The sequence below is a fragment of the Bartonella sp. B23 genome, assembly GCF_053793815.1.
In genome coordinates this window covers 1,525,687-1,727,590 of sequence record NZ_CP200033.1, presented here as the reverse complement: position 1 = coordinate 1,727,590, position 201,904 = coordinate 1,525,687, and the positions used below count along the sequence as shown (strand labels likewise).

The 201,904-nt window shown below is 38.4% G+C and carries 152 protein-coding genes, 2 tRNA genes and 10 pseudogenes; 95 read left to right on the top strand and 69 right to left on the bottom strand.

Features of this window, described 5'->3' with window-relative positions; translation table 11 throughout:
- Positions 1 to 733: 733 nt before the first annotated feature.
- Entirely contained in the window at positions 734 to 1,000 is a 267-nt protein-coding gene (gene rpsT / locus V4B17_RS07470) for a 30S ribosomal protein S20 (protein WP_455479501.1), read from the bottom strand.
- Positions 1,001 to 1,231: 231 nt separating this feature from the next.
- Entirely contained in the window at positions 1,232 to 3,919 is a 2,688-nt protein-coding gene (acnA, locus tag V4B17_RS07465; RefSeq protein ID WP_455479500.1) for an aconitate hydratase AcnA, read from the bottom strand.
- 298 nt (positions 3,920 to 4,217) lie between these two features.
- On the opposite strand from acnA, the gene ccmA reads away from it, so the two are divergent.
- Genes ccmA through V4B17_RS07440 form a run of 5 tightly spaced genes read left to right on the top strand, consistent with a single transcriptional unit; the run spans position 4,218 to position 7,139 of the window.
- Positions 4,218 to 4,835, top strand: a complete 618-nt coding sequence (gene ccmA, locus V4B17_RS07460; protein WP_455479499.1) for a heme ABC exporter ATP-binding protein CcmA — start codon at positions 4,218 to 4,220, stop codon at positions 4,833 to 4,835.
- Between the two features lie 5 nt (positions 4,836 to 4,840).
- Entirely contained in the window at positions 4,841 to 5,506 is a 666-nt protein-coding gene (ccmB, locus tag V4B17_RS07455) for a heme exporter protein CcmB (protein ID WP_455479498.1), read from the top strand.
- Between the two features lie 46 nt (positions 5,507 to 5,552).
- A complete protein-coding gene (locus V4B17_RS07450; RefSeq protein ID WP_455479497.1) occupies positions 5,553 to 6,302 on the top strand; it encodes a heme ABC transporter permease in 750 nt (249 codons plus the stop codon).
- A 17-nt stretch (positions 6,303 to 6,319) separates the two neighbouring features.
- The gene (locus V4B17_RS07445) at positions 6,320 to 6,571 is read left to right on the top strand and encodes a hypothetical protein (protein WP_455479496.1); all 252 of its coding nucleotides are present in this window, start codon (positions 6,320 to 6,322) and stop codon (positions 6,569 to 6,571) included.
- Positions 6,546 to 7,139, top strand: coding sequence for a DsbE family thiol:disulfide interchange protein (locus V4B17_RS07440; RefSeq protein WP_455479495.1), 594 nt, complete (start codon positions 6,546 to 6,548; stop codon positions 7,137 to 7,139). Before V4B17_RS07445 ends, V4B17_RS07440 begins: the two co-directional genes overlap by 26 nt.
- A 659-nt stretch (positions 7,140 to 7,798) precedes the next feature.
- Here the strand turns inward: V4B17_RS07440 and V4B17_RS07435 are convergent.
- Positions 7,799 to 8,332 (bottom strand): GcrA family cell cycle regulator, encoded by a 534-nt coding sequence (locus V4B17_RS07435; RefSeq protein WP_455479494.1) that lies wholly within the window; start codon positions 8,330 to 8,332, stop codon positions 7,799 to 7,801.
- Between the two features lie 467 nt (positions 8,333 to 8,799).
- Between V4B17_RS07435 and V4B17_RS07430 the strand changes: the two genes are divergently transcribed.
- The 4 genes from V4B17_RS07430 to V4B17_RS07415 all read left to right on the top strand — a co-directional run bounded on the left by V4B17_RS07430 (position 8,800) and on the right by V4B17_RS07415 (position 13,363).
- The gene (locus tag V4B17_RS07430) at positions 8,800 to 9,981 is read left to right on the top strand and encodes an acetylornithine transaminase (protein WP_455480216.1); all 1,182 of its coding nucleotides are present in this window, start codon (positions 8,800 to 8,802) and stop codon (positions 9,979 to 9,981) included.
- Between the two features lie 30 nt (positions 9,982 to 10,011).
- Positions 10,012 to 10,947, top strand: a complete 936-nt coding sequence (gene argF, locus V4B17_RS07425; RefSeq protein WP_455479493.1) for an ornithine carbamoyltransferase — start codon at positions 10,012 to 10,014, stop codon at positions 10,945 to 10,947.
- Positions 10,948 to 10,979: 32 nt separating this feature from the next.
- Positions 10,980 to 11,966: an Hsp33 family molecular chaperone gene (locus V4B17_RS07420; RefSeq protein ID WP_455479492.1), complete on the top strand. Its 987-nt coding sequence runs from the start codon at positions 10,980 to 10,982 to the stop codon at positions 11,964 to 11,966.
- An 812-nt stretch (positions 11,967 to 12,778) separates the two neighbouring features.
- Positions 12,779 to 13,363: a MoaF-related domain-containing protein gene (locus V4B17_RS07415; RefSeq protein WP_455479491.1), complete on the top strand. Its 585-nt coding sequence runs from the start codon at positions 12,779 to 12,781 to the stop codon at positions 13,361 to 13,363.
- A gap of 873 nt (positions 13,364 to 14,236) precedes the next feature.
- Here V4B17_RS07415 and V4B17_RS07410 read toward each other — a convergent pair.
- Together V4B17_RS07410 and V4B17_RS07405 are read right to left on the bottom strand one after the other, a co-directional pair.
- Positions 14,237 to 14,827, bottom strand: a complete 591-nt coding sequence (locus V4B17_RS07410; protein WP_455479490.1) for a Smr/MutS family protein — start codon at positions 14,825 to 14,827, stop codon at positions 14,237 to 14,239.
- A gap of 56 nt (positions 14,828 to 14,883) precedes the next feature.
- A complete protein-coding gene (locus V4B17_RS07405; protein WP_455479489.1) occupies positions 14,884 to 15,576 on the bottom strand; it encodes a Tim44/TimA family putative adaptor protein in 693 nt (230 codons plus the stop codon).
- 182 nt (positions 15,577 to 15,758) lie between these two features.
- Here V4B17_RS07405 and V4B17_RS07400 point away from each other — a divergent pair, with 182 nt between their 5' ends.
- Both V4B17_RS07400 and secB read left to right on the top strand, forming a co-directional pair.
- Positions 15,759 to 16,265 carry an FxsA family protein gene (locus V4B17_RS07400; protein ID WP_455479488.1) on the top strand — a complete coding sequence of 169 codons (507 nt, stop codon included), beginning with the start codon at positions 15,759 to 15,761 and terminating at the stop codon, positions 16,263 to 16,265.
- Positions 16,266 to 16,406: 141 nt separating this feature from the next.
- Positions 16,407 to 16,883: a protein-export chaperone SecB gene (gene secB / locus V4B17_RS07395; RefSeq protein WP_455479487.1), complete on the top strand. Its 477-nt coding sequence runs from the start codon at positions 16,407 to 16,409 to the stop codon at positions 16,881 to 16,883.
- Positions 16,884 to 16,934: 51 nt separating this feature from the next.
- On the opposite strand, the gene V4B17_RS07390 is transcribed toward secB, so the two are convergent.
- Entirely contained in the window at positions 16,935 to 19,232 is a 2,298-nt protein-coding gene (locus tag V4B17_RS07390; RefSeq protein ID WP_455479486.1) for an NADP-dependent malic enzyme, read from the bottom strand.
- A gap of 224 nt (positions 19,233 to 19,456) precedes the next feature.
- Here V4B17_RS07390 and mutS point away from each other — a divergent pair, with 224 nt between their 5' ends.
- Positions 19,457 to 22,192 carry a DNA mismatch repair protein MutS gene (mutS, locus tag V4B17_RS07385; RefSeq protein WP_455479485.1) on the top strand — a complete coding sequence of 912 codons (2,736 nt, stop codon included), beginning with the start codon at positions 19,457 to 19,459 and terminating at the stop codon, positions 22,190 to 22,192.
- A gap of 352 nt (positions 22,193 to 22,544) precedes the next feature.
- Here mutS and ilvD read toward each other — a convergent pair whose 3' ends face one another.
- The 3 genes from ilvD to V4B17_RS07370 form a co-directional block, all read right to left on the bottom strand.
- Positions 22,545 to 24,383 carry a dihydroxy-acid dehydratase gene (ilvD, locus tag V4B17_RS07380; RefSeq protein ID WP_455479484.1) on the bottom strand — a complete coding sequence of 613 codons (1,839 nt, stop codon included), beginning with the start codon at positions 24,381 to 24,383 and terminating at the stop codon, positions 22,545 to 22,547.
- Between the two features lie 645 nt (positions 24,384 to 25,028).
- Positions 25,029 to 25,104: transfer RNA gene (locus tag V4B17_RS07375), tRNA-Ala, on the bottom strand.
- 91 nt (positions 25,105 to 25,195) lie between these two features.
- Positions 25,196 to 25,576, bottom strand: coding sequence for a TIGR02300 family protein (locus tag V4B17_RS07370; RefSeq protein ID WP_455466162.1), 381 nt, complete (start codon positions 25,574 to 25,576; stop codon positions 25,196 to 25,198).
- 185 nt (positions 25,577 to 25,761) lie between these two features.
- Here V4B17_RS07370 and aroA point away from each other — a divergent pair, with 185 nt between their 5' ends.
- The 5 genes from aroA (at position 25,762) to pncB (ending at position 39,768) form a co-directional block, all read left to right on the top strand.
- Positions 25,762 to 27,090 (top strand): 3-phosphoshikimate 1-carboxyvinyltransferase, encoded by a 1,329-nt coding sequence (aroA, locus tag V4B17_RS07365; RefSeq protein ID WP_455479483.1) that lies wholly within the window; start codon positions 25,762 to 25,764, stop codon positions 27,088 to 27,090.
- Positions 27,087 to 27,734, top strand: coding sequence for a (d)CMP kinase (gene cmk / locus V4B17_RS07360; RefSeq protein ID WP_455479482.1), 648 nt, complete (start codon positions 27,087 to 27,089; stop codon positions 27,732 to 27,734). The genes aroA and cmk overlap by 4 nt, the downstream gene beginning before the upstream one ends.
- A gap of 134 nt (positions 27,735 to 27,868) precedes the next feature.
- A complete protein-coding gene (gene rpsA, locus V4B17_RS07355; protein WP_455479481.1) occupies positions 27,869 to 29,569 on the top strand; it encodes a 30S ribosomal protein S1 in 1,701 nt (566 codons plus the stop codon).
- A 204-nt stretch (positions 29,570 to 29,773) separates the two neighbouring features.
- The gene (locus V4B17_RS07350; protein ID WP_455479480.1) at positions 29,774 to 38,350 is read left to right on the top strand and encodes a GH36-type glycosyl hydrolase domain-containing protein; all 8,577 of its coding nucleotides are present in this window, start codon (positions 29,774 to 29,776) and stop codon (positions 38,348 to 38,350) included.
- A 131-nt stretch (positions 38,351 to 38,481) separates the two neighbouring features.
- The gene (gene pncB, locus V4B17_RS07345; protein ID WP_455479479.1) at positions 38,482 to 39,768 is read left to right on the top strand and encodes a nicotinate phosphoribosyltransferase; all 1,287 of its coding nucleotides are present in this window, start codon (positions 38,482 to 38,484) and stop codon (positions 39,766 to 39,768) included.
- A 400-nt stretch (positions 39,769 to 40,168) separates the two neighbouring features.
- Here the strand turns inward: pncB and V4B17_RS07340 are convergent, their stop codons facing one another.
- The 10 genes from V4B17_RS07340 to nth all read right to left on the bottom strand — a co-directional run bounded on the left by V4B17_RS07340 (position 40,169) and on the right by nth (position 49,883).
- Positions 40,169 to 40,555 carry a YbaN family protein gene (locus tag V4B17_RS07340; RefSeq protein ID WP_455479478.1) on the bottom strand — a complete coding sequence of 129 codons (387 nt, stop codon included), beginning with the start codon at positions 40,553 to 40,555 and terminating at the stop codon, positions 40,169 to 40,171.
- Between the two features lie 393 nt (positions 40,556 to 40,948).
- Positions 40,949 to 41,854 carry a metal ABC transporter permease gene (locus V4B17_RS07335; RefSeq protein ID WP_455479477.1) on the bottom strand — a complete coding sequence of 302 codons (906 nt, stop codon included), beginning with the start codon at positions 41,852 to 41,854 and terminating at the stop codon, positions 40,949 to 40,951.
- Positions 41,851 to 42,717 (bottom strand): metal ABC transporter permease, encoded by an 867-nt coding sequence (locus tag V4B17_RS07330; protein ID WP_455479476.1) that lies wholly within the window; start codon positions 42,715 to 42,717, stop codon positions 41,851 to 41,853. Before V4B17_RS07330 ends, V4B17_RS07335 begins: the two co-directional genes overlap by 4 nt.
- Positions 42,714 to 43,544 (bottom strand): manganese/iron ABC transporter ATP-binding protein, encoded by an 831-nt coding sequence (locus V4B17_RS07325; protein ID WP_455479475.1) that lies wholly within the window; start codon positions 43,542 to 43,544, stop codon positions 42,714 to 42,716. The genes V4B17_RS07330 and V4B17_RS07325 overlap by 4 nt, the downstream gene beginning before the upstream one ends.
- Positions 43,541 to 44,449: a metal ABC transporter substrate-binding protein gene (locus tag V4B17_RS07320; protein ID WP_455479474.1), complete on the bottom strand. Its 909-nt coding sequence runs from the start codon at positions 44,447 to 44,449 to the stop codon at positions 43,541 to 43,543. The genes V4B17_RS07325 and V4B17_RS07320 overlap by 4 nt, the downstream gene beginning before the upstream one ends.
- Before the next feature lie 275 nt (positions 44,450 to 44,724).
- The gene (gene pheT, locus V4B17_RS07315) at positions 44,725 to 47,139 is read right to left on the bottom strand and encodes a phenylalanine--tRNA ligase subunit beta (RefSeq protein ID WP_455479473.1); all 2,415 of its coding nucleotides are present in this window, start codon (positions 47,137 to 47,139) and stop codon (positions 44,725 to 44,727) included.
- Positions 47,140 to 47,170: 31 nt separating this feature from the next.
- Entirely contained in the window at positions 47,171 to 48,256 is a 1,086-nt protein-coding gene (pheS, locus tag V4B17_RS07310) for a phenylalanine--tRNA ligase subunit alpha (RefSeq protein ID WP_455479472.1), read from the bottom strand.
- A 94-nt stretch (positions 48,257 to 48,350) separates the two neighbouring features.
- Complete coding sequence (gene rplT, locus V4B17_RS07305) at positions 48,351 to 48,752, bottom strand: 50S ribosomal protein L20 (RefSeq protein WP_455479471.1); 402 nt, start codon at positions 48,750 to 48,752, stop codon at positions 48,351 to 48,353.
- A 33-nt stretch (positions 48,753 to 48,785) separates the two neighbouring features.
- Entirely contained in the window at positions 48,786 to 48,989 is a 204-nt protein-coding gene (rpmI, locus tag V4B17_RS07300) for a 50S ribosomal protein L35 (RefSeq protein ID WP_004856146.1), read from the bottom strand.
- Positions 48,990 to 49,142: 153 nt separating this feature from the next.
- Entirely contained in the window at positions 49,143 to 49,883 is a 741-nt protein-coding gene (gene nth, locus V4B17_RS07295) for an endonuclease III (protein ID WP_455479470.1), read from the bottom strand.
- A gap of 115 nt (positions 49,884 to 49,998) precedes the next feature.
- Here nth and V4B17_RS07290 point away from each other — a divergent pair, with 115 nt between their 5' ends.
- Positions 49,999 to 50,427 (top strand): Hsp20 family protein, encoded by a 429-nt coding sequence (locus tag V4B17_RS07290; protein ID WP_455479469.1) that lies wholly within the window; start codon positions 49,999 to 50,001, stop codon positions 50,425 to 50,427.
- A gap of 28 nt (positions 50,428 to 50,455) precedes the next feature.
- Positions 50,456 to 50,707, top strand: a complete 252-nt coding sequence (locus V4B17_RS07285; RefSeq protein ID WP_455479468.1) for a BQ00720 family protein — start codon at positions 50,456 to 50,458, stop codon at positions 50,705 to 50,707.
- A gap of 487 nt (positions 50,708 to 51,194) precedes the next feature.
- Here the strand turns inward: V4B17_RS07285 and V4B17_RS07280 are convergent, their stop codons facing one another.
- Both V4B17_RS07280 and V4B17_RS07275 read right to left on the bottom strand, forming a co-directional pair.
- On the bottom strand, positions 51,195 to 51,782 hold the full coding sequence (locus V4B17_RS07280; protein ID WP_455479467.1) for a transglycosylase SLT domain-containing protein: 588 nt from the start codon (positions 51,780 to 51,782) through the stop codon (positions 51,195 to 51,197).
- A 97-nt stretch (positions 51,783 to 51,879) separates the two neighbouring features.
- Complete coding sequence (locus V4B17_RS07275; RefSeq protein ID WP_455479466.1) at positions 51,880 to 53,067, bottom strand: DNA recombination protein RmuC; 1,188 nt, start codon at positions 53,065 to 53,067, stop codon at positions 51,880 to 51,882.
- Positions 53,068 to 53,157: 90 nt separating this feature from the next.
- On the opposite strand from V4B17_RS07275, the gene def reads away from it, so the two are divergent.
- From def to truA, 3 genes are read left to right on the top strand one after another with little or no spacing between them, the layout of a single operon-like run.
- Positions 53,158 to 53,688, top strand: coding sequence for a peptide deformylase (gene def / locus V4B17_RS07270; protein WP_455479465.1), 531 nt, complete (start codon positions 53,158 to 53,160; stop codon positions 53,686 to 53,688).
- Complete coding sequence (gene fmt / locus V4B17_RS07265; RefSeq protein WP_455479464.1) at positions 53,688 to 54,617, top strand: methionyl-tRNA formyltransferase; 930 nt, start codon at positions 53,688 to 53,690, stop codon at positions 54,615 to 54,617. The genes def and fmt overlap by 1 nt, the downstream gene beginning before the upstream one ends.
- Position 54,618: 1 nt before the next feature.
- Positions 54,619 to 55,362, top strand: a complete 744-nt coding sequence (truA, locus tag V4B17_RS07260) for a tRNA pseudouridine(38-40) synthase TruA (RefSeq protein ID WP_455479463.1) — start codon at positions 54,619 to 54,621, stop codon at positions 55,360 to 55,362.
- 38 nt (positions 55,363 to 55,400) lie between these two features.
- On the opposite strand, the gene V4B17_RS07255 is transcribed toward truA, so the two are convergent.
- Positions 55,401 to 56,243 carry an LOG family protein gene (locus V4B17_RS07255; protein ID WP_455479462.1) on the bottom strand — a complete coding sequence of 281 codons (843 nt, stop codon included), beginning with the start codon at positions 56,241 to 56,243 and terminating at the stop codon, positions 55,401 to 55,403.
- Between the two features lie 128 nt (positions 56,244 to 56,371).
- Here V4B17_RS07255 and dapD point away from each other — a divergent pair, with 128 nt between their 5' ends.
- Entirely contained in the window at positions 56,372 to 57,220 is an 849-nt protein-coding gene (dapD, locus tag V4B17_RS07250) for a 2,3,4,5-tetrahydropyridine-2,6-dicarboxylate N-succinyltransferase (protein WP_455479461.1), read from the top strand.
- Positions 57,221 to 57,299: 79 nt separating this feature from the next.
- On the opposite strand, the gene lepA is transcribed toward dapD, so the two are convergent.
- The 5 genes from lepA to dnaK all read right to left on the bottom strand — a co-directional run bounded on the left by lepA (position 57,300) and on the right by dnaK (position 65,529).
- On the bottom strand, positions 57,300 to 59,105 hold the full coding sequence (gene lepA, locus V4B17_RS07245; RefSeq protein ID WP_455480215.1) for a translation elongation factor 4: 1,806 nt from the start codon (positions 59,103 to 59,105) through the stop codon (positions 57,300 to 57,302).
- Positions 59,106 to 59,634: 529 nt separating this feature from the next.
- Entirely contained in the window at positions 59,635 to 60,549 is a 915-nt protein-coding gene (locus V4B17_RS07240; RefSeq protein WP_455479460.1) for a DMT family transporter, read from the bottom strand.
- 32 nt (positions 60,550 to 60,581) lie between these two features.
- Positions 60,582 to 61,487, bottom strand: a complete 906-nt coding sequence (gene argB / locus V4B17_RS07235; RefSeq protein ID WP_455479459.1) for an acetylglutamate kinase — start codon at positions 61,485 to 61,487, stop codon at positions 60,582 to 60,584.
- An 845-nt stretch (positions 61,488 to 62,332) separates the two neighbouring features.
- The gene (gene dnaJ, locus V4B17_RS07230) at positions 62,333 to 63,475 is read right to left on the bottom strand and encodes a molecular chaperone DnaJ (RefSeq protein ID WP_455480214.1); all 1,143 of its coding nucleotides are present in this window, start codon (positions 63,473 to 63,475) and stop codon (positions 62,333 to 62,335) included.
- Positions 63,476 to 63,636: 161 nt separating this feature from the next.
- Positions 63,637 to 65,529, bottom strand: a complete 1,893-nt coding sequence (dnaK, locus tag V4B17_RS07225; protein WP_455479458.1) for a molecular chaperone DnaK — start codon at positions 65,527 to 65,529, stop codon at positions 63,637 to 63,639.
- Positions 65,530 to 66,410: 881 nt separating this feature from the next.
- Here dnaK and V4B17_RS07220 point away from each other — a divergent pair.
- Positions 66,411 to 66,953 (top strand): copper chaperone PCu(A)C, encoded by a 543-nt coding sequence (locus V4B17_RS07220; protein ID WP_455480213.1) that lies wholly within the window; start codon positions 66,411 to 66,413, stop codon positions 66,951 to 66,953.
- 145 nt (positions 66,954 to 67,098) lie between these two features.
- Here the strand turns inward: V4B17_RS07220 and lysM are convergent, their stop codons facing one another.
- Positions 67,099 to 67,563, bottom strand: a complete 465-nt coding sequence (lysM, locus tag V4B17_RS07215) for a peptidoglycan-binding protein LysM (RefSeq protein ID WP_455479457.1) — start codon at positions 67,561 to 67,563, stop codon at positions 67,099 to 67,101.
- A gap of 378 nt (positions 67,564 to 67,941) precedes the next feature.
- On the opposite strand from lysM, the gene V4B17_RS07210 reads away from it, so the two are divergent.
- The 6 genes and pseudogenes from V4B17_RS07210 (at position 67,942) to thpR (ending at position 72,930) form a co-directional block, all read left to right on the top strand.
- Positions 67,942 to 68,664: a response regulator transcription factor gene (locus V4B17_RS07210; protein WP_455479456.1), complete on the top strand. Its 723-nt coding sequence runs from the start codon at positions 67,942 to 67,944 to the stop codon at positions 68,662 to 68,664.
- Positions 68,665 to 68,703: 39 nt separating this feature from the next.
- Positions 68,704 to 70,488 carry a stimulus-sensing domain-containing protein gene (locus V4B17_RS07205; protein WP_455479455.1) on the top strand — a complete coding sequence of 595 codons (1,785 nt, stop codon included), beginning with the start codon at positions 68,704 to 68,706 and terminating at the stop codon, positions 70,486 to 70,488.
- Positions 70,489 to 70,511: 23 nt separating this feature from the next.
- Positions 70,512 to 70,958: pseudogene (locus tag V4B17_RS07200) on the top strand (hypothetical protein).
- A gap of 147 nt (positions 70,959 to 71,105) precedes the next feature.
- A pseudogene (locus V4B17_RS07195) lies at positions 71,106 to 71,512 on the top strand (PTS sugar transporter subunit IIA).
- Positions 71,513 to 71,518: 6 nt separating this feature from the next.
- On the top strand, positions 71,519 to 71,815 hold the full coding sequence (locus tag V4B17_RS07190; protein WP_455479454.1) for an HPr family phosphocarrier protein: 297 nt from the start codon (positions 71,519 to 71,521) through the stop codon (positions 71,813 to 71,815).
- 577 nt (positions 71,816 to 72,392) lie between these two features.
- Positions 72,393 to 72,930: pseudogene (thpR, locus tag V4B17_RS07185) on the top strand (RNA 2',3'-cyclic phosphodiesterase).
- A gap of 107 nt (positions 72,931 to 73,037) precedes the next feature.
- Here the strand turns inward: thpR and grpE are convergent.
- Both grpE and hrcA read right to left on the bottom strand, forming a co-directional pair.
- A complete protein-coding gene (gene grpE / locus V4B17_RS07180) occupies positions 73,038 to 73,700 on the bottom strand; it encodes a nucleotide exchange factor GrpE (protein ID WP_455479453.1) in 663 nt (220 codons plus the stop codon).
- A gap of 124 nt (positions 73,701 to 73,824) precedes the next feature.
- Positions 73,825 to 74,895, bottom strand: coding sequence for a heat-inducible transcriptional repressor HrcA (gene hrcA / locus V4B17_RS07175; RefSeq protein WP_455480212.1), 1,071 nt, complete (start codon positions 74,893 to 74,895; stop codon positions 73,825 to 73,827).
- Positions 74,896 to 75,197: 302 nt separating this feature from the next.
- Between hrcA and rdgB the strand changes: the two genes are divergently transcribed.
- The gene (rdgB, locus tag V4B17_RS07170; RefSeq protein WP_455480211.1) at positions 75,198 to 75,845 is read left to right on the top strand and encodes an RdgB/HAM1 family non-canonical purine NTP pyrophosphatase; all 648 of its coding nucleotides are present in this window, start codon (positions 75,198 to 75,200) and stop codon (positions 75,843 to 75,845) included.
- Positions 75,842 to 77,041 (top strand): radical SAM family heme chaperone HemW, encoded by a 1,200-nt coding sequence (gene hemW / locus V4B17_RS07165; protein WP_455479452.1) that lies wholly within the window; start codon positions 75,842 to 75,844, stop codon positions 77,039 to 77,041. The genes rdgB and hemW overlap by 4 nt, the downstream gene beginning before the upstream one ends.
- Before the next feature lie 76 nt (positions 77,042 to 77,117).
- Here the strand turns inward: hemW and dapE are convergent, their stop codons facing one another.
- From dapE to V4B17_RS07150, 3 genes are all read right to left on the bottom strand, one after another.
- Positions 77,118 to 78,308 carry a succinyl-diaminopimelate desuccinylase gene (gene dapE, locus V4B17_RS07160; RefSeq protein ID WP_455479451.1) on the bottom strand — a complete coding sequence of 397 codons (1,191 nt, stop codon included), beginning with the start codon at positions 78,306 to 78,308 and terminating at the stop codon, positions 77,118 to 77,120.
- A gap of 204 nt (positions 78,309 to 78,512) precedes the next feature.
- Positions 78,513 to 79,280: a M48 family metallopeptidase gene (locus V4B17_RS07155; protein WP_455479450.1), complete on the bottom strand. Its 768-nt coding sequence runs from the start codon at positions 79,278 to 79,280 to the stop codon at positions 78,513 to 78,515.
- A 3-nt stretch (positions 79,281 to 79,283) separates the two neighbouring features.
- Positions 79,284 to 80,093 carry an alpha/beta hydrolase gene (locus tag V4B17_RS07150; RefSeq protein WP_455479449.1) on the bottom strand — a complete coding sequence of 270 codons (810 nt, stop codon included), beginning with the start codon at positions 80,091 to 80,093 and terminating at the stop codon, positions 79,284 to 79,286.
- 192 nt (positions 80,094 to 80,285) lie between these two features.
- Between V4B17_RS07150 and infC the strand changes: the two genes are divergently transcribed.
- Positions 80,286 to 80,804 (top strand): translation initiation factor IF-3, encoded by a 519-nt coding sequence (gene infC / locus V4B17_RS07145; protein ID WP_455479448.1) that lies wholly within the window; start codon positions 80,286 to 80,288, stop codon positions 80,802 to 80,804.
- 224 nt (positions 80,805 to 81,028) lie between these two features.
- Positions 81,029 to 82,795 (top strand): ABC transporter ATP-binding protein, encoded by a 1,767-nt coding sequence (locus V4B17_RS07140; RefSeq protein WP_455479447.1) that lies wholly within the window; start codon positions 81,029 to 81,031, stop codon positions 82,793 to 82,795.
- Positions 82,796 to 83,821: 1,026 nt separating this feature from the next.
- Here the strand turns inward: V4B17_RS07140 and V4B17_RS07135 are convergent.
- On the bottom strand, positions 83,822 to 88,456 hold the full coding sequence (locus V4B17_RS07135) for a translocation/assembly module TamB domain-containing protein (RefSeq protein ID WP_455479446.1): 4,635 nt from the start codon (positions 88,454 to 88,456) through the stop codon (positions 83,822 to 83,824).
- The gene (locus V4B17_RS07130; RefSeq protein WP_455479445.1) at positions 88,456 to 90,417 is read right to left on the bottom strand and encodes an autotransporter assembly complex protein TamA; all 1,962 of its coding nucleotides are present in this window, start codon (positions 90,415 to 90,417) and stop codon (positions 88,456 to 88,458) included. Before V4B17_RS07130 ends, V4B17_RS07135 begins: the two co-directional genes overlap by 1 nt.
- Positions 90,418 to 90,823: 406 nt before the next feature.
- On the opposite strand from V4B17_RS07130, the gene V4B17_RS07125 reads away from it, so the two are divergent.
- On the top strand, positions 90,824 to 92,356 hold the full coding sequence (locus tag V4B17_RS07125) for a YifB family Mg chelatase-like AAA ATPase (protein ID WP_455479444.1): 1,533 nt from the start codon (positions 90,824 to 90,826) through the stop codon (positions 92,354 to 92,356).
- A gap of 12 nt (positions 92,357 to 92,368) precedes the next feature.
- On the opposite strand, the gene V4B17_RS07120 is transcribed toward V4B17_RS07125, so the two are convergent.
- Entirely contained in the window at positions 92,369 to 93,238 is an 870-nt protein-coding gene (locus V4B17_RS07120) for a transporter substrate-binding domain-containing protein (RefSeq protein WP_455479443.1), read from the bottom strand.
- Positions 93,239 to 93,979: 741 nt separating this feature from the next.
- On the opposite strand from V4B17_RS07120, the gene gyrB reads away from it, so the two are divergent.
- The 14 genes from gyrB (at position 93,980) to trxA (ending at position 118,718) form a co-directional block, all read left to right on the top strand.
- Positions 93,980 to 96,412 carry a DNA topoisomerase (ATP-hydrolyzing) subunit B gene (gene gyrB, locus V4B17_RS07115; protein ID WP_455479442.1) on the top strand — a complete coding sequence of 811 codons (2,433 nt, stop codon included), beginning with the start codon at positions 93,980 to 93,982 and terminating at the stop codon, positions 96,410 to 96,412.
- Positions 96,413 to 96,529: 117 nt separating this feature from the next.
- Entirely contained in the window at positions 96,530 to 97,312 is a 783-nt protein-coding gene (gene ubiE / locus V4B17_RS07110) for a bifunctional demethylmenaquinone methyltransferase/2-methoxy-6-polyprenyl-1,4-benzoquinol methylase UbiE (protein WP_455479441.1), read from the top strand.
- A gap of 1 nt (position 97,313) precedes the next feature.
- A complete protein-coding gene (gene ubiB, locus V4B17_RS07105) occupies positions 97,314 to 98,900 on the top strand; it encodes a 2-polyprenylphenol 6-hydroxylase (protein ID WP_455480210.1) in 1,587 nt (528 codons plus the stop codon).
- Positions 98,901 to 98,969: 69 nt separating this feature from the next.
- A complete protein-coding gene (coaBC, locus tag V4B17_RS07100; protein ID WP_455479440.1) occupies positions 98,970 to 100,364 on the top strand; it encodes a bifunctional phosphopantothenoylcysteine decarboxylase/phosphopantothenate--cysteine ligase CoaBC in 1,395 nt (464 codons plus the stop codon).
- Positions 100,365 to 101,097: 733 nt separating this feature from the next.
- Positions 101,098 to 101,817 (top strand): sulfate transporter family protein, encoded by a 720-nt coding sequence (locus tag V4B17_RS07095; protein WP_455479439.1) that lies wholly within the window; start codon positions 101,098 to 101,100, stop codon positions 101,815 to 101,817.
- A 561-nt stretch (positions 101,818 to 102,378) separates the two neighbouring features.
- A complete protein-coding gene (gene accD / locus V4B17_RS07090) occupies positions 102,379 to 103,299 on the top strand; it encodes an acetyl-CoA carboxylase, carboxyltransferase subunit beta (RefSeq protein WP_455479438.1) in 921 nt (306 codons plus the stop codon).
- A 3-nt stretch (positions 103,300 to 103,302) separates the two neighbouring features.
- Entirely contained in the window at positions 103,303 to 104,622 is a 1,320-nt protein-coding gene (locus tag V4B17_RS07085) for a bifunctional folylpolyglutamate synthase/dihydrofolate synthase (RefSeq protein WP_455479437.1), read from the top strand.
- Between the two features lie 43 nt (positions 104,623 to 104,665).
- On the top strand, positions 104,666 to 105,664 hold the full coding sequence (locus V4B17_RS07080; protein WP_455479436.1) for a complex I NDUFA9 subunit family protein: 999 nt from the start codon (positions 104,666 to 104,668) through the stop codon (positions 105,662 to 105,664).
- Between the two features lie 314 nt (positions 105,665 to 105,978).
- Positions 105,979 to 107,376: an adenosylhomocysteinase gene (gene ahcY, locus V4B17_RS07075; RefSeq protein WP_455479435.1), complete on the top strand. Its 1,398-nt coding sequence runs from the start codon at positions 105,979 to 105,981 to the stop codon at positions 107,374 to 107,376.
- Positions 107,377 to 107,415: 39 nt separating this feature from the next.
- On the top strand, positions 107,416 to 109,881 hold the full coding sequence (locus V4B17_RS07070; protein WP_455479434.1) for a PAS-domain containing protein: 2,466 nt from the start codon (positions 107,416 to 107,418) through the stop codon (positions 109,879 to 109,881).
- 46 nt (positions 109,882 to 109,927) lie between these two features.
- Complete coding sequence (gene tsaE / locus V4B17_RS07065; protein ID WP_455479433.1) at positions 109,928 to 111,406, top strand: tRNA (adenosine(37)-N6)-threonylcarbamoyltransferase complex ATPase subunit type 1 TsaE; 1,479 nt, start codon at positions 109,928 to 109,930, stop codon at positions 111,404 to 111,406.
- Positions 111,407 to 111,689: 283 nt separating this feature from the next.
- The gene (gene addB / locus V4B17_RS07060) at positions 111,690 to 114,812 is read left to right on the top strand and encodes a double-strand break repair protein AddB (RefSeq protein WP_455479432.1); all 3,123 of its coding nucleotides are present in this window, start codon (positions 111,690 to 111,692) and stop codon (positions 114,810 to 114,812) included.
- Positions 114,809 to 118,294 carry a double-strand break repair helicase AddA gene (addA, locus tag V4B17_RS07055; RefSeq protein ID WP_455479431.1) on the top strand — a complete coding sequence of 1,162 codons (3,486 nt, stop codon included), beginning with the start codon at positions 114,809 to 114,811 and terminating at the stop codon, positions 118,292 to 118,294. Before addB ends, addA begins: the two co-directional genes overlap by 4 nt.
- 100 nt (positions 118,295 to 118,394) lie before the next feature.
- Positions 118,395 to 118,718 carry a thioredoxin gene (gene trxA / locus V4B17_RS07050; RefSeq protein WP_455479430.1) on the top strand — a complete coding sequence of 108 codons (324 nt, stop codon included), beginning with the start codon at positions 118,395 to 118,397 and terminating at the stop codon, positions 118,716 to 118,718.
- A 102-nt stretch (positions 118,719 to 118,820) separates the two neighbouring features.
- On the opposite strand, the gene V4B17_RS07045 is transcribed toward trxA, so the two are convergent.
- From V4B17_RS07045 to V4B17_RS07035, 3 genes are all read right to left on the bottom strand, one after another.
- Positions 118,821 to 120,398 (bottom strand): peptide chain release factor 3, encoded by a 1,578-nt coding sequence (locus V4B17_RS07045; RefSeq protein WP_455479429.1) that lies wholly within the window; start codon positions 120,396 to 120,398, stop codon positions 118,821 to 118,823.
- Complete coding sequence (locus V4B17_RS07040; RefSeq protein ID WP_455480209.1) at positions 120,398 to 122,059, bottom strand: lysine--tRNA ligase; 1,662 nt, start codon at positions 122,057 to 122,059, stop codon at positions 120,398 to 120,400. Before V4B17_RS07040 ends, V4B17_RS07045 begins: the two co-directional genes overlap by 1 nt.
- A gap of 383 nt (positions 122,060 to 122,442) precedes the next feature.
- Positions 122,443 to 123,675 (bottom strand): argininosuccinate synthase, encoded by a 1,233-nt coding sequence (locus tag V4B17_RS07035; protein ID WP_455479428.1) that lies wholly within the window; start codon positions 123,673 to 123,675, stop codon positions 122,443 to 122,445.
- A gap of 212 nt (positions 123,676 to 123,887) precedes the next feature.
- Here V4B17_RS07035 and V4B17_RS07030 point away from each other — a divergent pair.
- Positions 123,888 to 124,442 (top strand): annotated as a pseudogene (locus tag V4B17_RS07030) (LysE family translocator).
- A gap of 63 nt (positions 124,443 to 124,505) precedes the next feature.
- Here the strand turns inward: V4B17_RS07030 and rlmN are convergent.
- The 6 genes from rlmN to V4B17_RS07000 all read right to left on the bottom strand — a co-directional run bounded on the left by rlmN (position 124,506) and on the right by V4B17_RS07000 (position 130,489).
- Positions 124,506 to 125,711 (bottom strand): 23S rRNA (adenine(2503)-C(2))-methyltransferase RlmN, encoded by a 1,206-nt coding sequence (rlmN, locus tag V4B17_RS07025; protein ID WP_455479427.1) that lies wholly within the window; start codon positions 125,709 to 125,711, stop codon positions 124,506 to 124,508.
- A gap of 43 nt (positions 125,712 to 125,754) precedes the next feature.
- Positions 125,755 to 126,258, bottom strand: a complete 504-nt coding sequence (locus V4B17_RS07020; RefSeq protein ID WP_455480208.1) for an invasion associated locus B family protein — start codon at positions 126,256 to 126,258, stop codon at positions 125,755 to 125,757.
- Between the two features lie 458 nt (positions 126,259 to 126,716).
- Positions 126,717 to 127,181, bottom strand: a complete 465-nt coding sequence (ptsN, locus tag V4B17_RS07015; protein WP_455479426.1) for a PTS IIA-like nitrogen regulatory protein PtsN — start codon at positions 127,179 to 127,181, stop codon at positions 126,717 to 126,719.
- A 1,172-nt stretch (positions 127,182 to 128,353) separates the two neighbouring features.
- The gene (gene lptB / locus V4B17_RS07010) at positions 128,354 to 129,148 is read right to left on the bottom strand and encodes an LPS export ABC transporter ATP-binding protein (RefSeq protein WP_455479425.1); all 795 of its coding nucleotides are present in this window, start codon (positions 129,146 to 129,148) and stop codon (positions 128,354 to 128,356) included.
- 6 nt (positions 129,149 to 129,154) lie between these two features.
- Positions 129,155 to 129,763: an LptA/OstA family protein gene (locus V4B17_RS07005; RefSeq protein WP_455479424.1), complete on the bottom strand. Its 609-nt coding sequence runs from the start codon at positions 129,761 to 129,763 to the stop codon at positions 129,155 to 129,157.
- A 78-nt stretch (positions 129,764 to 129,841) separates the two neighbouring features.
- The gene (locus tag V4B17_RS07000; protein ID WP_455479423.1) at positions 129,842 to 130,489 is read right to left on the bottom strand and encodes an LPS export ABC transporter periplasmic protein LptC; all 648 of its coding nucleotides are present in this window, start codon (positions 130,487 to 130,489) and stop codon (positions 129,842 to 129,844) included.
- Positions 130,490 to 130,685: 196 nt separating this feature from the next.
- On the opposite strand from V4B17_RS07000, the gene ihfB reads away from it, so the two are divergent.
- The 7 genes from ihfB (at position 130,686) to V4B17_RS06965 (ending at position 136,370) form a co-directional block, all read left to right on the top strand.
- Positions 130,686 to 130,964 (top strand): integration host factor subunit beta, encoded by a 279-nt coding sequence (gene ihfB, locus V4B17_RS06995; protein WP_455466091.1) that lies wholly within the window; start codon positions 130,686 to 130,688, stop codon positions 130,962 to 130,964.
- Positions 130,965 to 130,972: 8 nt separating this feature from the next.
- Positions 130,973 to 131,272, top strand: a complete 300-nt coding sequence (locus V4B17_RS06990) for a LapA family protein (protein WP_455479422.1) — start codon at positions 130,973 to 130,975, stop codon at positions 131,270 to 131,272.
- 167 nt (positions 131,273 to 131,439) lie between these two features.
- Complete coding sequence (locus V4B17_RS06985; RefSeq protein ID WP_455479421.1) at positions 131,440 to 132,372, top strand: class I SAM-dependent methyltransferase; 933 nt, start codon at positions 131,440 to 131,442, stop codon at positions 132,370 to 132,372.
- Positions 132,373 to 132,374: 2 nt separating this feature from the next.
- A complete protein-coding gene (locus V4B17_RS06980; RefSeq protein ID WP_455479420.1) occupies positions 132,375 to 133,202 on the top strand; it encodes a TrmH family RNA methyltransferase in 828 nt (275 codons plus the stop codon).
- A 16-nt stretch (positions 133,203 to 133,218) separates the two neighbouring features.
- Positions 133,219 to 133,722, top strand: a complete 504-nt coding sequence (gene lspA, locus V4B17_RS06975) for a signal peptidase II (RefSeq protein ID WP_455479419.1) — start codon at positions 133,219 to 133,221, stop codon at positions 133,720 to 133,722.
- 858 nt (positions 133,723 to 134,580) lie between these two features.
- Positions 134,581 to 135,354: a Bax inhibitor-1/YccA family protein gene (locus tag V4B17_RS06970; RefSeq protein ID WP_455479418.1), complete on the top strand. Its 774-nt coding sequence runs from the start codon at positions 134,581 to 134,583 to the stop codon at positions 135,352 to 135,354.
- Positions 135,355 to 135,470: 116 nt separating this feature from the next.
- Positions 135,471 to 136,370 (top strand): endonuclease/exonuclease/phosphatase family protein, encoded by a 900-nt coding sequence (locus tag V4B17_RS06965; protein WP_455480207.1) that lies wholly within the window; start codon positions 135,471 to 135,473, stop codon positions 136,368 to 136,370.
- On the opposite strand, the gene polA is transcribed toward V4B17_RS06965, so the two are convergent.
- From polA to V4B17_RS06935, 6 genes are all read right to left on the bottom strand, one after another.
- Positions 136,345 to 139,251 carry a DNA polymerase I gene (gene polA / locus V4B17_RS06960; protein WP_455479417.1) on the bottom strand — a complete coding sequence of 969 codons (2,907 nt, stop codon included), beginning with the start codon at positions 139,249 to 139,251 and terminating at the stop codon, positions 136,345 to 136,347. The genes V4B17_RS06965 and polA overlap by 26 nt on opposite strands.
- 342 nt (positions 139,252 to 139,593) lie before the next feature.
- Positions 139,594 to 140,301, bottom strand: a complete 708-nt coding sequence (gene dnaQ / locus V4B17_RS06955) for a DNA polymerase III subunit epsilon (RefSeq protein WP_455479416.1) — start codon at positions 140,299 to 140,301, stop codon at positions 139,594 to 139,596.
- Between the two features lie 4 nt (positions 140,302 to 140,305).
- Complete coding sequence (gene coaE, locus V4B17_RS06950; protein ID WP_455479415.1) at positions 140,306 to 140,893, bottom strand: dephospho-CoA kinase; 588 nt, start codon at positions 140,891 to 140,893, stop codon at positions 140,306 to 140,308.
- A complete protein-coding gene (locus tag V4B17_RS06945; RefSeq protein WP_455479414.1) occupies positions 140,890 to 141,771 on the bottom strand; it encodes a shikimate dehydrogenase in 882 nt (293 codons plus the stop codon). Before V4B17_RS06945 ends, coaE begins: the two co-directional genes overlap by 4 nt.
- Positions 141,764 to 142,360, bottom strand: a complete 597-nt coding sequence (locus tag V4B17_RS06940; protein ID WP_455479413.1) for a Maf family nucleotide pyrophosphatase — start codon at positions 142,358 to 142,360, stop codon at positions 141,764 to 141,766. Before V4B17_RS06940 ends, V4B17_RS06945 begins: the two co-directional genes overlap by 8 nt.
- Before the next feature lie 7 nt (positions 142,361 to 142,367).
- Positions 142,368 to 143,192 carry a pyruvate, water dikinase regulatory protein gene (locus V4B17_RS06935; RefSeq protein WP_455479412.1) on the bottom strand — a complete coding sequence of 275 codons (825 nt, stop codon included), beginning with the start codon at positions 143,190 to 143,192 and terminating at the stop codon, positions 142,368 to 142,370.
- 650 nt (positions 143,193 to 143,842) lie between these two features.
- Between V4B17_RS06935 and rho the strand changes: the two genes are divergently transcribed.
- The 6 genes from rho (at position 143,843) to V4B17_RS06905 (ending at position 150,825) form a co-directional block, all read left to right on the top strand.
- Positions 143,843 to 145,108, top strand: a complete 1,266-nt coding sequence (gene rho / locus V4B17_RS06930; RefSeq protein WP_455479411.1) for a transcription termination factor Rho — start codon at positions 143,843 to 143,845, stop codon at positions 145,106 to 145,108.
- Positions 145,109 to 145,140: 32 nt separating this feature from the next.
- Positions 145,141 to 146,448, top strand: coding sequence for a tRNA uridine-5-carboxymethylaminomethyl(34) synthesis GTPase MnmE (gene mnmE, locus V4B17_RS06925; protein ID WP_455479410.1), 1,308 nt, complete (start codon positions 145,141 to 145,143; stop codon positions 146,446 to 146,448).
- Between the two features lie 110 nt (positions 146,449 to 146,558).
- Positions 146,559 to 148,427 carry a tRNA uridine-5-carboxymethylaminomethyl(34) synthesis enzyme MnmG gene (mnmG, locus tag V4B17_RS06920; protein ID WP_455479409.1) on the top strand — a complete coding sequence of 623 codons (1,869 nt, stop codon included), beginning with the start codon at positions 146,559 to 146,561 and terminating at the stop codon, positions 148,425 to 148,427.
- Positions 148,427 to 149,074 (top strand): 16S rRNA (guanine(527)-N(7))-methyltransferase RsmG, encoded by a 648-nt coding sequence (rsmG, locus tag V4B17_RS06915; RefSeq protein ID WP_455479408.1) that lies wholly within the window; start codon positions 148,427 to 148,429, stop codon positions 149,072 to 149,074. The genes mnmG and rsmG overlap by 1 nt, the downstream gene beginning before the upstream one ends.
- 6 nt (positions 149,075 to 149,080) lie before the next feature.
- Positions 149,081 to 149,878 carry a ParA family protein gene (locus V4B17_RS06910; protein ID WP_455479407.1) on the top strand — a complete coding sequence of 266 codons (798 nt, stop codon included), beginning with the start codon at positions 149,081 to 149,083 and terminating at the stop codon, positions 149,876 to 149,878.
- A gap of 41 nt (positions 149,879 to 149,919) precedes the next feature.
- Complete coding sequence (locus V4B17_RS06905; RefSeq protein ID WP_455479406.1) at positions 149,920 to 150,825, top strand: ParB/RepB/Spo0J family partition protein; 906 nt, start codon at positions 149,920 to 149,922, stop codon at positions 150,823 to 150,825.
- Between the two features lie 557 nt (positions 150,826 to 151,382).
- Here the strand turns inward: V4B17_RS06905 and V4B17_RS06900 are convergent.
- From V4B17_RS06900 to dapF, 7 genes are all read right to left on the bottom strand, one after another.
- Positions 151,383 to 151,877 (bottom strand): hypothetical protein, encoded by a 495-nt coding sequence (locus tag V4B17_RS06900; protein ID WP_455479405.1) that lies wholly within the window; start codon positions 151,875 to 151,877, stop codon positions 151,383 to 151,385.
- 57 nt (positions 151,878 to 151,934) lie between these two features.
- A complete protein-coding gene (locus V4B17_RS06895; RefSeq protein ID WP_455479404.1) occupies positions 151,935 to 152,438 on the bottom strand; it encodes a hypothetical protein in 504 nt (167 codons plus the stop codon).
- Between the two features lie 2 nt (positions 152,439 to 152,440).
- Positions 152,441 to 153,202, bottom strand: coding sequence for a hydroxyacylglutathione hydrolase (gloB, locus tag V4B17_RS06890; RefSeq protein ID WP_455479403.1), 762 nt, complete (start codon positions 153,200 to 153,202; stop codon positions 152,441 to 152,443).
- A gap of 68 nt (positions 153,203 to 153,270) precedes the next feature.
- Positions 153,271 to 153,960: a septation protein A gene (locus tag V4B17_RS06885; RefSeq protein ID WP_455479402.1), complete on the bottom strand. Its 690-nt coding sequence runs from the start codon at positions 153,958 to 153,960 to the stop codon at positions 153,271 to 153,273.
- Positions 153,957 to 155,189: a signal recognition particle-docking protein FtsY gene (gene ftsY, locus V4B17_RS06880; protein ID WP_455479401.1), complete on the bottom strand. Its 1,233-nt coding sequence runs from the start codon at positions 155,187 to 155,189 to the stop codon at positions 153,957 to 153,959. The genes V4B17_RS06885 and ftsY overlap by 4 nt, the downstream gene beginning before the upstream one ends.
- Before the next feature lie 13 nt (positions 155,190 to 155,202).
- Positions 155,203 to 156,486, bottom strand: coding sequence for a tRNA (N(6)-L-threonylcarbamoyladenosine(37)-C(2))-methylthiotransferase MtaB (mtaB, locus tag V4B17_RS06875; protein ID WP_455479400.1), 1,284 nt, complete (start codon positions 156,484 to 156,486; stop codon positions 155,203 to 155,205).
- Positions 156,486 to 157,337, bottom strand: a complete 852-nt coding sequence (gene dapF, locus V4B17_RS06870; protein WP_455479399.1) for a diaminopimelate epimerase — start codon at positions 157,335 to 157,337, stop codon at positions 156,486 to 156,488. The genes mtaB and dapF overlap by 1 nt, the downstream gene beginning before the upstream one ends.
- Positions 157,338 to 157,569: 232 nt before the next feature.
- Between dapF and V4B17_RS06865 the strand changes: the two genes are divergently transcribed.
- The 8 genes from V4B17_RS06865 to lpdA all read left to right on the top strand — a co-directional run bounded on the left by V4B17_RS06865 (position 157,570) and on the right by lpdA (position 168,682).
- Positions 157,570 to 158,115 carry an AprI/Inh family metalloprotease inhibitor gene (locus V4B17_RS06865; protein ID WP_455479398.1) on the top strand — a complete coding sequence of 182 codons (546 nt, stop codon included), beginning with the start codon at positions 157,570 to 157,572 and terminating at the stop codon, positions 158,113 to 158,115.
- 101 nt (positions 158,116 to 158,216) lie between these two features.
- Complete coding sequence (gene zapE / locus V4B17_RS06860) at positions 158,217 to 159,392, top strand: cell division protein ZapE (protein WP_455479397.1); 1,176 nt, start codon at positions 158,217 to 158,219, stop codon at positions 159,390 to 159,392.
- A 292-nt stretch (positions 159,393 to 159,684) separates the two neighbouring features.
- Positions 159,685 to 160,647, top strand: coding sequence for a malate dehydrogenase (gene mdh / locus V4B17_RS06855; protein ID WP_455479396.1), 963 nt, complete (start codon positions 159,685 to 159,687; stop codon positions 160,645 to 160,647).
- A 94-nt stretch (positions 160,648 to 160,741) separates the two neighbouring features.
- Positions 160,742 to 161,938: an ADP-forming succinate--CoA ligase subunit beta gene (sucC, locus tag V4B17_RS06850; protein WP_455479395.1), complete on the top strand. Its 1,197-nt coding sequence runs from the start codon at positions 160,742 to 160,744 to the stop codon at positions 161,936 to 161,938.
- 3 nt (positions 161,939 to 161,941) lie between these two features.
- Positions 161,942 to 162,844 carry a succinate--CoA ligase subunit alpha gene (sucD, locus tag V4B17_RS06845; RefSeq protein WP_455479394.1) on the top strand — a complete coding sequence of 301 codons (903 nt, stop codon included), beginning with the start codon at positions 161,942 to 161,944 and terminating at the stop codon, positions 162,842 to 162,844.
- Positions 162,845 to 162,999: 155 nt separating this feature from the next.
- Entirely contained in the window at positions 163,000 to 165,999 is a 3,000-nt protein-coding gene (locus V4B17_RS06840; RefSeq protein WP_455479393.1) for a 2-oxoglutarate dehydrogenase E1 component, read from the top strand.
- A 32-nt stretch (positions 166,000 to 166,031) separates the two neighbouring features.
- The gene (gene odhB / locus V4B17_RS06835; RefSeq protein ID WP_455479392.1) at positions 166,032 to 167,243 is read left to right on the top strand and encodes a 2-oxoglutarate dehydrogenase complex dihydrolipoyllysine-residue succinyltransferase; all 1,212 of its coding nucleotides are present in this window, start codon (positions 166,032 to 166,034) and stop codon (positions 167,241 to 167,243) included.
- Between the two features lie 32 nt (positions 167,244 to 167,275).
- A complete protein-coding gene (gene lpdA / locus V4B17_RS06830; RefSeq protein WP_455479391.1) occupies positions 167,276 to 168,682 on the top strand; it encodes a dihydrolipoyl dehydrogenase in 1,407 nt (468 codons plus the stop codon).
- Between the two features lie 135 nt (positions 168,683 to 168,817).
- Here the strand turns inward: lpdA and V4B17_RS06825 are convergent, their stop codons facing one another.
- Positions 168,818 to 170,056: a saccharopine dehydrogenase NADP-binding domain-containing protein gene (locus V4B17_RS06825; protein ID WP_455479390.1), complete on the bottom strand. Its 1,239-nt coding sequence runs from the start codon at positions 170,054 to 170,056 to the stop codon at positions 168,818 to 168,820.
- Positions 170,057 to 170,115: 59 nt separating this feature from the next.
- The gene (locus tag V4B17_RS06820; protein WP_455479389.1) at positions 170,116 to 171,213 is read right to left on the bottom strand and encodes a carboxynorspermidine decarboxylase; all 1,098 of its coding nucleotides are present in this window, start codon (positions 171,211 to 171,213) and stop codon (positions 170,116 to 170,118) included.
- A gap of 154 nt (positions 171,214 to 171,367) precedes the next feature.
- On the opposite strand from V4B17_RS06820, the gene V4B17_RS06815 reads away from it, so the two are divergent.
- The 7 genes from V4B17_RS06815 to mnhG all read left to right on the top strand — a co-directional run bounded on the left by V4B17_RS06815 (position 171,368) and on the right by mnhG (position 178,095).
- The gene (locus tag V4B17_RS06815) at positions 171,368 to 171,817 is read left to right on the top strand and encodes a BA14K family protein (protein ID WP_455479388.1); all 450 of its coding nucleotides are present in this window, start codon (positions 171,368 to 171,370) and stop codon (positions 171,815 to 171,817) included.
- Positions 171,818 to 172,040: 223 nt separating this feature from the next.
- Positions 172,041 to 174,962, top strand: coding sequence for a monovalent cation/H+ antiporter subunit A (locus V4B17_RS06810; RefSeq protein WP_455479387.1), 2,922 nt, complete (start codon positions 172,041 to 172,043; stop codon positions 174,960 to 174,962).
- Positions 174,962 to 175,303 (top strand): Na+/H+ antiporter subunit C, encoded by a 342-nt coding sequence (locus V4B17_RS06805; RefSeq protein WP_455479386.1) that lies wholly within the window; start codon positions 174,962 to 174,964, stop codon positions 175,301 to 175,303. Before V4B17_RS06810 ends, V4B17_RS06805 begins: the two co-directional genes overlap by 1 nt.
- Complete coding sequence (locus V4B17_RS06800; protein WP_455480206.1) at positions 175,303 to 176,925, top strand: monovalent cation/H+ antiporter subunit D; 1,623 nt, start codon at positions 175,303 to 175,305, stop codon at positions 176,923 to 176,925. Before V4B17_RS06805 ends, V4B17_RS06800 begins: the two co-directional genes overlap by 1 nt.
- On the top strand, positions 176,922 to 177,407 hold the full coding sequence (locus tag V4B17_RS06795) for a Na+/H+ antiporter subunit E (RefSeq protein ID WP_455479385.1): 486 nt from the start codon (positions 176,922 to 176,924) through the stop codon (positions 177,405 to 177,407). The genes V4B17_RS06800 and V4B17_RS06795 overlap by 4 nt, the downstream gene beginning before the upstream one ends.
- Entirely contained in the window at positions 177,404 to 177,685 is a 282-nt protein-coding gene (locus V4B17_RS06790; protein WP_455479384.1) for a K+/H+ antiporter subunit F, read from the top strand. The genes V4B17_RS06795 and V4B17_RS06790 overlap by 4 nt, the downstream gene beginning before the upstream one ends.
- Entirely contained in the window at positions 177,682 to 178,095 is a 414-nt protein-coding gene (gene mnhG / locus V4B17_RS06785; RefSeq protein WP_455479383.1) for a monovalent cation/H(+) antiporter subunit G, read from the top strand. The genes V4B17_RS06790 and mnhG overlap by 4 nt, the downstream gene beginning before the upstream one ends.
- 27 nt (positions 178,096 to 178,122) lie before the next feature.
- Here the strand turns inward: mnhG and V4B17_RS06780 are convergent, their stop codons facing one another.
- The 4 genes from V4B17_RS06780 to V4B17_RS06765 form a co-directional block, all read right to left on the bottom strand.
- Positions 178,123 to 178,521, bottom strand: a complete 399-nt coding sequence (locus V4B17_RS06780) for an MliC family protein (protein WP_455479382.1) — start codon at positions 178,519 to 178,521, stop codon at positions 178,123 to 178,125.
- 17 nt (positions 178,522 to 178,538) lie between these two features.
- Positions 178,539 to 178,934 (bottom strand): MliC family protein, encoded by a 396-nt coding sequence (locus tag V4B17_RS06775; RefSeq protein ID WP_455479381.1) that lies wholly within the window; start codon positions 178,932 to 178,934, stop codon positions 178,539 to 178,541.
- Positions 178,935 to 179,352: 418 nt separating this feature from the next.
- Positions 179,353 to 180,483: a 3-dehydroquinate synthase gene (gene aroB, locus V4B17_RS06770; protein ID WP_455479380.1), complete on the bottom strand. Its 1,131-nt coding sequence runs from the start codon at positions 180,481 to 180,483 to the stop codon at positions 179,353 to 179,355.
- Complete coding sequence (locus tag V4B17_RS06765) at positions 180,458 to 181,090, bottom strand: shikimate kinase (RefSeq protein WP_455479379.1); 633 nt, start codon at positions 181,088 to 181,090, stop codon at positions 180,458 to 180,460. Before V4B17_RS06765 ends, aroB begins: the two co-directional genes overlap by 26 nt.
- A gap of 260 nt (positions 181,091 to 181,350) precedes the next feature.
- Between V4B17_RS06765 and V4B17_RS06760 the strand changes: the two genes are divergently transcribed.
- From V4B17_RS06760 to V4B17_RS06750, 3 genes are all read left to right on the top strand, one after another.
- The gene (locus tag V4B17_RS06760) at positions 181,351 to 182,286 is read left to right on the top strand and encodes a site-specific tyrosine recombinase XerD (protein ID WP_455479378.1); all 936 of its coding nucleotides are present in this window, start codon (positions 181,351 to 181,353) and stop codon (positions 182,284 to 182,286) included.
- Between the two features lie 82 nt (positions 182,287 to 182,368).
- Positions 182,369 to 183,325: an acetyl-CoA carboxylase carboxyltransferase subunit alpha gene (locus V4B17_RS06755; RefSeq protein WP_455480205.1), complete on the top strand. Its 957-nt coding sequence runs from the start codon at positions 182,369 to 182,371 to the stop codon at positions 183,323 to 183,325.
- A 38-nt stretch (positions 183,326 to 183,363) separates the two neighbouring features.
- Positions 183,364 to 184,113 carry a L,D-transpeptidase family protein gene (locus tag V4B17_RS06750; protein WP_455479377.1) on the top strand — a complete coding sequence of 250 codons (750 nt, stop codon included), beginning with the start codon at positions 183,364 to 183,366 and terminating at the stop codon, positions 184,111 to 184,113.
- A 433-nt stretch (positions 184,114 to 184,546) separates the two neighbouring features.
- On the opposite strand, the gene V4B17_RS06745 is transcribed toward V4B17_RS06750, so the two are convergent.
- The 3 genes from V4B17_RS06745 to V4B17_RS06735 form a co-directional block, all read right to left on the bottom strand.
- Positions 184,547 to 185,614: a CobW family GTP-binding protein gene (locus V4B17_RS06745; RefSeq protein WP_455479376.1), complete on the bottom strand. Its 1,068-nt coding sequence runs from the start codon at positions 185,612 to 185,614 to the stop codon at positions 184,547 to 184,549.
- 8 nt (positions 185,615 to 185,622) lie between these two features.
- Positions 185,623 to 186,720, bottom strand: coding sequence for a D-alanyl-D-alanine carboxypeptidase family protein (locus V4B17_RS06740; RefSeq protein WP_455479375.1), 1,098 nt, complete (start codon positions 186,718 to 186,720; stop codon positions 185,623 to 185,625).
- 604 nt (positions 186,721 to 187,324) lie between these two features.
- A complete protein-coding gene (locus V4B17_RS06735; RefSeq protein ID WP_455479374.1) occupies positions 187,325 to 188,119 on the bottom strand; it encodes a lysophospholipid acyltransferase family protein in 795 nt (264 codons plus the stop codon).
- Between the two features lie 131 nt (positions 188,120 to 188,250).
- On the opposite strand from V4B17_RS06735, the gene thiD reads away from it, so the two are divergent.
- The 4 genes and pseudogenes from thiD (at position 188,251) to V4B17_RS06715 (ending at position 190,648) form a co-directional block, all read left to right on the top strand.
- The gene (gene thiD, locus V4B17_RS06730; RefSeq protein ID WP_455479373.1) at positions 188,251 to 189,114 is read left to right on the top strand and encodes a bifunctional hydroxymethylpyrimidine kinase/phosphomethylpyrimidine kinase; all 864 of its coding nucleotides are present in this window, start codon (positions 188,251 to 188,253) and stop codon (positions 189,112 to 189,114) included.
- 159 nt (positions 189,115 to 189,273) lie between these two features.
- A pseudogene (locus tag V4B17_RS06725) lies at positions 189,274 to 189,483 on the top strand (hypothetical protein); the annotation flags it as partial.
- Positions 189,484 to 189,499: 16 nt separating this feature from the next.
- Positions 189,500 to 189,706 carry a hypothetical protein gene (locus V4B17_RS06720; protein ID WP_455479056.1) on the top strand — a complete coding sequence of 69 codons (207 nt, stop codon included), beginning with the start codon at positions 189,500 to 189,502 and terminating at the stop codon, positions 189,704 to 189,706.
- A 143-nt stretch (positions 189,707 to 189,849) separates the two neighbouring features.
- Positions 189,850 to 190,648: pseudogene (locus tag V4B17_RS06715) on the top strand (DNA adenine methylase).
- A gap of 104 nt (positions 190,649 to 190,752) precedes the next feature.
- On the opposite strand, the gene V4B17_RS06710 reads toward V4B17_RS06715, so the two are convergent.
- Positions 190,753 to 190,827: transfer RNA gene (locus V4B17_RS06710), tRNA-Gly, on the bottom strand.
- 191 nt (positions 190,828 to 191,018) lie between these two features.
- On the opposite strand from V4B17_RS06710, the pseudogene V4B17_RS06705 reads away from it, so the two are divergent.
- The 7 genes and pseudogenes from V4B17_RS06705 (at position 191,019) to V4B17_RS06675 (ending at position 198,205) form a co-directional block, all read left to right on the top strand.
- Positions 191,019 to 191,998: pseudogene (locus V4B17_RS06705) on the top strand (ABC transporter substrate-binding protein).
- Between the two features lie 63 nt (positions 191,999 to 192,061).
- A pseudogene (locus V4B17_RS06700) lies at positions 192,062 to 192,951 on the top strand (ABC transporter permease).
- Positions 192,944 to 193,709 (top strand): annotated as a pseudogene (locus V4B17_RS06695) (ATP-binding cassette domain-containing protein). Before V4B17_RS06700 ends, V4B17_RS06695 begins: the two co-directional pseudogenes overlap by 8 nt.
- Before the next feature lie 4 nt (positions 193,710 to 193,713).
- On the top strand, positions 193,714 to 194,757 hold the full coding sequence (holA, locus tag V4B17_RS06690; RefSeq protein WP_455479372.1) for a DNA polymerase III subunit delta: 1,044 nt from the start codon (positions 193,714 to 193,716) through the stop codon (positions 194,755 to 194,757).
- Positions 194,758 to 195,237: 480 nt separating this feature from the next.
- Positions 195,238 to 196,167 (top strand): prephenate/arogenate dehydrogenase family protein, encoded by a 930-nt coding sequence (locus V4B17_RS06685; RefSeq protein ID WP_455479371.1) that lies wholly within the window; start codon positions 195,238 to 195,240, stop codon positions 196,165 to 196,167.
- Between the two features lie 656 nt (positions 196,168 to 196,823).
- Complete coding sequence (locus V4B17_RS06680) at positions 196,824 to 197,678, top strand: YihY/virulence factor BrkB family protein (protein WP_455479370.1); 855 nt, start codon at positions 196,824 to 196,826, stop codon at positions 197,676 to 197,678.
- Between the two features lie 61 nt (positions 197,679 to 197,739).
- Positions 197,740 to 198,205 (top strand): annotated as a pseudogene (locus V4B17_RS06675) (DUF188 domain-containing protein).
- Here the strand turns inward: V4B17_RS06675 and V4B17_RS06670 are convergent.
- Positions 198,186 to 198,884, bottom strand: coding sequence for a TlpA family protein disulfide reductase (locus tag V4B17_RS06670; RefSeq protein ID WP_455479369.1), 699 nt, complete (start codon positions 198,882 to 198,884; stop codon positions 198,186 to 198,188). The pseudogene V4B17_RS06675 and the gene V4B17_RS06670 overlap by 20 nt on opposite strands.
- A 33-nt stretch (positions 198,885 to 198,917) precedes the next feature.
- Here V4B17_RS06670 and argH point away from each other — a divergent pair, with 33 nt between their 5' ends.
- From argH to lysA, 3 genes are read left to right on the top strand one after another with little or no spacing between them, the layout of a single operon-like run.
- The gene (gene argH / locus V4B17_RS06665; RefSeq protein WP_455479368.1) at positions 198,918 to 200,318 is read left to right on the top strand and encodes an argininosuccinate lyase; all 1,401 of its coding nucleotides are present in this window, start codon (positions 198,918 to 198,920) and stop codon (positions 200,316 to 200,318) included.
- Between the two features lie 59 nt (positions 200,319 to 200,377).
- Positions 200,378 to 200,557 (top strand): LPS translocon maturation chaperone LptM, encoded by a 180-nt coding sequence (lptM, locus tag V4B17_RS06660; protein WP_455479367.1) that lies wholly within the window; start codon positions 200,378 to 200,380, stop codon positions 200,555 to 200,557.
- Between the two features lie 8 nt (positions 200,558 to 200,565).
- Positions 200,566 to 201,846: a diaminopimelate decarboxylase gene (gene lysA, locus V4B17_RS06655; RefSeq protein WP_455479366.1), complete on the top strand. Its 1,281-nt coding sequence runs from the start codon at positions 200,566 to 200,568 to the stop codon at positions 201,844 to 201,846.
- The last annotated feature ends 58 nt before the right edge of the window (positions 201,847 to 201,904 follow it).

Sequence of the window (201,904 nt, the reverse complement as noted above, 5' to 3'; positions counted from 1 at the left end):
CTTTCATCCTGATAAAAATAAAATTTTGTCCTGCCAAACAGCTAAAAACAAACCTAGCAAAAGCAAAACGCCCTACCCCAAATAAGATTACTTATCCCCCCCTAGGATAGTTTCATTACAACCCCACAAATAAAGATGACCAATAAGATTTACTTGCCCTCATGATACGATCCATTCTTCTAAAATGGCAAACATACCGATCAAGAAAACTAAAAAACGCCGGAATACCTACCCAAAACAAGAGTTCATAATAGCCTAAACTAAAAAACCTTACACCCAATGTAATATAGGATTATGAAACACTGTGACCCCTGTACATTTTTAATTTCCATAAGAAACATACAAAACAGCAGAGGTAAAATGCAAGGGGTCAAAATAAAATCAAAAGCCTCTAAAAAACCGCCATAAACCTACTCACATAAACAAAAAATGAGAAAAATAATTGATTCAATTCATTTTTTTTCTCTAAATTTACCAATAATTAAAGAATCTTTTCAGATGAAAAAAAAAAAATAAAAATGCTTGACAAAAAAGACTCTGCAAAAATTCACAAAGGTTGTGGATAACCATAAAAATTCTACAAATTTTCTCTCCCTTTTCATGGAAAGAATCGCTGCAAATTTCCCTTCTTAAAAAGCAAAGTGTGGAATTTTCTGAAAACAAAAAAACCAGCATCCACAGGGATGCTGGTTTGATTCCTAACAAATTTGATTTTTAACAAAATCGCAAAAACTTAAACGTTAAGAGCCTTCAAACGCTTTGCTAAACGCGATACTTTTCGTGCCGCAGCATTTTTATGAAAAACCCCTTTGGAAACAGCACGCATAATTTCAGGTTCAAAATTCTTAAATGCTATCTCCGCGCACGCCTTATCACCACCAGCCAAAGCATCATCAAACTTACGCATGAAGGTACGAACGCGTGAACGGCGAGCTCTATTAACCTGGGTGCGCGCCGCAGCCTTGCGAACCGCTTTTTGAGCTGAAGGTGTATTCGCCATAAATATATCTCTCTTTCAATACATTGGACAGGGCCAGTCTAAACGATACCTCTACCAACACAAATAAATCCAATCCACACAACACTACAGGGTTGTTGATAACTGCACAGCTTATAATGCAATCCTCAAGTCAACGTCAATCGAATTTTCAAGGAAAAGTGTAAAAAACAAATCCAAATCTCTTGAAACCTACATTCATAATTTAAAATCATTCATCAATAAATAACGCATCTAAACTGCCAGATTACGCAAAACATATTGCAAAATTCCACCATGATGCAGATAATCCAGCTCGTCTTCAGTATCGACACGGCACAACAGTGGAACAGCTTTTACCGTTCCCTCAGCAAAAGTGATTGTAGCCACAGTTTTCTGACGGGGTTTTAAATCATGAATTCCTTCAATCGTTACCTTTTCATCTCCTCTCAAACCAAGTGATTGCCAACTTACACCCGCTTCAAAAACAAATGGTACAATCCCCATGCCAACGAGATTAGAGCGATGAATCCGCTCAAAAGACTGGGCAATTACCGCTTTTACACCAAGAAGATTGGTACCCTTAGCCGCCCAATCACGAGATGAACCGTTGCCGTATTCAATACCAGAAAAAACAACAAGCGGAACACCCTCCCGCTTATACGCCATTGCTGCATCATAAATCGTTTGTTCTGTTCCTGATGGATAATGAACTGTATAACCTCCTTCACGACCATTTTCCCCTAGCATGAAATTACGAATGCGAATATTGGCAAAGGTTCCCCGCATCATAACTTCATGATTTCCACGACGCGTTCCGTACTGGTTAAAATCAGTCACTTTAACCCCATGATCAGTTAAATATTTTCCAGCAGGAGAATCAACTTTAATGGCACCAGCAGGAGAAATATGGTCTGTCGTGATTTTATCACCAAACAAACCTAGGATTCGTGCTTCTTTGATATCCGACAGCACTTCAGGGATTTTCTGCATATTATAAAAATATGGTGGATTACGCACATACGTTGATTGCTCATCCCAAGAGTAAGTAACACCCGTTGGAGCTTGAACTTTTTGCCAGTTTTCATCTCCCTTAAAAACATCCATGTATTTATCGACAAAAATCTTACGTGTAATATTTTTCTCGATAAATTCCTGTATCTCTTGAGAAGTTGGCCAAATATCTCTCAAATAAACAGGTTGTCCATCTGAACCTTCACCAAGAGGCTCTTTGGTTAAATCTTTACGCACTGTTCCAGCCAAAGCGTGTGCAACAACGAGCGGTGGCGATGCTAAATAATTGGCTTGCACATCAGGCGATACACGCCCTTCAAAATTACGGTTTCCTGAAAGAACCGCAGCAGTGATTAAGCCATTATCATTTATCGTTTTTGAAATGGCCGGATACAAAGGACCAGAATTTCCTATACATGTCGTGCACCCAAAGCCAACTAAGTTAAACCCCAGTGTATTTAAATCTTTTTGCAAACCGGAATTGGTAAGATAAGCCTCAACGACCTGCGAACCAGGCGCAAGAGAAGTCTTAACCCACGGTTTACTCTTGAGACCTTTCGCTACAGCATTACGTGCCAAAAGACCTGCAGCAATAAGAACGCTTGGATTTGATGTATTCGTACAAGAAGTAATTGCAGCAATCACCACATCACCATGACCAAGTGTATATCCCTTACCCTCAATCCTATAACGGTTATCTTGCCCAACAGTCTTCTTATAATCACTAGACAATGCTGCTTTAAAACCCTGCCCAATATTTTCTAACGCAATACGCCCTTCAGGACGTTTAGGACCGGCCATAGAAGGCACAACACTTTCCATATCTAATTCAATTGTATCGCTAAAAATGGGATCAACAATCATCTTATCATGCCACATCCCTTGTGCTTTTGAATAAGCTTCTACTAGAGCAATACGACTTTCATCACGCCCTGTCATATTGAGATAACGCACTGTTTCTTTGTCAATTGGAAAAAAACCACAGGTTGCCCCATATTCTGGTGCCATATTCGCAATCGTTGCTCGATCAGCGAGTGTCATATGCTCCAAACCTGAACCAAAAAATTCAACAAATTTACCGACAACACCCTTCTTGCGTAAAATTTGCGTAACCGTTAATACTAAATCAGTAGCAGTTACGCCCTCTTTAAGCCTACCTGTTAGACGGAAACCAATCACTTCAGGCAACAACATAGAAACGGGCTGGCCTAACATTGCCGCCTCTGCTTCAATACCACCAACACCCCAACCTAAAACGCCTAAACCATTCACCATAGTTGTATGCGAATCAGTTCCTACACAAGTGTCAGGATAGACTGTCTGAGACCCTCTCTCATCCTTTATCCACACACATTGTGCTAAATATTCTAGATTCACCTGATGGCAAATTCCCGTTCCTGGAGGAACAACGCGAAAATTTTGAAACGCTTGCTGTCCCCACTTAAGGAAACGATAACGCTCACTGTTGCGTTCATATTCGCACCCAACATTGTCGTTAAAAGCCATAGGATTACCAAAATAATCAACGATAATGGAGTGATCAATGACGAGATCAACAGGGATGAGAGGATTGATCTTTTCAGCGTTTCCCCCAAGTTTTACCATGGCATCACGCATCGCAGAAAGATCGACAACAGCAGGAACACCCGTAAAATCTTGCATAAGAACGCGCGCAGGGCGATAGGCAATTTCTGCACCAGCAGCGCCTTTGTCATTTAACCACTTAGCAACGTTTAAAATGTCTTCTTTTTTGACCGAACGTCCGTCTTCAAAACGCAGTAAATTTTCAAGAATCACCTTCATTGAAAACGGCAGGCGAGAAACATCTGGAAGTCCATTCTTTTCTGCCTCAATCAAACTATAATAGTTATATTGCCTGCCACCAACATTTAAAGTTCTGCAACAATTAAAGCTATCAATTTGAGTCACAACTGTCTACCCTCATACTACAAACTATATAATTTCTCGGAACAAAAAACACAAACTACGAGTCAAGGTCGCAGCTTGAGTGCAGACGTAACCACACCTGCCTTCCATTTCTTCCTCTGCCTTTTTTATCAGCAAATTCGGAAATCGGCACTAAAGACCATTCTACACCAAATTTTGATGCAACACGTTCCTTATAGAACTATTTCTAGAACTATTCTAGGTATAATTGCATAAAAAACGTGTTTTTTTGTCTTATAATGCAATAAAGATTATAGAAAAAAGCAAAATAGGTAAGCACATGATGTTATCGGGCAAAAATTTAGCAGCTCACAGGAACGAAGAAATCCTGTTTCAAGGTCTTTCCTTCTGTTTATTTCCACAGCAACTTATGACTATTACAGGTCCAAATGGAATCGGAAAATCTACATTATTGCGAATCATTGTTGGTTTTCTTGAAGCTGCAGAAGGAAGTATAATACTTAAAGACCAGAAACAAACGTATCCGGTAGCAACTGCGTGTCATTATCTTGGCCCTCAAAACGCTATGAAACCTTTTTTATCCGTCATTGATAATCTGCAATTTTGGTCAACATTTTACGGACAATATCTGCATTATCCGCATGAAGCCCTCACTGATATTGGTCTTTCTGATCTTGAACACTTATCCTTCAATGTTCTATCAACTGGACAAAAAAGACGTGTAGCCATTGCTCGCCTTTTGCTCTCCTATCGTCCTATTTGGATTTTAGATGAACCAATATTAGGAATTGATAGCTATGCTCAAACTCTCCTTACCAATATTTTTCAGCGCCATCTAAATCAAGGTGGTATGATTATTGCTGCAACTCACAATCCCCTAGGCATTCCAGAAAATCATAAAATTGCTTTGGAAAAATTTTTACCTTCCCAGGAGTGAAAAAAATGAAAGCACTTTTCTGGCGTGATCTTAGATTAATTTTAGCACCACAAGCTTCTTCGTTAACAGGGCTTTTGTTTTTCATCGCTGTTATCATGATAACCCCTTTCGCCATTGGGCCAAATCCTAAAGTTCTCGCACAAATAGGCCCAGGTATATTATGGATCGGAGCCCTTCTCGCAGGACTTCTAAACTTAAATAAACTTTTTCAAACCGATCGTGATGATGGAAATCTCGACCAATTCATCCTCGCTGGACAAAGACGAAGCTTCATACTGATTGTATTTACCAAATGCCTTGCCCATTGGGTAGGAACGATGCTGCCCCTTATTTTTGTCACTCCTATTTTAGCGCTTATGCTTCATTTAAATGCCACAATAACTTTCACAACAATACTTACTCTCTTATGTGGAACACCAGCCATTACTTTCATCGGTGCTATAGGAGAAGCTCTTACAACGTCATTGTTGCACAGCACTCTTCTCATTTTTATCATCATCTTGCCATGGATTATTCCAATCATGATTTTCGGTGTTTCAGCTGCTACAGCTCCAATAAATCCGCATGTTTCTTTTCTCGCTGCCTTGACTCTTCTTATCGCTTTTTCACTTCTTTTGAGCCTCTTTGGCTCTTTTGTTGCTGCTATAACGCTCAAGCTTTTATCAGAATAGTAAAAGATGATTGCCGTAAAGCAAAACTCTATCTATTATAAATTTCATGAATAAAATATCTCGCATACATAAAATGAAGCCACTCCCAACAAGTTTAACCCGTTTTATGGAAATAAGCAGTGTTATTTTGCCTTGGCTAACTGGTATGACACTATGTCTTCTTGTCTTAGGATTAATTCTGATTAAGCATTCTCCTGACGACTATCAGCAAGGTATTACCGTAAAGATTATGTATATTCATGTACCCTTCGCGTGGCTCTCTATATTTTGTTATATCATCATAAGTACTGCTGCGTTAGGAAGTTTAATTTGGAGACATCATCTCGCTAATGTAGCACTTAAATGTGGTGCACCCATTGGAGCAATCTTTACAGCTTTGGCTCTGATGACAGGTGCGCTTTGGGGACGCCCGATATGGGGGGCATGGTGGGTATGGGACGCACGGCTCACATCAGTTTTAATCCTACTTTTTATTTATCTTGCCATTGTTATGCTTGCTCGCGCTTTTGATAACCAAGAAAAAGCGGCACACGCTACAGCAATTCTCACACTCGTGGGATTTGTGAATATCCCCATTATCAAATTTTCTGTTAATTGGTGGAATACACTGCATCAATCAGCATCGCTTTTGCGTTCAGGAGGCCCAACAATCGAACATTCTATGTTATGGCCCCTCATAACAATGGTATTTTGTTTCAGCTTTATGTTTATTTTGCTCTATTTGATGGCTATGCGAAACGAAATCAATCGTCGCCATATTCAAATACTTCAGATAAAAAAAGCCCATTGTCCATAGCATCAGGACTCTTCACCATGTTCGACCTAAATAGCATTCACAGCGGATTTTTAGGAAATCTCTCTCAACAAATTGATTGGTTCCTTGGTACCCTTCACCGCGAGCAGATTGTTCTTTTGAGCTACATGCTTTCCGCAGTCTCTCTCTTATGTCTCATTGGGCATATCTTTTGCAAAGCTGTATACCAAAAAAAAATTCTCCAAAAGCTAAACAAAAAAGAGCCATTTCGAAAAGAAAAATATAATGAAAATCATCCCTCAAAAATCTAAAAAGAACATGCTATTACCTCTCCTTTTTGGTCCGTTTGTATGTGTTTTTCTTCTTATGATATTTTTTTTCTACTTTACGAGCAACAAACATCCCAATGATGCTTCTCTTTTTTCAAACGCATTCGCTGAAAAACAAGTTCCTAAAACACATCTTCCTCTCTTTGGTAGCGAAAACCGTTTTCTTGATTCAGAACAATTTAAAGGACGCGTAACATTGGTTAATTTTTGGGGGTCTTGGTGCTTGCCCTGTCGCGAAGAACATCTCCTTCTTATGAAAATTGCACAAGATCAACGTTTTGATCTTATTGGCATTAATTACAAGGATAGTAAAGAAAACGCTCAACGCTTTCTGAACAATTTTGGTAATCCTTTTAAAGTTATCGGTTTTGATGTTTCAGGTCATATAGCTATTAACTGGGGGGTATATGGACCACCAGAAACCTTTCTTTTAAATAAAGAGAGCATTATTATTGCTAAACATGTTGGACCCTTAACGTGGCAAATTTATCAGAAAAAAATCCTGCCAAAAATTGAAAACGCTATCATGACAAAAAATTCAAGGTATTGATTCATGCAGTTAATTCAATTTCTCTTTATTGAATAAGGACATCGTTAGATTTTTTTTATTCCACCACACCTTAAATGAATCCTAAAAAATATTTATTTGAATGTCACAAAAAGAAGCGATGTATAGATAAAAATTGTTTGAGGGAAAGAGGAATATAAAAGAAGATACAACATTGGAAAATGAGAAAAGTAGTACTGGTTTTTACTTTTACAAAAATAACAATCTATCATTTATCACTCTTGAATTGTACCATTTTCATACGTGATGAAATTTGGAGCAAGAAAAGAGATTTCTTTCAAATAAGTATGCCAATTAACAAGCAGCGTTGTTCTTCGTGCGAGGCGCAATTCCACTACAGAGCATAAAAGGCAAAAAGATGGGAAATTTATCTAATCTCCACCGTTTTTTTAAATATCGCTTTAAAAGCTTTAGGAAATTGTAAGACTGAAACAAAAGAGATGATGACAACAGACAGCTGCTTGCATCTTTGCAGCACGTTACCACACAATAGTATAAAAAAATAATACGCAAATAAACTCTTTGATGGAAAGGATCCTTATATTCAACAGAAACCTCACCTTCGCAAATTTTTCTCCTATAGCAGAATTATATATTAATGACTAATATAGAGGAGGAAATATGAGATTACACTGCAAATTTTATATTCTTACCCGTCGTCTTTCAGATATTGGTTGAAATGCTATCTTAGCATGAAAAGCACAGTAAGGACTATTTTCACCAGAATCAGCACCACAAAAATGAAAATCTGACGTTAAAGGATCTCCTACAGGCCATCTACACGTATTTTCACTCAATTGTAAAAGATTAAGTTGGCGCGATATAGGCACAACTACATTTGATTTCATGGGTACATCCATTTCTGTTACATCTTCTGCTACAAACTCCGTCTTTAAAGCTGTCACTCCAACATCGCAAGATGCAGCATTTGTTGGCAAAACTGTAGATGGTGTACATCGCACACGTGGAGATGGAGACGACGGACCAGTAAGCACCTTTTGTGCACGCGATGCTCCTTGTGCTATCTTACCACGTCCCGGTAATTTTAATCGGTGCACTTTACCAATTACTGCATTCCTACTGACCCCACCTAATTGAGCAGCAATCTGACTTGCACTTAATCCCTCACTCCAAAGCTTCTTAAGAAGTTCAACGCGTTCACATGTCCAACTCATATCGGCACTCCATTCTGATCACCTCACTGAGAGGTACTCCTTTACCCCTTCAAATGTTTCAATCATATTTTCAATGAGCCAAATGAAAAATTTTTATCTCTATCCGAGCACACAAAACTTCACTCAACTTATTGAAATACAATCTTGTCTGCTAAGCTAAACTACAATATGGACTAACTCTATGACAAGTGTCTTTCCCTCTTTAAGAGTCTATTTAGAACGTTTTCCCCAACTTGCGAATCAACCATAGGCCAAACTATCGTTTTTGCCTAAGGATTTTTTATACAGATGTTCTTTGCAAAACCTCCATTAGCTTTTGCCAATCGATGAAATGATCTATAATGCCAGTAATTGATCGTAATGAAGCACTAATTGTACTGTGCTAAAAAATAAAAAATGCAATGTGTTTTGTTTGCAGCATTGTTTTATTTGTTGTATTGCGAATTGAAAACATAGAGGAAATAATGATGGACGTTAGAACGATACAGCCACTTTACCAATGCTGTGCTCGACGTAATTTGCATTTCAAACGGGGCAATGGTGTATGGCTTGTTTCCGATAAAGAAGAGCGTTATCTTGATTTCACGTCCGGCATTGCTGTCAATGCATTAGGGTACGAACATCCAAAACTGGTTGATACCCTCAAAATACAGGCTGAAAAACTTTGGCATGTTTCCAATCTTTTTCAATCCCCCGAACAAGAGGCTCTTGCCGCACGTCTTTGCGCAAACAGCTTTGCTGATAAGGTCTTTTTTTGCAATTCAGGTGCTGAAGCACTAGAATGCGCATTCAAAACTGCTCGTCACGCTCATTATGCATCTGGCCATCCAACACGCGTTGAAATTATTACTTTTGAAGGTGCATTTCATGGGCGCACACTGGCAACGCTTGCTGCCACCGGAGAAGAAAAATATCTTAAGGGTTTTGGTCCCAAAGCTGGTGGATTTATTCAAATTCCTTTCTTTGATGAAAACGCCTTGCGTAAGGCTATCAATAAAAATACCGCTGCCATCCTTATTGAACCCATTCAGGGAGAAGGAGGAATACGAACGGTTTCGTATGAAGATTTAAAGCTTTTGCGCAAGATATGTGATGATAATGATCTATTATTGATTTTGGATGAAGTCCAAACAGGTATTGGACGAACAGGAAAGCTTTTTGCTTACGAATGGAGTAATATCGCACCTGATATTCTTACTCTCGCAAAGGGACTGGGTGGTGGATTTCCGTTGGGAGCTTGTCTTGCAACAGATAAAGCTGCAAAAAGTATGACACCAGGAACCCACGGATCAACCTTTGGAGGAAATCTTCTTGGGATGGCTGTAGGCAACAGTGTTCTTGATATCATACTAGAACCGGGTTTTCTCGACCATGTTCAGTGTATGGGTTATAAGCTAAAAAAGGGACTTTCAACCATTTTAAACACTTATCCTGAAATTATCTGTGCAATTCAAGGCGTAGGCCTTATGGTGGGAATTCAGTGTGTTGTTCCTTCTCATGTTGTCGTTGATGCCTTAGAAAATGAACGTCTTTTATGCGTTAATGCTGGTAATAATATTGTGCGTTTATTACCTCCCCTTATCATAACCGAGGAAGAAATATATGAAGGCTTACAACGTATTGAAAAAGCAGTTGCTCATCTTTCGTAAATGAACCTAATAAAGGCAAGTAATCATACCATGACAAATGCTCCTCACCACTTCACTGACTTATCTATTTTAACCCCGCATATAGCACGCACTCTTATCGACTACGCGAAAATCATCAAAAAAAACCTCAAAGTAGGAAAGGATTCAAAGCCTTTTGTTGGTAAAACACTAGCGATGATTTTTGAAAAACCGTCGACACGAACGCGTGTTTCATTTGATATCGGTATGCGTCAGCTCGGTGGGAATACGATCATGTTAACAGGCTCAGAAATGCAGCTCGGTTATAGCGAAACTATCGCTGATACAGCGCGTGTATTATCACGTTTTGTAGATATTATCATAATGCGCACAACAGCACATCACCGGATGCTCGAATTGGCACAGTATGCCCAAGTTCCTGTTATTAATGCCCTCACAGATGACAGCCATCCTTGCCAAATTCTAGCAGATATCCTAACCTACGAAGAACACCGTGGACCAATCGCCGGCAAAATATTTGCCTGGATGGGAGATGGGAATAATGTTCTCCATTCCTTGATCGAAGCAACGGCTCTCTTTAATTTTCATTTACGCATTGCTACACCAAAAGGTAATGAACCACAAGAAAAGTACGTTAACTGGGCAAGTAAGTGCGGAGCTAATATTATGCTCACAAACAACCCTCAAGAAGCTGCTAAAGATGCCGATTGTATTATGACCGACACATGGATTTCCATGGGACAAGAATTTCGCGCCCGTAGTCATTCTATTTTCCAGCCTTATCAAGTTAATGAAGATTTAATGAAATTAGCTAAACCCGATGTTTTATTCATGCATTGTCTGCCTGCTCATCGTGGCGAAGAAGTTGTAGATTCCGTAATCGATGGACCGCATTCTGTTGTTTTCGAAGAAGCTGAAAATCGTCTTCATGCTCAAAAAGCAATTCTTTCTTGGTGTTTACAAGATGCGTTTTTCTCTCCACAATAGCATACCAAGAAAAATCATATAACAGGTTAGATATGAGTGAAGAACGCGAACAAGCCAAAGATGAAGCTTCTCTCAACAACGTTTATTGGAGTGAAGATGACGCTGTTATTCCTTTTCAAGTTGAAGAACTTGATATCCGTGGGCGTGCTGTACAACTTGGGAAAATTTTAGATTCCATTCTCACAAGACATCAATATCCTGAACCGGTTTCTTACCTTCTTGCAGAAGCTTTAGTCTTAACCGTCCTGCTTGGGACATCCTTAAAACTTAAAGGAAAATTTATTTTACAAACCCATTCCAATGGACCGGTTAATATGTTGGTGTGCGACTTCTCTCCTCCATCGAATCTGCGTGGGTACGCTCGTTTTGATGAAGAAGAGCTAAAACAAGCAATAGCCAATGATCAAGTATCTTCAGAAACACTTCTTGGAAAAGGCACTTTAGCCTTCACCATCCACCAAGATGCCCACACGCAATACTATCAGGGGGTAGTTGCATTAGATGAATCAAATTTACAAGAAGCCTCCCGTGCCTATTTTGACCAATCAGAACAAATTCCCACCGATATCCGCTTAGCAGTCTCTATATTGGTTAACCGCAACCAAAAAGGTAAACCGCAGAAAAACTGGCGAGCAGGAGGACTTTTGACTCAACTCTTACCTCAAGCATCGTCTCATCATAAAATATATCAACCCAATAAAAAACCAGAAGAAACTAAAACCCGTTCTCAACTTGAAAACCAATGGCAAGAAGCCAAAGCACTGACAGGAACTATTGAACATGCAGAATTGACCGATCCCAAAAGTGGCAGTAAACAGCTGTTGTTCCGTCTTTTCCATGAACAAGGCGTCAGAGTTTTTAATCCCATTCCTCTTATCGATCAATGTTCTTGTTCGCGCGAAAAAATTAAAGAAATACTGGAAAGCTTTCCTATTGATGAGCGTAACAAAATGATTGAAAATAATTATATTTCAGTCACATGTGAATTTTGTTCGACAGCTTACCGTTTTAAAACATAAATTCAATCCTATAAAATAATACACGCGAATGACCAGCAATAACAGCTTACTAAAAGAAACAAACTACCTTTAGATTAGAGATTAATAGGAATCTCTATCCCCTAAAGCAAGCAAAATGCCAAAGAGAATAACAATAATTCACTTTAGGCCCTAGTTTTATAATTTCTATAAGCAGAGAGTAAGCAACCTTAAATAAAGAGGGATTCAAATAAAAAACTAGCCAACGCACTATTTTTCACTTCAATAGCTCTGTTTACAATAGCTTCAACCTCCACACTGAACCTGAAAACTTTTAATCCTGGAGCTGAAGAAGTTTTTCCTGTTACATCCACACTAATTTATGGCGACCATGATGCCATACTCTCGACGTACAATTTCAAAAAAAGTACGCTCAACGCCTTATTGATATGGTTTTAAAAGTGTTCCCTCAAGCACAAATAATACCAACTGCACAAACGGCATATCTAATCTCTACTACCAAAGGTGCGAAAAGAAACGTATGGAAAGAAACAATGGGAACTGATGCTCCAGAAGAATTATATATTTCTGATGCTGTAACCTCTCATAAATTGATTATTGATGGTCAAGATATTGATATTCGATAGAATAGAAATGATGCAGCACACAGTTATCTATGGATCCCTTCCCTTAAAACTGTACTTGGTGGTATCTCAGTGTTAACCGGCAAACATCTTTGGATGGATGATACATCAAACATTCAGGGTATTGATTTGTGGGTAAAGAACACTGAAGATATGCCAATCACTGAAACCAGAAAAGGGCATCACTGGACACTGTATTAAAATTCAGCATTGCTTGATTTTGTAAAAAAACATCTTACTAACTACAAAAATGCCGCCATCTCACATAAGAACTCTACCAGCATTATTTCTGATATGAAGAAAAAATATCCTGATCTTGTTAGTCAACAATTTCTTGAGTTTGTGGCCAAAATTTTTACCGGCGAAACCCCTTGGCATATAAATAATACTTATCCCCCCATTGGCAAAGCAGCAGCAGTGAACTTTGATGGAGCTGTTTTTGAACTTAATTTCCATGATAACCGAAAAATATCATTTAAAGGAACATTTAGTGCTTTTAAAGACACCGAAAATCCAGTGGAATATGCCGCTATTGAAGTCAGTAAAAATGTATTCATGGTTTACTGGCATGAACCTAAAATGAATTCTAATGCTGTTCATGTTCAAGACTGGAATACAGGAACACTCTATAGTAGTATCGCGGTAAAAGATAATTCATTCACCCATGTGAAAGGAACTACAAAAATTCAACAACACATCTGCAGAAAGCAGATATTTGCTTTATATTTTTCTTTTTGTATTTTCAAAGGATCAGTGCGTACAGCCTGTCTTTGTTATATTTCCCATGCTCATTAACTTTGTGCCGATCTTAATTTTCTTATTTATTGCGTAAACTCCTTAGCCCTCATTGTAGCATATTCAATCTTTTCTACTGTTATCACTTCCTTATTGGTTTAGTGAACTTCTTTTCCCTATTCCTTCAATTTCTAAAAAATCAGACTTTACATAACACTCGCAGCAAGTACAGGCATTCCGGTAAATGATACAAACCGTCGTCCACATTATCCTCTGTCATCATATTTGCAATTTTATGATGAATAATAAGAAAGATTTGGTTTTTTTAAATATACATACGCCTTATCAATAAATTTCACAATTTCATAAGCTTCCTATTATATGTGAGCTAAATTATATTAGAATTAACATGAAATCCGTAGCTATAGGCAATTCTGCCAAAAAATCGATCACAAGCTAGTAAACCGTCAATGACAATATAATCAAGACAGAGCCAATCTGTGTTATCTCTTAAAAAACTATTACATCCAGAAAACTAAAAATTGAAAACGGTATAATTCATCTTAACGTGTTGCAGCTCAATCTAGTTTAATGCCATAGCTTAAAATATGTGCACAAATGAAGAAAACACACATGTCACTGGGAACAAGAAATGGGCATAAAGGTCACAATCAATGCAATTTTTTCTAAATACTCTTTCGTTCTAATAGTCCGATTATTTCTCATTTATGCTTTTCAGTTTTTTCGTTTTGCAGTTATACAGAAAATAATAAAAAACATACAAATATCCAAAATATCTGCCCAGAATCATCCACAAAACCCCTCCAATTATAGTTTATTAAGCTGTATGGTTGACTGTGTTACAAAGAGAACCATTACCTACGCAAACGCCATATCTAAAACTGATCTTAAGCCAATATAGCCTAAATAACATCATACTCTTTTCTCAGGCATAAAGCGGCGCAACTGAACATAAAGCGCACCACCACCACCATGCTGACGGGCAGCTTGCTCAAACGCACGAACGTAATCTTGAAAAATCGGCGTTGATAACCAATGGGGGACAAATTGGTACAAAACGCCATTGCTCCCGTACGACCGACCTTTTCCTGTGATCACGAGTACATAACGCAATCCTTTTTGCTGAGAAGATTGTAGAAATTGTTTCAAGAAAAAATAGGCTTCTTCTTGCCCACACCCATGAAGATCAAGACGAGCTTCAAGCGGATAATGACCCTTGGCAATTTTACGATGTACAACGCGATTGAAGAAAGAGATCCCATGTGTTTGTGCAACCGTCCTCTTTTCTCTTTTAGCCCCTATTGATCTCTGTTTATTTACCTGAATCAACAGAGGGATTTGTGTTCCGTGCTGTTTTTTATTGTCGATATTTGCAGCATCTCTTGGAATAGAAGAATGAGACTTATCATGAAGCGGTATTATTGTGCGACAAACCATCTCCCACAGTAGACGATCCTGCGCAACCAATGGATCTCTTTTTTGTCTCCATTTACCCGTAGACATTGGAATTTTCAGTCTCTCATAAACTTTATTGATATGATCTTAGGATGAAAAACACTTTAATTTTCATCTTCTGTTGCAAAAAGCTTCCAGTTGGGATCTGACGATAGACTATTGCGAACAAAAGTCCAAACATCCCTAATTTCAACAATAGCACCAGGATCACCGTCTATCAGTTCTTCCTGTTCATTATAGGTAACAGAAATAATTTCACTAACAATCCGCACAGTTAAAAATTGTTCTTTTTCTTGCATTTTTGCTGCAACAAACTCGATTTTATTAATTCCAACAAAAGTAAATTGAACCCTTTCATTATTTTTTTCGCGTTGCTCAATGGCCGCACAAAAACTTTCAAAAACATTCTGCGAAAGCAAGCTCTTAAGTTGATTGCGATCACCTTTGGCAAAAGCTGTTACAATCATTTCATAGGCAACTTGAGCACCTTTTATAAAAAATTGGGGAGAAAAGTGAGGATCACTCTGGCGCAGCGCACGCAAACCTCTATTCAGTTCACTTCCCTCTGGTGAAATCGCGTCAATTTCGCTAAAATCACCTTTTTGCGAATTAACTTGATGAGGGAACGAAACAGTATTGTCAATCGTTTCTGCCTCGACCTGTTTTTTAGAACGATCCGAATAAGGGTCAAAGGGAGGCTTTTCAAAACCAATCCGTTTTCCCAATACATTACGGAGTTGCACAAAAACAATAACCATAATAACAAGAGCTACGAAAAGTACGACGTCAAATTCCATGGGCGCTGTCAATCTCCAAACCTAAAATGATCTGTAATAAACCTTGCTGTCAATATCATTTATAAATAAACATGTAAAACGGGTAATCTACTATTCAAATACTTTTATAGCCCTAATTTTTAAATTTAAAAAGGATAGCTCCTATAATTTTCTACTCCAAACCTTACAAAGGGAATTTTTATGTGATCAAGTCTTATCTTATAAATCCTCGTTTTTTTATCATTATTGCCCTTGGCGTTCTCTTAATTGAAATCGCAGGTTTTATCTTTGTCGGAAAAGAAATTGGAATTTTGGCAACTTTGAGTTTGATCATTTTTACAACAATGGTTGGAAGCATTTTACTGCGAATTCAAGGTCTTAACCTCTTAAAAAGTATACAACATGAACTTATTCAAGAACATACATTAGAAAATGATGTTATCAATGATGCCTTCATCATTATTGGCGCAATTTTGCTTATTCTTCCTGGCTTTGTAAGTGATATTTTGGGAATATTATTTCTTATTAAACCAATCCGTCCTGTTGTCTGGTATTTGTTTTCATCACTCAACAATAAAATGAATACTCACACTAAAAATAACACCAACGCCAAAAGTGAGCCTGAAAAAATAATCGATCTTAAAGCAGAAGACTACAAAATTCATGATGTAACAGAATCTTCATGGCGTAAAAATGATGATAATCCTTGAAATACCAAAAAATTGTAACGAACTAAAAAAATCATCACGACAAGGAAAGCGTTCCTTGCAACCTTTTGCAAGGCATGATAACCAGCCTTAATCTTTAGATATAAGATAGAAATACATACATTATGATGAGAGGTTTTTAGTATGGCCAAAGGTGAAATTAACAACAATGGTGGAGAACCCGTTTTTGCTGTATTGACTCAATATTTAAAAGATTTTTCATTTGAAAATCCAAACGCTCCTCGTTCACTGCATCCACGGGAAAAGGCACCACAAATCGATATCAACATTAATGTCAACGCTAATCCAATTGGTGATGACAATTATGATGTCGTTTTGTCCCTCTTGGTCAAAGCCAATGATGATACTGAAGTACTGTTTCATGTAGAACTTATTTACGGTGGTGTTTTCCATCTTGAAAATATTCCTCAAGAGCATGTGATGCCACTTGTTTTTATTGAATGTCCCCGTCTCTTGTTCCCATTTGCTCGGCAAATCATATCTGATGCTACCCAAAATGGTGGATTTCCACCTTTGTGGATTGACCCAATTGATTTTGCAACACTTTTTCAAAAACGCGTTGCTGAAGAACAAAAAAATAGCCAAACACAACCATCATAAATGTTCACTTTTAAACAAAAAGGTCCTAAAGTATTAGAGACCTTTCATCTTTTATAGCTTCTTCGCATGATAAGCGGCAAGCATTGCAATATTAACAACATCTGTATCACTTCCACTAAACGGAACGATTTGGACAGATCTCTCCAACCCAATCAAAATAGGGCCGATGATAGTTGCTTCACCAAGCTCTTGCAACATTTTACTAGCAATAGAAGATGCATGATATCCAGGCATCACCAAAATATTGGCAGGTTCCGTTAATCTCATAAAAGGATACTGTTGCATCAATTTTGAATTAAGCGCCACATCAGCACTCATTTCTCCATCAAACTCAAAATCAACATTGCGTTTATGTAAAATATTAACAGCATCTTGAATATGTTGTGTAACCGATCCTTCCATATAGGTAAAAGTGGAAAATGCTACAAATGCTACCCGTGGTTGATATCCAAATCCACGAACAAAAGAAGCTGTCTGTTCCGCTATATCAGCAAGTTCTTCAGCATTCGGCTTTTCATAAATAGCTGTATCTGCAATAAATACAGTTCGCCCACGGCAAATTGCCATCGAAATACCAATCAACCTTTCTTTTGGTTTCTCAGAAATTGCTCGACGAATATCAATCAATACTGTTTCATAATTGCGTGTGACCCCTGTCACCATTGCATCAGCATCCCCTAATGCTACCATACAAGCAGAAAAATAATTGCGATCATTATTGATACGGCGATGACAATCACGTAACAGCCAACCTTGGCGCTGCATTTTCTTATAAAGATAATCAGCATAAGCATCCGTGCGACAAGAAAGCTTGGCATTCATGATAGAAATGCCTTCACACTGAAGATCAATACCAGCAACAGCAGCAGTTTCCTTAACTTGCTCTTCACGACCAATTAAAATCGCCTGCCCCAGTTTTTGATGAACATAAGACACAGCGGCCCGCATTACCTGTTCTTCTTCACCTTCTACAAAAACAATTTGTTTTGGTGCTTGACGAACATGATTATAAACACCACGCATCATCGATGAAATAGGGTCACGTCTTGCATTCAAATCACGTTCATAGGCCTCTAAATCATCAATGTGCCTTTGCGCAACACCGCTTTCCATCGCTGCTTTTGCCACCGCCATTGAAACAACAGTAAATAAACGCGGATCAAAAGGAACAGGGATGATATAATTCGGACCAAATTTTAATCGCTTTCCACGATAAGCTTCCGCAACGCTGTCAGGAACTTCCTCATGAGCTAAGTCCGCCAAAGCTCTTGCAGCAGCGATCTTCATGTCCTCATTTATGGTTGTTGCACGCACATCAAGCGCACCACGAAAAATATAAGGAAAGCAAAGAACATTGTTAATCTGATTTGGATAATCGGAACGGCCTGTCGCTACAATGGCATCACGACGCACCAGCATAACTTCTTCCGGCGTAATTTCTGGATCAGGATTAGCCATGGCAAAAATAATCGGTTGAGGTGCCATCGATTTTACCATATCAGAAGTAATTGCTCCTTTAGCAGAAACCCCAAAAAACATGTCAGCATCTTCCATCGCTTCGGCGAGAGTGCGTTTATCGGTTCGAACAGCATGAGCAGCCTTCCATTGATTCATCCCCTCTTCCCGACCTTCATAGACAACACCCTTAGTGTCACATAATATAATGTTTTCAGGTCGAAATCCTATTGCTTTAATGAGTTCAATACAAGCGATCCCTGCAGAACCAGCACCATTACAGACTAACCGCGTATTTTGCATATCGCGTCCAGTTAAATACAAAGCATTAAGCACACCAGCAGCCACAATGATTGCTGTACCATGTTGATCGTCGTGAAAAACAGGAATATTCATGATCTCGCGTAAGCGACTCTCAATAATAAAACACTCAGGTGCTTTAATGTCTTCAAGATTAATACCACCAAAAGAAGGTCCTAAATGGCGCACTAAATTAATAAAACTTTCCGTGTCATTCGTATCAACTTCCAGGTCAATTGCATCAATATCCGCAAAGCGCTTAAAAAGTACGGCTTTGCCTTCCATCACCGGCTTAGATGCTAATGCGCCTAAATTTCCTAAACCTAAAATAGCAGTCCCATTTGATATAACAGCGACAAGATTGCCTTTTGTTGTATAATTATAAGCCAGCACTGGATTTTGAGCAATTGCTCTTACTGGAACAGCAACTCCTGGTGAATAAGCAAGTGCTAAATCATGCTGCGTTGCCATGGACTTCGTTGCAACAATTTCAAGCTTACCTGGTCGACCACGGCTATGAAAATCAAGTGCTTCTCGCTCAATAGCACTATAAACCATTTGATGCGTTTTCTGATCCGATTCAATTTTTTTCATCTCACTTCATTTTCTCCAAAAATAGTGCAAACTATGTCCGATAATGTCTGCCATTATCCAATTTTTAAATTTGATTCATATGCTAGAAATCGCTATGCTTACTCTGGTAGACCTGTTTGTGTTCATGCCTTTCAATTCAAAAACAATAGAAATAATGAAGATAGACATTGAAGTAAACAAAAAAGGGCATTCAAGCTTCACTTGAGAGAAACAAGCACGTAAAAATGGATAAAAAAAACGATCATAAAAGCAATTCAATCCTACAACCGCTGTCCTCATCTGCTCTTCATCAAAAGCGCCTTACACCAATGATGGAGCAATATATAGAAATCAAAGCAGTTAATAATGATTCTCTGCTCTTTTACCGTATGGGTGATTTTTATGAATTGTTTTTTAATGATGCAGTCGAAGCAGCTCAAGCCTTAGGAATTACACTTACAACACGTGGAAAACATCTAGGTGAAGATATTCCTATGTGTGGTGTTCCTGTTCATGCTGCTGATGATTATTTGCAAAAACTCATTGCTCACGGTTATCGTGTTGCTGTTTGTGAACAGACAGAAGATCCTACAGAAGCAAAAAAGCGTGGTTCAAAATCTGTTGTTCGGCGAGATGTTGTGCGCCTTGTCACACCTGGAACTATAACAGAAGAAAAACTTCTTGATCCAACACGCGCAAATTATCTAATGACACTTGCCCGCATAAAAACCAGCGACGGAGATGAGTTCGCCCTTTCCTGGATTGACATCTCAACAGGTATATTTCGTGTAACAGAAAGTTGCCATGAAAAACTTTTAGCAGACATTATGCGCGTGGACCCACAAGAAATTATTGTCGCTGATTCCTTTTTTCATGATAAGTCTCATAAATCGCTTTTTAATGTTCTTGATCGTATCATTTCACCGCAACCCGCTAATCTTTTTGATACAATAACCGCTGAACGGGATATTTGCAATTATTTTAAACTCTCAACCCTTGAAGGTGTAGACGATTATTCACGTCCAGAACTTTCTGCAATCGCTGCTGCTATTCGTTATATCGAAAAAACACAAATTACTCACCGTCCTCCGCTTATGCGCCCTGAACGCCAAAATGAGAGTGCTACTCTTTTTATTGATGCTGCAACGAGGATGAATCTTGAGCTTGTTCGAACGACATCTGGTCAACGTGATGGAAGTTTATTAAAAGCTATTGATCGTACTGTAACAGGAGGGGGATCACGCCTTCTTGTTGACAGACTTATTGCTCCCCTAACGATACCTTCAGCTATTGATAAGCGCCTAGATTCGGTTGCCTTTTTTCTGCGTAGTACATCTCTTGCAGAAGCTATAAAATTTATTTTGAAAGGGGGGCCAGATATGCCCCGCGCAGTTTCACGTTTGGCTCTTGGACGAGGAGGACCACGTGATATGGCCGCGATTCAGCGTGGTTTTGAAATTATTTGTCAACTTAATCAGCTTCTTAACAATGAATTGCTCCCAGAAGAAATAAGTGATATACAAGAAATATTCTTACATTTACCTGCTGCCTTGCATTTACATTTAGAGCAAGCATTAGCTGATGATCTTCCTTTGCTTAAACGAGATGGTGGTTTTATTCGTTCCAATTATCACAAAGAACTCGATGAAATGCGCGCTCTGCGCGATGAATCACGCCGTGTTATTGCTGAACTTCAAGCAAAATATGCCCAAGAAACAGATATTAAAACACTCAAAATAAAGCATAACAATATCCTAGGCTATTTCATTGAAGTAACCAATTTACAAGCATCAGCTCTCACAGATACCGCACAAGCAAAAGCACATTTTATTCACAGACAAACAATGGCAAATGCTATGCGTTTTACCACAACTGAGCTTGCCGAACTGGAAAGCCGTATTGCCCACGCAGCTAACCATGCGCTGACCCTTGAGCTGGAAATTTTTGATACTCTTGTTTATGAAATTACCGAAAAAGCTGACTTTATTCGTAGCGCTGCCGAAGCGCTTGCTATTTTGGATGTCTCTATTGCTTTAGCGCATCTTGCTGAAGAACAAGGATATTGTCGTCCTAAAATTGATCAATCACTTACCTTTCATATCACTGCAGGACGTCATCCTGTTGTAGAGCAGGCACTTCAAAAACAAGCGACAGAACCCTTTGTTGCCAATAATTGTAACCTCTCTGTGCAAGAAAATCATCAATATGCAGCAATCTGGCTGTTGACAGGGCCAAACATGGGAGGGAAATCAACTTTCTTGCGGCAAAATGCCCTCATCGCCATTATGGCGCAAATGGGTTCTTTTGTTCCAGCAACCTCAGCGCATATTGGCGTTGTTGATCGTTTATTTAGTCGTGTTGGTGCTTCTGACGATCTCGCACGGGGACGCTCAACCTTTATGATGGAAATGGTCGAAACAGCAACGATTCTTAATCATGCAAGCCGCAATTCTCTTGTTATCCTTGATGAAATCGGACGGGGGACATCAACTTTTGATGGACTTTCAATTGCTTGGGCAGCTGTTGAATATCTTCACGAAGTTAATCAGTGTCGTGCTATTCTCGCAACACATTTTCATGAAATGACCGCACTTACCGAGAAGCTTAACCGCCTCCATAATGTAACAATGAAAGTCAAAAATTGGAATGGCGAGGTTGTTTTCCTTCATGAGGTGACACCGGGAGCTGCTGACCGGTCTTACGGAGTACAAGTTGCAAAACTTGCTGGACTTCCTGAAGCGGTTATTACACGTGCTACAAACGTTCTACATCAATTAGAGCAAAGCGAAATGGCTGGAAAAAGGCATAAATTAATTGATGACCTGCCACTCTTCTCTCTTAAGGCAATATCTCCTATCAATCAAGAGACACAAACACATTGTGCACTTCATAAAGCATTAGAAAATATCCATCCTGATGAACTCTCTCCTAAGCAAGCTTTAGAAGCGCTTTACCGCCTCAAACAACTAGAAAAACACTAAATCTTTTGTAGAAAATCAAAAATGGTGTTTTCTCTTGATAGCTTAACTCGTATTGATTTTTCACCGTATTATCATCGCTTTTACACGATATCTCTTAAGCAGTACTAAAGTCAATACTGAGAAAACAATGGCGCTATACCTTCTGAAACCAATTTTTTATACAAAAAAGAAGTTCATAACGCTCAATAATCGTATTACTCCACTTTTATCTTTTTGCTAAAATCTTACCAATTCTAATTTAAAATATTCTTCCTGAGCATGTAAAATAATCAACTTGGAATATTATGAAATAATGCCTATCAAAATCTCTCCCTCCCCACGCATCTTTTACAAACTGGATTCCTCACTTAAATCATATACTCCGAACCGCACCCTTGGCAGCAGAAGTTGTCATAGCTGCATAAGCTTTAAGCGCCTTTGAAACTTTACGCTTACGCTCCTCAACCGGTTGCCAAGCGGCGTTTCCTTTTTCTTTCATTTTGACACGACGGCGCATAATCTCAATATCATCTACCAACATATGAATAGTGCGGTTAGGGATGTCTATTTCTATTATATCTCCCTCTTCTACCAGAGCAATTGCGCCTCCTTCAGCTGCTTCTGGTGAAATATGTCCGATAGAAAGCCCTGAAGATCCTCCAGAAAATCGACCATCGGTTACAAGTGCACAAACTTTTCCCAATCCTTTAGATTTGAGATAGCTCGTGGGATAGAGCATTTCTTGCATTCCAGGCCCACCGCGTGGACCTTCATAACGGATTAAAACGATATCGCCTGAATTAATTTTATCAGTTAAAATTGCCGAAACAGCTGAATCTTGGCTCTCAAAAATCTTTGCTGGACCTTTAAAATTTAAAATCGACGGATCAACACCTGCTGTTTTTACAATGCAACCATCTTCTGCAAGATTTCCATAAAGAACAGCCAATCCTCCATCTTGCGAATAAGCATGTTCAATATCACGGATTACACCTTTTTTACGATCAAGATCAAGGGTATCATAACGACAAAATTGGCTAAAAGCTGTTTGCGTCGAGATACCACCTGGGGCAGCGCGATAAAATTCATGAGTCCTTGTTTCATTTGTCTGTTTTACATTCCATCGACAGAGAGCTTCTTTCATTGTTTTCGCATGCACCGTGTAAACAGATGTATCAATGAGTCCAGCTGCATCTAATTCACCCAAAAGCCCCATAATACCACCAGCACGATGAACATCCTCCATATGCACATTGGAAACAGCAGGTGCAACCTTGCATAAAACAGGAATACGACGTGAAAGGCGATCAATATCCTTCATGGTAAAATCCACCTCACCTTCTTGTGCCGCTGCTAAAAGATGTAAAACTGTGTTAGTTGATCCCCCCATGGCAATATCAACAGTCATTGCATTTTCAAAAGCTTTGCGCGAAGCAATAGAACGCGGTAAAACTGTTCCATCGTCTTCTTCGTAATAACGCTTAACCAACGCAATAATTTGCCGTCCGGCTTCTTCAAAAAGCATTCGACGGTCTACATGCGTTGCTAATATTGAACCATTTCCAGGGAGAGAAAGCCCCAATGCTTCAGTTAAACAATTCATAGAATTCGCAGTAAACATTCCTGAACAAGAACCGCATGTAGGACAGGCAGCAAGCTCTATTTCAGCAACTTCTTCTTCTGAGTTATTTTCTGAAGCTGCAGCAATCATAGCATCAACTAAATCAACGCTCAGATTTTGATCTTTCCATTTAATCTTACCTGCTTCCATAGGACCACCTGAAACAAAGATTGTTGGAATATTCAACCGTAAAGAAGCCATTAACATACCGGGCGTAATCTTGTCACAATTGGAAATACAGACAAGTGCATCAGCACAATGAGCATTGACCATATATTCAACAGAATCAGCAATGATTTCACGTGAAGGCAAAGAATAAAGCATTCCATCGTGCCCCATAGCAATTCCATCATCTATCGCAATTGTGTTAAATTCTTTCGCAACACCACCAGAAGCAACTATTTTTTGTGCCACCAATTGCCCAAGATCTTTTAAATGGACGTGCCCCGGTACAAATTGCGTGAAAGAATTAGCAATCGCGATAATTGGTTTGCCAAAATCTGTCTCTTTCATCCCTGTTGCACGCCAAAGACTACGAGCTCCTGCCATATTGCGCCCATGAGTTGATATTCTTGAACGGTAAGAAGGCATTATTTTTTCCCCTCAAATAATTCCATTTTCTCTGTTGTGCTGCAAGATAACCTTAAAAACAAGAGCTCTCGCGCATCAATAAAGGATAATATCTCTATTGAGACATTTAAATTACAACATTGGAAAACATGCATAAACCTTTTTCAATAGCGCATCATCCAGTAAATTTTTTGAGAAAGTAGAATCCTATAATAACTGCCTTTTGGCTGCGTAAAAACCTTTGTATTTAAGCGATAATATTAAAATAAACATTTACTTACGTTAGAACAACAAGGGTTGATTTTTATCGCATAAAACAACCTTCATTGATGACACCTCTCTCCAAATGCTTTTATAAGCATTATGCATTATGTCACAAATAATAAACTGCTCGCTTTTCTTTTGGTGCGTATCACAAAAATATCATCAACTTATTCGTTCACTTTTATGACAATAAAATTGTTTAAATCTTATAAACTATAAAAATGTATAATGAATAAGTGCATACAGAGGCGTCACGAAATCATTGGAAAATACACTCCGCTACCCATAAAAACCGTCTTGATATTCGTAGAGAAATCATTATCTGGAAATTACTATAGCTACAAGTAGCACCTCTTCAGTAAAGTAAATGCTGATGCTTTATTAAACAAATAGAGTCTTGATTGGTGGAGCTAAGCGGGATCGAACCGCTGACCTCTTGCATGCCATGCAAGCGCTCTCCCAGCTGAGCTATAGCCCCCCACAAAGACAGATTATCTCTCAAAAGGACGAAAAAAATTGAAAGTCAAGAAGAATTTATATTCAATAAAAAGAACACCCTCCGACTTCTTTTAAAGATCATCATCATTAGCAACACCACCTCCGATAATACCGGTAACATCATCATCATCGTCATCTTCATCATGAGACAAAAACGTGTCATCATCATCACCCAGGTCCACATCACTATCTTCCAAATCAGGAATATCATCATCTTTAGAATCATCCCCATCTTCTTCAAGAAGCATAAAGGCAGATTTTTCAAGCGCTGTATCAAGTTCTTCAGTATCAACCTCTTCCTCACTGCTTGCTTCAGCTGCCACAACCTCAAAATAAGAACGCGGATAAGAAATCCCCGTATAAGGTGACACAATGGGATCGCGATTAAGATCATAAAACTTTTTTCCCGTTTCCGGGTCAACACGTTTGGTTCCAAGTTCCTGTTTTGCCATGGATCGTGCCTCTTTGGTTAGCTATCATTCATTAAACACAAATTTTATGCTCCTTAATCGAAAGATAATGCCTTTGTCAAAGATAAATACGTCGTTTCACACGGATTTTCTCATGACGCTTCTCAAAGCATATGCTAAAGGATGCTTAACTCAATAAAATTTGGATAAAATTAAATATAATTTCTATGAAAAAAGCAATACCCATAACTTCCTACCAATCTACCAGTCTTTCCGGAAAAATTAGAATACCAGGAGATAAATCAATTTCACATCGATCTCTTATATTGGGAGGATTAGCAAGTGGTGAAACATGTATCTACGGATTACTTGAAAGCGACGACGTTCTCAATACCGCTACTGCTATGCAAGCTATGGGTGCATGCATTCATAGAAAAGATGATCTCTGGATTATTCGAGGAACCGGAAATGGTTGCCTCTTGGCTGCACAAGAACCTTTAAATTTCGGCAATGCTGGCACAGGTGCCCGCTTGGTCATGGGGATGGTTGGTTCTTATCATATGAAAACAACCTTTATCGGTGACGACTCTCTCTCCAAACGTCCAATGGGACGTATCTTAGACCCATTACGATTAATGGGTGTTGAAATTGAAGCAACATATGGCGATCGTCTCCCTTTAACGCTCTATGGCCCGAAAATGGCTAACCCGATTCGCTACCGTATTCCAATGGCTTCTGCCCAAGTTAAATCAGCAATCCTGCTTGCTGGACTCAATACCGCTGGTACCACAACTGTTATTGAACCGATTCTCACACGAGACCATACAGAAAAAATGTTAAAAGCATTTGGTGCTGAACTTGAGATAGAAACAGATGCAGACGGAACACGTTTCATCCATCTCAGTGGTCAACCACACCTTACTGGACAAGAAATTGATATCCCAGGTGATCCCTCTTCTGCCGCTTTTCCACTTATCGCAGCCCTTCTTGTAGAAGATTCTGATATTACTCTTGAAAATGTTCTCATAAATCCTTCTCGAATGGGATTTATCGAAACATTATGGGAAATGGGTGCTCAAATTGAACTTTTAAACAAACGTCAAACAGGTGGAGAGGATGTTGCCGATTTGCACGTTCAATCATCAACACTAAAAGGTATCACTGTGCCCAAAGAACGCGCCCCATCAATGATTGATGAATATCCCGTTTTGGCGGTAGCAGCAGCCTTTGCTGAAGGTAAAACCGTTATGCACGGAATTGAAGAATTGCGCGTTAAAGAATCGGATCGACTCTCTGCAATTGCTCAAGGACTAAAGATTAATAATGTGAATTGTGAAGAAGGTGAAAATTTTCTTATTGTTCATGGAAAAGGCTCCGCAAAAGGATTGGGTGGTGGAAACGTCACCACGCATCTTGATCATCGAATTGCTATGTGCTTTCTGGTTTTTGGGTTAATCTCAGAAAAACCTGTTACTATTGACGACAAACGAATGATCTCTACCAGCTTCCCAGAGTTTGTTCCTTTCATAAAACAATTGGGGGGAAAAATTTCTTGAAACCTTTTATTATAGCCATTGATGGACCAGCAGCATCAGGGAAAGGGACATTAGCACGAAAAATTGCTACGCATTATTGTCTTCACCACCTCGATACCGGTCTCACTTATCGCGGTGTTGCTTATGCACTGTTGCAACAAAAATTTGCTTTTGATGATGAAAAAAGTGCGATTGCTTGTGCTAAAGAACTTGATTTTAATACTTTAAATCCGGACGTTCTTTCTTCTCATGAACTTGGCGAAGCCGCCTCAAAAATAGCAATTATCCCAGCTGTACGTGAAATTCTTGTTGCTAAACAACGTAACTTTACTAAAATTTTGCCTGGCAGCGTTCTTGATGGCCGCGATATTGGTACCGTTGTCTGCCCAAATGCTGATGTTAAGCTTTATGTTTTAGCCAACATTCAAACAAGGGCAAAACGTCGCTATCAAGAAACTTTAGAACAAGGAATTCAAGCAAATTATCATGAAATCCTAGCTCAACTTGAACGACGTGATCGTCGTGATATAACCCGCAAACAAAACCCATTAAAACCAGCAAATAACGCCCACTTGCTTGATACGTCAGAATTGAGTATAGAAACGACATTTACAATTGCATGCGCTTTTGTTGATCCAATCATAAAAGCACATATAATTGAATGAAGTCGTCAAGGTAATTTCCGGCCAAGCGCTAATTTTTCTTCTTATATATAAGGAAAAAGGCATGAAGTTACCCCGTATCAACACTAACTTAGCGCTTATACCTTTTGTAATTAAGGTATGTATCAGGAGTTCTTATGTCACAATACAACCCCACAACAGCGGATTTTGAAGCCCTTTTAATGAAATCTTTCCAAACCAATGATCTTAATGAAGGATCCGTTGTTAAAGGCTGTGTCATTGCAATCGAAAAAGACATGGCGATTATTGATGCTGGACTTAAAGTCGAAGGACGTATTCCACTCAAAGAATTTGGAGCTAAAGGAAAAGACGGTTCTCTACAAGTTGGAGATGAAGTCGAAGTTTATATTGAACGCATTGAAAATGCGATGGGTGAAGCAGTTCTATCCCGTGAAAAAGCACGGCGCGAGGAAAGCTGGCTTCGCTTAGAAGAAAAATTCAATGCTGGCACACGCGTTGATGGTGTTATCTTTAGTCAAGTGAAAGGAGGCTTTACAGTCGACCTCGATGGCGCTGTTGCTTTCTTGCCTCGTAGCCAAGTTGATATTCGCCCTATTCGCGATGTTTCACCTCTCATGCATAATTCACAGTCCTTTGAAATTTTGAAAATGGATCGTCGTCGTGGCAATATTGTTGTCTCACGTCGTACCGTCTTAGAGGAAAGCCGAGCTGAACAACGTTCAGAAATTGTACAAAATCTTGAAGAAAACCAAATCGTTGAAGGTGTAGTTAAGAATATCACTGATTATGGGGCTTTTGTTGATCTTGGTGGAATTGATGGTCTCTTACATGTCACAGATATGGCGTGGCGGCGTGTCAATCATCCATCTGAAGTCCTCACAATTGGTCAAACTATTAAAGTCCAAATTATTCGCATCAATCAAGATACACACCGTATCTCTCTTGGCATGAAACAGCTTGAAAGTGATCCTTGGGAAAGCATCAGTGCTAGATATCCTGTTGGTACAAAAATTACTGGTGCTGTTACCAACATTACTGATTATGGTGGTTTTGTTGAAATAGAACCAGGAATCGAAGGGCTGATCCATGTTTCCGAAATGAGTTGGACAAAGAAAAATATTCACCCTGGGAAACTTCTTTCCACATCACAAGAAGTGGAAGTTGTTGTTCTTGAAATTGATCCTTCTAAACGGCGTATTTCTCTTGGTTTAAAGCAAACGTTTGAAAATCCATGGGTCGCCTTTGCTAATAAATTTCCTGTCAATTCACAAATTGAAGGAGAGGTCAAAAACAAGACAGAGTTTGGTCTCTTCATTGGGCTTGAAGGAGATGTTGACGGTATGGTTCACCTCTCCGATCTTGATTGGAATCGTCCTGGTGAACAGATCATTGATACTTACAATAAAGGTGATGTTGTTAAAGCCGTTGTCCTTGATGTTGACGTTGAGAAAGAGCGTATCTCTCTTGGAATTAAGCAACTTTCCAACGATAAAGTTGGAGAAGCAGCTGCTGCTGGCGAACTTCGCAAAGGTGCTGTTGTAACGTGCGAAGTTATTGCAGTTAATGAGAATGACATTAGTGTAAAATTGGTTGATCACAATCTTGAAACAACCATTCGCCGAGCTGATTTAGCACGTGATCGTGACGAACAACGTCCTGAACGCTTTTCTATTGGTCAAAAAGTTGATGCTCGCATTACTGCATTTGATAAAAAAACACGCAAGCTTTCAGTATCCATTAAAGCTTTAGAAATTGCAGAAGAGAAAGAGGCCGTTGCCCAATATGGTTCAACAGATTCAGGCGCCTCTCTTGGTGAGATTCTTGGAGCAGCTTTAAAAAAGCAAGAACAAGATTAATAGATTAATAGTTAAAACTAAGGTCGCTAGAAAAACTGGCGACCTTTTTTATTCTTCAATGAAACATCCTCCTTAATTTTTCAATCATCTGACAAAAAACCGCGAATACTTCCAAATAAAAATAAAAAGTTTATTATTAAGCTAGAATGCCAACAGTTTGTTGAATAAAAAAGAAACCGTATCATTGAATGGCAATATAACATTATGGCACCCAAAATATCTTTTATGAAGTGTTTTTTTTCTCAAAAAACGAAAGTCTTCTATCCTACTGAAACAAACTTTCCTATTCGTTCAGCTTATAAATCAGAAGAAGAGTTCTATAAATTAGGGGCAGATATAGCCTCTAGCAAAGAAATTTTACTTCCTGAATATGAGGGAGAAAATGATTTTCGTAAACGCTTGATCGAAAATGCCAAACTTATTCTTTATGCCTTTCGTACCAGCGATATTGCCGCTCAGAATGATGAAGCTATTACACCCTCTGCTCAATGGCTTATTGATAATCATTATACCATTGACAAAACCATACAGCAGCTACTCTACAACTTCCCCCAATCCTTCATCAAGCAACTTCCCCTTTATAAAAAAAAAGCTGAAATTCCCCGTATTTTTGCTTTATCTTGGCTTTATATCGCGCATACGGATAGCAGATTTTCACAAGAAACACTCACCGCTATAGTCAACGGATTTCAAGAAATTTGTAATCTTACAATTGGTGAATTATGGGCTCTCCCTTCTGTTATCCGTATGCTGTTAATCGAAAATATTCGTCGTATTGCATTGCGTATTGAGAAAACACAGCATATGCGTCATCTTGCTAATCAAGTAGCTGATAATATTACTCTCGCAGAAAATGAAACCAAATTATACAGTCTTTTCAATCTTTATGAAAAATTAACCGCAGATTCGACATTTTCAGCTCATTTATTCTACCGTTTACGAGGCGCATCTGTTGATTCAACAGTGGCACTAAATTGGCTTGAAAAACAATTACATCGCCAAGGCAGTAGTCCAGAAGCTGCAACCGCTGATGAACATACCCGTCAAGCGGCAGACGGTGTAACCATGAGCAATATTATTCGTGCCCTCAAAACCATTGATGATGTTGATTGGACAATATGGTTTGAAACTGTTAGTTCTGTTGACTTGATCTTGCGTGAAAATAGCGATTTTTCTGAAATTGATTCTCATTCACGCAATGTCTATCGACAAGTGATAGAAACAATTGCACGCCGTTCCTCTCTCAGCGAAGTTGAGATCGCGCGTAAAGCTTTAGAATTAACAAATTCTGCCTCTGAATATAATTCTTATCATAACAGTTCCTCTATTGGATGGTATTTGGTCGATGATGGGCGTTACACTTTTGAAAAAGCTTGTGGATACTCTCCACCCCTTTTTATAAAATGGATGCACGCCTACCGTCGCTTAAAAATAGGAACCATTGCACTTCCTGTTTCTCTTTTAACGCTCGCTCTTTTATTTACAATCTATGTTTTATTACAGGCCTCAGGCTTAACACCGGTGAGAACGATTCTTTTTACATTCTTAGCAGTTTTTCCTGCTATGGATGCTTCTTTTTCTCTCTTTAATACTCTTGTTTCATGGTTTACTCCACCAAAACAGCTTATTGGTTACGAATATAAAGAAGGTATTCCCAAACACGCGCGCACAATGGTTGTTGTTCCTACTTTAATCACATCACGTGATTACATTGATGAGCAAGTACGTAATCTTGAAGTGCACTATCTTTCTAATCCAAAAGGCGCCATTCATTTCGCTCTTATTACGGATTGGGATGACTCTCCTTTTGAGCAAACGCAAGATGATCTTGATCTGCTACACTATGCGCAAAATAGTATCGCTAAACTTAATTATCGTTATCGTCGTGATAGTATTCCCCTCTTTTTTCTTCTACACCGTCGGCGTCTTTATAATGATAGCGAAAAATGTTGGATGGGATGGGAACGTAAACGTGGTAAACTTCACGAGCTTAATCTCTTATTAAGAGGAGATAAAAATACGAGCTTCTACGCTCCAGATCCACATCTTCCTGTAGATTGCCGTTTCATTATGACTTTGGATTCAGACACACGTCTCACCCCCGAAAGCATTGCAAAACTCGTTGGAAAACTTAACCATCCGCTCAACTTTCCCATTTTTGATCCCAAAAGTGGAAAGATTGTAAAAGGTTACGGCATTTTACAACCCCGTATCACACCTTCTCTCACCTCAGGAAAAGAAACATCAATTCTGCAAAGGATTTTTTCTACCAATCGTGGCATGGATCCTTACGTCTTTGCTGTGTCTGATACCTATCAAGATCTTTTAGGAGAAGGAACTTTCACTGGTAAAGGTCTTTATAACATTGATGCATTTGAGAAAGCACTTCATGGAAAAATTAAAGAAAATACTGTTCTCAGCCATGATCTTTTAGAAGGAGGTTATGCACGTTCCGCACTGGTGACCAACGTAGAAATAATTGAGGATTACCCAACAGCCTATAATGTTGATGTTACCCGTCATCATCGTTGGATTCGTGGCGACTGGCAGTTATTGCCATACCTCTTACGTTGGCGTCAAATCAGCCTTATTACTCGTTGGAAAATGCAGGATAATCTGCGCCGTTCTCTCACACCGCTTTTGTGGCTCATCGCAGCAATCACAGGGTGGTCTCTTTTACCGTTAAAAACAGCACTTATCTGGCAAATATTCTTGCTGCTTAGTCTCTTCATCTCTCCAATTTTGGGCGTGTTCCAAACTATCATTCCCTCTAGCTTTAATCATTTTTTGTGTGGACACCTTCAATCAATTTTGAGCAAAATTGCTTTTACGGGAGCAGATATATTTCTAAAAACTGCGTTTATTGCCCACTCAGCTTATTTTATGACTGATGCAATCATTCGCACGCTTTACCGCATGATGATTTCAAAACAACATCTGCTTGAATGGAAAACCTCCGCTGCAACAAAATCAATTCCTAATAGCTTAGACTTCTATATCCTCACAATGTGGCCGGCATCACTTATTGGGATTATTTCTGTAACACTACCTGTACTTTCACATTCCTCAGCAAGCATTATCGCTTTGCCTTTCGGACTAGCTTGGTTTTTCTCACCCCTCATTGCATGGATTGTTAGCCAACCATCAACATCCCAAGACACACTCGATATATCTTCAAATGATAAAAAAATACTCCGGCGTATTGCACGAAGAACTTGGCTTTATTATGCAACCTTTGTTAATGCAGAAAATAATCATTTACCACCCGATAATTTCCAAGAAGACCCCAAACCTGTCGTTGCTCAGCGCACTTCACCTACAAACATTGGAGTTTACCTACTTTCCACTATTGCTGCGCGTGATTTCGGATGGATTAGTTTCGAAGAAACCATTACACGCATCGAATATACTTTAAGCACGCTTGCAAAAATAGAAAAATTCCATGGTCATCTCTATAATTGGTATGCAACTGATACACTCAAACCTCTCTTACCAACCTATATTTCAACCGTTGATTCAGGAAACCTTGCCGGCCATTTGGTAACACTTTCTTCTGCTTTAAATGAATGGGCCCAAACACCTCGTATTTTTTTGCAAAGTGATTTAGCGGGTTTATTTGATGTCACAGATATTCTTGAAGAAACCCTTAAAGAAATTCCAGATGACCGAGATATTTTACGTCCCTTACGCAAACGAATCGAAGAACGCATAGCCAATTTTCATTGCGCCGTTAAATCTCTCGTAGAAAATCCAACCACTATTCCTTTTCACACCATTAATATTTCACTTTCAGCCCATGATATTGTCCACTTAGTAGCCGCACTGGACCAAAAAATTCAAACAACAGAATCATCTCACATGCTCTCTTGGGCCAAATGCCTTGTAGAAACCTGCGAAGCTCATCATCATGATGCTACCGGTGATTATGATACCGAAAAAATGTGTCAAAAATTAAACACTTTAGCCACAAATGCACGACAAATAGCCTTTGATATGGAATTTAAATTTTTAGAACATCCTGAACGACAACTCTTATCTATTGGCTATCGTGTTCAAGAAAATAAGCTTGATGAAGGCTGTTATGATCTTCTAGCTTCAGAAGCGCGCCTCGCAAGCTTTTTTGCTATTGCGAAAGGTGATATCAAATTCAAACATTGGTTTCATCTCGGCCGATTACTCATCCCTATTGGCTGGAAAGGTGCTCTCTTATCATGGTCTGGATCCATGTTCGAGTATCTTATGCCATCTCTCATTATGCACGAACCTTTAGGATCTATACTAGATCAAACCAATCGATTAATTATTCGTCATCAAATACAATACGCGCATAAACGAGGATTGCCATGGGGTATTTCAGAAGCTGCATTTAACGCTCGTGATCATTTAATGAATTACCAATATGCCAGCTTTGGAGATCCAAACCTTGGATTGCAGCGCGGTCTTTCACGCAATGCAGTTATTGCCCCTTACGCAAGCCTTCTAGCAGCACAATACATACCAACACACGCCGTAAAAAATTTAAAAAAACTGCGAGATCTCGGAGCTTTAGGGACATATGGTTATTATGACTCCCTCGATTTTACCCCTTCACGTGTGCAAAAGGGAGAAAAATACGCCGTTGTACGCAATTATTATGCGCACCATCACGGCATGTCAATTCTTGCTATCAACAATGTTATTTTTAAAGGGCAAATGCGTAATCGCTTTCATCGTGATCCAGCCATTGAAGCAACACAGTTGTTATTACAAGAAAGAGCTCCACGTCAAATTCCTATCATTCGCACCAAAGATACTGATCCTGAACACAATAAATCTCAAGAGTTTGATAACGCACCTTTACGCATTATAACTAACCCGCTTCTCAAACCCCGTACAACTTTACTTCTATCCAACGGTTTTTATTCTACAATGCTGACAGCAAATGGTTCCGGATATAGCCGTTGGCATGATTACATGCTCACGCGCTTTATTCCTGATATCGCAGAAGATCAGCAAGGTATTTTATTCTTCTTGCGCGATATACATAGTGGACATTGGTGGTCTGTGACTGGTGAACCAACACGCGTTACCGAAGAAGAAACTGTCTGTATTTTTACAGATGAAAAAGCTGAATATATGAAAATGGTTGATGGTATTAAATCAACACTTGAGTGTCTCGTTACATCCGAAAATAATGGTGAATGCCGACGTATCAAGCTTATGAATACAACTAACAAAGATCGCTTCATTGAAGTTACCTCTTATGGTGAATTAGCACTCGCAACAATGAATAGTGACTGCATCCATCCCATTTTTTCGTATATGTTTATTGAAACAGAAATTGCTGATTCGGGAGGAACAATTTTTGCCAAAAGACGCAAACGCGCGCCTAACGATCCCGAAATTCACATCACCCACTTTGTCACAGATACAGCAGGAACTATCCCAGAAACGGAATCTGAAACAGACCGTTCCCTGTTTATAGGCCGTGGCCGATCTATTCACAGACCAGCTGCATTTGATAAAAATGCTCGTTTTAGTGGGAGCCACGGCTGCGTTCTAGATCCTGTCATCTCACTCCGCTGTCGTGTAAAAATTCCCGCATATGAAAAGGCTGAACTCATTTTTTGGACTTTTGCTGCTAACTCAAAAGAAACGCTGCAAAATCATGTGAAATATTATCGACAACCCAACATGTTTCAGCGAGAGTTTTCAATGGCATGGACACGTTCACAAGTTGCATTATATCAGAGCGGTATCAGCCTTAAGGAAGCCATTACCTATCAAAAATATGCAACTCCACTCATTTATCCAGATCGCACATGGCGTCTTCCTCCTGAAATATTAGTAAAAACTCTTGGCAAGCAATCTGATCTTTGGCCAATGTCTATTTCAGGAGACGTTCCTATCTGCCTTTTAAGGTTAGATAATGAAATGGATATAACTGTGCTTCGTGACCTCCTTAAAGCACATGAATATTGGTGGACGCGTGGATTAATGGTTGATCTTGTTATTTTAAATGAGCGAGCATTTTCTTATGCCCAAAATATGCAACGCGCTATTGAATGGGCATGCGAATCTTATCGTTACCACACCACTGAAACTGATAAACGCCAACGTATTTTTACCCTTCGGCGAGATCAGATGAATGAACAAAGTTTCAATACACTACTTGCATCTGCTCGTATCGTTCTTTATGCTCAGAATGGGTCTTTGTCTGAACAGCTCAAACGTATGGAAAATATTGATTCTGATCTGGCTGCCCGCAACAGTAATCAAGAATTTAATAATAAACTAAGTCACAGTAAATATGACAAAAGAAGGCAAATAAAAACACCAACCGAACCAAACCCCTTTACTTCGATTGGTCTCATCACCCCCCAAAAAATCTCACTTAGTCCTGCTCATGGTCAAGATCTAAAATATTGGAATGGTTATGGCGGGTTTAACCATTATAATCATTATGTCGTGCGTCTTAAAGGGCATACAACCACACCGCATCCGTGGATTAACGTCATTGCTAATAATAACTTTGGCTTCCATGTATCAGCTGAAGGAGCACTTTTCACATGGGCCAACAATAGCCGTGATTACCAATTAACGCCATGGGCGAACGACCCTGTTTCAAACCGTCCAGGAGAAGCACTTTATCTTGTTGATCGCGTATCTTTAAAGCGCTTCTCACCGGTTTCTTCTGTAGAATGTGATGAAAACGTTGTTTATGAAGCTTGCCATGGTTTTGGATTTTCAACCTTTAAATCTACGCACTCAGAAATTGCATTAGAACTTACTCATACAATTGATTTAAAAAAACCAATTCGTTTTTCACGACTTATCATCAAAAATGAAGGAAAAAAGCCACGAAGCTTACGTCTTTATAATTACATTGAATGGGTTTTAGGAAATGCTCGTACAAAACATGCTCCCTTTATCCTTCCTTCTTATGATCCCAAACGTGGCGCACACTTTATTCAAAATCCTTATCACGTAGAAAAATCGCAACAAATAGCATTTTTATCAGCATCAAAAATGCCAACAAGCACGACAACCGATCGTTTCGAATTTATTGGCTCTACAGGAACAGTCAAGCATCCATGCGCGCTCCGTAAAGCAGAAGCACTTTCAAACACAGTTGAAGCAGGCTGCGATCCTTGCTCAGCATTTGCCTATGATATTGATCTAGCACCTAACCAAACAAAAGAAATCATCTTCTATCTTGGCAGTGCAAAAAACAGGCAGGAGGCTGAAAAATTGCTAGACCAAGCACGTGCAAGTGATTTTAAAATTCTGCTCACAAAACAAAAACAACAATGGAATGATTTTGTTTCTCCGCTCCAAGTCAAAACACCGGATCCCTCTTTTGATATTATGGTCAATCATTGGCTCCCTTATCAGACCTACGCATGCCGCATGCTAGCACGCGCAGCTTTTTATCAAGCCAGCGGAGCATTCGGATTCCGCGACCAATTGCAAGACAGCTTATCTTTACTCCCCCTTGAACCAAAACTGGCACGCCAACAATTATTACACGCTGCAGCCCATCAATTTCCCGAAGGTGATGTACAGCACTGGTGGTTGCCTGACACCAATGCAGGCGTTCGCACACGCATCTCTGATGACATTGTTTGGCTAGCCTATGGTACCGCCCTTTATGTTAATACCACTGGAGAGTACGACTTTCTTGATATTCCCATTGCATTCATTGAAGCCCCTCCTCTAAAAACGGAACAACAAGATGCTTATTTTCAACCCACACAATCTCGAGAAACAGCAACACTTTATGAACATTGTGCTTTGGCTTTAAATCTTGCCATAAAACGTTGTGGTCAACATGGTCTCCCTCTCATCTTGGATGGAGATTGGAATGATGGTATGAATTTAGTGGGAATTAAAGGAAAAGGGGAAAGTACTTGGTTGGGTTGGTTTCTTGGTACTACACTACAAGCATTCATTCCTCTTGCCAAAAAACGTGGAGACCATAGCCATGCCGACACATGGAGTGCATACCTTAAGCGTTTGAAAAAATCCTTAGAAGAAAACGGTTGGGATGGCGCTTGGTATCGACGTGGTTATTTTGATGATGGAACTCCTCTTGGTTCTAAAATAAATGATGAATGCCAAATTGATACCATTGCGCAATCTTGGGCTGTCATTTCTCAAATGGCATCACTTAAGCGCCAAAAACAAGCAATGGCTTCGATGCTTGAACATCTATGGGACAAAAAAGCTGGCATTATACGTCTTTTTTGGCCCCCTTTTGATAAAAGTATTCTCGAACCTGGTTATGTAAAAGGTTATCCTCCAGGCATTCGAGAAAATGGCGGACAATATACGCATGGTGCTATTTGGAGCATTCTAGCACTTGCTGAAATGGGTGAAGTAGACAAAGCTTATTCTCTATTTTCTATGATCAATCCAATCACCCATGGTAAAAATCCTGAAGTTTATCGTGTTGAACCATATGTTATGGCTGCAGACATCTACGCCATTAAACCACATCGTGGACAAGGCGGTTGGACATGGTATACAGGTTCAGCAGGATGGTTCTATTACGTTGCGATAAAAGCCATTCTTGGGATTCAACGTCAAGGCAATTTGTTGTTTTTAAAACCACATTTACCCTCTTCTTGGCCTGAATATGAAACAAAAATGAAATTTTATGATGCCATCTATATTATCAAAGTAAAATGGGGATCTGAAAATATACTTAGTGTTGATGGTAAGAAATATGCAAGACTTAACGCAGGAATAAAGTTAAAAAAAACAGGTCAACATGAAATCATACGTATTATAAAATCTTAAAAATAGAAAAAATAACAGACTTTTTTATTCTTGCTCAAAGCTACAGAATTGTTATATTTTCGGCACTCATTGTGTTGACCATATTGGTGCACAGCAATTTTAGATTTTATGAGACTGAAAGAAAATGGGTTATGAATCATCCAGATATTGCGAGGCGTGTTTACAATCATACTTGGAAACTCGATCCTATTATTCGTTCACTTCTCGATACAGATTTTTATAAACTTCTTATGGTACAGATGATTTGGGGACTTTATCCCAATGTAAATGTTACTTTTTCCCTTATAAACCGAAATCAAAAAATCCGTCTTGCTGATGATATTGATGAAGGTGAATTGCGTGCTCAGCTTGATCACGCTCTTAGTTTGCGCTTTACAAAAAAAGAGATGATCTGGCTCGCTGGCAATACATTTTATGGACGCAAGCAAATTTTCACACCAGATTTTCTCCATTGGCTTGAGAATTTTCAACTGCCAGAATATGAACTAACCCGTAAAGATGGCCAATATATCCTTCATTTTCATGGTTCGTGGCCCCATAGTTCTATGTGGGAGATCCCCGCTCTAGCCATTGTCAGTGAATTACATTCAAGAGCTTCTATGAAAAAATTAGGACGTTTTGCACTTGATGTTCTTTATGCCCGGGCTAAAGCAAAAATATGGAGTAAAGTTGAGCATCTCAAGAAATTTCCTGATATTAAAATATCTGACTTTGGCACAAGGCGTCGCCATTCTTTTTTATGGCAACGCTGGTGTGTCGAAGCATTAAAAGAAGGTATTGGCGATGCTTTTACTGGAACTTCCAATGTCCTTCTTGCTATGGATACAGATTTAGAAGCCCTTGGTACAAACGCACATGAACTGCCCATGGTCATTGCTGCCCTTACCAATAATGATAGCGAATTGTGTAAAGCACCTTATAAAGTTCTGCAAGATTGGAACCGTTATTATGGCGGAAATCTTCTCATTGTCTTGCCTGATACTTTTGGTACAGAAGCATTTTTACGCAATGCACCAGATTGGGTTGCTGATTGGACGGGTTTCAGACCCGATAGTGCTCCACCTATTGAGGGCGGCGAACGCATTATCACATGGTGGAAAGAAAAAGGAAAAGACCCACGCGAAAAATTATTGATTTTTTCTGACGCTCTCGATGTCAATACAATTGAAAAAACTTATCACAACTTCCATGGGAGAGTGCGCATGAGTTTTGGGTGGGGAACAGATCTTACTAATGATTTTGCAGGATGCGCACCCCAAGAAATGGCAACCTTTGACGCCCTTTCCCTTGTTTGTAAAGTCACTCATGCCAATGGACGACCAGCCGTAAAACTCTCCGATAATCCTGAAAAGACCACCGGCAATCCGCAAGAAATACAACGTTATCTTAATTTTTTCGATAATGAAAAACGGATCTAAAGCCCATGAAAACTTGAATCATTCGTTGGTTGTATAAAATCAGTGACTGATCAATACTAAGAAGCAGATAAAGTCTATCTACTCTTAACGCGCACAAATAATGCCTCTATTGTATTATGAATGTGATCATCATCATTAATCAAAGTGATTTTACAAACACTTAATTAAAGTTTTCATTTATAGTTCTCTCTTCTGTCAAAATCATTCCACAAGCATATCATGCTCAGCCAATGAACAATCCTAATTAACCAACATTTTAAAAAAGCTTGTCAACTAATATAAATCCTAATATGAGGATGTTATCCTAAAATTTGTAAACAATAACTTCTCTGTCCAATAACTCTCAAAAACCCAAACAAATAAAAAGAGCATTGAGTCCATAAAATCTTTTATCCTGTCATTACGAAGATGGACGTGTCACAATATAAATGGCAATCAACAGCAAAACAGCAACAACTAATAAAGCAAACCACAACGTAGGATGTGTCATCACTAAAAAAGATAAAAAACCGCCCGCCATACTCATCACTGCAAAAATTTTTAAAAATAGCGGAATGACTCGCTTTTCCTCCCATTGCTTAATTGGCGGACCGAAAATGCGGTGATTATTCAGCCAATTATGAAAACGTGGTGATGAATGAGAAAAACACCATGAAGCAACTAATAAAAAGGGTATAGTTGGTATAATAGGTAAAACCATGCCTATAATACCCAATATGACCATTATCCAGCCCACTATAGCATAGCAAATACGTAAAAAGTGAGATATCTTAAAATCCTTTTTCATTCTTTAGCGCTATTTTCCTTTACGAAAGGCTGCCCACATCTCATGCTACTTTTACATGCCTTTAGTGCAGCTTACCCGCCGATATCGCCTTCTTAGTCAGCGCATTTTCGGTGATGACTTCTTCTAAAGCACAGAATAACTTACAAAATATGATAGTCATTTCAAAGTTTTCAAGCAATTAAAGAAAATTCTTTAAAAAGCCAAAAATAAAAAGGCTGCAAAATAAACCAATGCAGCCCTTTAATCACGAATGCACTCTTCAGGGAAAGAAGATACTACACTCATCTGATAGACGTTAAGAGGAAATAACCTAGCATTTTCCTCTCTTAGTTAAATTAAGCATGAAAAACAATACATAAAAATACATCTCTAATATGTATCAACTTTTCATATCTAAATCTCTTGGATTGTGTTTCGACGGAAAAAAATTGATATAAAAATGGTGATAAAAATCAATGTTAAAATCAGCACAATCGTGGAAGCGGAATCAGAACCAATAAATAAACTTAAATAAATTCCTAAAAAACCAGAAAAAGCTGCAACAAACACCGCAATCACTAACATCAAAGAAAACCGCTTAGTAACAAGGTAAGCAATCGCTCCTGGTGCTATCAGTAAAGAAATAACTAAAACAATACCAACAGCTTTTAAAGCCGCGACAATGGTGAGAGAAATCATCGTTAAAAGTGTATAATGGAGCACTGGTATTCGTAATCCTACCGCACGACCTTGAACTGAATCAAAAATATACAGCATAAAATCTCGCCATTTTACTCCTAAAATAAAGGTGACGATAACAGAAATTATCGCTGTCTGTGTAATATCAAGCCAGTTAACACCCAAGAGATTACCAAATAAAATATGATTCAAATCTAAGCTGCTATAAATAGCCGTTGCCAAAACAAGCCCCAAACCAAACATAGAAGAAAAAACAACACCCATTACTGTATCTTGTTTAATGCGGCTATTGCTTCCTAAAAAACCTGTTGCGATAGCACAAATCATACCTGCAACAAAAGCGCCACAAGCAATCAAAGCCATCGTAACATTAGCCAGGCGAACATGCTGAAACCAAGCAAATGGTAAAGAAGTCAAAAATGCCATCATCCATGGCGTTGCCATATAACCAACAACCACTCCAGGAAAAACTGCATGGGAAATTGCATCGCCTAAAAGCGCCCATCCTTTCAAAATAAGATAACAAGAAAGCATTGCCATTGGAACAGAAAGGACCGTGACAATAATCATACCCTTAAGCATAAAGGAAAACTGAAAAGGAAGCAGTAGATGGTCGATCATGATATCACCGCGCCTTTTTTTGCCGCTTTTATACGTAAGCGCACAGCGATAAACCCGTGTTTAGGAGCAAAAATAAAAGCTATCATGAACAAAAATGCTTGAAGAAGTACAACAACACCACCAGTTTGTGCATTCAAAAAATAACTCGCATAAACACCAAATATACTTGTGACTGTCCCGATTATAACTGCAATAACCAAAATATTCACAAAACGGTCACTTAAAAGATAAGCTGTTGCTCCTGGTGTTACGACAAGACAAATAACCAAAAAAGCCCCAACTGTTTGCATAGCAGCAACAGTACAAGCAGCCAGCAGTGTAAAGAAAAGAATTTTTAAGAACTTTACGTTTAATCCAATAGCACGCGCGTGTGTCTCATCAAATAAAGAAACGAGTAAATCTTTCCATTTCAAAAGCAATATAAGCAGAGAAAAAAAGCTAATAAAAGCTAATTGTAAAATATCTGATGAACTGACTGCCAAAATATTTCCCAAAACAATCGTATCGATATTAACAGCCATCGGTTTTAAAGATTTAAGAAACAAGCCAAAAGCAAAAAAAGAAGAAAAAATCAAACCAATAATGGTATCTTCTTTAAGTTTTGTTCTGTTGTTAAAAAAAAGCATTGTCGCCGCAGCAAGCCCACCAGAAAAAAAAGCTCCAAGTGAAAAAGGTAACCCTAAAAGGTAAGCCCCTGCTACCCCCGGCACAATTGAATGAGAAAGGGCATCACCAATCAACGACCAACCCTTCAACATCAAAAAAGCAGAAAGAAAGGCACAAACACACCCTACTAATCCCGAAACCCACATCGCATTAACCATATATTGGTAGCTCAGCGGTTCAAGCAACCAAGAAATCATGCAACATGCTCCATTCTTTGAATACTCTCAGAAACGAGAGGCTGTTCTCCATTTATGAAAACATCATTTTTTTTTGCGTCTTGAAGATCAAAAATATGATGATGCAAAGCACCACCAAAAGTTTTTTCAAGATTTTGTTGCGTAAAGACCACCTCTGTTAAGCCAGAAGCTAAAACAGTTCCCTTTATTAAAACCGTGTGATCACAAAATTCACGAACAGAGCCTAAATTATGGGTAGAAACTAATATTATAGCACCCTCTTCACGCAAATCTTGTAATAAAGAAATAATTTTATCTTCTGTTGTAACATCAACTCCTGTGAATGGCTCATCTAACAAAATAGCTTTTGCTTGCTGTGCAAGAGCACGTGCTAGAAAAACACGCTTTTTTTGCCCACCAGAAAGTTCACCGATTTGACGTTTGGCAAATGCCAACATATCAACGCGTTCTAATGCAACTCGGACAGCTTCATAATCGCATGCTCGTGCATAGCGAAAAAAATTCATGTGACCATATCGCCCCATTAAAACAACATCTTCAACAAGAACAGGAAAGTTCCAATCAACATCCTCACTCTGAGGAACATAAGCAATAAGGTTTTTCTTCAAAGCCACATTAACTGACAAATCAAAAATGCGAATTTTTCCTTTTGAAGGTTGCACAAATCCCATAATAGCTTTGAATAACGTTGACTTTCCTGAACCATTAACGCCAACCAAAGCCGTAATGGAACCTGTTGGGCTTTTAAAATTCACTTCGCGCAAAGCCGTATGTCCATTACGATAAGTTACCGTTACCCCTTGAGCAAATATTCCAGTTTCAGTCATTGCCCCTTCACTCCATCTAATAAAGCATCGGTAATCCGTGTGCTTGTTACACGTAACAAATCAATATAAGTTGGTACCTCACCATTTTTCTCACTTAATGAATCAACATAAAGAACACCGCCATATTTAGCTCCTGTTTCTTTTGCGACCTGCTTAGCAGGTGCTGGAGAAATAGTACTCTCAGAAAAAATAGTATGGATATTGTATTTGCGAACCATATCAATAACATACTTCACTTGCTGTGGTGTTCCCTGCTGATCAGCATTAATTGGCCACAGATAAAGTTCTTTCAAATCAAAATCACGAGCCAGATAACTGAACGCACCTTCACTCGTCACAAGCCATCGTTTATCTTTTGGCAATGCTTCTAATTCAACTTTAATTGGATCAATCATTGCACGAATCTTCTGCTTATAAATTTCAGCATTTTCTTTATAGGTAACAGCGTTCTCAGGATCATATTTTACAAAAGCATCACGAATATTATCAACATAAATTAAAGCAGAAGTTGGTGACATCCATGCATGAGGATTTGGTTTTCCACTGAAAGGCCCCTCACCAATTTTAATTGGCACAATGCCTTCTGAAACAACGACACTTGGGACATCTTTGATATTTTGAAAAAATTTTTCAAACCAAAGCTCCAACTCTAACCCATTCCATAATATAAGGTTTGCTCCTTGTGCACGCATAAGATCTCGAGGTGTTGGTTGATATTCATGAATTTCAGCACCTGGTTTAGTGATTGATTCAACATCAGCTGCATCACCTGCTACATTCCGCGCCATATCAGCAATGACAGTGAAAGTTGTAACAGCTTTAAACTTACCCGCACCCAAAGCAAAATTGGGTGCAAACAAAATAACACTCCCAAAAATTATGAAAAAAAACGTTTTAACATTCATGGATTCTTCTCTTTATTGCCAATGATTTGCATTACTATTTAGCAATAACAGCTATCCTTCGTCTTTGCAATGCAAGATTTTGACAAAAGAATTACTTTTTGAGTTATCTAAAAATACTCTTTCTCACCCTTAAAAGGCTTGATATTTAGGGATAATATGCTTGATACGAAAACCATTTCGTACAACTTTATAAATCTTGAATACATAAAAAATAAAGGAGCACTTTTTGGTTCTCCCACTGCATGCAATAATCCGATATGAGAGAGTAATGCCCATCAACAGCGTAAACATGCACCCGTAGCTTTAGTGACATTTTCTACCACTTTCAAAGCAAGTTCTTCTAGATCCTTATCAGTCAAAGTTCGTTCAATAGGTTGAATAGAAACTTCAATTGCAACAGATTTTTTATCTTCACCAAATATTGAATCTTCAAAAAGATCAAAAACCTGCACTGAGTGAATAAGTTTCTTATCAGCTCCACTTGCAGCACGAACAATAAGGGAAGAAGCAACTGTTTTATCAACCACAAATGCAAAATCACGATGCACCATTTGAAAAGGCGACAACTTCAAAGGAGAGCGGCTTTTCACTGCCTTTTTTTTAGGCACTGGAATCTGATCAAGAAAAATCTCAAAACCACATAAAGAGCCACTGACATCTAATTTTTCTAATGTAGCAGGATGAAAAACACCAAAAAAACCAAGGATCACCTTCGGGCCAAGTTTTATAACTCCTGAACGACCAGGATGATACCAATCTGGTGCTCCAATCTCAGTTTGAACCTTACTGATATCTATACCGCATGCTTCTAAAACAGCCAATGCATCTGCTTTAGCATCAAAAACATCAACTGCTGCCGCATTACCATTCCAAAATCTTCCTGCCCCTCCAAATCGTTCTGTTCCACGGCGGATACCACTGGCAACATGTTGCTGTTTATCAGGTGTATCATCTTCATAAATGCTGGACACCTCAAACAAAGCAAGATCTGGAAAACCACGATCAGCATTTCGCTGTGCCGCTACAAGCAAACCAGGTAAAAGAGAAGGGCGCATTACCGACATATCAACAGCAATAGGATTTACTAATTTAAGCTGTGCTTGACCACCTCCAAAGGCAAGTGCCTGACTTTCAGAAATAAAAGACCATGTCACAGCTTCCTTCATACCGCGATGCGCCAAAGCCAAACGTGCAATACGTGAACGCATCTGCGAACATGTTAAAGCTTGATCTTTGCCTTCTGCAAAATCTTCCAATGGAATGGGCTTAATTTTATCCAGCCCATAAATCCTCATTATCTCTTCTACTAAATCAGCTTTACCAACAATATCAGGGCGCCATGTTGGAACTTTGACTGTAACCACATCTCCTTCCCCTTCAATATGAAATCCAAGCTGTGTTAAAATAGCAATGGCTTGTTCACGCTCTATTTCCAGATGTGTCAAACGTTTAACTTCAGAAAACGGAAAGATGATATGTTTAATTTCTGGTTGCTGATAACCAACGATCTTCGTCTTTGATATTTCACCACCACAAAGATGTAAGGCTAATTCTGTTGCAATATCAAGCCCTGTTTCCATAAAAGCTGGATCAACACCCCGTTCAAACCGATAACGTGCATCACTTATAAGCCCTAATGTACGTCCTGTCTGTGCAATGCTGTGTGCATTCCAAAGTGCTGACTCAATGATAACACGACGTGTTGCTTCATCACAGCCTGTTCTTTCACCGCCCATAATGCCAGCAATAGACACAATCCCCTCATCATCTGCAATGACACAATCTTTAACGCTCAAATTATAGGTTTTTCCGTTAAGTGCCTGAAATTGTTCATCTGCATAAGCACGACGCACAATCAAATTCCCTTTTATCTTATCCACATCAAAAACATTAAGGGGACGGCCAAGATCAAAACTTATATAATTCGTCATATCAACCAGCGCATTAATTGGTCTTAAACCAATAGCATTCAAACGCTGCTGTATCCATTGTGGCGACACATCATTTCGAACATTGCAAATTTCACGCCAAGCAAAACCTAAACACAATGATGGATCTTGTGAAATATCTAAAGAAACATTTATCGACGTTTCAAAGGAAGCTTTAAATTTTGGCGCTGATAATTCTTTTAATCGTCCAATCCCAGTGGCTGCAAGATCACGCGCAATACCATGAATGCCTGTGCAATCAGAACGATTGGGTGTCAAACCAATATCAATTACTGGATCATCTAAACCTGCATAAGCTAAAAACGAACCTCCAATAGGGACATTCTCTGAAAGTTCAATAATCCCATCATGTTCATTCGATAGTTCAAGCTCCGCTCGTGAACACATCATCCCAAAACTTTCAACACCACGAATTTTGCCTACAGATAATGTCACATCAAGTCCAGGCACATAAGTGCCAGGCAATGCAAGAACACCAATAAGCCCAACGCGTACATTTGGTGCCCCGCAGACAACTTGTATAGGCGTACCAGACCCCATATCTACCGACAAAATCTGTAATTTATCTGCGTTTGGATGCTTAACTACTGTTAAAACTTTTGCAATCACAAAACCTTTTAAAGAAGAACGATCATCAACGTGATCAACCTCAAGACCTATAGCCATTAGTTTATCGCAAATTTCATCCAAAGACGCATCTGTCTCTAAGTGATCTTTCAACCAAGACAATGTAAATTTCATTTTAAAACCTCACGTGAAAGCTATGAAAAGATCACACATTTCTTAAATCAGAAAAAAAGGCAGACATGTCAAAACAATGAAAGCCATAATGGTCTAACCAACGTAAGTCAGCATCAAAAAACGCCCGCAAATCAGGCATACCGTATTTCAACATAGCAACACGATCAATACCCATTCCCCACGCAAAACCTTGGTATTCATCAGGATCTAAACCAACATTCTTTAACACATGAGGATGTACCATTCCGCACCCCAAGATTTCTAGCCAATCCTGCCCTTCTCCAAACTTTATTTCTGAACCAGAACGATCACATTGAATATCCACTTCCATAGATGGCTCAGTAAAAGGAAAAAAAGAAGGACGAAAACGCATCTTCACAGAAGGAACTTCAAAAAAATCTTTACAAAAAGTCTCATGAAGCCACATCATATGCGCAATAGTAGAGGTTTTATCAATCACAAGACCTTCTACCTGATGAAACATTGGCGAATGAGTCGCATCTGAATCCATACGATAAGTTTTTCCAGGAGTAATGATACGTATCGGTGGTTTCTGTTTTTCCATTGTACGAATTTGTACAGGTGATGTGTGGGTGCGCAACAGCTTCCGCTCTTGCATTTTATCAGCATTAAAAAAGAAAGTATCATGCATTTCGCGAGCTGGATGTCCCTCAGGGAAATTCAATGCAGTAAAATTGTAATAATCTGTTTCAATATCTGGACCCTCTGCAATAGAAAAACCCATATTCTTATAAATGGCTATAATTTCCTCAATCACCTGTGAAATAGGATGAATACGCCCTCTCTCAATGGGGGAAGAACGAACAGGTAAAGTTACATCAACCGTTTCGTGAGAGAGGCGTACATCCATTGCTTGACGCTTAAGAAAATCACGCCTTTTCGTCCATAACTCCAAGATGCGATTTTTTAATCCATTGAGAGCTGGTCCAATTTTTTGGCGTTCTTCAGCATTCATCTTTCCTAATTCTTTTAATTTTTCAGAGACGCTGCCTTTTTTTCCCAATGCCGCAACACGCACTGTTTCAAGTGCCTGTTCATCACTCGCTGCTTCCAAAGCTAAACAAATTTCTTGTTCCAGACGCTCAATATCGCTCATATTTTTGCCCATTTTTTTAATAAAAAAGCCCGCACTAGCTAGAGACCAGTACGGGATCCTGAATAAATAAATGCTTTAAGAGGACTTGACTGGCTTACTTGACAGCGCCTTCAAAAGCATTAGGCGTTGTGTCTTTCAAGTATTCCAAAGCCTTTTTTGCAGAAACCACTAAAGCAGAAAATGCCGCAGACTCATGAACTGCTATATCTGAAAGAACTTTACGATCAATCTCAATACCAGCTTTTGATAAACCATCAATAAAGCGCCCATAAGTTAAACCTTCTGCACGGACAGCCGCATTAATTCTTTGAATCCACAAAGCACGAAATGTGCGCTTTCTATTTTTGCGATCACGATACGCGTACTGTTTTGAACGATCAACGGCTGCTTTAGCCGTACGAATGGTACTTTTACGACGACCGTAAAAACCTTCAGCCTGTTTAAGAATCTTCTTGTGTTTAGCGTGTGCCGCCACACCTCTCTTTACGCGTGCCATATAATATTCTCCTAAAAATCAAAAGCATAAGGCTTATAAACCATTTGGCAAATAATACTGAACAACTTTTTGAGCATCTTGCTCACACAAAACCATCGTCCCACGCGCGTCACGAATAAATTTATTAGAACGTTTAATCATGCCGTGGCGTTTACCTGCAGCTGCTACTTTTACTTTGCCTGACGCAGTGATTTTAAACCGCTTCTTAGCGGATGATTTGGTCTTCATCTTGGGCATTTTGCTACTCCATACATTTTATTCATTAAAGTGGATCTATTCACTCAAGCGGACCAACGCTCGAAAAAGCACCCAAACAGCCACGGCATGCCCTGCCGGGCGGTTCCATATAGTGTTTCCATAAGCCACTATACACAAAATAGCAAGTCCGTATCAAAAAAAAATTGGAGCTCCGTTGCCTTGAATTTCAATCAAAGGTGCTGGAATTGAATTTGTTTTGATGGCTGCTTTACACAGATCAGCAATAATACATTGCTTACATTGTACTTTACGTGCTTGGCAAATATAACGCCCATGTAAAATGAGCCAATGATGCGCATGACGAAGATAACCAACTGGTATAATATTTAGCAACTTCTCTTCAACAACCTCTGGTGTTTTGCCGGGTGCCAAACTAAGACGATTTCCAAGACGAAAAATATGTGTGTCCACCGCCATCGTAGGCTGACCAAAAGCAATATTTAAAACAACATTCGCCGTTTTACGCCCCACACCAGGAAGTGCCATGAGGGCTTCGCGATTATCAGGTACTTGACCGCCATATTGATTAATTAAAAAATTGCAAAGTGCATAAACATTGCGCGCTTTTGCACGCCAAAGACCAATTGCACGGATGTGACGTGCAATTTCTTCTTCTCCCAATACAATCATTTTTTCCGGTTTATCAGCAAGACGAAATAATTCTTTTGTCGCTTTATTAACACTCGCATCTGTCGCTTGAGCCGAAAGAACAACTGCAACCAAAAGAGTAAAAGCATTGGTGTAGATAAGGTCACTCCTAGGGATAGGACGTTGAACAGAAAAACGGCGAAAAATTTCTTCAACTTCGTCTTCACTATACAATATTTCAAAAGATTTTTGCGTCTTTGACAGTTTAGTTGTTCTTTGACTCATTGAACTCTCTTAATCTTCTCTCTTGAAGTTACCTCTTACGCTTGCCATATGAGAGGAATACAATAAGCGCTTTTTTTAGAGTTTGGTCAATTAGCCGCTTTGAAGAGGACATACAATGACACACGTGACATCTTTCTCCAATCCCCTTCTCCTAGGATTTGAAGCAATGGAGAAAATATTGCAACGTATTAGTAAGACTGATGAAAGCTATCCAGCCTATAATATTGAACGTTTACACAAAAACGATAACGCAAGCCATATACGCATCACTTTGGCTGTTGCTGGATTTAAAGTCAATAATCTCAGTATCTTATTAGATGATAATCAACTGATAATCCATGGTAAACAATCAATCAATCAAAATCACCAATATTTATATTGTGGTATAGCGGCGCGCCAATTCCAGCGTACCTTTCTTCTCGCGGATGGAATGCAAGTAACAAATGCTGAGTTGAAAAATGGTCTCTTATCAATTAACCTACACCAACCAAAATTAAAAAAACAAATAAAGCAGATTCCAATCAAAGTTATTGGCAGTGAATAGTAAAAATAAGGTGTAAAGGAGTAATAGAATGGGAGAACACAAACAAAACTGGTCGTTGCAAGATACCGCCTCTTTTGATGCGGGGGGAATTGCTTACTTAAAAAAGGTTTGTACAGATGATCTGGCTAAAAATTTTCCAGATCTTCCACCAATGACCCCAGGCATTATAATATGGGCGCTCTTTGGTGAAACAGGCTATCCGATCATTTTATCCGACGAGCGCTCTATCGCTCTTGCAGGTGCTAACGAACATGAACTACAAATTGTAACTCTACACTAACCTGTTTTACAGAAAACAGCTAAAGCATCCTTATAGACCCTATCAGTCCTACCTGATGAGGTGTGAAGATAGGTTTTTTATGAAAACGTTATAAGAATATCAGTTTTTTCAAAAAAATACCATCGTACCCAACTTCACGCTATTCCTACTTACATACTATCAATTCTTTAAGGAAACACTATCTGTTTTTTCTTCATATAAAATATGATTTTGCTAGAAAAAAATCTTTACTGAGCGGTGCTATTTGAAATATTTTGTATTGAACTTTTTACTTCTTGATATTGCTTATTTCTTGTTTCTTGCAACAAAGATCTTTATGAAATCCTATATTGATGTTCTCGAACGCATTACAAAGGCTCTTGTTGCCTCGATGTCTTAAATATTATCACCAGAAAAATCATATATGCCCATTCGAGTCATCGCAATCGTGCATTCGTATTAATTTTAAAACCAATCTAATCTTTGATTTAGAATAGAATACCTCTTTCTAACGCCACCTGCATGTCCTTAACTGCTGTTCATATTGCCTAGATATTCTCGCCATACGTTGTGCTGCTTGTGCAAGCGCAGCAGTTACATGCCCTCTACTGCGCGCATAAGCACCATGACCCATATGATAATTTAAATAAAGGCTGTATGCATCGTCAAACCTAACACCATTGCGTCGAACACTTTGGCGATGGTACCAGCCAATGAAATCAACGGCATCTGCAAAATTAGTACGCCGCGCAAAAGACCTTCCTGTGGAGCGCAAATACATTGCCCATGTGCTGTCAAGCGCTTGAGAATAACCATACGCTGTTGACCGACGCTTCCACGGAATAACACCAAGCAGTTTTGTACGCAAAGGACGTGCATTATGACGAAAATTTGACTCCATCTTAATGGTTGCAAGAATAATAGGCATAGGAATTCCATAACGCATTTCTGCATTCTCAGAAGCTTTTTTCCAATTATTACAAAACCTATCTTTTTGAGCTAAAATGGCGCAAGCATCGTTTGTATACAGGGGGTGACTTGTTGCGCATCCCTCTAGCAGAAACACCAATGCCAAAAAAAACAAAAGGTGTCGCATATTCTCTATTCCTCTCATTAAGAAAGCAATGAGATATGGATACTAAAAAAATTATCGCTAATCAATAAAGAACACTTGTTGTGTTAAGTACCTTATTTCACTCCTCATCAACCAAGCGCAGTGTTTGAGACTGAACAGAAGAAGCTGTCATTTGTGTTGGCACAGAGTCTTTTTCTTTTAATTCAAAAGATTCAATACGATTAGCTCTTTTCATAATTTTAGAAGATGATGTTAAAATCCCTTCAATATCTTCACCCACTTTATAAAAATGCTTCTGTAGAGCGCGAACACGTATATCCATTCGTTCAAAATCTTCCATTAATTTTGCTACTTCTGACTGGATCAAATGTGCTTGTTCACGCATCCGCGCATCTTTCATAATAGTTTGTACAACCTGAATAGATAACATCAACAAAGACGGCGATACAATAATCACATGCGCCCGATTGGCTTTTTGTACCAACGATTCAAAATCTTCATAGATTGTTGCAAAAATCGATTCCGATGGCACAAAAAGAAAAGCGGTATCGTGTGTTTCTCCAGGAATTAAATATTTTTGTGCGACATCGCGAATATGAACATCCATATCCGTACGAAACTGACGTTCTGCCTCTTGACGTTCTTGAGGTGATGCTGCCTTATGCATCGCATTCCAAGCTTCTAAAGGAAATTTAGCATCAATAACAAGAGAAGGAGCTTTATTTGGCATATGAATGAGACAATCTGGTCGCTTTCCATTTGAAAGAGTCGATTGGAAAGCATAGGCATTAGGTGGCAAAGCATCTGCAATAATTGCTTCCATCCGTCCCTGACCAAAAGTACCGCGCGTTTGCTTATTATTTAAAATAGCCTGCAACTGAACAACCTGTCCCGTAAGCGACTGAATATTATTTTGTGCCGCGTCAATTACCGCTAAACGCTCTTGTAAACGATTCAAATTTTCATAAGTAGACTTGGTCTGCACATGAAGCGTTTGACCCAAATTGGTTGTCATCCCATTGAGTTTCTCACTTATAGATTTATTTAATTCAGCTTGTCTTTGACCAAAAATTTCTGCCATAGTCTGCATTCGACCTTGCATTTCAGCTTGCGTTTTTAGCAGTGTTGCCATTTGCATTTGTGCCTCACGGGCGCGTTCGGCAATTTCACTTTCCAAAAATGTCTTTTTTTTATGAAATCGTATCAACATAAAAAATGCCAAGCAGATAAATGTAAGCAAAAGCACAATCATCAGTCTAGCAAAAGACTCATCAATGAGCATGAAAGAAAAAAACGAATCAAACATGAGAAGTAATATAACGCTCTTATTGTAAAAAAGCGCAAGAATCCGTTATTCAATGTTGACCCATAATAAACCATTGGTTAATCTGTGACGATGTTAATTAAACCTTTAGTTACTTTACCAGATCCGATTTTACGGAAAATGTCTCAACCAGTTGAGAATATAGATTCAGCTATCCAGAAACTGGCTGATGATATGTTGAACACGATGTATTATGCTAAAGGAATCGGCCTTGCAGCTGTTCAAATTGGAATACCGCTGCGTATGTTAGTCATAGATATCTCTGAAAAAGATACCCTGAAAAATCCGCTTGTTATTATCAACCCAGAAATCTTATGGCTTTCAAATGAGCGCAATATTCATAAAGAGGGTTGCCTGTCTATTCCTGAGTATTACGCAGAAGTCGAACGTCCCAAACGCCTCTGTGTTCGCTATCAAAATCGCGAAGGAAAACAAATAGAAATTGAGGCAGATCACCTACTGGCAACTTGCTTACAACACGAAATCGACCATTTAAATGGCTGTCTTTTTATTGATCACATTTCGAAAACTAAACGTGATATGGTAATACGAAAATTTAAAAAACGCGCAAAAAAGAAAAACGCACAGGAAGCAATTTTATAATGGCATTACGGTTAAGTTTTATGGGGACACCTAATTTTTCTGTCCCTATTTTACATGCTTTGTTAAGTGCTGGCCATGATATTGTAGCTGTTTACAGCCAACCCCCCCGCCCGGCAGGACGTCGTGGTCTTAAACTGATCCCCTCACCTGTTCAAAATGCAGCAGAAGAAAAATCTATTCCTGTATTCACACCTAAAACACTTAAAATGGCTGAACAACAAGCTCAATTTGCAGCACTTTGTGTTGATGCTGCTATTGTTGTTGCCTATGGACTACTCTTACCAAAAACTATTCTTGAAATACCCCGTTTTGGTTGTTTCAATGTCCACGCTTCACTCTTACCACGCTGGCGTGGTGCTGCACCTATCCAGCGTGCAATTATGGCTGGTGATAAGGAAACGGGAATCATGATTATGAAAATGGATGAAGGACTTGATACGGGGCCTATTGCTTTATCCCGTTCTGTCCCCATCACGGATAATACCACCGCTAATGAACTTTCAAATAGGCTTTCATATATAGGCGCAGAACTTATGATAGAAACCCTATCAGCTCTTGAAAAAGGCCAACTTAAACTTACCCCACAATCAGAGAAAAACGTAACCTATGCCTCCAAAATCAAAAAAGAAGAAACACGCATTGATTGGACAAAACCTGCAGAATTTATTCATAGGCATATTCGCGCGCTCTCTCCCTCTCCTGGTTGCTGGTGTAACATGAATATCAGCGGTCGAGAAGAACGTGTAAAAATTCTTGCAAGTCATTTAACAACAGGACCTTCTCTTGAAATTGGTCGTATAGAATCAGATTCTTTGATTATCCATTGTGGGCAAGGACGCCTCGAAATAACCTCCCTCCAAAGATCGGGTGGTAAAATTCTTGATGGTGTAACATTTTTGCGAGGAGCCCGCATTTCTGCCGTTTTTTGATATGCCACGTTTTAAACTCACCCTTGAATATGACGGCTCAAATTATGCTGGCTGGCAGCGTCAAGTAGGACTTCGCACCATACAAGGTGCACTTGAACAGGCTATTTTTCATTTTAGTGGACAAAAATTAACCATAACGACAGCAGGTAGAACTGATGCAGGTGTCCACGCTACAGGACAGGTTGCGCATGTTGATTTCATAAAAGATTGGCGCACGCATACTGTACGCGATGCACTCAATGCGCATTTGAAAAAACAGGATGAAGATATTTCGATTTTGAATGTAGAAAATGTCCCAGATAGCTTTGATGCACGGTTTTCCGCAATTAAACGCCATTATCTTTTTAAAATTCTCAATCGCCGCTCACCACCAGCTCTAAACGCTAAACGGGTATGGTGGATACCAAAAACCCTCAATGCTGAAGCCATGCATGAAGCTGCGCAAAAACTTGTAGGACAACATGATTTTACCACTTTCCGCTCAGCCAATTGCCAAGCCAAAAACCCTATTCGCACCCTTGACTGTTTAGACGTTCAAAGACAAGGAGAAGAAATTTTCCTTTATGCACAGGCTCGCTCTTTTCTTCATCATCAAATTCGTTCATTTGCAGGAAGCCTTATGGAAGTTGGCATTGGACGTTGGACGGTACAAGATCTTGAAGCAGCTCTCCAAGCTAAAGATCGTACGCATTGTGGTATGGTCGCACCTCCTTCAGGACTTTATTTAATACAAGTCGACTATTAACGACCCTTTAAAAGTCATTTTTTCAAAACAAAAAGCAATTAACGAAGCTTATAAAAGGAACGAATTTGTTCAAAAGCTTCCGCTGCTGTATCGACGAATGTAACAAGATCCACATCCGAAGGAGAAATCGTACCTTGCGCAGATAAATAATCAAAATTTATAACATTGTTCCAAAACTCTTTGCCAAATAAGAAAATCGGTATCCGTTTCATACGCCCTGTTTGTATTAAAGTTAACGTCTCAAATAACTCATCCAGAGTACCAAATCCTCCAGGGAAAATTGCCAACGCCTTCGCTCGCATTAAAAAATGCATTTTACGCATCCCAAAATAATGAAAATTAAAACATAAATGCGGAGTCACATAAGGATTGGGCTCTTGCTCATGCGGTAAAACAACATTCAAACCAACCGTTGGTGCTCCAACATCAGCAGCACCACGATTTCCTGCTTCCATCACCCCTGGCCCTCCCCCTGTGATAACTACAAATTCACGATATTCGGTCGTAGCAGAATAATTTGAACACAAACGCGCAAATTCTCTTGCCTTATCGTAATAATGGGACATAGCATGCAAATTTTTCTTTTGTGTTTCATTTTTTGCTGCCCATACGGCGGCTTGCTTAGATTCAGGAATACGTGCACCACCAAATAAAACAACAGTTGATTGAATATCACACTCCTGAAGAGCTATTTCCGGCTTTAGAAACTCAAGACTAATACGCTGTGAACGTAATTCAGGACGCATCATAAAATCTTGATCTATATAAGCTAAACGGTAGGTAGGTGAAAGTACTTGTGGTGTATCAGGGGATTCATATTCTTGTTGTATTGCCTCCTTTGCATGGAGAAATGAACACCAACTCTTTTTTTTTTCTTTCATTTTTTTCTATAACCTTTCTCATGTGCTTATCCTGCTCCCTAACCGTTTCATTGACTGAACACATTTCTTCGCGTAGGTCATAAGAAATAAATCTTGAAACTTTCAACTTGTTTAACGGAATCCCAACCATGAGCAATCTTACACAACTTGAAATGATTATTGAAAAAGCGTTTGATAACCGCGACTCTATCAACACTACAACAAAAGGTGAAATCCGCGAAAGTGTTGAACACATATTAAACCTTCTCGATAAAGGTGAAATCCGCGTTGCAGAGCGTCAAGAAAATGGCCAATGGCATGTTCATCAATGGTTAAAAAAAGCCGTTCTTCTCTCTTTTCGAATCAATCCTATGCAGATTATTTCTGGCGGAATAAATGGAACATATTGGTGGGATAAAGTTCCTTCAAAGTTTTCTGGTTGGCAAGAAGATGACTTTAAAAAAGCTGATTTTCGTTCTGTTCCCGGAGCGATTGTACGCCATTCTGCCTACATTGCTCCCAACGTTATATTAATGCCATCCTTTGTAAATCTCGGTGCCTTTATCGATAAGGGAACAATGGTTGACACGTGGACCACTGTGGGTTCTTGTGCACAGATTGGTAAACATGTCCATCTTTCTGGCGGTGTTGGTATCGGAGGTGTTTTAGAACCACTACAGGCAAACCCGACGATTATTGAAGATCACTGTTTTATCGGTGCACGCTCTGAAGTCGTAGAAGGCTGCATTATTCGTGAAGGCGCTGTTTTAGGAATGGGAGTATTTATTGGAAAATCCACAAAGATTATTGACCGTAGAACAGGCGAAATTTTTATAGGTGAAGTACCAGCCTACTCCGTCGTTATTTCAGGCTCTCTCCCTGGAAAATCACTACCAAACGGTGAACAAGGTCCAAACCTTTACTGCGCTGTAATAGTGAAACGTGTTGATCAAAAAACACGGGAGAAAACATCTATTAATGATCTTTTGCGCGATTAAAAAACACTCTTTAATAATCTTAAATTATCGACAAAATACAAAAGCATAATCAACTAAGGGAGGATTCTCTCTTTTTTCGTTATTTATTCATTTTGAGCGCTTGAATAAACGCCGACTGTGGAATTTCTACTTTTCCGAATTGGCGCATACGTTTTTTACCTTCTTTTTGCTTTTCCAAAAGTTTACGCTTGCGTGTTACATCACCTCCGTAACATTTAGCCGTTACATCTTTGCGTAAAGCACGAATCGTTTCGCGCGCAATGATTTTGCCACCGATCGCTGCCTGCACTGGAATCTGAAACATATGTTGAGGAATAAGATCTTTCAGTTTTTCGCACATAGAACGCCCGCGCTTTTCCGCTATGCTGCGATGCACAAGCATCGACAATGCATCAATAGATTCTCCATTAACCAAAATAGACATTTTAACCAAGTCGCCCTCAGAATAGTCGGTCATCTGATAATCAAAAGAGGCATATCCCTTGGAAATTGATTTTAAACGGTCATAAAAATCAAAAACCACCTCATTTAAAGGCAAATCATACGTCACCATGGCACGCATCCCGACATAGGATAAACTAACCTGTATTCCTCGCCGTTCTTGGCAAAGTTCTAAAACTGATCCAAGATAGTTGTCAGGAGTCATTATTGTAGCCCGAATCCACGGCTCTTCAATAGAAGAAATCTTAACAATATCAGGCATATCCGCCGGATTATGGAGTTCTTTCATAGTACCATCATTCATATTCATGCGATAAACAACCGAAGGTGCTGTCGCGATTAAATCTAAATTGAACTCGCGTTCTAATCGCTCTTGAATAATTTCAAGATGAAGAAGCCCTAAAAAACCACACCGAAAGCCGAAACCCAAAGCCGCTGATGTTTCCATTTCAAAGGAAAAACTTGCATCATTCAAGCGCAATTTTCCCATGGCTGCCCGTAAATTCTCAAAATCAGCAGCATCAACTGGAAAAAGTCCACAAAAAACAACCGGTTGAGCAGGTTTAAAACCGGGAAGCGCATCTTCACAAGGACGACGTTCTTCAGTAATGGTATCGCCAACCCGTGTATCAGCAACTTCTTTGATAGAAGCGGTTATAAAGCCAATCTCTCCAGGTCCTAACTCATCCACTTGAACCATTTTTGGTGTAAAGACTCCAACCCGTTCAACTGGATATTTTGCCCCAGGCTCCATCATGCGAATGGTCTGGCCTTTTTTCAACACACCATCAATTACTCGCACCAAAACGATAACGCCAAGATATGCATCATACCAGCTATCAACCAACATTGCTTTTAAAGGCTTGTTCACTTCACCAGTGTGTGGAGGGGGTAACTGTGTAACGATTGCTTCTAAAACATCAGAAATGCCTAAACCTGTTTTTGCTGATATTTCTACGGCTTCAGAGGTATCAATGCCAATCACATCTTCAATTTGTTCTTTAACACGCTCAGGTTCTGCTGCTGGAAGATCCACTTTATTGAGGACAACAACCAATTCATGAGAATTATCAATAGCTTGGTAAACATTCGCCAATGTTTGCGCTTCTACGCCTTGGCTCGCATCCACCACCAACAGCGAACCTTCACAAGCTGCTAATGACCGAGAAACTTCATAAGCGAAATCTACATGGCCAGGTGTATCAATAAGATTTAAAATATAACTCTCACCATCCTTTGCTTTGTAATGCAAACGGACCGTTTGTGCCTTTATAGTAATTCCACGTTCGCGCTCAATATCCATGGAATCGAGAACTTGCTCTTTCATCTCTCGTGTCTCAAGCCCTCCTGTCATTTGAATCAAACGATCAGCCAAAGTAGACTTTCCGTGATCAATGTGCGCCACGATGGAAAAATTACGGATATGATTACGATCTCTTACCATACGAGGCGATTTAGCAAAGAACAGCACAAAACGCAAAGACCAATTGTGTTTCTTTGGGAACCTTTCAAAAATACAAACGAAAAAAGCTTTTCAAAACACAATTCTTTATGGTCTAAAAATGAGAATTTTGTGCATTAAACGCAATACCAATGATTAAAACTATCCAAAGGTTCTTAACTTTTTCATATCTGTTTATCTTCATCACTCATATGCCCGTATAATATGAAGAATGCATATATAGCTCAGACTTGTGGTAAAATTCTGTTTCAATTTGCACACAATCACCAAATTCTTTATCATTTTTATAAAAAAAGTATGAGAGTAAATTAATCTGCTCACAACCATCAAAACTTTAGAAATATACTCGTCCTGGTGCAATATCTTTTGAAAGCGATTATTTTAAAAGGTTTCTTTTCTCTTCTTGCCTAAAAAAAGAGAATTTCCTTAATTTTTATGAAAAAATAACAAAAATGAAATCTCTTCAAATCAAAACATCACAAGATAAGATCTTAAAAAGAGAGATGTAAAATTAGTCAATTTTTTTAATAACTTTATCTTTTTTGCGCCAGTGTGAAGGTTGTAATTCAGCTACTATAATTCCAATCAAGATGAATGCCCCTCCTAATAAAGCTAAAGGGGATATACGCTCACCAGCTAAACGCCCAACAATACCAGCCCATATAGGTTCGCTTACGTAAATGAGCGTTGCTCGAGTGGGTGAAACGGATTTTTGTGCCCAATTCATCGCCAATTGAGTAATAGCACTCATTAATGCCAATCCTATACCAATACTCAGCCATATCCATGAAAATTCAGGAATACTTTCGTCCATTAAAGGCATGCAAAAAAACGAAAAAAGACCACTAAAAAGTAACTGTATAATCGTTACACGGCGACTATCAACCTTATTAGCAAAAATTCCAATGAGTATAACTTCTCCAGCAATTGCTATAGCCCCTAACAAAGTCAAAATTTCACCTTTTGAAAAATCAACATTCCCTGGCTTTTGTCCGGAAATAAGCACAAGTCCAATAAAAGCAAGAATAATACCAATCCAACAAGCTAAACGAGGTGGCTTTTTAAAAACAATCCATTGCAATATTGGTACTATCGGAACATAAAGCGCCGTTATAAAAGCCGACTGACTACTAATAATTGTTTGAAGCCCCGTGGCTTGCAAAGCATAACCCAAAAATATTCCTAAACCAATCGCCATACCAGCAAAAATTTCATAAACTGTTATGCCTTTCATAGAACGCCAAAAAATCGCCCCGCACATAAACGATGCAACGATAAAACGAAATCCGACAAAGAAGAGAGGCCCGCTATAGCGTACCGCTATGTGAATCACTAAAAAGGTAGTACCCCACAATATTGTCGCAGCAAATAATGCCAATTCTTGCTTACTGAATAACGGGTATTTCAACTGTTTTATACCAACCATAAAAAGTTTTTTCCTCCAATTTTCTGTACACCTTATGAAACAATAAGCGTTCCAACTCCTTGTTCGGTAAATAGTTCTAGCAAGACAGAATGGGGGGTTTTACCATTTAAAATAACAACACCTTCTACTCCATTTTGAAGCGCCTTTATGCAAGTTTCTACTTTTGGAATCATCCCCCCTGAAATTGTGCCATTTTTGATGAGATATGCAGCTTCAGAAATTGTCAATTTCTTTAAAAGTTTACCCTGTTTATCCAAAACACCAGGAACATCTGTGAGAAACAAAAGGCGTTTAGCCTCTAATGCACCGGCAATGGCTCCAGCAAAAATATCAGCATTAATATTATAGGTTTTGCCATCACGACCTGGAGCCACAGGAGCAAGAACAGGGATCATTTCAGAACATGCCAAAAGATCCAGCAATGTGCGATCAATTTCAACAGGTTCACCAACAAATCCTAAATCTAAAACACGTTCAATATGCGAATCAGGATCAATGACAGTTTTATAAGTCTTTTCAGCAAAAACCATATTGCCATCTTTGCCGCACAATCCTATCGCCCATTCACCCTCAGCATTGATGAGAGCAACAATTTCCTTGTTTATGGAACCTGCCAAAACCATTTCAACTACTTCAACGATTCGTTCATCAGTTACTCGTAGACCGTTTTCAAACCGTGATTCAATGCCCATTTTCATCAAAATTTCAGCAATTTGAGGTCCACCGCCATGAACAACAACAGGATTAATTCCTGATTGCTTTAATAGAGCAATATCACGTGCAAACGCTCGCCCTAAAGCAGGATCACCCATAGCATGACCGCCATATTTTACAACGACCGTTTCATTTTCATATTTTTGCATATAGGGTAAAGCAGACGATAAAAATGCTGCTTGTTTTTCAAAAACATCCGCTGCATTGCTCTCAACATCATTCATCAAAAAGCCTCCTCATCACTTTTGAATATCTCTTAGTGGAATTTAGAAAAAGTGAAAACAAATTTTACTCTATTCATCCCCCCTGAAAATCTCCATTTCTCTTTAAAATTACGATGAAAGTAATAACGAGATGAGACAAAAACAGCTTTCTTAAAAAGAACTAGTTATCTAAAAATAAAACAAAATAAGCATACAGAATGCCGTTATTTTATGACCTCATGTATAAAATTTGGAAGCAGAATTCAGAATAATTTTTAAGCCACGCCGTACACTTAACTTACTGACTTTACCTTATGGATCTCTAACAATGAATACAGATATATACAATCATTCGCTTTGTAAGATAAAACATCACATTGCCAATACGGGAAATAGCCTAGTCACGCATACACTCTCCCCTAAATAGACTAAAATTTTAACTTAAAATTCGTCTTTTACTCAACAATTGAAAATAAGAAATATCAATCATGACATGTTATAGAAAAATACAATACATTGTTTATAATAGTAAATTTATCATTTTCGGCTCAAATGAGAGCGCCTCATATAGGAATACTCTCTCCATTTTCAACTCCTTTTTATGATGAATCAATAAAAACCGTTCGCTTACGCATTATAAGCAGTATCATAAAATCTATAGAACAATATAGCTTTATACTCTTAGACCATACAAAATCTCTTAAAGAGAGCTGTAAAATCACTCCATTTTCTCTTCTATTCGTTACATCCCTGGTAGATGAAACAATATAAGGATAGAAACAAAAAAGCATCTTAAAAACATCCAGCTATTCTCTCTTCAAGAAATAAAAAATATTCATCTTTCCAAAAATTGCGATGCACATTCATTAATTTTGTCTCGAGATATTTTCAAAAAATTCTTTCATACGTGAAAAAAAACCATGCGATTGTGGTGAATTCTCATGATTTGAAAGCTTCTCAAATTTTTGCAACAACTCGCGTTGTTCTTGCGTTAGTTTCTGCGGCGTTTCAATAGTGATATGAATATAAAGATCGCCCCTTGTTTGCTGATGACGTAACATGGGCATTCCTTTGCCTTTAAGGCGGAATTGACGTCCATTTTGCGTCCCTTCTGGAATCTTAACACGTGCTTTGACACCGTCAAGGTCGGAAACCTCAAACTCTCCCCCCAAAGCAGCTGTAACCATTGAAATAGGAATGCGACAGTGAAGATCCGCTCCTTCTCGCTGAAAAAATTCATGCGATTTAATAGAAAGAAAAATATAAAGATCACCACTAGGACCACCACGAATGCCTGCATCTCCCTCACCAGAAAGACGAATACGCGTACCATCTTCAATACCAGCCGGAATGTTCACGCTCAATGAGCGTTTTTTTTCCACCCGTCTCGTCCCCTGACATTTTGGGCATGGATCCTTAATAGTTTCACCACGTCCATGACATATAGGACATGTCCGCTCAATAGAAAAGAAACCTTGTGCAGCACGCACACGGCCAGCTCCATGGCAAGTTTCACAAACTTGTGGCTTAGATCCCTTTTTCGCGCCCGACCCTTCACAAGAATCACAAGTAACGGAACTAGGAATATTAATTTGCGCAGTTTTTCCTGAAAATGCCTCTTCCAAGGTCACTTCCATATTATAACTCAGATCTGCACCACGCTCGCGGCCATCACTACGCTTACGGTGCACTCCCCCCATAATTTCGCCAAAAAAATCTTCGAAAATGTCGGCAAATCCACCACCAGAAAAACCACCAAAGGGATTTCTCCCTCCTTGATTGCTATTTTCAAAAGCTGCATGGCCAAATCGATCATAAGCAGCGCGCTTCTGGGGGTCTTTGAGAACTTCATAAGCCTCGCCAATTTCTTTGAATTTCCGCTCTGCCTCTTTATCCCCCGCATTGCGATCAGGATGGTATCGCATCGCCAATTTACGAAAAGCAGACTTCAGCTTTTTATCATCACATTCGCGAGTCACGCCAAGAATTTCATAATAATCAACCTTCATCATGTATTCCTGATAATTTTTTGTCATCCATCTTTAATGAATAATATTTGCTTTCAATTTATATTTTTAGTCACAAAGTTGCAACTTATCTCAAACAACAAATCCCAGCCCTATATTTCAAAGGCCGGGTTTATTAGCATCTATAAATCCATTTGCTTACACTATTTCTTCTTATCATTAATTTCTTCAAAATCAGCATCAACAACATCATCATTTTTCGTATCTGTTTCAGTATCTGCTGTTGTTGCTTGTGAAGCTTCATACATGGCTTGTCCGAGCTTCATACTGACTTCTGCTAATTTCTGCATTTTTGCTGTTATTTCCCCAATATCAGTACCATCAAGTGCAGATTTTAAATCAGATATCGCGGACTCAATCTGTCCCTTCTCTTCAGCTGATACTTTATCGCCATACTCTGTAAGCGACTTTTCAGTTGAATGGATAAGAGCCTCTGCTTGATTTCTAGCCTCCACACCTTCACGGCGCTTTTTGTCTTCAGCCGCATGCTCTTCTGCATCCTTTACCATTTTTTCTATGTCAACATCACTTAAACCACCCGATGCTTGAATACGAATCTGATGTTCTTTGCCAGTTCCTTTATCCTTGGCTGAAACATTCACAATACCATTCGCATCAATATCAAAAGTAACCTCAATCTGAGGAACACCACGCGGTGCCGGTGGAATACCAACAAGATCAAATTGGGCTAATAACTTGTTATCGTTAGCCATTTCGCGTTCACCTTGGAAAACACGAATAGTTACAGCATTTTGATTGTCATCAGCTGTTGAAAAAACTTGTGACTTTTTAGTTGGAATAGTGGTATTTCGTTCGATGAGACGTGTAAAAACTCCACCTAACGTTTCAATACCCAAAGATAGAGGTGTTACATCCAGCAGCAATACGTCTTTTACATCGCCTTGCAATACCCCTCCTTGAATAGCAGCACCCATCGCCACAACTTCATCCGGATTAACGCCTCTGTGTGGATCCTTTCCGAAGAAGCTTTGTACAACTTCTTGAATCTTGGGCATACGCGTCATACCGCCCACTAAAACAACTTCGTCAATCTCACCAGCTTTCAGTCCTGCATCTTTCAATGCAGCTTTACAAGGATCGATAGTGCGTTGAACCAAATCATCAACGAGAGACTCAAATTTCGCCCGAGTCAATTTCATTGTTAAGTGCTTGGGACCAGATTGATCTGCCGTGATAAATGGCAAATTTATTTCCGTCTGTTGTGAAGAAGAAAGTTCAATTTTTGCTTTTTCTGCTGCTTCTTTCAGACGCTGCAATGCTAGTTTATCATTTTTCAGATCAATCCCTTGTTCTTTCTTGAATTCATCGGCAAAATAGCCAACTAAGCGCATGTCAAAATCTTCACCGCCTAAAAAAGTATCTCCGTTGGTTGACTTAACTTCAAAAACACCGTCTCCGATTTCAAGCACAGAAATATCGAAGGTACCGCCACCAAGGTCGTAAACAGCAATTGTTTTTCCGTCTTTTTTATCCAAACCATACGCTAAAGCAGCAGCTGTTGGCTCATTGATAATCCGCAAAACCTCTAGCCCAGCAATTTTGCCCGCATCTTTAGTAGCTTGACGTTGTGCATCATTGAAATAAGCAGGAACAGTAATAACTGCTTGTTCAACTTTTTCACCAAGATAAGACTCAGCCGTTTCTTTCATCTTTTGCAAAATCATAGCTGAAATTTGTGACGGAGAATACTTCTTACCCGCTTCTTCAACCCACGCATCACCATTATCACCCTTAACAATTTTGTAAGGTACAAGCGCTTTATCTTTTTCAACCATAGGGTCATCAAAACGGCGCCCAATTAAACGCTTAACTGCAAAAACTGTTCCTTCAGGATTCGTAACTGCTTGCCGTTTAGCAGGTTGCCCAACAAGCCGCTCGCCCCCATCAGTAAAGGCAACAACAGAAGGCGTCGTCCTTGCTCCTTCTGAATTCTCGATAACCTTTGCATTTTTGCCATCCATAACAGCAACACAAGAGTTAGTCGTCCCCAAATCAATACCAATTACTTTTGCCATATTATAATCTCCATTCAGCAAGCTATCTCAACCTTCATCAAGCATCTTTCTAAGACAGCTCCTTATAACACTTAAAGCCTGCACTTCACTTCGAGTTACACAAAAATAAACTGCGAGTCATCGTAACAAGCTTTTCTGCTCCGTATATAAGAACAGGCTCTTATCGCTACAAGAGAATAATGAGAGAAACATTCTTAAAATAAAATTTTTCTTTAAAAACGGGCATTATACTTACACGAAAATACTCTCTTTGATTAATGACGCAGACATCGTGACATATCTTTTGCGACTCTCATAAACATACACGCACATAAAGATTGAAAAAAGAGACAATGATGGAGCATTTTCCTCTATTTCGCACAGTCACAAAAGATACTCACGTAAAAGCTTTTAAAAAATTACTGCGCAGACGCGATAAATTTATGCAACGAATACCACACAACCTCTCTTAGCCAAACCTCTATTGCCCGTTATATCCTCATGTAAATAATGAGCTTGATGTTCCTTAGATCGACTGCTTAATAACGTTAAACTCCACTTTGCTAAATACTAATGTTTGTGAGGATATTATCTGCCAATTCACTCTTAGTAATTCTGCTGCTAACTTCCTAATTGCTTACTGTTTTTTGAACACTGACTTTGAATGTACCAAACATAACTTTCTCCTTCTTTACATACTTCTTAAATTGGAAAGTATAATAAGAACAAACTTGTTGCACTTAAATATATTGCCATTTTGAACCTTAATCTCCTCCCCCCCAAAACCTGCAAGCTCATGCACCCTTATCCCCATAATATAACTCGAGCAATTCTTTCTTTTATTTTGAATAAAAATCCTGCTAAAACAGAAGGAGATGAATCTCACGAAGGAGGGTAAATCAATGATGACACTTGCTGCGAAGAGAATAAAGAATCTCATGTCTAAAGATCCTTATTATGCACAATATTTATTCAAAAAAATTATTGTGAATGGTTTATGCGCTCTTATCTTTGTTTTTATAATTCTGCCATCTGCACTTGCTCAACAATACCGACTTGGTGATATAGAAATTATTCGTCCTTGGACGCGCGCAACACAAAAAAGTGTAAAAGTTGGAAGCGGTTATCTCTACATCATTAATCATGGCAACACACCAGATCGTTTAGTTTCTATCTCAACAAATGGGGTGCAGACAACAGAAATTCACTCCATGACGGTTGTCAATGATATTATGAAAATGGAAAAAGCACATAATGGCATTGAAATCCCGGGCAATGGCGAAGTTACACTTAAGCCTGGAGGTGATCACATTATGTTCACGGGACTTTCACAACCGTTCAAAACAGGTGACAAAATCAGCGCAACATTGACATTTGAAAAAGCGGGGACAATTGACATTGAATTCTCTGTAAACGCTATGAGAGCAACATCACCTCCAAAATAAGCTCTCGCTTACTAATTTTTTTATCACCATTAACCTAACATCTCAACATAAGAAGCGTGGAAAAAAAATTTACACGCTTCTTATTTATTTTATTTAGCATTGTAGAACATACCGTAAAAAAGCAAAGGACTTACCCTTGGTCTAATTAGGTGCGATCGATTTCAGGAATGCGCAAAACTTGTCCAGGATAAATTTTATCGGGTGATTTCAGCATCGGCTTATTGGCTTCAAAAATGGATGTGTTTTTATCACCTTGCCCTTTTCCGTAAACTTCTTCAGCAATTTTCCAAAGATTATCACCAGATTTTACTTCATAAAAACGAGAGGATTTCATAGGCGCATTATCTGCAGTATCTGCAACCTTTAATTGGTCAATATCAACAGAAGAAATACCCTGCGAATTACCAACAACCAAAAGCGCTTTTTCAAGTGTTTCTCTATCTGGAACCTCACCACTGAGAACAGCTTTACCGTTTTCAATCTGAATATTTACCTTTTCTGTGCCAAGTTGAAAATTATCAAATGCAGCTTTAAAGTCCTTTTCTTCTGGTTCATTATTGCCAACACCCAACTTTTCACCAACTGTTTTCATAAAATTAAAAAGTCCCATTATAGCCTCCTTTGCCTGTAGTATAAATAAATTTTTTATGCATATAACACCACACTCTTTTCTTTGCTCTTAAAAAGAGATAGGCATTTTTTCTGAACTTCAACAATCAAAAGCAAACCTGTTCAATTATGGGACATAATGTAACTATAAACTTTGATAAAAAACATCTTTATAAAAATTTTCTCTCAAGCGGAGGGATCTTAACACGCGCAAAAACGTTATAAAATTGCAAAGATAAAACAAGCTTTTACCGCAAAAATAGAAGAGTTTTCACTTTGCTACAATTTGTATCATATTTGTTTTGCAAAAAAAATGTGAACTCCCATATAAATAGCGTGAGTAGTTTGCTACCACGACAATAGAAAGGTCTAAGAAGCCATGAAAGATACACCAGCAATCACGCAAACGATTGTACTTGTTGATGATGACCGTAACATCTTGACATCTTTATCTTTTGCGCTTGAGACAGAAGGTTACCGGGTTGAAAGTTATACAGATGGAGCATCTGCACTCAAAGGTCTAACACTGCATCCCCCGCATTTGGCTATTTTTGATATTAAAATGCCCCGAATGGATGGGATGGAACTTTTGCGCCGATTGCGTCAAAAATCTGATATTCCAGTTATTTTTCTTACCTCTAAAGATGATGAAATTGATGAACTGTTTGGTCTCAAAATGGGAGCTGACGATTTTATTACCAAACCTTTCTCTCAACGTCTTCTCATTGAACGCGTAAAAGCTATTTTGCGCCGTTCCAGCGCTCGTAACCAACCGCTTGCAACAGGAGCATCTCCTACCTCGTCGCTCAAACGTGGAGATCTTGTAATGGATCAGGAACGTCATACCTGTACATGGAAAGATAAACCTGTTATCCTAACTGTTACAGAATTTTTGATTCTACAAACCTTGGCGCAAAGACCAGGAGTTGTGAAAAGTCGTGATGCTTTAATGGATGCTGCCTATAGTGACCAAGTCTATGTAGATGACCGTACCATCGATAGTCACATTAAACGTTTGCGTAAAAAGTTTAAACAAGTGGATGATGATTTTGCAATGATTGAAACACTTTACGGTGTGGGTTATCGTTTCCATGAGGTATGAAGCTATTTTGTCGCAAAAATTTGAACGGCGATCAAATCGATGACAAAAAATAATCAACCGGAAACTCTGCAAAAAACAGCATCAAATGATATCCCCTCAACACCGTTTCTTATGTTTTCCCATTTCCATTTTCGGACACAACGTCTCCTCAGACAATTGTTCTTTTCTAGTCTTACACGCCGCATCGTCATTTTAAATCTTGCTGCCCTTGCTATTCTGGTCACGGGCATTTTATATCTTAATCAATTTCGTGATGGTTTAATTGAAGCAAAAATCAGAAGCTTATGCACACAAGGAAGGATTATCGCTGGAGCCATTGCAGCTTCTGCAACAATAGATACAAATTCTATTCTCATTGACCCCCAAAAACTTTTGGAATTACAAGCCGGAGAAAGCGTTACGCCCGCACCTCAATCAACAGACTCTTGGGATTTTCCCATTAATCCTGAACAAATTGCTCCTCTTTTACGGCGTCTCATAACACCCCAAACAACAAGAGCACGTATCTACGATCGTGATGCTACTTTACTTCTTGATTCGCGCGTTCTTTATTCTAGCGGAGAAGTTTTTAGCTATGATTTACCCCCAATTAAAACGGAACAAAACCTATGGAAGCGCTTCACTTCGTGGTTTTCAAGCGCATTTTATAGCAATGGTATTTCCATTGATAGAGAACAAGCAAAAATCCTAGGTATTGCTTATCCAGAAGTTTACCGAGCCCTCAATGGATCTCTTGCTACTGCAAAACGACGTAACAGACAAGGCCAATTAATCGTTTCTGTTGCCGTGCCTGTTCAGCGCTATCGTGTGGTGGTGGGAGCGCTTCTTCTTTCAACCACAGGTTCAGATATTGATAACATTGTAAAAGGTGAAAGGCTGGTTATTTTTAAAGTCTTTGTCGTTGTCGGAAGTGTACTTTTAGTACTTTCACTATTTTTAGCCCATACGATCGCGCATCCATTGAGTAAATTGTCTGCCTCTGCTAACCGTGTGCGAAATGGCAACAGTAAGCGCATAGAAATTCCTGATTTTTCAATGCGCGAAGATGAAATCGGTCATCTTTCAACCTCTATTCGTGATATGACAAATGCCCTTTACACACGCATTGAAGCAATTGAACGCTTTGCTGCTGATGTAAGCCACGAATTAAAGAACCCACTTACCTCCTTGCGTAGCGCTGTTGAAACACTTCCGCTGGCTAAAAATGAAGAAGCACAGGAACAATTGCTTGAAATTATTCAACATGATGTACGTCGTCTTGACCGTTTGATTACTGATATTTCTGATGCTTCACGGCTCGATGCAGAACTTGCTCGTGAAACCGCGCAAATCGTGGATGTAACATTGCTTCTGGAAAGTCTTGTTCATGCTGTTCATGAAGTATACCGTAATACACAAACCATTGATATAAGTCTTAATATTGTCCCGCGTCCTCATGGAAAAGCCTATCTTGTTTTGGGACATGAACTCCGTTTGGGGCAGGTTATTTCAAATCTCATTGAAAATGCACGTTCTTTCATTCCCCATGATAACGGAAAAATTTGTATAACTATGAAGAGTAATGCTTCAACTCTCACCTTAACCGTTGAAGACAATGGGCCTGGTATTCGTTCGGAAAATATTGAACGCATTTTTGAACGCTTCTATACGGATCGACCAAATGAAGATACATTTGGGCAAAACTCAGGACTCGGCCTTTCTATCAGTCGGCAAATTATCGAAGCCCATAATGGGACAATTACAGCTGAAAATATTGTTGACCCAAAACTCGAAAATAGTAAAACTGGTGCACGTTTTATTATTGTGCTTCCATTCGCCAAATAAACCCTTCATCCAAAGCAAAAAGCATGACAACAAAAAATGAAATACTCCATGAAAATTACCTCCAGCTTGGAAGGAAGAGTCTGTTTATTATAGGCCCTCAGGAAAATCAACCATAACTCTTTCTTTACTCGACCGTGCTGGGGAGTGATCAAAACGCAAAGCGAAGCTTATCAGTGACGATTATACAATGCCTTGTGTGGAAAATGGAAAACTCTGTGGATATATTCCAGAAGGTTTGCAAGGTGGTATCGAGATTCGTGGCGTTGGTCTCTATACGATAGAGTTTGAAAAACAAACAACTATTGATTGCGCTATTCCTCTTGATCCTGAATATGAGCGCTTCTCAACGAATCAAACTTTTAAATTTGCGGATCTACATATTCCTCTTTTAAAATTTACCAGCCTTCATGAAGCATGATTGTACTGCCATTTATCATGCTATTGAAGCATTCCTTTTTAGAAAAATATAGTCGAAATCTATCTAATTTTTTCTAAAGGGGAAAAAAATCATCACCTTTTCTTTTTTTGAAAATTTTTCTTAGCAACGCAATAAAGCCTTGTAGAATAGCCTTTTCACCATATGGTTGGATCTTTTAGTTGACAGGAGTTTGTATAAAATGATTGGACTCGTGCTTGTAACGCATGTTGAACTAGCTGTTGAATTTTTGCATGCTGTGGAACATGTTGTTGGAACACAAGAAAAATTTTCAACAATATGCGTATATCCCGATGATGACATGGATCAGCACCAAGATGATGTTATAGCCGCAGTTTCCTCTACAGATACAAACAATGGTGTGATCATATTAACAGACGTGTTCAGTGGAACACCATCAAATATAGCTATTTCTGCTATTAAAAAGGACGTATTGAAATGATTGCAGGTGTTAATTTACCAATGCTCATTAAACTCATTTCTATCCGCCAATGCCCTGATATTTCATTATCTGAAGCTTTAAAAATAGCACAAGAAGCAGGGCGTAAATATATTAATGTGCCGAATATGATTTTAGCGGATAATTAAATAATAATGCTCTCTAGAGACGCTCTCCCACGTATATTAAGCCGCCATTTCAATATCTGTAATAAACGTAGATTGCACGCGCGTGCTTCTGCAAAATTTGTACAAACTGTCGATAATTTTAACGCTATTGCTAAAGTTGAAAAAGACGGGAAAATCGTTGGTAGCTCATCAGTTATGGAACTTCTGATGTTAGCGGCTTCACCCGGTTGTAACGTCACGATCCACGTTTCAGGACCAGAAGCAACTGATGCGCTCGATGCTCTTGGAGAGCTTATGAACAATAAATTTGGAGAAGAAAATTAGAATTTTTTACCAGAAGAAGAATGATAATTGTTTATAAGATAAGAAAATTTTCTCCCATTATTATATTGATTGGCTTTTTTATTTTTCTCTTCAAAAGACCAACGTTCATATTCCATATTCATTGTTTCATTATGAATTGGCACTATGATTATTGTAAGCGTAGGTTGTAGAAATTTTGTTGTGCTCAACATGTATAATGAAATATTTATAGTAAAGAGAAACATTCATCCTTTATTGGATGTGCTGACCTTTAAGCTATCGTAAAAAAGTCAAATGTACTCAAAATTAAAAATTTATCTTTATTTTAGGTCGTACTGCAGTATTTATGGATGAAAACACAAAACAACCTTCTGCTTCACATCTTTGTGATAAAACACATGCAAATACACGCTTTTATTGTCATCATAACCATTTTTGTAAGCTTAAGAAGCTTTATGAATTCAATTCACCATTATAGCAGGGGCATTCTTTAAATATCCTTTTTCTGCATCATAGCATTATCCAAAATGATATATATCTTATTCTCACAATCTGCCGTTGTGCTTGCAATGGCGTTTTTTTATTGTAAGGAGATGCTATGCAACGTCTATTTGGTGCTCTTCAAGTTCCTCAACAAATAACGGAATCACCCATATCACTGCAAAATGGCTTATCGAAAGCGCAGTGGATTAACCCGAAAATTTTCATATCGCTCTATCTTTTTTTGGCGAAGTTGAGAACTCCACAACAAATGCACTTATTCGTACCTTTGATACAATAAAGCTTCCTCATTTTGTACTACAACCAAAGGGTTTTGAAGTTTTTTGCTCAGAAAAAGCCCCACATTCTCTTGTTGTTCGTATTGAGCCTTGTGAAACTCTCAGCCTTTTACACAAAAAAATGCAATCCATTCGAGGCAGTCTAAAATTAACGCCTGATGAAAAGCAATTTGTCTCCATATTACTGTTGCACGATTGCTTAATATTAAACCAGAAGACCTTCCTTCTTATCTGTCTTCTCGAAATGATCTTTCATTTCCTGCCTTTGAGGTTGATCATTTTGTTTTATTGTTATCACAATCCCCCTCAAGTGAGGCCTCATATATTGTGAAAAAAAGCTGGACACTTCAAGGATAAAGGGTGCTAAAACACCCCTTAGAGCTCTCTTTGGTAAAATACCCCGCGAATGTGGGATTATGTATAAAACCACACCTCTGTGTCAGTGACGTCATTATTGATATGTCTTAGACCGAATCAGATTCAACAGAGGGTTCTTTCATTCCCCCTTTGGCTACGCCCACTACCGCAGGACGCAGAACACGCTCACCAATAATATAACCTGCCTGAATAACTTGTTGAACAGTATTATCTGGAACATCAGAGTTAGGGATTTCAAACATTGCTTGATGAAAATGAGGATCAAATTTTTGCCCCTCTGGGTGAATCTTCTTTATCCCGTGACGCTCTAACGCTGCTATCATTGCACGCTCAGTCATTTCCACGCCCTCAGCCAACGTTTTCAAACCAGCATCATTCTCCTTTGCCCCTTCTGGAATAGCTTCCAAAGCCCGATTGAGGTTATCAGAAACAGATAACATATCACGTGCAAAACTAGCGATTGAATAAGCCTTCGCATCTTCTACATCACGTGCAGTACGACGTCGAAGGTTTTCCATATCTGCAGCAAGACGTAAGAGCTGATCTTTTAACTCTTTATTTTCGTCCTGCAAAGCAACCAAGGGATCGATAAATTCATTTTTTTCCTCTTCAACATCTGCGCAAGCCTCTGCTTCACGTGTTTTTAAAAAATCATCAGCTGCTTGTTTAAGTGTATCGCGGTCAGCTGGATTTTTCAAATCGCAATTTTCAAATGAAGCGTCAGTAAATTTGTTTTTTTCATCAGACATAAAAATTCCATTCCTTCATAAGATTTGTTATTATCGATATCGAAATTTTGTAGACAAAAATCAAGAGGTATTTACGTATCTTAATACAATAAGCGTTTGCAGTACAAATATTCACTTGATCGTTTTAACGCAACAGTTGTGATATAAGTTGAGCTGTATAGTCAACCATGGGCACAATCCTAGCATAATTAAGCCGTGTGGGGCCAATAACTCCTAGAGCACCAATAACTCTTTGCTTTGAATCGCGATAAGGTGCCACCACTAAAGAAGAGCCAGAAAGTGAGAACAACTTATTTTCCGAACCAATAAAAATGCGAACTCCCGAACCTTCATCTGTTAAATCGAGAAGCTGTGCCATACTTTCACGCGTTTCAAGGTCATCAAACAGATGTCGTAACCGCTCTAAATCTTCTTCTGCTTTCACATCTTCAAGCAAATTGCTTCGCCCACGAACAATAAGATGTATTTTATGATCAGCACCTTCTCCTCCCCAAAGAGCCAACCCCGTTTCAACAAGATGATGAGATAAATGATCAAGTGCAGCCCGCGTTTCTGAGCATAAACGTGCAATTTCCTCTTTAGCTTCACTTAATGTTCGCCCCTGAATATGAGCATTGAGAAAATTCGTTGCCTCCGTCAGTTGTGCATGGGTAACCCCTTCTGGTAAATGAACAATACGATTTTCAACCTCACCTTGTTGAGTCACCAAAACCGCAAGAGCATGCTCTCCATCAAGACGCACAAATTCAATATGCTTTAATGTCCCTTCATGTTTTGTGGCTAAAACGAGCCCTGCTCCGCGTGAAAGATCTGAAAGAACTTGACTCGCTTGAACGAGAAAATGTTCAACTGATTGTGCATGACCAGCCTCCTTTACTTGATTTTCAATACTCTCGCGCTCCTCAATTGGTAAATCACCCGCCTCCATAAATGCATCAACAAAAAATCGTAAACCTGATTGTGTCGGCATTCTTCCTGCAGATACATGAGGTGCATAAATCAAACCGAGATGTTCAAGATCGCTCATCACATTACGAATTGTCGCAGGTGATAATGTTTGTTGCAAAAGCCGTGAAAGATTGCGTGACCCTACAGGCTCACCATCATTGAGATAGGCCTCAACGATATGGCGAAAGATATCACGTGAACGCTTATCAAGATATTGTAGTTCATTATCAATAGGTTTACGCTTCATCACAATTGTGTCACTACTTTTAAAATACTCTCTCTTTATATAAGTTTTGCCAATGTTTGGTCAAATAGTTTAAAGCAATGCAAAAGCGTAGCACATATTTATCATAAAAAAGAAAGATACTTTTGTATGTCTTTCCAATTATTGTTCTCATCAAATACGTAAGATGTCATTTGAACAAAATATGAATAAACATTCAAAAATATTATGTCTCGTAAAATCTGGCAGAATTTATGTTATATGATCGTTCAAGCTGGTTTTTAGCACAAAAAATAGCTATCCACTTTCAATTTGGAGAGATATATATGAGAAGCATATCAACTAAAAAACTCATCATTGCTACACATAACACCAGCAAATTGCATGAAATTAGCACATTGATTGCTTCTTTTGGTCTAAAAATAAAATCAGCAAAAGAGCTTGAATTACCTGAACCAAAAGAAACAGGAACAACGTTTGAAGAAAATGCTTATATCAAAGCCTTTGCAGCCGCAAAAAATACAGGACTTCCTGCCCTTTCCGATGATTCAGGCTTAGAAGTGGATGCATTGGATGGTGCACCAGGTGTTTATACAGCAGACTTCGCTCTTCAACCCGATGGCACACGTAATTATTTAAAAGCTATGCAAAAAATAGAAGACGAACTCCAAAGAATCAAAGCTTATGAAAAAAAACAACGAAAAGCTCGGTTTATATCGGTTATTTGCATTGCATGGCCCGATGCTCATGCAGATTATTTCCGCGGATGCGTTGAAGGCACATTCATTTGGCCTCCGCGTGGCGATAAAGGCTTTGGCTTTGATCCAATCTTTTTACCAGATGGATATGAAAATACCTTTGGCGAAATGACAACAAAACAAAAACATGGCTGGAAACTCAACGGTAAAACACCCCTCTCGCATCGTGCGCGTGCTTTCAAGCTTTTAGCAGAAAATCTTTTGGTACGCTCATGAACGAAGCTTTTGGCATTTACATTCATTGGCCTTTTTGTGCAACCAAATGTCCCTATTGTGATTTTAATTCACATGTACGTGCCCATGGTGTTGATCAGCCACGTTTTGTAACCGCCTTTGAACGCGAAATAGAAACGCAATACCATAAAATAGGCCCACGTCGTATTACAAGCATTTTTATCGGTGGGGGCACACCTTCTCTTATGACACCTCAAACTGTTGATACCTTATTGCAGGCAGTTGCAAAAAAATGGACAGTCGATGATAACGTTGAAATTACACTGGAAGCCAACCCATCAAGTGTGGAAGTAGAGCGCTTTCGCGGATACCGCATAGCAGGAGTTAATCGCCTATCTTTAGGGGTGCAAGCACTTAACGACAAAGCGCTAAGAAAACTTGGCCGTCTTCATGATGTGAAACAGGCTCTTCACGCCATTGCCTTAGCACGAAAAATCTTTCCACGATTATCTTTTGATCTCATTTATGCCCGCCCTGAACAAACACTCAAGCAATGGAAAGATGAACTTTTTCAAGCCATAGATTTGGCAGCAGATCATCTTTCTCTTTACCAACTAACTATCGAAGAAGGAACTGCCTTTAAACGACTTCATGCCGCCGGAAAACTTATTCTTCCCGCTTCAGAACTCGCAGCAGATCTATATTATCTTACCCAAGAAATAACTTCACTGCACGGGCTTCCAGCCTATGAGATCTCAAATCATGCGATTCCCGGTGCAGAATCAACACACAATCTTCTTTATTGGCGTTATCATGAATATGCAGGTTTTGGTCCAGGAGCCCATGGACGCTTTGTTGAGCGCTCACCTGATAATTTTTCTACCTACTCAAAAACCCCCCTCTCTCAAATTGAAAATTGTAAACGTTATGTCACAATAAATGAAAAATACCCTGAACATTGGCTCGAATTAGTAGAAAACACTGGACACGGCTGTGTTGAGACAGAACAATTGACCGCACTGCAGCAAGCAAATGAAATGCTTCTCATGGGACTGCGTCTTTGCGAAGGTTTAGATCTTTCACGTTATGAAATCCTAAACCCCAATGGCTTACCGATGGAAAAGATTATCGATTTACAACAACAAGGGATGGTCGAAATGGTAGAAAACCAGCGCTTAAAAGTAACAAATAAAGGGCACATTCTACTTGACCACATTATCAGACAGTTGGCACACTAAAATTCCTGTGACTTCAGCCCGTTATCATATCACTTGCTTCATAATATTTATGGTTTTCAATTTAAAAAAAGCTGCTTTAAAAACAATTGCATCTCTCTGCAAAAAAATTAACAATGAAACGTTCATAGATAGAGGTGAGGGTTTCCAACGCATCAAGGGGTACACATTCATCTACCATATGCATCGTTTGCCCTGGCAAACCAAATTCAACCACTGGACAATAATCTTTAATAAATCGCGCATCTGAAGTTCCCCCTGAAGTTGAACATTCTGGTATATTTCCCGTTACACTTTCAATAGCATTCGATAAAATTCTAATGAGTTTGTCATTTTTGGTCAAAAAAACATCCCCCAAACTTGGAATCCATTCAAACTGATAATAGGGGTATTGATTGCTGTTGTTTTTTGATTGCACTGAAGAGAGACGCTTTTCAATTTCTGCAATGAGCGTTTCTTTTGTCCAAAGATCATTGTAGCGTATATTAAAACGAATTATCGACTGCGCTGGGATAATATTTACTGCGCAATTATCTGTATCAATAGCTGTTAATTCCAAATTGCTTGGTTGAAAATTTTCTGTGCCGTGATCTAAGGCTGTTTGTGTCAATGCTTGAATAAGCTTATTTACTAAGGGCAATGGATTGGCTGCCCGTTCAGGAAAAGCAACATGACCTTGACGCCCTTTAACCGTAATGATACCAGAAATTGATCCTCGGCGACCGATCTTGATCACATCACCAACAGTTTTTACGCTTGTTGGTTCTCCTACAAGAGCCGCAGTCCATTTTTCCCCTTTTTGCTCTGCCCATTTGAGAAGTTTGACCGTACCGTTAATTGCAGAACCTTCTTCATCACCAGTGATCAGAAGGCTTATTGTTCCTTTAATAGACTGTTTCTCTAAAACCCGAGCTAATGCTGCAATAAAACAAGCGATCCCACCTTTCATATCAACGGCACCCCGCCCGTATAATTTGCCCTGCTCTATTACACCTTCAAAAGGAGGATATGTCCAGCTTTCCAGCTCACCTGGCGGCACCACATCAGTGTGACCTGCAAACATAAGATGCGGTTCCCCTTTTCCCATTTTTGCATAAAGATTTTCAACATTGTCTGTATTTTTATCTGAAAAAATAGGACGCTCAACACGAAATCCTATCTTTGTTAAAAACTGTTCTAAAGTTGATAAAGCACCCGCTTCATGAGGTGTAACAGAAGGACAACGAATGAGTGCCCGTAAAAGCTGAAGTGAGTCTGTAAGGACAGGCATAAGCACTTTTCCAATCTTGAGTTTAAGAATTATCGAAGATTAGTAAGCTGAATTACAAAAAAGATAAAGAAAAAACACTGAAGACCTCAGCAAACTAAGCAGGGGAAGACAATCATGCTGAGGCTTCAATGAATTCTTCACCATATGATGAAGCATATACATAATGGAAAGCTCAATAAAAAGTTCCATTAAATGGTGTTCTATTCAGGATCTTTTCATATTTCCAGACTCATCCAACTGATATGAATGAAAATTGATGGCTTGTAGTGTATGACCATTTTTCTTTAACCAAGCACGATATGTTTTACTTTCTGGACAAAGTTTTTCACAAAGAGTCCAAAATTTAGGTCCATGATTCATTTCAATAAGATGGGCGACCTCGTGCGCAACAATATATTTAACAATTTCTTTTGGTGCCATAATAAGACGCCAAGAAAAAGAGAGGCGCCTATCTACCGAACAAGATCCCCAACGACTTTTCGTATCTTTATAACAAACCGACTTCACTTTACGCTCTACTTTATGTGCATAATGTGTAACTAATGGTGTTATAGTAAGCGCAGCCTGTTTTTTTAAAATATCAGCAACACGTCTTGGCAAATATTCTAATTGTCCATAAACTACAATTTGAGGTTCTTGTCCTACATCCCCTGCAATTATTTCCGTCACACCACGCCCTGCTCTATGTCTTATGGTATGTGCAACACCCAATAAAGGAATCTTTACACCCTCTTTGAGATAAGAATTTTTGTGAGAAAATTGTAGGTGAGCAAGGCGTGCTTCAATCCAAGATCGGTGCTTTTCAATAAAACCTTGAACTGAACAGAAGCTTATCCCCGGTGGTATTGTTGCACAAATTCTTCCGTCACTCGCATTAATACGTAATGTGAGACAACGTGCATGCTTGTGTTCACGTATCTGTAAAGGCACAACGCGATCAGAGAAAATAAAATGCTGTTTATAGATGGCCATACATTATATCTTCATCGTAAGTGAATTTGACCCTTCTTTCGCATTAATCTGGTCAATCAATGACCTCAATGCCGTCTCTAGGCAATCCAAATCTTGCGGACGCGAAAAGCGATGATCTGCATCACGAACGAGTGTCAATATTACATCATTTAAAGGCAAATGATCGAGTAAAGTCAATGTATGTTGATAGGGTATCTCCTTATCTTCCATCCCCTGTAAAATATGGATTGGACAGCCAACATCAATACATCCATTCATGATACAATTGTCTCGTCCATCTTCAATTAAGGCTTTTGTAAAGGGCATTGGCTCCGCATCACCAACTGCAGGTCGTTCAACATATCCTTTTTCTTCCAAAATTTTCCATTCCTCTGAGCCCAACTCTGGTTCTACCAATGTTTGTGTAAAATCAGGAGCTGGCGCAATCAACACCATACCAGCAAGCCTCTTGTTTTTTCGCGCTAGCATCATAGCAAGTCTTAAAGCAATCCATCCTCCCATAGAGGAACCAATCAAAATTTGTGACCCTTCACAATAGGTTTCAAAAATTGCTAAACTTTCTTTAACCCAACGTGAAATCGTCCCTTGAAAAAAATCACCCTCAGACTCTCCATGGCCAGAATAATCAAAACGTAAACAGGACAAACCACTCTTCTGTGCAAAATTATCAACCAACATTGCTTTGCTTCCCAACATATCAGATTGATAGCCAGGAAGCCAAACTAAACCGGGAGAGCAACTGCCTTTACGATAACGTACTGCAAGCGCAGTACTTTCAAACGAAAAAAATTGGCAAGGAATATTTTGATCCATAATCATTGTCCTCTATAAAACACTTTTACTGATAAAAGAAAAATTTCTACCTCCAAATTAAACCCAAAAATCATAAATCAAATAATGAAAAAAGCACGAATTCTAGTTGTTTTTCTGTGTATAATTGTATATTAAATTAAGCTATAGATAAATCAAAATTAAGGAGCATAAACCATTCGCAGACCGTTTAAAATGACACCTACCCAAAAAGATGGGCCACGTTCAAATCAGGATATCCGTGTTCCTCGCGTCCAACTTATCAATGATGAGGGACAGCATCAAGGTATCGTTGCAATACAAGAAGCACTTGCTATGGCTGCGGACGCAGGGCTTGATTTGGTTGAAATTGTACCAAACGCGGAACCACCCGTGTGTAAAATCATCGATTTGGGAAAATTGAAGTATCAAACCCAAAAAAAAGCAGCTGAAACACGTAAAAAACAAAAGATCATCGAAATCAAAGAGATTAAGATGCGCCCAAATGTTGATATCCATGATTATGGCGTCAAACTTAGGGCTATTCACCGCTTTATTGGTAATGGCGATAAAGTAAAGGTTACTTTGCGTTTTCGTGGTCGTGAAATGGCGCACCAAGACCTCGGATTAAAGCTGCTTCAGCGTGTTAAAGAAGATACGAGTGAAATTGCTAAAATTGAATCTGAACCAAAACTTGAAGGTCGTCAAATGATGATGGTGATAGCAGCTAAGTAATTTTTCATTGAGATAATGGACAGAATGCAACTTACCTAGAGTTTGAGTGTGTGGATATGGTTTAAAAGCACTGCATATGGCTGTTGTAGTGCTTTTAAGTGTTTATTGTGGTGTGCTAACTTCTCTGTTAAGAGAATACTCTCTTGTTTATTATAAAGACTAAGCGTTTTTAATGCGAGTGCTTTAGTCTTGCGTAAAACAACGATAAAATATAGAAGCACTTCATGGTCAAAAAACAAATTTCTGCTTTTGATACACATCTTATCTTTCGTCTTTTGCGAGAAAATTTTTATAAACATGCATATTGGTATAGTGCAGCTATTCTTTCAATGATCATTATTTCCTGCACAACTGCAGCTAGCGCATGGATTATGCGTGACGTGGTCAATTATATTGTTGATGCACAAAATTTTGGTATGATCGTTTTGATTTCTAGCATCATTGCGTTCATTTTTATTCTTAAAGGGATTGCAACTTTTGCTCAAATTTACTTTTTAAGTAAAGCAGGCAACAGCATCATCGCTGAACAACAGCGCAAAATTTACGCACGCCTTATGGAACAGGGTGTTTCTTTTTATCACAATAATACTTCATCTGATCTTCTTGTCCGCGTAACCCACAACGCCACAGCAGCACGCAATGTCATTGATACAATTATCACAACTTTTGTGCGTGATTTGCTTTCCGTTAGTGGTCTATTGCTTGTCATGTTGATTCAAAATTTCATGTTAATCGCTATTACTTTAATAGTGGGACCACTGGCTTTTTTGGGGATTCGAATGGCTTTAAAACATATTCGTAGTCTTGTGGAGAAAGAGCTCCTTTCGCTCGGTGAAATTATCAAAATTGTGCAAGAAAGCTCTATTGGTATTCGAGTCATCAAGGCTTTTTCATTAGAAGAACTGATGAAAAAACGTATGGACAAAGCCATTTATAATGTTGAAAAACAAGCAAATACTATTGCAATGCTTCAAGCCATTACAAATCCGATTATGGAAACACTCGCTGGTATTGCTATTGCGGGTATTATCTGTTTTTCCGGTTATCTTGCCACCCAACGGGCAGGTATTCAAGGTGAATTCATGTCATTTATTGTCGCTTTACTTCTTGCTTATGAACCGGCAAAAAGACTTGCAAATGTGCGTGTTAAAATTGAATCTGGCTTGGTTAACATACGTACAATGTACGAAATACTCGATCATCCCCTTACGATTATAGAACACGAAGAAGCCAAAGATCTGGATAAAAAACAAGGGAGCATCCGTTTTGAACATGTTTTTTTTGCATATACGGATAACAAAACGGTGTTAAAAAACATCAATCTAGAAATAGAACCCGAAAAAATAACCGCATTGGTAGGACCTTCAGGATCAGGAAAATCAACCCTTGTTAATCTAATTATGCGCCTTTATGATCCCGCAAAAGGACGCATATTGATTAATAGTCAAGATATACGCTATGCTACATTCCGCTCCCTTAGAAGTCTGATAGCCTATGTAGGACAAGATACTTTTCTTTTTCAAGGAACGGTCAAGTATAATATAGGACTTGGAAAAGTAGGAGCCAGCGATGATGAAATTATCAGAGCAGCAAAATCGGCCAATGCGCACGACTTTATTATGAATCTACCAAATGGCTATGATACACAAATCGGTGATAATGGCTGTAATCTTTCAGGTGGACAAAAACAGCGACTCGCTATTGCTAGAGCAATGCTTCATGACAGTGAAATTCTCATTCTTGATGAAGCAACAAGTGCACTAGATTCACACACAGAAGAACAAATTAACGAGGCTCTTGATCATCTCACAAAAGGGCGTACGACTATTATTATTGCTCATCGCCTTTCAACAATTGCTCAGGCTCATAAAATTGTTGTCATAAAAGATGGTCAACTGATTGAGCAAGGCAACCAAAAGGAATTGCTGGAAAAAGAAAATGGTTTTTACAAAAAACTCCACAATATCCAATTCAAAAAGCATACATCCTAATTCTTAGATATTTAAGTAATATCTGATATAAGAAGTGGATAAGTGATCTTGTTTCTTTGTATACAACCATAGAATATCGTGGATGTGTTATTACATTACGTGCGGCGATTAGCAAAAGATATACGATTTAATGAAAATAAATATCTAAGTTCGCAACTAAAAACCTTACCCATTGTTTTCTTGAAAGTGTTTATTTAAAAACAGGAACTTAATAGCGAGAGTTTTTCCCATTTTTCAGAACATCAGCGTAACATCTGTAAATGTTATGACCCTCATACATATAGGGGAAGATGAAACAAAATTTTGAGAAAACTTTCTAAGAGTTACGATAGTGGAACTGTGATGATCAATATCACATTTGTATGTACTTATCCGTGTACTACAGGCTATAAATTAAGAATAGCATAAGAAAAAAGCGAAGGAAGAAATACCATAAAACCCCACATGTTGCGAAGAATACTATCTTATCAAAGTCTTCTCCAAAAAATACAATACATTGATTTACAACAACTCATCGCTTTGCCATTTATAAGCAATCAAAATATCGTAAGATTCTCTTATTGCAAACTCTTTTATGATGAACAAGAAAAAATTGTTCACTCGCACATCACAAATAAAATTGGCGTGTAAACAAAATCATTGTAAAAGAGAGTAAATATGTCTCGTATCCATCTCAATGCAAAAACAATTACAACATTAAGATCTGCCAAAAAATGACGGTGACGGTTTTATCCTACATAGGCGCGAAAGATAGTAGTACTCGATGAAATTCTATTCTACCATTCACCGGCAACGCTATAGTAAAAGAATTGGAACAAACAGAGATGTTAAAATAAGTACACAAATGAAAAGCTTATCTCATAAGAGAATATGATAAACAAAAAACAAACACTTTAGACGTATCTTCTCACGATCTGGTAAAGAGCCTCTTCTTTACGTATAATTCCAAGTCTACGCTTCAATCTCCCCACAGCTTAGAGAATTAAATGCATAAACTAAGCAACTGGAATTTCACGACTTCAATCCTTAATAATCTCTTTCATAAAATATACCAACACTAGAATTCTTTTCATTTCCTATGGCACCTTTAGCTTTGAGATGACGAGAAATGTCCAAATTAATTGTTCCTTTCGTGGTTCCATCTGACCCTGCTTCAAAACCTAAATAAATGTTATTGTGTATATAGCGTCCAATACGTAGGCCCGTATTCCCTTTTTCATCAACGGTAACATCAAGATCATCAAGACCAATTTTGGCCCGTAGAGTGTTCAATAAAGATGTATTAGAAGCACCTGCAAGATCAGCTGTCGCTGCCGCGAGCTGCGCAATCTGAAACGGTGATAACTCACTAAGAGAGCGATTAAAAATCAAACGCGCTAAAACTTCATCCTGCGGCAAATTAGGTTGTGAAGAAAAATGAACATCAAGATTATCAATCGTTCCACTTACAGTAACAGTAACGCGAATATCACCACTATTCTTGTTTGCCACAAAATAAATGATAGGATTAAGATTGCCGCTAAAACTCGCTTGTCCTTGATCGAAATTAAGATGCTGTGAAAGAATATCAAAACGTCCACGAATCATCTGAAATTCACCAACTGGGTGCACATCATTCAATGGACCTGCTATGTTAATACGTCCTCCTAACTCGGTATCTAAACCTCGTCCACGTACAAAAAACTGATTGCGTGCCGTAATACGCATATTTGACAATACAACAGAGGAAGATTTTTGAGAGATTTTAGAACTTGTATTGGTATTCTTAATATCAGCACGCTCAAGTGTTTTTTGAATCGATTTGGTTAAATTTTTATTTTTAATATCAAGAAATTGTGCGTTTTGAAAATGATCTGGAACAAAAACTTCAGCTTTTTCAACTGTAATATCACCACCAATAACAAGATTGTCTAAAAAATGACCCGTCATTGTCATCTTTCCTGATAACGTTGCAAGAATCATAGAACCATCATTATAATTGGCGTGATCAAAATGAAATACCAAATCTGGCTGTAAATCACTAGAGATACGGCCTGAAGCAGAAACGAATCCCCCCTCAGATGAAGAAGCTGAAGCTTTTTCTATAAGAATGTTATCTCCATTCAGTTTACCTTCAATGGTTATATTGTTCAGTCCTAAATTTGTTTTTGAATCAAAAAAACTACCATCAACTATAGAAAGATGCCCTATCAATTGTGGCTGAAATAATGCACCTTTTAAAGTTGTATTAATCTTTGCTGTGCCCGTTATATGCGCACCGCGTTTAGCTAAAAATAGATCAACAAAAGAAAGAGGTGTCGTTCCTTTAACACTTAAATTAGCTTCTAGACCATTTAAGGAAACAGGTCCATTTATGGAGAGATCTAATCCTTTGTCTCCTGTTGCCACCATATTTTCAATGTAAAAAGTTGATTTTTTGTAAGAACCACGTGTATTCATATTGATTGACACAGGACCTTTATGCGTCATGGCGGTTAAGCTTTGACTAGAAAGCTCAAAATAAGCAGATGGATCCTTCATTGTTCCACCAATATCGACCTTACCTATAATCGTTCCTCCAAGCGCTTGCCCTGCAATAAAATTATTAACCAAACGTACAGGAAAATCCTGCAAGTTAACATGGAGATCAAGCTTATTTTGATCTAAAGATATATGACCTTGTGCTCGTGCCTGCAGCCCTTCTCCAGTTAAATTTGCATTTAAAATGAGATTTTTATCTGCTGTTTTGCCTTTAGCAGTAAGCATGAAAGGCATTATTCCTTTATCTTGAAGAGCAGCGGTTGTCAGCCCCTCCCATTTTATATCATAAGTTACATCAGGCTTTTTAAAATTACCAAGAATTACAGCATGCCCTGTTACAGTACCAGATACTCCAGGATTAAATTTCCATAGATTAACTAAAGCAGCAGGAAACGCATTCATTGTAAGATGAACATTAAGGGTATCTCGCACATTTCCTGCAAATATAATTCTTCCTCCGTTCATCGCAACTGCTAATTCATTTATTGTCATTCCATTTTTATCAAAAACAATCGTAGCCGCTTTAGGTAATGTTGCATGAAAATTGCGTTGTTTAACATCTATAGTTTCAATCTGTACTTCTCGTTTTACACCTTCTGGAAATTCCATCGCAATCATACGGCCAGAAAGTTGTGCATTCGTATTATTAGGTAACATCGCTTGAGCCGTAAAAATTGTTTGCCCATTTTTAACGTTAGCTTGAGCTCTCAAATGATTAATCATCATCAAAGGCGTTTGGACATGCTCTGCATTGATAAAACCCTCAAACTGTGTCATGCTAAAAGGATCAAATATATCCGCTTTGATTTCTAACTTTTTAACTTTATTCTTTGCAAAATTTAAACGGTCGACATGCGCCTTTAGGTTGACTTTTTGTTTGCCATTTTGTTCATTAAAAACAAAATCTCCTCTTATTTTTCCACTGCCTTCCTGCAAAAATAACGCAGAAATCATTGAAATATCGTCAGCTTCAATATGCAAAGCACCTTCAACGAAACCTTTCGTTTGAGAAAGATCCCCTGTTATTTTTGCATTTCCCCCTCTCATATCGATATCTTCAATCTTTAGAATCTGATGAGAATCCTTAAAAGAAGCCGATAAATACAATGGCTTCTTAGCAAAAGTTCCTTCACCCTTTACAGAGCCCGTTAAAGAAGGTACCAGCGATGTATTATCCACCAGTGTTTTTATTGTAAGTGTCGTGTTTTGTAGCTTCTTTCCCATTAAAAATGCTTCAGCAACATGGGCACGTGTGTCAAGCTTTATAAGGTTATTGTCCCCTCTAGCCGTACCTTGAACTGTAAGCGCACCTTTTGTTCTTGAATCCAATTTGGCAAGGTCAGATATTTTAGCATAAAAATCCATTTTAGCTCTCTCACTTGAAAAATATCCATCAGCTTTTATGTCTGTGTATTGATTTTTCAGATCCAAACGGCGCAAAACCAAACCTGCCGTATTGTAAGAAGCACCGCCTGAAAGAGTAAAATTTCCTTTGAAAAAATTATCGAAAGACTCCATGCCTATCCTTATATCGTCAGCCATCCCTGATAATTCAAGATCAAAAGTGCGACTTATTAAACCAATTGTTCCTTTGGCTTTAATATCTGCGCTACCTGATAGTGGTTGTTTGCTTAACAGGTTAAAAGAAGCGAGCGTTTGCGTTTTCAGACCAAGATCGCCTTTAAAAACTAAATTATCCATTTTCCCCTTTAACCAAGCAGAAAAATCATGACCCGTAACACTAAAATCATGGATCAAAACAGGTTTTCTAGAAAAAATATCTGTATCTAGATAAACATGAATTGTTTGACCTATGTTGTGTCCTAAAGTGTCTATATTTTTATCAATCCCCCGAAGTATTCCTTTAACCTGAATACCAACATGACGAGAGGCTGTATTATCAAGATTTTCACTCACTCCCCCCATATCAAAAATTGCATCACGAATACGAATATTTTTATTGCTCAACTGATGTACGACAAGCCGTCCATTCCAGGATTGTTTCCCTTCGCGGCCATAATCAATGTTTAAAGCAAGATTTTCTATACGTATTGGCACTTCCGACGCTGCTAAATGTGCAGTTCCATTTTTCTTATCAAAAGCCATTTTACCATCAACAAAAAGACGCCGTAAAAATCCATCTGCTGTCATTTCAGCATTGGCAACAATATTCATTGCTTTTCCCTGAATGACCATATTATCAAGGTGCGTTACTCCCTTTTTTGTCGTTCTTGCCTTTGCCTGCAATGTTATATCAGATTCAAAGAGGCTACGATACTGTGGAGGCATTAAAGAGCCAAGTGTGCCTACTAATTTAGCAGAAAGACTGTGTCCTTCTTCAATACTTGCAAGAGTAACATCACCATCTAAAATAGGATGGTGATCGACTTTTAAACAAAGTTTCATGGCCAAATCATCAAAAGTGCCATCACCTTTAATAGAAAAATTTAATGCAGGGCGCTTTTCAATTTTCAAAACATTGGCCAAAATACCATTTTGCGGTTCATTTGCAGAAATGTCAATTTTAGCTGTACGGTTGATATTGGAGATCTTCGTTAAAACAGAAAAAGATCCCTGTGCATCTAAACGATGAGCCACTAAATCGGCATTAAAAACACCATTAGCTAAAGTTAAATTCCCTTTTAAGGATACATCAGCAAAAAAACCAAAAAGATCCTGTTCAAACGCTACATGCTCAACCGTAAGGGTATCGATAGAAATGGCAAATGGCAATTTCGGTAAAGAAAACTTCTCAACCTCAAGAAAAGAGTTGCCTTGTGGTTTGCGTAAAAATGTGATCTTTTTAAACGAAATCTTGTTGATATCCATACGCCCTCTCAGCAACGCTAAGCGGTTCCAATCCATTTTAGCATTGGTAATTTTGAGCCATACACCTTTTTTATCACTCACAGTAATAGTATCAACTGACGTTTGAGAAGATAGTGTCCCTTGCACATTATATAACCGTACTTGGCGATTAGGCGCTGAAAATCCGCGTTCAATCAGAGAAACAACCCATGAACCATCATCAGCTCTTGCTTTGCCAGAAAATAAACCGCCTCCCTGTGCAAAAACAAGAGTGCTCACAAAAAGAAACAAAAATCCAAATAAGAAAGCCAATGAATGCACAGTTTTTTTCATTAAAACGATTGCCCTATACCCACATAAAAACCAACACGGGGATCACCTTTCTCCCGCTTAAGAGGAAAAGCTAAATCTATCCGTAAAGGACCAAGACCTGTCATATAGCGACCTCCAATGCCAGCTCCCCATTTAATTTTTTGGGAAAAATCAAAACCCGCCTTCTCCCCTACAACCCCTCCATCAAGAAAACTGACAAGTCCTATCTTACTATTTGAAGAAAAGCGTAATTCTGCTGTACCCTCAACAAGTGCTCGTCCACCAACAACAGCATCATTTTCTGTTTTGATACCAATATTGCGATAAGCATAGCCACGAACAGATCCACCACCACCAGCGAAAAAGAGCGTATCCGAAGGTACTTGTGCTTTATCACTCCCAAGGATTGCACCAAACTTTGCTCGTGTTGCAAAAACAAAACAGTCTTTTTTATCCAGTGTCCAGTAAGAACGGCCTTCTACAGTCATTTTTGCTACAAAATTGTTAGAACGCATTTCATAAAAAGGTTCAACAAACACTTCACCATACAAACCTTTTGCCGCATTAAATTTATTATTACGGCTATCATAAATCAAACTACTGGGTAATCCGATTGTGGTAAAATGGCGACTTCCAAAATAAGCATCACGTGAATAACCATTAGAAACCTCTAAAGCAACCTGTCCCGATAGACTACCATTCAAGATATGCGTTACACCGAATTTTCCTCTAACGGCTTTTGTCGTATAATTTTCTAAGACATCTTGCTGCATTTTCAATTCTGTCCTAAAGTCTGTGTCAGGAGTAAGTATACCAGGTCTTATAAAGGTACCACCGAAAAGATAATCAAAATTCTTCGGATCATATGACTTTTCCTTGTGGCTACCAATGCCGCTTATTTTCGCCTCAATTTTAAGGTGTTCCGCGTGGCCGAAAAGATTGTTATGCATCCAATAAGCCTCAAAACCAGCACCATCTAATGTTGAATAGCTACCACCTGCACCGAAACGGCGCGGCTTACGTTCTTGTAAAACAAACGTAAGCGGCAAACTACCATCTGGATTAATTGTATCAGCCTCATGTGTATTAATAGCACGAAAAACATTAAGTCGTGCAAGTCTTTCATTCGCCTTAGCTAATGCATTAGAATCGTATTTTTGGCCTACCTTCAATCCTGTCATCCATGCAATATAGGCTAAATCCACACGTGGATTCTTACTAACATTACGCACGCTTAAAGAACCATAATAAGCTTCTTTTCCTGGATCAACGGTAATCTGTGCATCAATGAGACGTGCAGCATGATCAGCAACTACCTCACTCTTCACAACCTGCGCCTTGGCATAACCTTGTTGACGCCACCCTTCAATCGCCCACCTTTCTGCTTTCAGAATAGTTTCAGATTTAGCAATAGTCCCAACCTTATAACCCAATTCTTCAATTGTGGGCATTTGATTGGTTTTATATTTTATGAATGGAGAAACTTTATTGATACCTGCAACACTAAAAACGTATTGTGGACCAGCATCAATGGTAATAACAACATTAGATTGTGCTGGAAGCTGAGTTACTGGACTTAAATCGGCAACTTCTAAACCATTAATCTTGATACTAATAACACTGCCATAACGTCCATCGGCGTGAAGAGCAGAAAGAATTGTTCGATAATCTGAACGGGCTTTAGCTAATAGACCAGAAGAACTAAATGCTTTATTTTTATCAGCAACAAGAGAAGAAACATCTTTAACTATTTTAATACCTTCTGACGGCGCCCCCAATGGAGCAACAACATAAACCTGATAAAATTTCTCTGTACCGCTAACATTATGTGAAAAGACATCTTTTTTCTTCTGACCAAAAAGAGGGATGCCGAAAAAATCAAATGCCGTAACTTGCTGAGGAAAAGCACAGACAAAACATAGACTTATGAGTACACTGCGCATGGCTCCTGACTCTGAAAAAAATCCTTTCCAGCATACCATCAAATCAGACACCCTTAATACACTTCACATTATGTTACTTTGTACTATAAATAACACCAAACAAGAAAGATAAATATGCCTATTCTTGAGATTTGCTACATTTGATAACATCAAATAATTCTTTTTTTTCGCGCTGCATAACATTTCCTCCCCTTAATATTCACAAAATCCCGTACTGCTATGCAACACAAATAGTTTCGCTTCTTTTTTCCTAACACACTCATTTAGCTTATTATAAATGTTTTATTTGACCACATATAACCACGGTTAAATTTATGCAAATTATACTCCAAAAGCTTGCGCAAGCACACAGATCTCTCATTTCAGAAAACCATGTAAAGACTTCTTGATTTTTATATACAGATATGTTTGTCTCTTCTAAGTTTAAGGGGGGGAAAATAAACAGATGATCGCGCGTGTCACAACTGTTGCTTTTCGCGGTCTGGAAGCAGTGCCTGTCGATGTACAGGTTATGATTTCTCCTGGTAAAATAGGAATGGCTATTGTTGGATTAGCCGATAAGGCAATCGCAGAAAGCCGTGAGCGCGTGCAAGCAGCCATTCATGCTTGTGGACTTTCTGTGCCTAACAAACGCGTTACTATTAATCTTGCACCAGCTGATTTGCCTAAAGAGGGATCACATTATGATTTACCAATTGCCGTAGGCTTAATGCTTGCTATGGGAATTCTTCCTTCTGACGCAGCGCAAGATTACATTATTTTAGGAGAATTATCGCTGGATGGCTCGCTTACAGCCGTCAATGGTGTTTTATCAGCTGCAATGACAGCTTTATCACTTGGTAAAGGGCTTATTTGTCCCTATCAATGCGGACCTGAAGCAGCATGGGCAAACGCAGATATGAACATTCTCGCACCCGAGACTCTTCTTGCCATGGTCAATCATTTTAAAGGTACACAAATACAAAAACGTCCACAACCACGCCATTATACAACCCAAACTGAACTTCCAGATCTTTGCGAAATTAAAGGACAAAAAACCGCCAAACGTGCATTAGAGGTTTGTGCTGCTGGGCGACATAACCTTTTGTTTGTAGGCCCTCCTGGTGCAGGAAAATCTATGTTAGCTCAACGCTTACCTTCCATTTTACCGCCTCTTGATAGCCGTGAACTCTTAGATGTTTCTCTTATTGCTTCTATCACAGGAGAAACAGTCCATAATACCATTTCACTCCACTGCCCTTTTCGTGCTCCGCATCATTCTGCTTCCATGGCAGCTATGATTGGTGGTGGTATAAAGGCACGACCAGGAGAAGTCTCACTTGCACATAATGGCGTTTTATTTCTTGACGAATTACCTGAATTTTCTCCACAGGTTCTTGATTCTCTTCGTCAACCTTTAGAAAGCGGAGAATGTATTATTGCCCGTGCTAATCACCATATCAGCTATCCTGCCCGCATCCTACTCATTGCTGCAATGAACCCTTGCCGATGCGGTATGGCAGGCGAAAAAGACCATGTTTGCGCTAAAGGAATACGCTGTCAAATCGACTATCAGTCTCGTATTTCTGGTCCTCTGCTTGACCGAATTGATTTACGGATCGATGTCCCTGCTTTAACAGCTATAGATCTTATGCAACCAGAGCAATCAGAAAAAAGCTGTGATATTGCAAAACGCGTCGCACGATGCCGTGCTATCCAAATTAAACGTTTTACGAAATTAGGTTTTGACCATATTCGCACCAACGGTGATTGCCCTGCTAAAATTATCGAACAAATCGCTATTCCTGATAAAAAAGCAGCCACACTCTTAAGAGATGTAAGCGAAAAGATGCACCTTTCTGCACGCGCCTATCATCGTATTCTCAAAGTTGCACGCACCATTGCTGATCTCGACGAGGAAGACCATCTTTCACGCCATCATCTCGCAGAAGCTATTTCCTATCGACTGAGTACTGAAAAGCTAACAGCTCTTACCTAAGGAAAGTACTCATCAATAAAAACTAATTGGAAAATAGCGCAGATAAAGCTCTGTAAGCCTACCATCATTTTCTAGAGATTTCAGAGCATAATTGAGTATATCAACCAATTTTTCGTTCTTTCTTGCAACAGCAAGCTGCATTCCTTGCCCCAATAATTGTGGAGCCATATACACCCCTCCAACAAAATGACAGCAAGCGTCGGATTTTGGATCATTTAGCCATAAAGATAAAGCAAATCCATCATCAAAAATAAGATCAATTTTATGATCCTGTAATGCTTTATAAAGCTCTGCCCTGTCTTTAAATCCCTGCCATTTGGCTTTAGGAAAATAGCTATGAAATAGCTTTTCGTGAGCACTTTTGAGTAGAAATCCACTGCTTAAATATGCAAGTTTATCGCTTATTGGTTCATCGAAATTTACAAATCGAGAAGCAACAAATCGAGCCGGAAAGCGCAAATAAGATCTTGTAAAAACAAAATCTTGATGCGTTTTAATCGTTTCTTTTAAACCAGCAATAATCACTTCTGCGCCACCATCTTTTACATGGTCTACAAGCTCTTCCCAAGGAACAACTTCTACCTCACAGATTTTCTCAAGGTTTAATTTTGAGCAAATAGCGCGCAATAAATCGATATTATAGCCTGCAAGGTGCCCTGTTTGATCAAGAAAGTTAAAAGGAGGAAAATCAAAAGTTGTTACAAAACGCAAACGAGTTATATCTGTTGTATCAGGTTTTATAAAATGTTTATGCGAATCAAAAAAAGAGGGGAGTCCTGCAGCTGTTTCAGCTTCCACAAAAGAGGAAAACAAAAATCCCCATGCTACAAATAAAACTCGAATAAGAACATTGAATATATTTATAAGTTTTTTTATTCTCAAAGTTTTTCCCCATTTTCAAAGCTAAAATACAAATATTTTCAGCTATAATATTTAATGCACTTAACCAAAATATCTGTCATTTTATGGATTAAAATTCCTGCTACACTCTAAAGATTGCCAAAAATAACAGTTTCTGTAAAATTTTCAAAACAGATCAGCGACAACAGAATTTTGTTGCAAAACTCCTTATGCAAATGCATTCCCATTTTTCTTCTATGTGATATAAACTATACATACTTTTGGTTTTGCTAAACAATTTTATCAAAATTCTTCGCATTCCCAAAAATCATGCCGCAAAAGCATCTCATCAGTTTTTAAATATCACGCAAAGTGAACAAAAAATGGTCTAATTTTATGAAACAATTTACTGTGTATCGTATACGGAGTGCTTAAAAAAAAATACAAAAATTGTGTTTTATTCTTTATCATAAAAAAGCAATGATATTTTACTCTTTCTGTAATTGCAAAATCCAAATCAATATTCCCCTTTAAAAGATTAAAATCTTATGGAAAATAAACCTCTTGAGATTAATTTTGCATATTTTTGGTCTAACACACAGTACAACAATGTTTGCGTATGCAGAAACAATTCCCTTTCTTAATAGACCAACAAATGTTGAATATAAATCTGATATGCGATAAATACCTGATATGGTTATTCCATAAAATAGCTGGACAGAACATTAAACTTCAAAAAAGTTGATGAAATATCGCAAATTGAATATAGAAATGGATTAAGTTATGAGTGATGAAATAACCTCACCTACACAGAATTGTGACTATGATGCCGCTTCTATCAAAGTTCTCAAGGGACTTGATGCTGTACGCAAACGCCCTGGTATGTATATCGGTGATACGGATGATGGTTCAGGCTTGCACCATATGGTCTATGAGGTTGTAGACAACGCGATTGATGAAGCTTTAGCCGGTCACGCTACCCTTGTAAACGTCACACTTCATGCTGATGGTTCTTGCTCTGTTCGCGATAATGGACGCGGAATTCCAACAGATATCCATCCAACAGAGGGCATTTCAGCAGCTGAAGTTATCATGACGCAGCTTCATGCAGGGGGAAAATTTGATCAAAATTCTTATAAAGTTTCAGGTGGATTACACGGAGTTGGTATCTCTGTTGTTAATGCATTATCGGTTTGGCTAAGACTGCAAATCAAACGCAATGGTAAAATCCATGAGATATCGTTTACTCATGGCGTCGCCGATGCCCCGCTAAAAATCATTGGTGATTGCGATACAGAAAGTGGAACAGAAATCAGGTTTTTGCCAAATTCTGAAACTTTTACTATGGTTGAATTTGATTTTGAAACTCTAGAACGTCGTTTGCGTGAACTCGCTTTTTTAAATTCTGGCGTATACATTCTTCTTGTTGACGAACGCCATGCTGACATTAAATCCGTCGAATTGCATTATGAAGGTGGATTAGTTGAATTTGTTAAATATATTGACCAAACGAAAAAAACACTCCTTGATAATCCTATTTATATCACCAATGAAAAGGATGGAATGAGCGTTGATGTTGCCCTATGGTGGAATGATTCCTATCATGAAAAAGTGTTGTGCTTCACAAATAATATTCCTCAGCGTGATGGTGGAACCCACTTAATAGGTTTCCGCAGCGCTTTGACACGTCAAATTAATGGTTATGCTGAATCTTCAGGTATTGCAAAAAAAGAAAAAGTTAACTTGACTGGTGATGATTGCCGTGAAGGACTAACTGCTATTCTTTCAGTCAAAGTCCCAGATCCAAAATTCTCTTCGCAAACAAAAGATAAATTGGTATCTTCTGAGGTGCGCCCTATTGTTGAAAATTTGGTGAATGAAGGGATTTCAGTATGGTTAGAAGAGCATCCTAATGAAGCAAAATTACTTATCAGTAAAGTGGTAGAAGCCGCAACAGCACGTGAAGCAGCACGCAAAGCACGAGAACTCACAAGACGAAAAGGAGCTCTCGATATCACTTCTCTACCCGGAAAGCTTGCCGATTGCCAAGAACGTGATCCAGCTAAATCGGAAATTTTTATCGTTGAAGGGGATTCTGCTGGTGGTTCAGCAAAAAGTGGACGTTCGCGTCAAAATCAAGCGATTTTGCCCCTACGTGGTAAAATCCTCAATGTTGAACGGGCACGCTTCGACCGTATGCTCTCATCTGAGATGATTGGAACATTGATCACCGCCCTTGGAACTTCTATTGGTAAGGATGAATTTTCACCCGATAAATTGCGTTATCATAAAATCATCATCATGACCGATGCGGATGTTGATGGTGCACATATCCGAACACTCCTACTCACTTTCTTTTTTAGGCAAATGCCTGAATTGATTGAACGTGGACATCTCTATATTGCTCAACCACCTCTCTATAAAATATCGCGGGGAAAATCTTCGCAATATATCAAAAATGAAGCAGCTTTCGAAGAATTTTTAATTGATACTGGATTGGAAGAAGCAACTCTGGAATTGTCAACCGGTGAAGTGCGCGCAGGTGCTGATTTACGCCAACTTGCTGAAGATGCTCGTATGTTACGCCAACTTTTAAATGGTCTTCATACACGCTATGATCGCACAGTTGTTGAGCAAGCAGCAATTGCCGGTATTTTTAATCCTGAAACCCTTTCAACACCAGAAAAAGCTCAAAAAACAGCAAATAAAGTCGCAAACCGCCTTGATTTAATCGCTGATGATACGGAGCGTGGTTGGAGCGGTCAATGTAGACCAGATGGAAGTTTATGTTTTGAACGTATTTTACGCGGCGTTAAAGATGTTGTTATTTTTGATGCAGGGCTTATCAATTCGGCTGATGCGCGCCAAATCGATCGCGTTTCTAAAAATTTCATAGAAATATATAACTCTCCCCCACTTTTTCACCGCAAAGATAAATCAGAGCGAATTTTTGGACCTATGAGTTTATTGGAAAGTATTTTTACAAACGGCAAAAAAGGTATTACTCTCCAACGTTATAAAGGTCTTGGAGAAATGAATGCTGAACAGCTTTGGGAAACAACTCTTGATCCTAATGCGCGCTCTCTTTTACAAGTTAAAATCAATGACGCAACCGATGCAGATTCACTCTTTTCTCGTCTCATGGGTGATGAAGTTGAACCTCGAAGAATTTTTATTCAAGATAATGCTTTAAGCGTTGCCAATCTTGATATCTAAAGGTACCATTTTGTTTCTGGCTGTTTAAATGTCGCGGTTTTGTACGTTGTCTTTCGTATTTGAACATTCCCTTTATACCTCATTTGCGGTAAAAGAAAAATAAGGGAGGTCATGCATATGACAGCTGAAACAGAACGCGTAGGAGCCAAAGGTGGCATGGAGTACTCTTTTGGATTTACAAGAATTGATGAAACACAAAAACAATCTATGGTTGATGATGTGTTTCATTCTGTCGCCGAAAACTATGATAAGATGAATGATATATTATCATTAGGATTGCACCGTGCATGGAAAAATTTTATGGTTGCATGGCTTTCTCCCCCAGCACGTTCCGATTGGAAGGTTCTTGATGTGGCTGGCGGTACTGGTGATATCGCTTTTCGCGTTCTTAATGCTTCTCGCCAAAAAGCCCACGCTACGGTGCTTGATATTAATGGCTCAATGCTTAGCGTCGGCAAGAAGCGCGCACAAAAAAATGGTCTTGCCCCTCTCATCGATTTTGTTGAAGCCAATGCAGAACATCTGCCTTTTGAAGATCAAAGCTTTGATGCTTACACTATTGCCTTTGGAATTCGCAACGTGCCTCATATTGATAAAGCCCTGAGTGAGGCTTTTCGTGTTTTAAAACCAGGTGGGCGGTTCTTATGTTTAGAATTTTCAAATGTCGAGATATTTCTGCTTGACAAAATTTATGATCTTTGGTCTTTCTATGCTATTCCAAGACTTGGTCAACTCATTGCAAATGATGGCGATTCTTATCGCTATTTGGTTGAATCTATTCGCAAATTTCCTAAGCAAGATGATTTTGCCCATATGATTAATCATGCAGGTTTTTCGCGAGTATCGTACCGCAATCTCACGGGTGCGATCGCAGCGCTACATTCAGGCTGGAAGATTTAAAATGGTGCAAATTTCCACTTATTTTCACTTGATGCGGGCAGGATGGGTTTTAGCGCGTGAAGGTGTTTTAAGCACTCTTCCTAGCGATGATCTTCAAGGACTTCCAGCATTATGTCACCGCATAGCAGGTATGTTAGCACGACGCAAAACGAAAAAGAAGAAACGATCTGAAAATATTTCATATGCCATCAATAAACTTGGCCCCTCTTACATCAAACTTGGTCAATTTCTCGCCACAAGACCTGATATTGTCGGACGTGATATTGCGCAAGATTTGATGCAACTACAAGATCGTGTGCAAACATTTTCCTGCACCAATGCTATTTCCCAGATTGAAAATTCACTTGGCCGCTCTATTAATGATTTATTCGTAAACTTTTATCCACCCATTGCTGGCGCTTCCATTGCTCAAGTCCATCCAGCTGAGTACTATGATGAGGAAGGACATAAAAAAAAATGTGCTGTTAAAGTTATTCGTCCAAATATTAGAATACGTTTTGCCAAAGATCTTAGAAGCTTCTATCTCATTGCTCACTTACAGGAGCGTTACATACCCGCTTCTCGAAGACTGCGTCCTGTTTGTGTTGTTGACACTTTAGCACAAACCACACGCATTGAAATGGATTTACGATTAGAAGCAGCTGCCATATCCGAAATGGCTGAAAATATTCAACATGATGCAGGATTTCGGGTTCCACAAATTAATTGGGAGCGGACAGGGCGCAATGTTTTAACAATGGAATGGATCGATGGTATAAGAATATCTGAAATTTCTGCCCTCAAAGAAGCTGGATTTGATTTGCAAGCACTCGCAATTACACTCATTCAATCTTTCCTTCGTCATACATTGCGTGATGGTTTTTTTCATGCCGATATGCATCCTGGTAATTTATTTGTAGACTCCAAAGGATGTATTGTTGCTGTTGATTTGGGAATTACGGGACGGCTTGGCAAAAAAGAAAAGCATTTCCTTGCCGAAATTCTTTACGGCTTTATTACTCGTGATTACCATCGGGTGGCACGCGCTCATTTTGAAGCAGGATATGTGCCTCCATACCATAATATTGAGAGCTTTGCTCAAGCTAATCGAGCCATTGGTGAGCCGATTCATGGGCAATCAGCGCAAAGCATTTCCATGGCTAAGTTACTCACGCTGTTGTTTGAAGTCACCGAATTATTTGATATGCAAACGCGACCTGAACTTTTACTACTGCAAAAAACTATGGTTGTTGTTGAAGGTGTAGCCCGCACATTGGATCCTCATTTTAATATGTGGAAAGCTTCTGAACCCGTTGTCAGAGAATGGATTAACAAAAATTTAGGCCCCATGGGAATCGCAAAAGACTTTAGTGAAGGAGCGCAAGCTCTCTTTTCGCTGGCACGAAAAGCACCGCAATTGATACAAAATTTCCAACGTATGGAGGAAGATCTCAACCAAATGAGGGAAACAGGATTTAGTCTTTCTCCCGCAACCCTTAAGAAACTTGCTATCGAACAAGGTCGTGCCAATCGTTATGCCCGTTATAGCCTATTTATCATTACGCTTTGTTGTGTTTGTCTAACTTTTTATCTTTTTTGTTTTTTCTAATCTGCTCAGTATGCTAAAAAATATCGATTATGAAATCATTGTAATCACTTTATTCCTTGGATATATTTTATGGCTAGTATTACCATTCGCAATCTTTCACCTGAAGTCAAAGAATCTTTGCGTGTACGTGCCGCGCAAAATGGTGTTTCTATGGAAGAGGAAGCCCGTCGCCTTTTAAGCAATCCCAACACTTCAGCGAAACTCCCCTCTCAAGCGAGCGCTGTTCAATTGCAATCATTGAAATCAAAATCACTTCTTATTATTATTGGTGGTAGTATTGCAGCCTATAAAGCGCTTGATCTGATTCGGCGTTTGCAAGAACGTGGAGCGTGCTTAAACATTATTATGACAAAAGCAGCGCAAAAATTTATTACCCCTTTAGCAGCTGAAGCTTTGAGTGGACGTACTGTGTATCATGATTTATTTTCATGCAAAGAAGAACATGATATCGGACACATCCGATTAGCACGTAATGCTGACCTCATTATTTTAGCCCCTGCTACAGCTAGTCGCATTGCAAAAATAGCCAACGGCATAGGAGATGATCTGGCTAATTGTGTACTTTTAGCAGCACGCTGTCCAGTATTGATTGCACCAGCCATGAATCCAGCCATGTGGGCACATCGAGCAACTGCTCGCAATGTCGCACAACTGCGCGCAGATGGCGTTCACATAGCAGAACCAGAAATCGGCAAAATGGCTGAGCGTGATGAAGAAGGCTGTGGACGCATGAGTGAACCCTTAACCATTGTAGCCTTAGCAGAAACTCTCTTAGGAGTGCAAGAAAAGCCACTTTCTGGCCGCCACTTCATTGTTACTTCTGGTCCTACTCATGAATCAATCGATCCGGTACGTTATATTGCTAATCGTTCTTCAGGTAAACAAGGTCATGCCATTGCAACAGCTCTCGCGCATTTGGGTGCTAACGTGACGCTTATTTGTGGACCGGTTGCTCTTGCCGACCCATCGGGAGTAAAAACTATTCATGTTGAAACAGCATATCAAATGTTACAAACCGTTCAAGCCGCATTGCCTGCCGATGGGGCTATTTTTGTTGCAGCCGTTTGTGACTGGCGTAGCCAAACACAATCTTTACACAAGATAAAAAAGAGCACTCATAAGACACCACCATCCTTTCATATGGTTGAAAATCCTGATATTTTGGCAACAATTGGACATGCTCCAAACCGTCCCTCCTTAGTGATTGGGTTCGCTGCTGAAACGTGTGATATCATTGCAAATGCACAAAAAAAATGTGTCGAAAAAGGAGCAGATTTTATTCTTGCTAATGATATTTCTCTTCACTCTAATGGCGCAAACGTCATGGGCGCTGATACAAATCAAGTTTCTCTCATCAGTAAAGAAAATGTTGAACAATGGCCGCACATGAGTAAAAAACAAATAGCGCAAAAATTAGCAAAGGTTATTGTGTCATTTTTCAATCTTCACACCCATGCTTATTAGTATGCTCTATCTTAAACGAGAATAGAAATTATTAGACAGCAGACAGTTGAATACTTTAAAAAATGCAACACAAAAAATAAGATCCATTTACAAAATCGTGCAAAACTGTTTGAATGATAATTCTTATTGAGAAACAGTTACCTTTATCAAAAAAACAATCCCCTCTCTCGAAAGAAAGGAAATTTCCTCTGTATTTTAGTTTATTTGTAAGATGGTTAGTATTGGCGAATCTTATTGCTGCAAGCGTATACCGTTCATTTCATTGGCTTTACAGAAAAATCCTCTTGTGATTTTCTGTCATATATAAAGATCTCCCACATATCTATATAAAGGTTTTACACATCTCAGACTTAAAAGGTGCAGATTATTAACCCGCACCAATCTGTCATTCTATTGATTCCTCTCGAGAAGCTTTTATCTGCTAATCATTGATGGAATTCACTTCATAAACTCTATGGGAAAGTTCTAGATTAAATATTTTTCTCAAATCCACACTTTTATACTTAATTGATACAAACTAAAATCAAACAGTGATGACGTTATATTTTAAACATACATGAGTGCGCTTTCATCGCACTGAAGAAAATTTTTGTAGCATTGTAGGAAATACTATTCTTTGGCCGTTTATTATTCATCAACACAATTGTATGATTTACGAAATTGCGTGCATATTCAAAGCATTTTCCAATCTATCTCTTGTCTTTGCCATTTTTTTCTTATTTAGTGAGTTGTTATGATTTTTACTGCTGCTTACCGTGCTTTACAACGTCTTATAACCTCGCAATATCGCGCTATGATCTTGAAAGTATTGGGAATTACCTTTTTTGTGCTCGCCGTTTTATGGTTATGTATACGTCAGTTTTTTATATCCTACTTTTGGCCTTGGATTGCTGGTTTTATTCCTGGATTACCTGGTTGGGCAGGATGGTTGGGATTTTTGATGCTCATAGTTTTTAGTCTTGGTTTGGCTTTACTCATGGCTTTTTTAATTGCCCCAATCACTGCTATGATCGGTGGTTTTTTCATTGATTCTGCTGCTGAAATTATTGAAAAAGAAGATTACCCGAACGAGCCTATTGGTCAGGCTCTGCCGTTTAGACGTTCTCTCATTCTTTCTATTAAATTTGCTATTTTAAGCCTTTTCGGTAATATGCTTGCTTTTATTTTGTTTTTTGTGCCAGGTGTTAATTTGATCGCCTTTTATGTTATTAATGGCTACTTGCTTGGCCGTGAATATTTTGTGTTTGCCGCCTACCGTTTTCGATCTGAGCAAAAAGCGCATGTTTTTTTACGGACTCATGATACAACAGTTTTTGGCGCAGGGCTGTTGATTGCGCTTTTTGTTTCGATTCCCATTCTTAATTTAGCAACACCGCTTTTCGCAGCCGCTTTTATGACACACTTACACAAGATGCTTTCCCAAGAGAATCCCGTGTGTATCACGCAAAAATAATGGCACTTACTTAAAACCTAACGGAACTCATGAGAGAAAAGAAGTTAAAACGAGTTTTGTGCCATAAATGACTGCTTTCATTTCTCTTATTCAGAAAACCTTTGAAAAAATCTTGCTCCTGTCTGGCGTTTTGCTAACATAGCGTTGCCGTATCCATTGTTTTTATAGACTATTTAGCCTTATTGCTGTTTATAACTATAAAGTTTTTTGTTTCAAGTTCCTACCACTGGTGTTAACGATTCTCTGAATATGCATTTTATCGGAAACAAATAAGGAATTTGGCAACCAGCACAAGCAATGGGATTTAATATAAAAGCAAAAGAGCAAACAATGGAGGGTATTAAAATTACTAATGGATTTTTTGCAAGGAGCATTTAGATTACCATTGTAACATTAGAAGAGTAAAAATTTAGATAATAATAGGGGTAAAAGCTGTACGCACACAGACAAAAGTATTAAATTGAGTCTGTTTATTAACCAGCAAGGCGAATTTGACCGCTTAAATTTTATATTTCTTCAAATCATGCAAAAATGTGTAATATTTAAGGAGAGGCTATACAGATGAACTGGATTACAAATTATGTTCGTCCTAAAATTAACTCTATATTGGGACGCCGTGAAATTCCAGATAATCTATGGATAAAAGATCCCACCAATGGTGAGATGGTTTTCCATAAAGATCTGGAAATGAATCAATATGTAATTCCCAGTTCTGGTTATCACATGCGCATCAGTGCCAAAAATCGTCTCATGCATTTTTTTGATGATGGCGCTTATACGCCTCTTGAAAATCCAAAGGTTGTGACAGATCCTTTAAAGTTTCGCGATGAAAAACGCTATATTGATCGGTTAAAAGATTATCGTTCTAAACTTGGTATTGATGACAATATTTTAAGCGCACACGGTACTATTGAGGGCTTACCAGTTATAGCCACCGTTCAAGACTTTGCCTTCATGGGTGGATCACTTGGTATGGCTTCAGGAGAAGCTATCATCAAAGCTTTTGATACTGCCATTGCTCAAAAATGCCCTTTGGTTCTTTTTGCCGCTTCTGGTGGTGCACGTATGCAAGAAGGAACACTCTCACTGATGCAAATGCCTCGTACAATTGTAGCAATTGAAATGCTAAAAGAAGCAAAGCTTCCCTATATCGTAGTTCTAACTAATCCTACTACCGGTGGTGTTACCGCTTCTTACGCTATGCTTGGCGATGTTCATATTGCAGAACCTGGTGCTATGATTGGTTTTGCAGGGCCACGCGTGATTCAACAGACTATACGCGAAACTTTACCAGAAGGTTTTCAAAGTAGTGAATATCTACTCGAACATGGCATGATTGATATGGTTGTATCGCGTTTAGAAATGAAAACTACCATTGCACGACTTTTACGTTTGATGATGAAAAATCCGGCAGCAGTTAGTCCTTCCAATCCATCTCCAACAGGTTCTCAAGCATCACTTTCTAAAACAAAAGCTGCTTAGAATATGGAAAAAAGCCAAATACAAAGGATGATAGATGATTTATTAAAAAATTATCCGAAGAAATTTGATCTTTCTTTGGAGCGTATTTTCCGCCTTTTGGAGCGTCTTGATAATCCCCATTTAAAGCTTGCGCCTGTTATTCACATTGCCGGAACAAATGGCAAAGGGTCTGCTTCAGCCATTTGTCGCGCGCTCTTGGAAAACGCAGGCTATCGCGTTCATGTTTATAGTTCACCTCATTTGGTGAACTGGAATGAACGCTGCCGGATAGGCCAAAAAAGAGGTGGCAAACTTGTTACAGAGAGCCAATTGACTGAGACAATTCGTGAAGTCATAAAAGTAAATTGTCAAGAGCCGATTACTGTTTTTGAAATTTTTACAGCAGCTGCCTTTATGTTATTTAGCACACATCCAGCTGATGTCGTGATTCTAGAAGTTGGATTAGGAGGACGGTTTGATGCTACAAATGTCATAAAAAAATCAGCCGTATCCCTTATAATGCCCATTGACTACGACCATGAAACCTTTCTTGGAAACACAATTGCGGAAATCGCTTTTCAAAAAGGTGGTATTATCAAACCGGAAATTCCGGTGGTCATCGGTAAACAAGATCATGATGAAACCCTTTCTATTTTAACTGCCCTTGCTGATAAAAATAAGGCGCCTTATTCTCTGTTTGGTCAAGATTATCAAAGCTATACAGAATATGGACGTATGGTATTTCAAAATAGCCAAGGTCTCATGGATCTTCCACTTCCTAACCTTATTGGAGCTCACCAAATTGCCAATGCTGGAGCTTCTCTTGAGGCAATTTATCAAGCAGGTTTTAAACTTTCAGAACAAGCAATAAGTCATGCTTTGCAAAATATTTACTGGCCAGCACGAATGCAACATCTTACCCATGGACATTTGGTTGATCAACTGTCGCCCGGTATTGACTTATGGCTAGATGGTGGCCATAATCCCGCTGCTGGAAAAGTCATTGCAACAGAACTTGCTCAATGGAGAAAAAAATCAAACCGTTCTATTATTATGATCGTTGGTATGCTCAATACTAAAGATGCTGTTGGTTATTTCCAGCATCTCGCAAAACTCGTAGATAAAGTCTATACAATCCCATTGATTGGTAATAGTGCAGGTGTTTGTCCAGAAATTTTAACTGTATCGGCTAAAAAAGTAGGGATCCTTGCCAGCCCGCAAGCTCATCTACAAGATGCTTTACAGAGAATTAACTCAGACCATAGAGAAGCTATCGTCCTTATCAGCGGTTCCCTCTACCTTGCTGGCGATATTTTACGTGACAACAAAACGCCGCCATGTTAGGAATTAGTTATTCATAGAGTTTTAAAAGATAGACCTTGTAATCATGCAACTTGATTGTGCACTTTATCAACATCCTAAACTCATTACTGTTTTTGGCGGCTCTGGCTTTGTGGGGCGGCATATTGTTGAGGCTTTAACTAAGCGAGGTTATCGCGTTCGCATCGCTGTTCGCTGTCCACAAAAAGCCTATTATATGCTTCAAATAGGCGAAGTGGGACAAACTCAAATGCTCAAAACTGATGTCAGGCATCATGCCTCTGTTGAACGTGCTTTGCTTGGTGCAGATGGTGCAGTATTTCTACCCGGTAGTTTAGCACAAGCAAATCAATCAAACTTTCAAAAAATGCAAATTGATGGTGCAAAAAATGTCTCTGAGTTAACAGCTAAAGCTGGTATTCCATTTATTTACATGTCAGCGCTTGTGGCTAATCAAAATGCTTCATTTCTTTATGCACGCGTCAAAGCTATGGGTGAGCAAATCGTTCAGAATACGCATCCTAGAGCAATTATCATGCGCCCATCAGTTATTTTTGGGCCAGAAGATTGTTTCTTTAATAGCTTAGCGAATTTATCTTGTTTTTTACCAATTATGCCCCTTTTTGGAGGTGGACAAAGCAAATTGCAACCCGTGTACGTTGGTGACATCGCCGAATTTGTTTTGCGTGCCTTAGAAGGACAGGTTATCTCTGGAAAAAGTTATGATCTTGGTGGCCCTCAGATTATCACGTTCCAGAATATTCTTGAAAAAATACTAAAAATTATTCACCGCAAAAAAATAATTCTACACACGCCTCTTTTTGTCGGGATTTTGATGGGAAGTTTTTTTGGAGCTATTGGTAAACTGCCTCTCTTACCGAAACTGGTAACGTCCGATCAAATACGCTTTCTGCAAGTGGATAACATCGTCTCTCAAGAAGCCATAGAAAATGGATACACCTTAGAAGGAGTAGGAATTATCCCTAGAGCAATGGCTGCGCTCTTGCCAAGTTATCTATGGCGGTTCCGTCCACAAGGTCAATTTTCCAAAGATCCATCAGTCTAACGCATATTCTCTTTGTGATCGAATTAAATTTCTACTTCATAAAAGAAAGGATAGCTGCATTAAAGAAATTTTTATATCTAGCTCTTTTCTCAGAAAATATAATCTCATAACAGTCCTTTTTGCCATCCCACGCCTCCTTACAATATGAATCTCTCCATATATTATAAATAATATCATCTCTCAAATGCATATCTGTTGCAAAAAATTATGGAAATTTGAAAAAAATTTTCATAGAAATGGGTCTTTCTATTGGCTTGCATTTTTTTTTAATTTCTCCTACCGTCTTGGAAAAACTGCTTTTAAAGGAATAGAGAATGGCGGCTCAAGGTTATGTTGTCAAAGATATCGGGCTTGCTGCCTATGGTCGGAAAGAACTTGATATTGCCGAAACAGAAATGCCCGGTTTAATGGCTTGCCGTGAAGAATTTTCTTCTATTCAACCTTTGCGCGGAGCACGTATTTCTGGTTCATTGCATATGACCGTTCAAACAGCTGTTTTGATCGAAACACTAAAAGAACTCGGCGCCGATGTACGGTGGAGTTCTAGTAATGTTTTTTCTACGCAAGATCACGCAGCAGCAGCTATTGCAGCCACAGGTACTCCTGTCTTTGCAGTCAAGGGCGAAACGCTTGAAGAATATTGGACTTATATAGATGCGATTTTCCAATGGCCTGATGGCAATCCCTCCAATCTTATTTTAGATGATGGAGCTGATGCTACAAACTATATTCTTATGGGGTGTCATGCGGAAGCAAATAAAGATATTCTGTCTCATCCTAAAACAGAAGAAGAAGGATTTTTTTTCCAACAAATCCGAAAGCGTATGGATGCTACACCAGGTTTTTTCACACATCAGCGCGCAGCAATCAAAGGTGTGAGCGAAGAAACCACAACGGGCGTGCACCGCCTTTATCAATTACAAAAGCAAGGGCTTTTGCCTTTTCCAGCTATTAATGTCAATGATAGTGTTACTAAATCAAAATTTGATAATAAATATGGGTGTAGAGAATCACTCATAGATGGTATCAGACGAGCAACAGATGTTATGATAGCGGGTAAAACCGCCATTGTCTGCGGTTATGGAGATGTGGGTAAAGGTTCAGCAGCTTCTCTTTCAGGTGCTGGAGCACGTGTTAAGGTGACAGAAATTGACCCAATCTGTGCACTTCAAGCAGCTATGGATGGCTATGAAGTTGTTAATTTAGATGATGCTGCCTCCAGTGCCGATATTATTATCACAGCAACTGGCAATAAAGATATTGTCCGCTTAGACCATATGCGACAAGTTAGGGACATGTGTATTCTTGGAAATATAGGCCATTTTGATAATGAAATCCAAGTATTAGCTCTTAGAAAATTTTCGTGGACGAATATTAAATCACAAGTCGATATGATCACTTTTCCCGATGGAAAGCGCATCATTTTACTCTCTGAGGGGCGCTTACTGAACCTCGGTAATGCTACAGGACACCCATCTTTTGTTATGTCAGCCTCATTTACGAACCAAGTTTTAGCGCAAATTGAACTTTTTACCCGTTCAGAACACTACAAAAATGAAGTAACTGTTTTGCCAAAACATCTTGATGAAAAAGTTGCACGTCTACACCTTGATCGGTTAGGAATAAAGTTAAGCGTTTTATCAGAAGAACAGGCTTCCTATATTGGAGTTACTCCTCAAGGACCGTATAAACCAGATCATTATCGTTACTAAAATGGTTTCCTTGGGTTAAAAGAAAAGGGAAAACGCATCGTGTCTAGCTTTGGTGATTATAAGCCCAAAGAAAAAGCCCAAAAAATGATCCGCATCTTTACAGAGATTTTTTGCCTTCTTTTCCTTTTTTCTCCAACATGGGCTTTTGCTCAGTCATTGGGAATGCATCTACCATTTGCGTTCACTTTGCCAGATGGCCCATGGCTTATTTTAGCCCTTTGTGGAGGAATTTCTTGTGCTTCACTTCTTACTTGCATAGCAGTTATTATGCGTGCAAAAAAAGCTTCATTGGAGTCTTTGAAGACAATTCAAGTGGAATTTTCTGAAAAACTTCAATATTATGAATGGCTTCTAGCAGAAACTGGACAATGCCTTCTTATTTGGGAAAATCCAACGGCTTCACCACATGTGGTTGGCAACATTCATGCATTACAAAAAGCAGAAATTCTACAGCAAAATTTTCAGTGTTTTGAGCTCTGGCTTGAAGAAACTTCAAACCGAGAACTTGACTATGCACTCACGCAATTGCTTTACAAATCTTACCCTTTTGAACTTTCCGTCACTACTAAGAATAATATATTGTTGCAAGTTACAGGAGTGATAGCTGGAACGGTAGCCATCGCGCGTTTTCAAGATATCTCAACACAGCAAAGCGAAAATGCGCGTTTACAAAAAGATATCGCCAAAATCCTCATCGAGCTAAGAATGCAACGCAATCTTCTTGATCTTATTCAAGAACCGGTATGGATACGAGATTATAAGGGAAATGTTTGTTTTGTTAATCGCGCCTTCAAAGCAATGACAAATTTTCGAGAAAGTAGTAATGAAATTGTTGATCTTTTTAATGAAACAACACAACGCAAAACAGATGAGGTAGAAACGATTTTTCAAGAGCATGTTAATACAGTTATTGATGGAGAACGGCACCATTTCCATCTTACACGTGTTACAACAGAAGAAGGAATGGCAGCTTTTGCTCGTGATGACAGCGCATATGAAAATCTTACTAATGAACTAAAACGTGTTCTTCAAAGCCATTGTGAAACTCTTGACCAAATCTCAACGGCTGTGGCTGTTTTCGATACCAGCCAAAAATTAAAATTCTGCAATCATGCTTTTAAAATCTTATGGCCGTTAGAGGATTCTTTTCTAGAAAGTGAACCAAGTCACGCGTTGCTTCTTGAACAGTTGCGTGAAAAAGGGCTTATTGGTGAACATCCTGATTGGCGCACGTGGAAAGAAGAACTTCTAAAAGCCCATCAACAAACAGAATCAAATCAACAGATTTGGAACCTTCCAGATGGACGCACGGTACGTGCTATTTCCAGCCCCCATCCACAAGGAGGCGTCACCTGGCTTTATGAAAACCTTACAGAAAAAATTGATCTTGAACGACGCTACAATACACTGATTAAAATACAAGGAGAAACACTTGATAAACTTTCAGAAGGGGTAGTGGTTTTTGGCACAGATGGACGTCTTCGTTTATCGAATCCAGCTTTATTAAAATTATGGTCTCTCCCTTATAATTTACTGGTAGAAGGCACCCACATTACGCAATTACAAAACCATTGTTCACCCTTAACGGTAGGAAATGAGTGGGATCAATTTGCCAAATTTATTACAGGTTTGGATGAAAAACGCGATATCTATTCAGGTCGTATGGATCTCAAAAGTGGAATGATCATTGATTACACAGTAGCACCGCTTCCCAATGGACAGACAATGCTTACTTTTGTTAATGTTACGGATACTGTTCATGTTGCGCGCGCTCTTCAAGAGAGAAATGAAGCCTTAGAAAAAGCTGATCATTTGCGCAATGAATTTGTTCAACATGTTTCCTATGAATTGCGTACACCCCTCACCAATATTATTGGATTTTCTGATATTTTACGCGATCAAATTTTTGGCTCTATTAATGAACGGCAAAAAGAATATCTTGGGCATATTCACTCAGAATCAGGCACTCTTTTGAATATTGTTAATGATATTCTTGATCTTGCAACTCTTGATGCAGGCATCATGGAGCTCGACATACAGCCAGTTAATATTGCTGATGCCATGGTACAAGCAGTAGCGCGGGTAGAAGAGCGTCTTAACGGACGCCATATTACGCTTTTACAACAAATTTCTCCTTCCTTAAATTTTATTTCTGTTGATGCAAAACGTTTGCATCAAATCTTCGTTAATGTTCTCAGCAATGCTATTAATTTTGCAACTGAAGCAAGCACTATTGAATTTTGTGCTGAAGAACAAAATGGTAACATAGTCTTCAGTGTTCATAATGAAGGATCTGATATTCCAGAAGATATTCTTGATCGTATTTTCAAGCGTTTTTCTTCCCATGCACATAATGGCGGGCGCGCTGGTGCAGGTCTTGGTCTTTCTCTCGTCAAAAATTTCGTTGAACTGCACAGTGGACATGTTGAAATTCTTACCGGCGCTGGACAAGGAACAACCGTTAAATGTTTTTTTCCTATTCCCAAAGGAGAAAATGTTTTTTAATCTCGTCTTTTCATAAGTTTTTTTCATCCATTTCACGGAATTCTTCATGCATTTTAATTTTTTTCTTGAAAATGAAGAAGCAACCAAACTTTTTGCACAAGATTTAGCTCTCGCTTTAAAACCTAGTGATGTTGTAACACTTCAAGGTGATCTTGGAACAGGAAAATCAACCTTAGCGCGTACAATCATCCGTACGCTTGCTAATGACGATACTCTGGATGTTCCAAGTCCTACTTTTACTCTTGCTCAAAGCTATCATCTGCCACAATTTGAAATTGTTCATGCTGACCTTTATCGCCTTTCTATGGCAGAAGAAATTGATGAATTAGGGCTTCATGAAGCGCGTGAGCAAGGCGTTTTACTTATTGAATGGCCAGAAAAAGGTGCAGATCTTTTGGAACCAGTTACCTTTGCCCTCACCTTACAATATGAAGACTATGGACGTCGTGTGGCTCTTACATCAGCAGAAGATTCCAGTGAACGTCTACAGCGGTCTTTTGCAATTCGCACATTTTTAACAACCCATGGACGCGGTCATGTTCATCGTCGTTTTTTGGCTAAAGATACTTCTGCGCGTGCCTATGAACTGCTAGATGATGGACATTGTCAAGAAGTCCTAATGGATGCACAAACCATGGAAACAGATCCCTCCTATGCAGCAACAGCACAACTTGCAAAAAATATCCTTCAATTTGTAGGGATCAATCAACTCATTTTAGACAATGGATTTTCTGCCCCCCATATCTTTGTCGAAGATTGTGAAAAAGGACTTTTGATTTTAGAAGATTTCGGGCGGGAAGGGATTTTAGATCAAAGTGGCAATCCTCTAGAAGAGCGTTATATTGCCTGTGGTGAATTGCTAGCAGCTTTTCACCAAAAATCGTGGCCTTTCGAAAAGCAATTGGCAAAATTTTTGCTTCAAATTCCCTCCTATGATTGCCAAGTACTACAAGCAGAACTCTCCTTATTGCTAGACTGGTATTTGCCCTTCAAAACACAAAAAGCATTGGATCAAGAACAATGTGAGGCTTTTTTTACTTGTTGGAGTCCTTATCTCGATATCCTTACTAAAGGAGAGAGTACCTTTGTTATGCGTGACTATCATTCCCCCAATATTCTTTGGCGCGCGCATGAAGAAGGCATTGCCCGCATTGGTCTTCTTGATTTTCAAGATGGTTTAAAAGGTCCAACAGCCTATGACCTTGTCTCTTTAGCACAGGATGCACGTTTATTTATTTCAGCAACACTCGAAGCGAAAATTCTCGATGCCTATTGTAATGCACGTCATAAGGCACCACGCTCTTTTGATGAAAATGAATTCCGCAAGCTTTACGCAATTGCAGGTGCTCAACGGGTTTCAAAAATTTTAGGAATTTTTGTGCGTCTCAACCAACAAGATGGAAAATCACCCTATCTTAAGTATCTTCCCTATCTGCAAGATTATCTTACTCGCAATCTTTCACATCCAACTCTTGCACCTTTACAAAACTTCTATCAAGAAGCGGGGCTTCTTTCAAAAGTATGATAGATTCCTTACAACTTTAACTTTTGCAAAACACTCTTCAAAAAAGCAAATCATTTTTACCACTAAACGTGAGAATAAGCATAATCTAGTGGCTATTCTCTTTTTCCAAACCTTTGATGAAAATTAGCAGAAATGACCTTCTAAACCGTCATTTAACTCAAATAAAAATCTATTACACAGATATATCTTTTCAGTTTTTCCTACCATAAAAATTGTATACAGTAGAAACAATGCAAATAATCAACAAGATGGAATATTTTCCACACACTCCTAATGAGATCATATGACCCTTAAACCACGTGTCTTTTCTATTTCTCCAGGAACTCCTTTTCTACCGCATTTTGTTGATGCATTGCTCTCAGGCGCTCTTATTGAGAACTTCGCACCAAATGGGGATGTCCAGACAACCCTTGCTGATACCCTTATTTATGTTCCAACACGCCGTGCTGCTCGTGCTTTACGTGCTGTCTTTGTTGAAAGAAGCGCTATGCAATCAACCTTCTTGCCAACCATTCGCGCTCTAGGAGATCTGTACGAAGAGAGTTTTCTTTTTATTGAAAACAATACCAACACTTTGAATCCTCCCATTGGAGATACTGAACGCCTTTTGCTTTTAGCGCGCCTCATTCGTCCCTGGCGTGAAAATTTGCCTGCTCATCTGCGTGCCATGTTTGGTACAGAAGATGTACTTATTCCTGCTCATACTGCTGATGCAATTTGGCTTGCTCAAGATTTAGCACACTTGATGGATGAAATTGAAACAGAAGCAGCTGATTGGTCAAAACTTAAAGAAATTGTACCCGATATGGTAGCCGAATGGTGGCAAATAACGCTCAGCTTTCTCACGATTGTCACACAAAGATGGCCACAAATTTTACAAGAAAGACAACGGAGTAATTCAGCTGAGTGGCGCAATCAAGCACTCAAAATGCACACAGAAACTTTACACCATACACAACCTAACAAACCTATTCTTGCAGCTGGTATTGCAGGTTCTGTTCCTGCAGTTTCTTATCTTTTAAAAGTAATCTCTCGCTTGCCAAAAGGAGCTGTTGTTCTTCCTGGACTTGATCTTCATATGGATGAAGATCAATGGAATGCATTGGGCGCGAATAATGAAGGAAGAACAACTTTTGATTTTTTCGATCATGCAGTAAACACTTTTAGCCATCCTCAATATCATTTAAAAAAACTTCTCTCTCTCATGAAATGTCACCGCCTTCATGTTCGTGAAATTGGACAACAAAGTGCAATAAAAGCAAAACGCGCAGCTTTGTTATCAGAAGCATTCCGACCGGCTTCTACAACAGACCGATGGGTACAAATTGTCCGTGATGATTATGAAACCCTTTGTGCAGATTGGTCGTTCATTGAAGCTATAAATGAGCGTGAAGAAGCTATAGCTATTGCCGTTGCATTACGTAATGCAATTGAAGAACCCAAAAAAAACGCGGCTCTTGTCACAAATGACCGTAATTTAGCGCGCCGTGTTTCAGCTGAATTACAGCGTTTTGGAATTGAAGCAAATGATTCAGGGGAAATACCACTTGCACAAACACTCCCTGCAACTCTGTTAAGGCTTCTTTTAGAAAATGTGTTTCATCCTGGTGACCCAATTGCTTTTCTTTCTCTTCTCAAACATCCACTCACAACACTCCAGCAAAACCGTAATCTCTTGCGCGAAATAGTAGAAAATTTTGAACTCTTTGTTCTTCGAGGCAGTACTAGCCATATCAATCTTTGTGAATGTGACCAATTTATTGAAAAATGGATGAAAACACATTGCAACAATACTTTTAAAACGAAAGCTATTGACCAACAAAAATGCGAAGAAGCATACACTCTTTGTCACCTTTTGATTAAAGCTGTCAAACCTTTAGCATCTCTCCTAAAACATGAGAGGGAATGTACCATCAATGAAGCAGCAATAGCGACGGTCGAGGTTTTTGAAAATTTTGGACGCGATGAGAACGATTCTCTTGTAAATCTTTATCAATATGAAGCAGGACAAGCCTTATCAACTTTTTTGTGTGAATTGGTGAGTGATCAATCAGGCTTAAAATTTCGTCTTTGCGAATGGCCTGCTATGTTTTCAGCTTTAATAGCAACACGCTCCGTTACACCTTCCCCAGGGGGGCATTCGCGTTTATTTATCTGGGGCACTTTGGAATCACGTTTGCAAACGGTTGATACAGTAGTTATCGGCGGTCTTAATGAAGGATCGTGGCCTATGACAACCCACAATGATGCTTTTTTATCGCGGCCGATGAAAATGATGTTAGCTCTTGAACCTCCAGAACAGCGTATTGGTCTTTCTGCACATGATTTTCACTGGGCTATGGGAATGAATAAAGTGGTTATGAGCCGAGCGCTAAGGGTTAATCACGTTCCTTCACTTCCTTCACGCTGGTTACAGCGCTTAGAAACGGTCATAGGAAAACAGGTTTGGAAACAAATCCGTACACGAGGTGAAGTATTCCTTCATTGGGCAAAAATGCTTGATAAGACAAATGTAATTGCCTGTGCAAAACGTCCTTGCCCCATACCGCCCCTTGATATGCGTCCTCGCAATTTTTCTGTCACTGAAATAGAAACCTTGCGGTATGATCCTTATGCCATTTATGCCAAAAAAATCTTGCGTCTCAAACCACTTAAAGCACTCATCCATGACTCTTTTGCTGCTAAACGTGGAACACTCTATCACGCTATTCTTGCTGCTTTTGGAACACAAGTAAAAAATCCAAATGCCGAAAATGCATTGGATGTATTACTAACCCTTGGACGACAAGAATTTGATAAGTTTAATTTACCTTCCGATATTGAAACAATCTGGTGGACAAATTTTGAAAATCTTGCTCCTTTCATTCTTCGGTGGGAACAAAGTATAGAGCCTCGAGAACGACATACCGAAGTAGTATCCGAAAAAATACCTATAGGTACAACAGGGGTAACTCTTTCAGGACGCGCTGATCGTATTGATGTATTAGCAAACAAAACGGTTGAAATAATTGATTTTAAAACAAATACGCCTCCCTCATCAAAACAAGTTCGTGATTTATTATTTCCACAATTGGCGCTAGAAGCAGCTTTGCTCATGAAAGGAGCCTTTACAGATTTTCAAAATCTTACCCCCTCAAATCTACTTTACATCCCCCTCAATGGAAAAGGTGAAATAAATCCTAAATCAATTTTTTCAAAGAAAGGGGAAAAAGAGTACCAAAGTGTCATTAATCTCGGTGAAAAGGCGTGGGAACATCTCATCGCATTGATGGAGTATTATAAAAATCCACAACAAGGCTACCTTTCACATGCAGTCCCTTTAAAAAAAGAATATGAAAGTGACTATGACAACTTAGCACGCTTATGGGAATGGTCAAATGGATTCCATAAAGGAAGTCAATCATGACCATTTTTTCTATTCCTAAAGCAGCCCTTGATGCACAAGCAACAGCAACACACCCCCAAAAAAATGTATGGGTTTCTGCAAATGCGGGCTCTGGAAAAACCCATGTTTTAACCGAACGCGTCATTCGCTTGCTTTTAAACGGTACTCCTCCAGCACGTATTTTATGTCTCACTTATACGAGGGCCGCCGCCGCTGTCATGCAATCGCGAATTTTTCGCACACTTTCCAGCTGGAATGAGCTCGATGATGCGCAGCTTAAAGAAATATTATCACAGCTTGAAAACAAACCTATCAGTGCAGCAAAAATGACCTATGCGCGCCAACTCTTCGCTCGTGCCCTAGAAACACCTGGAGGCTTAAAAATCCAAACTATTCATGCATTTTGCGAATCTATCTTGCATCAATTTATGCTAGAAGCCAATATTGCTGGACATTTCGAACTCATAGATGATGTAAACCGCAAAAAATTACAACAAGAAGCGCGCTGCCAACTTTTAAAGCATAGCGATGCACAACCCGCTTTGAAAAAGCTGCTTAAGGTTATCAGTGAACACACTTTTAACAGATTGCTAGATGAAGCAAATGAAAAGCAACACAAACTGTATGGCTTTTTATCCTCTCTTTTGTCTGAAAATGGAGAGGAACAATTGCGTAGACTGTTTAATTTAGCGCCTTATGATACAAACCAGAAGCTACTAGAAAAAATTCAACAGACGGCTCGCCTGCCTCTTTATGCTCTTACACATTGTCAAACCTATGGTAATAAAAATACCAAGGCTATGATTGAGAAACTTTTCCAATTAGAAACCGCTTGTGATGAAACAACCATCATCAACGTCGTTTCAAATGTTTATTTTAAAGCAAAAGGTGACCCCAGTAATTTTTCACTTATATCTTCTAAAAAATCAGATGAAATTTGGTCCTTTATTCAACAAACGATTGAAGATAAACAAAGCAGGCTTTCTGTTCTTTTAGAGAAATATCAATGCGTAAAAATTCTCGACCTCAATATGGCCGCTTTTCAGCTTTGTGCCATTTATCTCAAAATTTATGCAAATTTAAAAAAAGCCAATGGTTTTTTAAATTTTGATGATCTTACTGAGCGTACACTCCATTTGTTGCAACATGAAGGTGCGAGCAAATGGGTACACTATAAACTTGATCGTGGTCTTGATCATATTTTGCTTGATGAAGCACAGGATACAAACCCTGAGCAATGGAAAATTATTCAACTTTTAGCGCAAGAATTTTTCACAGGCCATAGTCAACGTAACAATATACGTACTCTTTTTGCTGTTGGAGATGAAAAACAATCTATATATTCTTTTCAAGGCGCTGCTCCAGAAAATTTTGCTGTAAATGGCAAAATGATTCAAAAAAAAGCAGAACAAGCGAAGCAGAAATTTGAAAAAATACAATTGAATTATTCTTTTCGCTCGACAGCTGATGTTCTTAAAAGCGTCGATCTTGTTTTTGAAACACCGGAGAATTACAAAGGGCTTTCAGCAGAAAATACAAAAACAGTGCACGAAGCTATTCGTATTCACAGCCCTGGTGAAGTTATTTTGTGGGATGCACTTTCCAAAAAAACTAATGAATTTCCTAACGATTGGCATTTAACTGTGGATCAGTTAGATACACCAGAAGTACGTCTGGCAGAAAAAATTGCTGAAACTATTGATGGCTGGTTACAGAAAGGAGAAATGCTTCCCGCAAAAGGACGCTTAATGCGTGCAAGTGATATTATGATCTTAGTTCGTAAGCGTGATGAATTTGTATTAGCGCTTTCTCGTGCCCTTAAACAATGCAATGTACCTGTCGCTGGTGCTGATCGTTTACAACTTACAAAGCATATGAGTGTGCGGGATTTAATGGCGCTTGGACGTTTTGTTTTGCAACCACAGGATGATTTGTCTCTTGCTTGTGTTCTAAAGAGCCCTCTTTTTTCGCTTAGCGAAGAGGAACTTTTTCAGATTGCAGCATACCGTACAGCTTCTCTTTGGCAAAGCCTATGTATGCACGCATCATCGCATGAATCTTTTAAAAGCACTTTTGAAAGTCTCAGTAAATACCGCAATTTAGTTGATAAAATGCCGGTTTTTGAATTCTATAGCCATATTTTAAACAATGATAAGGGACGACTAAAGATTCTTGCTCGCTTGGGATCAGAAGCAAATGACGTCCTTGACGCTTTTATGGATTACACACTCACGATTCAAAAAACGGGTTTACCAGGATTACAAGCTTTTTTGGAAACACTAAGTGAAAGTGAACCAGAAATTAAACGTGAATTCAATCAAAATCATGAAGAAGTCCGTATCATGACTGTTCATGCTGCCAAAGGGTTGGAAGCTGCTGTTGTGTTTCTGGTTGATTCAGGGAGTGCCATTTGGCATTCAAAGCATGCACCTCACCTTCTGAAAATTCCCTTAAACAATACACAACTGAACAACCAACAAGCTTATATCTGGCGCCCCAACGCAGAATTCAATACAAAATCCTCTGAAAAAGCACTTTCACATTTAAAAGAGCGTGCAGAAGAAGAATACAAACGTCTTCTTTATGTAGGAATGACACGTGCTGAAGATCGGTTATTTGTTTGCGGTTATAAAAGTGAGCGCACATTTTCTGATACATGGCTACAATTGATAAAGAAAGCTCTCAAACCACATGCCGTTGTTATAAAAGGTCCAGCAGAGGATATTGCGGCTTGGCGCTATTGCATAACACCCCACACTTCTACCCTAATAAACCAAGAGGTACCTTGTGCGCATAACAAAACACTCCCACCTTTACCAGATTTTTTCTCCTATAAAGTCTCAGAAGAACCAACTCTACCGAAACCATTAAGACCCTCTGTTGCTGGTTTGTCCATTAAAGATGATGATGAGCTTTTCTCTCATTCAAAACAGTTTGGCATCTCACCTGTTTTGGGAGAAACAAATACTAACAGAGCTTTTTTTATTGAATATGGTAATATTGTTCACCGATTGCTGCAATATTTGCCCAATTGCGAGCCTAAAAAACGTCGCGATTATGCTCGGCATTATCTCAATACTAAAGCCTCTCACTGGAATGAAATCCAAAGAAAAGATGCGCTCAATCATGTTTGGAAAATTTTAGATCATTCGTATCTTAAACCGCTCTTCTCTGAGCATTCATACGCTGAAGTTTCCCTAATAGGCATTGTGAAAATTCACGGAAAAGAGCAAACCGTTTCCGGTCAAATTGACCGTCTATACATCACACAAAATAGCATTGTCTTTATCGATTTTAAAACGGGAATCTCACCAAAAAACGAAGTTGCTATCGCGCCACACTATTTGTTGCAAATGGCTCTTTATCGAAAATTGCTGCAAGATATCCATCCCAACAAAGATATACAAGCTCTTCTTGTTTACAGTAAAGAAGCGAAAGTTTTTAAACTTTCTCCAAAAAAACTTGATGAAATTCTTGATGAAATTGCCCTACCTATAAGCTAAAAATTCTCTCCCTTAAAACTTCTTATAATTTATCTTTGCAATAACTTGATATGAATCTTCACCATACCAATCTATAGAGGTAAATATAAAGGATATACTCATGACATGTATAAAAGTTGATAAAAACAATTTCGAAAGCGAAGTTCTGGCCTCTTCAACCCCTGTTGTGGTTGATTTTTGGGCAGAATGGTGTGGACCCTGTAAAATGATTGCTCCAATTTTAGATGAAATTTCAGTAGAAATGCAAAATCAAGTTAAAATTGCCAAAGTAAATATTGATGAAAATCCGGAATTAGCTACCCAATATGGAGTACGTTCAATTCCTACATTATTAATGTTTAAGGATGGAAATGTTTCATCAAATATGGTTGGAGCCGCTTCTAGGGGGCGCATTTCTGAATGGATCAAAGAGGGACTTCGTTAAATCTGCTTATAACAGTTCTTACCATAAAAGAGAGGTTTACCCTCTCTCTTTTTTGCTTTCATTTTATTAAAAAGCCGCTGTTATAATAGCAAAAGTTTCTCTTTATTCAGAGCGGATTTGGTAATCCTTAAAAGCTGCAAATTTTATTTTCGGTGCCTTCTCTGCTTCGTAATTCAATGAAAAATGATTTTCTGCTAAAAAAACTGGATTACCATCCAGATCATAAGCGATGGCAAAGCAGTGATTAGTTACAAATTTTCGCAACTCATCTTTATCCTCTGAAGAAATCCAACGACATACACTAAAACGCGTTGATTCAAAATTTACCGGCAGAGAATATTCCACCTTAAGTCGTTCCGTTAAAACATCAATTTGCAAAGCACCGATCACACCAATGAGAGAAGGAGAACCATCTTCGGGGATAAATAATTGTACGACACCTTCTTCGGCCATTTGCTGTAAAGCCTCTTTGAGCTTTTTTGCTTTCATCGGATCACCCAAACTAACACGACGTAAAATTTCCGGTGCAAAATTGGGCACACCTTTAAAAAGAATATCTTCCCCTTCCGTCAAGGTATCACCAATACGTAATGTGCCATGATTGGGAATGCCAACTATATCACCAGCATAAGCTTGATCAGCAATTTGACGCGAACGCGCAAAGAAAAATTGTGGTGCTGAAAGTGTCATCGGCTTTCCAGTTCTTATCAATTTTGTCTTCATACCACGTTCAAGAATCCCTGAACATACCCGCAAAAATGCAATACGATCACGATGATTAGGATCCATATTAGCCTGAATTTTAAAAACAAACCCTGTCATTTTAGGTTCCGTGGCTATAACACTGCGTTTATCTCCACCCTGATCACGAGGACTTGGACCAAAATCAATGAGCGCATTTATCAAATCACGCACACCAAAGTTTCGTAAAGCCGAACCAAAATAAACTGGTGTCATATGTCCTTCACGGAAAGCTTGCAAATCGAATTTTTTACAGACACCCTGAGCAAGTTCCACTTCTTCAATAAAGAGTGCACGTTGATTTTCAGGAAGTAAATGTGCAACCTCATCAGACCCAGAGATCACTTGTGGTGTCACCTCATCATCTTTCCGACGAAAACACTTGTGATGAAGATTAAAGGTGCCAATAAAATCTTTACCCATACCAATAGGCCAAGTTATCGGCGCGGTATCAAGTGCGAGTTTTTCTTCAATCTCATCTAAAATTTCTAAAGGATCACGCGCCTCACGATCCATTTTGTTGACAAAAGTAATAATAGGGATATCTCGCATCCGACAAACTTCGAACAATTTCAGTGTTCTTGGCTCAATTCCGCGCGCACCATCTAACACCATCACAGCACTATCAACAGCTGTGAGAGTGCGATACGTATCGTCAGCAAAATCTTCATGTCCTGGAGTATCTAACAAATTAAAAATATGATTTTCATATTCAAACGTCATCACCGATGTCACAACTGAAATACCGCGATCACGTTCAATATTCATCCAATCAGAACGGGTTTGAATACGATCTTTTTTTGCTTTCACTTCACCGGCAAGCTGAATAGCTCCACCAAATAATAAAAGCTTTTCTGTTAGTGTTGTCTTTCCTGCATCAGGATGCGCGATAATCGCAAATGTTCGTCGCCGTTTTACTTCTTGCGCTCTCTGTTCCATTATTCACCTATAGGCCGTGCAAGCGCTTCAGCAATCAGTCCGCGCATTTCATTAATCCCATAAAGAGCTATGAATGACCCCCATCGTGGTCCTCGTTCTTGCCCTAAAAGGACTTCATACAACATTTGAAAAAAGACATTTGAAACACCTGGACCACCTTCAGGATTTTTTTTGCTATGGTCTTGATAGCGTTCTATTAAACGTGCAACATCAAGAAGCGTATTTTGAATTATGTTTCCATCAATAGTTCCATGCAAATTAGCTAATTTTTCATCAATTTGCGCTAATGTTGCCCGTTCGCTGTCATCTGGTGTTCGAAATTTTTTATTTGGTTTAACAAAAATATCAAAATATCTAATAGCAAACTGCACTAATTGATCAAGTGCTGGATAAGTTTGCGGATTTGCTCCTTTAGCATAGCGAGAAATAAAACCCCAAAGAACCTCTTTATTTTCTGCATTTGAAGCACTTACTAAATTTAAAAGCATAGCAAAAGATACAGGCAAATCAATCTGCGGAGGGCAGCCATTATGGATATGCCATACGGGATTATTAAGCCGTTCTTGCCATTTTTGACGACCATAGGCTGAAAGATGTGCATAATATTCGTCAACAGCTTTTGGAATAACATCAAAATAAAGGCGCTTTGCTGTTTTCGGCTTCGAAAACATATAAAGCCCTAGACTCTCTGTTGGAGCGTACGTTAACCACTCATCAATGGTTAAGCCATTTCCTTTGGATTTTGAAATTTTCTGTCCCTTTTCATCTAAAAAGAGCTCATAATTAAACCCTTCTGGTGGATTACCACCAAGCACTTTGCAAATTTTAGAAGAAAGATTGGTAGAATCGATAAGATCTTTTCCCGCCATTTCATAATCAATGCCAAGCGCTTTCCAGCGCATCGCCCAGTCTACCTTCCACTGGCACTTAACTTTCCCCCCTGTAACCTCAATTTCAACGGTTTCTCTTGTTTCAGGTTCAATATAAGTGACAGTGCCTTTTTCAATATTACGGGCAATCATCGGAACTTGCAGCACTTTTCCAGAAAATGGGGAAATCGGCAAAAAAAGCGAATAAGTAGCCTGTCGCTCTTCACCCAATGTTGGTAAAATGATTTCCATTACCCTGTCATAATAGGCAAGTATTTTTAAAAGTGTTTCATCAAAGCGACCGGAACTATAATAATCTGTCGCACTCGCAAATTCATAATCAAAACCAAACCGATCAAGAAAAGCGCACAAACGGGCGTTATTTGCTGCTCCAAAAGAAGGGTAAACATCCCCGAAAGGATCTGGGACACGACTAAGTGGTTGACCAAGATAGCTTTCCATCTTTTCGCGATCAGGGACATTATCAGGAACTTTACGTAAACCATCCATATCGTCAGAAAAACAAAGAAGTTTTGTTTTAACTTTATTCTCTGTTAAAACGCGAAATGCATGGCATACCATTGTTGTACGTGCAACTTCTCCAAAAGTCCCAATATGTGGTAATCCAGACGGCCCATAACCTGTTTCAAATAAAACTATCTCTGGGTAACCTATTTTTTCATATCGTTTGATAATTTTGCGCGCTTCCTCAAATGGCCAAGCTTTCGATTGAGCAGCAATATCTCTTAATTCTGGTGTAAAGCTAAAGGTATCACACTGGTCACGCATCATCATCTTTATCCTAAAATTAAATTCTTTCACAATATGGTGTATGGTTCTTGATTTATTCGTCAATAATAGCAAGCAAAAAGATATAAAACTCTTATCATACTCTTGCCATAATCAGCACCAGCCCTATTATTTTGTTTATATTTTACGTAAACGAAAGTGTGAATATATGAACCGCAATTTACTCGTTTTGATTATAGCTGCTTTAATCGTTCTTCTTATAGGTTTTTCTTACTACACTTATCAAAAAGAAAGCAAAACCTCTAGCATTGAACTCAAAATTGATAAATAATCCATCTGTAACCAAAATCAATTCAAGAAATTACCTTCCTAAACTTTTAATATAAAACCTATCATGCACTTAAACACTGTTAAAAAGACTTCTGTTATGTTTCTGTATGTATTAATGAGCGTGCTGCTAATGTGCGTAGGCGTAATGCATTTAATTTAATAAAACCGGCAGCATCTTTTTGGTCATAAGCACCCTGATCATCCTCAAAAGTTACTAATTCACGAGAGTAAAGTGATTTTTTGCTTTCGCGGCCTTCAACAATTACATTACCTTTATAAAGCTTTAGCGTAACTTCACCTTCAACATTTTCTTGAGATAAATCAATAGCTGCTTGTAACATCTTACGTTCAGGTGAAAACCAAAAGCCATAATAAATGAGCTCCGCATAACGCGGCATTAATTCATCTTTTAAATGTGCTGCACCACGATCTAATGTTAAGGATTCCACCGCGCGATGAGCCGTTAAAAGAATAGTTCCTCCCGGTGTTTCATAAATACCACGCGATTTCATACCTATAAAACGGTTTTCTACCAAATCTAATCGGCCAATGCCGTTATCGCGTCCATAACTATTCAATTCAGAAAGTAAATCCGCAGGGGATAAACTTTTCCCATTGATCGAGATAGCATCACCTTTTTTAAAGCCAATCGTGATTATAGTTGCTTGATCTGGAGCTTCTTCCGGAGAAAGAGTGCGCATATGGACATATTCAGGAGCAGGAAATGCTGGATCTTCCAAAACCTTTCCCTCTGATGATGAATGTAATAAATTTGCATCCACGGAAAAAGGTGTATCACCTTTATTATCCTTCTCTACCGGAATTTGATGTGCATGCGCAAATTCAACCAACTCTGTGCGACCTTTAAAAGACCAATCACGCCACGGAGCAATAATTTTAATATCAGGATTAAGTGCATAAGCAGAAAGCTCAAAGCGTACCTGATCATTGCCTTTTCCTGTTGCGCCATGGGCGATAGCGTCTGCACCTGTTTCTTTGGCAATTTCAATAAGGCGCTTTGAAATAAGCGGACGAGCAATGGATGTCCCTAAAAGATAACATCCTTCATAAACTGCGTTGGCTCGAAACATTGGAAAGACAAAATCACGCACAAACTCTTCACGCAAATCTTCAATATAGATTTCTTTAACACCCAGCATTTCAGCTTTACGACGAGCAAGTTCTAACTCTTCCCTCTGCCCTAAATCAGCCGTAAAGGTTACAACTTCAACATTTAGTTCACTTTGTAACCATTTAAGAATAATTGACGTATCTAGCCCCCCTGAATACGCCAAAACAACTTTCTTAACATTTTTCCATTTTTTCATTTTAAAGCTCTATATAGTTTCCTTTCTCTTCTTCTACTCAGAAATTAAAACTATGCAAGCAATGAAAACAAATTCCTTTTAAGCAACATTAAATAGATGCAAAAAACGAAAAAGTTTAAAAAGGAACGTTTTTGTTAGGGATGATAATCTGTGAACAGATCCTTAGAAAAATAAAAGTGATTTACATGTCATTTTTCCCTGAATAATATGTGATGATACGATTTCTCTCAGCAACGTTGATTCTGGCGCTCATTTCAGAACCTGCTATTGTGCTGTCTGTATCACGCACTATTGTATAAAGTAAAAAGAGGCTGGAATTATATGTGCTTTAGGGAGTGTATAGGTTTTGCCGTTCAAATTATTGCTGTAACACTTGGCATATCAGCACTTATTTTACATCCACCGCGTGCTTTTTCTTTTTAAAGCTGTAGGCGCCTTTTACCTTTTATGGCTTGCTTTTCAGGTATTGCGTAAAAATTCCACATTTTCTCTTAAAGAAACATCTACCGTATGCAAAAACCTTAGACGCAATTATTTTACTGCTGTTGGAATTAAATCTTTTAAATCCAAAAATTATCATTTTTAACACGATTTTCTTGCCCCAATTTATCAATGTAAATGATCCTATGATCACGCAAAAATTGCTCATTTTGGATTTCTCTTATGTTACTATTTCTATACCTACTAATATTCCTATAATTTTTATGCCTCATAAATCTTCTTACGGACTTAAGAAAAATCCTTCTTATATCCGTTTTCTTAATTAGCTTATCGCGGACATTTTTACCAATTTTGCTCTGCGTATTCTTATTGATGGAGATTGAAATCACTCATTGCAAACGTTCGGATTTACGTAAACGTTCTGAAGCAGATTTAAGCTGACCGCATGCGGCCAAAATATCGCGCCCGCGTGGCATCCGAATAGGTGAGGCATAACCTGCTTGATTGATCACATCAGCAAAACGCTCAATTTGTTCCCAATCAGAACATTGATAATTCGTTCCTGGCCATGGGTTAAAAGGAATCAAATTGATCTTAGCAGGAATACCTTTAAGTAACTTAACCAACTGTTTGGCATCATCCAAACTATCATTTACATCTTTCAGCATAACATATTCAAATGTAATTCTCTTAGCATTCGAAAGACCTGGATAATTGCGGCAGGCCTCCATTAACAGTGCAAGCGGGTATTTTTTGTTGATTGGAACAAGCATATCTCGCAGCGTATCTCGCACTGCATGGAGTGAAATCGCCAACATTACCCCTATTTCCTTTCCTGTTCGTATGATTTCTGGAACCACTCCGCTGGTTGAAAGGGTAATTCGACGTTTTGACAAAGAGAGTCCATCTCCATCAGAAGCAATTAATAAAGCTTTTTTAACTGCTTCAAAATTATAAAGTGGTTCCCCCATCCCCATCATAACAATATTGGTAATTTTGCGCCCTTCAACTGGAACAATTGACCCATCAGGGATATTCCTATCAGGAAAATCACCCAAACAATCACGTGCAATCAATAATTGCGCCAAAATTTCTTCCGCTGTTAGATTGCGAACAAGCACTTGTGTTCCTGTATGACAAAAAGAACAAGTTAACGTACACCCTACCTGAGATGAAAGACATAAAGTACCACGCCCTTCTTCAGGAATATAGACCGTTTCAACTTCAACAGGTCTTCCAGCTCCACGTGCAGGAAACCGTAACAGCCATTTATGTGTACCATCTTTTGATGTCTGTTCTGCAACAATTTCCGGACGCGCAATAGAAAAGTGATTTTTAAGCATTTTTTGCATTTGCTTAGAAATATTGAGCATTTCATCAAAATTTGAAACGCCACGCACATAAAGCCAATGCCAAAGTTGACGTACACGCATACGCGTTTGATGTTCCGGAACACCAATCGCCTTTAAAGCTTCAATCATTTCATCTTGAAACAAGCCGATCAAAGAGGACTTGGATCCCTCCTTCACCATAGTATTTTTTGATTCTCGTGCTAGGCATACACCAACTGATCTGAGGTTATATGAAACAGCCATTGTTTTCCAATTTATATCGCTATTTTAGAGTTACAAAGAGACCTTAATGGCATTTTTGTGCTGCATCTAATGCAGCGGTCACCCCTTTTAAAGAATAAGTATAGGTGGTATAAGTTCCCCGCTTTGAGATGGCATTCACCGTCATATTTCTTCCAGCACGCATAGCAGAAACAAGCTGCTTTTCTAGCTCTGATGAAGCTAACCAAGCGGATGAATCTTTCGTGAAAAAATCAAAACTTTTATTTCCGATGGTCACAGTAACCTTTGAGCCTTCTTTAAGTGTATAACCAGCCATAAACTGTGGTTCAAACGAGACAGGCGAATCTGAGCGCTTAGTGACCAAAAAGAAATTATCTCCATGATTAACTGTCGTTGGAAGAGATTCTAAAGGTACTGACAATACATAGCAAATTGCATTTTCTGGCGATTTATAAGAATAAGCTCCCCAAGCTTCAAATTGGTTCAAACGGCTTGGCGTTTGTGCACGTGCTGACCCGGAGATAACAAGAATTATCACAGATGCAGCAATAACAGTTTTTTCAAACATCTTCATTTGGCTCATTTTTTTAATCTCTCACAAGATTCTCTTCATTGGAAAAGCTCTGCAAAAACTTGTCAGTGCCTTAATGTGGTTGCTCCAATCTTTTCAAAAGCAAAATACTTTCATGTTGATCAAAACAATTTTCCTACCTCTAATTGTGACCTTTTAATCGTTATTAAAGTATAAATTTTTTATTCAATAATCAGACTAAAAAACAACATTTTGATTCTATTAGATAAATTTTGCCTTTCTTATAAAAATCTAGTTCTTTAAGCAATTGTAATTCAAAATAAGGCATAAACATACCATCGCCCCATTAAGAAATGAACTACACTTTTTGCTGCAAGCAATTTCTTTAAAATCACATGATGCAATCGGTGGTTTAGATTTCTCAAGCACAGATTATATTATTTTATAATTTTGTTTTGTAGTGCACCATCAATAACAGTACATAATAACATCTTTTAAGCTGCATTTGATTCTGAATTTTGAATTAATAAAGCGTAAAGCGCATTGGCATCGTGGGTGTTGCGCAACTTTTGTACAACATCAGCATGACGTAAAACACGTGCAATCTGTGATAAAGCCTTTAAATGGTCTGCACCAGCATTCTCAGGTGCTAAAAGGAGAAAAATAAGATCAATCGGTTCATCGTCGAGAGCCTCAAAATCAACTGGGCTTTCAAGGCGCGCAAATATACCAACGATTCGGTTAATATCCGGCAATTTTCCATGAGGAATCGCAATACCACCACCCAAACCCGTTGAACCCAGTTTTTCACGTTGCAAAATAACATCAAAAATAACACGTTCACTCAAACCTGTCAGCTCAGCCGCTCTTTCTGCTAAAAATTGCAGAACTTGTTTCTTCGAATTCGCCTTAAGAGCCGGAATAATCGCTTCCGGTGCAATTAACTCACTCAAATTCATACTTTAATTTTCCTTTTACACGCTCAAACGCTCACCTACAAACTTGTAAACGGTGTTATCTAAAGTTCTTTCACTTTCTTGCATCATCGCATGTGACTTTATTTTTTAATCCATAACGGGTGATGGTTCAATTCACTAAATATAATTCTTAGTGCAAAAATAGATAGTAATTCGGCTCCCAATTAATAGCACAAGAAAAGAGGAAAGGATTTTGTCCGTAAAATTAACTTCCCTACGGTACCAAAAAAATACAATCATTCATAAATTTATCGACCTTTTCATTATGAAAGTTAGTGTACAATTCTTCATCAGATCTTATTCTTCCTTTTAAGAACCGGCTTCTATAAAATGAGAAGCGTATCGAGATAAAATGGTACTTTGTTTTGACAATTGCTGTGTGGCTTAAATACTATCTGACCAAAATAATCTAAAAGATTTAAATCATGCCATGGCGGTTTTAAAGAAATTCACAGACTTACCCTTAATATTCTCAGCTGTTCTACCCACTTTAAAATGCGTAATGCAAACCAACAAAATACAACGAATCCTACTTAACAACTGTAATGCACAACTCGTAGTTTACCATAACAATATCCAAAACAGTATCACCGATACACCGTTTGATTCAACGAAGAAAAATATCTGATATCTATATACCTTCCAACAATACCTGCATTTATTTATGGTCCCGTTTATCATTCATTATCAGGTTAATCCAATAATATCTTTTCTATGGTACAATTAAAGCAAATCGAACTGACTAAAATTATAAACCATTTCACCTTTATGCAGTCCTTTTTCAATACTCATAAAAAATTTAGTTTAATATTATGATAATCAAAAAAGCCTCGACATAAATATAGAGATAAATAAGGGGCTTTTCAGCGGTGGTACCATAAACAAAATCTTCAGCTATCTTCTCTAAAAAATGCCCATTCTCTCTGTTTTTACATACAAAAGACTAAACTGTATCTCTTTATCTATTTTAAAGCTTTTAACAACGTCATCACAGTTTTTGCAACGGTATAACTCTTGTTCTTGATCATAAAGATCAAAATAAAACCCATCTACCTTCATGAAACGAGTTTAAATAGTTCTACGTGTGGAACGATGTTTCTGTTCATCACATTGACATATTTAAACTTAAATCAGAACTTGTAGAAGCTATAAAATCAAAGGGAAAATTGATTTCCCAAATAAATTTTGCGTACATCAGCGTTGTTGATAATATCGCTAGGAGAACCGTGAACTAATACTTGTCCTTCGTGAACGATATACGCACGATCAACAAGCCCTAGTGTCTCACGAACATTATGATCCGTTATCAAAACACCAATTCCACGCCTAGTTAAATAACGAATAAGCTGCTGAATATCAAAAATAGCGATAGGATCAATACCTGCAAATGGTTCATCAAGTAATATAAAATTGGGACGAGAAGCTAAAGCACGTGCGATTTCTAAACGCCGACGCTCACCCCCTGATAAGGAAAGAGCAGACATTTTGCGCAAATGTTCAATTTTAAATTCATGTAAAAGGCTATCTAACTCTTCACGCCGTTTAAGGCGATCTTTTTCAGCAATCTCCAAAACAGCCTTAATGTTATCTTCTACTGAAAGACCGCGAAAAATAGAATCTTCCTGTGGAAGGTACCCAATTCCTAAACGAGCACGTCGATACATTGGAAGATGAGTGATATCAAATCCATCGATTTTAATGGATCCACCATCGGATTTAATAAGGCCCGTAACCATATAAAAACAAGTCGTTTTTCCAGCACCATTGGGACCTAAAATACCGACAGCCTCTCCAGTACGGATACCAAAAGAAACATCCTTAATAACCTGTCTTCCACGGTAAACCTTAATCAAATGACTAGCAATTAAAGTCCCTTTTAAGCGCTTTCTTAAATTTTCGCTTGCAAGAGCACATTTATCCGTCTGTTTTTTTCTTTTGATTCCAAACATGAAATCTTAATGGCCATTCTTTTGATTTTGTTTAAAAACGATAGAAACACGACCCTTTTTTTTAGATGTCTCACAACCTTCTAGAAAAGCATTACCACTTTTCATATCTGCTATTAATTTACACCCTGTTGCCACATTATCACCATCCGTTAATACAACATTATTCCCTGTTAAGCTTATTGTTTTTGTCTTTCCATCAAAAACGACTTTATCACCTTTAGCGACTTGCGTGGCAATTTTTATGTAAACCTCTCCTAAAGCTTCCATTTTCTTAATACCTGTCGAACCAAACCAAGCAGGTGATGATACCTTTATGTCTGTCTGGCTCTTATCATCTCCTTTATGCGCTTTGTCGTAATAAACAACCAATTTTGCTGTTCGCAGAACACGTTCACCCTGAACTACTGAAACATCACCTTTAAAGAGTGCTATCCCTTCTGTATCACGTATTTCTAAAGAATTTGCATAGAGTTTCACTGGTTCTTTATCATTTAATAAATCAATTCCAAAATGAGCCACTTCACCGTACCCGAAAACTGTTCCAAACCCTAACAATCCCAGGCTTAAAGCAAAAGAAACACCTAAACATCTTTTGTATGATTCCTTCAGCTTCATCTCATTATCCACAATTCTTCTGTTCGCATACACACATACTTTTCTTTCATAACAGTCGCTTATCGTGTTTACACTCTTTCATTGTTTATCAAGTACTAAATGCACACCACCATGAAAGTAAATATTTTGTCCTTTTTCTCGAATTTGCAAAGCGTTTGCTGTGAGATGAAAGCCCGCGCGCTGAATATTGATACCTCTATCTGTTTTTAACTGTCCCTCTGATAAATTAATATTTGCTGCCATAAATTGCGCAATCATTCCATCACTCGTGGTGATAGTGAATGGCTTATCCAATTGCAAGCAACCATTCATATTATCATACATTCCACCCTGTGCATCAAGAAAGACCCGTCTTTGTTTTCCTATGAGCACCTCAGCTGTAATGTTTTGTAGCCCAATTACTCCAACATGTGTACGGTCTTGAAATGCCTTTTCCGCTTTCAGCCAATAAGGTTCGTGAGAGCGCGTATAACCCTCTAATTTTGGATTGAGCATCGTCAATTTCATTATCTCCTCTTCTCCATTACTCACAGTCACAAGATCACCAGAAGAAACGGGAACAAAGAAAAATATAAACCAGCAAAAAACAAGTGCTATAAACGATGCTAAAATAGGTAAAAAAAATTTTAATACGTTAATGCGGCGAGAATGGCGAGATGCTTTTTTAAAAACATCTTCAAAAGAGGATTTTGTTGAAAAAACTCCATAATGACTGTTTACGGACATAATACCCTAATCTTTCAAATGTTCCGCTTTTTTCAATTTGTATACTCCTTATAAGAGGTATTTTCAAATTTTGTTTCTTGCAATTTGTTTTTTCTTAGTTTTATTTTGCTTTCATCCGTTTATATGTTGTAATGTGTGTGCATAAAATGCGCAATTATAATTACAGAGAATCTTTTTATGTGAAAGCGAGGGTATTTTGGTTAAATCAGAGCTTGTGCAAATTATTGCCCGTCAGAACCCGCATCTTTTTCAACGTGATGTGGAAAATATTGTAAACGCCATTTTTGAGGAAATTTCAACAGCACTTTCGAATGGTAATCGTGTTGAGCTTCGCGGTTTTGGAGCTTTTTCTGTTAAAAGCCGTTCGGCCCGTAACGGACGCAATCCACGAACTGGTGAGGCCGTCGTCGTTGAAGAAAAATGGATTCCTTTTTTCAAAACTGGCAAAGATTTACGTGATCGACTTAATCAGTGAGTAAACTTATGATAATTAAACGTATCCTTTTAACAGGTGCTTTGCTGATTCCTACAGCAATTTTGCTTGCTTTTATCTTAGCTAACCGCCAGATGGTTACATTGACCCTTGATCCTTTTCAGACAAATTCTGAAAATTTTACTTATCACGCTCCTTTTTTTATGTGGCTCTTTATTTTTTTTGGTCTTGGTGTTTTGTTGGGAAGCCTAATAAATTGGTTTGCGTACCATAAATGCAAAAAAGCTCTCAAAAAATGCAAAACGGAAATTGAGAAATTGAAAAAATCGATTACAGATATGGTGCAATAGTACTTTATAGGAATTTCTTCCCGACTGTGTTCAACACAGAATTAAAGGTGCTTTTTCTCTTTTTTCCTATACACGTTTTAATTGGCTTTAAGATTTTATATTCTTACGAATAATTTAAGAGCTTTTTATCACCAATTTTTTAAAATACCTGTATCATGATAGTGAATATGTCTGCAAAATGCTCCCAGTCTCACTGCAACGATAGATATCCGCAGGAAAATTTGCCCCTTATTTTAGAAACAGATATGAGTGCGGATTACGCTCTCATTGACTCCGGTAATAGACAAAAATTAGAGCGTTATGGAGCTTACCTCATTATTCGTCCTGAAAGTCAAGCATTATGGAAACCTGCTTTATCACAAAAGCATTGGGCTAATGCTGATGCTATTTTTACCGGCAACCTCGATGAAGAGGGTATTGGTCGTTGGAATTTCCCAAAAAAACCGCTTAGCGAAACTTGGCCACTTGCTTGGAATGGTTTGTCTTTTCTGGGTCGATTTACTTCTTTTCGTCACGTTGGCCTCTTTCCTGAACAAGATGCTCATTGGCGCTTCATAGAAAAACAAATTATTAAAGCTACACGTCCAGTCAAATTGCTTAATCTTTTTGGCTATACAGGTATTGCTTCTTTGATTGGTGCGCGCGCAGGTGCAAATGTCACACATGTTGATGCTTCTAAAAAAGCCATAGCTTGGGCAAAAGCCAATCAAGAAAGATCAGGATTGTCAGATCGCCCTATTCGTTGGATTTGCGATGATGCTGTAAAATTTGTCGAACGCGAACTGCGTCGTAAAAAAACTTATGATATGATTCTTCTTGATCCTCCCGCATATGGGCGCGGGCCTCATGGCGAAATTTGGCAATTGTTTGATCAATTGCAAGCTATGATCACAAACTGTCGTAAACTTCTCTCTGATAAACCTCTTGCGATCATACTTACAGCTTATTCTATTCGTGCTTCCTTCTACACACTTCATGCTTTAATGCGTGATGAATTGATAAATCTCGGCGGTACAGTCGAATCAGGAGAGCTCATATTGCGTGAAGAGTCCGCTGGACGCGCCCTTTCTACTTCTCTTTTTAGCCGTTGGATTGCCTGAATATGTATATACAAAAAACCGGTAAAGTTAAAGAAATCACCTCTCTTAGCAATCCAATTATCAAGGATCTTCGAGCACTCAGCCAAAAGAAAAACCGTAATCGAGAAAATCTTTTCATGGCCGAGGGACTTAAATTGGTGATTGATGCTCTCGATCTCGGTTGGATTATACAAACACTTATTTTTTCTAAAAACAAAATTGGAAATGCTGCTATAGAAAACACCGCTGCACGAACTGTAGCAAATGGCGGTTGTGTCATTAAAGCTTCACAAAAGGTGATGGAATCCATTACCCGCCGCGATAATCCACAAACAGTTATTGGTATTTTTAAACAACAGTGGCAATCACTTGAAATGATAAAAGGGCAAGTCGAAGATGTTTATATTGCACTTGATCGGGTGCGTGATCCTGGAAATCTTGGTACCATTATTCGCACTGTTGATGCTGCGGGAGCTAAGGGCGTCATTTTGATCGGCGAAACGGCAGATCCTTTTTCACCTGAAGCAGTAAGAGCGACCATGGGATCAATTTTTTCCACACCACTTTATCACTGTGATGAAAGTACTTTTTTAAGCTGGTCTAAAAATTTGAAAGGCACAATTGTTGGCACACATCTCAAGGGATCTAATGATTATCGTAAAATTAATTTCAAAAATGGCCCTATCATACTTCTCATGGGAAATGAAAAACAAGGTTTACAAGACATTCTTGCGAGTTGTTGCGATAAACTCGCACGTATTCCACAAAGTGGACGCGCTGATTCTCTTAATCTAGCTATAGCGGCAGCTCTCATGCTTTATGAAATCCGCCGTCCTTATTTAACACTGTAACATGTGAGGCCAAAATATGACGCGTAAATCACTACCTTTTTTTCTCCTTGGTTTAGTGCTTACAGTAGGAATTGACCAAGCGGTAAAATACTGGGTTATGCACAATATGATTCTAGGAACAGCAAAACCGCTTCTTCCTTTTCTTTCCCTATACCATACACGTAATTCTGGTATCGCATTTTCGTTTTTTTCTTCTTTTTCTCATTGGGTACTTATCGTCATTGCGCTTGTTGTTATCATTTTTCTTTTATGGTTCTGGAAAAAAGTTGAATATAATAAATCTTTAACGCGCTTTGGCCTTACCCTTATCATTGGTGGAGCAATTGGCAACCTTATTGACCGTATTCGTTTTCATTATGTTACCGATTATATCCTTTTTCATATCGATGATATTTTTTATTTTGCTATTTTCAATCTTGCAGATAGCTTTATCACACTTGGCGTTATTGCTATCCTAATTGAAGAATTACGTATCTGGATAAGAACAAAACGTTCTTCAAATCGTAAAATAGCTGAATAAAAGTTTGTTCATTTGGAAATGAATAATCATATTTCATATAACTTGATGAGATATGCACACCTTCATACCCTTGTATTTTTACCCTGTATTTTGGAAACAATTTCTTACGATTTTCCGTTATAATTTTGTTTAAAATATTCTGTTCCGTTATCTCTACAGCTACGCCTTTAGAGCATCAAGCACTGCCTGTTTGTTAAAAAACAGCATTTTCTTAGTCTTCCGCGTTGTTTCATTAATGGTTATAGTTGTTATAACAAAATATTTGCACGAATTCTTTTATGAGCTCATTTCTATATTTTTTTGCATATTTTCCAATTATAAGCTTAACTCAGTGATTCTAAGTACAAGTAACTGTTTTAAATACAGAATAAATATTCAATGACAGACCAATAGATGAATTCGTATATGTATTGAAAATGCTCTCTTAAGTAACAAGATATGCCCTTCATGACGTTTGTAAATGCAATGTTGAGAATTAAAATATAGTGGTTGGTGCTGCTTGTAGCTTCATAAACGCAAAAACAGTCCTGCCTAATAGATTCAAAATTTTATGAGCAACAAAGAAAGATGCATATTCTAACCTTTTCTTCCCTTGCAAAAGGGTTATAAGAAAAGACTTGATGGTTATTGTCAAAAATAAGAATTTTTCTTACCAATTTGTAAGATATCTTTCCAACGAAAATCTCTTGTAATTTGAAAATAAATCCCCATAATAGGAGGGAGGTGTGCTGGAATTTCATCAGCGGCGCCTGGGGTTGTTTGTATAAGTCAAATCGGAGTTTATGCAAACCTGCTGTTTTAGTAGTTAAATTTTAAACCCCGACATCTGGTGGAACATATGCTAAAGGACTTTATATTATGGCTGATTTTAAAAATTTACGTTCGGCGTCTGTTTCTCATGCCGATGCATCAATTGATCAAGGATTGCGCAGTTATATGCTGGGTGTCTATAATACAATGGCCATTGGTTTGCTTATTACGGCCTCTGCTGCTTATGCAATTGCATCATTAGCAACGACGACAGATATGGGTCGAGCAGCTGCCCAGATTGGTAAAAGTGTTTACTTGACTCCATTCGGAGTGACATTTTACACATCGCCACTCTCCTACATTGTTATGTTTGCACCACTTGTGGCGATCTTTTTCCTCAGTTTCAGAATTAATACATTGAGCACCAGCACGGCTCGTAGCCTCTTTTTTGGTTATGCTGCTCTCGTTGGACTCTCACTATCTTCCATAACTTTACGTTATACAACAGAAAGTGTTGTTCAAACATTTGTTATCACAGCTGCAGCTTTTGGCGCTCTTTCGCTTTATGGTTATACGACAAAGCGTGATCTTACAGCGATAGGCTCGTTCCTTTTAATGGGTTTGATCGGTTTGTTATTTTCTATGATTCTGAATATCTTTCTTGGATCAAGCGCCTTGCAATTTGCTATCTCTGTGATTGGCGTGTTGATCTTTGCTGGTTTGACAGCTTACGACACACAAAACATAAAGTTAATGTACTATGAAGGGGATGGTGTTGATACCCGAGGTCGTAAGGTCATTATGGGTGCGCTAAGCCTTTATCTTGATTTTATCAATATGTTTGTTTTTTTACTTCAGTTTCTTGGCTCGAACCGTGACTGATTATAAAAGCTATAGCTTAATTAAAGAACCTTGTTTCTCAAAGGAAACAAGGTTTTTTGTTTTTGGCAACATCATTTATCCTTTACCCCTTAGGTAATAACCCTTTTGCCCACAAAATGACAAAGATGCCTTACAAGAAAAATTTTCCTTGGTTTACTGCATTTATCCAGAAAAAGCTCCGTAGCTCTCTTTTAAATGCTATCCACAATCGCTCTTATTATCGATCAGATATAATCAATCGGAATAACCATTACGATCTTACCGTTGCTTCCTATAATGTTCATAAATGTGTAGGCGTTGATAAGGTTTTTAATCCTGCGCGTATTGTTCGTGTCATTGCTGAATTACAAATTGATATTCTCGCCCTTCAAGAGGCAGATAAACGTTTTGGTGAACGCGTTGGCTTGATTGATCTTCATCTGTTAAAAACTGAAACGGGATTGATTCGAGTGCCTCTGAATCCCATGTCACCTCACGGTCATGGTTGGCATGGTAACGCTATTTTTGTGCGAAAAGGACGTGTACGCGATATCTTACAAATCACTCTTCCTGGTATCGAATCACGTGGCGCTGTAATTGTGGAGTTGGAAATGGACACAGGTCTTATTCGTGTTATTGCTGCTCATTTTGGCTTATTACGTCACTCTCGCAATCAGCAAACAAAAATGCTTCTTACACTTCTACAAAAACGTCCCCTTATACCTACACTCCTTATTGGAGACTTCAATGAATGGCGGATAGGAAAAGGATCTTCTTTAAACCACTTATCTCCTTATTTTGACAGCACATTTGGAACTGTACCAAGTTTTCCTTCTCGCTTTCCTTTTCTAGCTCTTGATAGAATTTTTGCCTTTCCCCATCAATTGGTGACAAATATTGAAAACCATAATTCACCACTTGCACGCATCGCCTCAGATCATTTGCCTATCAAAGCCCATCTTGACCTTGCCAAAGCAATAACCATTCTTAAAACAAAATACATAAAAAATGTTAATGCGCCTCGCCCCAGTTTTTAGCAACCATAACTTTCACTTCAAGTGGTACAGACAAAGAAAGGACCGGCATTGTAGCATTTTCCATAACTTTTTTAACAACGGCCATTGTTTTTTCACTCTCACTTTCCGGTATCTCAAAAATTAATTCATCATGCACTTGCAATAACATTTTTGCTGACAGTTTTTCTGTTTCTAAAGCATCTTCCATTTGAATCATGGCACGGCGAATAATATCCGCAGCTGATCCTTGAATCGGAGCATTGATAGCAGCCCGTTCATTAAAGGTACGTACCTGTAAATTAGCTGCTTTTATTTCTGGATAATGGATACGACGTCCAAAAATTGTCTCTACATAACCATTTTGGCGAGCAAATGCTTTAGTCGTTTCCATATAGTCCTTAATCCCTGGAAATCTTTCAAAATAAAGTTGAATGTAACGGCTTGCTTCTTGTCGCGAAAGACCTAATTGATTAGCTAATCCAAAAGCTGAAATACCGTAAATAATACCAAAATTAATGGCCTTTGCACGTCGTCGTATATCCGAATGCATCCCCTCTGTCGCAACCCCAAATATTTGTGATGCTGTTATAGCATGAATATCCTGACCTTGCGCAAAAGCTTCTTTTAATGCCGTAATATTGGCAATATGTGCCAGAATGCGCAATTCAATCTGGCTATAATCAGCTGATAATAGCATATGTCCTTTTGGAGCAATGAAAGCTGCTCGTATTTTACGACCCTCTTCCGTTCTTATTGGAATATTTTGTAAATTAGGTTCCGATGATGATAAGCGTCCCGTTGATGTTATCGCTAAAGAATAATTCGTATGAATACGTCCTGTTTTTGGCAAAATATAAGAAGGCAAAGCATCTGCATAAGTGGACTTTAGTTTTGCAAGTTGACGCCAATCAATAATTTTACGTGGCAAAACATGACCATCAGCAGCCAACTCCTCTAAGGTCTGGGCAGAAGTTGACCACCGTCCACCCTTGGTCTTAGCGCCTCCAAGCAAGCCCATTTTGCCAAAGAGGATATCACCTAGTTGCTTTGGCGAGGCAAGATTAAATTTTTCACCAGTAAGCTGATAAATTTCCTCTTCTAGAATACAAGCAGCCTGTGCTAATTCCTCTGAAAGACGCAATAAAATCTGCCGATCAACAAGAACCCCACATTCTTCCATTCTTGCAACAACTTCTATCAGTGGTCGATCAAGGCGCTCATAGATTTTTGTCATGCCCTGAGCCACAAGCTGCGGTTTTAAAACTCGCCATAAACGAAGTGTCACATCAGCATCCTCCGCAGCATAGAGGGTTGCCTGTTTTAAATCCACTTGCGCAAAAGAAGTAATCTTTTTTCCGTTGCGCGTTAACTCCTTGTAAGGAATCGGTTTATGTCCAAGCCAACGTTTAGATAAATCATCCATATTATGTGTTAGAGTTCCAGCATCTAAAACATACGACAAGAGCATAGTGTCATCAAGTGAACGTATTACGATGCCGTATTGCTTCATCACTAACCAATCATATTTTATATTCTGACCAATTTTTAATACCGCTTGGTTTTCTAATATAGGCTTTAAAAGTGCCAAAGCCTTTTGTGTTTCAATCTGCCCAACAATACGCCCTGCACCTAAAAGATCATCTTTCCCTTCAACGTGTTCCAAGGGTACATAGGCTGCTTTTTCCGGCTGTAATGCCAATGAAAAACCAACAAGCTTTGATTGCAGCGGATAAAGGGAAGTCGTTTCAGTATCAAAAGCAAAAAAACCTTGCTCTTGTGCTTCCGATAACCAATCTTTCAAAATTTCTTCATCAAGAATAGTCGTATAAGCATCCCTTTTAATTTTTTGAGACAAAGCTTGATCTTTACGTTTTTGTGCTAACAATTGTGGAGAATTTTCAGAAAAGTCATGAAGCAATACTTTCTCATCTTTCTTAACATCATGTTCTAACCCTTGTGCAAAATTAACCCAATTAACATTTATATCAAGCGCATTAATAACTTCTGCATCACATTCTGTTGCCTCTGCTATGCGACGTGTTAATGTTGTAAATTCCATAGATTTAAGAAAAGCGATTAAGCGCGGGCCATCTTGTGGTTCTAAAACAAAATCATCCAAATCATTATCTATAGGCACATCTGTTTTAAGCCGAACCAATTCACGAGAAATTTTTGCTTGTTCGCTATAAATTTGAATGTTTTCACGTCGTTTTGTTTGTTTGACTTCTGTCACGCGCTGTAACAAAAGATCAAGAGTGCCAAATTGATCCAACAGTTGGGATGCAATTTTGGGGCCAATGCCTGGAATACCTGGTACATTGTCTGTCGGATCTCCAATCAAAGCTTGCAAATCAACCATTTTTTCGGGTACGACACCCCATTTTTCTATAACTTCAGAAATACCAATATGCTTATCTTTCATTCCATCATATAAGGATACGTGCGCATTAACTAATTGCATAAGATCTTTGTCTGAAGAAATAATTGTTGTTTTTGCTCCAACCTTTGTTGCCATTTGTGCATAGGTAGCAATCAAATCATCGGCTTCAAATCCTTCCTTTTCAATACAAGGTAAATTAAAAGCCTTTGTTGCTTGGCGTATTAAAGAAAATTGAGGAATAAGATCTTCAGGAGGTATCTCTCGATTCGCTTTATATTGTGGATAAATTTTTTTCCGAAATGTATCAGATGAATGGTCGAAGATAACAGCAAAATGTGTTGGAACAACACCAGTAGTTGTATTTCGTGCATTACAGAGCAATTTCCACAACATATTACAAAAACCAGCCACAGCTCCTACAGGAAGTCCATCCTTTTTGCGCTTTAAAGACGGTAAAGCGTAGTAAGCACGGAAAATATAGCCTGATCCATCAACCAAAAAAAGATGATCTGTTGCTTTCATGACAAGTTCATTTTCTCCATTTCAATCAAAAAATAATTCACTTTTATATATTTTTTTTATCTTATTTTTAAAATTTATCGAATTGCCTCTAAAAAGACATTTTTTATTTTCATAAAGTATGTAGTCGTTGCACTTGTTCAGTACCTAGAGCTTTTCTTTGCTGTTACAGGATATAATAGCTTTCATTTTGCTCCTCCTATGATAGCTGAGGTGCTGCGTAACGACAGGGTCGTTGTGGTGTTCCCCTCCCCACAACGACCGTATTTTTTTGAGCCATTATTTTCAGAGATTTTTGTTCTTTCTATACTTTTAAATAATCTTCTTAAGAAGAAGGTGGAAAAGTTATTCAGGGATTTTGAAATCATTCCACAAAGCTTTCTCACCCATTTTATTAATAAAATCAGCATGCATGCTTCTTTCTTGCGCGCTTAGCCTTGAAGGTAAAGCTTGTGGACGAAATTTAACTGCATAGAGAGAATCTTTGTCATTCTCGGTATCCTTATCAGCACCCCCATTGTTTACAAAATCCAATACTCCCTGCTTTCCACCAATAAGTTCAATATAAACATCAGCGAGAATCTCTGCATCAAGCAAAGCACCATGAAGAATACGATGACTATTATCAATTCCAAAACGTTTGCACAAAACATCCAGAGAATTAGGTCCCATAGGAAATTTACGTCGTGCTATAGCTAATGTATCAAGAGTATTATCAACACTGATAAGCGGTTTATTTACTCGTCCTAATTCTGCATTAAGAAAGCCGATATCAAAACTAGCATTATGCGCAATCATCATTGCGCCATTGATAAATTCCAAAAATTCATCAACAATATCACTAAAGATTTTTTCATTCTTTAAACGCTCATTAGTCAATCCATGAATGGCTACAACTTCGTCAGGAATAATAACGCCTTGTGGGTTTAAATAAACGTGAAATTGACGTCCTGTAAGATAGCGATCAACCATCTCTACACAACCTATTTCAATTATGCGATCTTTCTCTTTATCTAAACCCGTTGTTTCTGTATCAAAAATAACTTCACGCATTCTTTCAATTCTTTAGTAGACTTTTTATCACGTAAAAAACTTGTTGACGTGTATTCTCTAAATCTTTTCCTGTATCAATTATAAAATCAGCACGTTCTCGTTTTTTTTCATCAGACATCTGCTTAGCATTAATAAAAGCAAATTTTTCTTCATTCATATTTGGACGAATCATGGCACGCTCTTTTTGTATTGATAATGGTGCAGAAACAACCACTACACTGTCTACACGTTTTTCACCATTTGTTTCAAAAAGAAGCGGAATATCAAGAACTATTAATTTTTTTTCCTGTTTGCGTGCTGCATCAATAAACTCTTTTTCTTTTTTGTGTACCAAAGGATGAATTATTTTTTCTAATGTTTGTAATTTTTTATTATCGTTAATCAAAACATTAAAAAGCTTTAGCCGATTAACTTTACCATTTTCAACAACGCCAGGAAATATACGTCCTATGAGCGATAAAATTTTCTCACTCTTATAAAGTTGGTACGCTGCATCATCAGCACTAAAAACGGAAATACCGGCTTGTTTGAAAAAATCAGCAACTGTTGATTTTCCCATAGCGATTGATCCGGTCAACCCTATAATTTTCATCCTGTCTCTTCACCCATATCCTTTAAAATTTCTGTTCGTAGCGCCTTTGTAACTTGTGGTCTTACCCCAAACCATCGTTCAAAACCAGGAACAGCTTGATGTAACAGCATACCAAGCCCATCAACTATCTTTAAACCATGCGTTTTTGCTTGTTGTAAAAAAGGCGTTATCAATGGTGTATAAACAATATCTGTCACTATTGTTGTTGTCTTTGTTTTATGAAAATCACAAAAGAAGCAATCACTTTTTTTTTCGTGTGAATTTGTTATACCTACGGAAGTCGTATTAACAATTAAATCAGCTTTGTAAAGTACTTCATCAGCACGATGCCAATCGTGAACTTCAACAGGTTTTCCGAAATACTCAGCTAAATCATCAGCACGTTGTTTTGTACGATTAAGCAAGAAAATACGTTCAAATCCCCGTTTTTTTAAGGCATATAAGATAGCACGTGCAGCACCACCTGCACCAAAAATAAGAGCTGTTTCCCCACTCCAATCAGAAACTGAATCATCGAGATTAGCACAAAAACCATAAGCATCACTATTTGTGGCGCAAAGTTTATTTCTTTCATACCACAGTGTATTAACAGCACCAATTATGGTTGCTACATTATCTTTATAATTTACCAAACGAAAAGCTTCTTGTTTATAGGGTAGAGTAACATTTCCCCCACAAAAACCTCTTTTTTGTATAGATGCAAAAAAATCTGTAAATTTCTCAGGAACTATTTCCTGTGCCAAATATTCACCTTGTAAATTATATTGTTTAAGCCAAAAATTGTGAATTTTTGGTGATTTTGAATGGCTAATAGGTGTACCAACAACAAAAGCACGTGGAAAAATTGTTTTTTTACAATTTACTCTCACATCAACCATCAATAACTCCTAAATGCCGTAATTTTGCGAGTAAAGGCAATAATGGTAAACCAATAATGGTAAAAAAATCTCCATTAATTTTTTCAAAAAGATGGATTCCTTCTCCTTCAATTTGATACACTCCCACGCTGTTTAAAACATCTGTCCCCACACGTGATAAATAACGTTCAATAAACTCTGATGAAAGAGAACGTACTGTCATATGTGCACTAAAAGCTTCTACCCAAATTTCTTGACCATTTTGAAATAAAGCCACTGCACTATGAAGAGAATGTGTTTTTCCTGATAAATCGCACAAACGTTGATGTGCTTCCTTTTTATTTGTAACTTTATGAAAAACCTTCCCCCCTAAATCAAGCACTTGATCACAACCAATGACCAATGCATTGGGAAAGCGATCAGAAACATTTTTTGCCTTTGCATTTGCAAGAAAACAACTAAGTTGTTTCGGAGCTTTTTTTTCTCCTGTTTTTTCTATTTCTCTTTCATCAAAAGAGGCTCCTTCAATGAAAAATTTTAAACCTGCTTTTTTTAATAATTGTTCACGATAAGAACTAAGGGATCCCAATATTAGTGTAGTTTCTGCCATATTTTTCTCATTTTTCTTCACGGAATCGCGACAAAAGTTCGAATATAGCAGCAGCTGTTTCTTCAATGGAGCGTCTTGTGACATCAATAATAGGCCAACCAAAACGTTCACAAATGCGTTTTGCATAGGTCAATTCTTCAGCTATGCTGATTCTATCAGTATAACTTTCAATGGCACAACACTCTCCCAAATCTCTATTTTGACGAATATGTGAAATTCTTTCAGCTGAAGCGATTAAACCTATAGTTAAAGCATTTTTTGCTTCTAAAATAGCCTCTGGTAAATCAATCCCTGGAATAAGAGGGATATTGGCCGTTTTGATTCCACGATTTGCTAAATAGATACTCGTAGGTGTTTTAGATGTTCTTGAAATTCCTACAAGAATGACATCTGCACTTGATAAATCGCTAGAATATTGTCCATCATCATGTTCTATTGTAAAATCCAATGCATCAATACGACGAAAGTAATCCGCATTAAGATCATGCTGTGCACTTGCACGTAAATTTGTCGGTGTTCCAAGATAAGATTGAAAAGCATCAAGAACAGGATGCAATATGTCAATGCAAGGAACGTTTATTTTTTCACATCCTCTTCTAAGAAGAAGTCTAATTTTTTTATCAATAATTGTGTAAAGAACAATACCAGGCTCTTGTTGTATCTCATCAAGAACTCTCTGTAACTGTTTTTCATTACGAATCATAGGATAGATGTGCTCTGTTGTTTGGCTCATTGTGTATTGTGAGGCAACCGCCCTTCCAACAGAAATCAATGTCTCTCCCGTTGCATCAGAAAGCATGTGTAAATGAAAGGATTTTTTTTCTATTGTCACAAAAATTTTAACTCCTTGTTAAAATATGTGTATATACAATCGGTATCTTTTATAAAACTAAAATTTGAAAAAGATTTTTTATTTTTATGCACAAATTAAACAGTTGTGATAATTGAAATCGGCCTTATTTAAAAATAACATGGATAATTCCTTTAAGGTCATATTATATTTGTTTTTTTTTATCTTGTATTATGTGGATAAAACTGAGGATAAAAAAGTATAATTAACAATTCACATTAAACACAGGTATAAATAATAATAAACATTCCTTTATTAGAATCTATTAATACATAAAAACATGGGAAAATTAAAAATACATTTGTATATTTTAAAAAATATAATACAAAATAATCCTGATTTTAAATCAGTTATTATGAAGTAATTTTATATTTTTCTTATGAAAATTGATTTTTTATACAATTTTCTCTAAGATATTTTATAGAAGACAATCCATTTTTTATTTTTTCGTTTTATATAATTAATTCTTTTATAAAATTAAATAATCTTATACGATGATAATTTTGTATAAATGATGCTTGCAGATTGTAAAAATTGAGTGTACAATAAGATTTTCTTATAAGAATATTTCATTCTTTGAATTTTTCCACTTAATCCAATGACTATTCTCCATCACTTAAAGAGCATATTTCATGCAAGAAATGAAACTACAAGAACTTAAAAGTAAAAATCCCGTTGAACTTGTTTCTTTTGCTGAAACATTAGAAGTTGAAAATGCTTCTTTGATGCGTAAACAAGAATTAATGTTCGCTATTTTGAAAAAACTTGCTTCACAAGATGTAGAAATTATTGGAGAGGGAGTTGTTGAAGTTCTACAAGATGGATTTGGATTTTTGCGATCTGCTGATGCTAATTATCTTCCGGGTCCCGATGATATTTATCTTTCTCCTGCGCAAATTCAGTCTTTCTCTTTAAAAACAGGTGATACTGTTGAAGGTCCTATACGTAGCCCAAAAGAAGGTGAACGCTATTTTGCTCTTCTAAAAATTAATACAATTAACTTTGAAGATCCTGAAAAAATTCGTTATAAAATTCATTTTGATAATCTCACTCCTCTTTACTCAAATGAACGTTTTCAGATGGAAATACAAAATCCTACAGAAAAGGATATGTCATCACGAGTAATTGATTTAATATCTCCATTAGGAAAAGGTCAGAGAGGATTAATTGTAGCGCCTCCTCGAACAGGAAAAACAGTTTTACTTCAAAATATTGCTCATTCTATTACGACTAATCATCCTGAATGTTATCTTATTGTTCTTTTAATTGATGAACGACCAGAAGAAGTTACTGATATGCAACGTTCTGTAAAAGGAGAAGTGGTTTCTTCTACTTTTGATGAACCAGCAATACGTCATGTTCAAGTAGCGGAGATGGTTATTGAAAAAGCAAAGCGTCTTGTTGAATATGGACGTGATGTTGTTATTCTTCTCGATTCTATTACACGTCTTGGACGCGCTTATAATACAGTTGTTCCTTCTTCAGGTAAAGTTTTGACAGGTGGTGTAGATGCTAATGCTTTACAGCGTCCTAAACGTTTTTTTGGTGCTGCACGTAACATTGAGGAAGGTGGATCTTTAACCATTATTGCAACAGCTTTGATTGATACGGGTAGCCGTATGGATGAAGTTATTTTTGAAGAATTCAAAGGAACAGGTAATTCAGAAATTGTTCTTGATCGTAAAGTTGCTGATAAGCGTATCTTTCCAGCCATGGATATTTTGAAATCTGGGACGCGTAAGGAAGAGCTTTTAGTTGCGCGGCAAGATTTGCATAAGATTTTTGTACTGCGTCGTATTTTGACACCTATGAATGTAACCGATGCAATTGAATTTTTAATTGATAAATTGAAACAAACAAAAAACAATGGTGAATTTTTTGATTCAATGAATACATAGAAACATTAAGTTTTTCACTTAGGATATATCCTGTGGATACAATCTTTGCTGTTTCGAGTGGATTGTTGCCTTCAGGGGTTGCAGTCATTCGGCTTTCTGGCTCTCATGTTGTGGATGTAGTTAGTACGCTTTGTGGTCATTTACCTAAAGCGCGATTTATGCATTACGGAAATCTTATTGCTCGTGATGGTAGTTTTTTGGATTCTGCTTTAACTGTTTTTTTTCCTGCTCCTCATAGTTTTACGGGAGAAGATTGTGCAGAGTTTCATTTGCATGGAGGAAAAGCTGTTGTTAACCGTTTTCTCGATGAATTGTCTACATTTTCTGGATGTCGTATTGCAGAGGCAGGTGAATTTTCGCGTCGTGCATTTATGGAGGGAAAATTAGATCTTGTTCAAGCAGAAGGTCTTGCTGATTTAATAGAAGCAGAAACTGAAAGTCAGCGACGCTTAGCTATTATGGGTACGAGCGGGCGTTTGACAACGCTTTACCGTGATTGGCGTCATAAGCTTATGAAAGCACGTGCTTTTATTGAAGCAGAACTTGATTTTTCCGATGAAGCCGATATTCCAAACTCGCTATCTGATAAAGTTTGGAAAGATTTAGAATATCTTTGTATTTCTCTTCGAGAACATATTAATGAAGGAGAACGTGCCAGTGTCCTACGTGATGGATTAAAAGTCGTTATTGTAGGGGCTCCAAATTCTGGAAAATCAAGCATTATCAATCGGTTGGCCGGAAGACCTATTTCTATTGTAACAGAAGAAGAAGGCACAACCCGCGATGCCTTAGAAATGAGACTTATTTTTGGTGGTTTACCAGTTTTTTTTACAGATACTGCTGGTTTTAGGGAAACAAAAAATAAAATAGAACAATTAGGAATAGAAGTTGCAAAGCAGCATATTAAAGATGCTGATTTGGTTATTTTAGTTTATGATATAGGAAACCCTAAGAAAATTGATTTACCAGAAACATCAGCTGAAATATGGCATGTTGGTAACAAACTTGATCTTTATGCAGATGATAAAAAACATTGGTTTATAAAATTTTCTGCGTTAACCGGTTTAAATTTTGACTGTTTTATTAAAGAACTTGAGTCATTTTGTTTACGTCGCTCTTCTGAAATTGGAAATCTTGTTCCAGCACGTAAAAGACAGCTTCAATTATTAAAAGAATCTGTTAGAGAAATCGAGTTTTCTATGAATTATACTTCTCTTGATTTAAGTTTACGTGCAGAACATCTTCGATATGCGAGTGATTTTCTTGGGAGAATTACGGGAGATATAGAAGTTGAAGATTTACTTGATATTATTTTTTCAGAATTTTGCATTGGTAAATAATGATTCACGTGAAACATTGATTATTTAAATAGACACACTCTAAAGATTATGTATTTTATGTTTTGTTTCACGTGAAACTTGGAAATATGTTATCTATGGAATGAATTCAGATGCAGTTATATGATGTTATCGTTGTTGGTGGTGGTCATGCTGGCTGCGAAGCAGCTTCAGCTTCAGCACGTGTTGGTGCGCAGACAGTTCTTGTTACACATAAAATATCAGAACTTGGAACAATGTCATGTAATCCTGCTGTTGGTGGGCTTGGAAAGGGACATTTGGTTCGTGAAATAGATGCTCTGGGTGGTCTTATGGGACGAGCATCGGATGCTGCTGGAATTCAATTTAGGATTCTTAATCGACGTAAAGGACCAGCGGTAAGAGGACCTCGTACACAAGCTGATCGACAACTCTATAAAAAGGCAATTCAAAAATTATTGCAAGAAGAAGATAACCTTATTCTTGTTGAAGATGAAGTTGTTGATCTGATTGTTAAAGATAATCGTGTCTCAGGTGTTGTTTTAAAAAATCAAGGAACAATTTTTTCTGGCGCTGTCGTTTTAACAACAGGGACATTTTTAAATGGCCTTATTCATATTGGGAATAAGAGGTATGCTGCCGGACGGATGGGAGAAAAGTCAAGTATTAAACTTGCTGAACGCTTAAAAAACTATAATATAAATTTTGGAAGATTAAAAACAGGAACTCCAGCTCGTCTTAGTAAAAAAACTATTCGTTGGGAGTATCTTCAAAAACAGCAAGCTGATGAATATCCTGTACCTTTTTCTTTTTTAACAGAAAAAATTGAACAGCCGCAAATTGAATGCGCAATAACACGTACGAATACATTAACACATCAAATTATTCGTGATAATATTCATAAATCTGCTTTATATTCTGGAAATATTGAAGGGTTAGGCCCACGATATTGTCCTTCTGTTGAAGATAAAATTGTTAAATTTGGAGAACGTGATGGACATCAGATCTTCTTAGAGCCTGAAGGATTGAATACTGATACCATTTATCCAAATGGTATTTCTACTTCTCTTCCTGAAGATGTACAAATTTCTTTCTTGAAAACTATTGAAGGATTAGAAAATGTTAAGGTTTTACAACCTGGATATGCTATTGAATATGATTTTGTTAATCCACAACAATTGACAAGAACTTTAGAATTGCGCTCTTTACCAAGATTATTTTTAGCTGGACAAATTAATGGTACAACGGGATATGAGGAAGCTGCGGCTCAAGGACTTTTAGCTGGATTGAATGCCGCTCGTAAGGTTGCAGGGTTAGATGAAATATTTGTGAGTCGTTCTACAGCTTATATTGGTGTTATGATAGATGATTTAGTTTCGCGTGGGGTTTGTGAACCTTACAGAATGTTTACATCACGTGCTGAATTTCGTTTATCTTTAAGGTCTGATAATGCTGATACTCGTTTAACGCCTTTAGCACAGCAATGGGGTATTGTCAGTAAAATACGTTGGGATTGTTATCAGAAAAAACAACACCGCCTTGATCAGGCGCGGTCAATGTGCCAAAAACTTTTTTTAACTCCAAATGAAGCTTCTGCTTGTGGATTACAGATAACTCATGATGGGATTCGGCGTTCGGCTTATGATCTTCTTGCTTATCCTCATATGACTATAGAACGTCTTTCACATTTATGGCCACAATTAAAGTCAATTGATTCTAAAACTGTTGAATCTTTGGAAATTGAAGCACAATATGCAGTTTATTTAAAAAAACAAGCGCAAGATATTGCTGTTCTTCAGCGAGATGAACGTTTAGAAATACCTTCTTCTCTTGATATTCAATCAATATCAGGTCTTTCAAATGAGCTAAAGACAAAAATTCAACAAATATCACCGCGTTCAATAGCTGATGCACAAAAAATTGATGGAATGACACCAGCAGCATTATCGCTCATTCTCACTTATATTCAACGTCAAAAACGTGAAAAGGCTCAATTAGTTTAATGGATGTTTCCACAGAAGAAAAATATCAAACACTCTTAAATATTATTCCTTCTGTTTCACGTGAAACGACAGAGGATTTAATAAAATTTGAAAATTTAATAACACAATGGAACACGCATATTAATTTAGTATCTAATTCAACAATACCAGTTTTATGGGAACGTCATATTTTTGATTCGGCTCAGTTATATCCTTTACACAGTGATCTGCTGTATTGGTGTGATCTTGGATCAGGAGGAGGGTTTCCTGCAATTATTATTGCTATTTTAATGAAAGAAAAAAAAGTAGGGCATATTGATCTTGTTGAAAGTAATGGAAAAAAAGTAGCTTTTTTACGAACAGTCATCGCTCAACTTAGTCTTCCTGCAACAGTTTATCATTGTAGAATTGAGGATGTTTATGAAAAAATAAGAATACCGGATGTTATAACAGCGAGAGGATTAGCTCCACTAGATGATCTCTTACAGCTTATTTTTCCACTGTTAACAAAAAAGACAATAGCTCTTTTGCAAAAAGGTAGGGATTACTCTACAGAAATAACAAATGCCTCTGCCAATTGGCGTTTTGATCTGCTAAAACATAAGAGTAAAATTGATGAAAATTCTGTTATTTTAGAAATTTCTCATGTTCGATCATATAGAGGGTAAAGCAAAATGAGCGAAACACGAATTATCGCTATTGCAAACCAAAAGGGTGGGGTCGGCAAAACAACCACTGCAATTAATCTTGCAACAGCTTTAGCAGCGATTGGTGAAAATGTTCTCATTATGGATATTGATCCACAAGGAAATGCAAGTACAGGATTGGGAATTGATCGTAACAGTCGTCCTTTATCCTCTTATGATGTGCTTATTTCGGGGGTTTCTGTAGCACAAGCAGCTTTGAAAACGGCTGTTCCAAATCTCCACATTGTACCATCTACACTTGATCTTTTAGGTGTAGAAATGGAAATTTCTTCCTCACAAGACCGCATACAACGGTTACGTAAGGCTCTCTGTGAAGATCCAAAGATGGAAAAAAAATACAACTATATTCTCATTGATTGTCCTCCATCTCTTAATCTTCTTACACTTAATGCCATGGGTGCTGCAGATTCTGTTTTAGTACCTATGCAGTGTGAATTTTTAGCACTTGAAGGTTTAAGCCAATTGCTTGAAACAGTAAAACAAATACGATCTGTTCTTAATCCATCTTTAGAAATTCAGGGTATTGTTCTAACTATGTATGATGGACGAAATAATCTTTCGAATCAAGTTGTCGAAGATGTACGTTCTTTTATGGGAGATAAAGTTTATCGCACTGTTATTCCTCGAAATGTACGGGTATCAGAAGCTCCTTCTTTCGGTAAACCAGTATTGCTTTATGATCTGACATGTGCTGGTAGTCAAGCTTACTTACGTTTAGCATCGGAAGTAATTCAGCGCGAAAAGCAAGCACGTGCTGCTGCTTAAAAATGTAAAAAATTTTGTAAGAAAACTCAAAGAGCAAAATTATGAATGATGATCAATCAAAAAAAAGACTTGGTCGTGGATTAGCGGCATTAATTGGGGATATCAGTTTAAACAATGATCTTATACGTTCATCAAATACTGATAAATTTACAGAATTCAATGCAGTTTCTCCTGTTTCTGAACGATTTGTTCCACTTGAATCTATTTCGTGCAATCCACATAATCCGCGACGCCATTTTACCGATTCAGAACTTGATAATTTAGCACAATCAATTCGCCAGCATGGTGTTGTTCAACCTGTTATTGTAAGACCGTCACGTGATCATCCTCATCGGTTCGAATTAATTGCTGGCGAACGGCGTTGGCGTGCTGCACAGCGTGCCAATTTAAGTAAATTACCGGTCATTGTTCGCGATGTAGATGATAAAACGGCTTTGGAATTGACAATTATTGAAAATGTTCAACGTGCCGATCTTAATCCTATCGAAGAAGCAATGGGATATGAAATTTTACTGAATGAACATGGATATACGCAAGCAGATTTAGCGCAAGTTATTGGAAAAAGTCGCAGTCATGTTGCTAATACGCTTCGTTTGTTAAAACTTCCACCAAAAGTACAACAATTCTTAACTGATGGGCACCTCTCTGCTGGTCATGCACGCTGTCTTATCACTGTTGATAATCCACAGGACTTGGCCGAAAAAATTATTCATGAGGGGCTTTCTGTGCGCCAAACGGAAATACTTGCGTATGAACAGGCAAATCCAAAGGTTAAAAAACGAACCGTTGTTGAAAAAGATACAGAAACAAAATCTTTAGAAAAATTACTTGCAGATGTTATCGGAATGAAAGTGACTATTAGGCATGGCAAAAAAGGTGGTGATTTAAAAATACGTTACTCTTCACTAGAACAATTGGATGATATTTGTCGGCGTTTGCAGAACTAATTAATTGCCTTAAATAGCACGAATTCTGTCGACATATTTTAAACCGAAATTTAAATTATTTGAAGATATAACATCTTTTATCATTGAAGAGAATTTCTTTATCTTCAAAGGCAATTATTACAGCTAAAGTTGTTTGAAGATTTATAAGACTAATAATATAATCTCTAGGTAAGAGATTATGTTTTTTAAAGAGATCTGTTAGTTTTGATTTAGCAGAAATAGAGGCAAAAAATCTTTCAATGTTATTATTATCATTTTTGGTACTGAATAACTATGGAGATGGATGAAAGTAATTTCTCAGTTTTTTTGTTTTAATTATTCTATTTTTGATAAAAAACATTCTGCTGAGGGGTATTTACAATGATATTTGGATTGCTGCTAGGGAGATTGATTATCTGATTCTTTTTCCAATATTATTTGAATATATGTTTAAAAATGGAAAAGAAAAAACAAACACAATGCAAATTTAAAAAGGGTCAAAATTTATATTTTTTTCAGATGTTAGCGAGGACTTTTTCGTTTACAAAGTTAATCATTTGTTCAAAGTAGCATGAATTCTATTTACAACGCCTTTTAAAAATAACAAATATTCTATACATATGTTTTTTACCAAATTCCAAATTATTTGAAACTACAGTATTTTTTTCATCAAAAAAAGTCCCCTCTTTTTTGAGAACTTCAAGAGGAGCTAAAAGCATTTTTAATGTTTCTTGAAGAGCGAAGGTGCCTATAGCGAAATCTTTAGGCGTGATATTATTTTTTTTTAAAATATCCATTAATTTTAGCTGATTAGAAATAGAAGCTATGAATCCTTCAATACTGTTGTCGTGTTCAATTTCAATATCAGATGCTCTTGATTTATGTGATGAGTTTTCACACTCTTCTTTCGTAATTTGTTCCATTTTAAAAAGCAAATCTTCTGTTAAGGTGTAATTTGCAATAATATGAGGGAACTCAAATTGTTTGTCTGTTTCTTTTTCTTTTGCTACTATTAGTTGAGTATGTATTACAAAAAGAAAAAGGAAAAACAAACGTAATACAAACTTAAACATGGTTAAAAATCATCTTTTCTTCTTCGAATTTCAGCACAAACTTCTTTGTTTGCGAAGCTAATCAATTTTTTTAATAAAGCGGTTACAAATTTTGCCCACAACAGTCCATATTCTATACATATGTTTTTTACCAAATTTCAAATTATCTAAAGCTATAGTGTTTTTTTCGTCAAAAAAAGTATTTTCTTCTTCAGGATTTGTGTGAAGTATTATTAATAATGTTGCTTCAAGAGCATTGTAACCAACAGCGAAATCTCTAGGCGTGATGTTATTGCCTTTTAAAATACTCATTAATTTTGGTTGATTAGAAACAGAAGATACGAATTCTTCAATGCTACTGCTAAATGAGATATTAGATGTTTCTGATTCATGTGATAAGTTTTCGCACTCTTCTTTCGTAATTTGTTCCATTTTAAAAAGCAAATCTTCTGTTAAGGTGTAATTTGCAATAATATGAGGGAACTCAAATTGTTTGTCTGTTTCTTTTTCTTTTGCTACTATTAGTTGAGTATGTATTACAAAAAGAAAAAGGAAAAACAAACGTAATACAAACCTAAACATGGTTAAAAATTATCCTTTCTTCTTCGAATTTCAGTAAAGACGTCTTTATCTGTTTCTTCTTCCATTGCAAGGTTTCTTCGCAATGTACTGTTATCCCAGCGAAGAAAGGGATTAGTAACTTTTTCTTGCCCTAAGGTTACTGGTAAAGTCACAGCGTTTTTTGAACGTAGCAAAAAAACTTCTTCTACTCTTTTACGGAGTTTCTGATTATGTGGATCAAGAGTTAATGCGAAAAGAGCATTGGTCTTTGTATATTCATGACCGCAATAAAGCAGCGTTTCATCAGGAAGTTGACGAAGTCTTTTTAAAGAATTCAGCATCTGCTCATGTGTTCCTTCGAAAATACGTCCACAACCAAGTGAAAAAAGTGTATCTCCAGCAAAGAGTACATTTCCCTCGGGAAAGTAATAAGATAATGCGCCTAAAGTGTGACCAGGTGTTGAAAGGGCTAAAAGCGGGTGAGTGCCAAAGAAAAGATTTTCATCAGGTTGGAGTGTTTGATCAAGATGATTAATCTTTTCTTTCTCTGCTTCTGGTCCAATAACGACAGCCTTATAGACTCGTTTTAACTCTTCCAGTGCTTCTACATGGTCATGATGATGATGAGTTACAAAAATAGCTTGGAGTGTCCAGTTACGGCGTTTTAAGGCGTTATGAATCGCTTCACTTTCAGGCGCATCAATTGCAGCTGTGTAGCCGCTTTTTTCATCATGAATGAGTACACCAAAGTTATCTTTTCGACAGATGAACTGTTCAATTAACATATCTTTTCCTCATGAGCAGTGTGCAGCTATAAATCTACAAAAACCTAGAGTTATAGACGAATTATATTTTAAGGATCAGATTTGTCCCTTTCTGTAAAAAATCCTTGTGAGTGCTTAAGGATAAGGGGCATTTGGGTAAGCATAAAGAGGACTGTTAGGGGCATAACACCAAATACTTTAAAATTAGTCCAAAAATTATCGCTAAAATTGCGCCAAACGACTTCATTCACAAGAGCAAGAAAAACAAAAAAGAATGTCCAACGATAGGTAAGTTTTTGCCATCCTAGATCATCAAGTTTTAAAGTAGAGTCAAACGCATACCGTAAAAGTGGTTTTTTAAAACACATACCACCAAAGAGGATGAGTGCAAATAAGCTATTAATAATTGTTGGTTTCATTTTGATAAAAGTATCATCATGAAGCCAAAGAGTTAAAAATCCAAAGACTATAACAAATATTCCTGAAATAAGAGGCATTGTGGGAATTTTTCGTGCAATGATCCATGATAAGCTTAGAGCAACTATGATAGCCACCATGAAAATAGCTGTTGCAGGAAAAATAGGCTTACTAAAATTTTTAAAAAGTCTGATATTATTTAATAACCATTCGCCCTTATAATTGGCCAGAAAAAAGACTACTAATGGCCCCATTTCTAGGAGAAATTTTATTGTTGGTGAAAAATCAGATTTTTGATTACCATTGATATTTTTAAAATTTTGGTTGTCGTAAGAATTAGATTCAGAAGAAGATTTTTTCATGCGTATTTTCCTGTGATGGTTGTAGCAAAATCAGAAGCAGAAAAAGGTTGAAGATCTTCAACATTTTCTCCTATACCGATAAAATGAACAGGTAATTTATATTTTGCTGCGATGGCAACAAGAATTCCCCCTCGTGCGGTACCGTCGAGTTTTGTCATAATTAAACCATTAACGCTGGCAATATCGCGGAAAATGTTCACCTGATTGAGCGCATTTTGCCCGGTTGTTGCATCAAGCGTTTGAAGAATTGTATGTGGTGCTTTAGGATCGTGTTTCCCTAAAACACGAATAATTTTTGCCAATTCATCCATCAGTTCGGTTTTATTTTGTAAGCGCCCAGCTGTATCAATGATCAATACATCACTATTTGCTTTTTTGGCTTTTTCGTAAGCATCAAATGCTAAGCTGGCAGCATCTGCACCTAGTTTTGTTGAAACAACAGGCGCTCCTATGCGGTTACCCCAAATATGCAATTGTTCAATGGCTGCAGCGCGAAACGTATCGCCAGCAGCCAGCATAACTTTTAGTCCTCCTGTGGTTAGCTTGGCTGCAAGTTTTCCAATAGTTGTCGTTTTTCCTGTTCCATTTACACCTACAAGCAAAATAACATGGGGTTTATGGTTAAGATCAAGTTCTAGTGGAAGCGCAACAGGTTTTAGCACTTTTTTGATTTCGTTAGCTACGATGATATGAATATCATCTGGAGATAAATTTTTTTCGTAACGATTGGAAGATAAGGTGTCGGTGATGCGTGTAGCTGTTTCCACACCAAGGTCTGCCTGAATAAGAATATCTTCTAGTTCTTGCAACGTATCCCTATTAAGCTTCCCTTTAACAAAGAGGTCGCTTATGGATTCACTTAAGCGCTGTGAAGAAAGAGCTAATCCTTTTTTTAGACACCCAAACCACGCCGTCTTTTTTTGTTCAGCAGAAGGTAAAGAAGAAAGCTCTTCGGTTTGTTTTTTACTGATTATATTAGTGACAATTACTTTGCCAGAATGTGATTCAAAAGGTTGCGTCTTTTCACTGTAGTTTTCGGATGTTGTATTTTGGCTTTCTGTTTGTTCTTCTCTTTCAATCTCTATGAGGGAGCAATTGTTTTTTATAATTTCACTTTTTGATTTATTTTTTTCTACTTTATCGGTTTCATCATGAGGTGGAATTTGTTGAAATTGTGGCTCATTAGATTTGTTAAAAGAGAATATTTTTTTGATAAAAGATTTTGTCATAAGGATTTCCTGCTCAGGCTGCGTTCAATTTTCGGAGAGTAGCAATCAATTTATCGCCATCGTGATCAACTATAAGAGCTTGAACAATTGTTCCAGCTTTGGCACCTTTAATTTTTGCAAGAGTGTAATCTTCCGTTCGTCCGATTTCATCTTTTTCAACAAGAATTTTTTGCTGACTGTTTTGTAAGAGAGCAAGATGTTTTTGATAAGCCTCCTCCCCTGCTTTACGCAATCTTTCTGCGCGCATCTTAACTATTCTACGATTTACTTGTGGCATACGTGCAGCAGGTGTTCCTTCTCTTGGACTAAAAGGAAAGACATGGAGGTGTGTTAAATTACAGTCATTGATGAGAGCGAGACTATTTTGGAACATCTCTTCTGTTTCAGTGGGAAAACCAGCAATTAAATCGGCACCATAAACCATTGTAGGACGTTTGGCGCGCAAATCTTGGCAAAATTGAATTGCATGTTCACGCAAGTGTCGCCGTTTCATTCGTTTTAGAATCATATTATCACCTGCTTGCAAGGATAAATGCAAATGTGGCATTATTCTTTTTTCATAGGCTAAAAGATTAGTGAGTTCTTCGTCAGCTTCAATAGAATCGATCGATGAAAGACGCAATCGAGGCAAATCAGGCACATGATGCAAAATGGTTGAAGTCAATTTTCCTAAGTTCGCTTTTCCAGGGAGATCGTGACCGTAGCTTGTGAGATCAACACCAGTTAAAACAACTTCTTGAATACCATCTCCTATCAGTTGTTTGATTTGTTCAACGACAGCACCCATGGGAACTGAGCGTGATGGTCCGCGACCATAAGGAATAATGCAAAATGTACAGCGATGATCACATCCATTTTGTACCTGTACAAAGGCACGGGTACGCTCTTCCATTGAATTTACCATGTGTGGAGCAATTTTTTTCACCTCCATGATGTCGCTGATACGCAATCTTTCAGAATGGTTGATGCCAAAATCAGGAAGTTGACAGTAAGAATGGGCATGAAGTTTTTCTTCATTCCCCAAAACAAGATCTACCTCTGTCATTGAGGAAAAATTTTTCCCTTCTGTTTGTGCGGCACATCCTGTGACAATGATACGGGCGTTAGGATTTTCACGTCTTGCTTTGCGGATAGCTTGTTTTGCTTGTCGTACAGCTTCGGCAGTAACAGCGCATGTATTAAAGATAATAGCATCATCTTTAAGTTGATTTAGCCCTGAAGAAGCACTTTCTTTGCGTATGATTTCTGTTTCATAACTATTGAGTCGACAACCAAAAGTTACAATTTTTATAGCCATCAAGAGTGATCCTTTTTATAGTCTCCCGTTAAAGGGTTTAAAAAACCACTAAACTCATATTTAACTGGACCCGTCATAATAATATGATCGTCGTCTCGATAAAAAATATTCAGTTTTCCTCCTGGTAAGTTCACATCAATATGGCGTTGTGTGAGTCCACGTCGGTAGGCAGCTACTGCACTTGCACAGGCAGCGCTGCCGCATGCTTGCGTTAATCCAGCGCCTCGCTCCCATGTGCGTAAATTTACGGTTTTCTTTGACGTGACGTAAGCAATGGAAATATTGCATCGTTCTGGAAAAAGGGAATCATATTCAAGTTTTGGTCCATACTTTTCTAATGGAATATGTTGAATATCATTTTCAACAAAAAAAATAGCGTGGAGATTACCAACGGATACAAGGCAAGCATCCCTTAAAGGACCAGCGGTAAGTTCTACATGATTAGTGTCTACTATTTCACGTGAAACAGGCATCTCTTGTGCATTGAAATTTGGGCATCCCATGTCAACAGAGATGAGTTCGTTTGTTTGGCGTTTACCTTCAATAATTCCAGTGGGTGTCTCCAATCGAAAGGTTTCACCAAGATTGTGATCTGTAAGCCAAGCAATGGTACAACGGGTTCCATTGCCACAGGCTTTAGCTATTGACCCGTCGGCGTTCCATATTTCGATGCGAAAATCAGCTTCATTTTTGCTAGATGGATGGATAGCCATAATTTGATCAAAATGTGTTTGGGGATCTGCTGCCAAGGCAAAAATTGCTCGTGTTGTGAGCGCACATGTACTGTCACGCATATCAGCAACAATGATTTTATTTCCAAGACCGTTCATTTTACTGAATGGTGTTTTCATAAAACTTCTCTATTTTTAGTGATTGGCCACAAAAGATATATGACTGAAAATCTTGAAAATTTCCAGTGTTTAATGAAAATAAAATTGAATGAGGAGTCATTCTATCATTCAGAATAAACAAATTACACTGTTTTTTTTGATTTGTTAATTTATCTTTATAAAATACCATATAACAAACGTTCATCCATTTCTTTGAGTGAGTTTATTTATTGTCGTGGAAAAGAGTATTGATATGTCGTTTTCAAAAATTTCGTTTTTTGTTGCACTGTTAACTGCAACACTTTTAAGTGGATGTTCGATATTGCGGTCTGACAGCAATGATAGTGGCAATAAATCGGAAGTTTTTTATCCATTTCAACAAATATCAACAGAAGTAATGTCTAATGTGTCGTCTTCCCGTTCATTGGCATCTGAAGAAGCAGACTCTACAATGTATGATAAAGGGGATTCCCAGAGTGATGGAAGAATGGTTGGTCTCGAATTACCAGGCACTGCTATTGATTTGTTTCCCGCAGGTATTGCTGGGGTGTGGAATCTTTCTGTAGGCGGTAAAGTTTGTCGAATTGCAACACCACAAACAAAATTTGGTCAAGGGTTTCGTGCTGGTCCTTTACAGTGTCCAGGAATTGTTTCTCAGGTGAATTCGTGGGCTGTTAAAGGAAAGAGATTATATTTCTATAATAATTCAGGACATGTTATCATTGCCCTTTATTCTTCCAATGCTGATCGCTTTGAGGGGCGTACACTTGATGGTCATCCGGTTGTTTTAAGCCGTTAGGATGTTTTTAGCCGTTTATGAAAAAATAAAGGATATGTGTGCAGTTTTGTGAAGGAAACTTGTATTTTTCATTGAAAACGGATTGAGAAAAGGTTTTTTGGATGATTTTAGTGTCGACGTGCTATAAGGAGTTGGTGTCCAAAGGAGAAATTAGTTTTGATCTTGCTCAATTGGCCTTGACAGAGCATTTTGATCATTTATTACAAGATATTATAGAACAAGATGTTTCTCGTTCTTGGTCATTTTGGCATTTTTTCAGGAAAAAAAAGCAAACTTTTTCTCGTGTTTCAAGACAAGGTGATGATCCCTTTCGGGGATTGTATATTTATGGTGATGTAGGACGAGGCAAAACCATGCTTATGGATTTGTTCTTTTCTTGTTTGCCGCAGAAATGTAAAAAACGTGCCCATTTTAACGATTTTATGACTGATGTGCATGAGCGCATTAATGTTTACCGTCAAACATCAAAAGCTTCAAAAGCTGAACCCAATAATCCTATTTTAGCTGTTGTTGAAGATCTTGCACGAGAAGCGCAGATACTTTGTTTTGATGAATTTAGTGTAACAGATATTGCTGATGCTATGATCTTGGGTCGCCTTATCTCTGCTTTGTTTGATCAAGGGATTTTCTTTGTTGCGACTTCAAATGTTGCTCCAGATAATCTTTATTATAACGGTTTAAACAGAGAGCTCTTTTTGCCATTTATCCAAGTTTTGAAAGCACATGTTCGCGTTATTAATCTTGATGCAAAAACAGATTATCGCTTTGAGAAATCAAATTTACAACAGTTGTATGTGTCGCCGTTGGGGGTCCAAGCAGATGAATATATGGATCAGGCGTGGACGCTGGTGTTGCAAGGACACAAGGAAACATCTGATGAACTTTTGATAAAAGGTCGCCTTGTTCATATTCCGCGCTCTGGAGCAAGTTGCGCCCGCTTTGATTATCAAGATTTGTGTGCAAAGCCTTTGGCGGCGGCTGAGTATTTAGCCTTGGGGGAGCGTTATCATACAATTTTTGTTGATAATGTGCCTGTGATGGATGATGCATGTCGCAATGAAACTAAACGATTTATTTTACTTGTTGATGTCCTCTATGAACGCCGCATAAGATTATTTATGTCAGCAGCAGCAGGGGTTGATGGGTTATATAAAGGGCGTGCGCAGACGATAGAAACATTTGAGTTTCAGAGAACACAATCGCGTCTTTTTGAAATGCAAAGCCAAGATTATTTAAAAATTTGGGCAAAACGTTTTCTTTTGAAAGGGGAAAATTGATCATAACTTTACCTTTACGTAAATAGTACAAACAATAACTATTTGAATTCAAAAGAAGTGTAATAATTCTGTTGTATTTTTTTAAAATTCACTTTATCGATACAGAGTGGTAATTTTCTCATAGCTGTTTTCTTGGAGGGTTTTTACTTTTATGAGGAGAGAAGTTTGGCGAGTTTCATATCTTTCTCCTTTTGATAATGGTATTAAAAATTGAGCTGAGGTTAAAGAAAATATTCAGTATACTAGCGCTGGTGAATGCGCGCCAAGTTATCTAACGTTAGGAAGAAATAGAATGGCACGAAAGAAAATAGCTCTTATTGGTTCAGGTATGATTGGTGGTACTTTAGCACACATAATTGGACTTAAAGAACTCGGTGACGTTGTCTTATTTGATATTGCAGAAGGTGTGCCGCAAGGTAAGGCTCTAGATATCGCCGAATCTTCACCTGTTGACGGTTTTGATATCAGTCTAAAAGGTGCTAATGCTTATGAAGCAATTGAAGGTGCCGATGTTGTTATTGTAACAGCAGGCGTTGCACGAAAACCCGGTATGAGCCGTGATGAACTTTTGGATATTAATTTAAAGGTAATGGAGCAAGTTGGAGATGGGATCAAAAAATATGCTTCTTCAGCGTTTGTTATTTGTATTACCAATCCCCTTGACGCGATGGTGTGGGCATTGCAGAAATTTTCAGGTCTCCCTACACATAAAGTGGTTGGTATGGCTGGTGTTCTTGATTCAGCGCGTTTTCGTCATTTCTTATCTGAGGAATTTAAGGTCTCTATTAAAGATGTAACAGCGTTTGTTTTAGGGGGTCACGGTGATTCAATGGTTCCTCTCGTACGTTATTCAACGGTTGGTGGTATTTCTTTGCCTGATCTTATAAAAATGGGCTGGACAACACAGGAAAGAATTGATCAAATTATTCAGCGTACCCGGGATGGCGGTGCAGAGATTGTCGGTTTGTTAAAAACAGGGTCTGCTTTTTATGCACCAGCAGCTTCTGCTGTTTCTATGGCTGAAGCTTATTTAAAAGACACTAAGCGTGTTGTTCCTGTTGCTGCCCATCTTTCAGGGGAATATGGGGTTGGGGATATCTATGTCGGCGTTCCCGTTGTGCTTGGTGCGGGCGGCGTTGAACGGGTTGTTGAAATTAATCTTGATAAAGAAGAAAGAGTTGCTTTTGAAAAATCAGTAAATGCGGTGCAAAGACTTTGTGAAGCTTGTATTGCTCTTGTGCCTAGTCTCAAATGAGTTGAGCAAGATTTTGTTCATTACAATAGAGTGTTTTAAAATGCTAGGATTTGAGGATTAATAAAAGTGGTTTGTAAAAGAAAAGGACAAATGCATGAATATCCATGAATATCAGGCCAAACGTTTGCTTTATGAATACGGGGCACCGATTGCAAATGGTGTTGCCGTTTATTCTGTGGAGCAAGCTGAAAAATGGGCAAAAAAATTGCCTGGACCACTCTATGTGGTTAAAAGTCAGATTCATGCTGGTGGTCGTGGTAAAGGAAAATTTAAAGAACTTAATCCTGATTCAAAGGGCGGTGTTCGTCTCGCAAAATCAGTTGAAGAAGTTGTTGCAAATGTTCAAGAAATGCTTGGTAAAACTCTGGTAACCCAACAAACGGGTTCAGAGGGTAAGCGGGTTAATCGTCTTTATATTGAGGATGGTGCTGATATCGAACGAGAGCTTTATCTTTCACTTTTGGTTGATCGTAGTGTTGGTCGGGTCGCATTCGTTGTTTCAACAGAAGGGGGAATGGATATTGAAGCTGTTGCTGAAGAGACACCAGAAAAAATATTAACCCTTCCCATTGACTCTGTGCAAGGGGTTACCTCTGCCGATTGTACAAGGCTTTGTGATGCATTGCAATTGCACGATGGTGCGCGGGAAGACGGTGAAAAGCTTTTTCCAATTCTCTATAGAGCGTTTTGTGAAAAAGATATGAGTCTTCTGGAAATCAATCCGCTTATTGTGATGAAAAATGGTCATTTGCGCGTTCTTGATGCAAAGGTTTCTTTTGATAATAATGCTTTGTTCCGTCATCCAGACATTTTGGAGTTGCGCGATCTTTCAGAAGAAGATCCAAAAGAAATTGAAGCATCAAAGCATGATCTCGCTTATGTTGCTCTTGAGGGTACTATTGGTTGCATGGTCAATGGTGCGGGTCTCGCTATGGCAACAATGGATATTATAAAACTTTATGGAGCTGAACCTGCAAATTTTCTTGACGTTGGGGGTGGTGCTTCAAAAGAGAAGGTGACAGCTGCTTTTAAAATTATCACTGCTGATCCGAATGTTAAAGGCATTTTGGTCAATATTTTTGGTGGTATTATGCGTTGTGATGTTATTGCTGAAGGTGTGGTGGCTGCTGTTAGAGAAGTTGGTTTAAAAGTTCCTTTGGTTGTCCGTCTTGAAGGCACGAATGTCGAGCAGGGTAAAGCGATTATTGGTGAAAGTGGTTTGAACGTTACTCCCGCTGATGATTTAGATGATGCTGCTCAAAAAATTGTTGCAGCCGTGAAGGGAGCTTAAGCTATGTCGATTCTTGTGAATAAAGATACAAAAGTTTTGGTTCAAGGGCTTACAGGAAAAACAGGAACGTTTCATACAGAACAAGCGCTTATTTATCACGGTACGCAAATGGTTGGTGGCGTTAATCCTAAAAAGGGTGGTGAAATATGGGAGGGCTCAAAAGGTAAAACTCTTCCTATTTTTTCCAGTGTTGCGGAGGGAAAAGAAAAGACAGGAGCGGATGCTTCGGTTATTTATGTTCCTCCTGCAGGGGCTGCAGCAGCTATTATAGAAGCTATTGATGCTGAAATCCGTTTGATTATCTGTATTACGGAAGGTATTCCTGTTATGGATATGGTTAAAGTAAAGGCGAGATTAGAGAAATCAAAATCGCGTCTTATTGGTCCTAATTGTCCTGGTATTCTCACACCAAATGAATGTAAGATCGGTATTATGCCTGGTTCTATTTTCAGGAAAGGCTCTGTTGGGGTTGTATCGCGGTCGGGAACTTTAACTTACGAGGCAGTCTTTCAAACCAGTCATGAAGGTCTTGGACAGACAACAGCTATTGGTATTGGTGGTGATCCTGTTAAGGGCACTGAATTTATTGACGTGTTGGAGATGTTTTTAGCTGACGATGAAACCCAGTCTATTGTTATGATTGGTGAGATTGGTGGTTCGGCTGAAGAAGAAGCAGCACAGTTTCTCCAAGATGAGGCAAAAAAAGGTCGTAAAAAGCCTGTGGTTGGTTTTATTGCTGGTCGTACAGCACCTACAGGGCGCACAATGGGGCATGCAGGTGCCGTTATTTCTGGTGGTAAAGGTGGGGCAGAAGATAAAATATCTGCGATGGAATCAGCGGGGATTCGGGTTTCTCCTTCACCATCACAGATAGGTAAAACTTTAATGTCAGTTTTGAAAGGGTAAGAGATTTCATTTGAACAGGAATTTATCCTTATTCGGATGAAATATGGGATATAAAAAGGCAAAACTTTTTTGAATTTTTTAATTCTCCTTTGCTTTATAAGCATTAAAGGTTGAGAAAAATATAAGGAGACGGAATAGATGTTCCGGAGAGGTGTATGGCAAGGCAAGACGAGATAAATAGTCTTTTTGCACAAACGTCATTTCTATATGGTGGAAATGCGGATTACATAGATCAACTCTATGCCAAATATGAAAAAGATCCCGCCAGCGTAGATTCACAGTGGCGTACTTTTTTTGAAAACCTTCATGATAAAAAAGAAGATGTTCTCAGAAATGCTGAAGGGGCAACATGGCAACGTGATCATTGGCCGTTAAAGGCAAATGGAGAATTGGTTTCTGCTCTCGATGGCGATTGGTCTGTTCTTGAAAAACATGTTGGTGATAAATTAAAAGAAAAAGCAGCAGCGAATGCTGCGCAAAAAGGAAAAATCTCTAACGAACAAGATATTATTCGCGCAACGCGTGATTCTGTCCATGCTCTCATGATGATTCGTTCTTTTCGTGCACGTGGGCATCTTCGTGCACGGCTTGATCCTCTTCAGTTGGCGGAAAAACTTGAAGACTATAAGGAACTTTCTCCAGAAGCTTACGGTTTTACTCCTGCTGATTATGAGCGTTCTATTTTTATTGATAATGTTTTAGGGTTGGAATATGCAACCATTCCACAGATGCTTGAAATTCTCGATCGTACCTATTGTTCAACAATTGGTGTAGAATATATGCATATTTCTGATCCTGCTCAAAAAGCATGGCTTCAAGAACGTATTGAAAAACCAAATAATCGAATTTCTTTCACAAAGGAAAACAGAAAAGCTATCCTTAATAAGCTTATTGAGGCGGAGGGGTTCGAGCAGTTTTTGGATACAAAATATAAAGGAACAAAGCGTTTTGGACTTGACGGTGGTGAAGCGCTGATTCCTGCTCTTGAACAAATTATTAAATGCAGCAGTGCTTTGGGCGTACAGGAAATTATTTTAGGAATGGCTCATCGTGGTCGTTTAAACGTTCTTTCACAAGTTCTTGCAAAACCACATCGGGCTATTTTTCATGAATTTAAAGGGGGATCTTATAAGCCCGATGATGTAGAGGGATCAGGTGATGTAAAATATCATTTAGGAACTTCAGCTGATCTTGAATTTGATGGTAAAAAAGTTCATTTATCGCTTTTGGCCAATCCATCTCATCTTGAGATTGTTGATCCGGTTGTTGTTGGCAAGGCTCGTGCTAAGCAAGATCAACTTGTGGGGCCTACGCATGCTGATGCACTCCCATTAAGTGAGCGTTCGAAAGTTTTGCCATTGCTTATTCATGGTGATGCTGCTTTTGCAGGACAAGGTGTCATCCAAGAAACTTTTGGCCTTTCAGGTCTTAAAGGTTACCGTGTTGCAGGCTCTATCCACGTTATTATAAATAATCAGATTGGGTTTACAACGGATCCACGTTTTTCGCGCTCTTCGCCTTATCCATCGGATGTGGCAAAAATGATTGATGCGCCAATTTTTCATGTGAATGGTGATGATCCTGAGGCTGTTGTCTTTGTTGCAAAAGTAGCGACAGAGTTTCGTCAGATTTTCCATAAACCGGTGGTTATTGATATGTTTTGTTATCGTCGTTATGGACATAATGAAGGCGATGAGCCTTCTTTTACACAGCCGCTTATGTATAAGGCGATCCGTAATCACAAAACCACTCTTCAGCTTTATAGCGATCAGTTAGTTAAGGAAGGGGTGATTTCTTCAGAGGAAATTGAACAGCAAAAAAAACTATGGCGCGATAAGCTTGAAGTTGAGTTTGAAGCAAGTGCTTCTTATAAGCCTAATAAAGCTGATTGGCTTGATGGGAGTTGGACGGGACTTAAAGCTTTCAGCAACGCTGATGAACAACATTCTGGAAAGACGGGTGTTGAGCTGAAGACTTTAAAGGAAATTGGACGAAAGCTTGTTGAAATTCCATCAGATTTTCATGTTCATAAAACTATTCAGCGTTTTTTAAGTAATCGTGCTAAAATGTTTGAAACTGGTGAAGGAATTGATTGGGCAACAGCTGAAGCTTTAGCCTTTGGTTCACTATGTTTAGAAGGGTCACCAGTTCGCCTTTCTGGTGAGGATGTCGAACGTGGAACTTTCTCACAACGTCATTCAGTTCTCTATGATCAAGAGAATGAATCCCGTTATATTCCTTTGAACCATTTGCAAAAGGGGCAGGGGTTTTATGAAGTTGTTAATTCTATGCTTTCTGAGGAAGCCGTTCTTGGTTTTGAATATGGATATTCTCTTGCTGAACCACGAGGATTAACGCTTTGGGAAGCGCAGTTTGGTGATTTTGCTAATGGTGCACAGGTCATTTTTGATCAATTTATTTCATCTGCAGAGCGTAAATGGCTTCGTATGTCCGGTCTTGTGTGTTTATTACCTCATGGTTTTGAAGGGCAAGGGCCAGAACATTCTTCAGCACGTTTAGAACGTTTTCTTCAATTGTGTGCAGAGGATAATATGCAGGTTGCTAATTGTACAACCCCTGCAAATTATTTTCACATTTTGCGTCGGCAAATTAAACGTGATTTTCGTAAGCCTTTGATTTTAATGACGCCGAAGTCACTTTTACGTCATAAGCGGGCTGTTTCTTTTCTCAGTGAAATGGGATTAGAAACGGGTTTCCACCGCTTGTTGCTTGATGATGCGGAATGTTTTGAAAACTCTGCCGTTAAATTACAGAAAGACAATAAAATTCGCCGAATTGTTCTTTGTACGGGTAAGGTTTATTACGATCTTTATGAAGAACGTGAAAAGAGAGGCATTGATAATGTTTATTTGCTGCGTGTTGAGCAGCTTTATCCTTTTCCTGCAAAAGCTTTGGTGGATGTATTGTCACGCTTTTTGCAGGCAGAAGTTGTTTGGTGTCAAGAAGAACCGAAGAATATGGGGGCTTGGTCATTTATTGAACCTTATTTAGAATGGGTTTTGACGCATATTAATGCGCAATATTCACGTGCACGTTATGCTGGACGTCCTGCAAGTGCATCACCAGCTACGGGATTGATGGTGAAACATCTTGAACAACTTTCTGCGTTTCTTGAAGACGCATTAGGTTCTTAATTTATTACTACTCTGACGTATGGAAAAATATTATGACTATTGAAATCCGTGTTCCTACTTTGGGCGAATCGGTTACCGAAGCAACAGTTGGCAAATGGTTTAAAGAGCTTGGTGAAGCTGTTGCTATGGATGAGCCATTGGTTGAATTAGAAACTGATAAGGTAACGGTTGAGGTGCCTTCGCCTGTTTCAGGGAAATTATTTGAGATTATTGCAAAAGAAGGGGATACGGTTGAAGTGAATGCGCTCTTAGGAGCGGTTGAAGCTGGATCAGCTGGTGTTTCCAAGTCATTTTCACATTCTTCTGCACCTGTTCCAGGGACTCTATCTGAATTGGGGCAGCCTTCTTCAAGCAGTACAATGCCTCCTGCTCCTTCAGCTGCAAAATTGATGGCTGAAAACGATATTGCAAAAAGCGATATTTCGGGTTCTGGAAAACGCGGGCAAATTCTCAAAGAAGATGTTCTTGGTGTTGTCGTACAAAGAACAAAAGCACCTACTCCTCCTGTTTCTACATCCAGCTCTTCAGTTGCTCCTGTTCAGGACATACGCGAGGAACGGGTTCGTATGACGAAATTACGTCAAACAATTGCTCGTCGTCTTAAAGATGCACAGAATACAGCAGCAATGTTAACCACATTTAATGAGGTTGATATGTCTGTGGTGATGGATTTGCGCAAGCGTTATAAGGATCTTTTTGAAAAGAAACATGGTGTTAAGCTCGGCTTTATGGGATTTTTTACCAAGGCTGTTTGTCATGCACTAAAAGAACTTCCTGCTGTTAATGCAGAAATTGATGGAACAGATATTGTTTACAAAGGCTATGTCAATGCTGGCATCGCTGTTGGAACGGATAAAGGGCTTGTTGTTCCGGTTGTTCGTGATGCAGATCAGATGTCGTTAGCAGAAATTGAAAAAGAGATTGGCCGTTTAGGTCGCCTCGCTCGTGATGGAAAATTAGCAGTTTCTGATATGCAAGGTGGAACTTTTACTATTACCAATGGAGGTGTGTATGGGTCGTTAATGTCGACGCCGATTTTGAATGCACCACAGTCTGGTATATTGGGAATGCATGCAATTAAGGAACGAGCGATGGTTGTTGACGGTCAAATTATGATCCGACCTATGATGTACTTAGCGCTTTCTTATGATCATCGCATCGTAGATGGGCAAGAGGCTGTAACTTTTCTTGTGCGTGTTAAGGAAAGTTTGGAAGATCCGGAACGTCTTGTTCTTGACTTGTAAAAGTACAGTTTTCAGGATGAAAGGAAAAATGGATGTCTTATGATGTGGTTGTGATCGGAGCAGGTCCAGGTGGTTATGTAGCAGCAATTAAAGCAGCGCAACAGGGGCTTAAAACGGCGATTATTGAAAAGCGTATGACACTGGGTGGCACATGTCTAAATGTTGGTTGCATTCCTTCAAAGGCATTATTACATGCTTCGGAAGTTTTTGCTGAAACGCAGCATGGTTTTGAAACACTTGGTATTTCTATTTCGAAATCTAAGCTTAATCTTGAGCAGATGATGGCGCATAAAAAAGCTGTTGTAACAGCCAATACGAGTGGTGTTTCTTTTTTAATGAAAAAGAATAAAGTTGATACTTTTTTTGGTACAGCAAAAATTTTGTGCGCAGGTCAAATTGAAGTCGTTGCTAGGGATGGTCGTCAACAAACGATTGAAACAAAGAATATTATTATTGCTACGGGGTCAGAGAGTTCGGGTATTCCAGGTGTTGATGTTGAAGTTGATGAAAAGGTTGTTGTATCTTCTACAGGGGCACTTGCACTTGAAAAAGTACCAACGCGCATGATTGTTGTTGGGGCTGGTGTTATTGGTTCGGAGCTTGGTTTGGTTTGGAGTCGCTTAGGTGCTAAAGTTACTGTCGTAGAATATCTTAATAAAATTTTAGGATCAATGGATAGTGAAATTTCACGGCAGTTTCAAAAAATAATGGAAAAACAAGGTATTGAATATAAGACTAGTGCAAAAGTAACAGCTATTACGCAATCTGGTTCGACGGCTCAAGTGAGTTTTGAAGCGGTAAAAGGTGGTGCATCTGAAACTTTAGAGGCTGATGTTGTGCTCATTGCTGCTGGACGATCTCCATACACGGAAGGTCTGGGTTTGGTAGAAGTTGGTGTTCAGTTGGATGAGCGTGGCTTTGTTGTAACGGATGCGAATTGGCAAACCAATATTCCAGGAATTTATGCGATTGGTGATGTTGTTAAAGGGCCGATGTTGGCGCATAAGGCAGAAGAAGAAGGCGTTGCTGTGGCTGAAATTTTGGCAGGTCAAAAAGGCCATGTTAACTTTGATGTTATTCCTAGTGTTGTTTATACACAGCCGGAAATTGCCAGTGTAGGAAAGACAGAAGAAGAACTTAAAGCTGCTGGAATTGATTATAATATTGGCAAATTTCCTTTCATGGCTAATGGACGTGCACGTGCGATGCAAAAAAGTGATGGATTTGTTAAAATTCTTGCTGATAAAAAGACGGATAGGGTTTTAGGTGGACATATTCTTGGTTTTGGAGCTGGTGAGATGATTCACGAAATTGCGGTTTTGATAGAATTTGGTGGTTCATCAGAAGATCTAGGGCGTTGTTGCCATGCGCATCCTACCCTATCAGAAGCAGTGCGGGAAGCAGCTCTAGCGACATTTGCTAAACCGCTTCATATCTAGACGCGTTTTTAGTATTCTGCGATGTTTCTTTAAAAAGCTTAGAAAATGTTTTTATTGTCTGTGGGTTGTACGTTTTAAGGAAAACCGCCTTGTTTGGGGCGGTTTTTCTTTATCTGTCATTGATATATCAAAAGTTTAAAATTGTAATTTTTTCTCTTCTTGTTGTTCTCTTATACAGGTGGAAAGACCCATATGATTGAGATATTTTAGGAAGGGATGTGGTGGTAATTCTTCTACATTGACCATGGTTTTAACATCCCACTCGCCGGTGGCAATAAGAAGAGCTGCTGCTGCTGCTGGTACACCAGCTGTATAAGAAATGCCTTGTGCACCGGTTTCATTAAAAGCTTGCTTGTGATCAGCTATATTATAGATAAAAATTTCCCTTGGATTTCCATCTTTTTTTCCTTTTATAAGATTTCCGATACAGGTTTTTCCTGTATAATCTGGTGCTAAAGAGGCTGGGTCGGGTAAGACAGCTTTTACGACTTTCAAAGGAACAACTTCTTGGCCTTCTGCTGTTTTAATAGGTTGTTCGGATAAGAGTCCTAGATTTTTCAGGACGGTAAAAACAGTGATATAACGTTCACTAAATCCCATCCAAAATCGGATATTTTGAACATCAAGATTTTTGGATAACGAATGAATTTCATCGTGTCCTGTCATATAAGCTTTTTGTTTTCCAACAACTGGTAAATCCCATTCATGGCTGATTTCAAACATTTGATTGGAGATCCATTGTTTATTCTGCCACGACCATACTCGTCCTGTAAATTCTCGAAAATTAATTTCTGGATCAAAATTTGTAGCAAACCAACGCCCATGATTTCCGGCGTTAATATCAATAATATCAATATCGGTGATTGTATCAAAATAATCATCGCGTGCTAATGCTGCGTAAGCATTCACAACACCGGGGTCAAATCCTGCTCCTAAAATAGCAGTTATACCAGCTTTTTCACATTCTTGGCGTCGAGGCCATTCATAATTGCCATACCAAGGAGGCGTTTCACAAATTTTCAAAGGGTCTTCATGAATTGCGGTATCGATATAGGCACATTTTGTTTCAATACAAGCTGAAAGAACAGACATATTAAGAAAAGCGGAACCAACATTGATGACAATTTCGCATTTTGTTTTTTGGATGAGCTTTACAGTTTCTTCTACATTCATTGCATTGAGTGTATGTCCCTTGATGATACCTTGTTTTTTCATTGTATTTTTTTCTTTAATAGATGCAATGATAGCTTCACATTTTTTGAGTGTCCGTGAAGCAATATGAATCTCACCGAGAATATCGTTGTTTTGAGCACATTTGTGCACAACAACTTGTGCAACACCTCCAGCTCCAATAATGAGAATGTTTTTCTTCATTGTGGATTTTATCTCCTTTTAATAGCGTTGTTCTACGATGTTTTTTTAATGGTTATTTTTTATGAAAGGCTTTTCTGATAGTCATTATAGCTAAATTGGCGTTGAATTGTTAGCGTACCATCCAATTCTTTGATAACAATGGCAGGCATTGCAACGCCATTGAACCAATTTTTCTTAACCATTGTATAACCAGCGGTATCTTGAAAAGATAGCCTATCACCTATTTTAAGAGGTTCATGGAAATAAAAAGTTCCAAAAATATCACCAGCAAGACAGGATTTTCCGCAGACCATAATTTCATGGGAACCTTTATTGGGTTCTAATTTGGCATTTTCACGATAAATTAAAAGATCAAGCATATGTGCTTCAATGGAGCTATCAACGATGGCGAGTTTTTTTTCATTATACAATGTGTCAAGAACACTTACTTCTAGTGTGGTGCTTTTTGTTATAGCGGCTTCTCCTGGTTCTAAAAAAATGGTGACACCATAGGTTTCGGAAAAATCTTTTAAGCGTTTTGCAAAAGTTTCTAGAGGATAGTTTTCAGCGGTAAAATGAATACCGCCGCCGAGGCTTATCCAGTCAACTGCAGCGAAAAGTTCTGCAAATTTTTCTTCCATGTGGTTCAGCATCTGATTAAAAAGATTAAAATCAGCATTTTCGCAATTATTGTGGATCATCAGGCCATTTATGAGGGGCAGAACTTCTTTTATGGCGTTTTGATTGGTTTCACCTAAGCGGCTAAAAGGGCGGGATGGGTTGGCAAGATCAAAGTTGGATACGCTGATTCCTGGATTTAATCTCAAGCCTCGTTGAATGGCCTTGGTAACGTTAGCAAAACGTTGAAGCTGTTGGATGGAATTAAAGATGATTTTATCTGCATAGCCACAGACTTCATCAATTTCATGATCGGCCCAAGCAACTGAATAAGCATGGGTTTCTTTGCCAAATTTTTCTCTTCCTAAACGCAATTCATAAAGGGATGATGATGTAGTTCCATCCATAAACTCGGACATTAAACCAAATAGACTCCATGTTGCAAAACATTTCAAAGCAAGCAAAATTTTTGCTCCGGATATTTTTCGTAAGTGTGTGATGGTTTCCATATTCCTTATGAGTTTAGATTTATCGATAAGATAATAAGGAGTTTTAATCATTGTTTATCCATTCTTTTTTGAAGGATCTTATTGCAAAGTTTAACGTTTAATACAAAGAGAAAAAGAATGCCTCAAAAAAAGAATTTTTTTCTCTTTGACAGTAAAAAAACTTTCTGTAACTGCGTTTTGATTTTGTAATGTTGAGATTTTCGTTATGTGTATGAAAAAAAAATTATATTATACTTTTGTTCTTATATTCCTTGGTGGTTTTTTTGTTGCAATAACCAATGTTGTTAATTTGGTGCAAAATAAGAGTAATGTTGAAGCTAAAGTGGTTCCTCAAGCTTTTGTTCAAGAGAGTGCAGTACCTTTGATTTTTACAGGGCGTAGAGAACTTAACGGTTTTAAGGGTTATCGTAATTATCGTCATGACTATCGTAAATATATAGATAACTGGTGGTATCCTGAGGAAGCTTTCGTTGCATTACCACATCTAAACACAAAACATACGATTTCGAAAGCTGTATTGGATGCAAAAAAGTGGCCCCAACAGCATATCGAGTCTTGCCGTGCACGTTACCGCTCTTATAATGAAAGTGATAACAGCTACCAACCTTTTCATGGATCTCGTAAGCAGTGTTTTTCGCGCTTTTTTAAAGGGTAAAAATTTTTAAATGTGAAAAATCTCTATCCAGCCTTATCGTTCTTGGAATAAAAAGATAATTTGTATGGTATGCAGTTTTTTCACGCAACGGTTGTTTTTTGAAAAATTTAAATGTTTTTAAGCTTTATTAAATCTTATTGTCGTAAGTGCGAGATAATGGGGGTAGCAGTGTAATTTTTATTTTGTTGATAACAAAATATTAAAGTAAAATGGAGTTTAAAGAATGACAACACGGGAAGCAATGTTGGTATTGCTCGTTTTGCTTCCCTTTGGTGGAAGTGCTATAATTGGCTTTTTTCGCTCAACAGCAAAAAATAATGAAGCGTGGTTTGCTGGTGTCATTGCACTTTTCAGTCTTCTTTTTACAATAATGCTCTATCCAGAAGTTCGTGGAAATCGCGTAGTGCGTTTAGATATTTCTTGGCTTCCAGAATGGGGAACTGATTTGATCCTCCGTATGGACGGTTTGTCGTGGCTTTTTTGCCTGCTCATTACAGGAATTGGGCTGCTTGTTGTCATTTATTCACGTTATTACATGGATCCGGCGGATTATGTACCGCGTTTTTTTTCCTTTTTTCTGGCTTTTATGGGATCAATGACAGGAATAGTTTTATCAGGAAATCTCATTTTTTTGGTTATTTTCTGGGAACTTACCAGCATTTTTTCTTTTTTGTTGATTGGCTATTGGTATCATAACGCCAGTGCGCGTGATGGTGCACGTATGGCTTTAACAATTACAGGTTTTGGTGGTTTTGCCCTTTTTATTGGGGTTTTATTGATTGGGTATATTGTTGGCAGTTTTGATTTGGATAAGGTGCTGCAGTCTGGAGATATGATCCGGTCAAGTCCTCTTTATAGTCCTGTCCTTGTTTGTATCTTATTGGGAGGATTAACAAAAAGCGCGCAGTTTCCGTTTCATTTTTGGTTACCCAATGCGATGGCTGCTCCAACGCCTGTATCGTCTTATTTGCATTCGGCGACAATGGTGAAAGCAGGATTATTTTTACTTGTTCGTTTATGGCCAGTTTTATCTGGGACAGAATCTTGGTTTTGGCTAGTTGGCTTTTCAGGACTCTCAACATTGCTTCTTGGCGCTTATTTTTCCATGTTTCAGCAAGACTTGAAGGGGCTTCTTGCTTATTCAACTATTAGTCATCTTGGATTGATTACCACGCTTTTAAGTCTTGGTAGTCCACTAGCATGTGTCGCGGCGATTTTTCATATGGCTAATCATGCTACTTTTAAATCTTCTTTATTTATGGCAGCCGGTATTATTGATCATGAAACGGGGACACGCGATATGCGTAAGCTAACAGGTCTTTATCACTCTATGCCTATCACAGCAACCCTAGCTTTAGTAGCGAGTGCGGCAATGGCTGGGGTTCCCTTGTTGAATGGTTTTTTATCGAAAGAAATGTTTTTTGCTGAAGCGGTTGAAACACATATGGAATCATGGCTCGATTGGATTGCACCTTATGTAGCAACGCTGGCTAGCCTGTTTAGTGTAACATACTCTATACGTTTTATTCATGGTGTTTTTTTAGGATCAAAACCTGTAAATTTACCAAAAACTCCACATGAACCACCGCATTTTATGCGTTTACCAATGGAGTTTTTGGTGTTTATTTGTTTGGCAGTTGGTATTTTTCCTAATTTAACAATAGGGCCTATTTTAGATAATGCAGTTGTTTCTGTTTTAGGGTCGATGGCAATTCCTTATAATTTGGCTGTTTGGCATGGCTTTAATACTCCATTAATGATGAGTTTTGTCGCTTTATTAGGAGGCGGATTGCTCTATGCTGTCGGGCATCGTTATTTTTTATCCTGTGATGATGGGCCTCCTTTTTTTCGTCACTTGAATGGACCGCGTATTTTTGAACGCATTCTCGTGATTATTTCTTGGAAATGGGCGCGTGCAGTAGAATCTGTTTTGTCAACACGCCGTTTGCAAACACAGTTACATTGGATTTTTCTGTTGTGTTTTGCATTTGTTTGTATTTTGCTTTGGTGCGATGGTCTTATTTCAGCGGGTTCATTACTACTTTTTCCGCTTGATATTCCTTTTCTTGCTCTTTGGTTAGTCGGCGGATTGTGCGCACTTTTGGTTGCTTGGCAAGCAAAGTTTCACCGCCTTGCATCACTTATGCTCTTGGGGGGAGCTGGCTTGATGACTTGCGCAACCTTTTTGTGGCTTTCTGCACCTGATTTGGCAATAACTCAATTGGTTGTTGAGGTTGTAACAGTCGTTTTATTATTGCTTGGTTTGCGTTGGTTGCCTAAGCGTTTGCATCATCCTGCTCAAACGCCTGTTCGTTTTTTTGTGCGTTTGCGCCGTATACGTGATTTCATCATGGCACTTGTGGGTGGTGGTGGTGTAGCATGGCTTTCCTTTGCAATGATGACACGCCCTCAAGATACGACAGTTTCTGATTTTTTTCTGACGAATGCTTATTCTGGTGCTGGTGGTCGAAATGTGGTGAATGTGTTGTTGGTGGATTTTCGTAGTTTTGATACTATGGGAGAAATTGTGGTTTTGGGTGTTGTTTCACTCACTGTTTTTGCCCTTTTACGACGGTTTCGCCCTGCTCCTGAGAGTATTGATGCGCCTTTTCAACAACGTATTCAGGAAGCTTTTGATATGGCGCAGCCTGATCGGAATCTGGGGGATACAATATTGAACTATCTTGCTGTTCCTGCTGTTATTATGGGGTGGCTTTTTCCGGTTATTATCGTTTTTTCCGTTTATTTGTTTATGCGGGGACATGATCTTCCAGGAGGCGGATTTGTCGGTGGTGTAACTTTAGCGATAGGCTTTATTTTGCAATATCTTGCATGTGATATTCGTTGGGTGGAAAATCGTTTGAGGGTTTTACCTTTACGTTGGATGGGATTTGGCTTACTGTTGTCAGTTGCAACGGGAGTTGGATCTTGGTTCGTTGGATATCCTTTTTTAACCTCATTTTTTCAATATACGCATCTTCCGTTAATTGGGAATGTTCCTGTGGCGTCTGTTTTTTTGTTTGATTTTGGCGTGCTTTCTCTTGTGTTGGGAGCAACTGTTCTTATTTTAATTGCACTGGCACACCAATCAATTCGTAGCTACCGAATCGGTAAAAAACCTAGTATAAAAGAGAAGGAAAATTAATGGAAATTGTTCTTTCTTTGGGTATCGGTGTTTTTGTTGGATCAGGCATTTGGCTTATTTTACGTCCACGAACTTTTCAAGTCATTCTTGGTTTGTCTTTGATCTCCTATGGTGTCAATCTTTTTATGTTTTCAATGAGTAGACCGCGTAGCAATGCTGCACCAATTGTTGATCCTTCCACGGTGATAAATCCAGGGAATTACGTTGATCCTCTTCCACAGGCTTTGGTTTTAACAGCAATAGTGATTGGTTTTGCAACGACAGCTTTATTTTTGGTTATACTTTTGGTTTCACGAGGATTAACAGGTTCAGATCACGTTGACGGACGTGAGGTGCAGTGATGGAATCTTGCGTGCAGCATCTTCTTATTTTGCCTATTATTTTGCCGTTAAGCATTGGAGCACTCCTTCTTTTTTATGATGAACGCCGTTCAAAATTTAAATCATTGATTAGTCTTTTTTCTGCGGGATTATTGGTTATTATTGCTATTTTATTAGTTCTGCGTACTCTTGAAATAGCACCGGCGTCGGAAGTTTATCGGCTTGGCAATTGGCCTTCTCCCTTCGGAATTATTTTGGTTCTTGATCGATTAAGTGCTATGATGCTTTTACTTTCAAGCTTAGTGATTACTGCCGCGCTGGTTTTTGCACAGGCTTATTGGTACAAAGCTGGTTCTCATTTTCAATCACTGATGCAATTTTTCATGGTCGGAGTAAACGGCGCTTTTTTGACAGGTGATTTGTTCAATTTATTTGTGTTTTTTGAAGTGATGTTAACAGCCTCTTACGGGCTTGCTTTGCATGGTTCTGGTCAGTTACGTGTGCGTGCAGGGCTGCATTATGTTGTGGTTAATCTTGTTGCTTCATTGCTTTTTTTAGTTGGTACAGCACTTATTTATGGAGTTGTTGGCACTCTTAATATGGCTGATTTGGCTGTTAAAATAAAACGTATAGCTGCTGAGGATATTGTTTTGTTTGAAATAGGTGCTGCGCTTTTGGGTATAGCCTTTTTACTTAAAGCGGGTATGTGGCCACTTAATTTTTGGTTGATGCCGACTTACAGTGCTGCGGCAGCGCCCGTTGGAGCCTCTTTTGCACTTTTGAGCAAGGTGGGTATTTATATTATTTTACGTTTGACGCTGCTGTGGTTTGATCATGAAAGTAGATATTTTAGCCATTTTGGTCATACGGTTTTGTTTTATGGTGGGCTTGCCACTATGATTTTTGGTTTTATTGGGGTATTGGCTAGCCAAGTTTTGGTACGTTTGGCAGCTTATAGTGTCCTTGTATCTTCTGGCACATTGTTGACAGCGATTGGAATGGGAAATGCAGCTCTAACAGCGGGTGCACTCTTTTATATTGTTTCTTCAACTTTAGCGCTTGGCGCTTTTTTTCTTCTTGTGGAATTGGTGGAACGCTGCCAAGACGTGGCTGCTAATGTTTTAGCTGTTACAATGGAAGTGTATGGTGACGATGAAGAAGAGGAAGAAGATGAAATTGGCACCTATTTACCGGTAACCTTGGCAATTCTTGGGGCTTGTTTCGGTATCTGTGCTATTTTAATTATTGGGTTACCGCCTTTTTCTGGTTTTGTTGCTAAGTTTATGATGTTCTTGGCAATTTTCAATCATAGTAAAGAGGATTTTTCTGCTTCTATACCGGTTTACTATGATTGGCTTTTTGTGTTTTTTGTAACCATCTCTGGTTTTGCGGCTTTGATTGCTTTAACACGAACGGGTATTCGGACTTTTTGGGTTTCTCTTGAAGGTAGGGTTCCACGTGTACAGATGATTGAATTTGCACCTATTGTTGTTCTCCTTGCTTTGTGTTTTCTTATAACAATTGTGGCCGATCCTGTTGGTCATTATATGTCTGAAACTGCTAAAACTTTGCATGATCCTCAGAATTATATTAGGAGCGTTTTAGACGAATTTTCTCTTGAAAATAGGAGGATGAATCAATGAATCGTTTTTGTCCTTTCCCTTTTTTCAGTGTGACAATTGTTTTTATGTGGTTGATCTTAAATGGTTTTAGTTTAAGCCAATTGCTTTTAGGGATTATAATTGCTCTGTTTAGTGGTTGGGTGATGCGGATTCTTGAGCCGGAAAAGATCACTGTTAAAAATTGGCGTGCAGTTTTTCGTCTGATTTTTCGTGTGTTTATCGATTCTATAATTTCAAATGTTTCAGTGGCTTGCTTTATTTTAACAAAAAAGTTTCAAAAACAGCAGTCTGGTTTTGTTGTTGTGCCTCTTTTGCTTAAGAGTCCTACAGCTTTGGCTGTTTTAGCATGCGTCTTTGCGGTAACTCCAGGAACTGTCTGGATTGCCTATAATAGAAAAAATGGTGAACTTTTGCTTCACGTTTTAAATTTCAAAAATGAATATGATTACCAACAGGTTATCAAACAGCGGTATGAGCAATTGATTTTGGAGATTTTCTCATGAGTATGATGATCCTTTATTGGGGGATTTTTCTTTCGCAGTTTTTTTTAAGTTTGGCAATGATTTTCGCGCTGTTTCGATTGATTCGCGGCCCACGGGCGCAGGATCGGATTGTGGGTTTGGATGCTCTTTATATAACTACTATTCTTTTGTTTCTTACATTTGATATTCGTTCAGGAACAACCATTTATTTTATAGCAGCTCTCATTATTGGGCTTTTAGGTCCTGTATCAAGTATTGCTTTGGCAAAATTTTTAATGCGGGGAGAAATTATTGAATGAAGGATGATGTATCACTTGTAGTTGCTATTGCTGTTACAGTTTTTTTAATATTGGGATCTGGTCTTACATTGATCGGGACGATAGGCTTGGTACGTCTTTCTAATTTTTACAAACGCTTGCATATGCTTTCGTTGAGTACGAGTTGGGGTGCTGGTAATATTCTCATTTCTTCGTTTCTTTATTCAACGTTTGTAGATCACCATTTTGTATTTCATGAAATATTATTGATGATTTTTTTACTTGTGACAATACCGGTAGCTTCCATGTTGGTGTCACAGGCGGCGGCTTATAGACACCATTCGGAGAATGAATTAGAAAAGTCAGAAAACGAATTGGAAAAGCCGCTGGCTCTTTTGTCGCATAAGGCAGAAAAACAAATGTCCGCATCAGAAGGGATATCATGCGATTAGAGCCAGTACGGTTTTATGTGCAGCAGCTTATTTTATCTCTGTGCCTTTTTCTTCTACACAGTGAATGGGTTTATCTTCATTTGGATCATCAATAAGGTCATAAAGTGTGGCTTCGTCTCTTTTTGTCCACCAAACATATATGTCTCCCATATATTTTGTTCCAGAAGCGGAGATTACATTGGAAGCGACGACGCGTCTATCTTTCCATTTGAAATCAACTAATGAAATATTGTCAGCATTGAGATAGGTTGCTTCAACACGTTCCTTACTTGTTCCAGTATCACATTTATAGATGACGGTTTCTTTTTTCGGTTGCGGATCATCTGGTACTTCAATGACTAAAGAGCCAGCAAAGACGCTGATTGAGTTGAACAGTGATAGATTTAAAGGGACTAAAAATCCTAAAATGAGTAGAGTTTTTTTCATGATATTTCCTCAATTAATTAGAACAATAACGTTGATTCATCCTTACAGAGTATGGGTTTTTTTTCTTCTGGATCATGAATAAGATCATAAAGCGCGACTTCATTGTTAGTCTTCCACCAGATATAATGGGCTCCTGCGTATTTTGTTCCCGTTGCGGCGATTATGTTGGCAGCAATAACACGATCGCTTTTCCATTTGAAATCAACTAACGAAACACCATCAGCACTGAGATAGGTTGCTTCAACATGCTGTTTACTTGCTCCAGTATCGCATTGGTAAGTAACGGTTTCTGTTTTTGGCTTTGGATTGTCTGGTACCTCAATAATAAAAGAATCAGCCAAGCTATTGTTGGAACTGAAGAGTGACAAACTTAAAGCGGTGAAAAACCCTAAAATATACGAAGTTTTTTTCATAATGCTTCCCTATATTCCTAATATTGCGCACAAAGAATAATTTGATTGATACGATGGTGTCTACGGCAGGATTCGAACCTGCGACCCCAGGATTCATACCACTTCGATTTTCACCGCCAGCCTTATCAGCTGTTTGTGGTCTGGACTGTCTCTTCACCTTGAAGCTTTTAGCTCTTTAGGTGCTGCCCGTTCAGTCTCTACACCTTTCTCTCATTTTAGGAGAGACTTGGCTCGGGATTGGCATATAGTCTCCCATGAAGCTTTCCCCGAATTTGAGCAGATCCACTTTGAGGATTTCTCCTCAAGGCGCCCAATTTTTCTAGGAATCCTGTGCTCTATCCTACTGAGCTACGCAGACATCATCGTGCTTATTCCTTTAATAGAAGTATAAAAACGAATCAATTATATTCAATATGAATTAACTAATTTCTGCTAGTTTTTGTTCAAGGAAAGCAAAAACTGCGTCTGGTGAAACATTTTTTGCAATAAATGATTGACCAAGTCCACGTGTTAAGATGAAGGTCAAATTGTTTTGCGAGACTTTTTTGTCTTGAGCAATGAGAGTCATTAGCATTTCGGCATTTGGTAGTTTCCCTGGGATATCTTTTAGCTGTGTAGGCAATCCTATCGCTTTAAGGTGTGCTTCAATACGTTGTGTAAGTGTGGGGCTTATTAGATTTATTTGAGCAGAAAATTGATGCGCTAGAATCATTCCAATTGCTATAGCTTCACCATGAATTAAACGGTTTGAGTCATAAGAGGTTGCTGTTTCAAGCATGTGCCCAAATGTATGGCCAAGATTTAAGAGTGCGCGTTCTCCAGTTTCGTATTCATCACGTGCTACAATGTTGGCTTTAAATTGGCACGAGCGGACAATGGCTTCTGTTCGTGTTGAGCCATTAGAAAAAATTTTTTGCCCATTTTTTTCAAGCCATTCAAAAAAATCAGGTTGGTTAATAAGGCCATATTTAACTATTTCTGCATAACCAGCGCGAAATTCGCGCGGTGGTAAGGTATCAAGAAGACATGTGTCAGCGATAACGCATTGTGGTTGATAAAAAGCACCAATAAGATTTTTACCATATTGACTGTTGATTCCGGTTTTTCCGCCAACGGAGGAGTCAATTTGTGCGAGAAGTGTTGTCGGTATCTGAATGAAGTTCATACCGCGGCGTATGATGCTTGCGGCAAACCCTCCTAGGTCGCCAATAACACCACCACCAAAGGCAACAACGCAATCGCCTCTTTCTAGACGTGCAGAAAGAATTCGGTCAATGACTTTTTGCAGCGTTGAAAAGGATTTTGATTGCTCTCCTGCTTCTACGACGATTGGAAAAGCATGGATTTCGTTTTTTGTTAATTCTTCTTGCAATGTAGCCAAGTGGAGAGATGCAACATTTGTATCTGTAACGACAGCTAAACGCGTTTGAAAGCTTTTTTGATTAAGAGAACACTTAATGTGTGAGGCAGCTTGTGCAATTAAATCTGAACCAATGATGATATTATAACAGTGCTTATCTAGTTTAACAGTAACGGTCTTGGCTTGCATGCTGGTTGTTCCTATTGTTAATTTCTGTGTATAAGTAATGTTGTACAGATCGTATGACATTATGTGCTACAATGTGTAGGCTTTCTTTATGACTGTTAACTGTTAGGTTTGCTTTTGCATAGATCGGATTACGCTGTTCCATGAGTTTTTGCATGGTTTCTTTAGGATTGGCTGTTTGAAGCAGAGGGCGTGTTGGGCGATTCGAAACACGTTTCATGAGGATATCAAGGTCGACTTTTAGCCATACGGATATACCATTTTGATGAATGGCTTTACGAACATTTTCGTTTATGTAAGCACCACCACCTGTTGCTAAAACAAGAGGACTTTTTTTCATGAGGTTTAAAATAACACGTTGTTCAAGAGCGCGGAATTCTGATTCACCATAAATTTTAAAAAGTTCCATGATTGTCATTTGTGCAGCTTTTTCAATTTCTTGATCAGAATCATAAAATGGTAAACGGAGCATGGTGGCGACGCGTTTTCCGATTACTGATTTGCCTGCTCCCATAAGACCTACAAGGACAAGAGCTCGTTTATCAAGAGTTGATAAGAGTTGCTTCTTTACTTGTGTGATCGGAATTTGTTTAGATCGATTAATTTTCATAACTTTATTTCGGCATTTATCTGCCTTAAAGTCAATTCCTGTTAATCTTTGTGAGATATAATAAGAGGTGAAGTACTTTGAGAATAGTCTATTATCTTATGCCAACATTGACCAGATTTTTGATGATTATTTTTATTTTTTTTGCTGTTTTTTTCAGCATCATGATCGCTCTCGTGGTTTGGGTTGAACCAGTAGCTGTAGACATGTATATCGATGTTCCTTTAAATTTGCCAAATCTTTCTTCGAAAGCGAATCAATAAATGAAAGATGGCGCTGTGATAGATCATTTTCTTGAGATGATGAGTGCAGAGAGAGGAGCTTCTACACACACGCTTGCGGCTTATCAGCATGATTTGCAGTGGGCACAAGATGAATTGTCTTCACACTCTATTTCGCTTTTTTCAGCAAAAAAAGAAGATTTAATTGGCCTTTTGTCCCTTATGCATACTCTCGGTTTTACAGCGTCTTCACAAGCGCGTCGTTTATCGACTTTGCGTCAATTTTACCAATTTCTTTACGCAGAGGGGTTGAGAGAAGATGACCCCTCTCATGATATTGATGCACCTCGTCAGGGACGCCATTTGCCCAAGATTATAAGTGAGGATGCGGTAACAAAATTGCTTGATTTGGCGGAGTTTGAAGTGAAACAAGCAGATTATGGGTCAAATAATCATTTTCGTGCATTGCGTCTTCAATTGGTGATTGAAATGCTGTACGCAACAGGGTTGCGTATCAGTGAGTTGGTGAGTCTTCCGGTGAAGGCTGTACGGGGGAAGAGTTACAGTATTTTGATTTGCGGTAAGGGCAAAAAAGAACGAATGGTGCTTTTATCAAAAAAAGCATGCCAAGTTCTTTCGCAGTGGTTAAATTTGCGTGATAAAGGAAAATATGCAGCGAGTCCTTATCTTTTTCCTGCGCATTCAGAGACAGGGTATATTGCTCGACAAGTCGTTGCACGAGAGTTGAAAAATCTCGCAAATAGATCGGGAATAAAAAGCAGTAACTTTTCTCCCCATGTGTTACGCCACGCTTTTGCTAGTCATCTTTTGCAAAATGGTGCTGATTTACGTGCAGTTCAGCATTTGTTAGGTCATTCTGATATTTCTACTACTCAAATTTACACGCATGTATTGGAAGAAGGTCTTTATCGTTTAGTTAATGAGCACCATCCGCTTGCAGATAAGCAGAAGGCTTAGTAAAGAAAAAGGAGATGTTTTTGAGAAATACTTTGTAAAACAGTTCATAAGTGCATAAATGACACAAAATAAGTTAGGTACAATGTATAATTATCTTGATTTTGAAAAACCAGTTGCTGATCTCGATGGAAAAATTCTTGAATTAAAACAAATTTCTCAAGAAGAAGGCAGTCTTGATATGAGCGATGAGATTGCGCGTCTTGAAAAACGTTCTCAAACAGCATTGCGCGATATTTATAAAAAGTTATCGCCATGGCAAAAAACACAGGTGGCTCGCCATCCAGATCGTCCCCACTTTATGGACTATGCTGCACGTTTGCTCAATGATGTTACGCCTTTGGCAGGAGATCGCAAATTTGCTGAAGATGAGGCTATTCAAGCTGGATTTGCACGCTTTAAAGGAGAGGCAATTGCCTACATAGGTCAGGAAAAAGGCTACGATACGCAAACACGTTTGCGCTATAATTTTGGCTCTGCACGTCCAGAAGGATATCGAAAAGCCGTACGTATTATGGAAATGGCTGATCGTTTTGGTTTGCCACTCCTCACTTTTGTCGATACGGCGGGTGCTTATCCTGGTGTGAGCGCTGAAGAACGCGGGCAAGCAGAAGCAATTGCTCAATCAACAGCAGCAACTTTGCGCTTAAAAATTCCTGTAGTGTCCGTTGTTATTGGAGAAGGCGGTTCAGGGGGGGCGATAGCAATTGCAGCTGCTAACAAAGTTTATATGTTGGAGCATGCAATTTACTCGGTTATTTCTCCAGAAGGGGCAGCTTCTATTTTATGGCGTGATCCAACTCGTGCGAAAGATGCTGCAATGAATATGCGTATTACCGCTCAAGATTTGTATAGGTTAAAGATTATTGATGGTATTATTCCAGAACCTTTAGGAGGAGCACATCGCAGTAAAGAAACCGTGATTGATGTAACGGGCGATGTTATTGCTGCTGCTCTAGAGTCTATGGCTGGAAAAGGTGGCGAGATTCTTAAACAAGATCGTTGGGAAAAATATCTTCAAATTGGTAGATCTCTAGCATAAGTTATTCTTTATAAAGGGATAAATTGGAGTTTTATTCGATGATATTCAACAGATTTCTCATAGTGTGTGTTTTGTTTGCAATTGGAATATTAACCGCATGCAAGGGAAGATTGCCAGCTTCTATTCGCGCTAAAGTTGAACAGCCGCTACCCCAAGAAATCCAAAATAAAATGGTTCTCTATGATGTTGATCCATATGCACCAATAATGATGCGGTTTTTCAAGGAGGAAAATGTTGCTGAAATTTGGAAGCAATCTCGTTCAGGGCCTTTTGTGCTTGTAGCTCGCTATGGAATTTGCAAATGGTCAGGGAAGCTTGGACCTAAATATAAAGAAGGAGATCTACAAACGCCAGAAGGTTTTTATACCATTACTGAAAATCAAATGAATCCTTACTCAAAATATTATCTTTCCTTTAATATAGGTTTTCCAAACCTTTATGATCGGGTGCATGGTCGTACAGGGAGCTATCTTATGGTGCATGGCTCTTGCTTTTCCGTTGGTTGTTATTCTATGGGTGATAAAAATATGGCACAGATTTATGCTTTCGCACGAGATGCTTTTAGAGGTGGACAGAGAGAATTTCAGTTACAGGCTTTTCCTTTCCGCATGACTGATACAAATATGGCGCGTCATCGCTCTGACCCTCATTATCAATTTTGGGTTATGCTTAAAGAAGGTTATGATTTCTTTGAAGAAAATCATAAGCCTCCAACGGTTGATGTTTATGAAAAACGTTACGTTTTTAATCATAGCGTTGGTCAGGTTTCAGGTGCTCTAACGCCATGAATACCATTTTATTGTAGAATGGAGCTTCTTTAGACTTGCTTTCTGCGTTTTATCTGTGACACCTTTGGATAGTGCCTTTTAGTAAGGTGATATACGGTGTGTTTACGTGTATTAAAAATATAGCATATCGTTTTATTGGATGTTTGTTTTGTGCCTCGACAAAGTATGAAAATGTATAGCTGAATAAAATATTCAGAGGGAAATATTTTCTCAGTTAACCTGTGAAATGAATCATACAAGTTATGAAAAGGTAGAATCTACTCAAGTAAAAACTAGCATGATTAAAGATCGATGAAGGATAAGAATTTTTGTCTTTTATAGTGAGGAGGGAATTAAATGATAGGCTAGTGTTTATGACGCAATGCAGTAAAGTTTGCTTGAAAGGCGCAGGTATTGTTCATCAAAGATTTTTTTCTTGAAAATTACAGGAAAATTAGAATTTGATTCCTGGAATAATCAGGGGATTTTCCAATATGGCGGTTTTATCTGCAGTATCTATTGCCGGATTGTTTAAAAAAGCATTGAAGAGCTTTTGTATTGCTTCTTTTTCAACACCATCGGAAATGATGATAAAGCGCGTTTGTGTGATTCCTTTTGGCCATGCAGAAAGTCTTATTGGTGGATGAAAAAATGTCTGTATCCCGTGTAATAAAAGTGGGCGATGCGGGTTATCACGTAATGCGATAATTGCTTTAATACGCAATAATTTTGCGCCGTAAAGATTTTTTAAAAGATCTAAAAAATCATCAAGAGTAGCGTAATCCATAAGTTCTTCACAGTCTAGTGAAAAAGCGCGTATAGTCCAGTTGTGAGCATGATTATGGAGACTAGAAGCACTCCATTGTTTAAATCGAAGCTGTGTATTTTCTTCTTTTTCATCCCAAAATACTTTATTTATTAATGAATTTGCACAGCAGTAGTCAGAGTGGGCATCTATAATTTGCGCTGTAGGATTAATTGTTTTGAGCGTATTAGAGAGTGTGTTTGAAAGTGTTTTTGAGGTAGCTATGTCTGTTTTCGTGAGGATAATTTTATCAGCAAATGCTAACTGTTTTTGTATTTCCGGATAGTGTTCAAGTATGGAGAACGTGTTTAATGTATCAAATGTCGCAAGGACAGTGCTGATAGACAATGTTTGACTTAGGAGTGGGTGGCTTAGAAGAGCTTGTAAAATAGGGGCTGGATCAGCCATCCCTGTTGTTTCGATGATAATGTGATTGAGTCGTTTGAGGTATCCTGTCTGAACGCGATTAATTAAATCTATTAATGTATCGATGAGATTGCTGCGCAAATTGCAGCACAAGCAGCCATTTGCGAGCTCGATAATCCCTTCTGTCGTTTTTTCAACAAGAAGATGGTCAATGCTTACTTCGCCGAATTCATTGATAATAACAGCGCTATCGGCCAAAAGAGGATTGTGTAGTATGCGGTTGAGCAAAGTTGTTTTGCCAGAGCCTAAAAATCCGGTAATAAGCGTGAGAGGAATGCGTTTTATTTTCATGCTTATCATTAACCGCGATTGATTGCCTTTTTTATAGGGCGATTTGCTGGTTTTTCACGCGGAATATAAAGTTTTTTTGACGGTTTTATTATGATTTTAGGTTCCTTCGGTGCACTAATGAGCTGTACTTGTAAAGGAATTACAGAAGAAGGTGAAGCAGCGATAAAAGGTGAGGTGAGGATAACTTTTCCTTGATCATCATAAGAGTTCGCATGCATTTTTATGGCTTCAGGAGTACACATTTGTTGTTTCATATCGCTTGCTTTTGTTCCTTTAGTACCATAGGGTTTTAGGGTTGCAAGTGTTAATTGAGGCGTACCTTCATGTAAAAATCCTGTCTCAAGCAATTGTGCGGCTTTTTCTTCTCTTTCACTTACATTGTTAGACCCTAAAATAACAGCAATAATTGTGCGTCTATTGCGGGTTGCTGAGGCAACAAGATTGAAGCCAGAGGCGCAAATAAAGCCAGTTTTCATGCCATCTATTCCATTAAAACGGCCAATGAGGTTATTTGAATTAGGCCGGATTTTTCGTTTGTTACCAAAATCAATGGCAGGAATAGAAAAATAATGGGCATATTGAGGAAATTCACGACGAATCTGAATCGCCAAAAGAGCAATATCGCGCGCTGTGGAGTAATTTGATGGATCTGGTAATCCACTTGCATTAGCAAAATGGGTTCCAAACATTTTTAAGCGTCGAGCTTCAGCATTCATCTTTTTTACAAAAGCTTCTTGCGAACCAGCAACTGCTTCACTCATAGCGATCGCTAAATCATTAGTGGAAGTTACCAAAGTAATACTTAATGCTGCATCAAGTGTAAGAACAGAACCTGCTCTATAACCTGATCGATGCGCAGGGGCTTTTGCTGCATATTCACTGATGGTGATGTGCTTGTTGGTCGAAATTTCCCCTCGGCTTATGGCGCGGAAAATGACATAAGCAGTCATTAATTTTGTTAAGGAGGCTGGATACCAACGCTCAAAAGCTTGATTATGCTCTAAAATACGTTCAGTTGTAACATCAACAGATATAAAAGGTTGTGCTAAAGCAAGAGAGTTTGTCAAACTCAAAATAAAAAATAAATGAGTGAAAAGTCGTTGCATTAAGTTTAAATCCAATTCCTTCTTATTAGTGATTTAGAACTGTTTTCATGTAGTACACAAAGCTTTTAAGTCTATTATGTAAAGAGAAGATGGTTAATATTATTAATAGTGTTTTCGTTTTTTTTTATGAGATAAAATTAGTACTTGTCTTTATTTTTTCCCCCACTTGTGTTCAATTTTGCAGTTTGCAAAAATCTCTGCAGCAACATCTTCTTCACAATAGATATTGTGCAATGCTTTTCCTTTTGTTTATTATGCTTATTCTTAAAGAATAATATGCTACTATGTTGCTTATCTGTGAATTTTCTTTAAAGAAATATTTTATTTTCGTACTAGTTCCGTTCGTAAATAGTGCAACATAAAATCTATGGGGCACACTATGTTTTTGTGCTTATAAAGGTACAAGCTGGTATCGCGTTCTGTTTTCTAACTTCCAATATCCTAACCTCTCTTGCATTTGAGAGTGCACATAAGAGGTATATTCATTTCTTTTTCAAATGTTTTTATGCTTCATTCCTAAAAGAGGAAAGCAAATATCTCCTGTTTTATATTCTCAATTTAATATGAAAAGTAATAAACTATCATTATAAATCACAGTATTGATTCATAATGATTTAAGTTCTTGAATCTTTTTAATAGCGCAGGGCGGCATAGGTGGAGAGCCAGGATCTTGGGCCGCTAATAAAAGCAATTCATCACAGGCTTGTTCTGTTTTTTGGATAAGTTGGTCTAGAAAATCACGTTTGCTCAAACCAGCCTCTATAGGGGGAAGAATGCGAACACGAATTGTTCCAGGATAGCGGCGAAAATTGTTGCGTGGCCAGTATAAACCAGCATTGTGCGCAATAGGAACAACTTGAAGTCCCAATTCACTGTAGAGAGCAACAATCCCTGATTTATAATCTGGTTTTTGACCTGGTTGTCGGCGTGTCCCTTCGGGAAAGATCAGAATTTGACGTCCCTGTCTCGCTTTTTCTTTAGATTTTTTTATTATGGTTTTTAAGGCCTTAATGGGCGTCGTTCGATTAATTGGGATAATTTGTGTTTTTGCCATGTACCAGCCAAAAAATGGAATCCATGTCAGTTCACGTTTTAGAATGAGAGCAGGATCGTCAAAATAGGGGATAAGACCGAATGTTTCCCATGCAGACTGATGTTTTGGAGCAATGATATAAGCTCCTTTGGGGAGATTTTCTAATCCTTCAATTTCATGATTTGTGCCTGCAATATATTTTTGTAAAAAGAGTGTGACACGCGCCCATGTTTTGGGGATAATCCACGCTTTTTTGCGTGGTATTAAAAAATAGATGGGAGCGTATAGAATCATTTGTATAAAAGTGGCTGTATAAAAAGTGAACGTAAAAAGGAGAGAACGGAGGATGAGCACTACATTTTCCATTTTATATCTACAAGAAGATTGCATATATAACGTATTTTATATGAGAAAACATCTCTCTTTATGCTTTTTCAAACATCTATTTTTTTGGGGAATTTATTTTTCGATATTTAAAAACCTAAGGAAAGAGGCTGATGAAATTACAGGTTGACCAAGATAATCTTTTTATTCCACGGATTTTATCTATTGCCGGAACCGATCCTTCTGGTGGCGCTGGAATGCAAGCAGATCTGAAAGTTTTTTCAGCTATGAAAACCTATGGCATGAGTGTAGTTACAGCTGTTGTTGCACAAAATACACAAGGTGTACGTGCTTTTCAGGCGCTGGACGCTTCTTTTATTGCTGATCAAATTGATTCTGTTTTTGAAGATATTCATGTTGATGCCGTTAAAATTGGTATGGTAGCAAATGCTCAGATTGCGCAGATTATAGCAGAGCGTCTTGCTTATTATAAAGCGCGTGTAATTGTTTTTGATCCCGTTATGGTTGCAAAAAGTGGAGATGTCCTTTTAAAACCTGACACGATTGAAATTATGCGTGACGTTCTTGTACCGATGTCAACTTTGATTACGCCGAATTTGCCTGAAGCAGCTATGTTATTGGGACGTGAAGTGCGGTGGTCGTTAAATGCTATGTATCAATATGGTCCACAGCTTTTGGCTTTAGGTTGTAATGCTGTTTTATTGAAGGGTGGACATTTGAGCACTCTTGCCAGAAAAAGTACAGTGAATCACGATTGTTCTAGTCCAGATCTTTATTGTGATTATGAAGGACTTGTTATGCTTGAAGCTTCTCGTTTCACAACTACTCATGATCACGGTACAGGTTGTACTATTTCAGCTGCAATTGCAGCTTTATTGCCTACGCAGCCTTTGGTTTGTGCAGTTAAACAAGCAAAAGATTATTTGAATGGAGCTTTATCTGCTTCAAGTGCTTTGCAAGTAGGGAAAGGTCGAGGGCCACTTCACCATTTTTATGAGTTATGGAAAAATGTGTGAAATAACTTATTATCAAAAAAGAATTTTCATTTTGCAATTTGTTTAGCTAATTGTAGCGTGACAGTTGTTTTTGTATTAAGTGGGAAGAGGTGGGATTAATTAGGAATATGTGGTAATTTATTGTTTTTATGTACAATTTTTACTATTAAATGCATGTTTTATCAAGTGGCAAAAGCCAGTGAAGTTTCCGATTTTACCAATCGTGCCATTGGCGCGGCAACCATGTTTAAGCTCACGGCACGTGAAATCGCGGCTTTTGGTACGGCAATGATTTCTTCTGGTATTGTTCCAGAAAGTGCTGCCCGTGGTTTTAACTTTATGAGTACACATATTCAGGAAGGCGGAAAGCATATTGAGGATGCTTTTACAAAAAAGGAGAGAGGCTTTGTCGTGCTGTTGGAAGTTGTTTGTTTCTGTTAGAGGTTCACCCAGAAATCATGGCCAATCAACCTTTTTTCTCTGTGGGTTTCGTGGGGAAATGAATGGACAATGGAAAGCCTCTACGGTGCCCCATCGCCATGAAAAAGCCAGCAACTATACCACAGAAATTATCCTAGAAGGACCAGAAAAGGAAAGGGGAAATAGTAAGTAATAGAGGCTTGTCTTGTTATCCAGCCAACGGGAACAGTTTATCGATAAAATTGTCCGATGCCAAAAGACATAACATTGCAGCCATTTTTTATCACTCAAAGCAATGAGAAGAAGGCACTTATGGATGGAAGAAGTTAAGAAATTATGGACACAATTTATTCAGAAACATCACAATCTGTTTTTGCTGTGACACCAGCAGCTGTTTATGTTTGTGGCAAGGGAATATTGGCCAAAATCCTTGTCAAAATTTTGAATAGATTCCGCACAATGCTTATGCTGAACTTTTATTGGAATGGGAGGAATTTTCTTTAGGAGAACATTGATACCAGTTGTGGAAATCATCCCTGATCGCTCAGGGGAGATGTGATCAATTTTTTCAGAGTTTTGCAACGCCATTATCGGCCTTTTATGGATATGCTAAAGTTCCAAATCAGCATCCGTTAGGCATTTCAACGTCTCTCACGGCAAGAGCAAAAGGATTTAACCGATTTAGAGCGTGTTGTTCGGTTTTTGTATTTGCAACGGTCAAGTTTTAGCGGCAAGGTGGTAAAGCGCACATTTGGCGTTGAAACGAGCTGTGGTGCACGGTTTAATTATTTTAAGGTTGAAGCGTCATTAGAGCTTCTTTGCCAGCGCTTGGCAAGGGTTGCGATTGAAAATACAGATTGGTCAGACTTTATTCTTCGCTATGATAAATAAAACGTTTTGTTTTACCTTGATCCGCCTTATTGGGGTGCTGAGAATTACTATGGAAAGGATTTGTTTAAACGAGAAGATTATCAGGTGATGGCTACGATTCTTGCGTATTTCTTTAAATGACGTACCAAAAATTCGGAAAACCTTTAGTCAATTTCATATAAAAGAGGTCACCACATCTTATTTATGTGGCAGCTCAAATAATGCTATTGCTAAAGAACTGATCATCACAAATTGCGATTTTTAATAGAAAAAAGACTCTTTGAAAGGCCTGTGAAGATCCTTTAAAGCCACCTTGAAAACCCTGTGAAAAAATAAATCTGTACAAAACGAGGCAGCAAGCTACACACATGGAGCGGGCGATGGGATTCGAACCCACGACCCCAACCTTGGCAAGGTTGTGCTCTACCCCTGAGCTACACCCGCTCACCGATTTGAAACGTATTCTGCTTCAGATGCTGTTTGTATGGCGTAGGATTTTGAGAATTGCAACAAAAAAATAACATTCCAGTGTGAATTATTTTTCAATATTAAAAAAATGGAAATAAAGATTAATTTTGAAAATGCTCTTCAATAGATTTTTTTGCGCTATTGTTGCAAATTTAAGCAGAGCAACAATGTTTAGAGTGATGGGGTTTAAAGTAGCGGGTGTGTGTTTTGCTGCTGTAGCTATTTTTATGATGAACAGCTTTGCAAAAACAACAGAGAAAGTTAAAGTGGTGATTACATAGACCATATTGCATCTTGCTGCAGATAAAGTACACAAAGGTGTAGAGGATGCGCTGGCGAAAAGTGGTTATAATTAGAGATTGAAAATTTAAAACTCATTTTATTTATCGGTGCGGGACAATATTTCTATAGCAACACAGATTGTACGTAAATTTGCTGGTGATAAACCTGATGTGATTATTGCAATTAGCGCATCTCCAGCACAGATGGTGCTTGCAGCAATGAAAACAATTCCTATTGTTTTGCTGCAATTTCTAATCCTATAGGAGAAAAAATAATTTCTTCTATTACCAAGATCGGTGGCAATGTGACAGGAACTTCTTGTCGTATAGGTATTGCGCAAAGTCTTAGAATTTTAAAGGAAGTGAAACTAAATTTGAAAAAAACTGGTTATTTTTATAATGGCTATGAAGCCAATTCTGCTTAAACATTGAAAATGTTAAAAGATGTAGCAAACGAAGTTGGAATTGAAGTCGTTCCTTCATTGGCACCTAAGCCTTCTGATATTTAGATGGCAATGCGGGCTTTAATTGGTAAAGTGGATGCCGTTTTATTTATCGCTGATAATACGGTTCTTTCTGTTTTAGAGGGGACAGCAAAAGTTCACGGGAAGTAAAATTCCTTTATGTCCTGTCGGTTCTGATTCTGTGGAAAGGGGTTCTCTTATGATGCAGGGTATAAATTTCTATGACGTGGGGGGTTAAGATTGGAAATTGGTTATGCATATTCTAAAAGGTGAAAAACCTAGTGATATTGATTCTGTACAGGCGGCTAGTAATGGTATCCGTATTGATATAAAAGCAGCTAAAAAGCTGGTATTGTTATTCCGCAGGCAGTTGTTGAATGCGCGACAAAGATTATTCAATAAGCTTCCATAAACATGATGCTGATATGGTAAAAGCACTTAATTTTTCATGAGAGTGTTCTTTGGGTGAATATATTTGCATTTTCTTGTGCTGTAGAGTTAGGTCTTATTTATGCGTTTGTTGCAATTGAAGTTTATCTTTCGTTGCGCATTTTAGATTTTCCTAATTTAACTGTTGATGGTTTGTTTCTTCTTGGATCATGTGTTTGTGGTGTTTTGGTTCTTTTATGTTTAAATGCATGGACTGCTATGGTGTGTACTTTTTGCGCAGATATGGTAATTGGTTTAGTAATAGATTTGCTGAATTTGCATTTTGGTATTTTAAATATTTTGGCTTTAATTTTAACAATATCAGCGCCTTATACAGTTAACTTTCGTATTATGGGGATGATCTAATATTAATTAAGCACTTACTGATACTGCTTTAATCCCCTTTCATGATGTATTTGGCTTTCTTGATATTTTTTGTGCGTACTCTTTTTGTTGGTCTTGTATTACTGGTTGTAGCATTTTTGATTTGGCGCTTTTTAGAAAGTGAGATGGGGTTTGCTATATGCGCAATGGGAAAAAATCCGCGTATGGCTACAGCACAGGAGGGCATACATCGGCATTAATTTATTTTTGCATGAAGCTTTCAAATGTGTGTGTTGTGCTTGGAGGTTCTCTTCATATTCAAACCGCGGTTGCTATTGGTATTTCCGGTGGAGTTGGTGCGGTTGTTTTCAGTTTTGTCTTGTTATTATTGGTGAAACATTACTTCATATGTGCAATATTTTTTTGATTATTGTTGCCTGTGTTATTGGGTTTGTTCTTTACCGTGTTGCAGTGCAGTTTGCATTTGAAGCACAAGGAATTGGCATTGATACATCAACGGATCTTCAGCTGATCACAGCGCTTTTAGTGGTTTTAATCCTTGCTGTATCACGCCATTGGGAGGGAGGCATAAACATGGTTGAATTCTCTCATGTTGGAGTTATTTTTAAACTATAAAACACCTTTGGAAAAAAGGCTTTGATTGATATCAATCTCAAGATTAATCGGAGTAGTTTCGTTACCATTATTGGGTCAAATTGTGTTGGGAAATCAACTTTACTTAGTATTTTAGCGGACGTAATTCTTCTTACGACAGGAAGGGCAGTTGTCAATGGGAAAAATGTTTCTAGGCAATTGGTTAGGTGAACACGCTGGGAAAGTTGCTTGTGTTTTTCAAGATTTGTCGGTGGGAAGTTGTGGTTCTTTAACAATTGAAGAAAACTTAGCTTTTGCAGCTCTTTGTAAGAGTCTACGTGGTTTGAATTCTGCTTTAAATTATAAAGAGCGGAAATTTTTTCGTGAGGAAATTGCCAAATTAAGCATTGGTCTTTAGGCGTGTTTTATAATCCTATGGACGGTTTGTCGGAAGGGTAATGTCAAGCGGTTTATCTTGTTATGGCTGTTTTAGCAAATGCGGATGTTTTATTGCTTGATGGGCATATCTCAGCATTAGATCCAAGAGCGGTTGATTTTGTTATGAAATTGACAGAAAAAATTGTTGAAGGGAAAAAATTAATAACTATTATGGTGACGTGTCCTATGCGTCAAGCTTTTTGATGGTGCATGGGGGAAGTGGTTTTGTATGCGTGTCAAGAAGAACGTAAAAGATTAGATTGATCTCATAGGCATGTTCCAGAGGGTTTGTGGTGAAGTTCTTGATGATGAATTCTTGATGGATTAATATTTTGGCTCAGAAAAAAGCGCACGAGGTTGATCACTTTCTAACGCGTTTTTCGCGTGCTTTTCCTATTGTTCTCATTTATGGTCCTGATCGTGGTCTTGTTTGCGAGCGTGTACAGCGTTTTATTAAGTGCACGAAGATAGATGTAGAAGATCCTTTTTCCACTGTTCGTCTTGATGCGGCTGAGATTGATAAAGATCCTGCACGATTGGGGAATGAAGCGCGAACTTTGTCGCTTTTTGGTGGTGATCGTTTGATATGGGTGTCTAATGGTGCTAATCAAAAAAACTTTCTTACAGCTTTGAAGCTTTTAATTAAAGAACCACCAGAAAAAAGCTTTATTCTCATTGAGGCAGGGGATCTCAAAAAAGGGACAGGGTTGCGTAATGTTATTGAGCCGGTATCAGTAGCGATGGCTTTACCTTGTTTTGCGGACGATATTTGTGCTCTTGATACATTAATTGATGAAGTCTTGGGTCATTTTAAAATGACTCTTTCTTTGGATGCGCGTAGGTGGTTGCTCCATCATTTGGGAGGGGATCATCTTGTTTCGCGTGGTGAATTGGAAAAACTCTGCCTTTATGCTTTGGGGAAAACGCATATTGTTCTTGAAGATGTAAAAGCTGTGGTAAGTGATGTGAGTGCGATTTCTCAAGATGAGGTGATTGATGCTATTTTACTGGGAGATGTGCAAAATTTTGAAGCACACTTTAACCGATATAAAAGTATACCAAGTGCACTTTTTTTTATTTTGAGTGCTGCACAAAGGCATTTTCAGCAATTACAGCTTTTGCGTTATAAAGTGGATGTTGAAAGTAAAAGCGCTCGTACAGCGATTTCTCAAGCACAGCCACCAATTTTTTTTCAACGGAAAAAAACCGTTGAACGTGCCTTGAGCTATTGGGGGGAAGAACAAATTTTTTATGCAATGGAACGAATCCAGCGTGCTGTTTTAGATAGCCGTAAAAATCCGCTTTTGGGTGAGGCTATCATTCGTCAAGCTTTGTTAGGGCTGGCAATTTTTGCACGACGTCGAATGGTGGCTTAAAATATTAAGCTCTATTGGGAGCATGTTTATTTAAAAATCACGAAAGTTTTACAAAATGAATTTTCTCCTTATGATTGTTTGTTTTTCATGTTTTGCGCATTTGATAAAAGACTAACATCATTTTTATTGATTGCTTTGCCCAATAAAAAGGATTTTAAAGGCATTGTTATTATCAAATTTTCTTTTTTGATAGAGCGAGTTTGCATCATATTTGCTTGATTTATGAGATCAGATGAGTGGGGGATTTTATAAAATTACAACATTTTTTCTTTACGTTTTTTTGCAAATAGAGGCATTACTCCAAATAAAAATGATCTGCGAATGGTTAGCACAGATGATCAATGGATGGCGCATGATTTAATGTTTCATTTTCTTTTGTCTGTTGTGGTTTTTTAAATGTTTGATACATAATTCTTGAACAAATAGACTGGCATATTTTGTGCTTTGTTGTCGTTTTCAAAGAGTTTTTAAAGGTGAAAGATGCTCCATCAGTTTGAAAAAATAGCACTCATTGGGATCGGTCTCATTGGCTCTTCTTTAGCAAGAGTGATTAAAAAGAAAAATCTTGCTGCTCAAATTTCTATTGCAACGCGTCGGAAAGAAACATTGAAAAGGGCGCGCGAATTAGAACTTGGGAATTTTTATACAACGAATAATGCAGAAGCTGTTGAAGGAGCAGATTTGGTTATTGTTTCTGTTCCTGTTGGAGCAAGTGCGGAGATAGCAAAAACTATTCGTGACCATTTAAAACCAGGGGCGATTGTGAGTGATGTTGGATCTACAAAAGCGTTGGTGATTGCAGAAATGGCACCTTTATTGCCAAAAACAGTTCATTTTATCCCAGGACATCCAATTGCTGGAACGGAATATTCTGGGCCAGATGCTGGATTTGCTGATTTGTTTATAAATCGCTGGTGTATTTTAACACCTTCTGCTGAAAGTGATGCTGTGGCTATAGCGCAATTGACAGCATTTTGGGAAGCTTGTGGCGCGCGCGTCGAAAAGATGGATCCTAAGCATCATGATCTCGTTTTGGCTATAGTTTCGCATTTGCCCCATTTGATTGCTTATAATACTGTTGGGACGGCCAGTGATTTAGAAAAGGTGACAAATTCGGAAGTTATTGCTTATTCCGCTTCAGGTTTTCGTGATTTTACTCGTTTGGCATCTTCTGATCCTGTTATGTGGCGAGATATTTGTTTGCATAATAAGGATGCCATTTTAGAAATGTTGAGTCGTTTTGGTGAAGGGCTTGCTTCTTTAGAACGAGCAATTCGTGTAGGGGATGGTGAGACACTGTTTAACTTTTTTGCGCGTATGCGTGCTGTGCGCCGCAGTATTATTGCTGCGGGACAAGAAATTGATGCCCCTGATTTTGGGCGTCATAGTGTTTCTAAAGAAGGTATCTAAAAATGAGATTTTTTGTTAAACTTCACGGGTTGTTTTAGGAATCCATAAGAAATTTTCTTCCTTTTTATTTTAAGTTGTGGATTGTTATGAATAAGGTGGGCGGTTGTCCGGATGTAGATAGCTATGGTTTAAAAATTTTAATGGGTACAAGATTATCATTTGTAGCTCTGTGTGGCATATGACGTGCAAAAAAACTACTATCTCCTATAGGAGATATCAAAAAATAAGTAGTTGTAGATATTTTTATAATGTATTGCTTTATGTTTTTATACAAGGGTTGTTTCTGGATAGTCTTGTGTGGTGTATTTGTGCTTAGATTGCTTGCCGGCTGTGGTTGACATAATCTGAGATCAAAAAAATCATTTGGTGTATATCTAAGCCTGCAATAAAAATTGCAAATTGCTTTGTGTCAGTTTATGTAGGCGTACATATCTTGTTTTATCAACAATATCGACGATTGATAGGTACTGATCTTTATCGTATTTAGCTCTTGATGAGCAAAATTTGTTTGTTTATCCTTTTCAGTCTTGGCACAGAATTGGGCTTGATCGTGTTGATCATTGTCCTTTATATAGAAATATTTTCTCTTAGAGTTTTGATGATTTTTATAAAGTTTCGATAAATTAAGGAAGAATGTTACCAGAAAGTATTAAGATTTGTTGGGAAATGTCTTTTGGTATAGCTATCGTATTCTTGTTGATGCAGTAAGCCACTATTGGCGCGATAATGGGAGTGCTTTTGCAAGTCATGTCGCGTTGTCAGGGCTCTTAGCGTTTTTCCCTTTTTTTATTTTTGGGACATCTCTTGCTAGTTTTGTTGGTGCTTTTACATATACGCCGCAAAAAATTAAAGCGCTTGTGCAATTGTTGCCAGATGTCATTGCAGAACCTTTATCTAAGGAAATTATTAATGTTTTAACCATTCAGCGAGGGGGAGTGTTAACGGTTTCTGTTATTGGAGCAGCCTATTTTGCCTCTAATGGGATAGAAGCTTTACGTACGGCCTTAAATAACGCTTATCGTGTTGTTGATCGACGTAGTTTGTTGTTTTGTCGTTTTCAAAGTTTGTTTTTTGTTGTCATTGGAGCTATTGGTCTTGTCGTAATCAGTTTTTTGTTGATTTTGACACCTTTGCTGATCAAAATTACACAACATTATTCTTTTTTTATTACCGAATATATTGCTATCATTCGTTTATGGCGCTACATAATCGCGGCGGCTGTTTTGTTTGTAAGTCTTGTAGTTGTTCATAAATGGTTACCAGCAGAGCGACGAAAATTTATAGATATTTTGCCAGGAATTGTGGTGACAATGTCGGTGTGGTTTATAGCTTCTATTGCTTTTGCACAGTATTTAACGATGTTTGATTATATTTCTACTTATGCGGGGTTGGCATCTATTATGGTTGCCATTATTTTTCTTTACTTGTTAAGCGCAATTTTTATTTTGGGAGGTGAAATAAACGCGGCGATAATGTTTTATCGCAATCATTTGCAACACTTAGATGAATGAAAAAACCTGTTGCTCGTGTGAAGGTTAAAAGACGAATACACGAATAAAACGTGCTGTTGCTTTGTTGGTTGATGCTGATGCGTGTTCTATAAATCTTGAAACTTATCGTGTTATGAGTCATTATAAACTTAAAGCATTTGTTGTGGCAGATCGTTTTTTGTTTCTCTTAGATGAAGATCTTCTTGAAAGGGTAATTGTTGCTAAAAGTTTTGATTGTGCAGATGATTGGATTGTAGAGCATGTGCACGGGGTTGGTATTGTTATCACAAGTGATATCCCTTTAGCAGCACGGATTTGTGTGCGGGTGAGGTTTTTTTTCGCCAACGGGGCGTAGCTTTGATGCAAGCTCAATCGGTCAGGATTTGGCGATGCGCAATTTTATGGAAAAATTGCGAGGACATGGTAAAACAACAGGTGACTCTCGTCATTTTTGCCGCGAAGGCTGTTTTGCTTTTTTATCAGCACTGGATTTAGCCATGCAACGTTTAAAAAGGTGCGGTTGTTGGCTTATTGTGCTTCCTTTATGATAGCTTTTATAAAATCTTTTGCATCGTCATTGGCCCATGGTGCTGCACCGTTGAATGAAGCAATGAGATGGCCATTTTTATCAATCAGAAATGTGCTGGGCAGCCCTAAAGCGAGTCCTTGTTTTCTAAGGCTGTTGAAAATATTCATTGTTTCATCGCGGTAGTAAAACAGGTTATCAGCATGAGCATCGTGTAAAAATTTCTGAATTTTTTCAGGAGAAGCAGTTTTATCAATATTGATGGCTATGACATCGAAATTTTTTCCACCCATTTCACGTTTTAATTGCGCTAGTTCTGGCATTTCCGCACGGCATGGTTTGCACCACATGGCCCACAGATTTATAAGTATTGGTTTTCCAGTAAATTCAGCAAGGTTATGGTCTTTTTCTTGAATATCTTTAAAAGAAAGTTGCTTCATGTCATAGGGAATATCGGCGAATCGCATATGGGTAAAAAAGCCTTTTGCTGCTTTTTGAATTGCCGTCATTTTTTCCGTTTGGGTTTTGTCAGTATTTGTTTCTTGTGCATTTGCTGCTGAAATGAAATTGAAAAAGAAAGACTCTCTCTTGTTGTTATGATTTGTTGTTGCGTATAAACTCAAGGCAATGATAAACGATGCGAGGAAGAATAGCCTATTTTTATTGTTATTTTTTCGGCTAATAAAGATTTGAAGAAACATAATTTTTGTCCTTTTAATGGGTGTTTTTAGGGTATGACCAATGAAAAATTAAAGAACCAAATGTGGGGTGGCCGATTTGTAGCGGGATCTGCGGCAATTATGGAAGAAATCAACACCTCAATTGATTTTGATCAGAAACTTTATCGGCAAGATATTGAAGGCTCGCTTTCTCATGTGGCGATGTTAGCGCAAAAAAAGATCATTTCACAATCAGATTATGAAAAAATTGTTTATGGTTTAAAGCTTATCCGCAAAGAAATTGAAGATGGCACATTTGTTTTTTCACGAAAACTTGAAGATATTCATATGAATATTGAAGCGCGACTAAGGGAATTGATTGGTTCTGTAGCAGGACGTTTGCATACGGCTCGTTCACGCAATGATCAGGTTGCTGTTGATTTTCGTTTGTGGGTGCGTGAAGCAACGCAGAAAACAGCGCAAGCTTTAAAAGGATTGATAGAGCAATTGCTTATTCGAGCAGAACAACACGTTGATACCTTTATGCCAGGCTTTACGCATTTACAATCAGCACAACCCGTAACATTTGCCCATCATATGATGGCCTATGTTGAAATGTTTGGTCGGGATTTATCCAGAATGCGTGATGCGGTTGAGCGCATGAATGAATCGCCTTTAGGTGCTGCAGCTTTAGCTGGTACAAGCTTTCCGATTGATCGTTTTATGACGGCAAAAGCATTAGGTTTTCGTGAACCGACACGCAATTCGATTGATAGTGTTTCGGATCGTGATTTTGCGTTGGAATTTTTAAGTGCAGGTGCTCTTTGTGCAACACATCTTTCGCGTTTAGCAGAAGAAATTGTTCTTTGGTCAAGTGCGCAATTTCATTTTATTCGTTTATCGGATGCTTTTTCAACTGGTTCATCCATTATGCCACAAAAGAGAAATCCTGATGCTGCGGAACTTGTGCGTGCCAAAGTGGGACGACTGAATGGTGCATTGATGGGTCTGTTAACAGTGATGAAAGGATTACCCCTTGCCTATTCGAAGGATATGCAAGAAGACAAAGAATATGTGTTTGATGGAGCTTTGAGTCTAGAATTATCGCTGGCAGCAATGACAGGAATTATTAGTGATTTGCAAGTCAATAAAGAAGCTATGAAACAAGCTGCTGATTCCGGTTATGCAACTGCAACTGATTTTGCCGATTGGCTTGTGCGTGAATTAGGGATTCCTTTTCGTGAAGCACACCATATTACTGGACGTGCTGTGGCATTAGCAGAAAAAAAACAATGTAGTTTGAATGAGTTATCATTGATTGAACTTCAAATAATATGTCCAGATATTAATGCAGGACTTTTTGATGTTTTGACGGTTGAAAAATCTGTTAAAAGCCGTAAAAGTTTTGGCGGAACGGCGCCTTCAGAAGTGCTTTGTCAAATTGCCTATTGGAAAGAACGCCTTGTAACCGCCTGAGTGATTTGATTTCAAACGCGGATAATAAAGAAAAATACCGGTAGGGAGGAAAAGGGCGTATGAAGATCATTTTTAAGAATTTAACAATTGCCCTTTTGGCGAGCGTTATTATTGTTGGATGTGGGCATAGAGGGGCATTAGAATTGCCTCCTTCAGCGTTGGTGAATTCTTCGCAAGGGACATTTGTTCCTCAAGGTAAAACAGATGAACCATTTATTCTTGATCGGTTGATACAATAGGGATTTTTATGCGTTTTTTTTCTTATCATCAGGGTGTACTCCACGCTGAAGGTATTTCGCTTTTGGAACTTGTGAGGGAAGTTGAAACACCTTTTTACTGTTACTCAGCTAGCGCAATCGTTGCACATTTTAAAGATTATCAGAATGCATTTCGCGATATGCCGAGTTTGATTGCTTATGCGGTTAAAGCGAATTCCAACCAAGCAGTGTTACAACTTTTAGCGAACAATGGCGCGGGAGCTGATGTGGTTTCAGAAGGGGAATTACGGCGTGTGCTTGCTGTTGGTATTCCTGCTCAGCGTGTTATTTATTCTGGTGTTGGTAAAACAATGAGAGAAATAGATTTCGCTCTTGCAAAGGATATTTATTGTTTTAACGTTGAATCAAAGCCAGAACTTGAACAATTATCGGCACGTGCTGTTGCGCTTTCAAAAACAGCTCGTATTTCTTTGCGCATTAATCCTGATGTTGATGCTAAGACTCACAAGAAAATTACAACAGGAAAATCTGAGAATAAATTCGGTATTCCGCTATCGTTGGCGGGTGATGCTTATAAAAAAGCGACTCAATTGCCTGGTCTTCATGTGTGTGGTGTTGATCTCCATATTGGTAGTCAAATTTGTGATTTAAAGCCGTTTGAAGATGCATTTATTATTGCTGCAGATTTTGTGCGTCAATTATGGAATAATGGTTATGCGATAACCCATGTCGATATTGGGGGCGGTCTTGGTATTTCTTATGGTCATGAGCAATATCCAGTACCCTCTCCCTTTGATTATGCAGCACTGGTAAAGAAGCATATTGCGCCTTTAGGAATCGATATTATCTTAGAACCTGGTCGTAGTATTGTTGGGGAAGCCGGTATTTTGTTGACATCGGTTGTGTATTTAAAAAAGGGGGAAGGGCGGAATTTTGTTGTTGTTGATGCAGCAATGAATGATTTCATGCGCCCGACGCTTTATGATGCGTGGCAAAATGTGATACCAGTGAAAAAAACACCAGCAGATGCCCTTATGATGAGTGCTGATATTGTTGGTCCTGTTTGCGAGACTGGTGATTATTTAGGTTTGGAACGCTCTTTACCAGTGTTGAAAGCAGGTGATTTTTTAGCAGTAACAGGAGCAGGAGCTTATGGTGCGGTAATGGCAAGCACCTATAATAGCCGGCTTTTGGTGCCGGAGGTTCTTGTTAAGGATACACGTTTTGCAATTATTCGCCCACGTCTTGATTATGCTCAGTTGATAGACTGCGATCATATTCCAGATTGGGTTAAGCCTGTATTGAATTGAATATTGTTAAATATTTTTGGTCTTATTTTTACTAAATTTTGATGAAACAATTTATTTT

Coding starts and splice junctions, on each gene's coding strand:
- rpsT (WP_455479501.1), bottom strand. CDS start 1,000: ATGGCGAATACACCTTCAGCTCAAAAAGCGGTTCGCAAGGCTGCGGCG.
- ccmA (WP_455479499.1), top strand. CDS start 4,218: ATGATGTTATCGGGCAAAAATTTAGCAGCTCACAGGAACGAAGAAATC.
- ccmB (WP_455479498.1), top strand. CDS start 4,841: ATGAAAGCACTTTTCTGGCGTGATCTTAGATTAATTTTAGCACCACAA.
- V4B17_RS07450 (WP_455479497.1), top strand. CDS start 5,553: ATGAATAAAATATCTCGCATACATAAAATGAAGCCACTCCCAACAAGT.
- V4B17_RS07445 (WP_455479496.1), top strand. CDS start 6,320: ATGTTCGACCTAAATAGCATTCACAGCGGATTTTTAGGAAATCTCTCT.
- V4B17_RS07440 (WP_455479495.1), top strand. CDS start 6,546: ATGAAAATCATCCCTCAAAAATCTAAAAAGAACATGCTATTACCTCTC.
- V4B17_RS07435 (WP_455479494.1), bottom strand. CDS start 8,332: ATGAGTTGGACATGTGAACGCGTTGAACTTCTTAAGAAGCTTTGGAGT.
- V4B17_RS07430 (WP_455480216.1), top strand. CDS start 8,800: ATGGACGTTAGAACGATACAGCCACTTTACCAATGCTGTGCTCGACGT.
- argF (WP_455479493.1), top strand. CDS start 10,012: ATGACAAATGCTCCTCACCACTTCACTGACTTATCTATTTTAACCCCG.
- V4B17_RS07420 (WP_455479492.1), top strand. CDS start 10,980: ATGAGTGAAGAACGCGAACAAGCCAAAGATGAAGCTTCTCTCAACAAC.
- V4B17_RS07410 (WP_455479490.1), bottom strand. CDS start 14,827: ATGTCTACGGGTAAATGGAGACAAAAAAGAGATCCATTGGTTGCGCAG.
- V4B17_RS07405 (WP_455479489.1), bottom strand. CDS start 15,576: ATGGAATTTGACGTCGTACTTTTCGTAGCTCTTGTTATTATGGTTATT.
- secB (WP_455479487.1), top strand. CDS start 16,407: ATGGCCAAAGGTGAAATTAACAACAATGGTGGAGAACCCGTTTTTGCT.
- V4B17_RS07390 (WP_455479486.1), bottom strand. CDS start 19,232: ATGAAAAAAATTGAATCGGATCAGAAAACGCATCAAATGGTTTATAGT.
- mutS (WP_455479485.1), top strand. CDS start 19,457: ATGGATAAAAAAAACGATCATAAAAGCAATTCAATCCTACAACCGCTG.
- ilvD (WP_455479484.1), bottom strand. CDS start 24,383: ATGCCTTCTTACCGTTCAAGAATATCAACTCATGGGCGCAATATGGCA.
- V4B17_RS07370 (WP_455466162.1), bottom strand. CDS start 25,576: ATGGCAAAACAGGAACTTGGAACCAAACGTGTTGACCCGGAAACGGGA.
- aroA (WP_455479483.1), top strand. CDS start 25,762: ATGAAAAAAGCAATACCCATAACTTCCTACCAATCTACCAGTCTTTCC.
- rpsA (WP_455479481.1), top strand. CDS start 27,869: ATGTCACAATACAACCCCACAACAGCGGATTTTGAAGCCCTTTTAATG.
- V4B17_RS07350 (WP_455479480.1), top strand. CDS start 29,774: ATGGCACCCAAAATATCTTTTATGAAGTGTTTTTTTTCTCAAAAAACG.
- pncB (WP_455479479.1), top strand. CDS start 38,482: ATGAATCATCCAGATATTGCGAGGCGTGTTTACAATCATACTTGGAAA.
- V4B17_RS07340 (WP_455479478.1), bottom strand. CDS start 40,555: ATGAAAAAGGATTTTAAGATATCTCACTTTTTACGTATTTGCTATGCT.
- V4B17_RS07335 (WP_455479477.1), bottom strand. CDS start 41,854: ATGATCGACCATCTACTGCTTCCTTTTCAGTTTTCCTTTATGCTTAAG.
- V4B17_RS07330 (WP_455479476.1), bottom strand. CDS start 42,717: ATGATTTCTTGGTTGCTTGAACCGCTGAGCTACCAATATATGGTTAAT.
- V4B17_RS07325 (WP_455479475.1), bottom strand. CDS start 43,544: ATGACTGAAACTGGAATATTTGCTCAAGGGGTAACGGTAACTTATCGT.
- V4B17_RS07320 (WP_455479474.1), bottom strand. CDS start 44,449: ATGAATGTTAAAACGTTTTTTTTCATAATTTTTGGGAGTGTTATTTTG.
- pheT (WP_455479473.1), bottom strand. CDS start 47,139: ATGAAATTTACATTGTCTTGGTTGAAAGATCACTTAGAGACAGATGCG.
- pheS (WP_455479472.1), bottom strand. CDS start 48,256: ATGAGCGATATTGAGCGTCTGGAACAAGAAATTTGTTTAGCTTTGGAA.
- rplT (WP_455479471.1), bottom strand. CDS start 48,752: ATGGCACGCGTAAAGAGAGGTGTGGCGGCACACGCTAAACACAAGAAG.
- rpmI (WP_004856146.1), bottom strand. CDS start 48,989: ATGCCCAAGATGAAGACCAAATCATCCGCTAAGAAGCGGTTTAAAATC.
- nth (WP_455479470.1), bottom strand. CDS start 49,883: ATGAGTCAAAGAACAACTAAACTGTCAAAGACGCAAAAATCTTTTGAA.
- V4B17_RS07290 (WP_455479469.1), top strand. CDS start 49,999: ATGACACACGTGACATCTTTCTCCAATCCCCTTCTCCTAGGATTTGAA.
- V4B17_RS07285 (WP_455479468.1), top strand. CDS start 50,456: ATGGGAGAACACAAACAAAACTGGTCGTTGCAAGATACCGCCTCTTTT.
- V4B17_RS07280 (WP_455479467.1), bottom strand. CDS start 51,782: ATGCGACACCTTTTGTTTTTTTTGGCATTGGTGTTTCTGCTAGAGGGA.
- V4B17_RS07275 (WP_455479466.1), bottom strand. CDS start 53,067: ATGTTTGATTCGTTTTTTTCTTTCATGCTCATTGATGAGTCTTTTGCT.
- def (WP_455479465.1), top strand. CDS start 53,158: ATGTTAATTAAACCTTTAGTTACTTTACCAGATCCGATTTTACGGAAA.
- fmt (WP_455479464.1), top strand. CDS start 53,688: ATGGCATTACGGTTAAGTTTTATGGGGACACCTAATTTTTCTGTCCCT.
- truA (WP_455479463.1), top strand. CDS start 54,619: ATGCCACGTTTTAAACTCACCCTTGAATATGACGGCTCAAATTATGCT.
- V4B17_RS07255 (WP_455479462.1), bottom strand. CDS start 56,243: ATGAAAGAAAAAAAAAAGAGTTGGTGTTCATTTCTCCATGCAAAGGAG.
- dapD (WP_455479461.1), top strand. CDS start 56,372: ATGAGCAATCTTACACAACTTGAAATGATTATTGAAAAAGCGTTTGAT.
- lepA (WP_455480215.1), bottom strand. CDS start 59,105: ATGGTAAGAGATCGTAATCATATCCGTAATTTTTCCATCGTGGCGCAC.
- V4B17_RS07240 (WP_455479460.1), bottom strand. CDS start 60,549: ATGGTTGGTATAAAACAGTTGAAATACCCGTTATTCAGTAAGCAAGAA.
- argB (WP_455479459.1), bottom strand. CDS start 61,487: ATGAATGATGTTGAGAGCAATGCAGCGGATGTTTTTGAAAAACAAGCA.
- dnaJ (WP_455480214.1), bottom strand. CDS start 63,475: ATGAAGGTTGATTATTATGAAATTCTTGGCGTGACTCGCGAATGTGAT.
- dnaK (WP_455479458.1), bottom strand. CDS start 65,529: ATGGCAAAAGTAATTGGTATTGATTTGGGGACGACTAACTCTTGTGTT.
- V4B17_RS07220 (WP_455480213.1), top strand. CDS start 66,411: ATGATGACACTTGCTGCGAAGAGAATAAAGAATCTCATGTCTAAAGAT.
- lysM (WP_455479457.1), bottom strand. CDS start 67,563: ATGGGACTTTTTAATTTTATGAAAACAGTTGGTGAAAAGTTGGGTGTT.
- V4B17_RS07210 (WP_455479456.1), top strand. CDS start 67,942: ATGAAAGATACACCAGCAATCACGCAAACGATTGTACTTGTTGATGAT.
- V4B17_RS07205 (WP_455479455.1), top strand. CDS start 68,704: ATGACAAAAAATAATCAACCGGAAACTCTGCAAAAAACAGCATCAAAT.
- V4B17_RS07190 (WP_455479454.1), top strand. CDS start 71,519: ATGCTCTCTAGAGACGCTCTCCCACGTATATTAAGCCGCCATTTCAAT.
- grpE (WP_455479453.1), bottom strand. CDS start 73,700: ATGTCTGATGAAAAAAACAAATTTACTGACGCTTCATTTGAAAATTGC.
- hrcA (WP_455480212.1), bottom strand. CDS start 74,895: ATGAAGCGTAAACCTATTGATAATGAACTACAATATCTTGATAAGCGT.
- rdgB (WP_455480211.1), top strand. CDS start 75,198: ATGAGAAGCATATCAACTAAAAAACTCATCATTGCTACACATAACACC.
- hemW (WP_455479452.1), top strand. CDS start 75,842: ATGAACGAAGCTTTTGGCATTTACATTCATTGGCCTTTTTGTGCAACC.
- dapE (WP_455479451.1), bottom strand. CDS start 78,308: ATGCCTGTCCTTACAGACTCACTTCAGCTTTTACGGGCACTCATTCGT.
- V4B17_RS07155 (WP_455479450.1), bottom strand. CDS start 79,280: ATGGCCATCTATAAACAGCATTTTATTTTCTCTGATCGCGTTGTGCCT.
- V4B17_RS07150 (WP_455479449.1), bottom strand. CDS start 80,093: ATGGATCAAAATATTCCTTGCCAATTTTTTTCGTTTGAAAGTACTGCG.
- infC (WP_455479448.1), top strand. CDS start 80,286: ATGACACCTACCCAAAAAGATGGGCCACGTTCAAATCAGGATATCCGT.
- V4B17_RS07140 (WP_455479447.1), top strand. CDS start 81,029: ATGGTCAAAAAACAAATTTCTGCTTTTGATACACATCTTATCTTTCGT.
- V4B17_RS07135 (WP_455479446.1), bottom strand. CDS start 88,456: ATGAAAAAAACTGTGCATTCATTGGCTTTCTTATTTGGATTTTTGTTT.
- V4B17_RS07130 (WP_455479445.1), bottom strand. CDS start 90,417: ATGGTATGCTGGAAAGGATTTTTTTCAGAGTCAGGAGCCATGCGCAGT.
- V4B17_RS07125 (WP_455479444.1), top strand. CDS start 90,824: ATGATCGCGCGTGTCACAACTGTTGCTTTTCGCGGTCTGGAAGCAGTG.
- gyrB (WP_455479442.1), top strand. CDS start 93,980: ATGAGTGATGAAATAACCTCACCTACACAGAATTGTGACTATGATGCC.
- ubiE (WP_455479441.1), top strand. CDS start 96,530: ATGACAGCTGAAACAGAACGCGTAGGAGCCAAAGGTGGCATGGAGTAC.
- ubiB (WP_455480210.1), top strand. CDS start 97,314: ATGGTGCAAATTTCCACTTATTTTCACTTGATGCGGGCAGGATGGGTT.
- coaBC (WP_455479440.1), top strand. CDS start 98,970: ATGGCTAGTATTACCATTCGCAATCTTTCACCTGAAGTCAAAGAATCT.
- V4B17_RS07095 (WP_455479439.1), top strand. CDS start 101,098: ATGATTTTTACTGCTGCTTACCGTGCTTTACAACGTCTTATAACCTCG.
- accD (WP_455479438.1), top strand. CDS start 102,379: ATGAACTGGATTACAAATTATGTTCGTCCTAAAATTAACTCTATATTG.
- V4B17_RS07085 (WP_455479437.1), top strand. CDS start 103,303: ATGGAAAAAAGCCAAATACAAAGGATGATAGATGATTTATTAAAAAAT.
- V4B17_RS07080 (WP_455479436.1), top strand. CDS start 104,666: ATGCAACTTGATTGTGCACTTTATCAACATCCTAAACTCATTACTGTT.
- ahcY (WP_455479435.1), top strand. CDS start 105,979: ATGGCGGCTCAAGGTTATGTTGTCAAAGATATCGGGCTTGCTGCCTAT.
- tsaE (WP_455479433.1), top strand. CDS start 109,928: ATGCATTTTAATTTTTTTCTTGAAAATGAAGAAGCAACCAAACTTTTT.
- addB (WP_455479432.1), top strand. CDS start 111,690: ATGACCCTTAAACCACGTGTCTTTTCTATTTCTCCAGGAACTCCTTTT.
- addA (WP_455479431.1), top strand. CDS start 114,809: ATGACCATTTTTTCTATTCCTAAAGCAGCCCTTGATGCACAAGCAACA.
- trxA (WP_455479430.1), top strand. CDS start 118,395: ATGACATGTATAAAAGTTGATAAAAACAATTTCGAAAGCGAAGTTCTG.
- V4B17_RS07045 (WP_455479429.1), bottom strand. CDS start 120,398: ATGGAACAGAGAGCGCAAGAAGTAAAACGGCGACGAACATTTGCGATT.
- V4B17_RS07040 (WP_455480209.1), bottom strand. CDS start 122,059: ATGATGCGTGACCAGTGTGATACCTTTAGCTTTACACCAGAATTAAGA.
- V4B17_RS07035 (WP_455479428.1), bottom strand. CDS start 123,675: ATGAAAAAATGGAAAAATGTTAAGAAAGTTGTTTTGGCGTATTCAGGG.
- rlmN (WP_455479427.1), bottom strand. CDS start 125,711: ATGGCTGTTTCATATAACCTCAGATCAGTTGGTGTATGCCTAGCACGA.
- V4B17_RS07020 (WP_455480208.1), bottom strand. CDS start 126,258: ATGTTTGAAAAAACTGTTATTGCTGCATCTGTGATAATTCTTGTTATC.
- ptsN (WP_455479426.1), bottom strand. CDS start 127,181: ATGAATTTGAGTGAGTTAATTGCACCGGAAGCGATTATTCCGGCTCTT.
- lptB (WP_455479425.1), bottom strand. CDS start 129,148: ATGTTTGGAATCAAAAGAAAAAAACAGACGGATAAATGTGCTCTTGCA.
- V4B17_RS07005 (WP_455479424.1), bottom strand. CDS start 129,763: ATGAAGCTGAAGGAATCATACAAAAGATGTTTAGGTGTTTCTTTTGCT.
- V4B17_RS07000 (WP_455479423.1), bottom strand. CDS start 130,489: ATGTCCGTAAACAGTCATTATGGAGTTTTTTCAACAAAATCCTCTTTT.
- V4B17_RS06990 (WP_455479422.1), top strand. CDS start 130,973: ATGATAATTAAACGTATCCTTTTAACAGGTGCTTTGCTGATTCCTACA.
- V4B17_RS06985 (WP_455479421.1), top strand. CDS start 131,440: ATGTCTGCAAAATGCTCCCAGTCTCACTGCAACGATAGATATCCGCAG.
- V4B17_RS06980 (WP_455479420.1), top strand. CDS start 132,375: ATGTATATACAAAAAACCGGTAAAGTTAAAGAAATCACCTCTCTTAGC.
- lspA (WP_455479419.1), top strand. CDS start 133,219: ATGACGCGTAAATCACTACCTTTTTTTCTCCTTGGTTTAGTGCTTACA.
- V4B17_RS06970 (WP_455479418.1), top strand. CDS start 134,581: ATGGCTGATTTTAAAAATTTACGTTCGGCGTCTGTTTCTCATGCCGAT.
- V4B17_RS06965 (WP_455480207.1), top strand. CDS start 135,471: ATGACAAAGATGCCTTACAAGAAAAATTTTCCTTGGTTTACTGCATTT.
- polA (WP_455479417.1), bottom strand. CDS start 139,251: ATGAAAGCAACAGATCATCTTTTTTTGGTTGATGGATCAGGCTATATT.
- dnaQ (WP_455479416.1), bottom strand. CDS start 140,301: ATGCGTGAAGTTATTTTTGATACAGAAACAACGGGTTTAGATAAAGAG.
- coaE (WP_455479415.1), bottom strand. CDS start 140,893: ATGAAAATTATAGGGTTGACCGGATCAATCGCTATGGGAAAATCAACA.
- V4B17_RS06945 (WP_455479414.1), bottom strand. CDS start 141,771: ATGGTTGATGTGAGAGTAAATTGTAAAAAAACAATTTTTCCACGTGCT.
- V4B17_RS06940 (WP_455479413.1), bottom strand. CDS start 142,360: ATGGCAGAAACTACACTAATATTGGGATCCCTTAGTTCTTATCGTGAA.
- rho (WP_455479411.1), top strand. CDS start 143,843: ATGCAAGAAATGAAACTACAAGAACTTAAAAGTAAAAATCCCGTTGAA.
- mnmG (WP_455479409.1), top strand. CDS start 146,559: ATGCAGTTATATGATGTTATCGTTGTTGGTGGTGGTCATGCTGGCTGC.
- rsmG (WP_455479408.1), top strand. CDS start 148,427: ATGGATGTTTCCACAGAAGAAAAATATCAAACACTCTTAAATATTATT.
- V4B17_RS06910 (WP_455479407.1), top strand. CDS start 149,081: ATGAGCGAAACACGAATTATCGCTATTGCAAACCAAAAGGGTGGGGTC.
- V4B17_RS06905 (WP_455479406.1), top strand. CDS start 149,920: ATGAATGATGATCAATCAAAAAAAAGACTTGGTCGTGGATTAGCGGCA.
- V4B17_RS06900 (WP_455479405.1), bottom strand. CDS start 151,877: ATGTTTAAGTTTGTATTACGTTTGTTTTTCCTTTTTCTTTTTGTAATA.
- V4B17_RS06895 (WP_455479404.1), bottom strand. CDS start 152,438: ATGTTTAGGTTTGTATTACGTTTGTTTTTCCTTTTTCTTTTTGTAATA.
- gloB (WP_455479403.1), bottom strand. CDS start 153,202: ATGTTAATTGAACAGTTCATCTGTCGAAAAGATAACTTTGGTGTACTC.
- V4B17_RS06885 (WP_455479402.1), bottom strand. CDS start 153,960: ATGAAAAAATCTTCTTCTGAATCTAATTCTTACGACAACCAAAATTTT.
- ftsY (WP_455479401.1), bottom strand. CDS start 155,189: ATGACAAAATCTTTTATCAAAAAAATATTCTCTTTTAACAAATCTAAT.
- mtaB (WP_455479400.1), bottom strand. CDS start 156,486: ATGGCTATAAAAATTGTAACTTTTGGTTGTCGACTCAATAGTTATGAA.
- dapF (WP_455479399.1), bottom strand. CDS start 157,337: ATGAAAACACCATTCAGTAAAATGAACGGTCTTGGAAATAAAATCATT.
- V4B17_RS06865 (WP_455479398.1), top strand. CDS start 157,570: ATGTCGTTTTCAAAAATTTCGTTTTTTGTTGCACTGTTAACTGCAACA.
- zapE (WP_455479397.1), top strand. CDS start 158,217: ATGATTTTAGTGTCGACGTGCTATAAGGAGTTGGTGTCCAAAGGAGAA.
- mdh (WP_455479396.1), top strand. CDS start 159,685: ATGGCACGAAAGAAAATAGCTCTTATTGGTTCAGGTATGATTGGTGGT.
- sucC (WP_455479395.1), top strand. CDS start 160,742: ATGAATATCCATGAATATCAGGCCAAACGTTTGCTTTATGAATACGGG.
- sucD (WP_455479394.1), top strand. CDS start 161,942: ATGTCGATTCTTGTGAATAAAGATACAAAAGTTTTGGTTCAAGGGCTT.
- V4B17_RS06840 (WP_455479393.1), top strand. CDS start 163,000: ATGGCAAGGCAAGACGAGATAAATAGTCTTTTTGCACAAACGTCATTT.
- odhB (WP_455479392.1), top strand. CDS start 166,032: ATGACTATTGAAATCCGTGTTCCTACTTTGGGCGAATCGGTTACCGAA.
- lpdA (WP_455479391.1), top strand. CDS start 167,276: ATGTCTTATGATGTGGTTGTGATCGGAGCAGGTCCAGGTGGTTATGTA.
- V4B17_RS06825 (WP_455479390.1), bottom strand. CDS start 170,056: ATGAAGAAAAACATTCTCATTATTGGAGCTGGAGGTGTTGCACAAGTT.
- V4B17_RS06820 (WP_455479389.1), bottom strand. CDS start 171,213: ATGATTAAAACTCCTTATTATCTTATCGATAAATCTAAACTCATAAGG.
- V4B17_RS06815 (WP_455479388.1), top strand. CDS start 171,368: ATGTGTATGAAAAAAAAATTATATTATACTTTTGTTCTTATATTCCTT.
- V4B17_RS06810 (WP_455479387.1), top strand. CDS start 172,041: ATGACAACACGGGAAGCAATGTTGGTATTGCTCGTTTTGCTTCCCTTT.
- V4B17_RS06805 (WP_455479386.1), top strand. CDS start 174,962: ATGGAAATTGTTCTTTCTTTGGGTATCGGTGTTTTTGTTGGATCAGGC.
- V4B17_RS06800 (WP_455480206.1), top strand. CDS start 175,303: ATGGAATCTTGCGTGCAGCATCTTCTTATTTTGCCTATTATTTTGCCG.
- V4B17_RS06795 (WP_455479385.1), top strand. CDS start 176,922: ATGAATCGTTTTTGTCCTTTCCCTTTTTTCAGTGTGACAATTGTTTTT.
- V4B17_RS06790 (WP_455479384.1), top strand. CDS start 177,404: ATGAGTATGATGATCCTTTATTGGGGGATTTTTCTTTCGCAGTTTTTT.
- mnhG (WP_455479383.1), top strand. CDS start 177,682: ATGAAGGATGATGTATCACTTGTAGTTGCTATTGCTGTTACAGTTTTT.
- V4B17_RS06780 (WP_455479382.1), bottom strand. CDS start 178,521: ATGAAAAAAACTCTACTCATTTTAGGATTTTTAGTCCCTTTAAATCTA.
- V4B17_RS06775 (WP_455479381.1), bottom strand. CDS start 178,934: ATGAAAAAAACTTCGTATATTTTAGGGTTTTTCACCGCTTTAAGTTTG.
- aroB (WP_455479380.1), bottom strand. CDS start 180,483: ATGCAAGCCAAGACCGTTACTGTTAAACTAGATAAGCACTGTTATAAT.
- V4B17_RS06765 (WP_455479379.1), bottom strand. CDS start 181,090: ATGAAAATTAATCGATCTAAACAAATTCCGATCACACAAGTAAAGAAG.
- V4B17_RS06760 (WP_455479378.1), top strand. CDS start 181,351: ATGAAAGATGGCGCTGTGATAGATCATTTTCTTGAGATGATGAGTGCA.
- V4B17_RS06755 (WP_455480205.1), top strand. CDS start 182,369: ATGTATAATTATCTTGATTTTGAAAAACCAGTTGCTGATCTCGATGGA.
- V4B17_RS06750 (WP_455479377.1), top strand. CDS start 183,364: ATGATATTCAACAGATTTCTCATAGTGTGTGTTTTGTTTGCAATTGGA.
- V4B17_RS06745 (WP_455479376.1), bottom strand. CDS start 185,614: ATGAAAATAAAACGCATTCCTCTCACGCTTATTACCGGATTTTTAGGC.
- V4B17_RS06740 (WP_455479375.1), bottom strand. CDS start 186,720: ATGCAACGACTTTTCACTCATTTATTTTTTATTTTGAGTTTGACAAAC.
- V4B17_RS06735 (WP_455479374.1), bottom strand. CDS start 188,119: ATGGAAAATGTAGTGCTCATCCTCCGTTCTCTCCTTTTTACGTTCACT.
- thiD (WP_455479373.1), top strand. CDS start 188,251: ATGAAATTACAGGTTGACCAAGATAATCTTTTTATTCCACGGATTTTA.
- V4B17_RS06685 (WP_455479371.1), top strand. CDS start 195,238: ATGCTCCATCAGTTTGAAAAAATAGCACTCATTGGGATCGGTCTCATT.
- V4B17_RS06670 (WP_455479369.1), bottom strand. CDS start 198,884: ATGTTTCTTCAAATCTTTATTAGCCGAAAAAATAACAATAAAAATAGG.
- argH (WP_455479368.1), top strand. CDS start 198,918: ATGACCAATGAAAAATTAAAGAACCAAATGTGGGGTGGCCGATTTGTA.
- lptM (WP_455479367.1), top strand. CDS start 200,378: ATGAAGATCATTTTTAAGAATTTAACAATTGCCCTTTTGGCGAGCGTT.
- lysA (WP_455479366.1), top strand. CDS start 200,566: ATGCGTTTTTTTTCTTATCATCAGGGTGTACTCCACGCTGAAGGTATT.